We start from the raw sequence: 230686 nt of genomic DNA on the forward strand, positions 1-230686 counted from the left end.
GCGCTTCCCCGGCGGCTACGTCGCCGAAATCCACCAGGGAGCATAAGCCATGGCCGGCCTCCCTTCGATCGATCGCACGCCTCCGGCAGAGCGGCTCGCATTCGTGGGCGCCGTGCTGGACTTCAAGCCGACCGCYTTCCTCGCCCGCCTCGCGCTGGTGAGCGCTTACCTGGTGGGCGGGATGGACAAGCTGGGCGACTGGCCCGCAGCGCTGGCGGAGCAGAGCCACTTCGGCCTGACCCCGCCCGCGCTCTGGGCCGGGCTGACCATCGCCGTCGAACTGATCGGCGCGTTTCTCGTCCTCGGAGGACGGCTGATCCTGCAGGGCCGGCTGGTCTGGCTGGGCGCGGGGATGCTCGGCGTGTTCACTTTCCTCGCGGCGCTGGTGGCCAATGCCTTCTGGACCATGCCCGAAGGCCCCGAGCGCTTCGGTGCGATGAACGCCTTCTTCGAGCATATGGGCCTTGTCGGCGGGTTCGTGCTGGTGGCGATCCTGGCGCGCAAGGGGGCCGGCGGTGCCTGACCTCGTCGTCCCGGGCCGGATCCGGGACCGGTGCCTGTCCTCAGGCGCCCTTTCGCGAGCATGGCGCGGCACGGCCAGCGGTCCCGGATCGGGTCCGGGACGACGGCTGGCGGCGCTGTCGCTTTCTTTCGCGGCCCTGCTGCCCACCACCGCCCAGGCCGCGCCGAAGGAAGCGTGGGAGGCCCCCACCCTGTCCATCACCCGCTACGACGAGGACTGGTCGGACCTCGAAGACGCCGAGAAGCGCGATCATCACTGGACCGGCCCGTTCAAGTACATCCCCCTCGGCGATGACGCCTGGCTCTCCACCGGCATCGAACTGCGCGTGCGGAACGAGAACTACGACGACAACCTCTGGGGCAGCGCCGAGGCGCCTGACGACGGCTATGTCTGGTTTCGCGCCCTGCCTTATGCCGATCTCCACCTCGGCAAACTCCGCGCCTTCGTGCAGCCCATCGCCTCGACCTCGGCGGGCGTCGCGCCAGCGCCCGGCCCGGTCGACGGGTCGGGTATCGATCTCCTGCAGGGTTTTGCCGAGGCCGACCTCGGCCCCGTAACCCTGCGCGGCGGGCGGCAGATGCTGTCGCTCGGCACGGAGCGGCTGGTGGGCACACGCTACGGCCCCAACGTGCCGCTCGCCTTCGATGGTCTTCGCGCGGACGTGGCCCTGGGCGCGGCGACGGTCAGCCTGCTGGCGGTAAGGCCGGTGCAGGCGCGCAAGGGGGATCTCAACGACCGCACCTCGCCTGACGAGGCGCTCTGGGGTGCCTATGCCGCGCTGCCCGCGCTCGACCTCTACTACCTCGGCTATCGCAACGACGCCGCGCACTGGGGCACGCGCGACGGCACCGAGACCCGCCACAGCCTGGGTGCCCGCTGGCACGGCAGCCGGGAGGACTGGCACTGGAACGTCGAGGGCGTCTACCAGTTCGGCCGCTTCGCGAATGGGCCGATCTCGGCCTGGACGCTGGGCACCGAACTGGGCCGCGCCTTCCCGGACGCGCCGCTGGCGCCCGACCTTACCCTGCGCGTCAATGTGGTGAGCGGCGACAAGTCCGGGGACACGCGCCAGGACAGCCGCCTGGGCACTTTCAATGCCATGTTTCCCAAGGGCAAGTATTTCGGCGAACTGTCGCCGGTCGGCCCCTACAACATCGTCAATGCCTATTCCTCGCTGGGCCTGCAACTGGCCCCCACGGTCTCGGCCAGCCTCGCGGCCATGGCCTACTGGCGCTATTCCCGCGAGGACGGGATCTACGACATCCCGGGCAACCTGATCCGCGACGCCGGAGACAGCCGCGCGAAGTTCGTCGGCAAGGAAGTGGAGATGACGCTGGCCTGGCAGGCGAGCGCCGAACTGGAAATCTCCGCCTCGCTCTCCGCTTTCGCACCCGGCGCTTTCATCCGCGAGACCGGATCGGCCAGGACCATCCACATGCTTGGCCTCGAAAGCAATTTCCGGTTCTGAAAGCGCTCCATTTCGCCTTGTGCGCAGGGCCATACCAAGGTTTGCTTGTCCACCGCCGGCCGCCATGCAATGCGCACGCCATGCGTCCCGATCCAGCCCCTGCCCGACCCTTTCTCCATCGGCTGGCGTCGCTGGCAGCCCTGCTCGGCCCCGTCATTTTCGGGGCGGTCGTCCCGGCACCCGCCGTCCAGGCATCACCGGCCACGGAGATCCCGGGCTACAGCAGCCGTCACTGGTCATTGGCCGACGGCGCCCCGCCCGACATCCGCGCCATGGCCCGCACCCGCGACGGCTTTCTCTGGCTTGGCTCGGGCGACGGGCTCTATCGCTTCGACGGGCTGAAATTCCAGCGCGTCGATCCCGAGGACTTCGACAACTTCCGCGCCCGGCAGGTCACGGCCCTGGCCGCGGCGCCCGACGGCAGCCTGTGGGTGGGCTACGCCTTCGGCGGCATCGCCCGGCTGAAGGACGGCAAGCTGCGCGGCGCCAACCCGGAAAGGAAGCCGCGCGGACGCGTTACCGACATCGTCGCCGCGCCGGACGGCAGTGTCTGGGTCTCGGCGTGGAGCGGCTTCGGATCGCAGCTTCGCCACCTGGTGAAGGGTCGCTGGGACGTGATCGACGTGGACGGTCCACTGGTGCGCATGTTCCGCCAGAACGACGGCACGATGTGGATCGCATCGAACCCCGAACTGCGCCGCCTGCCCCGCGGCAGCCGCACTTTCGAGGTCGTGCCGGGCCTGATGAACCTTGGCCCCGCCTTCGGCCAGGACCGCGCCGGCACCATGTGGTTCTTTTCGAGCGACGGGCTCCAGAAGCTCGGCCCGCGCGGCTTCCTGCCCACCGGCATCGCGTTCGGCGAGCCGCTGGGCGGCGGGGACGGCATCCGCAACCTGCTGTTCGATGCCGACAATCTGCTGTGGGTCGCGGGCAATGCCGCCGGGCTGGCGACAGTGCCGGGCAGCGATCTGTCCATGAGCCGGGCGGAGACCTATCCCGTCCAGGTCTCCACGCTGCTGCGCGATTCCGAAGGCACCATCTGGGGCGGCGCGCCGGACGGTCTGCACCGCTTCGTACGCTCCCCGGTCATACACTATTCCGCGATCAAGGGCGTCCGCACCGGCATCGCGACGGGGCCGGACGGCTCGCTCTATATCGGCGGCGACGAGGGCCTGTACCGGATCATCGACGGCAAGGCGGACCTGATCCTGCGTTCCAGCCTGCTGTCCGAAGTCTGCTCGGTGGCAGGGGTGGGCGCTTACGTCCTGACCTACAAGAACGAGTATCTCGTGCGCGGGTCCACCCTGACCCGGATCATCGGCCCGCTCGAACATGAGCGCCAGTTCGGCCAGGCCTGCGCCGCCGATCACCAGGGGCGTCTGTGGGAATCGGTATCGGCCTCCGGCATGTTCCGACTGGAGGGCCGGCGCTGGATCAAGGACGAAAGCCTGCCGCCGGCCACCACCTTCGTCGTCACCGGCCCGAACACTTTCGTCATCAACCAGCCGCTGCGGCTGCTCGCCCGCGTGCAGGACGGCAAGACGACGCCCCTCTGGCCGGGAAGCGACGACGAAGGACACGACGGGGAGAAAGAGAAGACCGGCGTGGGCTTCGTGCGGATGCTCAAGCAGATGGACGGCAAGACCTGGATCGGCGGTGAGGCGGGGCTGGCGCGCTATGACGGGCGCCGCGTCCAGCAACTGAGCGCGCGGACCTACCCCTGGCTTGCCGGGGTCATGGGGATCGTCCGGGTGGCGGGCCACTACTGGCTGATCTCCTCGGGCGGCATCATCCGCATCGCCGAACCGGACCTGGAGGCCGCTTTCGCGCGCCCGGGCAGGCCGATCCCGCTCGCCCGCTTCGGCCAGAACGGCGCGATCCGCGCCCGTACCGAACCCTATTCCGCCAACGATGCCGCCGTGGACGCGCAAGGACGGCTGTGGTTCGTGACGAGCACCGGCGTGGTGCAGGTCGACCCCTCGCGCATCGCCGCCGGGCAGGCCGAGATGCCGGTCCGCGTCACCGCGCTGGAAGTGGACGGCCGCGGCTATCCGCTCACCGGCACGCGCCTGCCGGCGGGAACGTCCCGCGTCAGCCTGTCCTACGTGGGACTGAGCCTGGCCGACGCGGAAGGCAACCGGTACCGCTACCGGCTGGACGGCGTCGACCAGGGCTGGGTCGATGCCGGAGGGCGCCGCCGCGTGGACTATGCGGGCCTTGGCCCGGGCACGTATCGCTTCCACGTCACCGCCGCCACCGGCGACGGTCCCTGGGCCCGGCGCGAGGCGGTGACGAGCTTCGTCATCGCGCCCTATTTCTGGCAGACCGGCTGGTTCCGGCTGGCCGTGTTCCTCAGTCTGGCACTGGGCATCTATGCGCTGTTCCGCTGGCGCATGCGGCTGGCCATGCAGGCCATGCGCGATCGCATCGAGGAACGCGTGACCGAACGCGAGCGCATCGCGCAGGATCTGCACGACACGCTGCTCCAGGGCTTCCAGGGCCTGATGCTGCGGTTCCAGACCGTGCTTCACCTGACCACGCCCGGCACCCCCGCGCATACCGCCATCGAGGACGCGCTGGAGCGGGCCGACGACGTGCTCCTGCACGGCCGCGAACGGGTGCGCGGCCTGCGCGAGGATGCCGAACCCAAGTGCATCGCCGAAACCTTGCGCGCCTGCGCCCAGCGGGTGGTGCGCGATGCCCTGCCCTGGGAAGTGCGGGTGGACGGCCCCGAGCAGCTCGTCGGCGCGCCGGTGGCGGAGGAAATCGAACTCGCCGTGGGCGAGGCGCTGGCCAATGCCGTCAAGCACGCGCAGGCGAGCCTGGTGCGCATCGAGATCCACCACGGCCGCGACCGCCTTTCCCTGCGCGTGGTGGACGATGGCATCGGCCTGCCGGAAGACGTGCGCGCCGCAGGTGGGCGCGACGGGCACTTCGGCCTTACCGRCATGCGCGAGCGGCTGGAGCGGCTGGGCGGATCCTTCGCCATCGCCAGGGCCGCCGGGCAAGGCACTTCGATCCGACTGACCCTGCCCGCGAAGATCGCCTATCGCTAGCCCCCGGCTGCCGATCCGACCTAGAGTTCGATCAACCCGTTGCGCACGGCGATCGCCACGGCATGGGTGCGGTCCATCGCGCCCAGCCGCGCGAAGATCGCCTTCATGTAGCCCTTGACCGTCTCTTCGGAGAGCGACAGCCGCGCCGCGATCTGCTTGTTCGAATTGCCCGAGGCGGCCAGTTGCAGCACGTCGCTTTCGCGCGCGGTGAGGCGCTTGGCCTCGCGGTCCGCCGCGCCGAACACCTGCCGGTCGAAATGCGTGCCGCCGCGGTGGATCGACCGGATCGCGTCGAGCAGCTCGGTACGCAGGCTGTTCTTCAGCAGATAGCCCGAGGCCCCGGCCTTGATCGCCTGCGTGGCGCGGCCGTCGCCCGAATATGTGGTCAGCACGAGGATCCGCGCCTCCGGAAACTCGGCGAGGATCCGCGTCATCGCCTCCACCCCGTCGACATTCGGCATCTGCAGGTCGAGCAGCATGACGTCTGGCCGGTGCTCGCGGAAGAGGCGCACGGCAGCCTCTCCATCCTCGCCTGCAGCCACGAGTTGCAGGTCGGGCTGGGTCGAGAACACGGCGATGATCCCGTCGCGCAGCAGGGGGTGGTCGTCCACCACGGCGATGCGGATGGGGGGCTGAAAATCGCTGTTTTCCATGGCTTCCCTCTACGCTCTCCCGCCGCGTGATGGCAATTCCCCCCAAAAGAGGGGATTGCCCGTTGTGTTCACTTTGAACCATTTCTGCGCCGCCAGCAGGAGTAGTGCGATGATTCATGTGACAAGCGAAGCGATGCACGGTTGTGTGGACGAAGCCACCACCCGGGGACGCGTCCTGATCGTCGATGCCGATAGCGAAGCCCGCTCGCACCTCCGCTCGCTGCTGCGCGAGGAAGGCTATGCCGTGGAGACTTTCGCCTGGGCCGGAGCGCTTCTCGATCAGCCGCTGCCCGAGGCGCCCTGCTGCATCGTCGCGGACGTGCAGATGCCCTCGATCGACGGGCTCGAACTCATCGCCCGGCTGAAGAGCCGCAGCGAACCGATTCCGGTCGTCTTCGTCACCGACCATGCCGAAGTCCCGCTCTCCGTCCGCGCGATGAAGGCCGGCGCGGTGGACTTCCTGCCGCGCCCCTTCGACGAGGGCGACCTGCTGGGCGCCATCGACTATGCGCTGGAGATCGACACCGAGCGCCGCAGCGCGAACCGCACCCGGCACGCGCTGACGCAGCGCTTCGACCGGCTGACACCGCGCGAACGCCAGGTCATGGAAGGCGTGGTCCGCGGCCTGATGAACAAGCAGATCGCCTGGGAACTCGAAATCAGCGAGATCACGGTAAAACTCCACCGCTCCAGCCTCATGCGCAAGATGGAACTGCGTTCGGTGGCCGACCTCGTGCGTGCCTCCTTCTCGCTGTCCGTGCATTGACCGGCCGCCCCGGCTGTCTCAGGCTTCCCCTGCCCGGCAGCGACAACGGAGAGACACGGTGAATCTACGGAAGATCGGCGCGGCCTTCGGCACGGCCATCGACGTCGCGGCCTGGGACGCGGTCGGTGCCGAAGTGGACCTTTCCTGCGCCGGGATGTTCGCCCGCGAGCCGGCAGGCAGCCTCACCGGAGGCCTGGCGCACCTCGACACGGCCCTTCAGGGAAAGCTCCTGCAGTTGAGGCGGGAAGGGCATTTCCGCGGCAGGCTCGGCGAATGCCTGCTGATCGCGGCGCCCCCGCAGCCCCTCGCGGCGAAACGCCTCCTGCTCGTCGGCCTCGGCGAGCCGGAGGGATGGTCGACCGCCTGCCTTGAGGAGGCCATGCGGGCAGCGGCGACATTCGCCCTGGCGCTCGGGGCAGACAGCGCCGCTTTCGCGCCCGGCATGCTCGACAGCGGCATCCCCGCGGCGGCCACCGCCGGCGCGCCGGGGCACATGGTGGACGGCCTCGTCTCGGCCTTGCGGTCGCACCGCCGGCTCCAGCAGCTCGGCCTGGCCGGGCCGCCCGCCTTGCGCCGCTGGACTTTCGATGTCGGTGCGGCCCGGCTGGAGCAGGCCGCGCAGCAGTTCCAGGACAAACTCGCCGCGACTGCCGACACCGGGAGCTAGGCGCGCCTATCGAGCCACGAAGCCGCCGATCCCGGCGATCGCCAGATTGCCCGCGGGAAGCGCCGTTTCCGCGAAAGTGAACCGCAAGTAACGCGCATCCACCGGCTTGGCGAAAGCGATGCGCTGGGTGGCCAGGGCATAGGCGATATTGCCGAACTCTCCGGTTGCGGCCCGCGTCCAGGTCTTGCCGTCGCGGCTGGTCTCGGCAACGAAGCCCTTGGGCGGAGCGGCATCGGCCATGACCTGCCGCGAAGGCGTCAGCGTGAAGCCGGCCAGCGGACTGCGCGCGCCGAGATCGACAGTGACGCGCGCGGGCTTGCCGGTCTGGGGCGCGGGCTGCTTCCAGATCGTCGCCGCGTCATTGTCCAGCAGGCGCTCCGCGCCCGGCGCGCTGGCCGCGACGATCGACCACTTCGTGGAATCGAGCACGGTGGGGTCGGTGGAGACGATCGGCGGCACGTCTACCGGCGCCGCGCTGGCGAACAGCGCAAATTCCGAGATCGCCGGGGCGGCGCTGCCTTCGAGCACGACCAGCCGCACCCGGCGCGGCGCGATCGGCTGCGGCAGGCGGAGGATGCGCTGGGCACCGATGCATGCCTTCTCGGCAAGGCGCTGCCACTGGCCGTCGATCTCCGCCTCCACGGCGAAGCGGGTCACGCGGATGCCAAGCGGCAGATATTCGCGCAGGCGCACGACATCGAAGCGCGTTCCGGGCGCGAGGTCCAGCGTCAGTGTGGGCGTGAGCACGCCGTCGGGGGTGGACCAGAAAGTCTCGCGCTGCCCGTCCGTCACGTTGGCGGGGACGAACCGGCCGCCGCGCGTAGCGCTGGCATGGGCCACGCTGGCCCGCGCAAGATCCTTTGCGAAAGTCGCGCGGATCGCATCGCCGAACGACTTCAGGATCTTCACGTCCTGGTCGGCGATCCGGCCCCGGCGGTCGGGCGGCAGGTTCAGGTTGAGGTTGGTGCCGCGCCCCACGGATTCGTCGTAGAGGCGGATCAGCCGCGCCGGGTCCTTGACCTTGGAATCCTCGTCGGCGTGATAGAACCAGCCGGGACGGATCGACACGTCGGTTTCCGCAGGCCACCAGATCTCGCCGCCGCGCAGGCCGGAATTGCCAGTCGCCTGCTCGTAGGGGACGTTGGGCATCGTCGGCCAGCAGGGATCGCCCGCCACGCCGTCCTCGTTGCCAACCCAGCGGATATCTGCGCCGAGCGGGTCGAAAGTGCAGGCATCGGGCTGAAGCTCGTGCACCAGCTTCACGATCGAGGGCCAGTTGTAATACTTCGGCGCATCGATCTTGCGCGCCTCGCGCGCGCCGCCGTAGTAGCCGTCACCGCCGTTGGCGCCGTCGAACCAGACTTCGAACAGCTTGCCATAGCGGGTGCAGAGTTCGGTCAATTGCTGGCGGTAATAGTCGATATAGGCCGGGCGGCCGTATTCGGCGTGATTGCGGTCCCAGGGCGAGAGGTAGACGCCGAACAGCATGTCCGCCTTGCGGCAGGCCTCGGACATTTCCGCGACGATATCGCCCTTGCCCTGCTTGTAGGGGCTGTTGCGGATCGAATGCTCGGTAAGCCGGGTCTGCCACAGGCAGAAGCCGTCGTGGTGCTTGGCGGTGAGGATGACCCCGCGCATGCCCGCCACTTTCGCCGCCGCGACGATCTGGTCGGAGTCGAAATCGGTGGGATTGAACCACTTCGGGTCCTCGTCTCCGAAGCCCCATTCCTTGTCAGTGAAGGTATTCATCGCGAAGTGCACGAAGGCGTACATTTCATGGGCGTGCCAGTTCCACTGCCGCGGTGAGGGGACGGCGCCGGAGGGCTGAGGCGCAGCGGGCTCGCGCGCGGCCTGCGCAGCATCGGCGCCGAACGCGGCGGCCCCGACGGCGGAAGTGGCGAGGAAACGGCGGCGGGAGAAGTCCATCGTCAGTCCTTAATGTATCCAGGCGCGCGTCAAAGCGGCGCGGAAAGCAGTTGCGGCCGCGTGTCGGCCAGCTTGACCAGGAGTTCGCCGAAGAGGCCGTTGGCCCAGGCGAACCAGTCGCGCGTGAATTTCGAGGGGTCGTTGCTGTCCACCGCCTCGTGGATGAAGCCGGTGCCTGCGTCGCTGTCGCGCAGCATGCGCAGCATGGCGCGGATCACCTGGTCGTCGCTGCTCGACAGCGCGCGCACGATCAGGCTCATCGGCCAGACCTGCCCCAGCCCGACATGCGGCCCGCCAATGCCCTCCACTTTCGATCCCCGGAAGAAGTAGGGGTTCGCTTCCGACCAGCAGGCATCCGCCGTGACTTTCCAGAGCGGATCGCTGGCCGGCACGCATTCGAGGAAGGCAAGGCCCAGCAGCGAGGGGACATTGGCGTCGTCCATGAACATCGCGTTGCCGAAACCGTCGACCTCGTAGGCCCAGACCCGGCGGCCGTCCGGCAGCAGCATCGTGCCCCATTGCCGCAGCGCAGCCTCCACTTCGTCCGCCAGAGCACGGGCGTCGGCGGCCAGCGCCGTATCTCCCCGCGCCTGTTCGGCAACGCTGGCCATCTCGCGCAGCGATGTCACCGCGAAGAGGTTGGCCGGGATCAGGAACGGATAAGTGCAGGAATCGTCCGAAGGGCGGAAGCCGCAGTGAATCAGCCCGACCGCGCGGCTCGGCGCGCCCCAGCCGTCGAGCTGCATGGTCTCGGTAGGCCGGTTGCTGGTGCGCAGGAAGCGATAGGGGCCGGGCGAGCCCTTGCGCTGCTGCTCGCGGAAAGTGCGCACACAGGCGCGCGAGGCTTCGGCCCAGGTCTCGTCGAAGGGCAGCTTGTCCTGCGTCTGGCGCCAGTAACGGAAGCCGAGCCGCATCGCATAGCAGAGCGAGTCGATCTCCCATTTGCGCTCGGCTACGCCGGGCTTCATCTCGGTCTGGTCCTTCAGGGACCACGAGAGGTTCGTCTTCGCCGCGGGATCGCGCATGAAGGCGTTGGCGTAAGGATCGATCAGGATCGAGCGCGACTGGCGGGAGATCAGGCCCCGGAACAGCGCGGTGAGCGCCGGGTCCTTGTTCACCAGATGGAGGTAGGGCAGCACTTGCGCCGTGCTGTCGCGCAGCCAGAGGCAGGGGATGTCGCCGGTGATGACGAAAGCATCCGGGCGGCCGTCCACCGTGTCCATGTAGACGGTGGTGTCGAGCGTGTTCGGATAGCAGCCCACGAACATCGCGCGCAGCTTGGGGTCGGCGATCTTGCGCGAGACGCGGTCGATCTCCGCTTCCACCGCGCGGCTGACGTAGCGGCGATCCGCCACGGCCGGACGGCCTCCGCCTTGCGGCATGGGGATGGTCGCCGCGCGGGCCGTGGCCGGAAGGGCCAGCGCGGCGGCGCCTGCCATCCCGGCAAGCGTGGTGCGGCGATCGAGGTTCGTCATGCTTGTCACTTCGGCAGCTCCTGTGCCTGTCCGGTCAGAGTGAACTGCACCCATGCACCCGCGCTGTCACCCGGCTGGCCGCCGCCGATCCACACTTTGTAATCGCCCGGAACGACCCGGCGCGTGCCCCTGCGGTCCACGACCGAGAGGCTGCGCGGATCGATGGTCAGCGAGACTTCCCGCGACTTGCCCGCCGCCAGCGGCACCCGCGTGAAGGCCGCAAGCTGGCGCTGGAGCACACCCTGCGTCATGATCGGATGCGGTTCGATCACGGGCGGCACGACATAGGCCTGCACCACTTCCTCGCCCGCCATGCCGCCGAGGTTGCGCAAAGTGGCCGTGACCGTCACCGGCTGGCCGAGTGCGGGCGCGGAGACTTTGGCACTATCGTAGCCGTAAGTCGTATAGCTCAACCCGTGCCCGAAGCCCCAGAGCGGCGTGCCGGTGAAGTAGCGATACGTGCGCTCCTTCATCGAGTAGTCGACGAAAGCGGGCAGATCGCTGGTGGACTTGTAGAAAGTCACCGGCAGACGGCCCGAGGGGTTGTTGCGCCCGGCCAGCGTCTCGGCAATGGCAGTGCCGCCCGCCTCGCCCGGATACCAGGCCTCCATCACCGCATCGGCCATGGTGGGATCGATCGAAACCGCGCTGCCGCTCGTCAGCACGACGATCACCGGCTTGCCGGTGGCGTGGAGCGCGGCCAGCAGTTCGGCCTGCGGCTCGGGCAAGGCGATGTCGCTGCGGTCGCCGCCGACGAAGCCGGGCACTTGCACTTGCAGCGCCTCTCCTTCGAGATCGGGCGAAAGGCCGAGCACGGCTACGATGGCGTCGGCCTGCGCGGCCGCCTTCACCGCCTCCGCGCGCTGGATATCGGCGGGCGGCAGCCACATCAGGCGCAGGCCCTCGTCCTCGCCGTAGTGGTCGAGTTCGAGGCTAATCGGTTGCGGTGTGCCGTCGGATACGACGTCGAATTCGACCCGCTGCTTGCCGAGAACCCCGGCGTGGAGGGCCTTGCCGCCCAAGGTCAGGCGCACGTCGTCATGCCGCGTGCAGTCCTTCCAGCAGGCCGGAATGTCGAGCGCGAGGCGATACGTGCCCGGCCCCGGCGGAACCAGCGAGCCGGTCCAGCGCACCTTGAAACCCTTGGCATCGAGGCCCTTGGGCGCAGTGCGAGTAAGGTTGAAGTCCACGCGGCGATCCTGCCGCGCCAGCACGCGCTTGCCGGACATGTCGAAATATTCGGCCTTGAGCCCCGGTTTGCCGTCCGCGACAAGCGCGGTTTCCGGCACGACCACCGGCGCGCCCTCGGCCAGGACCGAGCCTTGCGCATAAGCGACATTGGCCGCGCCGAACTGGCGGCGGATGCCTTCCAGCGGGGTCACGGCATCGGCGGCGGTGCCGTGGTAATTGGCCTCGATCACCGCGAGATCGTCGGCATTGGTGCCGATCACGGCGAGGCGGGTGCCGGCCTTCAGCGGCAGGCGGCCGTTCTCGTTCTGGAGCAGCACCACCGACTTGCGCGCAGCCTCCAGCGCAAGCGCGCGGTGGGCAGGCGTGCCGACCTCGGAAGGCTTGATCCTGGCCCACGGATTGCTTGCGCCGAAAGCGATGCCCAGCTTGTAGCGGGCCTCCAGCGAGCGGGCGAGTGCGCGGTCCACTTCGGCCTCGCTGAGCAGCCCGCGCGCTACGGACTGGGTGAGCGCGGCATACGTCGTGCCGCAATCGAAGTCGGTGCCCGCCTTGATTGCCGCTGCCGAAGCCTCGGCGGCGTCATAGCGGTAATTGTGGAACATCCAGATGTTCGCCACCGCATCGCAGTCCGACACGACGAAACCCTTGAAGCCCCAGTCGCGGCGCAAGGTGCCGTTGAGCAGCGCGTCATCCGCGCAGACCGGCACACCATGCGTCGAATTGTAGGCGCACATCAGCGAGAGCGGCCTGGCCTCGGTCACCGCCTTGCGGAAGGCGGGGAGATAGGTCGCCTCGCGGTCCTGCGGGCTGACGTCCACGTCGAAACTGTCGCGCCCGGCCTCGGGGCCGGAGTGGACAGCGAGGTGCTTGGGCGTCGCGATCACGCGGGGATGGAGCGGGTCCGGCCCTTGCAGCCCCCTGATGAAGCCCACCGCCAGCGAGCCGGTGAGGAACGGGTCCTCGCCGTAAGTCTCCTGGCCCCGGCCCCAGCGCGGGTCGCGGAAGATGTTGATGTTGGGCGACCAGATGGTCAGGCCCTCGTAGATGCGCCGGTCGGCATTCACGGGTTTCGCATTGAACTTCGCCCGCGCCTCGGTGGAGACGACGGTGCCCACTTGCTCCATCAGTGCCGGGTCGAAAGTGGCGGCCAGGCCCACGGCCTGCGGGAACACCGTGGCGACACCATTGCGCGCGAGGCCGTGGAGGCCTTCGTTCCACCAGTCGTAGGCGGGCAGGCCCATCGCCTTGGCGGCGGGCGCGGTGCTCTGGAGCTGGTCCGCCTTTTCGGCGAGATCGGCTTTGGCGATGGCGGCGATCACGGCCTGATCGGCCTCGGCTTCTTGCGCCGCGACCGGAGGCGCGGCCAGAGCCATGGCGAGCGTGGTCGGGAACAGGGCCTTCATCACTTTTCTCCCGCCAGAGTACGCAGCACCAGCGCCTTGCGCAGCACCGCCGCATCGGCCTTCGAGGTAATCTCGATCCGCAGGCTTTCGCCCGGCAGCAGATCGAAACCATTGTCCGAGGCCTTCGCGTCCACCGCCCCGAAATCGATCATGACCGCACGGGCCAGCGCCTTGGCGGTGATGGTCACCGCCTTGCCGTCCCACGTCGCGGAAAGGCCGGGCGCGGGATAGGCCATGGCCTTGGGCAAGGCGCGTTCGACGATCTGGCGCGAGACGGTCTTGCCGCCGACCACCAGTTCCGCCACTGCATAGCTCGCCTCTGCCGGGGCATTCGCGAAGACTTGCGCGTCCGACACATCGGGAACGGCAGTGGCAGTCGTGAGAGCCAGCGTCACCGCCCCGCCCGCTTCGCCCAGCTTCACGCCGTCCATGGTATAGCCGGTCAGGCGCCACTCCGCCGCGACGGGGCTGGTCGCGTCCGAAGCGAAGCTGACCGTGGTGGCGCCCTGCTTGTGCTCGGCCACCACCACCTGCGGCGCGAAGAACCGCCGCGCGGCATAGTGCAGCAGCTTCCAGCGCCCGTCGTAGTCCACGCTCGCCCAGGAGATCGAGGGCCAGACATCATTGAGCTGCCAGTAGAGCGAACCCAGCGTCACCGGCGCGCAGGCACGGTGATGGCGGGCGGCAAGGTCGATGGCCTGCGCCTGGTTCACTTGCGTCAGGTAGACGAAGTCCGCCAGGTCCTTGGCGGGACGCAGCCGGGCGTCGAGGTAGAACTTGAGGCGCTCGTTGCCCTCGCCCGCAAGAAACTTCTGATGCGCCTTCATCACCGGACTGTCCGGCGCCTGCGCGGCATCACCAGCGAAGCCGCGGATCGTCGCCATCACCGGCATCGCCTGGAAGCCATATTCCGACATGAAGCGCGGGCAGGAGAGCGTATAGTTCTCGACCGGCTTGGAGCCCGACCAGACATCCCAGAAATGGCGGTCGCCTGCACCATCGGTATCGACCGGGCCTTCGTAATCGGTCGAAGGTGAGCCCGGCCAGTAAGGCGTCGTCGGCGCGTGATCGCTCACGGCGCCGCGCAGCACGCGGTCGAACAGCACGGTCATGGAAGTCGCCATGCGCTCATGTTCGTCGGCGCCGACGGCTTTCTTCCACGCCTTGCGGTCGCTCCAGGTCTCCCAGCCGGACAGCACTTCGTTGCCGCCCGCCCAGATGACGATGGAGGGGTGCGAGCCCAGCCGCTCGACCTGCTGATCGGCCTCAATCCGCACGTTCTCGCGGTAAACCGCATCGGCGGGCGGCAGCGCGCCGCCGAACATGAAGTCCTGCCAGACCATCAGGCCCATGCGGTCCGCCATGTCGTAGAAGCTGTCCGGCAGGTAGTAGCCGCCGCCCCAGACGCGGATCATGTTCATGTTCGCCGCGAGGGAATCCTCCAGCAAACCGTGCATCTTCGCGTCGGTGACGCGCGAGGGGAACATGTCGAAGGGGATGAGGTTCGCGCCCTTGGCGAACACGGTCACGCCGTTGACCCGAAACCCGAAAGCACCTTCTCCGCGCACGAGTTCGACATCGCGCAGGCCCACATTGCGCGCTGCCTTCGCTCCGGCGCCCGGGCCCGAGGCGATCTCGCCCGAGACCTTGTAGAGCGGCTGCGCGCCGTAGCCGACCGGCCACCAGCGCTTCGGCGCGGCAATGGTCAGCGGCACGGTGACGGTGCTTGCGCCCGCATCGAACGAAGCCTCGCGCGAGACCGGAGCGAGCGCCTGCCCGTCCGGCCCGGTCACGCGGGCAGTGAACTGCGCCCTGCCCGGCTTGTCCGCCACGACGCGGAACTTCGCGACCAGCCGCGCCTCGTCCTGGCCGAGCGCTTCCTGCACCACTTCGAAAGCGCCGAGCCGCGCCTCGTCCCAGGCTTCCAGGCGCACCGGCCCGGAAATGCCCTGATTCACGATGCGCGGGCCCCAGTCCCAGCCATAATGGTACTTGGCCTTGCGGATATAGGCGGAGGTCTGCTTGCCCTTGGGCTCGTCCCCGAAGGCGGAATCGTATTCGCCCGGCAGCGGATGGGCCTCGGCCAGCACCATTGGCTGCAAGGTGCGGATCGGCGAGGCGAAGCGCACGAGAATCTCGTTGCGTCCCTGCTTCAGGAAGGGCTTGGCCGCGACGCGCCACTGCCGGTGGCCATTATCGGCCTTGAGCACCTGCCGGCCGTTGATGAATACGGTCGCGAACGTGTCCAGTCCGTCGAACACGAGGTCGAGATGCTCGCGGCTCATCGACGCCGCGCTGACGTCGAGCGTGCGGCGCAGTTCCCAGTCGGTCAGGCCCGCCCACTGGATCGCCGCCTCGTTGGTGCCAAGGAAGGGATCGGGCACCTGCCGCGCGGCGATCAGGTCCTGCTGGACCGTGCCGGGCACTTGCGCCCGAAACCAGCGCGCCGCCTTGGGATGCGCCTTGGCGGCAGCGCTGTCGCTCGGCGCGACGCGGACCTGCCAGCCCTCGTCCAGGGCCGTCTGGCTGGGAGGAGCGGCCAATATGGCCGCAGAAGCGCCGGCCAGCCAGATGGCCAGCGCACCCTTTGCGAATGCTCTTGCCATGCTCACTTCACCTTCTCGCCATAGACGACCTTTTCCACCGCGTAGAACGGATCGGAAAGCGGCGAGGTGAACTGGAAGCATACATCGGCCTCGTCCTTGAGTTCCGGCCGGTCCGGCAGGTTCGCGGTGAAAGTGAACTGCTGCGGCGACGTCTCGGGATCGGGCAGCGGGAACGCGGCGAGGACGGTCGCTCCGGGCATCGGGGCATGCTCCTTCTGCTTGCGATCGGCAGCCTTCTCCGCCGCGCGGCAGCCCGCGCTGATGACGAGTTCGCCGTGCGTCGTCACCGCGATGTGCCCGATCAGCGCCGAAGCATCGTGCGCCAGGCCGTAGTTGCGCGGCAGGCGCGCGACCGAGACGGTGATCGACTTCGCATGGGCGAGCGGCGCGTGATCGTCCGCCTGGCAGGTGTCGAAAATGTTGACGTTATAGGCCGGGCCATTGCTCGTGGCATCGGCCGAGAGCGGCACGCGCAGGCCCTGCGCGCCGCGCGGGCAGGCCGCGAGCGTGGAGGCGGTGGAAGTCAGCAGCGTCTCGCGCGCGGTATCGTAGCGGCGCGGCGCGGAAAGCCGGGTGCCGTCCGGCGCGAAGCTGGCGGCGGTGACGACCGTGCCCGGCTTCACGGCAAGCGGCCCGGCATAAGCGGGAGACTTCGCCCCCGGTTCCTTGCCGTCCAGCGTGTAGCGGATCGTGCCGTAAGCGGCCTGGTTGGCCAGCGACATGCCGATGCGCGTCGCCTCAAGCTGGGCGCCGCGCGTCTGGGTGGGGGTGAAGGCAACGCCGAAGGCGCTGTCGGACACTTCGAAGCCGCCCTGCTTCCAGCGCTGGATCTGCGGCGTCAGGCGCGCGAGGAAGCCCGGATAGTCCTTCTCTCCCGCGACCCGCGGCGACCATGCGGTCTCGGCAATCGCGCCCACGCGCGGGAACAGCTTGTGCTGCAACTGCCAGGGCGTAACGATATATTCGCTCCAGGCATTGCCCTGCACGCCCAGGACATGCTTCGCCTTAGCGGCATCGATGCCCTTGGGCATCGGATCGTAGCGATAGACCGCTTCCATCGTCTGGATCGAGATGCGCCCCGGCGCCTCGTCCGGCAGGGTCGATTCCAGATTGTCGAGATAGAGGTTGGGCGCGGGCGAGAGCACCACGTCGTGCCCGGCATTGGCCGCATCCACCGCGCCCTGCTCGCCGCGCCAGCTCATCACCGAGGCGGAGGCAGGCAGACCGCCTTCCAGGATCTCGTCCCAGCCGATCAGGCGGCGGCCATGCTGCGCGAGATATTCGCCGAACCGGTCGATCATCCAGCTCTGCATCTCGTTCTCGGTCTTGATGCCCAATTTGCGCATCTGCGACTGGACTTCGGGCGAGCGCTCCCACTGGTCCTTCACCGCCTCGTCGCCGCCGACGTGGATGAACTGCGAGGGGAAAACGGCCATCAGCTCGTCCAGCACGTTGCGCACGAACGTCATGCCCGCATCGTTCGGATTGAACAGCCAGGGATTGACGCCCCAGTCGTGCGACACCGCCGGACGGTCACCCAGCACGCCGAATTCGGGATAGGAGGCGACCAGCGCCTGCGCATGGCCCGGCAGGTCGATTTCCGGGACCACGGTGATGCCGCGCTCGGCGGCATAGGCGACCAGCGCCTTGAGCTGCTCCTGCGTATAGAAGCCGCCGTGCTTCGGACCGGGACCGCCGCCGGTATCGGGCGGCAGGCGCCATGCGCCGATGCGGGTGAGTTCGGGATAGCGCTTCACTTCGAAGCGCCAGCCCTGGTCGTCAGCGAGGTGGAAGTGCAGCGTGTTGAGCTTCACCTCGACCATGCGGTCGACGATGGCATAGACGGATTCGATGGGCTGGAAGTGGCGCGAGGGATCGACCATCACCCCGCGCCAGGAAAAGCGGGGCGAATCCTGGATGGTCAGCACGGGAACCGATACGGCCTTGCCGTCCGCGCCCGCGTGGGGCGTCAAGAGTTGCAGCAGCGTCATCGCGCCGTAGACGAAGCCGGACTTGGCCGATGCCGAAATGACCGCGCCCTTCGGCGTGATCCGCAGCCGATAGGCCTCGGCGCCGGCGATCCCGGCATCGCGCTCGAAGCGGACGGGTGCGGCAGGCGAAGCGGACTCCGCCGCGGCGAGCACGAGGCCGCTGGCGCGCTTCACATGATCTGCCAAGAGCTTTGCGGCCGCAGCCGCGTCGGCATCACCGGCGGGGATGGCGATCGCCGATCCCGATGCGACCAGCAAGGTCCCCTGCCCCTGCTCGACCGATGCGGGCCAGGGCGTGAGCGCCGGTGCGGAAGGAGATGCAGCGGAGCCAGGTGCCGCGAGGGCCGGAGTCGTCAGGGAGAAAGCCGCCAGGGAGAATGCCGCCGCCAGGATCGAGGCGCCTGCCGCGCCGCTGCCGCGCACGCGCCGATAACCCCTTGCCGTCATGCCCATACCTGCCCCTCATTTTCTTGTGACCAGAGCAGGCAAGGTAACCAAAATATATCCTTTATCGCAATAGGTCTTATCCCATTCCTGCGAATTGACCTTGAACTGCGACAATTTACTGCGATTGTCACCCCAACATGACCAATGTAAAGCCATTCCCAGAGAATGGGCCGAAGGGGGATCGAATGTCATTTTCCGACCGGATTGGTCGTCTGCGCGAAGACAACGCCGCACCGCTGTATATCCAGCTCCAGCAGCTGATCCGCGATGCCATATCCGAAGGCGTGCTCAGTCAGACCGAGGCGATCCCGCCGGAACGCAACCTTGCCATCGAATACGATGTCTCGCGCATCACCGTGCGCAAGGCGATCGCCGGTCTGGTCGAGGAAGGCCTGCTGACGCGGCGGCGCGGTGCGGGAACGTTCGTGGCCTCTCGCGTGGAAAAGAGCTTTTCCAAGCTGACCTCGTTCAGCGAGGACATGGCCGCGCGCGGCAAGCGCGCGTCCAGCGCCTGGGTTTCGCGCATGACCGGCCCGGTCAATCCCGAGGAATCGATGGCGCTGGGGCTTGCCCCCGGAAGCACCGTCCTGCGCTTCACCCGCATCCGCTATGCCGACGACGAGCCGCTCGCGCTCGAAATCTCGACGATTGCGGGATATTGCCTGGCCAGCCTCGATGTCGTGGGGGATTCGCTCTATGCCGCGCTGGAAAAGAGCGGCAACCGCCCGGTCCGGGCGCTCCAGCGGTTGCGCGCGGTGCCCTTCGGCGCCGAACACGCCAAGATGCTGGGCGTGGAATCCGGCCATGCCGGCCTGCTGATCGAACGGCACGGCTTCCTGCGCGACGGGCGCACGGTGGAATTCACCCGCTCCTATTACCGCGGCGATTCCTATGACTTCGTTGCCGAGTTGATCGAGGGTTCATGAAAAGACGCGAATTGCTGCTGCGCGGCGCCTCCACCGGCGCCGTCGCTACCCTGCTGCCTGCCCTTTCGACTTCAAGCCTTGCCGCGCCCACACCGCAATTCGGACCGGGCATGCCGGACGGGCTGCCGATGCCCCCGCCTCTTGCCGGACCATCGCCGCGCCTGCCGGAAACCGACCCCTCGCGCACCCTGCTCGAACGGGGCTGGCGCTTCCACGAGGGCGAGGTGGCGGTTGCCGAACCGGCCGATCACAATGCCACTTACCTCTCGGTGAAAGCCGGCAACGCGCGCGGCGCCGCGGCCCTCGCTTTCGACGATTCCGACTGGCAGGCGGTCGATCTCCCGCATGACTGGGCCATCGCGCAGGACGTGAGCGAAAGCGCGAATGTCTCGCAAGGCTACCGTCCGCGCGGCATCGGCTGGTATCGCCGCCTGCTGCGGCTGGACGAGAGCCAGAAGGGCCGCCGCCTCGAACTCCATTTCGACGGCATCGCCACGCATGCCACGATCTGGGTGAACGGCAGCGAAGTGGCCCATTCCTGGTCCGGCTACAGCAGCGTGATCGTCGATCTCACGCCCTTTGCCCGCTTCGGGGACGAGTTGAACTGGATCGCCGTGCGCGTTGACGCCACCGCGCGCGAGGGCTGGTGGTACGAAGGCGCGGGACTCTACCGCCATGTCTGGCTGGTCAGCCGCCCGGCCGTGTCGATCGAGACGGACGGCGTCTATTGCGACCCGGTCCATCAGGATGACGGCACCTGGCTCGTGCCCGTCCAGGTCAGCCTGAGCAACGTCGGCGAGACCATGGCCGAGGCGGAAATATCGACGCGCCTGCTCGATCCCGACGGCCGGGAAATCCATCGCACGGGAGGCCGGATCTCGGTTCCCCCGCTCGAACAGGCCCAGGTCGTCAACAGGTTCGATCCCGGCACGGTCAAGCTCTGGTCGCCCGACAGGCCGGTGCTCTACTGCGTGGAAGTGGACCTGCTGCACGAAGGCAAGGTCGTCGACACGCGCCGCCAGTTCATCGGTTTCCGCACCGTGCGCTTCGATCCCGCGCGCGGGATGGTGCTCAACGGCGTGGAGACCAAGCTCAAGGGCGTCTGCATCCACCAGGACCATACCGGCGTGGGCACGGCGATCCCGGATGCGCTGGCGCTCTGGCGCTTGCAGCGGCTGAAGGCGATGGGCTGCAACGCCATCCGCATGTCGCACAATGCCCCCGCCAAGGAAGTGCTGGACTGGTGCGACCGGCTGGGCTTCGTCGTCATGGGCGAGAACCGCCTGTTCAACCCCGCGCCGGACTATCTGGCGCAGCTCGAATGGATGGTGCGGCGCGACCGGAACCATCCCTCGATCGTGCTCTGGTCGGTGTTCAACGAGGAACCGATGCAGGGCACCCATGCCGGCGTCGAGATGGTGCGCCGCATGCGCGCCGCCGTGCGCAAGCTGGACAGGCAGCGGCCGGTGACGGCGGCGATGAACGGCTCGTTCTACAACCCGGAGAACGTCTCCTCGGTCGTCGATGTCATGGGCTTCAATTACTACCAGGGCGACTACGACAAGTTCCACGCCCTGCACCCCGACAAGCCGATCACCAGTTCCGAAGACACCAGCGCCTATGAAACGCGCGGCGCGTTCGGGAGCATCCCGGCGCAGCAGGTCATCACCTCGTTCGACAAGGAAGCCGCCTCCTGGGGCGCCACTCACCGCGACACCTGGAAGATGATCGCCGAGCGGCCTTACGTGGCCGGCGGCTTCGTCTGGACCGGCTTCGACTACCACGGCGAGCCTACGCCTTACGCCTGGCCCACGGTCAGCAGCTTCTTCGGCATCATGGACCTTTGCGGCTTCCCCAAGACCGCCTTCGGCATTCATTCGGCCCACWGGCGCGACGATGCCCCGGTGATCTGGCTGGCCCCGCACTGGACCTGGCCCGAATACGAAGCGCCGGGCCGCGAAGGGCAGACGCTGGAGGTCTTCGCGATCACCAATGCCGAAGCCATCGAACTGCGCCTGAACGGCGAAGTGATCGAGCGCGTCCCCGCGGCCGACCGCATCATGGGCCATACCTTCCAGGTGCCCTACCGCCCCGGCCGGATCGAGGCGGTGGCCCTGCGCGGCGGCAAGGTCGTGGCCCGTGCAGTCCACGAGACCACCGGCGCCCCCGTGGCACTGCGCCTGACGCCCGCCCGACAGGCCCTGGCCAGCGACGGCGAGGATGTGCAGGCGATCACCGTGGACTGCGTCGATTCCCAGGGGCGCCACGTTCCCACCGCCAACCTGCCGGTGGACTTCACGATCTCCGGTGGGCGGATCATCGGCCTCGGCAACGGCAATCCCAACGACCATGCCAGCGAAAAGGGCAGCAAACGCGCGCTCTTCAACGGCCTGGCGCAAGTCATCGTCGAGGGTGATGCCAGCGGCCGCCGCCTGACGCTGGAGGCCCACACCGCCGGCCTGCGTCCGGCCCGCCTCGCGCTGGCCCGCGCGCCGCGGGCGCCGCGCCCGCAAATGCCGCCGGTGCCGGCCGAAATGCCGATCACCGATTTGCGCCGCTCGGCCGGTTTCGCGCAGAAGCCCGATCCCGCTTTCGCGCCGGTGGATGGAGACAACAATTCCTGGGACTTCGTGCGCTCCGGCGTCGCCGCACCTGCCGGAAGCGGCGGCTGGCGCAGTTACCGCACCCGCTTCACGCCCTGGCGCAAAGTCGCGGGCGAAGGCGGCACGCTGCACTTCGCGCAGATCACGGGAGCGGCCGAAGTCTGGCTCGACGGCAAGCTCGTCGCCCGCAAGACGGATGCCGCACCGGCAGCCCTGAGCGCGCCCCTTTCCGCCGGCGCCGGCGCGCGCACGCTGGTGGTCCTGATCGAGGCCGCGCAAGGCGCCGCCAGCGGGTTGACCGGCAGGGTCTACGTCTCCGCCTGATCCAGGCGCCGCCCTTTGATCGGCCGCCCATGGCCCCGGAACCGCGGGAGCATGGGCGGCCGAAGCAAAGGGTCAGGCGGCAAGCCGGTCCAGATCGGCCGCCGCGAACAGCAAGTGGATCGCCGCAGCTTCCGTCGTGACCAGGGCGCGGACGCCTGCGGCAGTAAGCGCGGGCGCGTCGATGGCGGCGGTGTCCGCGAGTTCCACTCTCAGGCGATTGCCGTACCGGGCCGCACCGCGCAAGTTGGCCGCGCCGCCGAGAGCCTCGACCAGAGCCGCCGGAAGCGGCATCTGCTGTGCGCCCTGCGCAGCCCCCGCGGCCCGCGCGACTTGGGGCATGGGCGCAGGCCCCGCCGCCATGGCTTCCCGGATCTCCACCGAAACGATGTCGGCCACGGGGCCGAGGATCACCTGCAGCGCCTTGTCCGAAGGGCGGATCACTCCGCGCGCCCCCAGCGCCTTGAGCCGCGCCTCGTCCACCGCGCCGTGATCGACGATGATGAGGCGCAGGCGCGTGGTGCAGGCGGAAACCTCCACCAGATTGCCGCTGCCACCCAGCGCGGCGAGGTAGGCGCCGCCGCGCGTGTCGCCGGCCGGGTTCTCTCCGGCCGCCAGGACCGAGGTCGGGGCCGGAGCCGCCACATCCTCGTCCTCGCGCCCGGGGGTCTTGAGGTCCAGCTTGCGGATGGCGAAAGCGAAGACGCCGTAATAGACCGCGAAATAGACCAGCCCCACCGGCAGCAGCAGCAGCGGGCGCGTCGCCTTGCCGAAGTTCAGGACATAGTCGAACAGGCCCGCCGAAAACCCGAAGCCCAGATGCATGCCAAGGGTATCGGTCAGCCACATCGAAAGGCCGGTCAGCACCGCGTGGATCGCGTAAAGCACCGGGGCGAGGAACATGAAGCTGAATTCGATGGGCTCGGTAACGCCGGTCAGCAGCGAAGTCAGGGCCAGGCTGAAGAACATGCCGCCCACCGCCTTGCGCCGCTCGGGCCGCGCCGCGCGGTACATCGCCAGACAGGCCGCGGGCAGGCCGAACATCATGACCGGGAAGAAGCCGGTCATGAAGCTGCCGGCGGTCGGATCGCCCGCGAAGAACCGGCGGATGTCGCCGTGGGCGCCGTTGTAGTCGCCAAACACGAACCAGAACAGGTTGTTGAAGACGTGATGGAGGCCCGTCACCAGTAGCAGGCGGTTGATCAGGCCGAACAGGAACAGGCCCGCTCCGCCCAGGCCGGTGATGCCGTGGCTGACGCCGTCGATCCCGGTGGCGATCGGCTGGAAGCCCAGGCCGACCAGGCAGGCCAGCAGCAGGCCGGCCACGCCCGAGACGATCGGCACGAACCGGCGCCCGCCGAAGAAAGCGAGGTATTCCGGCAGCTTCATGCCCGAGAAGCGGTTGTAGAAATTGCCGCCGATCAGGCCCGAGACGATGCCGATCGGCACGTCGAGCCGCCCGATGGCCTGGCTCTTGGCCGCCGCTACCGCCGCCGCGAAAGCATCCTTCGACAGCGCAGGATCGATCCCGGGCGGTACCGGCATGAGCACTTTGGCGCCTTCGGTAGCGACCAGGAAGCAGACGATGCCCGCAAGGCAGGCCGCGCCATTGCCGTCCCGCGCATAGCCCGTGGCGACGCCAATGGAGAACAACAGGCCGAGGTGCGAAAACAGCGCATCGCCCGCCGCGCTCAGCAGCGCGATGTCGAGCAGATCGGGCTGGCCCAGCCGCAACAGCAGGCCCGCTACCGGCAGGACCGCGATCGGCAGCATGAGCGCACGGCCCAGCGGCTGCAATGTTTCGAGAACCCGCCTCATGCCCCCTGCTCCTTCAGAAATTCGCGTGACAATGCGCGCACCTCCCCGGCCGAGGCGCATTCCAGCGCCCGGGCCGCAAGCCCGCGGCAGTCCTCCAGGCTCAACGCCGAAACCAGCGCCTTGATATCGGGAACTTGCGCCGGCGTGGCGGACAGTTCTCCCACGCCGAGACCCAGCAGCAGCGGCACGGCCAGCGGGTCCGATGCCAAAGAGCCGCAAACGCCGGTCCAGCGGCCATGGCGCGCGCCGCCTTCGCATGTAAGGCCGATCAGGCGCAGCACCGCCGGGTGCAGACCGTCGATGGCAGAGGCCACGGCCGCATTGCCGCGGTCCATGGCCAAGGCGTATTGGGTGAGATCGTTCGTGCCGACCGAGAGGAAATCGGCCTCTCGCGCCAGGATGTCCGCCGTGGCGGCGGCGGCGGGCGTTTCCACCATGATGCCCAGCGAAACCGGCCCCGCCAGTCCCAGTCGGGCCGCCACGCTTTCCACCACCGCCCGCACGGCGCGCAGTTCGGAAAGGCTCGCCACCATCGGCACCATGATCCGGCATTGCCCGGCCGGACGCACCCGCAGGATCGCCTCGACCTGCGCTTCCAGCAAATCGGGATGAGCAAGGCCGACGCGAATGCCGCGCAGGCCCAGGGCCGGGTTTTCCTCCTGCGGCATCGGCAGGAAGGGCGCGGGCTTGTCGCCGCCGATATCCAGCAGGCGCACGATCAGCGGGCGGCCTTCCAGGGCATCGGCGATCGCCTGGTACGTTTCGCCCTGTTCGGCGGCGCTGGGCGCGCGGGGCTGGTCCACGAACAGGAATTCGCTGCGCAGCAGACCGCATCCTTCGGCGCCGTTCGCCTTGGCCTGCCGTGCATCGGCCAGCGAGCCGAGATTGGCGAAGACTTCGATGCGGTTGCCGTCTGCGGTGTGGCAGGGGCCGGTCGCTTCCAGCGCTGCGGCGCGGCGCGCGGCCTGCGCGGCGATCTGCGCGCGAACGCCGTCGATCCGCGCCTGTGACGCAGCCGTCTCCAGCCGGGCAGCGGCGGCATCGACCACCAGCGGCGCACCGTCCGCGATGTCGTCTAGCGCGGTACCCATCGCCACCAGCATCGGCACGCCCAGACCGGCCGCGAGGATGGCGACATGCGAGGTCGGGCCGCCGTTGATCAGGCAGATCGCGGCGAGACGCCCGGCATCGAGCGCCATGAGCTGCGAAGGCAGCAGGTCTTCGGCCAGAAGCACTGCCTCCTCGGGAAGCGCGAAGCCCGTGGCATCGCCGCCGCTCAGCCCCGCCAACACCTGCCGTTCCAGATCGCGCATGTCGTCCACCCGCTCGGCCAGTCGGGGATCGCCGGAACGCAGCAGGAGATCGACTTGCTCGCCGATGGCAAGCCGCCAGGCCGCCCCGGCGCTCTTGCCTTGTGCCATGGCTTCATGCGCGGCGGCGAGCAGGTCCTCGTCCTCCAGCATGACGGCATGGGCCGCGAGGATCGAGGCCGCATGCTGCGCCGCGCCTTCGCTCTCGCGCGCGATCTTTGCGCGCAAGGCCGCCAAGGCCTCGTCCAGCGCCGCGCGTTCGGTGGCAGGATCGCCGGAGCCTGCGGATACCGCGATCTCGCCCAGACGGTAGTGGACCGCGCGGCCAACGGCCAGACCCGGCGCGGCGACCACTCCGGCCACCGTGCCATCAGCCGCAACCTGCGTGACGCGGCGCTGCACCGGCGCTGCGGCCGCGCTCACCGGCGGCGGGACGGCTTGCTCGCCCTCTTCCGCCAGTTCGCCCATGCCGCCAGCGATCAGGGCGGCCAAGGCATCGAGCACTTCGGCGGCCTGCGCGCCGCGCGCGTGAAGCGAAATCCGGTCGCCCAGCGCGATGCCCAGCGCCAGGACGCCCACGGGGCTGCGCAAGCTGGCGGACCTGCCCGCGATCTCCACGCGCACGGCCGCCTCGAACGAGGTCGCCACTTGCCGCAGACGTGCGGCCGGGCGGGCATGGATACCGTGGCGCAGCGGCACGAGCAGCTCGCGCACCAGTTCCCCGTCAGGTGTTTCGGACTGTTCCGCCCCGCCGTTCGCGGAAGCGGCCAGGCGGCGCAAGGTCATCACCGCCTCGCCCACCGCGACCGGGCCGGGCGCGCGCTTCCAGTCCAGCGCCCATTCCTCGCCGGCCAACAGGAGCACCGGCGTCATCGCGCTCGGCGCGCCGGTCACCACCGCGTCGAGATCGAAGCGCACCAGCGGGTCGCCTGCCGCCACGGCCGCATCCGCCACCACCAGCGGCGTGAAACCACGTCCGGCCATGGCCACGGTATCGACGCCGAGGTGGACCAGCACTTCCGCGCCTTCTTCGAGGCGAAGGGTCACGGCATGGCCGGTCGCGGCGAGCGAGGCCACGATGCCCGCGCAAGGCGCATGAAGCATGGACCCTGTCGGATCGATGGCCACGCCATCGCCCACCATGCCCCCGGCAAAGACCGGATCGGGAATTTCATCGAGCGGCGCCAGCCAGCCTTCGAGCGGGGCAAGGATCGTGATCACGGCTTCACCGGTCGGGCTGGTGCGGTCGGCGGTCATGGTATGGGCAACGGCGGCGGTCATCGGATTGGCTATTTCCCCGTGATCGGATCAGAATACCCGCTCGCCCGCGATCCAGGTCGCCTGCGGCGCCATGGCGCGGTCGAGTTGGACGAAGTCGGCGGTGCGTCCGGCGGCAATCGTGCCTCTTTCCCCGGCGATGCCCAGGAATTCGGCGGGTTGCACGGTGGCCATGTCGACCGCCTGCGCCACCGAGAGGCCCGCCAAGTCCACGGCATTGCGCACCGCGCCGGCCATGTCCAGCGAGGCACCCGCCAGCGTGCCGTCGGCGCCCACGCAGCGCCCATCCGCCACGGTGATCTCGCGGCCGTCGAGCGTGAAACGCTCAAGGTCCGAACCCACGCAGGGCATGGCGTCGGTGACCAGCACGAAACGGTCGAGCGGGCGGCTTGCCAATGCGATGCGCATGACGGCGGGATGGACATGGTAGCCGTCGGCGATCAGCCCGCACCAGGCCGAGCGGTTCTCCAGCGCCGCGCCGACCATGCCGGGATTGCGATGGTGCAGCGCCGACATGGCATTGAACACGTGCGTCACGCCCGTCACGCCCATGCCGAAGGCCGCGCGCGCGGTCTCGTAATCGGCGTCGGAGTGGCCCATCGCCAGCACGACTCCCGCCGCGACCAGCGCCCTGGCCTGATCGGCGTGGAGATATTCCGGCGCGATGGTGAAGAGCACGCGGCCCGCGCGGGGCCTGATGAGCAGGTCGACCATGGCGTCGTCCAGCTTGCGCAAGTTGCCCTCGGAATGGATGCCGCGCCGCTTCGCGTTGAGCACCGGCCCTTCGACGTGGATGCCGATGCAGCCGGGAACTCCCGCCGCAATGGCCTCGTCCGCGGCGTCGAGACCTCTCGCAATCACGTCGGGCGTGGCGCTGATGAGGGTGGGCAGCATCGCCGTCGTGCCGAACCGCGCGTGGGCGGCGGCGATCGCGGCGATACCTTCCGGGGTCGGCGCGTCGTTGAGCAGCACCCCGCCGCCGCCGTTGACCTGAACGTCGATGAAGCCCGGCAGCAGCCAGCCGCCGGCGAGATCGATGACTTCGTCGGCCTCATCGGGCGCGTGGCCCGGCACGGCCGCGGCGATGCGCCCCTGCTCCACGGTCACGACGGCATCCCGCGACCAGGCGCGGCCCAGGTAGACGTTGCCGTTGGCGAAGGCGATCTTCATCAGAGTGTCTCGGTGACCTTGCGCAAGTGGGCTGGATTGTCCGGGTCGAGCCCGCGTGCAAGCGAAACCGCGTTCACTTGCGGATAGAAGGCCTGGATCATCAGCAACGGCTCCAGCGCCGCATGGCCCGCAAGCGCGGCCAGTGTGCTCTCGCCAAAGGGCTGCGCGGCGTCGAGCAGAGTGACTTGCGCGCCGCGCCCCGCGAATTCACGGGCAGCCTCGCGCACGCTTTCGCCGCTGGCGTCCGACGTGGCGAAGGCGACGATGGGGAAGCCCGCGTCGATGATCGTCATCGGGCCGTGGCGCACTTCGGCGGCGCTATAGGCCTCGGCGTGAAGCGCGCAGGTTTCCTTGAGCTTGAGCGCCCCTTCCTGCGCCACGGCAAAGCCGTATCCGCGCGCGATCACGAAGAGATTGCTCGCCCCGGAAAGCCCTTCCACCAGATCGAAGGGTGCCGTGCGAGCCGCGATTTCCAGCCCCGCGGGCAGCCGTTCGAGCGCCGTGCCGAGCGCGGCATCACCCGTCCACTGCGCCGTCAGCGCCGCCACCCCGGCCAGCGAGGCGATGAACGACTTGGTCGCGGCCACCGATTTTTCCGGGCCGGCGTGAAGCGGCAGCACCCAGTGCGCAAGGTCGGCCAGCGGCGCGGAAGCGTCATTGACGAGCGCGACCACCCGCGCCCCGGCACGGCGATGCGCCTCCACCGCAGCCAGCAGATCGGGGCTGCGGCCGCTTTGTGAGATCGCCAGGACGAGAACCCGCCCCGGCTGCATCTCCGCGCCGAACACGGAAGACACGCTGAGCGCGGAAGAGGAAACCGGGATGCCGGCCAGCGTCTCGATCAGGTACTTCGCATAAGTCGCGGCATTGTCGGACGAACCCCGCGCGCAAGTGACCACCACCGAGGGCGGATTGGCGCGCAGGTCCTCTGCCAGGGCGGCAAGGGCGGCGCGGTTGTTTTCCAGGAAACGGCGGACGGCCTCTGCAGCCTCGGCCGCTTCCCGGGCCATGAGGGACGTCGAAGGGCTTGCGGTGTCAGTCAGCATCTTTGGGGGACTCTCCTGCGCATCGTCGCCGGCCGACCATGAAGTCGAGCCGGAAGCGACGGCCTACCAATCTGGTATAAGTTCTATATTGGTATTCCCGAAGTCCGATCGATGCGCAAACTGTTTTGCACCGGCTCCGACCGTTTTCTTCACGTCTCCCAGTAGAGCACCGGTTTTCCGGCTCCGCTCAACCCCCTCACGTGCGTTCGATAGCGCGTTTCAACCGGGCGACTTGCGCAGGACTCGTCACTGCCCTTGGCCCCTTCTGGAAGCCCAGTTCCTCCAGCCGCGCACCGCCGGAACCTGACTCCCCCGGCGTGCGGCAAGAGGCGTGAAACTCCGCGATTCCGGCGGAGCGAAGCGCGGGTACAGCCTCCGGAGACACCCCCGCGCCGGCCAGGATGACGATCCGGCCCGCCGCCAGTTCCTGCAGGTGCGCCAGCATGGCCACACCGTCAGGCGCGCGGACAGCCCCGCCCGAAGTCAGGATCCGATCGAAGCCCAGGGCCACGGCTTGCTCCAGACCCGCCTCCATATCATCGAGCAGATCGAAGACCCGGTGCAGGGTCAGGGAAAGCCGAGCCCCGCGCGCGCTGCCGGCGCGCCGTGCATGGTCGATCCACGCGCCCAGAACAGCAAGGTCCAGACCCTGCGCCGACCCGGCGCCGATCACGACGCCGGCCAGCCCGGCCTGCGCCGCCAGATCGATATCGCCCATCACCTGGCCGACTTCCTGCGCATCATAGACGAAGTCGCCCTCCCGCGGGCGGCAGAGCATGTGGACCGGGATCGGCGCGGCCGCTGCAAGGCGGACCAACGATTGCGCAGGCGTCAGACCGCCCAGGGCGAGCCCGCTGCAAAGCTCGATGCGGTCTCCGCCGCCGGCAACCGCCGCGGCAATGCCCGCGGCATCTTCGACACAGACTTCAAGCACTTCGCCGCTTCCTCATGACGCTACGCCCCGCGATTTTCTCCGGGGCGATTCGGTTGCCGACGAATTGGACATAGTTTGGCCTTTCGCACTACCCCATCCCGCGTCGACTGCCTGAGCGCTCCACCGCTTGGGCAACAGCGCCGCCAGCGCTTGCCACGCATTTCCGCGGTTTAACGCGCCACGGCCACCATTGCCCGATGACGAGAAAATTTCCCATAGACATCAGGATCTATTTTGGTGACATTCAACCATGACATTGGAATGATATTGGCATTGTCACAGGAAATAGTCGGCGCGCATTCCTCACAAAATAGATGCTGAAGCGCGGGGACAGGTTCGGGCCATGAGGGAAACAATGATGAAATTCGCACGCGCGACTTTGCTGGCCACCGGCGCCACCGTGGCATTCGCCGCCCCTGCGTTTGCCCAGGACGGCCAGCAGCCGGCAGCGCCGGAAGACGCGGGCGCCATCGTCGTCACCGGCATCCGCGACGCGCTGACCAATGCCATCAACGTGAAGCGCAATGCCGATGCGGTCGTGGATGTCATCACCGCCGAAGGCATCGGCAAGTTTCCCGACCGCAACGTCGCGGAATCGCTGTCGCACATTCCCGGCGTCAGCGTCGACCGGCAGTTCGGCATCGGCGAGCGCGTCTCCATCCAGGGCACCGATCCCGCGCTCAACCGCGTCCTGATCGACGGCCATTCCATCGCTTCGGCCGACTGGGGCGGCAATGCCGGCGATGTGACCGGACGCACGTTCAACTATTCCCTGCTCGCGCCGGAAATCGTCTCGCAGATCGAGGTGTTCAAGTCGCCCGAACCGCGCATCGACGACGGCTCGCTGGGCGGCACCGTGATCGTGCGCACCCGCAAGCCGCTGGACCTCGACAAGAACACCATCAACGGCTCGATCGGCTACGGCTACAACGACCGCTCCGAAATCGGCAATCCGCGCGGCTCGCTGCTCTATAGCTGGAAGAACGACAGCGCGACCTTCGGCATTCTCGTCGCCGGGACTTACGACAAGGACTCGCTGGCCCGCGCGGGCGTCGAATACTTCGGCTACAACAGCGGTTCCGACTTCACCTCGACCGATGCGGCCGGGAACGTCACGCTCAACAACCCCGATGCCGTGCTGACCGGCGGCACCGCGGCGGACCTCGCCGCTGCGCGCTATCCCTATGGCATCAACCATGCCTACTTCAAGCAGACGCGCGAGCGCATCGGCGGCCAGTTCGCCGTGCAGTGGGCGCCGAGCGACCGTCTCGAATTCGACCTGACCGGCCTTCACATCGAAGGCACCTACAACAACTTCAGCCAGTCCCAGTACGTCGTACCCACCTGGGCCGCCGGGGCGCTGCAATCGGCGACGATCTCGAACGGCCTCGTCACTAACGCCTCCTTCGGCGCGACCGACCTGCCCTCCACCAGTTCGCAGCTGGACATGAACTACCGCAAGACCAAAGTGCGGACGGACAGCTATAACCTCGCCTCCACCTGGAAGGCGAACGACAGCCTGACTCTTTCCGGCAATGTGGGCTGGACCAAGGCCACGGGCGGCACCGATCCCGAATACCTGATGAACCTCCAGTCCAACATGCCCTTCAGCTACAGCTACGGGCAGAACCAGACTGCAGTGACGTATTCCACCGCGCCCACCGATCCGACGGCCTTCTTCCGCTCGGACCTGCGGCCTGTCACCCTGCCCGATGGCAGCACGGTGCAAGCCTACCAGATCGGCGGCATCGCCACGTCCCGCCAGCGCGACAAGGAAACCTACGGTCAGCTTGACGCCAAGTGGGACGTCGAGGACAGCTTCTTCAAGTCCGTGCGCATGGGCGTGAAGGCATCCGACCACGTCAACAGCCTGAGGGCCACCGGCTCCCAGGTCTACCTGACCGATCCGATCAGCCTGGCGGACTACGACTACACGCTCACGCCCTCGGGCCTGTTCAAGGGCCTGGGCTCCGGCGGCAACGCCAACCAGTTCGCCACCTTGCGCAGCGGAGACGTGATCGACACGCTGGAAAACGGCCTCTACGTCGACACCGGCCTTGACGAGGGCACTTCGTTCAAGGTGCACGAGAAGTCGGCCGCGGCTTACGTCCAGCTGGACTTCGAGACCGGGCCGATCCGCGGCAACCTGGGCTACCGCGCGGTCTATACCCAGGATGTCTCGGACTATTATCTCTACACCGCGGAGAGCGACAGCTATTCGCCGGCCCGTGCGAAGAACGACTATCTCAAGGGCCTGCCCAGCATCAACGTGAGCTGGGACGTCAACGACCAGATCAAGGTTCGCGGCTCGATCGCCAAGGTCATCGCCCGTCCCCGCTACGGCCAGCTCGCCGGCGCCTTCAGCCGCAACGACACGCAGCTGACGGCCAGCGGCGGCAACACCGACCTCAAGCCTTATGCCTCGACGAACTACGAGCTTTCGGCCGAATGGTACTTCGGCCACAGCGCGCTGCTTTCGGCCGAGTATTTCCGCCGCGAGATCTCATCCTACATCGTCACCACCACCAGCCAGCAGGTGCTGTTCAACAACCTGACCCAGCAGAACGAGACCTATATCGTCTCCAGCCCGGTCAACGCCTCGAACGCCACCGTCAATGGCGTGTCGCTGGGCTTCCAGACCCCGATCTGGGGCGGCTTCGGCATCCTGACCAACTACACCTTCGCCGATGCCAAGGGCGGCACGGGCGAAAACGGCGCGGTGCTGAACCTGCCCTATCTCTCGAAGCACACGATCAACGTGATCCCCTACTTCGAGAAAGGCCCGTTCCAGGCCCGCGTCAGCTGGAACTGGCGCAGCCACTACTTCACCGGCATCGGCCGCCTGGACTCGGTGGATTCGACCGACGGCTATCACCAGCTGGACGCATCGATCTCCTACAGGATCAACGACCACTTCACGGTCCAGGCCAACGCGCAGAACCTGCTCGATTCGACATATTATTCCTACAGTGGCAGCAAGAGCGCGCCGACGGCCTTCTACAAGAACGGGCGCGTCTTCGCCGCGACCGCCCAGTTCAGCTTCTAAGTCCCGTGCAAAAGCGTGCAGGTCCCTCTCCTCCTCCTTGAGATCTGCAGGCACACGGGCCGGCGCCTGTCCACGGGCTTGACCCGGCGGACAGGCGCCGCCCTTTTCGGGTCGTAACGGCCTTTGAAAGTTGAATGGATGCCTGAATGACCGCGCTTTCCCGCCGCCGCCTGATGTCCGGATCCTGCCGCCTCGCGCTGCTGGCCGCCGCCGTTCCCGCCGCACCGGCGCCGCTTCTGGCCGCCGAGGCGGAGCCGGCCGCGAAAGCCGATCCCTTCATCGGCACCGGCGGTGATGGTCATACTTTCCCCGGCGCCACCCTGCCTTTCGGCATGGTGCAGTTGAGCCCGGATACCGATACCGCGCGCTGGGACACCTGCTCGGGCTATCATCACGGCGACGCCTCGCTGCTGGGCTTTTCGCATACCCATCTGTCCGGCACCGGCATCGGCGACATGCTGGACGTGCTCGTCATGCCCTGCCGCGGCGAAGTGCGCCTCCGGCCGGGACCGCTCGACCGCCCGGACGAAGGCTATCGCCTGCGCTACAGCGACGAGGCGGCGGAGCCCGGCTATTACCGCGTACAGCTGGAAAACGGCGTCGCCAGCGAACTGACCGCAACGCTGCGCACCGGCATCCAGCGCCATGTCTATCCCGCCGATGGCAGCGGGGGGCATCTGCTGATCGACCTCTCGCACCTCGTGCTGGATTCCTCGGACAAGCATCCGCTGATCGACGATGCGGAACTCGCCCTGGATGCGGACGGCACGCTCACCGGGCAGCGGCGGGTGTTCCGCTGGGCCAAGGGGCGGCGCATCCACTTCGCCATGCAGTTCTCGCGCCCGCCGAGCCGCATCGATTTCTTCGGCGACGACGATGCCCCACAAGCCGCGGGCAGTGCGCAAGTGAAGGGCCGGCGCCTGAAGGCCGCAGTCCATTTCGACGATGCCGGCAGCGCGCCCATCGTCGTGCGCACGGCCGTCTCGGCCGTGGATGTCGCGGGCGCCCGCGCCAACCTGGCGGCGGAAGCGACGCACTTCGACTTCGACCTCTATCGCCAGGCCGCTGCCCGCGCCTGGGCCGGCGAACTGTCCCATGTCTCGGTGACGGGCGGCAGCGCGGAACAGCGCACGATCATGGCCACCGCGCTCTATCACGCCGCCATCGGGCCTACGCTGTTCTCGGACGTGGACGGCCGGACCATGGGGCTTGATCGCAAGGTGCACCAGTTGGCCCCCGGCGAGACGGCCTATAGCGCCTATTCGCTATGGGACACCTATCGCGCCTTCCATCCCCTGCAGACCTTGCTGCGCCCGGCGCGAGTCGGGGAATTCGTGGCCGACCTCGTTCGCCAGACGCAGCAGAGCCCCTATGGCCCGCCCGTCTGGCCGCTCCAGGGCGTGGAGACCGGCTGCATGATGGGCTGGCATGCGGTGCCGGTACTGGCCGAAGCCATGGCCAAGGGCATTCCCGGAGACTACGCCGCCGCCTGGCCGAACATCCGCCGCCGTTCGTTCGACTTCACCATGCCCGTGCTCGACAATGCGCGCGGCATCCCGGACTACGACGCCAAGGGCTATGTCCCGGCGGACAAGGTGTTCGAAAGCGTGAGCCGCACGCTCGAATATGCCTATGACGACTATGCCGCCGCCCGGATCGCCCGGGCAGCAGGCGCCGCCGGCGACGCCGCACGGCTGAAGGCGCGCTCCGGCAACTGGAAGAACGTGTTCGACACCGCCACCGGCTTCGCCCGGCCCCGGCTGGACAACGGCGCCTGGACCGAGCCTTACGATCCGGTGGAACTCGGCCATTCGGACAAGTGGCGCGACTTCACCGAAAGCAACGGCTGGCAGGCGACCTTCCTCAACCAGCACGACGTCCACGGCCTTGCCGAGGCGATGGGCGGTCCGGCCGGGCTGGAGGCCAAGCTCGACGCCTTCTTCAACGCGCCATCCACGCTGCCCAGGAACGCACCGCCGGACATCAGCGGCATGGTCGGCCAATATGCCCATGGCAACGAACCCTCGCACCACGTCGCCTACCTCTATGCCTGGACGGGCGCGCACTGGAAGACGCAGGCCATGGTTCGCCGCCTGCTCGCGCTCATGTACCGCGCCCGACCGGCAGGCGTGATCGGCAACGACGATTGCGGGCAGATGAGCGCGTGGTACGTGCTTTCGGCGCTGGGGTTCTATCCGGTCGATCCCGTCAGCGGCGTCTATATCTTCGGCAGTCCGCTGTTCGAGGAAGCGCGCGTCAGGCTGGGCAACGGCCGCGAACTGATCGTGAGCGCGCCGGGCAACCGCTCGGACCGGCCCTATTACGGCCGGGTGGAGTGGAACGGCAAGTCGCTGGACCGCTGCTGGATCCGCCACGAGGAATTGATGAAGGGTGGCCGCCTGACATTCCACATGCAGAACGTGCCCGAGCTTTCGTTCGGACAGCGCCTGCAGAGCCGTCCTCCCCGTCAGGTTGATGGCCCGCCAGGACTGATGGCCCTCCGGGACTGAGGGCCTCCTGCACTGCGCCCCCTCATTGGCGTCGCCGGACTGGATCCTGGCGGCGGCACGGGCGCGCGTTTCCGTGCAAGTGGCAGCACGCAAGGTGTTTCGGAAAAAAGGAAAACTTAACCGCGCGGAGCAGGCGATAGCTCCGCGCGGCGCTTCGCGTTCTGGCGTTGTCGTGAGACCAATTAGCGACATATTTCGCCAAATTACGGAAAAATATAATGCCAATTTGATTTTTGGAATTGAATTTATTTAATACCTATGACAGCTCTGTTGCAGGACAGGCTTTGGGAAGGGCCTGCCGGTTTCAGCCGCCGAAAAGGGAAGCGGCGGTATTGGCTGAGGAACTGGGCATGGGAATCTCGCGTCGCGATACCTTGGGCATGGCCCTGGCCGGAGCCGCCGTGGCTGGAACGGCGCGCGCGGCCGCACCGTCGAACGAAAGCCACAGCCCGGCCCTCGTGGTTTCCACATGGGACTTCGGCGCCGCGGCGAATGCGGCCGCCTATGGCCGCTGGAAGGCCGGCGGAACGCTGATCGACGCGGTCGAGGCCGGCGCGCAAGTGCCGGAGGCGGACCTTTCCAACCACTCCGTGGGCATGGGCGGCTATCCGGACCGGGACGGCCATGTCACGCTGGACGCCATCATCATGGACGACCGCGGCCACGCCGGCGCCGTCGCCGCGCTGGAAGGTTACGTCCACGCCATTTCGGTCGCCCGGCGCGTGATGGAGCGTACGCCGCACACGATGCTGGTGGGCGAAGGCGCCGCGCAATTCGCGCGCGAACAGGGCTTCGCGGCACAGGACCTGCTGACTCCCGAGGCGGAAGCCGCCTGGAAGGAATGGCTCAGGACGGCCGAATACAAACCCGTCGCCAATATCGAGAACCAGCGCGGTTCCAAGCTGGACCATGACACGATTGGTATTCTCGCGCGCAGCCCGGAGGGACGGCTGGCGGGCGCCTGCACGACCTCCGGCATGGCCTACAAGCTGCGCGGCCGGGTCGGCGATTCCCCGCAATCGGGCTGCGGACTGCTGGTGGAGCCGGGTGTCGGCGCCGCCACGGCAACGGGCGTGGGCGAGGAAGTGACGCGCATCGCAGGCGCGGCCCGCGTGGTCGGCTCGATGCGGATGGGCATGTCGGCAATGGCCGCATGCCGCGAAGCCGTCGAACATATCGTCAAGCTGCGCGGAGACGCCGTGAAGGACGCCCAGGTCGCATTCCTGGCGATCGACAAGGACGGCCGCGTCGGTGCTTTCGCCATCCAGCCCGGATTCACTTACGCGGTGACGGACGCCGCCGGTCGCACGGCCGTCCACCCGTCGGACAGCCTGCGCCGCGCCTGACCGCGCCGACCTGGAATCGATCGATAACGCAAGAGGAAATGCCGGCAACGACCGGGCACCAACAAATCCGGTCGATAACGACCGGGGACCGACAAATCCGGTCGATAGCGACCGGGGACCGACAAATCCGGTCGATAGCGACCGGGGACCGACAAGTCCGGTCGATAACGACCGGCAGGCGACAAGGCCGACCTGCACACGGCGGCCCATCACTTCAGGGAAAAAGGGTTCTCGAATGAGGAAGATCACCAGGATACTCTTGGCCACCACCTGCATGGCCGGTCTGGCCACGCCGGCCATGGCGCAGGATGCGGCACCGGCCGAGGCAGCCGAAAGCGCGGGCAGTTCTGCAGGCTCGATCGTCGTCACGGGTTCGCGCATCAACCGCCCGAACTCCACGGCCGCCGCGCCGATCACTTCCGTCACCAACGACGCGATCCGCGCCCAGGCCGCCGTCAACATCGAGGAAGTGCTCAACCGCATTCCGCAGATCGCGCCGGACAGCCAGCAGAACTACTCGGATTCCGACGGCCGCCAGCGCATCAAGCTGCGCAACCTCGGCTTCGAACGCACCCTGACCCTGATCGACGGCAAGCGCGTGGGCACCATGAACGGCGTGGACGCCAACATGATCCCGACCTCGCTCATCAAGCGCGTCGACGTGCTGACCGGCGGTGCTTCCGCCGTCTACGGTTCGGATGCGGTCGCCGGCGTCGTCAACTTCATCATGGATGACGATTTCGAAGGCACCCAGCTCAACGGCAACTACAACTTCTACCTGCACAAGAACAAGCGCACGCTGATTTCGGACGTCGCCAGCCAGTACGGCTTCGACCAGCCGGCGCGCGGCAACGCGATCGACGGCGGCCGTTCCGATATCTCGCTGACGATCGGCAAGAAGCTGTTCGACGGCCGCTTCCACATCAGCGGCTACGTCAACTATCGCGAAGCGGCGCTGGTGCCGTTCACCGCGCGCGAGACGGCAGGTTGCGAACTCATTCAGACCGGCAAGGACGGCCCGCTGGGGTGCACGACCTCGACGTATACGCCCTATGGCTACATTTCGCCCCGTTCGGGCGCTGCCAACGGCCAGCAGTTCGTCAACAATCCGGACGGCTCCGGCACGCTCCTGCCTTATGGCGACGCCTATGCCGCCAATCCCTATGACGGTTACTCCTTCCAGCGCGCCAACAAGCGCTGGAATGCGGGCGGCTTCACGTCCTTCGAACTGTCCGACGCCGCCGAACTCTACGGCAGCGTCATGTGGTTCCGCGACAGCTCGTCCAATCCCTATCCGGCGCGCGTGCTGAATTCCGAAACTTATGGCGAAGGCACGACATACTTCGTCAACTGCAACAATCCGCTGATGTCGGCCTCGCAGGCGCAGACCATCTGTGGTGCCGATGCAGGCACGGGTACGCTCGCCCCGCTCGACGTGCGCTATCGCTTCAACAATGCGCGGCCGGTCTCCGATTCCTACCTCAACCTGGGCCTGCGCGCGACCGCCGGCGTGCGCGGCCAGTTCGCACAGGGCTGGAGCTACGACGTGGGCGGCGTCTACGCCCGCAACCGCATGGACACCACCTGGGGCCGCCCCAACTACGACCGTGTCAACAACGCCCTCAATGTCGTCAGCGTCAACGGTCAGCTGCAGTGCGCCGCCGGCTCGGCCGATGGCTGCCTTCCCTTCGACGCCTTCAGCGCCAACTCGGCCACCAACGGCCAGGCCCTGTTGGACTACCTGACCGAGTTCGGCACCAGCACCACGATCAACACCCTCTATAACGCGGTTGCCACCGTACAGGGAGACCTGGGCACTTACGGCATCCAGTCGCCCTGGGCCGATCAGGGCGTGGCCATCGCGATCGGCGCCGAGTTCCGCGAGGACAAGCTGAAGAGCTACGCGGACGATGTCTGGCGCAAGAACTGGGGCGGATCGAACAGCAACCTTTCCCAGAATGCCTGGGAAGGCAATGTCGAAGTTCAGGTTCCGATCGTAGAGCACAAGCCCTTCGCCGAACTGCTGCAGTTCAACGGCGCGTTCCGTCTGTCGAAGTACAGCTCCAACCCGGACACCTTCTCCACCTGGAAGGCCGAAGCGATCTGGTCGCCGATTTCGGACATCACCTTCCGCGGCTCGATCAACAAGGCCCAGCGCGCGCCGACGGTGGTGGAAGCCTACCAGGGCTCCAACATCAGCTACGACCGGATCACGCCGACCTACAACGATATCTGCGCGCCGACGGTCACTTACACCACCGGCGCCAACGGCCAGCAGGTACCCGTCTACGGCGCCCCGGCCGCCTCGCGCGAAGTCTGCGCCGCCACCGGTCTGGCGGACAGCCTCTACGGCAGCCCGACCCTGGTCTGCCCGACCGACGTCGGCTGCACCGTTCGCTCGGGCGGCTACACGGTCAACCCGGAAACGGCCTACACCAAGACCTTCGGCGTCGTGCTCAAGCCATCGTTCGTGCCCGGCCTGGTCGTCTCGGTCGATCGCTTCCTGATCGATCTCGACGATTCCATCGGCTACAACAACTACGACTACTTCTCGAACGGTTGCCTCCAGACCGGCAGCGAGTTCTTCTGCTCGATGTTCGTGCGCAATGCCGACGGCACGCTGTCCAGCAACCCCAGCACCAACCCGACCAGCGGCTACATTCGCGGCGGCACGACCAACTACTACAAGAGCAAGTCGCATGGCTGGGACTTCCAGGGCCAGTATTCCACGGGTCTTGGCAAGTACGGCACGCTGGCGCTGGACTTCGCAGGCTCGCTGACCACCTTGGCGGGCGGCCAGGACTCACCGATCCTGCCGAAGTACAACTGCGCCGGATACTACGGCGGCACTTGCGGCCAGCTGATCCCCAAGTGGACGCACTCGCTGCGCGCCACGTACACGACCGAGGATCGCTTCTTCAACGCCTCGTTCAACTGGCGCTATGTCGGCCCGCTGACCAACGTCAGCAACTCGAACGATCCGGCACTGGGTGGGAATGCCGACACCGAGCGTGAGACGTTCTACCGCATCGGCGCGCAGAACTACTTCGACCTGGCGCTGACGTTCCGCGTGAACGAGGCGTTCTCGCTCCGCATGTCGGCGAACAACATCTTCGACAAGCTGCCGCCGCTGCTGCCGAACTCCTACGGCTACGGCCTGTCGCGCAGCAACACGCTGTCGGCACGCTATGACTCGCTGGGCCGCCAGCTCGCGATCGGCGCCACGGTCAACTTCTGACCGGCAAGACGCAGGAACGAACCGGAGCCCGCCGCCGCGGGTTCCGGTTTTCCCCGCGCTGCATCGAAGCAGGAAGCATCATGAGGAAACGTCATGACAGGCGATAAAGCCACCACGGCCCCGCCGCGCCCTTCGCCGCATGGGAAGGACCAGGTTTCGGCCGGGAATCCGGAGCCGGTATCGCCGGTGCAGGACGAACGGCAGGGCACTGCGGATGCTCCGCCCGCCAGGCGCAAGACACTTCAGGCGGTAGCCGGCTTCGATCCCGACTTCTGACCGCGCAAAGCCCGCCTGGCCTGCCCGCTCAGGGATAACGGTAAAGCACCGCTTCGTGCTCGCCCGCCTCGACGCGGTCACCCACGATCGCCACCCGTGCCCCGGAGGCCCGCGCAGCAGCGACGCCGGCGGGAGAATCCTCGAAGACCAGGCACGCTTCGATGGGAACGCCCAACAGGTCCGCACCCTTGAGGAAGCCTTCCGGATCGGGCTTGCCGCAAGTCACGTCTTCTGCCGCCACCATGACCTGCGGCAAGGGCACGCCCACGGCCTCAAGCCGTTTCACCGCCAGCGCGCGCGGCGCCGATGTGACGATGGCCCAGGATCCGGGCGCAAGCCGCTTCACGAAATCCGCGATCCCCGCGATCGCCACCACGCCGTCGAGATCGGCGATCTCCGCCGCTTCGATGCCCTTCAGTTCGGCTGCCAGATCGAGGCCGCTGCCGCCGAAGCGCCGGATCAGGTCCTTGCCCTGCACGCCGTGGCAAACCGCCAGCAACGGCTGGGGATCGATGCCGTGCCGCTGGGCCCACGCGGTCCAGACCCGTTCGACGACCCGCGATGAATCGACCATGGTGCCGTCCATGTCGAACAGGAAGGCGGCGAAATCACGGTTCTGGAACTGAGGCATGACCCCAGCCTAGTGCCCTGCGGCGCGAATGGAAAGGCGGTGGTCAGTCCCCAGGCGCCGCGCCGAGTCCGCTCCCGCGCGGATAAAGGGGCTTGTCCCGCGCAGCCCTGCTTGCGGTGGTGACCGGAAAGCGGGGCAAGTCGAAGGGCAGGCGCCCGCGCGCGCGGGCTTTTCCGGCGACCACATCCGCGACGGCGGCATCGCTGGCGCCAAAGGTCGCGAGAATGGCCCGCGTATGGGGGACCATCGCCGTCAACACGGCGGGGCGGTCCATCTCTATTGCGACGATGACCGGAACCCGGGCCGCCGCGGTCCGGATCGCCTGCATATCCGGGTCGGTATCGCGGAATTCGAGCCTGCCTTCATGCTGGCGCGATCCGAAGAAGTGATAAGGGTGAAGCGTCTCGAACGGCGCCGCGCTGCGAACGATGGCCGCATCGGCATCCTCCAGCCGCGTCACCACTTCCAGCCCGGCCGCCCGCGCCGCCTCGGGATCGAGGCCCTGCAGCCAGACCCGCGCGCCGCGGCGCAGCGGCAGGATACCGCCTTCGTTCCGAAGCAGGACCTGGCTGGCGCGCTGGGCAGCGTCGGCCTCGGCCTTTACGGCAGGATCGCCCAGCACTTGCTCTGCGCGGCGGGGATYGACGAAAGGCTGGTCGAACAGGCCGAGTTCGAACTTCAGGCGCAGCACCCGGCGCACGGATTCGTCGATCCGCGCCTCGCTCACCAGCCCCTGCTTCACCGCCTGGGTGATCGGATCGGGACTGTCGATGCCGCCGAACTGGTCGAGCCCGGCATCGATGCCCTTGGCGAAGCGCTGCACCACGGTCAGCCCCTCCACGCCCCAGGGCATGCCGATCGCGCCGGGCATCTGCGGTGCCTCGGCGCTCGGCGCCGAGCAGCGTTCCGGGCAATCGCGCGTGATCGACCAGTCGGAGACGATCAGCCCGTCGAACCCCTTGCCGCCGCGCAGCAGCCCGGTCAGCAACGGCTTGCTGAAACCGGCCCCCACCGGCTCGGCCGGCTTTCCGTCCAGCGTCACGCCGTGCAGCACGACGTAAGTGGGCATCACGCCCGCGCTGTGAGCGGCCAGGGCGCCGTCGAAGGCGCGGATGTGCTCGGCCAGTTCGCGGTTGTCGAGCGTGACGTTGCGGCCATAGTAATTGTGCCCGTCATAGCCCTCTGTCGCGGCGCCATAGCCAACCCAGTGCTTGACGATGGTGGCGACGCCGCTGCGCGTAACCCCGTCCCGTCCGCCCTGGAAGCCTTCCACATAGGCCCCGGCCATGCGCGACACGAGCGACGGATCGGACCCGAAGGTGGCGGTGATGCGCGGCCAGCGCGGCTCCACGCCGATGTCGGCCTGCGGGGAAAGCGCCATGTGGATGCCCACGGCGCGATATTCGCGCGCCGCCGCCGCGCCGAAGCGCCGCACCAGCGCCTCGTCGCGCAGCGCTGCGAAGCCGAGCGTCTCCGGCCAGGCGGAAAAGCCCTTGCCGCGTGTGCTGGCGCCGACAACCGCCTGGAAATGGTTGCGCGGATCGGTGCTGATCGTGGCCGGAATGCCGAGGCGGCTCTCCTCTGCCGCGCGCTGGACGGCATTGTTCTGCTCGGCGAACTGGGCGGGCGGCAGGTCCAGCCGGGTGATGAAGCTGGACATGTGATCCCGGCCCACCAGGTCGCGGACTTTGGCCATGTCGTAGCCGCCGGCGGAAATGCCGATCGCCGCCCCCGGCGTCGGCCCGGCGCCCGGAAGCGTGCCATGCGCCAGCGTGCCGGTCTTTTCCTCCAGCGTCATCCGGCCGAGCAGGTCCTCGACGCGGCGCTCGATCGGGGCTTCGGGATCCTCGTAAGGGTCCTTCTGCCCATTGTGGTTCAGGTCGCGCCATTCGGCCGCCTGCGCCGATCCGCAGCAGAGCGCCGCCAGTACCAGGCCGCCGAGCAGGCCCTTGGTCCGCCGCCCCTTCATGCCGCGCGCTCCCGGCGCGGCAGGCCGGACATGCCGAACAGCAGCGCCGCCAGCGCCAGCGGCGAGGCCACGGCGCAGACGATGGAGATCGACAGGCCCAGGCGCGAAGGATCGGCGAAGACCATGTCGGTAACCAGAGCCACCGAAGTCGGCCCCAGGGTCGAGCCGACCAGATTGATGGCCAGCATGTAGATCACCGAGACCTGCGCGCGCATGCGGTTGGGGGTCAGCGACTGGAGCGTGGCCAGTCCGCCGCCGAAGTTGAAGCCGGCAAAGAAGTTCATGCCGCCGACGCCCGCCAGTGCGAGTCCGGCCGTCGGCATGAGCGGGAAACCGATCGTCAGGGGAATGAGCGCGGTGAACCCGATCACCGCGGCCAGGAGGTTGCCGTTGACCACTCCGCGCTTTTGCAGCCAGGAGCCGGCGAAGCCGCCGCAGAGCGCGCCGCTCGTACCGCAGAAGAACACCATCCAGCCGTAGGAGGCGCCGATCTGCGAAATCGACATGCCGTAGGAGCGTTCGAGGAAGGCCGGGATCCACGCGCCGGTGCCGTTCCCCACGAAGATCATGAGCGCGAAGCCGACGATGATGCCGAAGTAGGCGCGTCCGTGGGCGGAGAGCTGGCCGAACAGCTGGGCCACGCTTGCGCTTCCCTTCCGTCCGGGATTCTCATGGCCGGCCGGCTCCGCGAGCTTCGGCACGCCGCCACGGCGAACGGGTTCGCGCACGAACAGCATCGCCAGCGACAGCAGCGCGCCGGGAATGCCGAGCGCCAGGAAGATGATGTGCCAGCCCTTCATCGTCCCCAGCACCGGTATGGCAATTTCCGAGGACGGCGGCACCGCCCCGGCGATCAGCCCGCCCAGGATCAGGGCACCGGCCCCGCCGAGGTAGACGCCCATGTTGTAGACGCCCATGGCCAGCGCCAGCCGGTTCTTCGGGAAATAGTCCGCCAGGATCGAGTGGGCGGCAGGGCTCAGTCCCCCCTCCCCGGTGCCCACCGCGACGCGCGCGGCGAAGAGGCCGCCGTAGCTGCGGGTCATGCCGCAGGCCGCGGTGGCGAGGCTCCAGACGAAGATCGACACGACGATGATGTTGCGGCGGTTGGACCGGTCTGCCAGCCATGCCACCGGGATACCGACGATCACGTAGAACAAGGTGAAGCTCAACCCGTAGAGCAGGCTCATCGCCGTGTCGGAGGCGCCGAGGTCTTCCTTGATCGGCTGCACGAGCAGCGCCAGCGCCTGGCGATCGACGAAGGCCAGGGTATAGGCCAGCATGAGCAGGATCGCCGCCGTCCAGGCTTCGCGCGCGGGGGGCCAGCTGCCGCCATCAGGATCGGGAACCGGATCAAAAACCGGATCGGGAACCGTCCTCTCCGGCGCCGTCTTCAGCGCGGCATCCTTTGCGGTCTGCAGCATAGTCCCCATCCCTGTATTCTTGTCTTGCCCGGCGCCGTTCGTGCGGCGCCTTTCTGGTGCGACCCGAAAGGCAATGGACAAGCGAGTATTTAGCGCTACAACTAACCGCATTCCCGGGATTGTCAACGCAGTTGTTGGTCAATTCGAACCAAATCGCATCGGCCGGGCACATCCTTGCCAAATTGCGGCCGGAACCTATGACAGGGGCGATTATGACAAGCGGTACGACCCCTCGAAAACGACGGCGCGGCGGCGGCGGCCCCACGATTGCCGAAGTGGCCGAGCTGGCAGGCGTATCGACGATGACCGTCTCCAACGTGCTGAACAACCGGCCGGTCGTCCATGCCGACACCCGCGATGCCGTGCTCAAGGCCGTGAAGGCGCTCAACTACACGCCCAACAGCGCCGCGCGGGCCCTGGCCAGCGCCGCCACCCTGCGGATCGGGCTGGTCCACAGCGATGCCGAAAGCGCCCTGCTCAGCGCGATCCTGGTCGGCTCGCTCAAGGCCGCCTCGCGCCTGGGCGCGCAGCTCATCATCAACTCCTACGACCTGGCCGATCCGGTCGGCGGCGTGGAGGCTTTCCTGAAGACCGGGCTGGACGGGCTGCTGCTGCCGCCGCCGCTCTGCGAAATGGTCAGCGCCGCGGGCATTCCGGAGCGTCACGATACCGCGATGATCGCCCTGGCGCCCGGCGGCGATCTCCGCAACATGGACTGTGTGCGGATCGACGACGAACAGGCCGCTTACGAAGTGACGCGGATCCTGCTGGAAAAGGGCCACCGCCGGATCGGCTTCGTCACCCTGCCCGGCGCGCTGGTGGCGGTTTCGCGACTGCGCGGCTATTTGCGCGCGCTGGGCGAGCAGAGCGTCATTCCGGACATGAGCCTGGTCTGGGAGGCGCGCCCGACCTTCGATGCCGGGCTCGATCTGGCACAGCGCGTGCTGATCGACGACCGCCGCGTGACGGCCATGATCGCCGGTAACGACGATATGGCCGCGGCCTTCGTCAACGTGGCCTTGCGCAACAACCTGTCCGTGCCCGGCGACGTCTCAATCATCGGCTTCGACGATACGCCGATCGCCGTGAAGATCTGGCCCGCCCTGACGACCGTGCGCCAGCCGCTGGCGCTCATCGCCGAAAGGGCCACCGAGCGCCTCGTCAGCATCTTGCGCGAAGAAGGCGGGAAAAGCGCCGCGGTGGAGGCCAGCTACGTGGACTTCACCGTGATCGAGCGCAATTCGGTCGGCGTGCCTCCCAAAGACGGATAAGCCGCAGGACAGATAAAAAGGCGGCGGCGGACTTGCGTCCACCGCCGCATGGGCAACCGGCTCGGGAGGAGGAGGTCGAGCGGTCGCCCCAAGGTATCGATACTACTCCGCGTCCGGCTGACGGGACGGGACGGCAACCTGAAATGCCGGCAGGGCGTTGCAGGCAGCTTCCACTTCCGCAATCCTCGGAAAGTCGAACCGCGCGCCGAAGCGCCGCGCATTGCCGAGCTGCGGCACGAGGCAGATGTCGGCCAGCGTGACTTGCGCGCCGAAGCAATAAGGGCCCTCGTTCGCCGCAATCGTCGCGGAGAAGGCTTCCAGCCCGGTCTCGATCACTTCGCGCGCCCACCCGGTCACGGATTCCTCGTCCAGACCGCGCGCGCGCAGCATGTCGAGCACCTTGAGGTTCTGGAGGGGATGCACTTCGCAGGCGATCAATTGGGCCGCGGCGCGGACTTTCGCGCGTTCCAGCGGATCGGCCGGAAGCAGCGCCGGATCGGGCCGGATCTCGTCGAGATACTCGCAGATGGCGAGACTCTGCGTCAGCACGGCACCACCGACTTCCAGGCTGGGTACGAGGCCCTGCGGGTTGAGCCGGAGGTATTCCGGCGCGCGCTGTTCGCCCGCGCGCAGACGGTAAGTGCGCCCGCTCCAGTCCAGCCCCTTGAGCGCGAGCGCGATACGCACGCGCCACGAAGAGGACGAACGCCAGAACGTGTGGAGGACCAGCGGGTCAGGCACCGGCCGGCGGCCCCACCTTCACCACGGTATCGCTGAGGCCGGCCACCGAAATGACGATTTCGTCGCCCGGCACCACCGCGCCCACGCCGGCGGGCGTGCCGGTGTAGATGAGGTCGCCCGGCTCCAGGCGGTAGGCGTTCGAGAGGAAGGCGATGAGATCCGCAACCGGGTGGATCAGCTCGGCAAGGTCTGCCTCCTGCCTGACTTCGCCGTTGACCGTCAGGCGGATCGCGCCTTCGTTCAGCGGGCCGGTTTCGGCGATCGGATGGATCAGGCCGAGCGGAGAGGATTCCTCCACGTTCTTGCCGGCATCCCAGGGGCGGCCCTTGGCCCGCGCTTCCAGCTGGAGATCGCGGCGGGTCATGTCGAGCCCGGTGGCATAGCCGTAGACGTGGTCCAGGGCGTCGGCCGCGGCGATGCTGCGCCCGCCCTTGCCGATGGCGACGACCAGTTCGGCCTCGTAATGGAAGTTCGCCGTCGACGGCGGGTAGGCCATGACCGACCCGCTGGGGATCACGGTCTCCGCCCACTTGGTGAAGTAGAACGGCGCCTCGCGGTCAACCTCGACGCCCATTTCCTTGGCGTGGTCGGCATAGTTGCGGCCGATGCAGAACACCCGGCGGACCGGATAGTCGTGACCGTCGCTGGTCTTCGCAAGGACGGGCGGCAGCGGGTCAAACAGATAGGTCAATGGTTGAACTCCCGGTAGAGATCGAGCTTCACTTGCGAAGCCTTGTCGGAATAGGCGAACAGGACCAGCTCGGTCGCCGCGAGGAAGCGGTGCGGCACCCAGGAGGGCACCACCACCACGTCCCTGGGCTTCAGGGCGATGGTTTCCTCGCCCAGCCGCAGTTCGCCGGTACCTTCGCAGACGACGAAGACAGTGCCGTCCGTCGCCTGGCGGGTGCGGCTCTCGAAGCCTGCGGGCAGCAGCCGGACATGGGCGGAGATGGTGGAGAGCACCGGGCCGCCGTCTGCCGGATTGGTGAATTCCAGCGCATGGCCGAAGTGCGGGTCGATTTCCCCGGCGGTCGCCAGCGACTGGAGCGCGGGGCGCCAGTCGGCATAAGGATAGTGGAACAGCGGCCGTCCTGCCGGTCGCCGGTCTGCCGCGCTGCCGCGCATCGGGCGCATGTTGTGGCCGTAGCGCGCCAGAGTGTCGCCCGGCGCGGCCGTCTCGGGATGGGCCGCAGAGCCGAGGCGTTCCGCAAAGCTGGCATCGAACAGGCGCACGGTCGGGATGTCCAGGCCGTCGAGCCAGATCATCGGGGCATCGCCGTCGTTGCCGTGATCATGCCACTGGTAGGCCGGCGTCAGCACCAGGTCGAACTGCTCCATCACCGCTTTCTCGCCGTCGAGCGCGGTGAAGGCACCGCTGCCTTCCATGACGAAGCGCAGCGCGTTCTGCGCGTGGCGGTGACAGGGCGCCACTTCGCCGGGGAGGATAAGCTGGAGCCCGGCGTAGAGGCTGGGCGTGATCGCCGCCTGCCCCGCCAGTCCGGGGTTCTCCATGATGAGCACCCGGCGCTCGGCCTGCTCGGCGCTGATGATGTCGCCGGCCCGCATCAGGAAACTGCGCGTTTCCGCATAGTCCCAGCGCCAGGGCTTGGCGGGTGAGCGGGGTTCCGTCAGGACCAGTGCATGAAGGCTCTCCCACAAGGGCTGGAGCCCCTGCGGCGCCATCGCGGCATAAAGCGCTTCAAGCTGCGAACGCTGGTCGTTGGCGCCCTGAGTCATCTCGCCTTGAGTCATCTCGTCCTCACCACTTGAGCTGTTCTAGGCCGCAGAACGGATCGACCGGGCTGACGCCGGTGAACGGTGCCTCGCCGGTAAGACGCCGGACCGTTTCGCGCTGCACCGGCTCGATCGCGCTATAGGCGTTCACGCAAGTCTGCATGTGCGGCGCATCGAACAGGTAATAGGGCTGGCCGAAGGAGACCATCAGTGTGGGGATTTCGCGCGAATACTGCGTCATCGCCTTGCGGTTGTTGCCGTGCAGCTTCGCGAAGTCGAGGAAGATGCGCGAGGCGCTGGGCGTCGCTTCCTGCCCGACCAGATAGAGGACGAGGTCGGTGTCCTCACGCGAGGGCATCATCTCGGGATCGAACCTGCGCACCTCGAAACCGCGCTGTTCCAGCTCGGCAAACACAGGGCCGTAGCCGCGATCGAGCGAGCCGTCCCAGAAGCTGAAGCCTTCCTCCTCGATCACCACGACCCGGCGGTGCTTCACGGGATCGAGCGGCAGGAGGTCCTGCACGTCCTTGACCAGGGTGACGCTCTGTCCGGATGCGGCGCGCGCCGTTTCGAGGTCCGCGGGGGCCTGAAGCGCCGCCTGCATCTCGGCCAGCGGCATGAGCCGCTCCGAAGGTTCGCGCAAGTGCAGCCCGAGCTTCGCCTTGAGCGTGAGGATGCGCGCGACCGCTTCCTCCAGCCGCGCTTCGGACAGGAGGCCCTTGCGCAGACCGTCCAGCATGAAGCCGTAGTCCCGCTCGGGCGCGCGGCTGAACAGGAAGATGTCGCAGCCGTTCTCGATCACGGTGGGCACCGTCTCGGCGCGTTCCATCCAGCCCGTGAGCCCGCCCATGCCGGTGGCGTCGGAGATGATCAGGCCCTTGAAGCCCAGTTCCCCGCGCAGCAGGTCCTGGTTCAGCAGGCGCGAGACGGTGGCGGGCTGGAAGGCCTCGCGCCCGGCATCGGGCAGGCGCGAACGGATATAGGCGGGGAAGGCGATATGCGCGGACATCACCGTCATGACCCCGGCCCGGATCAGCGTTCCGTAGATGCGGCCGTAAAGCGCATGCCATTCCTCCACCGAGAGCGGGTTGACGCTGGTGACGAGGTGCTGGTCGCGCTCGTCGAAACCGTCGCCCGGCCAGTGCTTGAGGCAGGCAGCCACGCCCTCTTCCTGAAGGACGCGGGCATAGGCGCCGGCTTGCGCCAGCACCCGCTGAGGGTCGGAGCCGAAGGAACGGGTGCCCACGATGGCGCTGCGAAACGCCTCGTTGATGTCCACCACCGGGCCGAACGACCAGTCGTAGCCCAGCACCCTGCTCTCGCGCGCGACGAGGCGGGCGACCGCCTCGGTCGTGGCCAGATCGTCGCAGGCGGCCAGGCCCATGATGTTGGGTACGGCGGTGGCGAAGGGATAGCTGATGGTGCCGCCCTCGATGTCGCCGGTGAAGATCGGCGGCACGCTGGCGCTTTCGACCGTGAACATCGTCGCCTCACGGAAGGCGGCAAGGTCGCGCCGGGGGAAGCGATTGATCCCGCCGGGCTTCAGCGCAAGCAGCGGCGCCAGTTCCTCGCGGCTGTCCTGCGAGGTGGAGAAGACGAAGAGCTGGCCGATCTTCTCCTCGGTGCTCATCGCGTCGCGGGTGCGCTCCACCCAGGCCTGGGCCTTGGCATCGATGGCGAGGGGATCGACGGTGTCGAGGGAAGCGGGGGCAATATCAGTCATGGAAAGTTCCCGAAGTCACGGCCACCGGGCCGCGCTTGAACGGCGCGAAGCGGGTGCGGGCGGCAGCAAGACGGCCGCGCATGTCGGCAAGGACATCCGGGTGGCGGTCGGCCACGCTGTAGTTCTCGGCCGGGTCGGCGTTCAGGTCGTAGAGCTGCGGGTACTTGGGATCGGTGGGCCGGAAACCGGCCAGGAAGTAGTCGCCGGAGACGTATTTCCAGCGCTGCGTGCGGATCGCCACCGGGTCTTCATTGTTGAACAGGACAAGTTCCTCATGGGGAGACTGCTGCGCGCCGCCGAACAGGACGGGGGAAATGTCCTTTCCGTCCAGTTCCGCGTCGGGGAGGGCGACGCCGGCGAGCGCGCAGCAGGTGGGGAGAAAGTCGATGGCCATGGCGATCGCATCGCTGTGGCCGGAAGCGGAGATCGAACCGGGGCACCAGGCGATCAGCGGCACCTTGCTGGCACCGTCATAGCCGCCGCCGCCCTTGCGCTGGCGCAGGGGGCCGCTCGACCCTTCGTACCAGGGTCCGTTGTCGGAGGTGAACAGCACCAGCGTCTCGCGGTCGATCTTCAGCTTGCGCAGCAGGGCGAGGATGCGGCCGACCTTGTCGTCCACTTCCTCCACGGAATCGCCGTAAGCTCCTGCGTTCGAGCGGCCCGCGAAGGGCGCGGGCGGGCGGCAGGGCAAGTGCGGCGCGCTGAGCGCCAGTTCCACGAAGAACGGCCTTGCGGCGTTCTCGGTGATGAATTTCTCGGCCTCCTCGCAGAAGATCTGCTGGAGCGGCGTGATCTCGACAGGCGCCTGCACGGCCTCGCGCCCGGCCTCGGCGCGCACCAGCACCAGGGGGCTCATGTCGTGGCTATAGGGGATGCCCACGAAGCGGTCGAAGCCGTGGTGCGTGGGCAGCCAGTCCGGTCCGCGATGGCCGAGGTGCCACTTGCCGAACAGGCCGGTCGCATAGCCGGCGGGCTTGAGCGCCTCGGCTATGGTCACTTCCGATTTCGGCAGGACGCGGTCGTCGTTGTAGAGGATGACCTTGTCGCCAAGGCCGGTCCGCACGGGATAGCGCCCGGTGAGCAGCCCCGCGCGCGAGGGCGTGCACAAGTTGGCGGCGGCATAGAATTCGGAGAAGGTCAGCCCTTCGCGGGCCATGGCGTCGATGTTCGGCGTGGCGATGCCGCGGGCGCCGGTCATGCCGAGATCGCCGTAGCCGAGATCGTCGCAGAGGATCACGACGACATTGCGCGGGCGGCGCTTCCCCGCGGCCATGGCGGCCGGCGCCGAACAGGCCGCCGCGGCGGCGGCGCTGGAGGCCAGGAATTTGCGTCGATCCACGGCGCGATCCTTCAAGAAGCGGCCGGGCGCTGGCGCCCGGCCCAAGGTGGGTCTCAGAAACGGGCGCCGAAGGTCGCACCGAAGTAGCGGCTGGAGTCCTTGTTGTAGGTGCCGACCAGATCGTAGGGATTGGCCGTGGTGGACATCAGCGAGTTGTGGCCGATGCTGGTCAGGTAGTTGGTGTCGAACAGGTTCTTCACGAAGACCGAGAGGCTGTAGCGCTTGTCCGGCGTGGCGACGCCGACCGTGGCGTCGACCAGCGTGTAGGACGGCTGGCGGGTCAGCGGATCGAGTTCCGAGGTGAAGTACTGCGCGCTGGTGAAGTTCACGCCCAGCTGTGCGAAGGCGCTGAACTTGTCGCCTTCGTAGTCGTAGCGCGGCGACAGGGTAATGCGCCAGTCGGGGCTCGCCTGGAGCGGACGATCGCGCAGGTTCTGCTGCGGGGTCGCGCCGGGGGCGGTGCGGTAGCACACGTTGATCGGCGTGCCGGTCATCACCGGTGCGGCAGCCTGCAGCTGCAGCGGGCAGTTCAGGCCGTCGATATTGATGCGCGACTGCGCGTACGTGACGCCGGCATTGACCGAGAACGAGTCCGAGGGACGCATCGTCGCTTCGATTTCGAAGCCGCGGCTGCGCGACGAACCGGCATTGGTGGTCACGAACTGGATGACGCCGGTGGTCGGGTCGGAACGGTTGGCCTGGACCTGCAGGTTCGAATAGTCCGCCTGGAACAGCGCGGCCGAGAAGGTCAGTGTACGGTCGGACGTGCTGCCCTTGAAGCCGATTTCATAGGCGTTGACGTGCTCGGGCTGGATCGCGGACTGGTTGGCGAGGTTGGCCGAGATTTCCATCTCGTAGCCCAGGCCCTTGTAGCCGCGGGTATAGGTCGCATAGACCTGCGCATTGCGGCTGAACTCGTACTGCAAACCGGCCTTGCCGGTAACGGCGGTGTCGTGGGCCGAGAAGCTGCCGCTGGTGCTGGCATTGCCCGGGAACACCATGTCTCCGGCGACGATCGGGGCGGTGCGGGTGCCGCTATTGGTGCCCTTTTCGTACTGGACGCGGATGCCGCCGATGGCGCGAAGCCYGCCGACGATGAGATAGTCGGCCTGGCCGAAGGCGGCGATGCTGTCCTGCTTCAGACGGATGCGGCTCTCGGCGGACTGCCACACGATATTGGTGGTGGCGCAAGGCTGGCCGACGATGCCGGCGGTGCAGCGGGCACGGCGGCGGTCGAAGGGACGCAGGATGTCGCTGTGCATGTAGAAGGCACCGATGACGTAGTTGAGGTCCGACTTGCCGTTATTGGCGATGCGCAGTTCCTGCGACCAGGCGCTCAGGTCGACGATGCCGTGGTTCTGGTTCCAGAAGGTATAGGGCGCGAAAGCGGCCGTACCCAGATAGAGCGGCGAAGTGGCGTTGATGCGGTCGATCGGCTGGTTCACTTCCAGATCGTACTTCTGGTAGGCCGTGATCGAGGTGATCGACGCGGCGCCGAGGTCCCAGTCGGCCTGCAGCGAATAGGTCTGCGACTTGCTGTTGGCGTAAGTGTCGGTGTCTTCGTTGATCGTGCGGTTCTTGCGGCTGGCATCGATCGGGCCGACGACCTGCTGCAGCACCGGGTTGACGATGGAGATCAGCGTCGAGGCGCAGCAATCCGCGTCAGTCTTCTTGTATTCGCCGGCGAGCAGGAAAGTGAGGTTGGGCGTGGCTTCCCATTCCAGCTTGCCGCGCACGCCCCAGCTCTTGGAGCCGTTGACCCACTTGTCAGTGCCGATGTTGCGCGTCACGCCCTGGACGTCGCTGTAGAAGCCGGAGACGCGGGCGCGCAGGGTGTCGGTGATGGGGCCGGACACGGTGCCGCGCGCGCGATATTCGTTATGCTCGGCGATGGTGATTTCGCCCTTGCCCTCGAACGTGTCGGACGGGCGCGCAGTGGTCACGCTGATGACGCCGGCGGATGCGTTCTTGCCGAACAGCGTGCCCTGAGGGCCGCGCAGGACTTCGATGCGCTCGATGTCGGCGAGTTCCGAGAAGCCCTGGGCCGAGCGCACGGCGACGACGCCGTCGACAACCACCGAGACCGAGGATTCGACGCCCTGGCCGAACAGGGCCGTGCCGATGCCGCGAATGCGGAAGCTGGTGTTGGTGGGGTTGGCGCCCTGCTGGAACGAGAGCGAGGGAATGGCGGTGACCAGCGAGGTGGTGTCGTTGATCTGGCGCGCGGCCAGCATGTCGGCGCTCACCGCAGTGACGGCCAGCGGCACGTCCTGGAGGCGCTCGGCGCGCTTCTGCGCGGTAACGACGATATCGCCGGGCATCGTGCCGTCAGGCGCGGCGGCATCCTGCGCCATGGCTGGTGCGGCCCACATGATGGCGGCGCCGAGCGCGGTGACGGAAACGGTAGACGCACCAAAAATGGTCTTCAGAGACATGCTTTTCCCCTCCACTTGGGTTCCCGGCATCTTTGCTGCCCAGGACTTCTGGACATTCGCGCCGGGTTCGAATCACCTGATTCATGTAACGCTAAACTCCAACCGCCCGGCCGGTGTCAACGATTTATTTTACCGCTAATATCGGCTTTTCTCTGTGGCTGGCGCGAAAGCGGCGCGTTTCCGTGCATTGCTGTCCGGCGACCGATACGACGAGCAGCGGGGCGTGTCCTTCGTGCAACAGCCAGCTCGGCCTTCATCAGGGAGCTGCGCAATTACCCGGTTGACATCTTCGGACACACTTGCTGTTTTAGCGTTAAATATCGGCCTCTGAGAAAGACGGGCCATACCAAGTGGAGGGGATCGTGAGGGAACAGTGCGAAAGCGACGGCCGCCAGTGGCCTTCGCCGAAACGGGCGTGGTTCGCTGCCGGGATGCTGGCAGCGGCGAACACACTGGCCTTCGTGGACCGCCAGGCGCTCGCCCTCCTCGTCCAGCCGATCAAGGAAGACCTCCAGGCCTCCGACACGGCGATGAGCCTGCTCTACGGCCTCAGCTTCACGATGTTCTACGTGCTGGTCGGGATTCCCGTCGCACGGCTGGCGGACCGGGCAAACCGCCGCAACATCGTGGCGGGCGCCGTGTTCATCTGGAGCATCGCCACCGCCCTCTGCGGCTTTGCGCGCAGTTTCGGAACGCTGTTCGTGGCCCGGATCGGCGTCGGTGCCGGTGAAGGCGGGCTCAGCCCCGCCGCCTATTCGATCCTGGCCGACTATTTCCCCAAGGAGCGCCTGGCCGCGGCCATGGGTGTCTATCAGATGGGCATCTACGTCGGCGGCGCCGCTGCCCTCATGCTGGGCGGTTTCCTGGCCAGCGTCGTGCCTCCGGGCAGCGTGGTCCTGCTGCCGGTGATCGGCGCGGTGAAGGGCTGGCACCTGGTGTTCCTGATGCTCGGCATTCCCGGCATCGTGCTTTCCGGCGCCATGCTGCTGGTGCGCGAGCCCGCCCGCATGGGCCTCAACGGCACCGCCGCTGCGGCAAGCCCGCCCTTCTCCGAACTGGCCGCCCATGTCGTGCGCCATTGGCAGGCCTACCTCGGCATAAGCTGCGGCTTTGCCCTGATGATCCTGGTGGGCAACGCCACCGGCGCCTGGATCCCCGCTTTCCTCGAACGCAAATACGGCCTGACGACTGCAGAGATCGGCGGCATCTACGGCCTCATTACCGCAGTCTGCGGCGTCAGCGGCACGCTGGCAGGCGGATTCGCCGCAGCCGCCCTGCGCCGCCGCGGGTTCGAGCGCGCCAACCTGCTGGTCGCCCTGTTCGGCTTCGTGGCGCTCATCCCTGTCACCACGCTCTTCCCGCAGGCGGCCAATGCGTCGCTCTCGCTGGCGCTGATCGGCGCGATGAACTTCCTGGCCGGGTTCAACTTCGGCGGCGGCCTGGCCGCGCTTCAGGAGATCACCCCGAACCGGATGCGCGCGTCGATATCGGCGGGTTACATGCTGATGGTGAACCTGATCGGCGCCGCCGGCGGCCCCTTCGCGATCGCGCTGGTCACGGACTATTGGTACGGCAATCCCGCCGCGCTGCCCAATGCCATCACCATCGTCTGCGCCGTGGCTTCGCCTCTTTCGGTGGCGGCCCTGCTGCTGGGCCTGAGGGGCTACGGCCGCGCCATCGCTGCCCCTACAGCCGACCCGCTCGCCGACCCGATTGCCGCCAGGGCCTGAGACTGCTTTCACGCATAGGACGCCGGGCGACCGGACGCACCGGAACAACAGGATGAGGAACCCAATGCCGAAGCTGAATCGCATGACTCGCCTGGCCTGTACCGCCGCCCTGATCGTCGCCGGATCGCTCGCGTCGCAGCCGGGGCTTGCCAAGGCACCGGCATCCGCAGCCGCCCCGGCCCCGACTTCGGCCCAGACGCGCCCCAATATCGTGCTGATCGTGCTCGACGATACCGGCTTCTCGGACATCGGCGCCTTCGGTTCGGAAATCCGCACGCCCAACATCGATGCCCTCGCCGCTGGCGGGCTGCGCTACAACCACTTCGACACCAAGGCGGTCTGCTCCCCCACCCGCGCCGCGCTGCTGACCGGGCGCAACCCGCAGACCGTGCGCATGGCCGACCTGCCCGCCAAAGTCCTCAACCCCGCCGACATGACGCGCGACCGGGGCGAGCTGCCGCAGAACGCCAGCACCATCGCCCAGGTTCTCCACCGCGCCGGCTACGCCACCCATGGCTACGGCAAGTGGCACCTCGCCCCCGAGGACGAGGACGGCTCGCCCGGACATAACGGCTCCTGGCCGCTCCAGCGGGGCTTCGACGATTTCTACGGCTTCTTCCTGGGCTGGTCCGACCAGTACCACCCAGACCTGATCGAGGGGAACCGCACGCTCCCCAAGCCCGACCGGACCGGCTACCACTTCTCGGTCGACATCACCGACCACGCGATCAAGGCGCTCTCTGCGAACCCGGCGCAGCCGCAGTTCGTCTACCTCGCCTTCGGCGCCGCCCATGCGCCGATCCAGGTGCCCAAGGCTTATATCGACGCTTACGCCGGCATCTATGAAAAGGGCTGGGACGCCCTGCGGCACGACCGTCTGGCGCGCCAGAAGCTGATGGGCATCATGCCGCCCCAGGCGGAACTGTCCCCCCGCGCCGACGGCGACCGCGCCTGGGCGGACCTGACGCCTGCCGAAAAGACCGTCTTCGCCCGCTTCATGGCCACTTACGCCGGTTTCATCACCCATACCGACGAACAGATCGGGCGGCTGGTCCAGCACCTCAAGGACACCGGGCAGTTCGACAACACGCTCATCATCCTGGTCTCGGACAATGGCGCGGCTTCGGAAGCCGGGCAGAAGGGTTCGTTCGACCGGATGTACCGGCCTAATACCCTGACCCCCGAACAGATGCTGGCCCGCCTCGACGAACTCGGCACGGACAAGACGCAAAGCGAATACCAGCGCCCCTGGGCCTACCTCGGTTCCACCCCGTACAAGCGCTACAAGATCTGGCCGCAACTGGGCGGCGTGCGCACGCCGATGGTGGTGAGCTGGCCCGGCCGCATTCACGACGGCGGGCAGGTCCGCAGCCAGTACGTAGACGCAGTGGACATCGCCCCCACCCTGGCCGCCGCGGCCGGCACCGCCTTCCCCAAGGCGGTCGCGGGGCGCGCGGAAATCGCGGTGGCGGGCAAGTCGATCCTGCCGACGATCGCCAATCCATCCGCGCCTGCCGCCCGCACCGTCCAGTACTTCGAACTGCGCGGCAACCGGGCCATCACCCAAGGCAAGTGGCGGGCCCTGGCGGTCCACCCGCGCGACGGCGATTTCGCCAAGGACGTCTGGCAGCTCTTCGATACCGAGGCAGACCCGGCGGAAAACCACGACCTGGCCGCCGCGATGCCCGCCAAGCTCAAGGAACTCCAGGCGCTCTGGTGGTCGGAGGCGCGCAAATATTCCGATCCGCCGCTGGCCGAGGCGCCCAAGCCCTTCCGCTACCGCGAGATGTTCGACGGCAGCGGCGACCGCACGGCTGCCCCGGCCGGGGAGGAACCAAAGTGAAGGCGCGGTTTGCCCCGGCACTCGCCGCGCTCGCCCTGAGCACCATGATCGGCGGGATTCCGCCCGCGCTCGCCCGGCCCGCCGTACCGGCTGCGGCTCCTGCCAGCGCTCCCGCTCCGGCTGCGCGCACGTCCGGCCCGCCCAACATCATCCTGATCCTGGCCGACGACTTCGGCGTGGAAGGCATCAATGCCTATGGCGGCGAATACCACACGCCCCATGTCGACCGGCTCGCCGCCGAAGGCACCCGTTTCGACAATGCCCACGCCATGCCGCTCTGCTCGCCTTCGCGCGTGCGGCTGATGACCGGGCAGGAGAACTGGCGCAATTACGAGGCCTTCGGCTACCTCGCCCCCGGCCAGCGCACCTTCGGCAATGTCATGAAGGAGGCGGGCTACGTCACCGGCATCGTCGGCAAATGGCAGCTCATGGGCAACGGCTTCGACGGCCGCACCGGCATCACGCCCGAGGCCGCCGGGTTCGACGAGAGCTACTTGTGGCAGCTCCAGGCGCTGACGCCCAAGGGCTCGCGCTACTGGGGGCCGACCCGCGCCGCCAACGGCTCGCCGAAGATCAGCGAGGAAGGCTTCGGCCCCGATTTCGACAGCAGGAAGGCGCTGGACTTCATCTCGCGCCACAAGGACAAGCCGTTCTTCCTCTATTACCCGATGGTCCTGGTCCACAATCCCTGGGTGCAGACCCCGGATTCGATGACCGCCGAAGGGGCTGCCGACCGTTTCAACGGCATGGTGTCCTACATGGACCGGCTGGTGGGAGACCTGATGGCGCGCCTCAAGGCGGAGGGGCTGGACCGGAACACTATCGTCATCTTCACCGGAGACAACGGCACCAACCGCCAGATCACCTCCATGCGCGATGGTCATGCGGTTCGCGGCGGCAAGGGGGCGACCACCATCAACGGCACCCACGTTCCCTTCATCGCCTGGGGTCCGGGCGTCCCCAAGGGCAAGGCGAGCGAGGCGCTGGTCGATTTCACCGACCTGCTGCCCACGTTCGCCGACATGGCCGGACAGCCCGCCCTTGCCGGCAAGGTCGACGGCGTGAGCCAGTGGCCGGTCATCGCAGGCAAGGCGAGCGCCGCGCGCAGTGCGATCTTCATGCACTATGCGCCGATGTGGGTGTTCCAGCCGGAGCGCTTCGCTTTCGACGCCCGGTGGAAGCTTTACGGAGACGGTCGCTTCGTGGCGATGGACCCGGTTTCCGGCGTCGAGACCGAAGTGCCCGCCGCCCAGCGCAAGGGCGAGGCCGCGCGTCATTACGCGGCCCTACGCAAGGTTCTGGCCGATACCCACGACGGCCCGCTCGATCCCACGCGCTACCCCTGGTGCGAAGGCCAGCCATCCGTCGATCCAGGCCAGCCCGCCACCGTCGCCGGTTGCGGCAGGACGCCGGGAGGAGAAGAATGATGCACCGTGCGCTCGTTTCCGCAATGCTGGCGGGTACATGCCTGCTCGGCCTGTCCGGCTGCACGACGAACACCGTGTCGACGCATACTGCCTCGGCGCAACGACCTGCCGCCGCGCAGCGCCCTGCCGCCGCCGCCGCCGGACGCCCCAACGTCGTCGTCATCCTGGCCGACGATCTCGACTGGGCGGATGTCTCCACGTACGGCCGCGCCGACGTGCCGACGCCGAACATAGACCGGATCGCGAAGACCGGCGTGGCCTTCTCCAGCGGCTATGTCACCGCATCTGTCTGCGCGGTCAGCCGCGCGGGGCTGCTGACCGGACGAATGCCGCAGCGCTTCGGCTTCACTTACAACATCAACGACGAAGGCGATGAAGGCGCGGGACTGCCCGTCGACCAGAAGACCCTGGCAGAGCGCCTGAAGCCGCTGGGCTACCGCACGGCCGCCTTCGGCAAGTGGCACCAGGGCGCGGAGCGACAGTTCTATCCCACCGAACGCGGCTTCGACGAATTCTTCGGCTTCATCGCGGGCGAAACCAACTACGTCGATCCGAAGACGCCGGGCATCGTCACCACGCCCACCAAGGCGGACAAGTACCCGATCACCCCGCGCACCGGCCATCACGCCATGGTCGAAGGCCCGGAGGCCAGGCCTGCCGACGATTTCACCCGCTACCTGACCGACCAGATCACCGACCGGGCCGTGGACTTCATCGACCGTTCCGCCGGGGACCGGGACCACCCCTTCTTCACGTATGTCGCCTATAACGCGCCGCATTGGCCGTTGCAGGTACCGCAGGCCTATTACGATCGCTTCCCGCAAGTGAAGGATCCGGTGCGCCGCACCTACATCGCCATGATCGCGGCGATGGACGATGGCATCGGCCGTATTCTCGACAGTCTTGAATCCCGCGGGCTACGCGACAATACCATAGTCGTGTTTCTCTCCGACAACGGCTGCCCGACCCGCTTCGGCTTCTGCAACCCGGACCATCCCTGGGGCTCGGGGAAGTTCACATATCTCGAAGGCGGGGTACGCGTGCCTTTCGTGCTGTCCTGGCCCGCGGGTCTGAAGCCGCAGGGGATCAGCGACAGCCCGGTCTCCTCGGTGGACATCGCCGCCACCGTGCTTCACGCGGCATCCCCCCGCAGCCCCCTGCCCGCCGAACTGGACGGACGCGACCTGGTGGAAACCGCCCGCCATCCCGATCCCGACCGTCTACTGGTCTGGGGGCAGGAGCCGGTCTATGCCGCCCGGCGCGGCGCCCGCAAGCTCTGGGTCTCGCACGACTGGAAGACCTCCCACCTCTACGACCTGAACCGCGACCCGGCCGAGATGAACGACCTCTCCGCCGCCGACCCGGCAGGCGCGGCCGATCTCTCCGCCGAAATCGAGCGTTTCCGCGCGGGCCTGCCCGATCCGCGCTGGAAACTTCACTTCACCCGCAAGACCACCGTCAACGGTCGCGAGACCGAATGGGTCTACTGACGAGGAACCCCGATGAAGACCAGAACCGCTCTCCTCGCCCGCGCGCTTGCCGGTGCCGCCTGCTTCGCCGCCCCAGCACTTGTACTATTGTCGCCGCTTGCCGCGCAGGCCAGGGCGCCCGCCGCCGCGCAGGCCAAGGTGCCCGCCGCCGCGCCCGCGACGCAGGAAGCCCGCCCGCGCAACATCATCTTCGTCCTCGTCGACGACTTGCGCTATGACGGCATGGGCTTCCTCCAGCCCGGCTTGCTGAAGACGCCGAACATCGACCGCATGGCGAAAGAGGGAACCTACTTCCCGAACGCCGTCGTCACTTCCTCGCTCTGCAGCCCCAGCCGCGCCACGATCCTGACCGGGCAGACCGCGCGCAATCACGGCATCGTCGACAACAACGACGGTTCCGAAGCCGGGCTCACCTATTTCCCCAGCTATCTCCAGCAGGCCGGCTACGACACCGCCTTCTTCGGCAAGTGGCACATGGGCAGCAGCACCGATGCGCCGCGTCCCGGTTTCGACAAGTGGGTGAGTTTCATGGGCCAGGGCAATTACTGGCCCGCCAAGGCGACCACCGCCCATTCCTCGCCCGACCTCAACGTCGACGGCAAGGAAGTGCCCCAGAAGGGCTATATCACTGACGAACTGACCAATTATGCGATGGACTGGCTGACGAAGGAGCGCGATCCGAAGAAGCCCTTCTTCCTCTATCTCAGCCACAAGGGCGTCCATTCCGATCCGCTGCCGCCGCCGCGCTATGCCCACCAGTACGACAAGGCGAAGTTCACCCTGCCCGCCAGCGCCGCCAACACGCCCGAAAACAACGCCGGCAAGCCGGTCTGGGTGCAGAACCAGCGCAATTCCTGGCACGGCATCGACTTCTTCTACAATGCCGACGTGCCGATGACCGAGTATCTCAAGTACTACTACGGCACGCTCTCCGCGATCGACGACAGCCTCGGCCGGATCATGGACTATCTGCGCAAGAACCACCTGGAGAAGGACACGCTGGTCGTGTTCACCTCCGACAACGGCTACATGGTCGGCGAGCATGGCCTGATCGACAAGCGCAACGCCTACGAAGCCTCGATCCGCGTGCCGCTGGTGGTGTGGGAGCCGGGCACCGTGCCCGCCAACAAGGTCAACCCCGGCCGCATCCGCAATCTCGACTTCGCACCGACGTTCCTCGACGTGGCAGGCGCCCAGCGCCCGCAGCAGTTCGAAGGCACGAGCGCCTGGAACCTCTGGGCAGGCAAACAGGCCCCGAGCGACTGGAAGCCGGGCGACTTCACTTACGAATACTACTGGGAATACAACTTCCCCATGACGCCGGGCACTTTCGCCATCGAGCGGGACCGGGTGAAATACATCCAGTACTACGGCGTCTACGACACTGACGAACTCTACGACCTCAAGAGCGATCCCGAGGAAATGCACAACCTGGTGGACGATCCCAAGTGGGCGGCGAAGAAGCAGGAACTGCGCATCGCGCTCTACGACCAGCTCGCTAACCGGGACGGCAAGCACATGATCCCCTACGGCGCGCGTCTCTCGACCGGCGCGGTGCGGCGCGACGTGAACGGCAGCCGCGCGGCGGACTTCCCCGCATCGTGGTACATCAAGCCGAACCCGACCGACCGGCTCGATCCGATCCTCCCCGATGGACCGGCCAAGCTCAAGGCGCAGGCCGAAGGCAAGCCGCTGATCTACACCCCGCCGCTGCAGGACGAACTGGTGAAGCAGGTCGGGAGCGCAGGCCAGTGACCGTGGTATCGCGCCGCGCCGTCCTGGGCTCCATCGCCGGCGCCACCACGCTGGCGGCCACCGGCACCGCCGCCCGCGCCGCCGCGCCGGTCCAGCGGCCCAACATCCTGTGGATCGTCAGCGAGGACAACAACCCCTACGTCGGCGCCTATGGCGACAAGCTGGCCCATACGCCCACGATCGACGGGCTGGCGGCCAGGGGCCTGCTGTTCCGCAACGTCTATTCCAACGCCCCGGTCTGCGCGCCGTCGCGCTTCGGCATCCTCACCGGGGTCTATCCCGAAAGCTGCGCCCCGGCGAACCAGATGCGCGCGGTGGGCAAGCTGCCGAAGGCGTTCCGGACATATCCCGAGCTGATGCGGGCCGCGGGCTATTTCTGCACCAACAGCGCCAAGACCGACTACAATTGCGACGTCGATCCGCAGGCGATCTGGGACGGACAAGGCAAAGCCGCGCACTGGCGCTCGCGCGAAGACAAGAGCCAGCCGTTCATGGCCGTGTTCAATTACGAGACCACGCACGAATCGAAGATCTTCAAGCCCACGCAGGGCCGCGTGACGCCGGACATGATCGAGGTTCCGGCCTTCCTGCCGGACACGCCCGGCATCCGCCAGGACTTCGCCAGCTACTACAACCTGATGGAAAAGATGGACGGCGAGCTTGCCGAACGTCTTGCCGAGCTGGAGGCCGACGGCCTGAGCGAGGACACCATCGTCTTCCACTATTCCGACAATGGCGGCGTCCTCGGCCGCTCCAAGCGCTACTGCTATGACGAAGGCCTGCGCTGCGAGATGGTGGTCTATGTCCCGGAGAAGTGGCAGCACCTGATGCCCGGCCGCCCGGGCAGCGAGATCGCCTCTCCGGTCAGCTTCATCGACCTTGCGCCCACGGTGCTGGCCCTGGCCGGGGCCGCGCAGCCCGCGCAGATGACCGGGAAGGCCTTTCTCGGGCCCAAGGCCGCGCCGCAGAAGTACGCCTTCGGCATGCGCAACCGCATGGACGAGCGGATCGATTTCCAGCGCACCGTCACTGACGGCCGCTGGCGCTACATCCGCAACTACATGCCGCACCGGCCGCTGGGCCAGCACCAGGCTTTCGAGTGGCTCGCCAAGGGCTATCAGGAATGGGAGCAGGCCTATCTCGACGGCAAGCTGACCGAAGCCCAGGCGCGGTTCTTCCAGCCCAAGGTCTTCGAGGAACTCTACGACCTCAAGGCGGATCCGCTGGAGCTGCACAATCTCGCCGCAGAGCCTGCCCACCGCGCCTCGCGCAAGACGCTGAGCCAAGCGCTCGACACGCACATGCTGGCGATCCACGACAACGGCTTCCTGCCCGAGACGATGGCGGGCGAAGGCTGGGAAGCCAGCCGCGATCCGGCCGTCTATCCGCTCAAGACGGTCATGGCGCTCGCCCGCTCCGCCGCCATGGGCCGGATCGAGGGCCTGCCCTCGCTGCGCGCTTCGCTGACGAGTCCGGTCGAAGTGCTGCGCTACTGGTCGGCCATGGGCCTGCTGATCCTGGGTGCGAAAGCCGCGCCGGCCGAGGCGGAGATGCTGGCCGCCCTGACGCGCGAGACATCGCCCCATGTCCGCATCGCCCTGGGCGAGGCGCTGGCGCGCATGAGCGAGCCGCAGGCCGCCGCGAGCCAGACGGCGGTAGCCGCGCTCATCGCCCTCTGCGCGGAGGATCGCCCCTGGCAGGTGCGGCTCCATGCCATCAATGCCCTTACTTATGTGGGCGCAGCGGCAGCTCCGGCCCTCGATACGGCGAAACAGGCGATGGCCGGCTCCAACGAGTATCTGAAAAGCGCGGGCAAGTATCTCATGCTGAAGCTGACCGGCACCTACACCCCCTCCACGCCGGTGTTCGACTGGGAGGGCATGCAGGCCCGGATCAAGGCCGGGGGCGCGCCATGATCACTGGCCCTGCCGCCCCCGCACCCACCCTCGCCTATGCCTTTTCCGCAAGGGTGGAACTGCTCGACCCGATCGACCACGGCATCGTCGAAGGGCGCCGCCGCCGCTTCGTGCCGATCAGCGGCGGCACGGTCTCCGGCCCGGATCTCGAAGGCGTGGTCCTGCCCGGCGGCGGCGACTGGCAGGCGATCGGCACTGACGGCTCCACCCTGGTCGATGCCCATTATGCGCTGCAGGCCAGCGACGGGACGATCATCGACGTGCGCAATGCGGGCGTGCGGGTGGCCAGCGTCGATGTGAGCGAGCGCATCGCGCGCGGGGAGCCGGTCGATCCCGGCAGCTACTACTTCCGCACCGCCCCGCGCTTCGAAGTGTGCGACGGGCCTCACGCCTGGCTGCGGCAGACGATGTTCATCGCCCGCGGCGTACGCCATCCCGAAGAGGTCGTGATCGATTTCTACCGGGTGGAATGATCCGGCCCGGAACGCTCGGTTCCGCTTGAGCCTCAGGCGGAGACGCGGCGGGGCTTTTCCATCTCCAGCCGATTGCGGCCCTTGGCCTTGGCGCAGAACAGCGCCAGTTCGGCGCGCTCGATGGTGCTGTCCATGCTGTCGGCGATGCGCGCGACGCTGCCGCTGGTGGTGATCGCCAGCCGGCTGTCGCCCACTTTCTGGCGCAAGTCGGCCAGGGTCGTGACCACCCGGGTGCAGATCGCCTGCGCCTGTTCGGCATTGGTGCGCGGCAGCAGGACGGCGAAGCGCTCCGACCCGATCCGCGAGATGATGTCGTCCGAACGCAGCATTTCGCGCAGCAGGTCGGCGAAGACGCGCAGCACTTCGTCCCCGGTCGTCTGGCCGTGCTTCATGTTGATCGTGCGGAAGAAGTCGATGCTGAACATGGCCAGGCACCCCTCCATCCCCTGCGCGACCATGTGTTCGAGCATGGAGATGAAAGCGGCGCGATTGGTCAGCTGGGTCAGCGGGTCGGTGTAAGTCGCCGCGAACAGCTGCTCGCGCAGGCTGCGGCGCTCGTCGATGGAGCGCATCACTGCCAGCACGCCGTAGACCGCCCCGCCCTCTTCCGTGAGCGGACGAATGCGGATCTCGAACCAGCTTTCGCGGGCATCAGGCGTCACGGCGGGAAATTCGACCCATTGCGCGCCCTGCCGCCCCTCGATAGCGGCCGACAGCGCCCGCGACACGGCATCCCGGCCCTGCGCGGCGACAAGGTCCAGCAGATGGGGACCGGCCTCGGCGCGAACCTGCACGCCCAGCTTGCGAATGCCGGGCGAGGCATGGACGATCACACCAGCAAGGTCCGTCTTGATGATGACGTCAGAGGTCGTTTCCGCCAGCAGCCCGTAAAGTGCGGAGCTTTCCTGAACGGTGAAATTCATGCCCATCTTGGTATTGCCCCGGATCAGAGGGACCGCAAAGCGATCCAACGAAAATCGGGCCCGTGATTCGGATTGCGTTAGCAGACGTCAGAGCGCTCAAATGACCACTTCCAAGCATACAACTTCCGTTTTCCGGCGACCCTTGCAATAAATCTCAACAAGAATTGTTAGCCCTGTTATCTAACAGTTCGAATTTCAAGTTATTGTTATTGATGTATTTACCATCGCTGAATTGAGTCGGAAAGCGCATTTACCCTGTTCCTGCACAGGGCTGGGCAGAGCGCCGCTCAAATCCGGCAAGGACTGGAAATTTCAGAGTTCGATCATGATCCTGATCTTGTCGGGGCTCGTCTCCACGGCCGCGGCGATCTGTTCGCGGCAGCGGGCGATGAGTTCCGGCAATCCGGCTACGGTCCGGCCGGGGCGCAGTTCGGCGGCCGTGACGCCCAGTTCCTCGGCAATGGCGTCCAGCCGTTCCTCGATCGGGCGTGCGCGGCCCTGTTCCCAGGCCCAGACGGTCGGCTTGGAAACGCCGAGCCGCGAGGCCAGTTCGCCCTGGGTCAGCCCGCGCAGCTTGCGCAGGCGGTGCAGGCGCTCACCGAAACTCTCGCCGCCGATGGCGGCCGGAGCAGATACGAGCGGCGGCGGCGCCAGTTCGACGTCCTGCGTGACGCTGCGAAGCTGTGCCGCGCTGAGGACGGCCGGATGGAGCGGCGTATCGAAAGCGCAGCCGAACAGCCGTCCGCTGGCCCAGACCACCCGCGCGCGCGTGATGCCGGCCTCCGGAAGGTCGATCTCCAGCGCTTCGCCGATCTCCATGTCCACCCGCGTTTCCAGCAGGAGGCCCGTTTCGGAGAAGTTGTGAATGGTGACGGGAGTCTCGACGCCGGAAGGCAGGGAGCCCTGCGTTTCGATCGTCAGCCGCTTGCGCGTGGCGCGCGGCTTTCCGGCCTGCTGGCCGTTCTCGGTGGGCTTGTCTTCAAAATGTGCCGCAATCGGCATGGCGCAATCTCCAGGAGAATCGCACCCTGTCCCTACAGGGATTAAGAATCGGTTAGCATGTCGGCTAATTTTCCTTGCCGCACTATTCGCAAAAACCCGCAGATCGACTCTAACATCGTCTGGCCGGGCCAACACAATGAAATTCTTGTTAATCACTTCCTAACCCATTTATCCGTAGTTTTCCGGGGAATTAATCGGGGTTGCCGTGTTCAACATCTATCTTTGCATCCGTGACGGGCATGACCTGAAATTCGTCCTGCTCGCGGCGTTGATCTGTCTACTTTCTTCGCTGACGGCGCTTGCCCTGCTGCGACAGGCGGCGGGCTGCACGGCGGAGCAACTCCTGGGCATGCGGCGGCGCTGGTGGGCCCTGGCAGGCGTGAGCGCCGGCTTCGGCATCTGGGCCACGCATTTCGTGGCCATGCTGGGCTATGCGCCGGGCATGGTGGTCGGGTTCGAGCCGGGCCTGACACTGGCCTCGCTCGTCATTCCCGTCACCGCCCTTGCCATGGCCTTCGGACTGGCGGCGGAAGCGCGGGGCCGCCTGGCACTCGTCCTGGCCTCGGCCGTGGCAGCGGCAGGCATCGCCGCGATGCACTACACCGGCATGCTGGCGCTGGAAGTGCCGGCAACGATGCGCTGGCAGACCGGCTTCATCGTCGCCTCGGTGATCCTGGCCTTCCTGCCGCTCTACCCCGCCCTTTCGCTCGCTCTCGACGGCCGCCGCCTGCGCGGCCTGCTGGCGGCGACCGGGCTGCTGTCCCTCTCCGTGGTCTCCCTGCACTTCACCGGCATGACCGGCCTCACCCTCATCCCCACGCGGATGCATGTGCCCGAGCAGCTCATTTCCCCGCGGGAAATGGCCGCCGCCGTCACCGCAGTGACGTTCCTGCTGGTCGCGGTTTCGGCGATCTCGCTGGCGATCAGCCGCCGCACCGCCGCGGTCGTGGCGATCAGCGAGCGCAATTTCTCGTTCCTGGTGCGCGGCATTTCGGACTGCGCGATCTACATGCTCGATCGCGACGGCCGGGTGATGAACTGGAACGCCGGCGCCCAGCGCCTGAAGGGATATCCGGAAGCCGAAGCGCTGGGCCTTCACGTTTCCAGCTTCTACACTCCCGAAGACCGCGAAGCCGCGCTCGACCGCGTCGCCCTGGAAGCGGCCGCCAACCACGGCCGCTATTACGGCGAAGGCTGGCGCGTGCGCCGCGACGGGACGCGGTTCTGGGCCCATGTGACCATGGAGCCCATGCTGGACGAGCAGGGCCAGCCCATCGGCTTCGCCAAGATCACCCGCGACATGTCACGCTTCAAGGAAGCGCAGGACCGCATCGCCGAAGCCAGCCGCCAGCGCGATGCCGCGCTCGGCCACATGCACCAGGGCCTCTGCCTGTTCGATGCCGATGAGAAGCTGGTGCTCTGCAACCCGCGCTTCCTGGAGATGTACGGCCTGGCGCCCGACAGCCTCGTGCCGGGCATGCACCTCTCCGAAGTGATCCGCCGCAGCAGCCTCGGCCGCTTCGCGCCGGACGTGATCGCGGAGCGTGTCCTGCTTTCGCAGCGCGCCATTCTGGACAATCTCGCAGGGCCGTCCTCGCCGCCGATCCTGGCCGAATACCCGGACGGCACGGTGGTCTCCATCGCCAGCCGGCGCATGCCGGAGGGCGGCTGGGTCTCGACCTTCGACGACATTACCCGCCAGCACGAATCCGAAGCCCAGATCGCCCACATGGCGATGCACGACGGATTAACCGGGCTGCCCAACCGCACCCGCTTCAACTTGTGGATCGACGAGCGACTCGAACGGGCCAGCCGCATCGGCAAGCGCCTGGGCGTGACCGCCATCGACCTCGACCGCTTCAAGGAAATCAACGACACTTACGGCCACTCCTGGGGTGACGTGGTGCTGGCGGAACTGGCCCAGCGCCTGCAGTCCGTGATCGGCGAGGATGAGATCGCCGCGCGACTCGGCGGCGACGAATTCGGCATTGCCAAGCTGTTCGACACGGACGAGCAGCTCGCCGAATTCCTGCGCCGGGTGGAGCATTGCTTCAACGTGCCCGTCGAGCACGAGAAGCAGGAACTCAGCTTCGGCGCGAGCCTGGGCGTCGCGGCCTATCCGCACGACGGGGCCGACCGCGAAGCGCTTCTCAACAATGCCGACCTCGCCATGTACCGCGCCAAGGCGCAGATCGGCGAGCGCATCTGCTATTACGAACCGGGCATGGACGAGACCGCCCGCGCGCGCCGTCAGCTTGCCAACGATTTGCGCCTGGCCATCGAGCGCGAGGAACTGGTGCTGCTCTACCAGCCCCAATGCCAGCTGCGCAGCGGCGAGCTGTCCGGCTACGAAGCGCTGGTGCGCTGGCATCACCCGCAGCGCGGGCTGGTATCGCCCAGCGAATTCATCCCGATCGCCGAAGAATCGGGCGCCATCCTGTCGATCGGCGAATGGGTCCTGACGCAGGCCTGCCGGGAAGCGGTGAGCTGGCATTCCGAGCACCGCATCGCCGTCAACGTCTCGCCCATCCAGCTTGTCCAGCAGGATCTGGCGCCGATGGTGGCGCGGATCCTGATCGAGACCGGCCTCCCCGCCCGCAGGCTGGAACTGGAGATCACCGAAAGCGCGATCATCACCGACAAGGCGCGCGCGCTCAACAACTTGCGCCAGCTCAAGGAACTGGGCGTCGCCATCGCCATGGACGATTTCGGCACCGGCTATTCCTCGCTGGACACCCTCCACTCCTTCCCGTTCGACAAGATCAAGATCGACAAGTCGTTCCTGCTGGAATCGGACGAGAACGAACAGGCCCGCGCCATTATCCGCGCGGTCCTGGCGCTGGGCCAGTCGCTGCGCATCCCGGTCCTGGCGGAAGGCGTGGAGACCGCCAGCCAGTTCGAGTTGCTGATCCGCGAAGGCTGCGAGGAAGCGCAGGGCTATTTCCTCGGCCGCCCCGACCGCGCGCCCAGCCTGAAGCCCGAACCGCTGCGGATCCCGTCGGCTTTCCTGGAAGACGAGGTTGCCTGAGCGGGCCTCGGCACATTCATCGAGGCCGAATTCCGGGCACGGCCTCGCGCCGCAATATCCATCGCGAGCCCTGTCATAACGCCGCTCATAAAACGCCGCTAAAGACTCCCTTGCCCCGGACAAAGCCATTCTGGTTGGCAATCCAGGGCCGGGAGTATCATCTGCCGCACCATGCAAGCGATTCCCGCCTCTATCGGCCGAGTCTATCTGGTCGGCGCCGGTCCCGGAGACCCCGATCTCCTGACCCTGCGCGCCGCGCGGCTGCTGATGAATGCCGCGCTCATCGTGCATGACGGGCTGGTCGATCCGGCCATCCTGGCGATGGCCAAGCCTTCCGCGCGGCTGGTCTCGGTCGCCAAGAGCCGCGCCCGCCACACCATGAAGCAGGAAGAGATCAACGCCCTGCTCGTGCGCGAGGCCCTCGCGGGGCATGACGTCGTGCGCCTCAAGGGCGGCGATCCCTTCGTGTTCGGCCGTGGCGGCGAAGAGGCGGAAGCCTGCCATGCCGCCGGCGTTCCCGTGGAAGTGGTGCCGGGCATTTCCTCCGCGCTGGGCGCTTCGGCCGCTGCGCAGATTCCGCTTACCCACCGCAACCACGCCTCGATCGTCACTTTCGTGGCGGGCCAGTGCAAGGGGCTGGCCGATCAGGACTGGTCGGGCCTTGCCGGCAAGGGCCGCACCCTGGTGATCTTCATGGGCATCGCCACTGCCGCCCAGATCGCGGAAAAGCTGATGGCCGACGGTCTCGCGCCCGATGTGCCGGTGGCGGTGATAGAGAACGCCACCCGCTCGGCCATGCGCGTGCTGCGCGGACCGCTCGCCGGACTTGCCGACCTTATCGCGGATGCGAAGGTGCAAAGTCCCGCGCTTATCGTTATCGGGCACGTCACCGCAGAACCCGACAACACCATTCGCGCCCTGGCGCTGGAGGCAACAAAGTGAAGATCCTGACGGGCAACGACCTGAAGACCGGAGCGGTCATCTGGTGGACCGGCGTGGGCTGGTCGCTCGACGTCAACGAATCCGCCGACGTGGGCGAGCATGGCGCCGCCCTGGTGGCGCGCGAGGAAGGCGCCCAGCACGCCGTCGCCGCCTATGTCGTCGACGGCGAGAAGACCGCTGAAGGCATCCGCCCCGCCCATATCAAGGAGCGCATCCGCGCCCTCGGGCCGACGGTGCGCCTCGACCTGACGCCGAAAGCCTCCGACCCCGCAGCCGCAGACTGGGTGATCTGATGTACAAGTACGACGAATACGACCAGCAGATGGTCGATACGCGCGTCGCGGAATTCCGTGACCAGGTGCGCCGCCGCCTTGCCGGCGACCTGACCGAGGACCAGTTCAAGCCGCTGCGCCTGCAGAACGGCCTCTACCTCCAGCTGCATGCCTACATGCTGCGCGTCGCGGTGCCTTACGGCACGCTGAACTCGGCGCAGATGACGCTGCTGGGCGACATCGCGGACAAGTACGACCGCGGCTACGGCCACTTCACCACGCGCCAGAACATCCAGTACAACTGGATCAAGCTGGAAGACACGCCCGACATCCTGGCCGAACTCGCCAAGGTGGAGATGCATGCCATCCAGACCAGCGGCAACTGCATCCGCAACATCAGCTCCGACCAGTTCGCCGGTGCCGCCGCGGACGAGATCGTCGATCCGCGTCCTTATGCGGAACTGCTGCGCCAGTGGTCCAGCTTCCACCCGGAATTCCTGGTGCTGCCGCGCAAGTTCAAGATCGCCGTCATCGCCTCCGAAACGGACCGCGCGGCGATGCGCCTGCACGACATCGGCATCAAGATGGTGAAGAATGACGCCGGCGAGATCGGCGCGCAGTTCTACGCCGGTGGCGGCATGGGCCGCACCCCGATGATCGCGCCCCTGATCCGCGACTTCGTGCCGCTGGACCAGCTCATCACGTTCTCGGAAGCCTGCCTGCGCGTCTACAACCGCTACGGCCGCCGCGACAACAAGTACAAGGCGCGCATCAAGATCCTCGTCCACGAACTGGGCCGTGACGAATACGTCCGCCAGGTCGAGGAAGAGTTCGCGCACCTGCTGACCCAGCCGATCGAGCCGCCGCTGGCCGAGCTGGAGCGCATCAAGGCGCACTTCACCGCCCCGGCTTACGACACCGGCGCGTCGGACGATCTGGACCTGACCGATCCCGACTTCCGCCTCTGGGTGGAGCGTAACACCCATGCCCACAAGCAGGCCGGCTACGTGATCGCCACTGTCAGCCTCAAGCCCGTGGGCGGCATCCCCGGTGATGCCACCGCCGACCAGATCCGCCTGATGGCGCAGTTGGCAAAGGACTACAGCTTCGACGAGCTGCGCGTCACTCACGCCCAGAACATCGTCTTCCCGCATGTCCGCAAGGCCGACCTCTACACCGTGTGGCAGGCGCTGGATGAAGCTGGCCTCGCCACTGCCAACCTCGACACCGTGGGCGACATCATCGCCTGCCCCGGCCTCGACTATTGCTCGCTGGCCAATGCCCGCTCGATCCCGGTCGCGCAGAAGATCTCCGAACGCTTCGGCAGTGCCCAGCGCCAGGCCGAAATCGGTGAGCTGAAGCTGAAGATCTCGGGCTGCATCAATGCCTGCGGTCACCACCATGCCGGCCACATCGGCATCCTCGGCGTCGACAAGAAGGGCCTGGAAAACTACCAGCTCCTGTTCGGCGGCAGCGAGGGCGCGGATACCTCGCTCGCGAAGATCATCGGCCCCGGCTTCACCGAGGACGGCGTCGTCGACGCCATCGAAAAGGCCACCGAAGTCTATCTCGCCAACAAGGAAGGCGAGGAGCGCTTCCTCGACACCTATCGCCGTATCGGCATGGATCCGTTCAAGGAGGCCATCTATGGTTGAGGTCCAGTTCCGTTTCCGTGACGACGAAACCGTCAACGACCCCGCCATCACCGTGGATTCGTTCTCCGAACAGTCCAACGCCTCCGCCGTCCGCATCGAGCCGGGCGACGATGCGCGCGACCTGCTGCCCTACCTCGACCGGCTCTCGCTCGTCGAAGTGAGCTTCCCGGCCTGGACCGACGGCCGCGGCTATTCCTCGGCGCGCCTGCTTCGCGAAGCAGGCTACCAGGGCGAAATGCGGGCCGTGGGCGATCTGGTGATCGACATGCTCTCGCACCTCAAGCGCTGCGGCTTCGATGCCTTCGCGCCCGACAAGGCCCTCAACGAACAGGACGCCCGCAATGCGTTCGATCGCTGGGACAACGTCTACCAGGCCACCGTCGTCGACGGTCGCCCGGCGATCTGGGCGAAGCGCCACCCGGCGTAACCGTCCCTACAGGGAACCACCGATGCCCCACACCGAAGCTGCCCGTATTCGCGACCTGATCGACACCGGCCCTCGTTTCGACGAGGCCGATGCCGTTCGCCTCAACCGCCTCTTCCGCGGCACCGAAACGAGCGAGATGCTCGAAACGGTGCTCAAGGAGCGCATGGTGGGCGATATCGCGATCGTGTCCAGCTTCGGTGCGGAATCGGCGGTGCTGCTGCATCTCGTCAGCCGCGTCGATCCCACGGTGCCGGTGCTGTTCCTCGAAACCGGCAAGCATTTCCCCGAGACCCTGGCCTATCGCGACCTGCTGATCGAGCGACTGGGTCTCAAGGACTTGCGCAACCTCGTCCCCGATGCCGAGGAACTGGCGAAGAAGGACGAAAACGGACTGCGCTGGTCCTACGATCCCGACGGCTGCTGCGAAATCCGCAAGGTGAAGCCGCTGGAAAAGGCCCTGCTGGGCTTCGATGCCTCGTTCAGCGGCCGCAAGGCGTTCCAGGCCTCCACCCGCGCCACCCTGCCCCGCTTCGAGGTGGACACCACCGACGCGCAGGGCCGCCTCAAGGTGAACCCGCTGATCGACTGGTCGCCCGAGCGGATCGCCGCCTATATCGCCGAACACGACTTGCCGGCCCATCCGCTGGTCGCCGAGGGCTATCCCTCGATCGGCTGCATGCCCTGCACCAGCAAGGTCGCTGCAGGCGAAGACCCTCGCTCGGGCCGCTGGCGCGGCTGGAACAAGACCGAATGCGGCATCCACGTCGCCACTCATTCGGACTACACGACCAAGAACGCACCCGAGTTCGATCCGGGGCTCTGAGCCAGGGTTCGCTTCGGGCAAGGGCTTGCTTGGAACGCTCCCCTGGCTGAAGCAGGGCCTTGCCCTGAACCTTTCGCCGGGACACCGGCACAGCCACAGCCACGCAACCCATTGCAACAAACAAGACCAGGAGTGCAATTATTGCACTCCTGGTCGGGGTTGGCATGGCGCCGGGGTCCACTAGATCGCACTTGCCCCCAAAATATTGCAGTGCAACATGACCGATCAGCAAAAAGCCCATACTCACCCCGCGCTCGTCATCCTCGCCTTGGCGATGGGTGCCTTCGCCATCGGCACGACCGAATTCGCCGCGATGAGCCTCGTGCCCTATTTCGCGCGCGATCTCGGCCTGACCGAGCCCGAGGCGGGCCATGCCATCAGCACGTATGCGCTGGGCGTCGTGGTCGGCGCGCCGATCATCGCCGTTCTGGCCGCGAAATTGCCCCGGCGGGCCTTGCTGATCGGCCTCATGGCGCTCTTCGCGGTGGGCAACGCGCTTTCGGCCATGGCGCCTACATATCCGCTGCTGCTGCTGTTCCGCTTCATCAGCGGGCTGCCGCATGGTGCCTACTTCGGCATCGCCGCGCTGGTGGCTGCCTCGATGGTGCCGGCAAACCGCCGCGCCCAGTCGGTGGCGCTGGTCATGTCGGGCCTGACGGTGGCGACGATCATCGGCGTGCCGCTGGCCAACTGGCTGGGCCAGGCCTTCGGCTGGCGCACCGGCTTCGCCATCGTCTCGGTGCTGGCCGTCATCACCATGGCGCTCGTCGCGCTCTTCGCCCCGCACCAGAAGGCGGCCGAAGGCGCCAGCCCGATGCGCGAACTGGGCGCGCTGCGCCGTCCGCAAGTGCTGCTGACCCTGCTGACCGGCGCCATCGGTTTCGGCGGCCTCTTCGCGGTCTACACCTACATCGCCTCGACCATGATCGAAGTGACCAAGGTTTCCGAGCACCTCGTGCCGGTGGTCCTGGCCGTGTTCGGCGTGGGCATGACGGTGGGCAACCTGTTCTGGGCCTGGGCGGCCGACCGCTCGCTGAACAAGGCCGCGATCGGCGCGCTGCTGTTCAGCGCCTTCGCCCTTGCGCTGTTCCCGATGGCCGCGAGCAACGTCTGGACGCTCAGCGTGGTGGTGGTGATGATCGGTTTTGCCGGCGGCCTCGGCACCATTCTCCAGACGCGCCTGATGGACGTGGCGGGCGACGCGCAGGCCCTGGCGGCTGCGGCGCACCATAGCGCCTTCAACATGGCCAATGCGCTTGGCCCCTGGCTCGGCGGTCTGGCCATTTCGGCAGGCTACGGCCTGACCTCGACCGGCTGGATCGGTATGGGCCTGTCTCTGGGCGGGCTGGCGATCTTCCTGGTGACGCTGACCCTGCACAAGCGCGAGCACGAAGGCGCCATGGCCGGGCAGCCGGTCCCGGCCTGCTGAGGCCTTCCGCGCACCGCATGAAGAAAGGCCCGCGAGTTCGTCACTCGCGGGCCTTTTCGTGTCCGGCCGGCAGGGGCGTCAGCCGATCATCATGAGGCTGGCATTGCCGCCCGCCGCCGTGGTGTTGATCGAGGTGGAGACTTCCTCCAGCAGCCAGACCAGGTTCGGCCCCGGCGTGCGGTGGACGGGCACGATCGGCCCGGGCAGCTCGGCCACGGCCTTGCAGGCCGCGCGAACCGCCTCGGCATCGCCTTCCACCAGACAGGCAGCGAAATGTGCGCCGGCATCGGGAGCGAAACGGGCGGCCACGGCTTCGGGCAGTCCGGCCGGAAGCGCCATGCCCTCGACCGTCGCGGTATTGYCGGTGGCCAGCACGGCCGCCATTTGCCCGTAGAGCCCTTCCTGCGTCGCCGGGCGCAGCAGGATGCGGCCGCGCGGGTGGAGGACATAGAGATTGATCTCGCCCACCGGGCCCGGCAGGCTCAGTTCCATGCCCAGCCCCGATCCGGCCGCCAGGCCGCGCGCCGCCGCGGCCGAAGCGGCATCGCCCTGCCCGGACAGCCAGGTCGCGAAGGCCTCCACCAGCGGCGCCGTCCTGGCGGGCGCATCCAGCACTTGCGGCGCCTGCCGCGCCAGTCGCCCGAGATAGAGCGGACCGCCCGCCTTCGGACCCGTGCCCGAGAGCCCGCGGCCGCCGAAAGGCTGCACGCCGACGATCGCGCCGATGGTGTTGCGATTGACGTAGAGATTGCCCGCGCGGATGGCCGAAGTCACTTGCTCCACCGTCGCGTCGAGGCGGGTGTGGAGGCCGAACGTCAACCCGTAGCCGGTGGCGTTGATCGCCTCTATCAGCGCGGACAGTTCGTCGCGCTTGAAGCGCAGGACATGCAGCACCGGCCCGAACACCTCGCGTTCGATCTGGTCGATCGTCGAGATCTCGATGATCGTGGGCGCCACGAAAGTGCCCGACGCGCACGTCGCGGGGATCGCCACTTGCTCGACCTTGCAGCCGCGCGCCTTCATGCGGGCGACGTGGCCGTCGATCATGCCCTTGGCCTCGGCCGTGATCACCGGCCCGATGTCGACTGCGAGTTCCTGCGTATTGCCGACCCGCAGCTCCGCCAGAGCGCCCTTGAGCATGACCAGCGTGCGGTCCGCCACTTCCTCCTGGAGGCAGAGCACCCGCAGCGCCGAGCAGCGCTGTCCGGCCGAATCGAAGGCCGAGGCGATCACGTCGGCAACCACCTGCTCGGCCAGAGCCGAGGAATCGACGATCATCGCGTTCTGCCCGCCGGTCTCGGCGATGAAAGGAACGGCATGGCCATGGGCCGAAACCCGGCCGGCCAGCTGCTTCTGGATCAGGCGCGCCACTTCGGTGGAGCCGGTGAACATCACTGCCGCCACTTGCGGCGCCGCCACCAGCGCCGCGCCCAGCTTGCCGTCGCCCGGCAGCAGTTGGAGCGCGTCCTTGGGCACGCCGGCCTCGTGCAGCAGGCGCACGGCTTCGGCAGCGATCAGCGGCGTTTCCTCGGCCGGCTTGGCCAGCACCGGGTTACCTGCCACCAGCGCGGCCGCGACTTGCCCTGCGAAGATCGCCAGCGGGAAGTTCCAGGGGCTGATGCAGACCACCGGCCCCAGCGGCACCTGATCGGCGCCGAACGTCTCGCGGGCCTGCTTCGCATAGTAGCGCAGGAAGTCGATCGCTTCGCGCACTTCGGCGATGGCATTGGCGGCCGACTTGCCGGCCTCGCGGATGACGAGGCCCATGAGCAGGCCGATCCGGCCCTGCATGGCATCGGCGGCGGCCTCCAGCATGGCCGCGCGCTCGTCCACGGATACCTGGCTCCAACGGCTGATCGCGGCGCGAGCGACGGCGACGGAGGCGGCTTCCGGGGCCACTTCGATCACCCGGCCCACCACGTCCGCGTGATCGGCGGGGTTGAGCACGGCGCGCTCGCCGCCCTGGGCATTGGCGGGCATGGCGAACCATTCGCGCGCGGCGGAACGGCGCAGGTCTTCCGACAGCACGGCCAGCGCCGCCTCGTCGGCCATGTCGATGCCGTCCGAATTGCGGCGGCCGGGGTAGAGGTCGGCAGCCAGCGGGATCAGGTCGTGCCGCGCGCCCGGATCGGGCATGGCGCGCACGACGTCTACGGGATCGCCCACCATCTCTTCCACGGGCACGGCCGGATCGGCGATGCGGTTCACGAACGAGGAGTTCGCGCCGTTTTCCAGGAGACGGCGCACGAGATAGGCCAGCAGCGTCTCATGCGTGCCGACCGGCGCGTAGATGCGGCAGGGCCGGTCAAGGTTGTTCCCGGATTCGCCGGCGCCGACGACTTGCGAATAGAGCGGCTCGCCCATGCCGTGGAGGCACTGGAACTCGTACTGGCCGATCGCGAAGTCCGGTCCGGCCAGATGGTAGATCGTGGCCAGCGTCTGCGCATTGTGAGTGGCGAACTGCGGGAACACCGCGTCCGGCGCGGCCAGCAGCTTCTTCGCGCAGGCGACATAGGATACGTCCGTGTGGACCTTGCGGGTGAACACCGGGAAATCGGCCAGCCCGTCGACTTGCGCGCGCTTGATCTCGGCGTCCCAATAGGCGCCCTTCACCAGGCGCACCATCATGCGGCGCCCGGCGCGGCGGCCCAGATCGATGATCCAGTCGAGCACGAAGGGGCAGCGCTTGCCATAGGCCTGGACCACGAAGCCCAGCCCGTCCCAGCCCTGGAGTTCGGGATCGAGGGCCAGCGCCTCCAGCAGGTCCAGCGAGAGTTCGAGGCGGTCCGCTTCCTCGGCATCGATGTTGAAGCCGATGTCGTAGCCGCGCGCGAGCACGGCCAGCGCCTTCACGCGCGGCAGCAGTTCGCCCATCACGCGCTCCGCTTGGGCCCGGCTGTAGCGCGGGTGGAGCGCCGAGAGCTTGATCGAGATGCCCGGCCCCCGGTAGATGCCGCGCCCGGCGCTCGCCTTGCCGATGGCGTGGATGGCGTTCACATAATCGGCGTTGTAGCGGTTGGCATCGGCCGCGGTGGTGGCGGCTTCGCCCAGCATGTCGTAGCTGTAGCCGAAGCCCTTTTCCTCCAGCGCGCGCGCGCGCTTCACGGCTTCACCGATCGTTTCGCCGGTCACGAACTGCTCGCCCATCAGGCGCATCGCCAGATCGACGCCGCGGCGGATCACCGGCTCGCCTGCGCGGGCGACCAGCCGCGTCAGGGCCGAGCCGAGGCCCTTGTCGTCGACCGAGCCGACGAGCTTGCCCGTCACCACCAGCCCCCAGGTCGCGGCGTTGACGAAGAGCGACTTGCCGCCGCCGAGGTGCGCGCTCCAGTCTCCGTCGGAGATCTTGTCGCGGATGAGCGCGTCGCGGGTGGCATTGTCGGGAATGCGCAGCAGCGCCTCGGCCAGGCACATGAGCGCCACGCCTTCCTGGCTGGACAGCGAATATTCCTGCACCAGACCCTCGACGCCGGTGCCCTTGTGATTGGCACGCAAGGTGGACACCAGGTGGATGGCCGTCTCGCGAACCGCCTGGCGCTGCGCCTCGGGCAGCGTCGCCGCGTCAAGCAGCGGCGCCATGCAGGCGGCCTCGTCGCGGCGGAAAGCATCGGTGATCGCGCGGCGAAGCGGGGTCGGTTCGCTGACGGCGGGGGCGAAGGCGCCGAAGAGGGGCGTGCGGGCGGGCGTGTGGGTCATGTATCGCCAATATCCCAAGGCCGCTTGGCAATCCGACTTTTCACAGGCACAGATTGGCTCATCTGAACTTATCTTTCGGGATTTTGCAGGCCAAACGGATGGCAAATCGCGTAAAACACGTCGATCTGGACGAACTCGATCGCAAGATCATCGCCGCCTTGCGCGCCGACGGCCGCATGAGCGTCACCGACCTTGCGCAGAACGTAGGGCTTTCCAAGACGCCTTGCCAGGTCCGGATGCGGCGGCTGATCGATTCGGGGGTGATCCGGGGCTTCCGCGCCGTGGTCGATCCGGCCAGCCTGGGCCTTGACCATGTCGCCTTCACCGAGGTCAAGCTGTCGGACACGCGCGAGCAGGCGCTGAAAGAGTTCAACGCCGCCGTCCGCCGCATTCCCGAAGTGGAGGAGTGCCACATGCTCGCCAGCCATTTCGACTACCTGCTGAAAGTCCGCACCACCGACATCCGCCGTTACCGCGAGGTTCTGGGCGAAAAACTGTCGAACCTGCCGCATGTTTCCAGCACGTCCACATATGTGGCCATGGAAACGGTGAAAGACGCCAGCAGCTAGCCCGGCCGATCGGGCCGGGCGGCATTCCTCACGGTGCCCGCTCGCCCGTGACTTTCGCCGATCCGAACATGCCCATCTTGCACTTCCCGCCGAGAGTGTCTCCGCGCAGTTCCAGATCGTATTTGAGCGTGATCTTCATCGGTTTCTCCACCTTGAGATCGAACCGCAGGCGCCCGGCCTCGAACGTGCCGCCGCCGAAGTCCTGCCTGCCTTCCGGCGATGACAGGTAGCCGCTGACGGCGCTGCCCTCCACGTCGAAGTGCGCCAGCATCGCCTGCGGCCCCATCGGCGTCTTGAGCACCATGTTCCAGTCTCCCGCAGGCCCGCTCGCCGCGGCGGGCTGCTCATCGTTCGGCCCGGGGTCCGGTTTCGGTTCCGGCGCGATGGCGGCGGCAGGCGCCGGCTCGGCGCGCACCGGCTCCGGCTTGTGCAGGCCCGATACGTCGCGCTGTTCGATCACGTCGAGAATGCGGCCCGGCGTCAGCGGCAGGACAAGGTCCTCGATCTCCCCGAACGGCGAAAGGGCATCGGCGATGGCGTTCACCAGCGTGGGCGGACCGATGATCGCGCCGCCCTCCCCCACGCCGCGCATGCCGCCGATGGTCTGCGACGGGGTATTGGCGTGGACGAATTCGAACACCGGCACGTCGGAAATCGACGGCAGGAGGTAGTCCTTGAACGTCGCCGCCTGCGGATTGCCCCGCGCGTCGTAAGGCATCTCCTCCAGCAGGACCATGCCGATGGCCTGTGCCAGCCCGCCGGAAATCTGCCCCTCGACCACGGCCGGGTTGATGACCGTCCCGCAATCCTCGGACGAGATCCAGCGCAGGATCGAGACGAAGCCGGTGTCCACATCCACTTCCACCACGGCAAGATGGGTGGCGCTGGTGAACGTCATCGGCGGCGGTTGATAACGGAACTGCATCTCCAGCCCGGTTTCCAGCCCCGGCGGCAGACGGTCGGGCTCGCCATAGGCGATGGCGGCAATCTCCGCGAGCGGCCGCGCCATTTCCGGCGCGCCCTCCACCCGGACCATGCCCGCGTCCAGCACCACGCTTTCGGCACTGGCATTGAGCAAGTGCGCGGCCACGGCACGCACTTTGTCCGCCAGCAGTTCCGAGCACCGGATCGCCGCCCCGCCCGCAATCACGCCCTGACGGCTTCCTGCCGCTCCGGGGCTGAAGCCACCGCGCGAGCTGTCACCCTCGAACACGGTCACATCCTCGTAGCGCACGCCCAGCCGGTCTGCGATGCACTGGGCCATCGTCGTGGCCGTGCCGTGGCCCTGCGAATGAGTGGACATCGTCGCGGTGACCTTGCCCGTCGGTTCGATCCGCACTTGCGCCAGTTCGCCGGTCATCGGCGCCATCGATCCCGCAGAGCCGGTCGGTTCGACATAGGACGCCAGGCCCACGCCCAGATAGCGCCCCTCCTGCCGCGCGCGCGCCTGTTCGCGGCGGAACTGCGCCATGTCGAAGTGCTGGAGCAGCTTTTCCAGGCATTCGCCGGGCGTGATGTCCTGCAGCGGAATGCCCATGCTGGTCACGGCGGGCTGGTCGGCAAGGTAGACGAGATTGCGGCGGCGGATCTCCACCGGATCGATCCCCAGCTTGCGCGCCGCCTTGTCCAGCAGGGTCTCGCGGACCAGCGATTCCATCGCCCAGGGCCCGCGATAGGCGGCAAGGCCATTGGTGTTGGTGTACCATCCGCGCGAAACGAAGGCGTAGGCAGGCTGCTTGTAGGCCGCCCAGACGAACATGTGCACGGCGATATTGCTGTCCGCGCCTTGCGGGAAGGCACCGTTGTTGCAGTCGTAGATGCCGTGGGAACCGGTGAGCCGACCTTCCGCGTCGAACCCCGCCTGCAGGGTCATCTCCGCCTCGCGTGCCTGGTTGGATGCGGTGAGCGCCTCGTAGCGGTCCTCGATCCACTTGAGCGGCCGGCCCAGCAGCAGCGCCGCGACGATGACCGCGCTTTCCTCCTTCCATGGATGGTTCTTCAGCCCGAAGGCGCCGCCCACGTCCTTGGCGATGACCCGGATCGCGGTATCCGGCAGATCCAGCGCCAGGCTGACCCAGCGCGCCACGAGATGCGGGCTCTGGCAGGTAATCCAGAGCGTAAGTTCTTCCGGTCCGTCGCGCGCGGCGATCACCCCGCGCGTCTCCATGGGCGCCTGCGAGATGCGCTGGTGAACCACCTTGTGGCTGAGCCGCAGCGCCGATCCGGCGAGCTTGCGTTCCAGCTCCTCCTCGATGTCTTCGTCGCCGATTTCGGCCGCGACATTGCTGTCCATCCCGGCATGGATCGCCGCGGACGACCTGGCCTGCGCGATCGTGACGACGGGATCGTGCTCCTCGTACTCGACCTCGATCAGGGAGGCGGCGTCTTCCGCCATGGCGCGCGTCTCCGCGACGACCATGACCACCGGCTCGCCGACATAGGCCACCTGACCGTCCGCAAGCGGCGCAATCGCGATCTCCGCCTCGGTAAAGAAGAACGAGAGCATGCGGATCGGCCGCGCGGCGAGGTCCGCCGCAGTCAGCACGGCATGGACGCCGGGCATCTCGCGGGCGAATTCGCTTTGGATGGACAGGATGCGCCCGCGCGCCACGGGGCTGCGGGCGAAAGCGACATGGAGCATGCCGGGCAGGGTCACGTCGTCCACGAACTGCCCGCGCCCGGTCAGCAGGCGCGGATCTTCCTTGCGAAGCGCGCGTTTGCCGATCCAGCGCGTGGCACCGAGCCCGCCGCCGGGCGCCTGCGCATTCATGCCGCCTGCCCCTTGCCGGCGGCGGGGCCGGTCGCCCCGTCTCCGCTCATGCGCTCGGCCCCGCCTCCGTACCTGCCCTCCGCCAGGGCCCGGGCAGCGCGCCGGATGCCCTGATAGCCCGTGCAGCGGCAGACATGGCCGGACATGGCGGCGATCATCGTCGCTTCGTCCGCGGGTTCCTCACCCGCCGTCAGCGCCGCGAAAGTCATCAGCACGCCCGGCGTGCAGAAGCCGCATTGCAGCCCGTGGGCCTCGCGCATGGCGTCCTGCGCCGGGTGGAACGTGCCGTCCGGCGCGGCGAGGCCCTCCACGGTGGTCACGTCCGCTCCGTCTGCCTGGACCGCCAGCATCAGGCAGGCGCGCACGGCCCGACCGTCGACCAGGACCGTGCAGGCGCCGCAAACGCCATGCTCGCATCCCAGGTGCACCCCGGTGCAGCCCGCCTCCAGTCGCAGATGGTCCGCAAGGCTGGTGCGCGCCTCCACCCGGTCATGACGGCGGTGGCCATTGACGGTCCATGCGATGGCGTGTTCGCTCATGCGGCTTCCCTCAGGTCCAGAACTTCGCGCAGGCCCCGTGCGAAGATGCGGCGGCCGACAGTACGGCGGTATTCCGCACTGGCGTGGTGATCGTCGAAAGGCGCGCTCTCCGCCACGGCCAGTCCCGCCACGGCCTCGACGTCGAGTTCGGCCAGGGCCGTGCCGAGCAGCGCCTCTTCGGCCCGGCGCATGCGGATCGGTGTCGGCCCCATGCCGAACCAGGCGAGTCCGGCCCGCGCCACTTTGCCGTCTTCCAGCACCAGCGCGCCGACCATGCCGACCAGCGCGAAGTCTCCGGGCCGCTGCGCCACTTCGCGAAACAGCACCAGATGACCCGCCGCCCAGTCGGGATAGACCACGGCCGTCAGCAGTTCGTCCGGCTCCAGCACCGTCATGTAAGGGCCGAGATAGAAGTCCGCCGCCGCGACGTGCCGCGTGCCCCTTGTCGAGATGATCTCCAGCGTGGCGCCCAGCGCGATCGCCGTCGCGGGCATTTCCGCCGCCGGCTCGCCGAGCGCGATCGATCCGCCCACCGTCCCGCGGTTGCGCGTCTGGTGGTGCCCGACATGGCCCAGAGCCGTGACCAACACCGGGAGCCGCCGGGCGAGCGTTGCATCGGCCAGGGCCTCGGCCTGCCGCGTCATGGCGCCCACGCGAATCCCGCCCGCGACTTCGGAAACGCCGCGCAGCTTCGCGATGCCGCCAAGGTCGACGAGGATGAAAGGCTGGCTCATCCGCAAGTTCAGCAGGGGCATGAGCGTCTGCCCCCCTGCCAGCACCGTCGCTCCCCCGCCGGCCTCCGCCAGCACCCGGCAGGCCTCGGCAACGCTGGCCGGGCGGGCATAGTCGAACGGCGCGGGCTTCATCGCGGCGCTCCCCGGCGCCCGGCCTCGAAGGCGGCGGCGGCCGTGACCACCAGCAGCACCGCCACGCCCAGGAACTCTGCCTGGAGTCCTTTCACACCCAGCATGAAACCTGCCACCAGCGCCAGCACGAGTGCGGCCACCCAGCCCCAGACAGTCCCTCCCGGCGCGGCGCGCGCGCCGGGGACGAGCGGCGCGGAAAGCACCGGCGCCGTGGCAGTCGCCCCCTGCCCGGCGCCGGCTGCAAGCTCCCCCGCTGCAACCGGCGCCGGAGCGCCCCCCGTGACGACCTCCCCGAACCTGGTGAAGAACTTGCCGGCGAGATTCTTCGCCGTCGCATCGATGATCGGCCCGCCCAGCTGGGCCATGCGGCCGCCCACTTCCGCCTCGACTTCGTAAGCGACCAGCGTCCCGCCATCTTCGCCGTCACTGAGCCGCACTTTCGCGCCGCCCCGCGCGCTTCCGGCAATGCCCCCGTTGCCCAAGCCGGTTATCGTGTAGCCATTGGGCGCATCGAGATCGGAAAGGTGCACCTGCCCCCGAAACCGCGCGCCGATGGGCCCGATCTTCACTTCCGCCACGGCAACGAAGCGATCGTCCCCCTCTCGTTCCAGGCTCTGGCAGCCCGGAATGCACTGGGCGAGAACGACGGGATCGTTGAGCGCTTCCCACACCTTCCGGCGCGGCGCCGCGACCCGCTGCTCGCCCGTCATCTGCATTCGCGCTCTCCCGCTTCCCTGCCCGGCCCGTTTTCCGGCTTGAGCGATGAAACGACGGGACGGCCCGCAATGCAAGAACTATGAGCGACACTGTATCTTATTCCCCGGAGCGATGAGTCGCGCAGGCGCTGGCCGGAGGGCGGGGCGGCGGTTACGACATCTGCGCAAGGCCGGCGAACGGCGAATGGGAGAGATCATGAACGCTACCGTCATCGTCACCGGAGCCGCCGGAGGCATGGGCCGCCCGGTCGCCGCCCGCTTCGCCGCGCAAGGCCGCCCCTTGCTGCTGAGCGACGTGAATGCCGAAAGGCTGGAAGCCGTCGCCGCCGAACTGCGCCGGGACGGCGTGCAAGTCTCGACGCTGGCGGGGGACATCGCCGCGCCTGAATTCCCGCAGCGCCTGCTCGATACCCTGAGCGAAGCGCCGCTCTTCGCGCTGGTCCATACGGCCGGTCTCTCGCCGACGATGGCCGAGGCGCCGCGCATTCTGGAAGTGAACTATTTCGCCACCGAACGCCTCGTGGCCGCGCTCCTGCCGCGATTCGAGGAGGGCGGCTGCGCGGTGCTGATCTCCTCGATGTCGGCCTATCTCATCCCCGATCCGGCGATGGTCGCGGCCGTGCAGGACCTCGTCGCGGGCAAGGGGCGGGAAGATGTCGACCGATTCTCCACCAATCCTGGCATGGGCTATACGCTGTCCAAGCGCGGGGTGATCGGGCTGGTCGGGCGGGAAGCGGCGGCCTTCGGGGAGCGCGGCCTGCGCATCGCCTCCATCGCGCCGGGCTTCATCGACACCGAAATGAGCCGCGCCGAAGCCAAGGCGAGCGAACAGATGGTGCGGATGATGGGCATGACGCCGCTCGGGCGGCAGGGACTGGGCGATGAAATCGCCTCCGTGGCGGAGTTCCTCTGCTCGCCGGCCGCATCCTATATCAGCGGCTGCGACATCAAGGTGGATGGGGGGATACTCGGCCGCCTAGGCCTGTGATCCCCTGAGACGGTGCCGCTCTGCGACGGTGCCCTCCTGAGACGATGACGCTACGGGCGGGAAGCGCTGAAAATGCGCTGGCCCGCCCGGTCATGATGCCAAGTTCCGCCAGCGCCTGCGCAAACCCGATCGCCGCCTTTGCGAAATCCCGTGCCCTTGCGTCCTAGCTCTCGCACTCCATGACCGTCGCGATGCGGAACGAGGCCCGGTCGAACAGATTGCGCTCATCCGCGACGATCTCGTCGGGCATGAGGTTCTGCGTAATATAGGCCAAGGTCTTGCGGAACACCGCTTCGTCCTCGAACCAGAGTTCGGTGATGACGTCCGGCCCATCGGTGAAATCGCCGGTTTCCGGATGCGGCTGGGGATCGACATAGCGCCGGATGTAGCGGCTGACGCCCCGCGAATAGCGCTCCGCGAGGGGCGCATGCCGCGTCTCGTAGTAGTCGCGGAACTGCTGCGGCGTCAGGTCGGCGCGCCGTTTCATGAACAGCAGGATCTTGTGGAATTGCCGGTCCATCGCGGGCCTCCTTCTCGTCCAGGCCGAGAGCTAGCACGCGGTCTCCCCGGCGACACCGGGAGCCGGGTCGCCGGGGCGATGAGCGGGCGGGCGCCGCCCGCCCGGATTCACTCCGCTTCGCGCACAACACCCGCGCTGGCGTCGTTCGCCGGGGCATGGATGGCGGGCGCCACCGGAACCTGCGCCGCGCCCTGCACGAGATTGGCCAGCGACGCACCGTCAAGGCCAAGCTCCTTCATCAACCCGTCGATCACCGGGGCCTGCGCACGGTATGCAAGCGCGGCACTGACCGCGTCGTTGGCCAAGTTGCCCGATCCGCCGACCGAAGCCGACGAAGCCGATGAACCGCCCTTCTGTGTCAGACCGTCGACCTGCACGATCTTGATCGAATCGATCGCCTCCAGCGGCCGCACGGATTCGCGCACGACTTCCGGCAGAACCTTGAGCAGGGCGAGCTTCATCTGCAGCGAGATCTGGTCGGACGAGAGCAGGTTCGCCGCTTCGTTGACCGCGCGCTGACCCGCCGCTTCCACTTCGAAACGCACGCGCGCGGCTTCGGCGCGGAGCTTCTCGGCCTCGGCCTCGCCCTCGGCGGCCAGGCGGAAGGCCTCGGCGCGGTTGGCGGCGGCTTCGCGTTCGGCTTCGGCTTCCACCTTGACCGAGATCGCCTGCCGCTCGGCTTCCTTGCTGGCCTCGATCAGTTCGATGCGCTTGGCGCGCTCGGCGATCTCGGTCTCACGGCTGGTGATGACCTGTTCCTCGGCGGCGACCGCCTTGGCGCGGGCCTCGTCGGCGTCAGCCTTGGCCTGGCTTTCCTCCCGGCTCTTGTTCTGGATGGCGATCTGCTGCCCCTGGCGCGCGAGTTCGACGGCCTGGGCCTGCGCGATCTTGGCCTGCTGGATGGTGCGATCCGATTCGATCTGCTGCGAATCGACCTGCTGCTTGGCGATGATCCGCGCTTCCTCGGCCTCGCGCCCCCGCAAGGCCTGCTCGCGCGCGACTTCGGCTGCCTGCTCGGCCCGGCGCATCTCGATCTCGCGCTCCTGCTCCAGCTTGGCGAATTCGTTGTCGCGCTGGATCGAGAGCGACTGGCGCTCCGCTTCCAGGTTCTTGGTTTCGATCTGGACGCGGGTGTCCTGCTCGATGTCGTTCCGCGCTTTCTTGCGCAGTTCGATCTGCTCGGTCAGCTTGGTGAGACCCTCGGCATCGAAGGCGTTGTTGGCATTGAAGTGCTCGATCGAGGTCTGGTCCAGCCCGGTCAGCGACACTGATTCCAGCTCAAGCCCGTTCATCGCGAGATCGGACGAGGAAACCTGCTGCACCTTCTGCACGAAGTCCGCGCGCTGTTCGTGAAGCTGGTTCATCGTCATGCCCGCCGCGACCGAGCGCAGCGCATCGACGAACTTGCCTTCGACCAGTTCCTTCAGCGCTTCGGGATGCATGGTGCGGGCGCCCAGGGTCTGCGCCGCCATGGCGATGGCACCGGCATCGGGGCGGACGCGCACGTAGAATTCGGCTTTCACGTCGATGCGCAGGCGGTCCAGCGTGATGAGCGCATCCTGGTTCTTGCGCTCCACCGCCAGGCGCACGGTGTTCATGTTGACGGGCATCGTCTCGTGGAAGACCGGCAGGACCAGCGCGCCGCCGTTCATGACCACGCGCTCGCCGCCGAAGCCCGTGCGCACGAAGCCGATTTCCTTGGATGCGCGCTTGTAGAGCCGCGCGAGCATCAGGCCCAGCGCCAGGAACAGGACGAGGGCGATGCCGGCTAGAATTCCGATGCCGACGAGGTCTTGCATGTCTTCGATACTCCCCCTGGCGTCGTCCGGCCAGAAGCGCGGGACCACGCAATCAAATAGACAGGAAAGCTAGCAGAACGGGCCCGGAATTCCCAGGAAAACCGGCCTGACGCGCCGTGCTTTCAAAGCGTTAACCGCAGTTGTCACGGCCTGACGCGCGGCCCTTTTTTCAGTCCAGGCGCGGCAGGTAATGGTCGCCGCGCGCAATGGCCTTGAACAAGTCGCCCTCGCGCCGCACCAGCAGCACCTTTTCGCCTTGCACGAAGCGCTGGTCGTGCAGATCGGGCTCCACCATGACATTATGCGCCTGGCCGTAGTGATCGAACACGCGCCCGCGCGCCGGGCTTCCGGCCAGCGCGGTCCCGACCAGGATTTCCGCTTCCCGCCCGACCAGCGCCGACACGTCGATCGCGCTCGTCTCGTCCTGCGGGATGATCCGGCCCAGCCCCCGTGACAGCGCGCCAGTGATCGGCAGCGAAACGAGGGCAACGACAGGCGCGACGAGCCACGCGCTCCAGGGGCTCCCGGTCAGCGAGAGCAGCAGCTCCTGCGCGGAAATGCCGATCAGGCCGAACACGGTGAGCAGCAGCATGAGCCACATCAGGAACGGCACCCGGCCAAGACCGAGCACCGACAGCAGCCCTGCATCGACGCCGCCATGCCCGTGGAGGGTCCCATGGACGCCCGCATGAACATCGAGGTGGGTATCGCCGCCGAGGAAATCGCCGAGACCGACGATCTGGAGCAGGGCGAACATCAGCATCAGGGCCAGGGCGACCGAAAACGGCAGGCTCCCCGCCCTCGTCAGCAGCTCAACCATCGTCGCTCGCGTCGATATACTTGGTCTCTAGGAAACGGCCGCGCGTCGCCAGCGCATCCAGGTCTCCGCGCGAGAGGTCCAGGCTCATCGCCTCGATCTGGCCGGCGATGACGTTGAGCCCTTCCACCAGCTGCTGCGAAGGCGTGCTGCCGGCATGGGTCTTGTTGCGCAGCTCGGCGGGAATGCGGGTATAGCTGTCCACCAGCGAAGGCAGGTGTTCCGACAGCAGCTTGCGCACTTCATGCGCGGCGGGGCCGTTGTCCTGCAAGGTGGCAAGCTGCGGCGCCAGCTGTTCGAGGCGCACGCCGATCATGTCCACGGCATCGACCGCGGCATTGGGCAAGGCCCGGCGGCGCGTTTCCAGCCAGAGTTCCGCCGATCCGGCCAGTTCGGGCAATGTCGCGCTGCCCAGTTCCTCGGCACGGAGCTTGGGCGTGGCGGGATAGATCGAGAGCACCATAAACACCGCGAAGGCCAGCAGCGTCGTCAGCACCGTGGTGGTGAAAGACAGACCGCCGAGGATCAGCCCGGCGGTCAGGGCCACGATGAAGATGCCGAACAGCGCCAGGAAAGCACGGCGAATGCGGCGCCAGCGAAAGCTCCAACGCTCCTTGCGGGCATTGTAAAGCCGCGCCGCGCGCTGGCGGCGTGCGGCACGGATCACTTCCTGGTTCACGGCATTGCGACTGCGGGGCGTGACGGAATTGGCCATGGCTGTCAGTCGAGCGCCTCGAGCATGGCCTTCGTCGTCTTGTCGCTGCCCAGCGCCGTGCCTTCGGCCTGGCCTTGCGCGCGGGCGATATAGGCCTTGGACTTGGTGACCTCACCCTCCAGCGACTGCACGGTCTGCTTCATGGAATCGAGCGCCTGCATCTTGAAGGTGTCGATCGAATCCATCGTGTCGTAGATGTTCTGGAAGGCGCGGCTGAGCGTCTCCAGGGGGATCGTGGCGTTCGCCGCCTGCTCGTGGATGCGCGCGGTGTTGTCCTTCAGCATCTGGCCGGTGCCGTCGATGATCCGCGCGGTCGTGGTGTTGAGCGCGGTGATCTGGTCCAGCACCAGCTTCTGGTTGGCCATCGCCTGCGCCACCGTGACGGCCGTGCGCAGCGCGCCGACGGTGGTGGTGGAAGCGCGGTCGACGCCCTTGATCAGCTCGACATTGTTCTTCTTCACCAGATCGAGCGCGAGATAGCCCTGCACCGAGACCGCCATCTGCGTCAGCAGGTCCTGCGTGCGCTGGCGCACGTAGAACAGCGCGCTCTCGCGCACGGCCTTGGCCTTGGCGGGGTCGACATGGTCGAGATCGGCGGCCTTCTGTTCCAGCGTCTCGTCCAGCGCCTTCGACATGAAGATCATCTGTTCGAGCCTGCCCATCGCCGCCCAGAGGTTCTGGCGCTCCACGTCGATGGAGGCGTTGTCCATCAGCAGCTCGTCCTTGCCGCCCTGCAGGCGGGCGAGGATCGCGCCGATATGGCCCTGCGCGCTCTGGTAGCCGTCGAAATAGTTGCGCAGCTTGTTGCCCATCGGGATGATCCCGAAGATCTTGCGGCGCGAGAGCAGGTCGCCCTTGGTGGAGGGGTCGAGGTCTTCCACGGTGCGGCGCAGTTCGGCAAGGTCGGCGCCGACACCGGCGTCCTTGTCCATCGCGCGCACCGGGCGGTCGAGGAAGCGGTTGGACTGGCCTGAAGCCTCGGAAATCTCCTTGCGGCCCATGCTGGTGATCTGGTCGACACGGCGGCCGAATTCGGGCGAGTTCACGTCCTGCGAGACGAGATCGGCCACGAACTCGTCCACCCGGACCTGCAGCTTGGACTTCTGCTCATCGCCCACGGGCACGAGACCGGCCGCCTTCTCGGGCTGGACCACGGGCACCGGATCGGGAGGCGTCAGCTTCAGCTCACCCCCAACTGCCTGATCGGTCGTCGTCGCCATGAAAGAAAATCCCCGTCCTTCAAGAAATGTGTCCTGGCCACGAATCTAGGATTGCCGGCGAATACTGCAAGCAAAACAGGAAGGCGTCGCTTTACGGTTCGACGAGCGGGGTGGCCCCTTCGTCGGTCTCCGCGCCGTCCGGCATCACCAGCATCGTATCGTCCCGCGCCACGAAGCAGAGCCTGAGCCCCGCCGCCCGCGCCCGGCGGACGGCCAGATCCGTGGGGGCGGAGATCGCCACCAGCAGCGGACAACCGGCGCGCGCCGTCTTCTCCACCAGTTCGTACGAGCAGCGCGAGGTGACGATAATGAAGCCCTGCGCCGGATCGACCCCTGCACGGGCGAGCGCGCCCACCAGCTTGTCGAGCGCATTGTGGCGGCCCACGTCCTCGCGCAGCGCGATGACATTGCCCGCCTCGTCGCAGAAGGCGGCCGCATGGGTGGCGTGGGTTTCGCGCCCCAGCACCTGGCCGGCGCGCAGGGCATCGAGCCCGCAGCGGATCGCCGGGGGGCCGGCCTCGCTGCGGCGGGTCAGCAGCGGCAGGGGCCGCAGGGCCGCTTCCACACCCTCGATGCCGCAGATGCCGCAGGAGCTGTCTCCCACGCGGCGCCGCGCCCGCTCGACGATCAGGCCCAGCCGTTCCGGCGGCAGGTTCACGCGGGCGACGTAGCCGGCGCCCCAGTCCCCGTTCTCCACCGCGTGAACGGCCACCTCGCCCACTTCATCGGCGGCGGCCAACCCTTCGGCCATGAGGAAACCGGTCACGAAATCCTCGATCTGCAGCGGGGTCGCCATCATCACTGCGTAAGCGATGCCGTTGGTCTCTATCGCTACCGGCGCTTCCACGGGGATCGCGAAAGCCTCTCCCGCGGGGTTTTCCGCGGCCATCCGCGCGCCATAGGCACTGCGCCGGACCCTGATTGTCTCTGCACCGTTCATGCGCGTTTTCTAGCCGGGCGGCCGGCCGCGGTCATCCCCCCTGCCGGATTGGAACGGGTCAAATCTCCGCCTTGATCTGTCCGAAGGCCAGCAGCGCGAAAAGGCCGGTGCCGCCGATCACATTGCCCAGCAGCGTGGGCGCCAGATGCAAGGTGAAAGCGTCCAGGATCGGCAGCTCTCCGTGAAGCACCAGCAGGAACATCTCGGTCGACCCCGCCACGACATGCGCAAAGCCGCCGGCCGAGATCAGCCAGGCGAACAGCGCGACCACGAAGATCTCGAAGCCCTTGGAACTGGGCAGCATCCACACGAATGCCGCGATGAAGAAGCCCGCCGGTACGCCGTCCAGCAGGGCGGTCCAACCCTGCGCCTCGGCGGCCTTGCGGGAGACGTCGAGCATGCCCGCCACGGTGGGATGGGCGGGATCGGCGAAGATGTCGACCAGCAGCGCGGTCAGGAACGTGCCCAGGAGATTGGCCGCCAGCACGATCGCCCAGAGCCGCCCGGTGCGCCAGAGCCGCTCCAGGTTCGGGCTGGCGAGCAGCGGCAGCACCGCCGTCAGGGTGTTCTCGGTGAAAAGCTGGAGGCGCGAGAGCACCACCAGCACGAAGCCCATGGCATAGCCGAAAGCGGCGATCAGCTCGCGCTGCGGGTGGTCCGCATAAGCGTTGTGCAGCAGGCCCTGCGCGAAGACAGAGGTGGAAATGCCGATCCCGGCGGCGATCCCCGAGAACCACAGCGACATCGCCGGGCGGTGCAGTTCCTCTTCGCCCTCGCGGCGGATCACCGAGAAGACGGTGATTGCGGAAAGCCGCAAGTTGTCCTTGATCTGGCCGCGCTCGTGGCCGGTCAGGCCGGATTCGTCCTGCTCTATGTCGCGGTCGGTTTCCTGCCGCTCGGGATCGTCGTGCGAGAGGTCGCGCTCGTCGTCGGAGCCGGATTGGGCCGAGTCGGACTTGGGGGCGGTTTCGGCGGCATTGTCCATGCCGTCAGAACCGCCCCCGGAACGCATGGTTCCTTATTCCCCGATGCGGCGGAGGCGTGCTCCGCCGCGCAGAAGCGGGTCAGACGTAGTCCTCGGTATCGATGCTGGGCTTGATCGTGTCCGGGTAGCGATGGCCGGCGATGGTCTGCTGGTTCATCAGCTCCCCCGCCTTTTCCAGAACGGCGGCGTCGATCCGGAGATCGGCTGCGGCATGGTTCTGGTCGAAATGCGGGATCGATCGGGTGCCCGGAATTGCGTGGACGTGCGCGCCCTGCGCCAGCACCCAGGCGAGCGCGAGCTGCGCCGGGGTTGCCTGGACCAAAGCGGCCAGAGCGTTGAACTCCGCGATCAGCGCCAGGTTGTGCGCCCAGTTCTCGCCCATGAAGCGCGGGAAATTGCGACGCAGATCCTTCTCGGTGAGCGTGTTCACATCGGTCAGCTCACCGCCCAGCGCCCCGCGCGCGACCGGCGAGAAGGCGACGAGCGCGATCCCGAGTTCGCGCGTGGCATCCATCACGCCCAGTTCCACGTTGCGGGTCCAGAGCGAATATTCGGTCTGCACCGCTGCCACCGGGTGCACGGCATGCGCCTCGCGGATATGCGCGGCGGACCATTCGGACACGCCATAGGCGCCGATCTTGCCGGCCTCGATCGCGCGCACCATGGCGCCCACCGAGTCGGCAATCGGCACCTTCGGATCGAAGCGGTGCATGTAGAACAGGTCGATATGATCGGTACCCAGCCGCTTCAGGCTGGCGTCGAGCGAGGCGGTGATGCTGCCGGGCGCGCAGTCGATCCCGCGGCGGGCGCCGTCGATCAGGATGCCGGTCTTGGAGGCCAGCAGGAACTCGTCCCGACGGTCCATGATGGCTTCGCCGAGGATCTCCTCGCTCAGCCCCATGCCGTAGATGTTGGCAGTGTCGAAGTGATCGCAGCCCGCATCCAAAGCGTGGCGGAACAACGCGACCGCCTCCTCGCGAGACGGCGGATTGCCGTAGGCCCAGGCCACATTCATGCAGCCGAGACCGACGGAGTGGACCGGACGGCCCGCGAGGAGGCGTTTCGTCATCAGGACCAGCCGTCCTGCGCTTCGAGGCTCTCGGCCAGTTCGCCGATCACGCGGTAGCAATCGAGCACCTTGCCGACCGACGAATTGGGCTCACGCCCTTCGCGGATGGCAGCCACGAATTCGCGGTCCTGAAGCTCGATGCCGTTGTTCGACACGGTGACGCCGGTGAGGTCGATCGGCTCTTCACGGCCGTTCACCAGATCGTCGTAACGCGCAATGTAGGTCTCGCTGTCGCCGATGTAGCGGAAGAACGTGCCGAGCGGGCCGTTGTTGTTGAACGAGAGCGAGAGCGTGCAGATCGCGCCGGTTTCCGCCTTCAGCTGGATCGACATGTCCATGGCGATGCCCAGTTCGGGGTGCTTCGGGCCCTGCAGCGCGTTGGCGGCGACGATCTTGCCCGACTGGTAGGCGAACAGGTCGATCGTGTGCGCGGCGTGGTGCCACAGCAGGTGGTCCGTCCACGAGCGCGGCTGGCCCTTGGCGTTCATGTTCTTGCGGCGGAAAAAGTAGGTCTGCACGTCCATCTGCTGGACGTTGAACTCACCCGCGGTGATCTTGCCATGCACGTACTGGTGCGAAGGATTGAAGCGGCGGGTGTGGCCGACCATGCAGACCAGCCCGGTTTCCTTCTGCTTCGCCACAACCGCCTCGGCATCGGCCCAGCTGTCCGACAGCGGAATTTCGACCTGGACGTGCTTGCCGGCGTTCATGCAGGCGATGGCCTGTTCGGCGTGCATCTGCGTGGGGGTGCAGAGGATCACGGCATCGACGTCCGGCATGGCCAGCACTTCGGCCAGATCGGTGCCGGAGTGCGGCGCGCCGTACTTGGCAGCCACTTCGGCAGCCTGCTCGGCCGAGCGGCTGATGRCCGAGGCGATCTCTACGCCGTCGATGTTCTTGAGGCCGTCGAGGTGCTTTTCACCGAAAGCGCCGGCGCCTACGAGGGCAATACGCATGGGAATCTCCTTGGGGTGTCTGTCAAAGACAAAGGGCGTGCCGGCGTCAACCACCGGCACGCGGAATCGGTAAGTCGATCAGGGGCAGTCGATCAGAGTTTGAGCTTCGGCATTGTTGCCTTCGACGGTGGTCGAGGGCGGAACATCGCCGTTCACCGGCTCCAGCACGATGTGGCCCACGGCCGTGTTGCTGGCGGGCACGTGGTAGAAGCGCCGCAGCTCGCGCGTTTCCTTGCCCAGCGCGCCGCGCATGATCAGCCACATCACCATCTCGATGCCTTCGCTGCCGGTTTCGCGCAGGTATTCGATATGCGGAATGCACCGCAGTTCCTGCGTATCGCCCGACAGCTTGTCGAGGAACATGGTGTCCCACTCGCGGTTGATGAGGCCCGCGCGCGGGCCCTGGAGTTGGTGGCTCATGCCGCCGGTGCCCCAGACCTGCACGTTCAGGTCTTCATCGAAGCTTTCCACGGCACGCGCGATCGCCTCGCCCAGCGCCCAGCAGCGGTTGCCCGACGGCGGCGGATAAGTGACGACGTTGACCGCCAGCGGGATCACCTTCACCGGCCACTTGGCAGGCTTGCCGAACATCATCGACAGCGGAACGGTAAGGCCGTGGTCGACGTCCATCTCGTTGATGATGGTCATGTCGAACTCGTCGAGGATCAGGCTCTGCGCGATGTGCCAGGCAAGGTCCGGATGGCCTTCCACGTCGGGCACCGCGCGCGGGCCCCAGCCCTCGTCCGCAGGCTTGTAGCTTTCGCCGCAGCCGATCGCGAAAGTCGGGATGATCTTCATGTCGAAGGCCGATGCGTGATCGTTGTAGACCAGGATCACGACGTCCGGCAGGTTCTCTGCTTCCCACGCCTGCGTGGGTGCGAAGCCTTCCTGGATCGGCTTCCAGTAGGGATCTTCCCACTTGTCGAAGTCGCTGGCGACGCCGAGCGCGGGGATATGGCTACAGGCGATGCCGTGCGTAATGCGGGCCATCTTAGCGGTGCTCCTTGATGGAGCGCACGCCTTCGGGCGAGCGGCCCCCGGCGATCATCATCGCCTGATAATCCTCAACCGACATGCCGGTCATCGTCGAGACGGCCTGAAGGAAGCTCAGGCCGTCGGTCGAGAAGACCTTGGCGAGGAAGTAGATGTTGCCGCCCAGGTCCAGCAGGCGGTTGTAGTCGCGCGCGAGCACGGCCAGCTTCTGGTCCTCGGTCATCGGCCATTCGTCGAGATAGGCGCGTTCGTCGGCCTTCCAGCGCTCGCGGTTTTCCGCCTTCATCAAGCTCATCGCGAACTGGTTCAGGTGATAGCCCTGACGCGCGCGCTTCGCCGTGTAGACGCGCGTGCCCGGAATATCGTCGAACTCGCCGAGATAGGCGTGGATGTCGGTGATCTTGTCGGTCACAGGCCGCGTTCCTTGAGCTTGGCGTCAAGGCGCGGGAAGACCTTGCGCACATTGCCTTCGAAGATCGCGTGGCGCTCCTCGTCCGAGATGTCGAGCGCGTCGACATAGCGCTTGGTGTCGTCGAAGTAGAAGCCGGTCTGCGGGTCGATCCCGCGCACCGCGCCGACCATTTCGGAGCCGAACAAGATGTTCTTGTTGTCGATCACGTCGGCCAGCAGGTTCACGCCCGGCTGGTGGTAGACGCAGGTATCGAAGAACACGTTGTTCATGATGTATTCGTCGAGCGAAGGCTTCTTCAGCATGTCCGCCAACCCGCGATAACGGCCCCAGTGGTACGGCACCGCGCCGCCCCCATGCGGGATGATGAAGCGCAGCTTGGGGAACTTCGCGAAGAGGTCGCCCTGCATCAGCTGCATGAAAGCCACCGTGTCCGCCGCGATGTAGAAGCCGCCGGTGGCGTGCATCGCCGGGTTGCACGAACCGGAGACGTGGATCATCGCCGGAACGTCCAGCTCGCTCATCGCCTCGTAGATCGGGAACCAGTATTCGTCGGTCAGCGGCGGATGCTCGAAGTGGCCGCCGCCCGGATCGGGATTGAGGTTGCAGCCGATGAAGCCCAGCTCCTCAACGCAGCGGCGCAGTTCCTTCACCGAAGCGGAAAGGTCCGCCTTGGGGCTCTGCGGCAGCATGCACACGCCCACGAACGTCTCGGGGAACATGTTCACCACGCGGGCGATAAGATTGTTGCAGTGAACCGCCCATGCCTCGGACATGGCCTGATCGCCGACATGGTGCGCCATCGCACTGGCGCGCGGGCTGAACACAGTAAGATCGGCGCCGCGCTCCTTGATGAGGCGAAGCTGGTTATCCTCGATCGTCTGGCGGATTTCCGCATCGGAAATCTCGGGGTATGGCGGCGCTTCTTCACCGGCCTTGAAAGCGGCGATCTGGGCTTCACGCCAGGCGTCATGCGCCTTGGGCAGAACGGTATAGTGACCGTGACAGTCGATGATGAGCGACATGCTCAATTCTCTCCCTTGAGTACGCCCGCCGCGACCGCGGCCGCAAGCTTGGCTTCGAATCCTTCGGGCGGCGGCACCAGGCCCAGCTCGCCCAGCGCCTGCTGCCAGGCGACGGTATTTTCGGTCATCAGCGGCGGAATGCCCAGCGAACGCAGCATTTCCGCGGCTTCGTCCATCTCGGCAGCGCGGCGGCGGCCGTGGACCAGCATGCGGTCGAGATTGTAGTCTGCCCGCTCCGTCCAGGAAATGGCCTTCTCGCTGGCATCGAGCGAGGCAAGCACTTCGTCCGCCACGCCCTCTGCATGGGCGGCCATCATCATCTCGGCCGTCAGGGCCTCAAGCCCCTTCACCATGACCGAGCGCACCAGCTTGATCGCCGAAGCGCGGCCGACATCGGCGCCCACGGTGCGGACATGGGTGAAGCCTACCGCCTCCAGAGCCGCTTGCGCCTCGGCGGCGTCAGGCCCGGCCACCAGCAGCGGCACCTTCATGCGCGCGGGGTTTACGGGGGCAAGCACGGCCACGTCCACGTAACGCCCCTTGCCCTTGGCGATGGCCTTGGCGGCGGCGCGCTTGGTGCCGGGCGCAACCGAGTTCATGTCGCAGAACAGCGCGCCCTCACCCAGCAGCGGCGCGACGGCCTCGGCCACTTTCGGCGCGCCGTCAGCGGTGACGAGCGACAACACCAGTTCGGCGCCCTCAAGCGCTTCGGCGGCACTGTCGCAAACGGTGATGCCGAGTTCGGTCATGACGTCGCGGCGTTCGGGAAGGATATCGAAGGCACGGGCCTGTCCGGCCCAGTCCCCAGCTCCCGCAAACGTCGATCCGGCCTCTCCGAACCCGATAAGGGCAATGGACCTGTTCATGCTGCCAGTCTGGCCCGATTGCCCGGAAGCCGCCAATCGGAACCACCCGGAAGCTATAAGCTCAGTGCAATAAGCGCGTCATGCCATGATCGCGCGCGCTACCGCGAAACCTCCTTCGCCGCCCACTCCAGGTCGGCGAAGAATTCGCTCTGCACCTCGGTCGGCCGCAGCGACGCGCGGGTGGTCATGCCGATATGGCGGGTAAATTCAGCCGGAAGCCGCGATAATGCGCAAAGCCAGCCCGCCTCCACTTCGACCGTGACCTGATCGGGCGAAAGCACGGTGAGGAAATCGCCGCCCATCATCACCTGACGGATCATCATCACCGAGCCCGATTCGACCGGCACGTCCGGAAGCGCCACATCGTGTTCGCGAAAATAGCGCTCGAAACTGTCGCGCAGCGGCGTTCCGCGCGGCGGCAGGGTGAAGGGGTAGCTGGCCACCTCCGCCGCGCCGGGATCGGTGCCTTCCAGCGGGTGCCCCTTGCGGCCATAGACCGCCGGCCGGTCCTCGAAGAGCGGATGCTGCACCAGATCGCCTTCCACCAGCGGGTCGCGCAGCGCGCCCACCATGAGGTCCAGCGTGCCGTTGCGCAGTGGCTCTACCAGTTCGGCGCGCGAACCCTCGACGATGGTGAGCTTCACCCGGGGCCGCCGCGCCAGGAACCGCGCCACCGCGGCCGGGAGGATGCGGGCGCGCGAGAGCGGCATGGCGCCGATGGCGATGCGCCGCGTCTCCAGCCCGCGCAGAGCCTCGACTTCGGACAGCCCCGCCTCCAGCTCGACTTTGGCGAGGCGGAATTCGCGGGCGAGCTGGGTGCCCGCCTCGGTGGTGATGACGAACTTGCCTTGCCGCGCCACCAGCGGGCGGCGCAGCGCCAGCGCGAGATCGTTGACCGCACGGTGGATCGAGGGCAGCGACAGCCCGGTCTCCTGCCCGGCCCCGGCATAGCTGCCCGTCTCGGCCAGCGCGAGCAAGGCCCGCAGGCGCGACATGGTGACGTGCGGGCTCTGGATATGGGACAGCGCCGCGCCGATGCGCGGCGCCAGGATCTCTCCGGCGCGGGTAGGGATCATGCCGTCGTGACGGCGCTCGAACAAAGGCAGGCCGATCATCGCCTCGAGTCGCCCCAACGCCTGTGTTATCGCGGGCTGACTGAGGTTCACGGCTAGTGCGGCCGCGTTCACCGTCCCCAATTCGGCAATCTTGGCGACTGCGCGCAAGTGGCGAAGGTTGAAGTTCCAGATGTCCATGGAGGCACTCTTAGCCAAATCCTATGGCAGGTCCAAAGTTTCTCTTTCCCCCTGCCCCGCTGCTCCGGCAGGAGGCCGACTGCGGGAAAAGGAGAAATGCCATGAGTGCCATCCAAGCCGATCAAGCAGGCGTACGCTGCATGTGGATGCGCGGCGGCACTTCCAAGGGCGGCTATTTCCTCAAGAGCGATCTCCCCGCAGACACCGCGGCGCGCGACGCCTTCCTTCTCTCCATCATGGGATCGCCCGACCCGCGCCAGATCGACGGCATGGGCGGCGCCGATCCGCTGACCAGCAAGGTCGCCGTCGTCAGCAAATCCGACCGCGAGGGCATCGACGTGGACTACCTGTTCCTCCAGGTTTTCGTCGACCAGGCGCTTGTCAGCGATCAGCAGAACTGCGGCAATATCCTCGCCGGGATCGGCCCTTTCGCCATCGAGCGCGGGCTGATCGAGGCGAAAGGCGATGAAACCAATGTCGCCATCTTCATGGAGAACACCGGCCAGGTCGCCGTCGCCACCGTGCAGACGCCGGGCGGCGTGGTTTCATACAAGGGCGATGCCGCGATCGACGGCGTGCCGGGCACTCATGCGCCGATCCCGCTGGAATTCCGCGACACTGCCGGCTCCTCCTGCGGCGCGCTGCTGCCCACCGGCAACGCCGCCGACGAAGTGAACGGCGTGCGCGTGACCTTGATCGACAACGGCATGCCCTGCGTGGTCATGAAGGCCGAGGACGTCGGGATCACCGGCTACGAGGACCGCGAGAGCCTGGACGCCAATGTCGAACTGAAAGCGAAGATCGAGGCCATCCGCCTGGCCGTGGGCGAGCGGATGAACCTCGGCGACGTGAAGGACAAGTCGGTCCCCAAGATGATGCTGGTCGCGCCGCCCAAGCATGGCGGCGCGGTGACCGTGCGCAGCTTCATTCCCCACCGCGCCCACGCCACGATCGGCGTGCTCGGCGCGGTCTCGGTGGCGACCGCCTGCCTGATCGAAGGCTCGCCCGCCGCTGAAGTGGCACAAATCCCCGAGGGTCGCCGCAAGACTCTGTCGGTCGAGCATCCGACCGGCGAGATGTCCTGTGTCCTCGACACGGACGAGGGCGGCGCCGTTACGAGCGCCGCCCTCCTTCGCACCGCGCGCAAGCTGATGGACGGGGTGGTTTTCGGGTAAGCGCGAAAAACCATTCGCTGCAAAGCAACAACAGCGGTTATCAAGCGCTTGGGACCAGGGCCGACGGGCAAGCAAAGTACGGCCTCCCGCTCAAAGATAACTGCCAGGAGCAGCGACATGGCATCGAAGACATTCGTGACGACCACCCTAGCCGCCTTTGCGCTCGCAGCCGCCGTGACCGGCTGCAAGGGCTCGGAACCGGCCGCGACCACGACCGACGCTTCCGGCGCCCCGGTCAAGGTTTCCGACACCATCGAAGCGCGAGAGGCCAATTTCAAGGCCATCGCCAAGGCCAACAAGGCCGCCAAGGAAGCCCTGGAAGATTCCGCGCCGGACTTCGCGGCCGTCTCTGCTTCCGCCACCTCGATCCAGACGGACGCGGGCAAGATCGTCGGCCTGTTCCCCAAGGGCAGCGGCAAGGAATCGGGCGAGAAGACCCAAGCCCTCCCCGCCATCTGGGACAAGCCCGCCGAATTCACGGCCGCGGCCGAAAAGCTGGCCGCCGCTGCCGGCAAGCTCAAGATCGCAGCCGACGCCAAGGATGCCGCAGGCGCTCAGGTGGCGATGGGTGAGATCGGCGGCGCCTGCAAGGGATGCCACGAGAACTTCCGCGAGAAGAAGCAGTGAACAGCCACGAGGGTGCGGCAGATGTCCGCACCCGCCTGTGGGACTGGCCGGTCCGCGTGATCCACTGGAGCTTCGCGGCACTGATCCCGGCGCTCTGGTGGACGGCCGAAAACGGCGAGATGGGCTGGCACACCAGCATCGGCACGGTGCTGATGCAACTGCTGGTGATCCGCGTGCTCTGGGGCTTCGTCGGCAGTTCGACCGCGCGGTTTTCGGGCTTCGTGCGAGGGCCGGGCGCGGTGCTGGCGCATTTGCGGTCGGGCGCTCACGAACCAACGGCCGGGCACAATCCGGCGGGCGGATGGAGCGTGCTGGCAATGCTCGGGCTCATGGTCTTGCAGGTCACCCTGGGCTTCTTCGCGGGCGATCCGGACGACGGCACCACCGGGCCACTCAATCACCTGGTGTCCTCCTCCACCGCCAGCCGGATGACGGAGCTGCATGGGATCGTGTTCTATCTGATCCTGGCCATGATCGTGGTGCATCTGGGCGCGATCATTTATTACCGCGTGGTGAAGCGGGACCGGCTGATCGGAGCCATGGTAACCGGCGCGCGCGCGATGCCCGCCGGTACGACCGGCATGGTCAAAGCCCCCGTCTGGCGGCTGATCGCCTGTGTGGTCATCGCCTGGCTTGTGGGCTGGATAGTCTGGGTCGGAGCAGCCTGATACGGGAACGGGAGCAGGCGCCCGGCGCCCACCCCCGTCCGTCGCGCGTCTGAAGCGGGGCCTCAGAACATGTCCACGTCCAGCGCCATCATCGAGGCCTTGCCCGACTTGATCGCCAGGAACGCGGCGGTCGCCTGCGGCAGCAGACGGTCGAAGAAGAACCGCGCGGTGCCGATCTTGGCGGTGTAGAACGCGGCGTCCTCAGTGCCTTCGTCCAGCTTGGCCTTGGCGATCAGAGCCGCCTTGGCAAACGTGTAGCCCATGGCGACAAGGCCGATCAGGCGCAGATAATCGGTCGCGGCGGCGCCGGCTTCCTCGGGGTCCTTCATGCCCTTCTGGGCAATCGTGCCGGTCGAAAGCTGCAGCGCGCCGAAGGCCTTTTCCAGCCCCTCGATCATCTTGCCGAACGTCTCGTCCGCCTTGTTCGCCTCGATGAAGTCCGAGACGGGATGGAAGAACGAGCGCAGATAGCGGCCGGCATGCGCGGGCATCTTGCGGCCGACAAGGTCAAGCGCCTGGATGCCGTTGGTGCCTTCGTAGATCATGGCGATGCGGGCATCGCGCACGAACTGCTCCACGCCGCTTTCGGCAATGTAGCCGTGACCGCCATAGACCTGCACGGCCAGGTTCGCGCTTTCATAGCCGCAGTCGGTGAAGAGCGCCTTCACCACAGGGGTCATCAGCGCAATGAAGTCTTCCGCGCGGGCCTTCACGGCCGGATCGGTCGCGTGCTTTTCGGCATCGAGCGCGCGGCTGACCCAGGCGCCGACGGCGCGGCTGCCTTCGTTGTAGGCACGCGCGGTCATCAGCATGCGGCGCACGTCAGGGTGGACGATGATCGGATCGGCCGGACCCTTGGGGTTCTTCACGCCCGACAGCGAGCGGCCCTGCACGCGGTCCTTGGCGTACCACACGGCCGACTGATAAGCAGCTTCACCCACGCCAAGGCCCTGGATGCCCACCGAAACGCGCTCGGTGTTCATCATCTTGAACATGGCTTCCATGCCCTTGTTCGCGGTGCCGACCAGCCAGCCGATCGAATCGTCGAAGTTGAGCTGGCAGGTGGCCGAGGCCTTGAGGCCCATCTTGTGCTCGATCGCGGCGACCGAAATGCCGTTGGACTGGCCCGGCGTGCCGTCTTCCTTGGGCAGGTACTTCGGCACCAGGAACAGGCTGATGCCCTTCACCCCTTCCGGCGCATCGGGAAGCCGGGCGAGGACGAGGTGGATGATGTTCTCGGTCAGGTCGTGCTCGCCCGCCGAAATGAAGATCTTCGCGCCGGAGATCTTGTAGCTGTCGTCACCCCCATTTGCATCTTGGGAGGGAACGGCCTTGGTGCGCAGCATGCCAAGGTCGGTGCCGCAATGCGGTTCGGTAAGGCACATCGTGCCCGACCAGGTGCCCTCGACCATCTTGGGCAGGTAGGCCTGCTTCAGCGCATCACTGGCATAGCCCTCGATCGCGGTGGTCGCGCCGTGGGTGAGGCCGGGATAGAGGCTGAACGACAGGTTGGCGGAGCAGATCATCTCCTCGGTCAGCTTGTTCAGCGCTTCGGGAAGCCCCTGCCCGCCCCATTCGGGATCGGACGCCAGCGCACACCAGCCGCCTTCGCGGAACATGTCGTAGGCTTCCTTGAAGCCCTTGGGGGTGCGGACCACGCCGTTTTCCAGCGTGCAGCCCTCGATGTCGCCGCTGCGGTTCAGCGGCAGCAGGACTTCCTGCGCCACCTTGGCAGCCTCTTCCAGCACCGCGTCGACAAGGTCGGGGGTGAATTCGGCCAGGGCTTCGAGATTGCCGAAGCCGTCATCGGTGTGAAGTTCGTGGAGCACGAACTTCATGTCGCGCAGGGGCGCTTCGTAAACTTGCATGTCACTCTCCTCGCAGGTCGAGAGATGAACTCGCCCCATCCCATCCCGCTTCCTGTCGCACCCCGCACTTCGTCATTGCGAGCGAAGCGAAGCAATCCAGGGCGGTTTGCGACGCCCCTGGATTGCCGCGCGGCTTCGCCGCTCGCAATGACGAGGGAGGGAACGAGGAAAGGAGGATGGGGTGGCAGGTCACACTCTCGGCCCGGTTTTCCTTTGGTTCAGTTACGCAGCGGCTTGCCGGTTTCGAGCATGTGCTCGACGCGGGCGACCGAGCGGTCGTCGCGCAGGCGGCCCATGAAGGCATCGCGCTCCAGCTTGAGCAGTTCGCCCTCGCTCACCGTGTCGACGAGATCGAACTCGTCGCCGCCGGTCAGCACGTCGGCCAGAATGCCGGAGACGACCACGTCGTAGTCGGTCGCCATGCCGCGCTTGTGGAAGCCTTCGACCGCAAGGCCGAGTGCGGTTCGGCCACCGGCGCCGGGCAGCTTGAACTCGGGCGCTTCGGGCGGGGTATAGCCCTCGACCAGCGACAGCGCCTTCTGCTTGGCGTCATGCAGCAGGCGATCGCGGTTCATCGAAATGCCGTCGCCCCCCCGCAGGATCATCATCTCGCGCGCCTGCTGGGCAGACTTGGAGACTTGCGCGGTCGAGACCATCTCGAACACCTTGGCAACCGCCGGCATCGGGCCCTTGGGCATGCCGGGCGCATTGCGCCAACGGTCGATCATCTCGCCATTGCCACCCCAACCGGGAACGAGGCCGACGCCGCATTCCACAAGGCCGCAGTAGAGTTCGGCATGGGCCTGGATCGCGTCGCAGTGGAGCAGGATCTCACACCCACCGCCGAGCGCGAGGCCGGCGGGAGCACCGACCACCGGGAACGGCGCGTACTTCAGGCCCTTGTAGGCCAGCTGCCCGCCCGCCACGAGCTTCTCGATCTCGCCCCAGGCGGCGATGTTCACCGCGAAGAGCGCGAGGCCCAAGTTGGCGCCTGCCGAGAAGGTGTCGGCATCGTTGTAGACCACCAGCGCCTTGTACTGCGCCGCCACCAGCGGGATAGCCTGCCCGATCAGCTTCATGACTTCGCCGTCGAGCGCGTTCATCTTGCCGGTGAATTCAAGGCAGACGACGCCGTCACCGATATCCCACAGCGCGTCCGAGGCATTGCGGATGATCGGCTTGGACGAAAGCTTCACATCGGCCAGGCGCATCACGCCTTCGGGGCGGACGATGTCGCGGTATTCGCCGTCGAGGCCCAGGAACTGGCGCTTGCCGTTCTCGATCCGGTAGAACGTGCGGTCGCCCGCCACGGTCAGGATCGCGGGCACGGCCTTGCCTTCGGCGGCGAGGCGTTCGGCAAGATACTTGGCGCCCAGCTTGTCGATCATCTCGAACGGGCCGGACTTCCAGTTGTAGCCCAGCTTCATCGCGTCATCGACGGCAACCACGTCCGAAGCGGCATCGGGCACGAGGCTGGCGGCATAGGCCAAGGTGTCGCCCAGCACGGCCCAGGCGTAGGCGCCGATGTCGCCCTTGCTTTCGACCAGTGCCTTGAGGTCACCCTTGGCGGCAGCGCCACGCGGGCCGGGCACCTTGATGCTAGGACGGTATTCGCCGGTCTGAAGGTCGATGGTTTCCTTGCGGCGACCGGCCTCCTTGTTGAGGCGGTAGAACCCGCCCTTGCCCTTGCGGCCGGTATAGCCATCACCGATCATCTTGTTGATCAGCGGAATGTCGCGGGCGATGCCATGGTAGAGGTCGCCTGCGGGCAGCGTCGAGGTAAGGCTGGCCTGCAAGTGCGGCATAAGGTCGATGCCGACCAGATCGACAAGACCGAAGATGCCGGTCTTGGGCACGCCCATCGGCTTGCCGGCAATGGCATCGGCCAGTTCGATGGTGATGCCCATGTCGAACGCGGCGTTGAGGCCAAGCTGGATCCAGTAGGTGCCGATGCGGTTGGCGATGAAGCCCGGCGTGTCCTTGGCCTTGACCACCGTCTTGCCCATGGAAACGTCGGCGAACTGCTCGACCTTGGCGGCGACGCCAGCGTCGGTCGCGGGGCCGGTGACGATCTCCAGCAGGCGCATGTAGCGCGGCGGGTTGAAGAAGTGCGTGATCAGGAAGTCGCGCTTGAACGCGTCCGAACGCCCTTCGACCAGATTGGCGAGCGGGATCGTCGAAGTGTTGGACGAAACGGCAGTGCCGTCACGCTTCACCGCTTCCAGCTTGGCGTAGAGGCCCTGCTTGATGTCCAGACGCTCGATCACCGCCTCGATCACCCAGTCGCATTCGGCAACCTTGTCGAGATGGTCTTCGATATTGCCGGTCTCGACCAGCTTGGCGGCCGACTTGCTCATGAACGGCGCGGGCTCGGTCTTGAGCATCTTCGCCACGGCGCCTTCGGCGACGACATTGCGATTGGTCGCGTCCTTCGGGACGATGTCGAGCAGCAGCACCGGCACGCCGGCATTGGCGACCTGAGCGGCGATCCCGGCACCCATGGTGCCGGCGCCGATCACGCAGACCTTTTTGATGATATTGTCGCTCATTCCACCGACTCCAGGATCGTGGCGATACCCTGACCGCCGCCGATGCACTGGCTGGCGAGCGCGTACTTGCCGCCTTCACGCTTCAGCAGCGAGGCCGCCTTGCCGACGATGCGCGCGCCGGTGGCGCCGAGCGGGTGGCCGATGGCGATCGCGCCGCCGTCGATGTTCACCTTCGCCATGTCGAGGCCGAGGTCCTTGATGCAGGCCAGCGCCTGCGAAGCGAAGGCTTCGTTCAGTTCGACCACGTCGAGGTCACCGGCCGAGATACCGGCACGCTCAAGCGCCTTCTGGCTGGAAAGGATCGGGCCGAGACCCATGGTTTCCGGCGCGCAGCCCGACACCGCGACCGACTTGATGCGGGCGAGGATCGGCAAGCCGTGGGCACGGGCATATTCCTCGGTGGTGACGAGAACGGCGCTGGCGCCATCGGTCAGCGGCGAGGAGGTGCCGGCAGTCACTGACCCTGCCGCATCGAACGCGGGCTTCAGGCCGGCAAGGCCCTCTGCGGTGGTTTCGCCGCGAATGGTGCCGTCTTCGCTGACGATCCCGCCCTTGGTCTGGATCGGCACGATCTCGTCGGTCAGCTTGCCGGCGTCACGCGCGGCGGCGGCCTTGTGTTGGCTGGAGACGGCCAGCGCTTCCTGGTCGGCGCGGGGGATCTGGTACTTGGTGGCGACGTTTTCGGCGGTTTCGCCCATCGACATATAGGCGGCGCTCTTCTTCGCCAGCTCCGGATTGGGCAGCGGGTTGAAGCCCATCATCGGCACGCGGCTCATCGATTCGACGCCGGCGCAGACGAAGACTTCGCCCGCGCCAATGGCGATCTGGCCCATGGCGTAGTGGATCGAGCTCATCGAAGAGCCGCAGAAACGGTTCACGGTCATGCCGCCAACCGAGATCGGCAGGTCCGCCAGCAGCGCCACCAGACGCGCGACGTTGAAGCCCTGCTCGCCCTCGGGGAACGCGCAGCCGACGATGACGTCTTCGATATCGGCAGCTTCCACGCCGGTCTTGGCGATGAGGCCGCGAATCACCTGGGCGGCAAGGTCGTCCGGACGGACCCGCGCCAGCGCGCCCTTGTTGGCCAAGTGGAAGGGCGAGCGGGCGTAACCCGCGATCACGACACTTTGCATGCACTCTCTCCGTGGGCCGACGCGCCGAGGGCTCTTCCCCAGGCTGCGTCGTCTTCTTCCCTAAGGGTGCAATTCTTTCCCTATACGTCAAGCAAATTATCGGTTACGACAAATCAGCATCCCACCGTAAGGGCCCCGTCCCGCCGGTGAGAAGATGTCCGGTTGGAGACGATGGAGAGGTCGCTCATGAAACAGTGGAAACCTGCGGGGCTGGCATTTGTTGCCGCGGCCCTGATCGCAATTCCCGGCGCGAATCCGGCATTGGCGGCTGGCGGCGACTCCGTCGTCGGCAAGTGGCGCACACCTTCCAAGCACGGGGTCGTCGAACTCAGCCGCTGCGGCGAATCGGTCTGCGGCCGGCTCGTCGATTCGGACGGCCTGAAGACCAACCCCGACCTGCGCGACGTGAACAACAAGGACACCGCGCAGCGTGGCCGCAAGATCAAAGGCCTGCAAATTGTCGGTGGTTTCAAGGCCAAAGGGAACGAATGGGTCGAAGGACAGATCTACAATCCTGAGGACGGCGGCACCTACAAGGCGACGATAACGCCTTCGGGGGCCAATAGCCTCAAGCTCAAGGGCTGCATCGTCTGGCCCTTGTGCAAGACCCAGACCTGGACGCGCATCCCCTGAGGCGCACCGGGTACACGAAGGTTCAGGGCATAAGAGAATTAAGGGAGTTCAAGGATATGAAACGCACTTCGGGCCGCATTCTTCTCGCGGGCACCGCATCGGCCGCCGCATCCGCCGTCGTGTTCGGCTTTGCCGGCGCCGCCCATGCACAGGCCTTCTACCTTCAGGAACAGTCGGTACGCGCACAGGGCCGCGCCTTCTCGGGTGAGGCCGCCGATACCGGCGTTGACTCGCTGTGGTGGAACCCGGCTGCGATCGGCGGGCTCGAAGGCGGCCAGGCCTCGGTCCACGCCAGCGTCATCCTGCCGCGCGGCAAAGTGGTGGACGACGGCACCGTGATCGTCCGCCCCGGACAGGCACCTGCCCCGGTCGGCGGCAATGGCCTGGCCAAGAACCCCATCGACAACGGCGTGCTGCCCTCCGGCTCGATCGCCTACGGCACCGGCAAGTTCGCCTTCGGCCTGACGGTGACCTCGCCTTATTCCTTCACCACCAATTACGATGCCGACAGCTGGGCCCGCTATTCCGCGGACAAGACCAAGCTGCGCACGATCGACATCCAGCCCAGCGTCGCCTTCCAGCCGGTCGAAGGCCTCTATATCGGCGCGGCTGCCAACGTCGAACATGTCGACGCCACCCTCGGCAACTACCTGCCCAACCTCTCGCCGCTGCTGGCGGACGGCCATCAGCAGCTCAAGGGCAGCGGCTGGGACGTGGGCTGGTCGGTCGGCGCCCAGTACCATAACGGCCCCGCCTCGATCGGCGTCGCCTACAAGTCGGCCATCAAGCACAAGCTCGACGGCTCGCTGACCATCGACGGCCTGCTCGGCCCGCTTGCCGCGCAGAACCGTACGCTCGACGCCACGGCCGAATTCACCACCCCGTGGCAGGCGATCATGTCCGGCCGCATCCACGCCACCAAGCAGCTGACGCTGAACGCGCAAGTCGTGGCCTTCGGCTGGAGCAAGTTCGACACCATCGATCTCGGCGCCCCGATCAACCAGCAGATCCCCGAGAACTACAAGGACGGCTTCTCCTACGCCTTCGGCATGGACTACGACGTCAATCCGAAGTGGACCGTGCGCGGCGGCATCCAGTACGGCGAGACGCCGACCAGCAGCGGCGACCGCGATGCCCGCGTGCCTGACAGCAACCGCTGGAACTTCTCGGCCGGCACCACCTGGAACATGAGCGAGAAGATCGCGATCGACGCGGCCGCCTCGTACATCACGTTCAAGGACGCGCCGATCGACCGCATCACCGCGGCCTATCCGGGCACGGCGGCACAGACCCCGGTGATCACCAACGGCAGCCTCCAGGACGCTTACGCCATGGTCTTCTCGCTCGGCGCGCGGGTGGCCTTCTGATGGGAGCCGCGGCGACGATCGGCGGACATTCCGCCCCGGAGACCTCCTCCCAACTTCCGGAAGAGATGCCGCCGATCGCGCCGCGGTTGCTCACCGACCTGCTCGACCATGCCGTGGAAGCGCACGGCACCTGGCCGGCGATCGACTTCATGGGCCGCAAGTGGACCTACAAGGAGATCGGCGACCTGTCCCGACGCGCGGCGCGGGGGTTGCAGGACCTCGGCGTCAAGCGGGGGACGCGGGTGGGCCTGTGCCTGCCCAATACGCCCTACTACGTGATCTGCTATTTCGCGATCCTGCGCATCGGCGGCATCGTGGTGAACTTCAACCCGCTCTACACCGAGCGCGAGATGGCGCACCTGGTGGACGATTCCGGCGCGGAATTCATCGTCGCCTCCGACCTTGCGCTCTCACTTCCCAAGATCGAGCCGCTGGTCGGAAAGGGCGCACTGCGCCGCGTGATCGTCTGCCCGATCGCCGATGCCCTGCCCAAGCTGAAGGGCCGCGCCTATCGCCTGCTCAAGCGCAAGGACATCGCGCATGAGCCGCACGACTTGCGCTTCCTGCGCTTTGCGGACCTGATCGCGCGCGACGCCGATCCCGATCCCGTCGAACGCTCCCCCTCGGACCTTGCCGTGCTGCAATATACCGGCGGCACCACCGGCGTGCCCAAGGGCGCGATGCTCAGCCACGCGAACCTCGCCGCCAATTCGGCACAGATGATCGCCCATGTCGGCCACATGCCGGAGACGCAGGAGCGCACGCTGGGCGTCCTGCCGTTGTTCCACGTCTTCGCGCTGACCACGGTGCTCAACTACTCGGTGGACACCGCCGCCGAGATGATCCTGCTGCCGCGTTTCGAGATGAAGTCGTTCCTGGCCACCGCCAAGCGCACCAAACCAACGCAGTTCTTCGGGGTTCCCACGCTCTATACCGCGCTCAACAACCAGCAGCTCCACGGCGAGTTCGACCAGGTGCGCGTCTGCATCTCGGGCGGGGCGCCGCTGCCGCTGGAAGTGCGCCAGAAGTTCGAGCAGCGCACCGGCGTGCGCGTGGTGGAAGGCTACGGCCTGTCCGAAGCCTCCCCCATCATCGCCTGCAATCCGCTGGAAGGCGACGTGAAGAACAATTCCTGCGGCCCGGCCTTCCCCGGAACCGTGCTGGAAATCCGCGATCCGGACAACCTGCATAAGGTCATGCCCCAGGGCGAGCGCGGCGAAGTCTGCGCGCGCGGCCCGCAAGTCATGTCCGGCTACTGGAACCGGCCCGAGGAATCGGAAAAGACCTTCATCTACGGTGCCTTGCGCACGGGAGACGTTGGCTATCTCGACGAAGACGGCTATCTGTTCCTGGTGGACAGGATCAAGGACATGATCCTCTGCGGGGGGTACAATGTCTATCCGAGAACGATCGAGGATGCGCTCTACGAGCATCCGATGGTGCACGAGGCAATCGTGATCGGCATTCCCGATACTTATCGCGGGCAGGCGCCCAAGGCCTTCGTGGCGCTCCATCCCGGCGATACGCTGGACCAGGAAACCCTGATGGCCTTCCTCAAGGAACGGCTCAACAAGATCGAGATGCCAAGCCAGATCGAATTCCGCGACAGCCTGCCCAAGACGCTGGTCGGCAAGCTCTCCAAGAAGGAGCTGGTCGAGGAAGAGGCCGCGCGCCGCGCCTCGGGACAGGATTCGTGAGCGGCACCGGAGCCGCACTCACTCCGAACGGCGCGCCCCTTCCCGCAACAGGCGCGCAGGCGGCAGCCCCGCGCGAAAACCCGGAAGAGGGAGAGCCGGGCGGCGACATGCTCGGCATCCAGGAAGCCGCCACCGAACTGGGCGTGACCATGCGCACCTTGCGCTTCTATGAAGACAAGGACCTGATCGCCCCGCAGCGCGTCGGCACCACCCGCATCTATTCGCGCCGCGAAATGGGCAGGATGCAGCTGATCCTGCGCGGCAAGCGGCTCGGTTTCTCGATCCGCGAGATCAAGGAATTCCTCGACCTCTACGACGTCGATCCCGAACACCACGAACAGGTCCGCGCGCTACTGACCCGGGTTACCGACCGTATCGACGAACTGCGCCAGCAGAAGACCGCGATCGAACAGACGCTGGAAGAACTGCTGTCCATCGAGCGGCAGTCGTTGGCCTGGCTCAAGGGCATGCCGGTGGAAGTCCGCAGCGGCCCGGCATCGGCCCCGCCTGAAGAACGGCCCGGAGACCAGCCATGAGTGAAGACGCCCGCCGCGCCGTGGAAGAACTGCGCGACCTCCTCGACGTGGAAGAGATCGATACCGGCATCTTCCGAGGCGCCGCCTCCGCCGAGGAAATGGGCCGCGTCTATGGCGGCCAGGTCGTGGCCCAGGCGCTGGCCGCCGCCGCGCGCGGAGTCGATCCCGAGCGGCAGGCCCATTCGCTCCACGCCTATTTCCTGCGCGCCGGCGATTCCGCCCGCCCGATCATCTACCGCGTCCTGCCTGACTTCGACGGTGGCAGTTTCTCCAACCGCCGCGTGGTCGCCATGCAGGGCGGCAAGCCGATTCTCAACCTGGCGGCTTCCTTCCACCGGCCCGAGGAAGGACTGTCCCACGCGGTGCCCATGCCGGACGTCCCGGCACCGGACGAGTGCCCGGATTTCCGGGACGCCCTGGCCGCTGCCGGACAGAAGCTGCCGTCCTTCCTGCTGGACCGGCTCGCGGCCTTCGACATCCGCCCCTGCCCCCCGGTGCGCGGCGGCGATCTGCCCCAGCGCCAGGAATGGTTCCGGCTGGCCCGGCCGCTCGGCAGCGATGACACGATGCAGCGGGTGCTCCTGGCCTATGCCAGCGACTTCGCGCTCGTTTCCACGGCGCTGATGCCCCACGGGCTGGGGTTCTTCTCGCCCGGCGTGACCGGCGCCAGCCTCGACCACGCGATCTGGTTCCACCAGACGCCGCCGATCGACGACTGGCTGCTCTATGCCATGGACAGCCCCTGGTCCGGCCATGCCCGCGGCTTTGCCCGCGGCGCGATCTACACGCGCTCGGGCGAACTGGTCGCCAGCGTCGCGCAGGAGGGCCTGCTCCGCGTCAAGCCCCAGGCCTGACAGTCCGCTCGGGAATTCGCCGACTTCAGGGCGCCGGCCATTTCTCCAAGCCCATGATCGGGTGGAGAAAAAAGCCGGTGCCCCGCTTGGAATGCCTCGGGGTGCCTTACTTTCCGGCAGCCACGGGCGGGTTGGGATAAGCGATGACGAGCGAAAGCGGTGCTTCGCCGCGCTGCCAGATGCCCACGACCGCGCCGTTGTAGAGATAGGCCGTCATGCCCGGCCGCAGCACCGCGCGCTGGCCGTCCGACACCACTTCGCCCTCGCCCGACAGGACGTAATAGACCTCATCGTGCGCGATGGGATGCGCGCCGATGGCCGCGCCCTTGTGCAGGACACGGCGGCGGAACTCCATCGCGCGCGGTGCGGGCACGGCATCCGAAATGCGATAGGCCGTGCTCATGCCGATGGCGCCGTGCGGAGGGGCTTCCTCGCGCACGGTGTCCTTTTCGTCGATGACGGCCATGGGCGGGGCCGAGGGTGGAGTCGGAGCCGGGCCGCCGGCAGTGGAAGCCGCCATCAGCAGCAGCCCCGTGATCATTTCACCGCCCCTTCGCGCATTTCCCTGTCCCGCGCGGAGAGCTTCTCCTGCGGTCCGGCCTTCTGCCCGGGATAGAGGCCCGACTTCGGCGTCATCGTGCCGAGATTCCAGTCCTTCTCCACGAAGGCGGCCTGGGTCGGCGCCGGATGCGGATAACCGCCGACGACTTTCTCGTCGTCGATCACTTCGCCGCGGCCCTCGGCCACGAAAAACAGCACGCGGATGTCGTCGGGCGCCCGGTCCCACGGGCGGGCGCCGACCGAGCCGAGGAGGTCGGTTTCGAGATCGGCGGCGGGCATGACCTTGTAGCCGTCGAGGCTGGCGAGCGGTGCCGGCGCTTCGATGACCTTGGCCTTGGTCACGCCGTAGCGGCCGAGCATCGGCGCGGGATTGCCCCAGCGATCGACGTTGATGTTGTCCTTGCTGAACCAGGCGAGGTCGCCGTCGCCGCCCAGAGTCAGGAACGGCAAGCCCGGCGCGGTGGAATTGCCCGCCCGCATGACATTGCCGACGGCCGTGATCTCTCCGGTCACATAGGGATGGCCCGCCCATTCCAGGTTCATCAGGTTGTAGTGCACCGCGCGGTGGCCGGGATCGTAGATCATGTTGTTGACCATCAGCACTTGCGCCCCGCCCTTCACCAGCGGCGAGCGCTCCATGTTGTGCGCCCAGACATTGCGGTAGAAAACGATGCCGGTGGCGTTGTCGTGCACCAGCGAGCCCTTGGAATGCTCGCCCTTGGGATGGCTGGCGTCGGCCAGCCCTTCCGCGGCCAGGTTCTCGCGGAACAGCACGTCGTGGCTGGTGGCCTCGCGCCATTCCTTCACGGTCTTGCCGTTGAAGCGCGGACCCGACGTCGACATGTTCTCGTCGATCGCCCAGAAGAAGCTGCAATGCTCGATCACCACATTGTGCRCGGCGACGGTGGAGAAGGCATCGGCCTCCCAGCCGGAGAGCTTGGGCTGGCCATCCACCCCGGTCATCACGCGAAGATGGCTGATCTTCACGTCGTGCCCCTTGAGGTCGATCCCGCCGCGCACGATCGTCACGCCCGGCGAAGGCGCCGTCTGCCCGGCGATGGTGAGATAGGGCTCATCGATTTCCAGCACCGTGCGCCCCAGGTCGATCACGCCGCCCACCTCGAACACCACGGTGCGTTTGCCTTTCGCCTCGACCGCCGCCCTGAGCGATCCGGGGCCATCCTTGGCGAGCGTGGTGACGCGGATGATTCGCCCCCCGTCGCCGCCTTTCGTAGGGTCTGCCGCTTGCGCCATCGCCATGGGGGAGACCGCCGAAATCGCCAGAATGGCGGCCGATGCGGCCAGGGTAAGACGGCCGAACTGCCTCGTTGCTTTCACTGCTCTCTCCCGTTTGATCCGGTTCTTGCCAGGCTTGTTACAGCGTTCTTGACAGGGTGGTGTCCCTGCGGCAATAACTAATGACACCGGTTACCAAGACCGGCAAGAACGAACTGACGATTGCGCGACAAGGACGATACGCAGTTCAATCGAGTGCGCCGCAAAGGCGTTGAGGAAAGTACCGCAAGGTACTGGGAGCAGGTGCCGGAGAAAGGAAGCGCCCAAGGCGCGATCCTCTTTGACACCGGTATCAATAGGCTGAGAAGGCCAGTGAGCCGGAAGGCTACAGGGGGAGTGATCATGCAAAGGCATGTTTCGAGGATTTCGCTACTGAAGGCAGCGCTGGTCGCGGGCAGCGCGCTGGCATTGCCGCACGCCGCCTTCGCGCAGGACACGGCCGCAGACAATACCGGAGCCGCCGCCCAGACGGCCCCGCAGGACAGCACGACCGCCCAGGAAATCATCGTCACCGGCTTCCGCCAGTCGCTGGAAGCCGCGCTCAACGTGAAGCGGGAATCGGTCAGCGCGGTCGATGCCGTCGTGGCCGAGGACATGGCCAAGTTCCCCGACCAGAACCTTGCCGAATCGCTCCAGCGCATTCCCGGCATCTCCATCCAGAAGGACGGCGGCGAAGGCCGCGCGATCACCGTGCGCGGCCTCAGCGCCCAGTTCACCCGCGTGCGCGTGAACGGCCTGGAGACCATCGCCACCAGCTCCGACGGCGCCTCCGCCAACCGCGACCGTTCGTTCGACTTCAACGTCTTCGCCTCGGAACTGTTCAGCAGCCTGGTGGTCCACAAGACCGCCGAAGCCAGCCTTGATGAAGGTTCGCTGGGCGCCGTGGTGGACCTCAACACCGGCAACCCGCTGGCGGGCAAGGCCGGCCTTTCCGCCGTGCTCAACGTCCAGGGTTCCTACAACGACCTGTCGGACAATGTCGGCCCGCGCATCGCCGGCCTGCTGTCCTGGAGGAACGACGCGGGCACGTTCGGCGTCAATCTCTCGGCCGCCTATTCGCACACCGACACGCTGGAAACCGGCAACAACTCGGTGCGCTGGGCCCAGGCCTACTTCAACTCGGTGAACGGCACGCCGTGCTACTATTCCAACGTCGGCCCGACCGGCGGCAACCCGGTCAGCACGGGCGGCGGCTATCGCCCCTCCGCCGCCTGCGACGCCGCCTCGCTCTCGTTCCACCCGCGCATCCCGCGCTACGGCGTGGTCGAGCATGACCGCAAGCGCCTGGGCCTGACCGGATCCATCCAGTTCGAGCCGACCGACCGCACCAAGCTCTCGATCGACGGCCTCTATTCCTCGTTCAAGGAAGACCGCGCGGAACAGTGGCTGGAAGTGCTCGCCCGCTCCAACGAACGCCGCTTCGACGTGGTGGACCCGGTCTACGACGACAACGGCAACATGGTCAGCGCCACGTTCAACAACGCCTATGTCCGCACGGAAAGCTACTTGCGCAAGTCGAAGACCGAATTCTACCAGATCGGCGCGACGCTGGACCAGGACGTCAGCGACAGCTTCCGCTTCACCCTGCTGGGCGGCATGTCGCAATCGAACGCGGACATCCCGGTCGAAACGACTTTCGCCTATGACAACCGCAACGCCAACGGTTTCAGCTACGACTATTCGGACATGAAGACGCCGGTGCTGAACTACGGCCTCGACGTGACCAATCCGGCGAACTTCCAGCTCGCCGAAATCCGCGACCGGCCTTCCTATGTGAAGAACCGCTTCAAGACCGCGCAATTGCGCACCGAGTGGGACCTTGCCGAAGGCTTCACGGTCAAGACCGGCGCGGTCTGGCGGCGCTACAACTTCCGCACCCAGTTGTTCCAGCGCGACACCGCCGCCTGCGGCGCCAACGGCACGAAGGACCTGATCCTCGGCCAGGTGACCTGCTCGGCTTCGGTCTACGGCCTGCCCGTCACTTCGGACATCTCGCAAGTCGCCAACCTGGGAGACGCGGGCCAGCCGAACGGAACCACCGATTCCTGGCTCGTCGCCAACATCGCCAATGCGGCAGACTATACCAACCTCTATGGCCGGACCGCCATCGAGGACCTGGGCAACAACCGCCGCGTGCAGGAGACGACGTCGGGCGGGTACCTCCAGTTCGACGTGAAGGGCGACATCTTCGGGCTCGAATATGCCGGCAACTTCGGCATGCGCTATGCCCATACCGGCCAGAAATCGACCGGCTACACCGCCGGCGTCGCCGCCACCGTGGAGCGCAATTACGACGACTGGCTCCCGGCCATGAACATCGCGCTCTACCCGCGCCATGACGTGATCCTGCGCGGCGCCATCGCCAAGGTCATCACCCGGCCTTCGCTGGGCAACCTCAACCCGGGCGGCTCGGTGGACGGCTTCAACTACCGCGTCACGTTCGGCAACCCGTTCCTCGATCCCTATCGCGCGACCAATTTCGACCTTTCGGCCGAATGGTACTTCGCCCCGCAAGCCCTGCTGTCGGTGGCGGCCTTCATCAAGAAGATCGAAAGCTTCCCGGTCGCCGGCACTTACGTGGCCACCCTGCCGCAGCTCGGCCTCGGCCGCGACGTGCTGGGCCAGAGCACGCCTGCCTACATCAACTACGATCCCAACCAGGAATATGTCGTCTCCTCGCAGGTCAACGGCCAGGGCGCGACGCTGAAGGGCGTGGAAGTGGCCCTGCAACTGCCCTTCACTTTCCTGCCCGGCATCCTCAGCCACACGGGCTTCCAGGGCAACGCCACCTTCATCAAGAGCAAGGCCGACTACACGATCACCGGCCCGGCCACTTCGGCCTGTACCCGCAACGCCACGACAGGTGCCTGCGCCCTCACCGGCGTCTCGGCGGTCTATACCCAGACCCTGCTGGGCGTATCCAAGAAGGCGGCCAACGCCACGCTCTACTATGACGACGGCAAGTTCAGCATTCGCGGTTCGGTCAGCTATCGCGGGCCCTTCGTGGATGCGACCAGCGCCACGGGCAATATCTTCGAAGGCTATGGCTCCTACACCAGCATCGATGCGGCGATCCGCTACAAGGCCACGGAGTGGCTGGAACTCTCGATCGACGGCAACAACCTGACCGATGCCTATCGCTATCGCTTCAATGACGTCTTCGCGGAGCGCAACTACGAAAACAACCACTTCGGCCGCACGATCCTGTTCGGCGCGCGCGCAAAGTATTGACGTTCGGCCGATACATCTGCCGAATGCCATGAACTGAAATAACGAAGAGGAAGCCGCCATGACCATCGACCGCCGATCGTTCATGGCGGCTTCGCTCGCCTCCGGGCTGCTGCCTGGATTGAGCGCCGGCCAGGCCCTGGCCCAAACCGGAAGGCCGGGCGATACCGGCACGACACCGCCCCCGGCCGATGCCGCCAAGGCGCCGCCGCCAGGCTTGCCGGAACCCACCGAAACGATCGACCTCTGGCCGAAAGGCGCGCCGGGAATGCCCGGAGCGCCGCCGGTCGAAACCGTCACCGAACGCTCTGCCAATGGGCAGGTCAACGATCGCTCCGTCACCGGCACCACCCATCCGCGCATGGTGGTGTTCCGGCCCGACCGGCCCAACGGCGCGGCGGTGCTGCTCGCCCCGGGCGGCGGCTACCGGCTCGTCGTGATCGACAAGGAAGGCTACGAAGTGGCGCGCTGGCTTGCCGCGCGCGGCTTCACGGCCTTCGTGCTGTTCTACCGCCTCCCCGGCGAAGGCTGGGCGGATCGGCAGGACGTGCCGCTGGCCGATGCCCAGCGCGCCATGCGCCTGATCCGCCACCGTGCGAAAGACTTCGGGATCCAGCCGGAGCGCGTCGCCGCCATGGGCTTTTCGGCCGGCGGCCATGTCTGCGCCAGCCTCTCCACCCGCTTCGACGCGAAAGTCTACGCGCCGGTCGATGCGGCGGACAGACTTTCAGCGCGCCCGTTCTGCGCGGCCCCGGTCTATCCGGTGGTCTCGATGGACCCGGCCATTGCCCATGCCGGATCCCGCGACCTGCTGCTCGGCCCCGCGCCCACAGCGGAACTGGAAGCCGCGCACTCGCCGGAGCGCACGGTGCCCAAGGGCGCGCCGCCGCACTTCCTGCTTCACGCCGAGGACGACCCCGTCGTCCCGGTAGACAACAGCCTGCGCCTGCGCGCCGCGCTCCGCGCGCAGGGCGTGCCGGTGGAAACCCACCTCTTCGCGCAAGGCGGCCACGGCTTCGGGCTGCGCGGCACGATCGGCAAGCCGGTCGAGGCGTGGCCCGATCTCTGGCGGGCCTGGGCGCGCTCGGTCGGCCTGGCCTGAAGTACCTGGGGCTGAGGTAAATGGCCGGAAGGAACCGGCCGAAACATTCGGGGCAGAATGGGATGACGATGGACAGACGCGACGCACTCAAGACCGCCCTGCTCGGCGGCATCGGCCTTGCGGCCCCCACTCTCGCAAGTGGAGAGGCTGCCGCGAAGGCGCCCGGAACGGGTAGCGCTCCGCCGTCCTCCCCGGCGGCGCCCGCCCGCAACTGGCGCCGCGGCTTCGACAACCAGCGCGTTTCCAGCCTCGGCGGCGGCAGGATGCTCAATCCCGTCCTTTCGGGCGACCGGCCCGACCCCGCCATCCTCAAGGACGGCGAAGACTATTATCTCACGTTCTCCAGCTTCGATTCCTACCCCGGCCTCACCATCTGGCACAGCCGCGACCTGGTGAACTGGCAGCCCCGCAAACCGGCGCTGACCCGCAATATCGGCTCGGTATGGGCGGTGAGCCTGGAGAAGCACGAGGGACGCTACTTCCTCTACATCCCGGTCAAGGCCGAGCCCAACGAGATCTACGTGATCTGGGCGGATCATATCGACGGCCCGTGGAGCGACCCGAAGCCGCTGGGCCTGCATGACCATATCGACCCCTGCCATGCCGTGGGCGAGGACGGCTCGCGCTGGCTGTTCCTCTCGGGCGGGGACCGGATTCGCCTTTCCGAAGACGGGCTGTCGCTGGCCGGCAAAGTCGAGCACGTCTACGATCCCTGGCACTATCCCGAGGATTGGGACGTGGAAGGTTTCTCGCCCGAAGGCCCCAAGATCCACCGCCATGGCGACTGGTTCTACATGCTCACGGCAGTGGGCGGCACGGCCGGGCCGCCCACCGGCCATATGGTAATCGCCGCCCGCGCCCGCTCCATCCATGGCCCCTGGGAACAGCACCCCGGCAATCCGCTGGTCCGCACCGAAAGCCAGTCCGAAGCCTGGTGGTCGCGCGGCCACGCCTCGCTGGTCGAAGGGCCGGACAAGCGGTGGTACACGCTTTACCATGGCTTCGAGAACGGCTTCTGGACGCTCGGACGCCAATGCCTGCTCGACACGATCGAATGGACGCCGGACGGCTGGTTCAGGATGACCGGCGGAGACCTGTCGCAGCCGCTGCCCGCGCCGAAAGTGGCCGATCCCCTGCCTCACGGCATGGCGCTGTCGGACGATTTCTCCAAGCCGCTGGCGATGGGTTCGAAATGGTCGTTCTTCCGTCCCGCGCCTGACGAGGCGGCCCGCGTGCGCGTCGCGGACGGCGCCCTGCATCTCAAAGGCAAGGGCCTGGCCCCGTCGAGCGGCTCGCCACTGCTGCTGATTGCGGGCGACACCAGCTATCAGTTCGAATGCGACATCGAACTGGCCCCCGGCGGCACGGCGGGCCTGCTGCTGTTCTACGACGACAAGCTCTACGCCGGCCTCGGCTTCGACGAGACGCGCTTCGTCACGCACCAATATGGCATCGAGCGCGGCCGGCCCRCCAATCCCCATGGTGGCCGCATGAGAATGCGCCTCACCAACCGGCGGCACATCATCGCCTTCCACACCTCGGCAGACGGCGGCCGCATCTGGAAGCGCTTCGATCGCGGCATGGAAGTTTCGGGCTACCACCACAATGTGCGCGGCGGTTTCCTGATGCTCCGGCCCGGCCTCTATGCGGCCGGTCCCGGCGAAGCGACGTTCCGCGACTTCCGTTTCACGGCGCTGGAGGACTGAGTTCGGCGCGGCGGAGGGAGCCGCGCCGCTGAACGCTCAGGACTTTCCGGTGCCGCCATTGCCCGAGGTATCGAGCCTGGTTTCCATCCGGTAGTCCGGCAGAGCATCCAGCGCCTGACGCAGCGCCTCTCCCCAGCCGTCCGAAATCGACTGGAAATACGGATCGTTCGGCTCGATCCGCCGGTCGTGGAGGGGGGTGAAGCGGTCCTGTTCCAGCACCAGCAGGTCCAGCGGCAGGCCGACCGATAGGTTCGCCTTCACGGTCGAATCGAAGGAGACGCACATCAGCTTCACCGCCTGCTCGAAAGTCATGCTCCGGTCGTAGCCGCGGATCAGGATCGGGCGGCCGTACTTGGTTTCGCCGATCTGGAAGAAGGGCGTATCGAAGCTGGCTTCGATGAAATTGCCCTCGGGGTAGATCAGGAAAAGCCGCGGCTCCATGCCCTTGATCTGCCCGGCCACGATCATCGAGGCGCTGAAGGTGCCCGTCGCCGCCTTCTGGCCATTGTCGCTGGCGCGCTCGGTGATGATGTCCTGGAGGAGATTGCCGACCACCGTGGCCACCTGGAACATGGTGGGCGCTTCCAGCAGGGAATTGTGCCGCTCCGCCGGGGCCTTGTTGCGTTCTTCCAGCTGGCTGATGACCGCCTGGGTGGTGGCCAGGTTGCCCGCCGTCATCAGGGTGATTATGCGCTCTCCCGGGATTTCCCAGTGATACATCTTCTGGAACGTGGAGATATTGTCGACGCCCGAATTGGTGCGGGTGTCACTCATCAAGACGAGTCCGCGATCCAGCATCATGCCTACACAATAGGTCATGGAATCAAAAACCCCTGAATTCCTGCGTCCCGCGCGACCATTCACGGGACCGCGGCCGTTTCAGCCGCCTTGTATCTGCCGCTGCCCGCCGTCTGCGGACTGCTGTTGCTGCTGCTGTCCTAGCAGGTTCTCCTCCACGGACAAATGCACGTCCAGCCGGGTTTCCCCCGCGCCCGTGGCCACACCCGTAACCGGAGCCGCCTCTGCATAGTCTGAGCCGCTGGCTACGCGGATATACCTTTCATCCGGGCAGATCGCGTTGGAAACGTCGAATCCGACCCAGCCCAGCCCCGGAACATGCGCCTCTGCCCAGCCGTGCCCGGCATCCTGCTCCACCCGGTCGTTCATGCGCAGATAGCCGCCGACATAGCGCATCGGGATGTCCAGCAGGCGCCCGGCGCTGATGAAGATATGGGCGTGGTCCTGGCAGACGCCTTTTCCTGCCGTCAGCGCCTGTTCCGCCGTCGTGCGCACGTCCGTGGCGCCCGGCACATAGGCAACGCGCGCGGCGATGGCGCTGGAAAGGACATGGAGGAACCCCACGAGGTCCGACTTGTCGGCATCGACGGAGGCCAGCAGCGAACGCACCCCCTTGCCGGCGCGTGTCAGCGGCGTCGCGCGCAGGAAGCACCAGAGCGGAGCATGCCCGCCATGCGCGCCGGTGATGCCGTTGTTGTCGCTCGTGCGCACCGTGCCCGCGCAGGTGACGGTGACTTCCCGGGCGCCCGGTTCGATGGAAACGAGCGAGGTGTGGTTCTGGTGCTGATCGTCGTAGCCCACCTCGTGGCGCGCGCCGGTCAGTTCCATCGTCCAGTCGAGCACTTCCTGCCCGTGAGTGGTCTTGGGCCGCAGCCGAAGCCGCTGCAATCCGTGCGTGACGGGAGCGGCGAAAGCGTAGCGCGTGGTGTGCGTGACGGTCAGAAGCATGGAACAAGCCGTCCTATTCGTTGAAGCGGTAATCGGCGGCGATGGCACTGCCCAGCCGGCTGGTCTTGCCGATGAAATCCTGCAGGAATTCGTGCAGGCCCATCTCGAAGATCGCCTCGATCGAGGTTTCCTGAAGCGCGCCGCCGGTGGCGCGCAGAAGCGCGTGCGCGGATGTCTCTCCGCCATATTCCTTGGCGAGGCCTGCCATGTTGCTGCGAAGCTTGTCGTAGCAGAAGACCAGGCTGCGCGGAAACTGCCCGTCCAGGATTAGGAACCGGGCGATCCCGCGCGAGTCCATGGCGCCGGCGTTGAGCCAGGAATAGGCACGGTTGCCCGCCACCGAGCGCAGCAGCGTGTCCCACTGCACATTGTCCAGGCTGGAGCCGACCCAGGCCGCCGAGGGCAGCAGGACGTAGTATTTCACGTCGAGGATGCGCGCGGTGCTGTCCGCCCGCTCGATGAACGTCCCGATGCGCGAGAAGTTGAACACCTCGTTGCGCAGCATCGTCCCTTCCAGCGCCCCGCGCACGAGCGTGCCGGTGCGGCGGATCTGGCCCAGCACTTCGCCCAGGTTGGTCTCCCGAACCGGCCGCGCGAGCAGGTCGCGCAAATGCATCCAGCCTTCGTTGGTGGTTTCCCATACGGCGTTGGTCAGGCTGTTGCGCACCATGCGGGCATTGGTGCGCGCGTTCTCGACCATGGCCAGGACCGAGCCGGGATTGTCCTTGTCCCGCAGCAGGAAGTTGAACACCTGGGGCCCGTTGAACCCACCGTGGACGCGGCAATAGTTCCCCACCAGCCCGGTGGTGGTCAGGACCGACTTCCACTCCTCGTCCTGCGAATGCTTGTTGCCCCGCGTCAGCGCGAGGTGGAAACCCACGTCGATCAGGCGCGCGGTGTTTTCCGCCCGTTCGAGATAGCGGCTCATCCAGTATACGCCGTTGGCGGCCCGTCCCAGCATCAGCGCGCCCTCACCCGTCCCATAGCCCTCATTCGTCCAGCACCCACGAATCCTTGGTGCCGCCACCTTGCGAGGAATTGACCACCAGCGATCCCTTCTTCAGCGCCACGCGGGTGAGCCCGCCCGGCGTGATGTCGATGCCTTCGGGCGAAACCAGCACGAACGGCCTCAGGTCCACATGGCGCGGCGCCAGTCCCTCCTTGGTGAAGATCGGCACGGTGGATAGCGAAAGCGTCGGCTGGGCGATGTAATTGTCCGGCCGTGCGCGCAGCTTGGCCTCGAAATCGGCCAGTTCCTTCTTCGAGGCGGCCGGGCCGATCAGCATGCCGTAGCCGCCCGAGCCATGGACCTCCTTGACCACCAGTTCGGCCAGATTGTCGAGCACATAGGCCAGGGAATCGCTTTCCGAGCAGCGCCAGGTCGGCACATTGGCCAGGATCGGTTTCTCGCCGGTATAGAACTCGACGATCTCGGGCATGTAGCTGTAGATCGCCTTGTCGTCGGCGATGCCGGTGCCCGGCGCATTGGCGATGGTAATGCCGCCCGCACGGTAGACGTCCATGATCCCCGAAACGCCCAGCGCCGAATCGGGCTGGAAGCTCAGGGGATCGAGATAGTCGTCGTCGACGCGGCGATAGATCACGTCGATCGCCTTGTAGCCGGTGGTCGTGCGCATGGCGACTCGGCCGTCCACCACGCGAAGATCGCGGCCTTCCACCAGTTCCGCGCCCATCTGGTCGGCCAGGAAGGCGTGCTCGAAATAAGCGGAATTGTAGATGCCCGGCGTCAGCACGGCCACGGTCGGACGGGTGCCGCCGCCCTTTCCTCCATCGTACGCCGGCGGCGCGCAGGCCCGCAGCGAGCGGGCCAGACGGCGCGGATAGTCGGAAACCGGGCGCACCGGGATGCGCGTGAACAGCTCCGGGAACATCGCCATCATCGTCTCGCGGTTCTCGAGCATGTACGAGACGCCGGACGGCGTGCGGGCATTGTCTTCCAGCACCATGAACTCTTCCGGCCCGGTGCGGACGAGATCGATGCCGACGATATGGGTATAGACGCCCCCCGGCGGCGTCATCCCGATCATCTGCGACAGGAACGCCTCATTGTTGCGGAGCGCGGAGATCGGCAGGCGGCCGGAGCGGATGATCTCCTGGCGGTGATAGAGGTCCTGCAGGAAGGCATTGAGCGCCCGCACCCGCTGCTCGATGCCCTGCGTCAGCTTGCGCCACTCGCGGGCGGTGATGATGCGGGGGATCATGTCGAAGGGAATGAGCCGCTCCTCGGCGGCATCGTTCCCGTAGACGTTGAAGGTGATGCCGATGCGGCGGAAGAAGCGCTCCGCCTCGGCGTCCTGCCGTTTCAGCCAGGCCTTGTCCTGCGAGTCGTACCATTTTCGAAAGTCGGCGTAGGCAGGTCTCACCGACCCATCCTCGTTGAGCATCTCGTCGTAGTTGGTTCCGCCCGTAGCCGTCATTGTGACTCCCGTTTGTCCACGTGATGCAACACGGAAACGAGCTTGCCAAGCGGTTACGCTGCAAGTGCGAAAGAAAAATTCCTGCGCGGATCGGCAGAATTCGGACCGATTTGGTCTGGAGCACGCTTTCCCGCGCAATCTCCGGCAGCGAATGCGTGCGCTGCAGGTGCTAAGTGCAGTTGGCTAATTCACTGATCCTGGCGCGGGAATCTCCGGGGCTTTGGTATCTCGCCTTGCCTGGGCTTCCAGCAGGCCCCGCGCCGTCAGGTCCGCGCGCAACGCCGGGGCGCCGTGGAAATGATGCACCTGCCAGCCCAGCGCCCGCGCCGAAGCGATGTTGGCGGCATTGTCGTCGATGAACAGCATCGCCTGCGGGTCGTGGCCGAAGCGTTTCGCCGCCAGGTCGAAGATGCGCGCGTCGGGCTTGGCCAGTTTCTCGTCCCCGGAGACGACGATATCGCCGAACAGGTCGAACAGCGGCTCCACCGCGCGGTACTCGCGCCAGAACGGGCTGGCGAAGTTGGTGATGGCAAAGAGCGGCACGGCCTGTGCCGCAAGCTCGCGAACGATGTCGTGGCTGCCCGGGACGTTGCCGGGGATCGTTTCCAGGAACCGCGTGGCGTAAGCGTCTATCAGGGCGTCGTTGCCCGGGAACGCGGCCTTTCGCTCGGCCACCAGTTCCGCCAGGTCGCGCCCGGCATCATGCTCGAAGTGCCATTCCTCGGTGACGACGGTGGTGCAGAACCAGTCCAGCCGCTCCGGCTCGGGGATCAGCTTGGCGAAAAGCAGGCGCATGTCCCACTCGACGAGGACGCGCCCGACATCGAACACGACGGCCGCTACAGGCGCCGCTACAGGCCCGCGCGCTTCGGCAGGATGGTTTTCTTGGACAGCAGACATGACAAGACCCCCGCACCTGGCGGGGGCCTCATGTCGTCAGACGCAATCGCCCGTCCGCCTTGGTCATCCCCGCCCGATGGCAGGGACAGACAGACGAATCAGCCCTGGCGGGCCTTGAAGCGACGGTTGGTCTTGTTGATGACGTAAGTGCGGCCGCGACGGCGGATCACGCGGTTGTCCCGGTGACGACCCTTGAGCGACTTCAGGCTGTTCGTAATCTTCATGTCTAGTCTCGTCTTGCGTGGTCCGGCGGTTGCACCAAGCAAACTGGGGCCGCCGCAAAATAGGAAGTGGCGCCGTTAGTGGGAGCGGCTTGCAAAGTCAAGCCCGAGGGGCCATTCCACCTCGTGCAAGAGCTTCGTTTTGCCGTTCATCCCAAGGCAATCGCAAGCGCCCATAACCCAGGTTCGGGTGCGACCCAACCGATTCTTCGCCAATCGCCTTTTCGGACCCCAACGAACAATGAAGACGCTAAAAACCGCGATTTTCGCTACTGGAATGGTCGCAACGCTGCTTGCCGCTCCCGCGCTTCAGGCCCGTCCCGGCTGGGGTGGCGGTTATGGTTCGGGCTGGGGTTCCGGCTGGGGCGATCGAGGGGGCGACCCGCTGATGGGCGGCCCGGTCGGCGCGCCGATGTCCTCCAGCCGCACGAAGGATTCGCGCGAAGGCCGCGTGGAAGTGAGCCGATTCGTGGCCCAGGATCCGCAAGCGGCCGATCTCGGCCACGGCGTGGTTTCGGTCCAGTCCGATTCGGGCGAAGGCCAGTGGGTCCCCGGCGCCGAGCGCGCCGCTTATGAGGCCGCCATCGTCGATGCCCTCGTCGGCGCGGGCTACGACACCCAGCACAAGGAAGACAATGGCGGGCAAGTGGCCGAGTTGAAGATCAGCCGCCAGGTCCTGACCCCTGCCGAGGAAAAGCGGAATCCGGTCAGCGGCACCGCGGCCATGGGCGTCAGCAATCGCGGCTCGGCCTACGGGCTGGCCGTGAACGTGGACCTCACCAAGCCCCGCACGGCGCTGATCGGCACCCGGCTCGACACCCGGATCGTCGACAAGGCGAGTGGCAAAGTGCTGTGGGAAGGCTATGCCACGATCGCCACGCGCGAAGGCGACGACAACTGGCCGGACTACCGCATTGCCGGCAAGCTGGCCGCCGCCCTGTTCGACGGCTTCCCCAAGGCCGACCCGGTAGGCGTGTCCGCCCCCCAGGGCTGAAAGTGCCGCGCCGGGGCACGTGCCTGCCCGCCGGCCGGCTTGCCCCCGCCGGCAGACTGAACCGCCGGCAGACTGAACCGCCGACCAAGCGCAACCCCGCAAGCCGCCCGTGCGACTTTCTCCCTTCACGGGGGTTTATTGCATGAGGAACCGCCTCAGGAGAGCCTGACATGATCCGCATCCGTCCATTCGCCCCCCTGTTCATGCCCCCCCTTCTCGCCGGAGCGCTGGCTCTGGGCGGCTGCGCCGCGCAAGTCGGGCCGGTGGAAGTCACGCGGTTCAGCGCTCCGGACGCATCGATGCTCGGACGCGGGGTGATTCGCGTCGATCCTGCCAATGCACAGGATGCCTCCAGCCTGGAATTCCGTACTTACGCCGCCGCCGTGGCGCAGGAGCTGGCGAAAGTCGGCTACCGCCAGGCCCTTCCCGGAGAAGCCGTGCGCGACACGCAAGTGGCGGTGCTCTCGGTGGAGCGACAGGTCTATCAGCCCGGCGCCCGCCGCAGTCCCGTCTCGGTGGGCGTGGGCGGCAGCACCGGCAGCTACGGATCGGGCCTCGGCCTGGGGCTGGGCATCAACCTGGCCGGCAAACCGCAGGACCAGGTGGATACCCGCATGCACGTGATGATCAAGGACCGCCCGGACGGCCGCACCATCTGGGAAGGCCGCGCCGCCTTCACTGTCGGCTCCAAGTCTCCCGTGGCGCAAACTTCGCTGGGCGCTGCAAAAATGGCCGAAGCGTTGTTCAAGGGGTTTCCGGGCAAGTCGGGTGAAACTATCCTGGTGAAATGACCAGCATCCAGATCTCCTCCGCATTCGATTCCGGCAACATCGAAGTCCTTTCCATCGACGGCACCACCGCGCGACTCAAGATCCGCCCGGATCACGAATCGGACTTCCTCCAGTGGTTCCACTTCCGTGTCAGCGCCGCCCCCGGCCAGAGCATCGCGGGCGAGGAACTGACGCTGAAGATCACCGGCCTCAACGCCTCGGCCTATCCGCTGGGCTGGCCCGGGTACCGCGCTTGCGCCTCGGAAGACCGCCAGTTCTGGGGCCGCGCCGAAACCACCTGGGACGGCGGCAAGGACGGCGGAACGCTCACCATCCGCCACACGCCTGACAGCGAACTGGCCTGGTTCGCCTATTTCGCGCCCTATTCGATGGAGCGCCATCACGACCTCATCGCCTCGCTCGCAGGGCTTGAGGAAGTGGACTACCGCCTGCTCGGCACCACGCTGGACGGCCGCCCGCTCGATTGCCTCTCCATGGGCGACGGACTCAAGCAGGTCTGGCTCTATGCCCGCCAGCATCCCGGCGAATCGATGGCCGAATGGTGGATGGAGGGCGCTCTGGAAGTGCTGGCCGATCCCGCCGATTCGGTCGGGCGCGAACTGCGCAAGCGGTGCCGCTTCCACGTCGTGCCCAACATGAACCCGGATGGTTCGGCGCGAGGCCACTTGCGCACCAATGCGGCGGGCGTGAACCTCAACCGCGAATGGGCCGAGCCCAGCGCCGAGAGGTCTCCCGAAGTGCTCGCGATCCTGGCCGCCATGGACGAAACCGGCGTGGACTTCGCCATGGACATCCACGGCGACGAAGCCATCCCCGCCGTCTTCCTGGCCGGTTTCGAGGGCATCCCCTCGCTCAAGGCCGAGCAGAAGCAGGGTTACGACCGCTACGCGACGATCCTGGAACGCCGCACGCCGGACTTCCAGACCCGCCTCGGCTACTCCACCGCCCAGCCGGGCAAGGGCAACCTGACGATGTCCACCAATCAGGTCGCCGAGCGCTTCGGCGCCGTGTCCATGACGTTGGAAATGCCGTTCAAGGACCATGACGAGGCCGCCGACCCGCGCCAGGGCTGGAGCCCGGAACGCTCGGCCCAGCTCGGCAAGGACTGCATGGGCGCGCTGCTGGAATGGCTGGTCGAGCAGGACGGCAAGTAAGAACGGCCGCGGCGGGCTTGGGACGCCTGAAGGTTCGGCATCCCAAGCCCGCCGCGGTGAAAGGAACTATCCGTTCACCGGATCAGATCCCGGCCCACTGCCGCAAGGCCTGCCTGACGGCGAGGTTCTCGTCGTAGCTCCAGGACGGCGAGACGGCGGCCGCCGGCACTTCGCCGAGCACGCTCTGCAGCATCATCCAGCCCGAGGCCCAGTCGCCGCGCGTGTCGTCGCAGACGGGGAACGAATCCCAGTCCTTGGCCAGCCGGATCATCGAGCGTTGCTGCGCCATCGACGCATCCAGATCGCCGACCATGAACGAAGTGAAGGGCAGCGCCTGGCGCGGACAGGCGCCGAAGCGCGAAAGGCGGCGGTCAGCACCCGGCAGGTCCATGTTCGGCGGATTGACGACGATCGCGCCGAGCACCGGGTTTTCCGCGCCCAGTCCCTCGAACTCCACCCACCAGGCAAGCGCGAGGGCGGCGATGTCGTCAGTGACGATCACCACCGGCCGGTCGGCGCGGCGAACCGCGAGGTTGAGCTTGTTGACCCAGGTATTGCGATGCGGCTCGTCCCAGAGGCCCAGCTCCAGCACACGGCAATGCTCGCTCCAGCGCGCCCAGCGGCTCATCCAGTGCCCTTCGGCAAGGGGCGCGCCGGGCACCAGGAGAATCAGCGGCACATGGTCCTGCGCACGGGGATAACGGTAGTGTGTCATGGGGTGCTCCAACGCTGTTGGGGATACCGCCGGTCGACTCTGTCTACGTCCCGACTAGACGCACCATAACTCAACTAATTTAGTTGACAATAGGATTCCGACAAAGCGATGCGCTGCCGCGCCGCTCCGAAAGGACAGCGCGGCGGTGCGTGCATCGCCAAAGGGGGGAAACCCCTTGTCCTACAGGAGGTTGGCAGGTCCGAAAGCGTGAGGGAGCAGCGCGGACAGCGTCGTTTCCAGCACGCCTTCCGCGCCGTCGCACCAGACCACCGGGTCGGTGCCGCCGACTTGCGCGATCTCGTTGAGGATCTGGCGGCAGCGCCCGCAGGGGGTGACGGTATCGCCCTGCCCCGCCGCGCCCGGAGCGCCGCCGGTCACGGCCACGGCTTCCAGCTTTCCGGGCTGCCCGGACGACAGGATCGCGGAAACCGCAACCGTTTCCGCGCAGAGCGACAGGCCATAGCTGGCGTTTTCGACATTGGCCCCTGTGACCACCGAGCCGTCCGCCATGAGCAGCGCGGCGCCGACATGGAACTTCGAATAGGGCGCATAGGCGCGCGACGCGGCCTCGCGCGCGGCCACGAGCAGGGCGTCGCGCTGTTGAGTGGTGAAAGTCATGGCTGCACCACTACCCAGCGCAGCCCCCCTTGCGCAATCTCGCTCGCGAGCGAGCCGTTCGCCGTCCACAGGGACCACGGCCGGCCGCCATAGTCGGGCAGCATGCGATCGCGCACCAGCCAGAGGTTGCGATCCAGCTTGGCCGCGATGCGGTAGCGGTCCTCGAAAGCCTTGCTGACCTTGAGAATCACCGGCTTGCCTGCGTGCGTCTCGATCTGGTTGATGAAAGTCATCAACTCGCTTTCGACTTTAGCGTCGGACACGTTGGTGGGGCAGCCGTCCGCCAGGATGTCGAGGTCGATGGCCGGCGGCAGCAATGCCGAATCGCGCGGCACGGTGGTGACGAAATTGGCGGACTGCATTTCCGCCGGCTGGCAGGGATCGTAGCGGTGGACGGCCCCCACTTGCAGCCCCGCCGCCTTGGCTGCCACGAAATTGGCGACGAAGCGCGGATCGCGCGCAAAGGCGCTGACGCTGGCGCTGGCATCGATATAGGCGAAGTCCACGCCGACCGCCTTGAGCGATTTCCAGTTCACCTCACCGTCGGCGGCGCCGATTTCCACGCCCTGCATGGGATAGATCGAACGGTCGGGCGTCCAGTGGCGCAGATGCCACCAGCCCCAGCCCCCGGCGACAAGCGCCAGCAGCAACAGCACCGCGGCGATACGCCACAGGATGCGCGCGCGCGCCTTGGCGGCCAAACCCTTCCTCGTCATCGTGAAGCCCCCTTCAGCCGCGAATATGCAGGACGCAGATCAGCGTGAAAAGCCTGCGTGCGGTGGGGTGATCGGTGGCGACTTTGCCGTCCAGCCTTTCAAGCAGGAGTTCGGCGGCCGAATCGTGGATGCCGCGCCGGGCCATGTCGATCGTCTCGATTTCCTGGGCGGAAGCCTTGCGAATCGCCTGGTAGTAGCTTTCGCAAACGGCGAAATATTCGCGCACGGGCCGGCGGAAACGGGCCAGCCCCAGCATCATGGTCTCCAGCGGATTGCCGGATTCGTCGCCCAGTTCCAGCGAGAGGCGACCGTCGCGAACGGAGAGGCGCAGCCGGTAAGGCCCCTCGTGCCCCGCCTCGAAGGCGCGGACCGGCTTGAAGACGTTGTCTTCGATGAGGTCGAAAATGGCGATGCGCCGCTCCTGCTCGATATCGGCGTTGCGCCACAGGATGGTCGCGTCGTCCAGCTCGATATGGGAGATGCGCGGATCGGACATGTTCCCTTGCCCTTTACGCGTTCGCAGCATGGGGTCGCAAGGGGCGTTGTAGCGTGGGCGTTTTTGTCCGAACGCACGGTCAGGCAAAAACAGGTGCCCGCCCGATTCGAGCGGCACCGGATGTCGAAGGCACCCCCGGGGGGAGACGTCATCCCGGCCCAAAACCGCTCCTCAACACCCTGTGGATTAATATCACTCTTCTGCTCGCTTGCTGCCGGGGGGCGAGATGGGGCATTGTCCGCCCCCTCATGTCACAACAAGCCGCCATTGCCCTCGCACCCGAGGCCGAAGCCCGCAGTCTGCCCGCCAACGTCGAGGCCGAGGCCGCATTCCTGGGCGCCGTCCTGATCGACAACCGGGTGATCGAGGAACTGCAGACRCAGCTCACCCCGATGCACTTCTACGAACCGGTCCATGCCCGGATCTACGAGCGCATCCTGCAACTGCTCGATCGCAAGGCGGTGGTGACGCCGGTTACCCTGCGCCCCTATTTCGAATCGGACGAAGCGCTGAAGGCGCTGGGCGGCGTGTCCTACCTCGCCCGCCTCACGGCCGACGGACAGGGCCTGCTGGCCCCGCGCGAGCTGGCAGACCAGATCTACGACCTTGCCCTGCTGCGCGAGCTGATCTCGGTGGGCCGCAATCTCGTGGCCGAGGCGATGGACACCTCCGAATCGGTCGAACCGATGGAGCAGGTGGAACGCGCGGAAGCCGCACTGTACAAAGTGGCCGAAGGCGCTTCGACCGCGAACGAGGCCAAGAGCTTCGCCGCCGCCACCCGCACCGCCATCGGCGCCATCGAGAAGGCGTTCAATTCGGGCGGCCATATCTCGGGCAAGACCACGGGCCTCAATTCGGTCAACGGCAAGATCGGCGGCCTGCATGATTCCGACCTTATCATCCTTGCCGGCCGTCCCGGCATGGGCAAGACCTCGCTCGTCACCAACATCGCCTTCAACGCCTCCGACCGGCTCCAGCGCGACCTGGCCGACGGCATTCCGGCCGAGAAATCGGTCGGCGCGGCAACGGCCTTCTTCAGCCTCGAAATGAGCGCCGACCAGCTGGCCACGCGTATCCTGGCCGAACAGTCGGGCATCAGCTCCGAAGCGCTGCGCATGGGCAAGATCAGCCGCGAGGATTTCCAGCAGCTCTCCTTCGCCAGCCAGCGCCTGGCCGAACTGCCGCTCTATATCGACGATACGCCCGGCCTCACCATCGCCGGCCTGCGTACCCGTGCGCGCCGCCTGAAGCGCCGCCACAATATCGGCCTGGTGATCATCGACTACCTGCAGCTGCTCCAGGGCTCCGGCCGCGCCAACGACAACCGCGTCAACGAAATCTCGGAAATCTCGCGCGGATTGAAGACGCTCGCCAAGGAACTGCACGTTCCGGTGATCGCGCTGTCGCAGCTTTCTCGTGCGGTGGAGTCGCGCGAGGACAAGCGGCCGATGCTTTCCGACCTTCGCGAATCGGGCTCGATCGAGCAGGACGCGGACATGGTCTGGTTCGTGTTCCGCGAGGATTACTACGCCAAGGGCGTCGAACCGCGCGAACCCGGCGATAACGATCCGCCAGACGTCCACGCCAAGTGGAACGAATGGCGCGAACACATGGAGCGCATCACCGGCCTGTCCGAACTGATCATCGCCAAGCAGCGCCACGGCGCCACCGGCAAGGTGCGCCTGCGCTTCGAAGCGCGGATCACCAAGTTCTCCGATCTGGCCGACGACGACATGCGCGCGGCGTTCGAAAGCGACTGACCATTCCCACGGGCAAGCCGAAAAGGATACGATGAGCGACCAGAAAGTCCTGCTTCTCGCCGGCGGCAGCGGTTCGATCGGCAGTGCCATCGCCCGCCAGGCCCTGGCCCATGGCTGGAAGGTCGCTCTTCATGGACGCACCCAGGAAAAAGTGACGGCGCTCGTCACCGGGCTTTCCTACCTCGGCACCGTGGATGGCTTCATTGCCGATGTCTGGGAAGAGGACGCGGCGGAAACCCTGATCGCCGAAGTGGGCGAGCAATATGGCCGGATCGACGCGGTGATCGATTGCGTCTCCACCGGGCCGCTCGGCATAACCGGACTGCTGCCCGAGACCGCGCCCGAGACCTTCGGCGATTTCCTCAATGTCTCCGTCGGCTGGGTCGAGCGGCTCGCGCTCGCCAGCTACGGTTTTCTGGGGACGCAGGGCGGCACGTTCATCGCCCTCGTCTCCGACGCGGGGATCTACGCGGCGGCGCGCCAGAGCCTGATCGGCGCGGCCCGGGCCGGGACCATCGGCTTTGTGCGCAATTTCGCCGTCGAAGCCGCGCGTGACGGCATCCGCGCCCACGCCCTGTCCACCAGCTTCGTCGAGGGCAGCGAAAGCGCCATCCGCATGGGATCGGAGCGGATGGCCCGCGCCGCCCGCCGTGCCGGCCTGGGGCTGCCGACCGCGGACGACATCGCGCCGCTGGCCCTGTTCCTCTGTTCCGACGGGGCCGCGAAGATCACCGGGCAAGTCATCAGCGTGAACGGCGGCCTGAACGCCTGAGAATTCGCGACCCGCGAATTCGGGGTGCGGGCCGGTGCCGTCTCAAGAAATGCCCGCATGGGCATTTTTCAACGATCGCGCGCGCGTCTCATCCGGCCAACGCATGCCGAAACCGTGCAAGGCGCTGCACGGCCTCGTCCAGCACTTCCGCCGGCTTGGTGAAGCAGAAGCGGACCAAATGGCCTGGCGCCTGCGCGCCCTGGTAGAGCGCGGAAACCGGCACGGTCGCCACCCCGGCCTCCACCACCGCCCGCTCGCTGAAAGTCCGGTCCGCAAGGCCGATGCCCGAGGCGGACAAGTCGACATTGAGGAACCAGGTCGCCGCGTTCGGCAGAACGACGAAGCCCGCCTGCGCCAGCCCCGCCTTCAGCTGCTCGCGGGATTCCGCCCATTGCGCCCGTTGCCCCGCCAGCACGGCATCCGGGAGCGAGAGCCCTTCCGCCACGGCCCATTGCAGCGGCACCGCCGTGGCATAAGTCAGGAACTGGTGCGCGCGCGAAATCGCCGTGCCCAGCGCATCGGCGGCGATCATCCAGCCGATCTTCCAGCCCGTCAGCCCGAAGATCTTGCCTGCCGAGCCGATCTTAACCGTCCGGTCGGCCATGCCGGGGAACGCCATGAGCGAGCGGTGCGGAACCCCGTCGAAACGCACATCTTCCCAGACCTCGTCGCTGATCGCGATGAGATCGTGCGCGGTGCAGGCCCGCGCGATCGCGGCGAGTTCCTCGTGGCTGGCGACCGTGCCCGCCGGGTTAAGCGGGTCGTTGAACATCAGCGCCCGCGTCCGCGGCGTGATCGCTGCCTCCAGCGCCTCGGCAGGGTAGCGGAACTCCGGCGGCAGCAGCGGGATCGAGACGGGAACGCCGCCCGCCCGGCGCACCAGCGGCGCATAGGCGTCATAAGCGGGCTGGAACAGGATCACCTCGTCCCCCGGCTGCACGAAGGCGAAGATGGCCGCAGCCAGCGCCTCCGTCGCGCCCGAGGTCACGGTGACTTGCTCCGCGGTAACCGGCAGGCCCTGCCGCCGCCGGTAATAGCCGCAGATCGCCTCGCGCAGTTCGATCAGGCCCGCGCCGGGCGGATACTGGTTCGACCGTTCGAACAGGCCGCGGCTTGCCGCCTCCAGCAAGGCCGGCGGGGGCGTCCCGTCCGGAAAACCCTGCCCCAGGTTGATCGCCCCATGTTCGCGCGCGAGCGCCGACATGCGGTCGAACACCGTGCGCTCCATTTCCGCATAGACCGGATGAATGCGGTCGGCTGTCTTCATGCCCGCAGGGGCTCCCATCTTGTCCGGGCCGTTGCCACGCCAGTGCCCGGCCCTCCGGCGCCTTACCTCCGACAAACCGCCCGCGAGAGCAAGAGCGCTGCACGCCGGAGCGAAATCGGCAGGAACCGCGCCGAATGCCCGAGCCGCAGGGAACCAGCGCGCCCACCACGCGTCATTGGCTTGATGGAAATCGCCTTCCGCTTGCGCCGGGGAGGATACAGCACGCACACATCCCCGCGCAGCCCGGACGGACACTCGCTGCTCCCGGCGAAGCGAGAGACTTGCCCGACATGAACCGACCAGTGCTGTTCTCCACCCCGTTCATCGAACGGCTGCCCCTGATCCCGGAGCGGCCACTGGTGCGCTACGGCACCACGGTGGCGCTCTGCATCCTGGCGGCCTGGCTGCGGTGGGAACTGGATGCCGCCTTTCCGCCGGGCTATCCTTATCTCACGTTCTTTCCCGCCGTGATCCTGTCCTCGTTCCTGTTCGGCCCCCGGCCGGGGATCATGGCTGCGGTGATCTGCGGGTTCTTTGCCTGGTACTTGTTCATCCCGCCCCGTTTCGGGCTGGCGCTAGATTACAAGTCGCTGGTTTCGCTGGCCTTCTACACCGGCGTGGTGGCGGTGGACATTGCCCTCGTGCATCTGATGCAACGGTTCAACGCGCGCCTTCACCTCGCGCAGGAGGAAGTCCGCCTGCTGGCCGAAGAGCGCGGCGTGCTGGCGGAACGTACCGAGCTGCTGTTCCAGGAGCTTCAGCACCGGGTGGGCAACAACCTGCAGATGATCGGCGCCGTCCTGTCGCTGCAACTGCGCGGGCTGGAGGAACCGACCGCCCGCCGCGCCATCGCCAATGCCGCCGGCCGGTTGCAGGTGATCGGCCGGATCCAGCGCCAGCTCTATCGACCGGACGGCGAACTCGTGCCGCTCGACCGCTTCGTCCACGATCTCTCGGGGCAAGTCATGGATTCGAGCGGCCGGGAAGACATTGCCTGCAAGGTCGCCGTGGAGCCCGGCATCGTACTGCGGCCCGATGCCGCCGTGCCCGTGGCCCTGATTCTCTCCGAAGCCATGGCCAATGCGCTGGAACACGGCCTGGCTGCGCGCGACAGCGGCCTCATTCGCATCGACGTGCGCCGCCAGAGCGAAGGCATCGCCCTCAGCGTGGAAGACGACGGCGCGGGCCTGGCGCCGGACTTCGAGCCCGACCATGCCGAATCGATCGGCCTGCGGATTTCCCGTGTCCTGAGTCGCCAGCTCGAAGCCCGGCTCACGCTGGAAAATCTGCCCTGCGATTCGGGTCGCAGCGGGGCAAAAATGACCCTTCACCTGCCGCCAAGCCGTTTTGCCGAAGCGGAATGATCAGCAATGTCGCATCTCGGAGCCGAAACGATTACACTGACTGGCTCTGCTAACTTGCGATTCAGCCGCCCGACCCTACATTGGCGGGCGAAAGGACGGTTTCTCCCAAGATGAACGACGATCAGCCTAGCGGCAATCCCTGGGTCAAGAGCCTGCTCGTATGGGGCGGCATCTTTCTCGCGCTCCTCATGGTGGTATCCATGTTCAACACCCGCAGCGAGAGCGGGCCCATGATCGCCTATTCCGATTTCCGCGCGAAAGTTGCCGAAGGCAGCGTCCAGAGCGTGGAAGTGGGAGAGGACAGCATCGATGGGAAGATGAAGAACGGCGACACGTTCCGCACCGTCCCCGTCCCCGGCGACACCACGCTCACTCCGCTGCTTCAGCAGAGCGGCGTGCAATATGCCGGCAAGACGCCCGAGGAAGGCAGCCTGCTCGTCTATATCCTCGCGCAGACCCTTCCCTTCCTGCTGATCGTCGGCATTGCGTTCTTCGCGCTGCGCCAGGTCCAGAAGGGCGGCGGTTCCGGCGCGATGGGCTTCGGCAAGTCCAAAGCCAAGATGCTGACCGAGCGTTCGGGCCGCGTGACTTTCGACGATGTCGCCGGCATCGACGAAGCGCGGGAGGAACTGGAGGAAATCGTCGAGTTCCTGCGCGATCCCACCCGCTTCTCCAAGCTGGGCGGCCAGATCCCGAAGGGCGCGCTGCTGGTCGGTTCGCCGGGTACCGGCAAGACCCTGCTCGCCCGTGCCATCGCCGGTGAGGCGGGCGTGCCGTTCTTCACGATCTCCGGCTCGGACTTCGTCGAGATGTTCGTGGGCGTCGGCGCCAGCCGCGTGCGCGACATGTTCGAACAGGCCAAGAAGAACGCGCCCTGCATTGTCTTCATCGACGAAATCGACGCGGTCGGCCGCCATCGCGGTCACGGCCTCGGCAACTCGAACGACGAACGCGAGCAGACGCTGAACCAGCTTCTGGTCGAAATGGACGGTTTCGAGGCCAACGAGGGCATCATCATCATCGCGGCGACCAACCGCCCCGACGTGCTGGATCCCGCGCTGCTGCGCCCGGGCCGCTTCGACCGTCAGGTCGTGGTGCCGGTGCCGGATATCGATGGCCGCGAGAAGATCCTGGCCGTGCACATGAAGAAGGTGCCGCTGGCGCCCGACGTCAACCCGCGCGTGATCGCGCGCGGCACGCCGGGCTTCTCGGGTGCCGATCTGGCCAACCTCGTCAACGAAGCCGCCCTGCTCGCCGCGCGCCGCAACAAGCGCCTGGTCGCCATGCAGGAGTTCGAGGACGCCAAGGACAAGGTCATGATGGGCGCGGAACGCCGCTCGATGGTCATGACCGACGACGAGAAGAAGATGACCGCTTATCACGAGGCCGGCCACGCGCTCGTCTCGCTGCATGAACCGGCATCCGACCCGATCCACAAGGCCACGATCATCCCGCGCGGCCGCGCGCTGGGCATGGTCATGCGCCTGCCGGAGCGTGACAGCTACTCGTATCATCGCGACAAGATGCTGGCGAACCTCTCGGTTGCCATGGGCGGCCGCGTGGCGGAAGAGATCATCTTCGGCTACGACAAGGTTTCGTCGGGCGCCTCGTCTGACATCCAGTACGCCACCAGCCTGGCCCGCAACATGGTCACCAAGTGGGGCATGTCGGACAAGCTGGGACCGATCCAGTACGAGGAAAGCCAGGAAGGCTACCTCGGTATGGGCGGCACTCAGCGTACCATGAGTTCGGTGGACACCAACAAGCTGATCGACAGCGAAATCCGCGGCCTGGTCGACAATGCCCATGCCCGCGCCACGCAGCTGCTCAACGAATATAGCGAGCAGCTGGAATCCCTGGCCCAGGCCCTGCTGGAATACGAGACGCTTTCGGGCGACGAGATCAACCAGCTGCTGGAAACCGGCAAGCTCGATCGTCCCAGCGAACCGCGCGGCCCCGGTGCACCGCGACCGCTGACCGGCTCTTCGATCCCCAAGGCTGGCCGCCGTTTCTCCGGCAGCGCCACCCCGCAGGGCGCCTGACGGAACAGACATCCCGGAACATGAGTTCTCCTTCGGGAGAATGCAGGAGGGGGCGCAAGGCTTAACGGTCTTGCGCCCCTTTGCCGTTGGCGCCGTGAGGATTTGGTCCGGTGGGCATCCGGTCCGCTTTAACAGCGCTGAGCCGATTCGAACTCGGCCGGCCATCCCGCCGGTCGCTACCGTGGTGGGCAGTCAACGGAACCTCTCGCACCATGACCGTGATCGTCGGGTTGGAGGAACACGGCGTATTCGCGACAACGGGGTCGACGAGCCTGTCACCCGAGCAGCAACCGCAATACTCTGGCTCGACCATCGTGGTTGCGAAGCTACCGAGGCTTCACGGCCAGAGTGTGGATGCCCGCTCCGTTTCTCCTCTCCGCAATGACAGAAAAGAAGAACGCCTCAGGTAAACGTGTTGGCTTTCACTGCTCATCTGCGCTCCCAACACATGCCGGAGGCCAAGACGGTTCGGCTCCTCAAGCGGCGGTGTGCTCAAGACTGCGCGAGTGACAACCAGACGCGAGAAAATCGAGATGCCGCGCCGCGCCGGCTTGGTGTCCCCTCTTCGCCCAAGCCGATATAGCGGCGGCTACCCGGCGAAATCCGGGTAACCGCCGCTCGCCCCGTCAGACAACCACCAGCACCGGGTGGTCGACGTAGATGTCCGCCACGCCCAGCGTGTAGTGATTATAAGCCTCCCCATTGATAAGGGTCTGGCCCTGGAAGACCGCACCGGACATCGTGACCCGATCGCTACCGTCGCCCGTCACCGTGAGTTGGTGATGGCTGTCCGTCGCGCGCAGCACTCCCGCCTCGGTGAGCGTGATCTGCCGGCCCGCGTCGCCCGTACCCAGATCGATCCGCTCGATGTTGCGGATGTTGGATACCGCGTCGAGGTTCAGCACGGCGCCCGTGCCACTGGCGATCAGGAGCGTGTCGGTCCCCGCGCCGCCATCAATCAGTGTGTCGGCCGCGTCGTAGACCAGCGTGTCGTCGCCCGCGCCGCCGTTCAGGCTATCGGCGCCTGCCCCGCCGCGCAGGAGATCGGTCCCGTCGTTTCCGTTCAAGGTGTCGTTGCCGCCGTAGCCGTAGAGCCGATCGTTTCCAGCCGATCCGTTCAGCGTATTGGCGCCGGACGTCCCTTCGAACAACGTGGACGAGCCACCGGCGTTGAGGAGGCTGACATCCAGCAGCGTCCCCGTGGAGGCACTGGCATTCAGCCCGGCCATGTCGGTGGCGGAGATCGTCGTCGCGCTCAGGACATCCAGCCCCAGAAGCGTGAGGTTCTGAGTGAAATGGACTGTATTCAGCAGTTCGTTCACCGCCATGTTGTCCATCGCCCCGCCGCTGAGTGACGTGATGGTCAGGGTGGAGGACGGCCCGAGAATGCCCAGAATGCCCGAGGAGTTCGATATCTGGATCTGTAAGCCAAGCTCTGCGGCCAGAGCCGAGGACGCGGTCAGCGTATAGGCCCCCAATGCAAGAGACAGGGTGGGAGCGTAGCGAACCTGCACGGTCTTGAGATTGTTGTTCGGATCCACGGCGGTCAGAGACTGCCCGCCGAGGTCGATCAGGTTCAGCGCTTCAAGCCCCACCAGTCCGAGCAATGATCCATTGGTGGCCTGCACCATCGGGGCCAGTTCCGGCACGGCGGTGACGTTCACCGTCTGCGCAGCGCTGCTGCCGACGTTGCCTGCCGCGTCGACGACGCGAACAGCCAAGGCATGCGATCCGGTGGAGACAGTGCCGAGACCGTAATACCAGCTCTGGCCGGAAGTGCCTGCTGTCACCCAATCGCCGCCATCCAGCCGCACCTGAACGGTCTCGCCCGCTGCAAGCGCGGTGCTGAGCGTGCCGCCTACCGTCGGGCTGTGATCGTAAGTGCTCCAGTCGCCCGTGGTGCCGGTATCGGTCACCAGCGAGGTAATGGCGATCGTTGCCGAAGGCGGCGTCCGGTCCAGCGTCATCGCATAGGCGTTGGAAGCCGCACTGGCGTTCCCGGCGGCATCGACCGTTACCGCGGTGAAGGTATGGACACCGTCCCCCAGTCCGCCCGCCGGCGTGTAGGTCCATGCGCCCGAACCATTGGTGACGGTCGAGCCGAGCGCCACGCCGTTATCATAGACGATCACCGTCGTGTTCGCAGGCCCGGTGCCGATCAGTTGCGGCGCCGAATCGTTCGAGGATCCCCCATTGGCGACCACGCCGGTATTGGGCGCCAGGTCGTCCACGATCGAGGAGATGACCGGCACCGCCGGAGGGGCCGTATCGACAGTGACGACGAAGCTGTTGGAGGTCGCACCGGGATTGCCCGCGGCATCGGTGGCGATGGCCGTGAACGTATAGATTCCCTGCGCCAGCGGAGCGACCGRCACAAAGCTCCAATTGCCCCCGGCGTCAGCCGTGGTCGTGCCCAGGACCGCTCCATTGGCCGAGATCGTCACTGTCGATCCCACTTCAGCCGTGCCGCGCAGCAGCGGCAGCGTATCGTCCGTCACGCCCCCGCTGGCGACCGGTCCCTGCACCGTGCCGACATCGTCGAACAGAGTGGCTATCGTCGGCGCAGCAGGGGCCACGATGTCGACCCAGACAAGGAAGGTCGCGGAGGCCGGGCCCTGGTTGCCGACGGCGTCGGTCGCCCTGGCCGTGAAGCTGTGCTCGCCCTGCGGCAGAGCCACGGAAGGCGTGAAGCTCCAGGCGCCGGAACCGTCAGCCACGGCCGTGCCCAGCAGGTTTGTGCCTTCGTAGATCGAGACCGTGGAATTGGCCTCCGCCGTGCCCACCAGCGTCGGCCGGGTGTCGTCCGTGGGCGCACCGTTGACCACGTTTCCAGTGACCGGGCCGGTATCGTCGGCAGCGTAGGAAATCGTCGGCGCGCCCGGCGGCGTGGTGTCCACGGTCACCGCATAGGCAGCCGAGGCGGGACTGATGTTGCCAGCCGCATCGCGCGCCGTGGCCGTGAAATTGTGCAAGCCGTCCGGCAGGCCGGTAGGCGGGGTGAAGCTCCATGCGCCGCTGCCGCTCGCCACCACGGTCCCCAGCAGGGCGCCATTGTTGTAGATCGAGACCGTGGAATTGGCCTCCGCCGTGCCGGTCAGGGCAGGCGTACCGTCATCGGTTGCCCCGCCATTGGCGATCGGACCCTGCCGCGTGCCGACATCGTCGCTTGCGGTGCTGATCGTGGGCGCCGCCGGCGGCGTCGTATCGACCGTCAGGGCGAAGGCGGCTGTCGCCCCGCTCGTGTTGCCGACGGCATCGGTGGCCGTCACCGTAAGCGAATGCGGGCCGGTTCCAAGCGGTGCGGCCGGGGTGAGGCTCCAGCGCCCGGCGCCATCGGCGGTGGTGGTGCCGATCAGGACGACACCGTCATAAACGGAGATCACGGCATTGTTTTCCGCGGTGCCGGTCAGCGTGGGCCGGGCATCGTCGGTCGTCGCGCCTGGGGCAAGGCTGCCCTGCACCGATCCTACATCGTCCGCCACCGACGTCACCACCGGAACGGCCGGTGCGGCCGTGTCGACGGTGAGCGTATAGATATTGGACAACCCGCTCTGGTTGCCCGCGGCGTCCGTGGCCGTGGCGGTCAACCCATGCGGCCCGGTGCCCAGCGCGCCAGGAGGCGTGAATATCCACTGCCCCCCGCCATCGCTGACGGTCGTGCCCAGCAGCGTTGCACCTTCGTAGATCGACACGATGGCATTCGCCGCAGCCGAGCCGCTCAGCGTCGGCCGGGCATCGTCGGTCGAGCCACCGGATGCCACCGAACCCTGGATCGATCCAATATCGTCCACCGCGTTGGCGATCACCGGCGGGGCCGGCGCATTGGTCACCACCGTCACCACATAAGGCGCCGAGCCGCCGCTCACATTGCCGAGGGCATCGGTGGCCGTCGCGGTGAAATTATGGCTGCCTTGGCCGAGCGGCGCCGAAGGCGTGAACGACCAGGTCCCGGAAGGGCCCGCCGCCGTCGTGCCGAGCAGCAGCCCACCGTCGTAGACCGAGACCGTGGCACCGGGCTCCGTCGTGCCGGACAGGGTCGGCGTGGTATCGTCCGTCGAGCCGCCGCTGGCGACAGGCCCCATCACCAGACCCGCATTGTCGGCTGCCGAGGCTATCGCAGGCGTTGGAGGAGGCGTGCGATCGATGGTCGTGGCGGTAGGCAGCGAACTGTTGCCCGCCGGATCCACCGCGGTTGCGCTTACGATAACGCCGCCGCCCAACTGCGTGACAGGCGTATAAGTCCAGTGGCCGCTGCCGTCCGCCAGCACCGAAACGTCCGAAACAGTGTCCCCATCCAGGTCGAGCCGGACCGTGGCGCCCGCCTCGGCGGTGCCGGTCAGCACCGAGCCATTGCTGGCGTCGATCGTGGGCGCGCCTGGCGGGATGGTATCGACACCGAAAGCCAAAGGTTCGCTGTTCAGGCTCTGCAGACCGTTTTCAGAGGCTGTGGCTGTGATGCTGTGCGCACCGTCCGCCAGCGGCACCACGGGGGTAAAGGTCCAGATACCCCCGCTGTCAGCAGTGGTCGTGCCGAGCTGGACGCCGTTGTCGAAGATCGTGACAAGGCTGTTCGCCTGCGCTGTGCCGTGGATTTCCGGGCGATTATCGTCGGTGGTGCCGCCCGCGCCGATCGGTCCCTGAGTGGTACCCACATCGTCCGCGACAAGGGGGGTAGCGGGGATCGGCGGCGGCGTGGTGTCGATCGCCGTGTTCACCACTTCGCTGGCGGGGCCCGAACGGTTGCCCGCAGGGTCCACGGCAACGGCGGTCACTGTCGTGCCGTCATTCAGGCCCGGCGCAAAAGTGACGCTCCACTGGCCGAAGCTGTCGACCGTGGTCGTCTCGTCCGCCGCGTTGTCGCCATCGACGTCGAGTTCGATAGTGGCGCCAGGATCGCCGGTGCCCGAAACGGTCGTTCCGTCCGTGGCGTTGAGCGCGGGCACGCCGGGCGCAGTGGTGTCGACCTCGATATCGTAAGCCGCAGAGGGCGGGCTGACATTGCCGGCAGCATCGGTTGCCGTGACCACGAAACTGTAGCTGCCTTGCGGGAGGCTTGGCGAGAAGGACCACGCTCCATTCGGCGCGGCCGATGTCGTCGCGAAAATGGTGCCATTGATATAAAGCGTAATGGTCGCCTCGGCCTCTGCCGTACCTTCGATCAAGGGTTGGGTATCGTTGGTGGAACCGCCATCCGCCACCGTGCCCGTCTGTGGGGCGGTGGAATCCTCTACCCGCTGGATCAGCGGGGCGGGCGGTGCATTGGTATCCAGAGTGAAGGCGAACGATGCGGAGGGCGCGCTGACGTTGCCGGCCGCGTCCGTCGCGGTCAGCGTGATGGCATGGTTCGCACCGGCGAGCACGGTCGAAGGTGTAAAGGTCCAGGCCCCCGAGGCGTCCGCGACAGCCGTGCCGATAGGCGTTCCGTTGTCGAGTATCGTGACGAGACTGCCAGAATCCGCGGTTCCGGTGAACTCGGGCGATGTGTCGTTGGTGAAGCCGTTGATCGGCACGCTGCCCCGGATCGGATCCTCGTTATCCGTAATCGCGGCCAGTGCGGGCGTGCCGGGTGGGAGGGCATCGATCGTGACCACGGTCTTCCCGGACAGGTTGCCTGCCGCATCGCCGGCCGTCACCGCCACCGTCGTCCCGTTGGCCAGGGTGTTCGGCAGGGTATAGCTCCACGCGCCTGCCCCATTCGCCTGGACTTGCGCTTCGACGGAGCCGTCGTTGCCGATGTCGATACTGACGATGGCGTTCGGTTCCGCCGTTCCGGTCAGGCTTGCCTGCCCGTTGCTGGGGGCCACGACGGGCGCCGGCGGCGGCGTGGCATCGATGGTGAAGCTGAACGAAGAGGAATCGGGCCCGACATTGCCAACCGCATCCGTGGAGCGCGCGATGATCGTCTGCGCCCCGTCCGCAAGATTCGGCGTGAAGGTCCAGGCGCCCGATCCGTCGGCAAGCGTCGTACCGATCTGCACTCCGTTGGCGAGGATCGTGACGGTCGCATTGGGCTCGGCCGTGCCGGCGATGGTAGGCGTGGCGTCATTGGTAAGGCCGCCCGCTGGCACGGTGCCCAGAACGCCCGGTGCATTGTCCGTGACCGAAACGATGCTCGGCGCCGCGGGGGCTGCCGTGTCGACCGTCACGACATAGCTGTTCGATATCGGGCTGGCATTCCCTGCGGCATTGAGGGCAACGGCCGTAAGCACATGCGTCGCATTGCCGAGCGGCACCGATGGGATCAGGCTCCAGATGCCCGATCCGTTGGCAAGCGCCGTCCCGACTTGCACCCCGTCCGCATAGACCAGGACCGTGGCGTTGGCCGGGGATGTGCCGGCGATGGCGGGCTGGGCATCATCGGTGCGTCCGCCCGTGGCGACATTGCCCTGGGCCGAACCGACGGCGTCGGTCACGCTGCCGATCACCGGCGCGGCCGGGATCGCGGTATCGACCGTGATCGTATAGGCACTCGACGCCGGGCTGAGATTTCCAGTCGCATCGGTCGCTCTGGCGCCGAAGACATGGCTTCCCGGCGTAAGCGGCGTCGTGAGCGCGAGGGTCCAGGTGCCGGTATTGCTTGTCAGCGCCTGGCCAAGGGCGACGCCGTTATCGAACACCGTAACGGTCGACCCGGCCTCGGCGGTGCCGGTGATGAGGGGCAAAGTATCGTCCGTCGTCCCGCCGTTGGCGACGGAACCCATTTGCGGGCCCTGATCGTCCACCGCGCTGGTAATGACCGGAGCTGCCGGAGGGGTCCTGTCCACCACAAGGCTGCGCGAGGCCGAAGTATTGCCCGCCGCATCCGTGGCTGTCGCGATGACCGTCGCACCGTCCGGCAGAGGAAGGAGCGGGCTGTAGGTCCAGACGCCGGAACCGTTCGCCGTCACCTGAACGTCCACCGTGCCGTTGCCGTCCAGGTCGAGATTGACCGTGGCATCCGCCTCCGCCGTGCCGGTCAGCGTTGCCCCCGTGCTGGGCGCGATCACCGGCGCGGTGGGCGGGGTCGTGTCCACGGTCAGGGTGAATGGCGATGATGCACCGCTGGCGTTTCCAGCAGCATCGGTCGCGATCGCCGTGAAGACATGCGCACCCTGCACGAGCGCCGGACTGGGGAAGATGCTCCAGGCGCCAGTGATGCTGGCCGCCACGGTGCCGATCGCAGTGCCATTGTCGAACACGGTGACGGTCGAGAAAGGCTCGGCCGTGCCAGAAAGCACCGGCACCGCGTCATCGGTGATGGCGCCGGTCAGCAGCAGGCCCTGGCGCGAGCCGACATTGTCCACCGCGGATTGGAACACCGGCGCGGAGGGCGGCGCGGTGTCGATCGTGATGAGGTAGGGCGCGGAAACGATGCTCGCCGTGCCCGCCGCATTGCTGCTGCGCGCGGTATAGGCATAAGTCCCCTGCGAGAGGGGCGCGCTGGGCGTGTAGCGCCAGATGCCCAGCTGATCGGCCGAGACGGTGGCAACGGCCACGCCGCCGCGCAGGATCGTGACCGCTGCATTGGGATCCGCCGTGCCGATCAGGCTGGGCTGGGTATCGTTAGTGGTGCTGCCGCTGGCCACGAAGCCCTGCTCCGTACCGATATTATCGGTGGCGCCGCTGATTTCGGGGGCATCGGGCGAGCCGCTGTCGATCGTTACGGCGTAAGCGGCGGACTGTGGGCTGAGATTGCCCGCCGCGTCGCGCGCGGTGACCACGAAAGTGTGGCTGCCCTGGTCCAGGGCGGAACCGGGCGTGAAGCTCCAGGCGCCGGAGCCATTGGCGCTGGTCGTGCCGAGCAGGACACCATTGTCGTAGATCGACACGAAGGATCCGCCCTCCGCTGTTCCGGTCAGGGCAGGAACGGCGTCATCGGTCGAACCGCCGTTCGCGACCGGGCCCTGACTGTCCCCGACATCGTCCGCGACGGACGTGATGACGGGCGCGGCCGGCGCCACGGTGTCTATGGTCAGCGCAAAAGATGCCGAAGCTGCGCTGCTGTTGCCGACGGCATCCGTCGCCGTGATCGTGAAGGCATGGCTTCCTTGCGCCAATGGGACGCTGGGCGTGAAGGTCCAGAGGCCGCCCACATCGGCCTGAGCGGTCCCGAGCAGCGTGCCGCCGTCGTATATCGAGACCGTGGAGCCGGGGTCGGCCGAACCGGAGATGGCCGGTTGCCGGTCGTCGGTGGACGCACCATCGGCCAGTGTGCCTTGCGACGAACCCACATCATCCGTGAAGGCTGTGAAGGCCGGGACGGCAGGTGGCTGCCGGTCTACGGTGATCGAAGCCCCGGCAGAAGTATTGCCGGCCGCATCGGTGGCCGTCGCATGGACCACGACGCCGTCCGCCAGCGGCGTGGCGGGCGTGTAGCTCCAGCGGCCGTCCGTATCGGCCTGCACGGTCTGGTCTGCCGTGCCGTCACTGTCGAAGTCCAGACCGATCATGGCGTTTGCTTCCGCGGTTCCGCGGAGGATGGCGCCATTGGAAGCCTCGATCACCGGGGCTGGTGGCGGCGTATTGTCGACCGTCAGGACGAAGGCCGTCGACGGCATGCTCTCGTTGCCGAGGCCGTCCGTCGTGGTGGCGGTCAGGCTGTGGGCGCCTTCCGCCAAAGTCGGCGTGAACGTCCAGGCACCGATGCTGTCCGCATGCGTCGTGCCGAGTAGCACACCACTGTCGTAGATGGACACGAGCACGCCCGGCTCCGCCGTGCCGGCGAGCAGAGGCGTCGTATCGTCGCTCGTGTCGCCACTGGACAGCGTGCCCTGATCGGGGCCGGCGCTGTCGGTGGCGCTGCCGATGGCAGGGACGGGCGGCGGGGTGCTGTCGATGGTGGTATCGACCGTTTCGGTCGCCGGGGGCGACGAATTCCCCGCTGCATCGCGCGCGGCCACGGTAATGGTGGTGCCCTCCGCAAGGCCCGGCGTGAACGTCACGCTCCAGCGTCCGTCTCCGGCCGCGATCGTCGTGGCATCGGCGGCCCCGTCGCCGTTGGTATCGACCGTGACGACAGCCCCGGCCTCTGCCGTGCCGGAAACCGTCACCCCGTCAGTAGGGTTGAGAGTGGGCGCGGCCGGGGCCGTGAGATCCAGCGTCACCGCATAGTCCGAGGACGGGCCGCCAAGGTTGCCTGCTCCGTCGAGCGACGTGACCGAGAACCGATGCGCGCCCTCCCCCAGACTGGCCGTGACGAAGCTCCAGTTGCCCGAGCCATCGGCAATCGCCGTGCCCAGCAAGACCCCGCCATCGCGGATCGAGACGGTGGAGCCTGCCGGAGCGGATCCGGCCAGGGTCAGGGTGGGATCGTTGCTGGTCCCGCCGCTGGCGATCAGGCCGGTATTGCCGGCAAGATTGTCGATCGCGGCATCGATGGTCGGCGCCACGGGCACGCTCGCGTCCACGACGAGGATGACGGCGGGCGAAGCATTGCCCGCCGGATCGCTGGCGACGATCCTGACGGGCGTGCCGTCGGGGATGAGAGTGTCCGGCACATAGGCCCAGTTCCCGTCGACATCGGCCTGCACCACGGCATCCACCGTGCCATCACCGCCGATATCGATGCTGACTGCGGTTCCCGGATCGGCCGTGCCCAGCAGCCCGGCGCCATTGCTTGGCGCAGCGGTGGGAATCGCCGGCGGGATCGTATCCACCGTGAATGCGAAGGGCGACGATGGTGCGCTTTCGTTGCCGCTGGCATCGGTCGCCGTGAAGGCGAAGCTGTGCGCGCCCTCCCCCAGCGCGAGCAAGGGCGTGAAGGTCCAGTCCCCGCTGCCATTGGCCACGGCCGTGCCGATCGCTGCGCCATTGTCGTAGACAGTGATCGTCGCGCCCGGCTCGACGCCGGAGCCGGAGAAGGTCGGCGTGGGATCGTCCGTCACGCCGCCGCGGGCAAAGGCGCCTTGAATCGCGCCGACATCGTCGCTTGGGGCGTCACTCCCGGGCGCGGCGGGGGGCGTGCTGTCGACGCTCCGGTCCACTGTAGCGGCCGCGGCGGGTGAGGCATTGCCGGCGGCATCCACCGCCACGACGGTCACTACGGTGCCATCCGCCAGCGCCGGATCCAGCGTGATGCTCCAGGCGCCTTGCGCATCGGCCGCCGTGTTGACGTCCGGCTGGCCATCGCCGTCGAGATCGATTTCCACGGTCGCGCCCGGTTCCGCCGTTCCCGAAAGGGTCACGCCGTCCGTGGCACCGACCAGGGGCGTGGCCGGCGCGAGGGTGTCCACGGTAAAGCCGAAGGCTGCCGATGCGCCGCTGACATTGCCTGCCGCGTCGCTTGCCGTGACGGTGATGGCATGAGCGCCATCGGAAAGGGGCGCTACGGACGTGAAGCTCCAGTTTCCGGCGGCATCCGCCTTCGTGGTGCCCAGCAGAACACCCTGGTCGTAGACCGACACCGTCGCGCCCGCCTCCGCAGTGCCGTGGATCGTCGGCTGGGCGTCATCGGTCACCCCGCCCGCGGCTACGGTGCCCGAGACGGTTCCGACATCGTCGTCGAGTGCGCCAATGGCCGGCACCGGCGGCGCAGAGAGATCGATGGTCAGCGTTGCGGCAGGGCTGGCGTTGCCCACCGCGTCCGTCGCGACAACCGTGACGGTAGTGCCATCGGCAAGCGGTGAGGCCGGCGTGTAGCGCCAATGACCCTGGGCATCGGCGGTCACCGTGGCATCGGCCTTGCCATCGCCATTGAGGTCTATCGAAAGGGTCGATCCGGCTTCGGCGCTGCCGGTCAGCACCGTGCCGTCGCTGGGATCGATGGAGGGTCTGGCCGGGGCGGCGGCGTCGACCACGATCCGGGTCGCAGTCGAGGCATTCCCGGCCGCGTCTACCGCCGTTACGCTGACCGCCGCGCCATTTGCGAGCGGCGTTCCCGGCACATAGCTCCACTTGCCGTCCGTCCCGGCGGTTACGGTGGCATCGGTCGTGCCGTCCCCATTGAGATCGATGCGGACGGTCGCACCCGGCTCGGCCGTGCCGGAGAGGGCCTTGCCATTGCTGGGCGCCACGGTCGGCGCGGCCGGCGCCGTGGTGTCCACAGGCGAGGCACTGCGGTGATGATGTCCGCCCGTCGCGGCCGCGACGGCGCCACCGACACCCAGCACGCCCAGGCCGATCAGCGCGGCATTGCCGAGACCCAGCCCGCCGCCCCCTGCCGCAGCAGCAGCCCCTGCGCCGGCAGCCGCATCGAGCGGGGTCGTCTGGAAAGTAAGCGCTTCCGTCGATGTGTCGCCCGGCACGAAGCAGGCGCTTTCACTCAGGCCGACCAGCCACTGGCCGGTGCCGGCAGGGTCCACGAAAGTCAGCTGGTCCAGCGCTTCGGCCGGGCATCCGAAATAGCCCTCAAGCCGGATCGTCGAACCGTCTGCAAAATGGATGACCAGATCGTCGCCTTCACGCAACATCGAAGACACGGAAGACGGCGCCGCACCGACACGCACCTGAGACCCCGCATCCACCTGAACTTGCGTTATCCCGTCATGCGCGACGGTTGTCTTCACGGCCTTGGTCGCGCGATTGGTGATGTCGACACGCTTGTCCATCAGAGGTCTCCCAACGGTATGGATGGCATCCTTCTTCAGGGCGCTTCACGTCACGGTGGAAAGTCTGCCTCGCGACTGGAGATTGCCCCTCGGATTTCGAAAGCTCGGCAAGTTGGCAGTCCGCGCAGCGGCCTCTCGGCCGTCTTTGAAAGACGTACGGAGGCCGCCGGTCGAACCGGGTAATCAGATGTGGAGTAGGGTCGTGCGGAGTAAGGAAGGCGATACGAACTCGATCGCCTTCTCGTTAATTTCCCGTCGCTTGCACGAACAGCCGTTTCCATTCCGGAACGGATCAAAGCTCGGGCGACTTGCCGCCGGTCAAGGAACTGGGGGGTGAACGAATCTCGAAGAACCGGGCCTATGCCGGGCTTTCAGGCGTTGCAGAATTTGCGCCGATCAAGATGCTTTCGCCGCAACGGTGGGTCCCGGCCATCCCCAACGGGATGCTTTGCGAATGGGCGCTGCGCAGGAGGCAAAAAGAAAGCCGGCCACAAGGGCCGGCTTGGAAAGTCTTTGGGAGAGGATGCCTGAAAGGCCCGCTCTCTTTGGCCTCGGGACGGCGCGGCCACAATTGCAAATCATGCAACCATGGTTGCGTTGCGGAACGAACCTCAGGACAAGGCCGAGGTTCCGAGCCCGGTCGGCGGGGATGGACGTCCGCTTGGACGGTTCAGGACCAGCAATCCGCACAGGCCCGAAAGAACCGAGGGCAGGACGTAGGCCATGCGAATCGCGAGGCTGGCAGCCGCTCCGGCTGGGCCTCCGGCATAGAAACCCGAAGCGCCGATCAACCAGAGGCCGAGCCCCGCGCCAAGGCCGAGCGCCAACTTCAGTGTGACGCTGGACAGGGCATAGTAGCTTCCCGACATGCGCGCGCCGCTACCCGCGCCCTTCTCGGCGACATCGGCCACCATGGCGCGCAGCAACATGTAGTCGATGCCCCAGGCCAGGCCGCGCAGTACCAGGAACAGTCCGAAGAGGGTCGCGCTTCCGGCCGGCACCAGCAGCGCCAACGGCATCGTCAAGGCCTGCCAGGCGAAGCCGATCGTCAGCACGCGGCGCCGTCCGAGCCGGTCGGCCATCGTCGCCCAGAACGGCAGGGTGAACAGCGCCATGACCGGCTGGATCAGCATGAGCATGGCGCCCTGCCCCTTCAGCCCCAGCACGGGTTCGGCCAGGAACAGGAACGTACTGGCGGTGGAGGCATCGGCAATGCCGCAAAGCAGGTAGAGGAGCAGGATCCGCCGCAAGGCCGGGTCGCGCGTCATTCCGGCAAGCAGGTGCTGCAGCGACGCGCGGGACATGACGGCGCCGGCTGCCCCCGGCACGACCGCCGGCTCCCGGAAAACCGCCAGGACGGTCAGCACCGTGATCGGCGCGGCGGCGGCGATGACAAGCCCCAGGGTGGCCGCCAGCGAACGGATGCCGAAGTCGAATTGCCGCTCCAGCAGGCCGATGAGTGCCAGCATGCCGATCGATCCCAGCACGCCGAACCAGACTTTCGCCCCCATGATGCGGGTGCGCTCGGCCTCGTCGTCGGACAGTTCGAGGCCCCAGCCGCCATGCGGGGTGACGATGAATGAATAGCCCATGTGGAGCAGCAAGCTCGCGCCGACCACGCGGACGATCCCGGCGCCCGATGGTGCGAAAAACAGCAGGATCGCGCCGATGGGAACGAGCAGTGCGCCGGCCGCCATCCATGGCGCCCGCCGCCCGAATCGCGTCTTCACATGGTCGCTGAGCCAGCCCAGTACGACGTCGGCAAAGGCGTCCATGATGCGGACCCCCAACATCAGGGCGCCCGCGGCGGCCAGAGTTACGCCCACCGATTGCGTCAGGAAAGCCGGCAGATAGGCACGCCAGGCCAGTTCAACGGCCTGGAACAGCAGCACGGGCAGCGAAAACACGGCCAGCCCCGCCAGACCCAGGCCTCGGCCCGGATCGGCGATTCCGGACTTGCGCCACACGCGCGAGGAAATGCCAGGGTTCACGCGCGAGCGACTAAAGCGGCTCGATGACATTCGCGTGACCGCGACCGCGCAAAGCCTGTCCGGCGAAGTGCCGGATCAGAGAAAAATCCCATTTAGTGGAATTGCATTTCATTTTCCGTGCCGCGAAGCTAGTCTTCGTTCGGCGTGAAAGCACGCTCGACCGGGACGGGAGAAGGTTTTGCCGCAGATTGATCGCAGGATACGCTTCCCCCTGTTCCTTGCGGGTCTGGCACTGGCGCTGATCTCGGCTGTCGGGGTGGTCTCGAACACGTCCGCCAAATCCCGCTTGGCCGCGCCGCAATCCCCGGCCCAGGCACCGCTGCGCCTGCCGGACATGCCGCTGCACGATCCCTGGATCGTCGCGGACTCGAAAAGCAGGACGTACTACCTCTTCACCAGCAACGACGCCGCGATGACAGGCGACGGGCGGCTCGGCATCATGGTCTACACCAGCCGCGACCTGAAGCACTGGACCCGGCCGCGCATCGTCTTCTCCGTTCCGAAAGAGATCTGGGCCGATGGCGGCGCCTGGGCACCCGAAGTTCACCGCTGGAAAGGGCGGTGGTACCTGTTCACCACGCTTCACAACGAAGCGCTCCCCCTGCCCGGGGCCGCCAAGCCGAAGGCGCCGCGCCCGACTTATCGCCGCGGAACGGTGCTGGCCGTGGCCGACCGTCCAGAGGGTCCCTATCGCCTTGTCCGCAAGGGAGAACCCATCGTTCCGGCTTCCGAGATGACCCTCGACGGAACGCTGCATATCGATGCGAAGGGCCGGCCCTGGCTGGTCTATGCGCACGAATGGCTGCAGATGGGCGACGGCACGATGGAAGCCATGCCGCTCTCCGACGATCTGGCCCCGGCTGGCCCGGCTCAGAGGCTCTTCCATGCCAGCGAGGGGCCCTGGGTGCGGGGACAGAAGCAGCCTGCGGGCGATACCGTGTTCGTCACCGATGGTCCGCAGCTTTACCGCACGCGGACAGGGCGGCTGCTCATGCTCTGGTCCAGCTACGGTGAAAAGGGCTATGTGGAAGGGCTTGCCCGTTCGCGGACCGGCCTGATCGAAGGGCCATGGGAACAGCTCGGGACGCTGGTCGAGCGAGACAGCGGCCACGGCATGCTGTTCCGGGCCTTCGACGGGCGATCGATGATGATCGTCCACCGCCCGTTCCACAATGCGCGGGGCAAGCTCTACGAAATGCGCGATGACGGCGAACGGCTGACAGTGGTTCGCGAGGCCACCGAACTCGACGGCGAGACGTGCCCTACCCATACGTCGGCAAGCGACAGCCCCGCCGGCACGGCACCGTGCTGAACAGATCGGTGCCGAGGGGGCTTTAGCCCTCCAGCTTCTCCAGCAAGTCCACCAACAGTGGCCGCAGGCGGCGGATTTCCTCGCGATGGGTCGCGCTGAGGGTCTCCAGCTTGCCATGCGCCAGCGGTGTCAGTTCCAGCAGGGCCTGCCGCTTGTCGCTGGGCGAAGGTCGCCGCACGACGAGATCGAGCGTGACCAGGCGGTCTACCAGCCCCGTCGCACTGTGGGGCTTCAGGATCAGGCGCTCCGCCACATGTCCCACCGTCGCCGTACCGGGCGCCGCGGCGCGGATGACCAGCAAGGCCTGGTGCTGCTGCGGTGTCAGGCCGCATTCCGCCGCGCGCGTTTCGCTGAAGGCCTGGAACTCGCGAAGAGAGAAGCGGAAGGCCGCCAGCGCCGCATAGTCGGCATCGGTCAGTTTGGCGGGCTCGGAAGCGGCAGGATCGCGAGGTGAAGGCATCCTTCAAGTCCGCGCCATGGGGGCCTCCTGTCAATCTTGATAAATATCGTAATACGATATATGTGCGCCACACCATGTCTTCATCGATTCTCCAGACGCCCCATCGTCCACTCGCCGATCACAGCGCAGACCGCCGCATGCTCATGCTGGCCATGGCCGCCCTGGTCGTGGGAAGCGGCGGCGCGCTGGGGGCCTGGGTGCTGCTCAAGTCGATCGCCATAGCCACCAATTTGTTCTGGTTCGGCCGCTTCTCTGCGGCGCCGGCCGCGATCACGGACAATGCGCTGGGCCTCTGGCTGGTGGCGATCCCGGTGGTCGGCAGCCTGATCGTGGGGCTCATGGCGCGGTTCGGCTCGGACAAGATCCGCGGCCACGGCATTCCCGAAGCGATCGAAGCGATCCTGTTCGGCGAAAGCCGCCTCTCGCTGAAAGTCGCCCTGCTCAAGCCGCTGTCCTCCGCCATCTCGATCGGCAGCGGCGGACCGTTCGGTGCGGAAGGCCCGATCATCATGACCGGCGGCGCGATCGGGTCGCTTTTCGCGCAATCGTTCAACCTCAGCGCGGCCGAGCGCAAGACGCTGCTGGTGGCCGGCGCGGCCGCCGGCATGACCGCGATCTTCGGCACGCCCATGGCCGCGATCCTGCTCGCGATCGAGGTCCTGCTGTTCGAATGGAAGCCGCGCAGCTTCGTGCCGGTGGTCCTGGCCGTACTGGTGTCCTTCCTCTGGCGGCCGCTGCTGATCGACGCCGGACCGCTGTTCCCGGTGCACCACGCCGTAAATCTGAACTCCCTGCTCCTGGCCATTGCTCTCGTCATGGGCGCCATGACGGGAGCGCTGGCCGCGCTGCTGTCCTCGCTACTCTACAAGGTCGAGGATGTGTTCGAACATCTGCCGCTGCACTGGATGTGGTGGCCGGCGCTGGGCGGCCTCGTCGTAGGACTGGGCGGCCTGATCGATGCCCATGTCCTGGGCGCGGGTTACGAGAGCATTCGCGGCCTGCTGGACGGATCGCTGGCCATCCGCGTGGCCGTGGCGCTGCTGCTGGTGAAGGCGACCGTCTGGCTGGTGGCGCTCGGCTCGGGAACCTCGGGCGGCGTGCTGGCCCCCCTGCTCCTGCTGGGCGGCGCCTCCGGCTTCCTGATCGGCCACTATCTGCCCGGCGGCAGCGCGCTCTGGGCCCTGGCAGGCATGGCGGGCATCCTCAGCGGCGCAATGCGCGCGCCGTTGATGGCGGCGCTCTTCGCCGCCGAACTGACCGGCGATTTCGCGATGTTGCCGCTGACCCTGGCCGCCTCGGCCGGCGCCTATGCCGTCAGCGTGCTGGTGATGCGCCGCTCGATCCTGACCGAGAAGATCGCCCGGCGCGGCCGCCACATCCTTCAGGAATATACCGTGGACCCGCTCGACTTCCTCCAGGCCGAACAGGTCATGACCCCCGCGCCCGAGACCCTGCCCGAGGCGATGACCGTGGCCGAGGCCATGGCCTTCTTCGACGGCGAAGCGCGGCATCGCAGCTATCCCGTGGTCGACGGGCAGGGGAGGCTTTCCGGCCTGCTCTCGCGCTCGGACATCCTGCGCTGGCGGCTGGACGGGGCCCCCTCCTCCGCCTCGCTGGGAGAAGCCCTGTCCGACGCCTCGCAGCCCAGCGGAGCGCCGATGGACCCGCTGGCACGGATCGCCGATCTCATGGTGGAATCGGGTTCGGGCCGGGTGCCGATCGTCGATCCGGCCACCCGCAAGGTCGTGGGCATTCTCACCCGGCACGACATGCTCAAGGTCCGCCATCACCATCGCACCCTCGAACGCGACCGCAGCCAGCGCCGGGCAGGCTAGGCAAGGGGCGAGGCGGGGCGAGGTCCTCCCTCGCGTCCCCCGCGCGCTTGCCAATATCGCGTGCTGCGCCATAAGGCCCGCATGAACCAGGCCACCGTCACGCGCGAGACTTTGCTGGAGCCCTGCAGCGAAGGCCCTCGGACCCTTACCGAATGCACGCTCGACGACGGCGATTTCTCCGGCATCGACCTGACCGACATCACATTCGAGCGCTGCTCGATGAAGCGCGTGCGTTTCGACAGCGCCACCCTGACCGGCGCGCGTTTCCGGAACTGCCGGGGCGCGGAGGCATCCTTCGTGCAGGCCGATCTCGCCGATGCGGTGATCACCGGATGCGATTTCAGCAACGGCCTGTTTCGCCGCGCCCGCATGACTTCCACGCGGCTGGAAGGCACCAAGCTGACCGGGGCCGACCTGACCGATGCCGGCCTGCTGGGCGCGACATTCGCCGAAGTCCTGCTGTCTTTCGCCAAGCTGCCCGGCATGTCGTTCCGCAAGGCCCGCCTCCAGCGCATCGACTTTTCCGAAGCGGACTTGCGCAAATGCGACTTCCGCCTGGCCGTGCTGGAGGACTGTTCGCTGCGCAACGCCAGTCTCGACGGCTGCCGGTTCGAGCAGGCGGACTTGCGCGGCGCGGACCTGGGCGGCATCGAACTGCGGGATGCACGCCTGTTTCGCGGCGCGGTGATCTCCCGCGTGCAGGCGGCGGAACTGCTGTCGCAGCTAGGGCTGGAAGTGCGCTGATCCGGGCGACGGGGCGCAAACGGATATGCGTCTTTCGTCGTAGCGCCCGCCTTCTTCGTTTACCTGCGGGACACTTGCGCTAAAGGCATAGTCCAATGTCCAGACATGACGCCAGCAGGCCTAAGCCTCCCACCCTTCACGACGTAGCGGAACGCGCGGGGGTTTCGGCCATGACCGCCTCGCGCGCGCTGAACGGGAAGCCGCGCGTCAGCGCCGAAACGCGTGAGGCCGTTGCGCGGGCCGTGGCCGAACTTGGCTATGTACCGAACACGTCGGCCCGAATGCTCGCGGGCCGCACTGTGCGGCGGATCGCGCTGCTGCACGGCGGCGCCACGACTTCGGCCTATCTGGGCGAACTGCTGCTCGGCGCGCTCAACGAGGCACCGGCCCGCAACGTCCATCTCACCGTCGAACAGTGCCCCGAGCGCGCCTCGATGGAGGAACTGGTGGCCCAGATCGTCGAGGCGCATGTTGCCGGGGTGATCCTGCCCCCGCCGCTCTGCGACCGGCACGAGCTGCTCGCCGGGCTTGCCGCCGCCCGCATCGCGGTGGTCGCCGTGGCGCCGGACCAGGAGGCCGAAGCCATCGCCTCGGTCTCCACCGACGACCGGGGCGCCGCCTACGAGATGACCCGCCACCTCATCGAGCTGGGCCACCGCCGGATCGCCTTCGTGGAGGGCACCAATCGTCACCGCAGCAGCACCCGGCGCCGCCACGGCTACATGGATGCCCTGCGCGACCATGAGATCCCGGTGGACGAGGAACTGATCGTCGCCGGAGACTTTTCCTACCGCTCCGGCCTGATCGCGGCCGAACAGCTGCTGGCGCGCGCCGAGCCGCCCACCGCGATCTTCGCCTGCAACGATGACATGGCCGCCGCCGCCGTCACCATCGCGCACCAGCACAAGATCAGCGTGCCGGGCGAACTGTCGATCTGCGGCTTCGACGATACGCCCCTGGCCGACGCGATCTGGCCGCGGCTGACCACGATCCGCCAGCCAATCAAGGAAATGAGCCAGAAGGCGATGGAAATGCTCTGCGCCCGGCTCTGGCCCGAGGGGCAGGACGAACTGGACGCGCTGCCACAGCATCTCCACCTTCCTTTCGAACTGCGCCGCCGCCAGTCGGACGCCGTGCCCCGGATCGACCGTTGATGGCGCCGGACGGCATCCTGATCCGCCCCTTCGTTCCCGCCGACCGGCAAGGGGTGGTCGCCGTTATCCTGCCGATCCAGCGCGAGGAATTCGGCATTGCCATCACGGCCGAGGACCAGCCCGACCTCGACGCGATCCCCGCCTTCTACCAGAGCGGCAAGGGCGCGTTTCTGGTCGCCGAGGACCGGGGCCGCATCGTCGGCACGATCGGGATGAAGGACATCGGCAGCGATGAGGGCGCGCTTCGCAAGATGTTCGTGGCCGCCGCCCATCGCGGCGCCGCTTCCGGCACCGGCCTGGCCGCGCGGCTGCTGGAAGCGCTGCTGGAGCTTGCTGGCGCGCGCGGCATCCGGCGCGTCTATCTGGGCACGACGGACAAGTTCGTGGCCGCTCACCGCTTCTACGAAAAGCACGGGTTTTCGCTCTGCCCGCCCGAAACCTTGCCAACCGCCTTCCCGCGCATGGCCGTGGACACCCGGTTCTACCAGCGCGACCTGAAGGGCTGACACTCGCCCGCCGACGGTTCCGGCGCCCCGGTTTCAGGCCCTATGCCCCTCAGGTAATGCCCTCATGATCGAGGTGCAGGTAGTTCGGGTTGAACAGCGCCACCGACATCAGCCGATCGAGATCGAAGACTTTCAGCCGCTTGTTCCGCAGCTCTATCAGCTGGTCCCGGCGCATCTCCTGGATCGTGCGATTGACGTGGACCTGGGTAAGGCCCGTGGCTTCGGCGATCTCTGACTGGGTCAGCGGGAATTCGCATTCGTCGTCATCGGTGCGGCCCGTGGTGCGCAGGCGCACGAACATCTCGCAGAACAGATGCGCTATGCGCTCGTAGGCCGTGCGCTGCCCGATATTGGTGGTCCACTCGCGCTGGATCGCCACGGTGACCAGCTCGTTCCACCACAGTGCCTGGGCGATGCGGGGCGATCGCTCCATGATTTCCTGAAACTCGTTCTGCGAGATTTCCGCCAGCTTCACCCGCGTCACCGTCGAAAGCGAATGGTCCATCTGCTTGAGGATGAAGACATTGGCATCGCACAAGTCGCCGGCGATGAAGAATGAAAGTATCTGCCGGCGCCCGTCCGCAAGCTGCTTGTAGCGCTGCGCCCAGCCTTCGAGAATGACATTGACGAAACGCGGCCGCTCGCCTTCGCGGATGATATCCTGGCGGGGTTCGAGGATGCGGACACGCCGTTGCAGCGCTTGGGTCAGGATTTCGCGGTCAGCACTGGCGAGCCTGACAAAAGCGGAAAGGTGCAACGTCAATGAATTTCCGGTCCCCGAGAGAAGGTTATGCCCTTCCTTGCGCGGTCCCCAACGGCGCCACATTCACATGCGTTAATCCCGAGCGACGCGCCCGCCACTCTGCAAAATCTTATCGGCTCCCCGCCGGTCGCGATCCCCTGATCGCGCCAGGAGGACTTTGCAGGTCAATAACCTAGATCAAAGCATGGAGGGATTTTCAGGAGTAGCGTCCATCGGTCGCCAATGCATGCCGTGCATTCGAAGCTATCGGCGAAATCACCGGCGCGCTTCGAAGTGACCGATTGGAGAGCCCATGTCCGCCGAACTTGCCGACATCCATGTCCTTGTCGTGGAAGATGAATATCTCATCGCCATCGAACTGGCCTCCGCCCTGGAGGACGAAGGCGTCGCGGTGATCGGACCGGCCTCATCCCTGGCCGAGGGCGAGCAGCTGCGGCGGGCCGCCGGCCGCATCGACGGAGCGATCCTGGATATCAACTTGCGCGGCGAATCCGTGTTTCCCCTTGCCGACACGCTGCAGCACGATGCCGTGCCTTTCCTGTTTTCGACCGGATGCGACGCGCGCGAGATCCCGGACCGCTTCATCGACATTCCCCGCTGCGAGAAACCGACCGGGAGCGCCGAGATCCTGCGCGAATTCACCCGGAACCTCCGCCGCCGCCGCCAGACCGTCACTCCGTGATCGGGGCCAGGTTGACGGCAGACTGCTTGCCGTTGCGCGCCACCTGAACCTCGAACCGCAGCCGCTGACCCTTGGTCAGTTCCGGCAATTGCGCGGCCTGGACGGCGGTAAGGTGGACGAAGCAATCCTGCCCGCCCGCATCGGGGGAAATGAAGCCATACCCCTTGGCCGCGCTGAAAAAGACCACAGTCCCACTCGGCATGATCGCCCCCCAACTCCCCCCACCGGGGGTAGCGACTGCGCGCCGGCCGTCTATAATCCATGATATAAACGATGCCCGCACTGCCGGCGCCGGGAAGCATCAGATCGCCTTCACCTCCAGGCGAACGGTGATGACGAATTCCAACGAACGGTCCTCGTTATGGACGGAGACCAGCAACTGGCCATGGTCCAGCAGCGCCGGATCGTCCTTCAGCAGTTCCCCGGCGAAACGCACGGCCTCCCGGCGCGCCACGTCCTCGTCGAGAAGCTCCGTCCCGGCCAGGTCCAGTTCGCGGACACCGTTCGTCACTCTGAAAAAGTAGCGCATTGCCGTCGACCTTCCGCCTCATGGAAAGAACGACGCGAAGACGCGTTTCGTGCCCGGCCGATCAGCTCCGCCGGTAGATGTGGAGATAGTTGGGATCGAACTCGGCGATTTCCCTGAGTCTTTGCGCATCATGGATGGTCAGCGTGCGGTCGGTCAGGGAGATCAGCCCTTCGCCGCGCATGCGCTGGATCACCCGGTTGACGTGAACCTTGGTCAGCCCGATCGTATCGCCCAGCTGCTCCTGGGTCAGCGGCAGGAAGAACTCGTTGCCGGAAGCCAGGTCCACCTGCTGCATCCTCAACCACATCTCGCAGAACAAATGGGCGATGCGGCTATAGGCATCGCGCTGCCCCATGTTCACCAGCCATTCGCGCAGCACCGCCTCGTCCACCAGGGTCGACCAGAACAGCGCCTGCGCGATGGCCGGGTGCTCGTCCAGGATCTGCTGCATCTCGGCCCGCGAAATGGAGGCCACCCGCGCATCGCTGAGCAGGCCGATGGCATGGTCCATTTCCTTGAGGATGAAGATGTGGATGTCGCAGAGGTCGCCGGGGATGAGGTAGGCGATGATCTGGCGGCTGCCGTCAGGCAGGATCTTGTAGCGATAGGCCCAGCCTTCCACGAGCAGGAACACGTCGTCCGGCCGGTCGCCCTCGCGGATGAGATCGGTGCCCGTGCGATGCTCCCGCGTCCGGGCCACGAGGCGATTGAGCAGGTCCACGTCGCCGTCGTGAAGTTTCACGAAGCTTTCCAGCTTCCGCAGGAGGGGATTGCTCAAGATCGTTCCTCGCCCAGCCGGATGGAATCGCCCGGCGCCGGCGGCCAGCCTATTCCCATTTCCACCCCCTGTCTGCCTAATGCGTGGCCTCCTGCCGGGGGTACCGCGGCTTCCGGCATCACGGGCGCTGGACAGACGCCAGGCCGAGCCAACCCGCCATGCGCTCCAGTTCCTCCGCCAGCGCCTCCCCTGCATGGCCGGGGGCGTCGGGCTCGAAATGGGTGGACTGCACGATCAGCCGGCCGGCCTGCCGGTCGGCCTTGAGATCGACACGCGCGACCAGGCTATCGYCCAGCAGGAACGGCAGGACATAATAGCCATGCCGACGCTTCTCGGCCGGAACGTAAATCTCGATCCGGTAGTGGAACCCGAAAAGCCGCTCCGTGCGGTCGCGCGCCCATATCAGCGGATCGAAGGGCGCCAGCAGGGCGCGGGCCTCGATCCGGCGCGGACGGCGGGCGTCGCGGTGCAGCCAGGCATGGCGCCACCCCGGAATGTCGACGGGGACCAGAATGCCGTCCTCTGCCAAGGCGCGGATGGCGGGCGCCGCCTGTTCCGGCGACAGGCGGAAGTAGTCTCGCAATTCGGCGCCGGTCGCAATGCCGTGCGCCGCCGCCGCCTTCTCGATGAGCGCGCGGTGCGCATCGGCATCGGCGGGCGTGGGAAGCGAAAGCACCTCGCCGGGTATGACACGCTCGGTCAGGTCGTAGACCCGCTCGAAATTGCCGCGGCGCGTGGCGGTGGTGATATGGCCCGCCCAGAACAGCCATTCGAGCGCGCGCTTGGTGTCGCTCCACTCCCACCAGCCCGACTGCCCCCGGTGCGCTTCGAAGTCCGAAGTGGCGAGCGGTCCGTCCAGGCGGATGCGGTCGAGCAGGGCCATGGCCTCTGGCCGGCGTTCCCGAGCATAGTCGCGCATCCGGGTCCAGCCCGCCTCGCCGCGATCGGCCTGTGCCATGCGCCAGCGCAGGAGCGGATGGGTTTCGAAGGGCAGCAGCGAGGCCTCATGCGCCCAGTATTCGAACAGCTTTCGGCCGCGCACACGTCCCGTGCCGGCCTTCGCTCCCGCGCCGATACCCCAGGCCAGGCGATCGAGGTCCGCCCGGTCATAAGCGCCGATCCGCGAGAAAGCCGGAAGATAGTGCGCGCGGGAAAGCACGTTCACGCTGTCGATCTGGAACAAGTGGAGGCCGTCCAGCACGCGCCGCAACCGGGCCGGGCCGGGCTGCGCCGGATGCCTTGCTGCAAAACCCTGTGCGGCGAGCGCGATGCGCCGCGCCTGGGGCAAACCGATGCGCTCCAAATCCGTCACCCACCCACGCTAGGCGGTAAGGCGCCGCCCCGTAAAGGGCATGCCGTGAAAATCGCGATTAGAGCAGGATCCGACCCTGCTGCGTCAGTCCGACCCCGCTAGGGTTTTGGATTGCCGCCTCATCAGGCGATTCCACCCGATAGGGAAACGCTCTGGAACCGGGAAAAGACGGGGGCCGAAAAAAGGACCGCCCGGGGGGCCGTGACGGTCCTTTCCTCGAGGGCGGCGGGCTGCATTGGGGCGCAACCGAGCCGCAGCGCGCCCCTAGACGAAGAGTGCAAATGTGCACAATCCTCTCATTCGACGACTCGTGAGTGAGGCGCGCCGAACTGCCGCGGGTCCGGCAAAAAGGCGGCTTGTTGCACGCCGTTCTCAACTGAAGAACCGGCGGTTTTCCCTGCAATCCTTTGCTTTCGCCATTCGCGGCGAAGCGTGGTCCGGCTTCGAATCTATCTCTGGCCGGAGACGCGCGCGCGGGAGGCTTCGGACGGATGGAAGCAATAGGCCGTGCGCGCCTGCGGCCAGCCCTGCACGAAGGGACCGACCCGGCTGCTGTCGAGCGCCCGGCCGAAGAGGAATCCTTGTGCGATGTCGCAGCCCAGTTCGCAGAGACGGTCCAACTGGGCCTCGTTCTCCACGCCTTCCGCCACCGTGCGAATGTCCATGCGCTGCGCGATATCGATGATGCCATGAACGATGGCGAAATCCGCGCTGTTGGTGCTGTCGAGACGCGAAACGAAGGAGCGGTCGATCTTGAGCACGTCCACCGGAAACTGCTGGAGATGCGTGAGCGAGGCATAGCCGGTGCCGAAATCGTCGAGGGCGATCGTCACGCCCTCCTGCGCCAGCGTCCGCAGCGCCCGCTCCACGGTATCGGCGATCCGGCCCAGGAAGACGCTTTCGGTCACTTCCAGTTCCAGCAGCGTGGGCGGAAGGCCGTGGGCGTGGAAGCGGGACAGGATGCGTTCGGCAAAGTCGTCGCGCCGGAAATCCACCGGCGATCCGTTGATGGCGATGCGGCCGGTTTCGTAGCCTCGCTCATGCCAGTCCGCCATGTCGCGCAGCACCCGGTCCAGCATGCGGTCGGTGAGCTGCGTGGACAGGGCGCTGTCCTCGAAAGCGGCCAGGATGGTCCCCGGAGGCTGCAAGCCGCGCTCACGGTGATGCCAGCGCAGCAGCGCCTCGAAGCCGACGATGGCGCCGGTGCCCAGGCAGACCTTGGGCTGGTAGAAGGGTATGATGCGCTCATCGCCCAGCGCATCGCGCGCCTCGCGCAGCATGGAATTGCGCGTCTCCACGGCATGGCGCAGCTCGGGATGGAAGCTCTCCACATCGCCTCCGCTCCGGGCCTTGGCGGTGTAGAGCGCCAGGTCCGCGCTCTTGAGGATCGCCTCGGCATTGGCGCCGTCGTTCGGCCATATGGCCGCGCCTGCGCTGACGCCCACTTCCACGACGCTCTCGTCCACCGTCATGGGCCGCGCGACCGCTTCCAGCAGGTCCTTGATCAGGACCGGCGTGCCCTCGTCAAGGTCGGGCAGGATGATTGCAAACTCGTCCCCGCCGAGGCGAGCCGCGAAGGCGCCTTCCGTCAATCCGTCCGACAGCCGTTGGGCCACGGCCCGCAGGACGGCATCGCCCGCACCGTGGCCGAGGCTGTCGTTGATCGCCTTGAAATTGTCGACGTCGAAAACGACCACGCCGACCCGCGTTTCATGTTCGCGCGCCCGGTCCAGCGTCTTTTCCAGCTGCACCGCGAAATAGGCACGATTGGGCAGATCGGTCAGGACGTCGTGATAGGCTGCCCGCCGCAGTTCCCCTTCGGCGCGGCGGGACTGGGTCACGTCCTGCAAGGCCCCGATGGAACGCCGCGGCCGCCCGTCTTCGCCGCGCAGCACGTAACCGCGCGAGAGCAAGTGCACATAGGAGCCGTCACCCGAGCGGAAGCGGAATTCGTGGCTCCAGCTATCGCATTCGCCGCCGTAGACTTGCGCCGTCATGGCATCCACGCTCGCCACGTCTTCGGGGTGAATATGGCGGCGCCACCAACCTACCGTGGTCCCTTCCGCCGCCTCGACATGGCCGTATATGCTGTCAGAACTGTCGGCCCAGTCGATATGATCGGTGCCGTGGCACCAGTCCCAGATGAGGTCGTTGGTTGCCCGCGAGGCCAGCCGGTAGCGTTCCTCGCTGTCCCTCAGCGCGGTTTCCGCGGCGACCTGGTCGTCGATATCCTCCAGGTTGCCGTACCACTTCACGACCCGGCCGGCGGCATCGTGACGAGGATAGGAGCGCGCGCGAACCCAGCAATAGTGACCGTCGGCCCGCCGCAGGCGATAGCGCAGATCCGCCATGGGATGATCCTCGGATTCGAGCACCGCGCGCCACTGGTCGAGGACGCGCTCCAGGTCATCCGGGTGAACGGCGCGGATCCAGCCAGAGCCCATGCCGTCCTCGATCGACATCCCGGTCAGCACCGTCCAGCGCATGCCGATGTCGCAGATCGAGCCGTCGGGATCGCTGGTCCATGGTATTTGCGGATTGAGATCCACCGAATAGCGATAGTGTTCCTGGCTCTGTTCCAGTGCATGCAACAGGTCGCTCATCTCGGATCGCGAGCGCAGCACTTCGGAAAAGGTGGAGCGGTTCGTGGCCAGGGTGCGCAGGATCACCGCAGCGGCCAACAGGAAAGTCAGGCCGGTGCCGACCAGGTACCAGTCCCCGGAAAGCAGCAAGCGCAGCGTAACCGGCGCCGCCCCGAACAGCATGACCATTCTGGCCGCCGAGGGCAGCGCCTGCAGGCAGTAACAACACCCGATCGCGCCGACGAAGACGTAGAGCGCGATGGAACTGCCCCGCAATGGATCGGCCTGGGCAAAGAGCAACAGGCCCCAGGCGCCGAACAGCATGCTCAGCACCACGGCGGCCAGCTTCGTTCCGCGAAGCCGGCGGCGGATGGTTTCAATCGAGGGATCGCTGCGTCGCCGCGTGACCCAGACCAAGGCGCGCAGGGATGTTACGAGGATAAGCGCGGCCGGCACGCCGATGCTGAGCATGGGTGCGACGTCGCGACTGGCGACCGCCGCCAGAAAAGCGGCATTGATCGTCATGAGCAAGTACATGAGCGGGATCTGCTGACGCAGGCTCAGGTATTGCTCCCGAAGCAGGGCTTCCGACTGCCCTTCCGGCTCCCTAAGACTCTCTAAGATTTTCACCCTCGAATATATAGCATGGCGTTCCGGGAATGCGTTCTCACAGATTAATTAATATTGTTCGCCTGTAGATGCGTCCATTTCCGCACAGATTTTGCGTACGCAAAGTGCCATCCCGGACTTTAGGGCGATATATTAAGGCATTACCACTGCGCAGCGCTCGTGAATGGCACAATATTTGCCCCGGAACGCAGCCATTGGCGCGTTCGGACGTCCACGCCACCGGCTGAGAGGAAGCGGCGCGGCCGGTGCGGCTTACGGAGGTGATGCTGCAGCGCTCGGAGCCAGGGGCAGGCCGTGCATGTTGGCTCCCCCGGTCTTGCCGCCCCGGCGAGCCGGACTGGTCCGAACCTTCAGTCGCTGCGTTCGGCAGGCAAGAAGCCGCTGCCGCGCCTTCTATGAGGCGCGCGGAGCTTCCGTTTCGCGCGTCTACGCGTCTTCGCAGGAGCTCCCGGTCAGCGCCAGCGAGCGCCGCCGCGCGAGCGGCGCTCCCGGGAACGTCTCGCTTTGCCTCAGGCCAATTCGGCCGTGCGCTCGCCGCTGCTTTCGAAGTAGCCGGACACATCGTCCGCCTCGATCGGGCGGCTGTAGAAGTAGCCCTGCAGATGCGTGCAGCCCGCGCTCTTGGTCGCGCCGATCAGATGGGCATCGCTGATCCCTTCCGCGACGACTTCGGCCCCGACATGGCGCGCCATGGTGACGGCAGCCTCCAGAACCGCGACCGAGGCCGGGTCCTGCCCCAAGTCCATCACCAGGCTGCGGTCCAGCTTCATGCGGTCGAACTTGAAGCTCTTGACCATCGACAGCGACGAATAGCCCGTGCCGAAATCGTCGAGCGCGATGCGGAAGCCCAGGTTGCGCAGCATGTTGAGCGTCAGCAAGGCACGGGTATTGCGCTCTATCGACAGCGATTCCGTCACTTCCAGGAACAGGCGGCGCGGGTCGACGCCATAACGCGCGCAGCAATCGACCAGGAAGGCGCTGAACCCGTCGTGCTGCAATTGCAGGGGCGACAGGTTGATGCTCATGTCCATGTCGGGCCACCGCGCAAAGTCGTTCAGCGCGCGCTGGATGATCCATTCGCCCAGCCGCACCATCAAACCGCTACGCTCCGCGGCGGGGATGAACGTGGACGGGGGCACGTCGCCCAGTTCCGGATGGCGCCAGCGGACCAGCGCCTCGACTTCGCGGGTATTGCCATGAACCGAGTGGATCGGCTGATAGACCATGCGAAGCTGCTGTTTCTCGAACGCGGACTCCAGGTCCTTCTCCAGGGCCCGATCGATCGCCCGCTCTTCGGCCATCGAGGGCGAAAACGCCGTCGCGCAGTTGCGGCCGTTTTTCTTGGAGGCGTAAAGCGCCATATCGGCATTGCGCAGCGTTTCGTCGATCTCGACTTCCGGCGCGCCCGCAATATCGACCACGCCGAGCGAAACGGTGATGGCCACCGCATATTCGCCCAGACTGAACGGCTCCCGCGCGGCATCGACCAGTCGGTTGGCGAGGTCCAGCCCGTCACGCTCGGGTTGCAGCGGCAGGCAGAGGGCGAATTCGTCCCCGCCCACGCGCGCGATGATGCCGTCCGGGCCGAGGATCGCCTTCATGCGCAGCCCGATCAGGCGCACCAGCTCGTCTCCGGCAGCGTGACCGTAATCGTCGTTGATATGCTTGAAGCGATCGATATCGATCAGCATGCAGGCGAAGCGGCGGTCTTCTCCGGCTGCGAGCAGCCGGCCGACGTCTTCCTGAAACGCGCGGCGGTTGGGCAGGCCGGTCGCCGCGTCGCTGAACGCCAGGTTCTTCACGGCCTTGGCATTCTTGCGGAAGGTTTCCAGCGGGCCGGACAGAGCCTTCAGTTCCTTCAGCTTGAAAGCACCGATCTCCAGATCGAGGTCGCCATCCGCGAGGCCCTGAAGATAGCCGTGCATGCGGCGGATCGCGGGCAAAATGTTGCGCAGGATGTCGAAGAGGACGAGCAAAACCACAAGAATGGTCACCAGCCCGGTGCCGAATACGAGCATCTGCCAGCGTTCGATCGAGGCGATCAACCGCTTCTGCGCCGCCTCCCGATTGGCATGAATGCGCAGCACGAGCGCATCGGCCAAGCGGCCCATGGCATTGTTGCGGCTTTCGATCCGGGCGATCAGATGCTTTCCGCCGGCTCCGCCAGCCTGGACCTCAAGGATCGCGGAGACGTGCCGATCGAGGTCGGCGAAGGGGTTCGATGCCTCCGGGAGGTCGGACAGCGCTGCACCGCTGCTGCGCAGCTTGGCGAGCTGGTCGCCGATGGCGATGGCGGAATCGGTAAGCTCGTCGCTGGTGCTGGTGGCATTGCTGGCTACCAGCCCGCGATTGGTCGCCATGCGCAGCTTGCCGACCGCTTCGGCGAACTGGTCGGCGTTTTCGGCGAGTGCGGATACCGCGATAAGACCGTCGCTTTCCTTGCGAAGCGCAAAGGCTTCCCGCTGCGTGACGACCTGCAAGAGCACGCTCAGCGCCGCGATCAGGCAAAGTGCGCCAACCAGCCTCGTTTCCAGCGATGCGAAGAAACGCGCGAATCCCGAATTCGTATTAGACATCATGCACCCGAATTTTGCGCGGATCTGCCCCGATCCGCTGCCGTTCGTCTGGTGCGGCTACGCCCTAATGGCTAACAAAAACTAATCTTGTCAGAGATTTAATTTCTGTAAGCGTCATTATTCTGTAATAATTGCTCTGTCGCCCACCCGGATATTTGCCCCTAGCGGGACATTCGGCGATCAGTTCGGCATCTTGCCGTAAAGTTCGGGCTATTTGTGCGTGAAGGCAGCCGCGATCTTCAGTTGCACTTCGTCTGATACCATCGGCACACCGAATCCCAGGCCGAAATCGCTGCGCTTGATTTTGGTCGTGGCCTCGAACCCGACGTTATCGCCGCCGCCCATCTGCGGCGGCATCGAACCTGCGCCGTAGAAGCGCGCCGCCAGTGTGACCGGTCGAGTTATGCCGTTCAGCGTGAGGTTGCCCGTCACGTCCGCTTCATCCGCGCCCTTGCGCTTCACGGCAGTGGAGACGAACGTTGCGTCAGCAGGCGTGGGCCCGAAAAAGTCTGCCTTTCCGCCGGCTTCCTTGGGCTTGGCCAGGAGATGCGCCGTAAGGCCGGCACTGGCCGTGGTCACTTTCGCGACAGGTATCGTCACCGAGACGCTGGCCTTCTCGGGCGCCTTGGGATCGATCTGCAATGTGCCGGTAATGTCGCCGAACAGTCCGAAATAGGGCGAGAAGCCGAGGTGACCAACCTGCCATTCGACCAGAGTGTGATCGGGATCGGCCTGGTAGGTACCGGCGCGAACGAGGCTGGCGTCGCGCTTGCCGGGAGCTTCCATCGCGGGTGCTTGCGCCGACTGGGTCCTGGAGCCGCCGCCCTGGGCCAGTATCGGCGCGGTGGTCAGGGCGGCAGCAACTGCAGCAAGGCCGAAGGCGGCGGAAAGAGCCAGAGTGCGTCGCATGCAGGTTCCCCGGTGAGTCTGTTGTTCGGTGAGATGCTGCCGCGCACGCCACGGCGTGTCAAAACCATTTATGGCTGTTTTGGTGGCAATTCATGGCGTGTGACAAGAACGCCGGACGCGAATAGCTGTCTCAAACGTATCATTCGGAAAAATTCGATGCGTATCAAATATCGAAAGACTTGCGCGAAGGCATTTGTAGTGCTCAAGACAGGTCGGGGGAAGCGTCAAACGAAACGGGTATGCACGATACTATGGTCAATGAAGCTCTTCTTGAACTCGCCGCCGATATCATCACGGCGCATGTCAGCAACAATTCGGTGGAGGCAGACCGCCTGCCGTCGCTGATCCAGGCCGTATATGGCTCGCTCGCGAAGCTCGGTCAGGCGCCCGAGCCGGTCGAGGAACAGCGCAAGCCAGCCGTTTCGGTTCGCTCTTCGGTCAAGCCGGATACGGTGACGTGCCTGGAGTGCGGCGAGAAGCTGAAGATGCTCAAGCGCCATCTCATGACCGACCACGGGCTCTCGCCGGACGATTATCGTGCCCGCTGGAATCTGCCGGCCGATTATCCGCTGGTGGCGCCCGAATATGCCCAGCGCCGCAAGGAACTGGCACACAAGATCGGCCTGGGCCGCAAGCCGCAGGTGGAAGAGGCGGAAAAGGTTGCCGAAAAGGCGCCTGCCAAGCCGAAGAAGGCTCCGCGCAAGAAAGCCGTCGTCGCCGCCGAAGGCGAATGACCGGCCAGTAACGAAAGGCTGGCGGTCGGCCAGAAACGGGGGTGTCCCCTTTCCCGTTTCGCGCCGAACCTTTCCATCCCGGACGACAAAAAAGCCGCTTCGAAAGGCTCGAAGCGGCTTTTTCGTTTTAGCCGGGCAATCCCCGGACCTGCAGCCTCAGGACGAGGCTGCGGCAGCCTCCAGAAAGGGCTGGACCCGCAGGCGAGGGAAGACCTCTTCCAGCGGCTTGATGTCCGGTAGTACGTATACGTACCCACCCTTCTTCTGGAACAGGGGCTGGACCCCCTTGTTGTAGAAGACCTTGGGGACATTGATGCATCCGAACGTGATGCGATTGTCCTCGATAGTCTTGGACAACATCCGTTCGCGTCGCTTTTCCTTCGGGTTTCCTACGGGGATCGTGTGGAGCGCCACGGAAGTCGCATAGTCGACCCAGAGAACCTTGTGGTTTCCTGCCGCCAATCCGAACTTCGCCAGGAAGCGGCCGGCAGGCGTGGTGCGCTCTGCCGGGCCGATTTCGGAAAGGGACTTGGTGCCGATGCCGGGTGTGGCCTCGTCACCAAGGGCTACGCCGATCAGGACCGGCGCATCGCTGAGTGCCTTGCCCTTTGCGCTGAACAAATAGGCCCTGGCGGCCTTCTTGTCGACGATGACATAGGGCAACGACCGGTTGTCCCCCGACGAGGCGATCCAGTCGGCGACGCGCGTGGCCTCGTCCGATCTTCCAGCCTTCGCCTCTGCGGGCGCCTCCGGTTTGTCGGAGTCGTCCGCCTGCGACGGCGCCTCTGCCGGTGCGCTTTGCGCCGCACCCGCGGGCACGGCAGCAAGAAGCGCCAATCCAGCAAGCGCCGGGAGAACATTAATCATTTTCGTATAGCACTCAGGGAAACGGTCGGCGCCAGAAGAGCGCCGACGCGGGAACGTCAGGATTCTATATCATTCGGGGCCGAAAGGCGACCTCAGTTGCGGGCGCGCTTGCGCTGGGCCTGCTGGAGCTGCTGCTCGACACCGTCGACACGGGCGTTCAGCTGGTCCAGACGCTGGCCATTCTGCTGAGCCTGACCGGAAGCGGCCTGCGCTTCGGAGAGGGCCTGCTGTGCCGTGGTGTCGGTGGCCTGCAGCTTGGTTTCGAGACCGTCGACCCGTTGGTTAACAACCGCGACCTGTTCGCGCACGAAACCCTTGGTAGCGCAGCCACCCAGACCCAGAGCGCCTACCAGCATTACGACAGCGGGGGCAAGTTTCGTCATAGACGGCGACATGGATTTTCTCCAATTGGTTAGTTTCAACCCATTTTCCCAAGCGCAGGCGCGGCGGTTCGACAATATGATTCTGTTCGAATGTGCATGGCGTCAGTTGAATTGATGCCAATAGGTACTTGAACGCCCAAGAACGCACATCACCAATTGTTCCCGACACATCAGAAATACTTGTATTCAGCAGATTTTTTGTAAACGCATGCTTGGGCTCCGAAGCGCTGCGGCGCTCGGCTCCAGACATGACTTCCTCCCTCGGGCCGCAATTCCGGGCCTCGTTGTTAGGCGCGGTATGAACGGGCGAGGATGGACACGATATGAACGAAAGTGGACACGTTAAGGTTGCGCTCCGGCCCCGCCTTGGGGTTTTTACTAGGGTCGTTTGCAGGACAGGCGGCGCGAAGTTGCAGTAAGCAGCGAGGCTATCGCGCGCGAACGCGACGGCGAATTGCGATGCTTCTCGATGTGCGGCAGAATGACAGGCGGCATCCCAAGTATCGCCTGCGAACCAGAGGCCATGACTTCGGCAATGGGCCGGGTCCCGATCTCTGCTGCAACGGGAAATGCAAGGCGGGGATAGGCCTGTAATATTCGCGAAGCCCTGCACCGATAGGATGACAGCGAAAGGCCCGTCATGAAACTGAGTGCCATCGATCTTGCCAAGTTCGCGCCGGAAGCGCCGGCCGCCGATCCGGTGCCTGCCGGGGCGCCCTCGGCCAGTCTGGTCGCCAAGCGGTTCAGGTTTCTCACCGCCGACGGCCAGACCGCGACGCCGCTCGAACAGGAGGCGCTGCTTGGGCAGAACGATCTGCTCGACGTCAACTTCCTCGACCGCTGCATGATGGCGCGCCGCTGCGTCGGCCGCATCCGGGTCCAGGGCGGCGGCCGGCAGGGATGGGCGACCGGCTTCCTGATCGCGCCCGGCGTGATTCTCACCAACCACCACGTCTTCCCGAATGCCGCATCGGTTGCGAATTCGCGCATCGGCTTCGACTACTGGTTCGACGTTTCCGGCAATCGCCCCAGCGAGCCGGACGAATACGACCTGAACCCGGGCCTGCTCTATGTAAGCGACCCCGATCTCGACTATGCGGCAGTGGCCGTGGTGCCCCGGTCGCTGGCGGGCGCGGAAATCAGCCGGCGCGGCTATCTTCGCATGATCCCCGAGAGCGGCAAGGCCAAGGAGGGCGATTTCGTCACTCTCCTTCAGCATCCGGACGGCGTGCCGATGCAGATCGCCCTGCGCGAAAACGAGGTGGTCCGCGCTGCCGAGGATGAGCCCTATCTCTGGTACAAGGCCGACACGGCCCACGGATCGTCCGGCTCACCCGTGTTCAACGACAGCCTGCAACTGGTCGCGCTTCATGCCAATGGCCGGATCCGGCGCGAAGGCGGCGGCTATGTCCTGGCGACCGGCGGCACCGCCGAGACGCTGGAGGGATTGAGCGAGAGCGACGTGATCTGGGAAGCCAATGTCGGCTTCCGCATCAGCCGGATCAGCCGCAGCCTCCTGGAAGGCGTGCGCGCGAACTGGCCGGCACGCCTGGCCGAGGTGGAAGCGGCCATGCGCGGCGGCGACGTGATGTCGAGCACGATCCGGGCTCTCGACGAGCAGACCGCCATTGCGCCCGGCGCGGCGCCGCGTCTGGAGAGCGAATGGCGCACACCGGATGCTGTCGAGGCGGCCATCCCAACGCCAGCCAACCCGCCGCTGGACGGGACGCCGATGGACCGGACGCCGATGGACGGAACAGGCATCGTCATTCCGCTCAAGTTGCGAATCTCGATCGGGGCCGGCAGCGCCTCCATCTCACCCGCCGCGCCCACAACATTCGGGGGCATCGAGGCGGAAGCCTACGAGATGCGCACGCCGCTGATCCATGACGGGCTCAGCGAAAGGCCCGGTTTCGATCCGCTCTTCCTGGGCGGCGCGGTTCCGGTGCCCGCGCCCTTCGTCTCCGAGGCGGGCAAGGCGGTGCTCGCGCCCCTGCTGGAAGGCGACGACCCCGAACTGCGCTACCGGCATTTCTCCATCTGGATGCACAAGGAGCGGCGGCTGGCGCTCTACACCGCCGCCAATGTCGACTGGCGCAAGCGCGCGAAAATCGTCGACGGCCGGGCGACGACCCGCGCTTCCCTGGCCGGCTGGCCGCCGAACCGCAATTTCGCGGAACTCTGGGCCGAGGACCCCCGCCTCGATTCCCGCTACCAGTTGCCGGACGTGTTCTACACCGAAGACCGCGGCGCCTTCGACAAGGGCCATATCGTCCGCCGCGATGACGTATGCTGGGGCGAGCACTTCGACGAAATCCAGATGGCCAATGGCGACACGTTCCATGTCACCAATTGCTCGCCGCAGACCAAGGCCTTCAACCAGGGCGCTGCCGGGCAGGACAATTGGGGCGACCTGGAGATCGCGATCGCCGCCGTCACCCGGCAGGACACCGAAGCGGCCTGCATCTTCGCCGGCCCGATCTTCGGCGCTGCCGACCGGTGGTTTCACGGCAAGGACGCGGCCGGCCAGGCACGGATCCAGATCCCGGACCGGTTCTGGAAGATCGTCGTGGTCCGGGACGACGCCGGATTCAAGGCCTATGGCTTCATCCTGGAACAGGACGCCCACGCCGTGACCGAGCAGGAATTCCACGTCACCGACAACTGGCTGGCGGCCTGGAAGCCGGTCAGCGCCATCGCCCGCGAACTGCGCGGCTGGCTGGACCTGGCGGCCCTGGCGGAGATCGACCAGCACGCGGATGCCTGATCGGCCATTGCCTTGCCGCCGAACTTTCAGCGCGAGGGCGATTGAAGCGTAAGGGCGCCAGGGGGGCATTCGCCGCGCACATAGTCCACCAGCGCCTCGGCCACCGAAGGATGCAGCGTCAGAAACTCCCGCCGCCGGTCCAGCGCATCGGGATAACGAACGAGAACACCCTGCTCCACCAGCCGCCGCACCAGGCGAAGCGCGGTCGTCATCGGCGCACCCGATGCAATGCAGGCGCTGGTAACGGAAACCTTGCGATCCTCGAACCGGGCCAGCAACAGGTCCAGCAGCATTTCCCAGGCGGGATCGCCGAACAGCTCTCCGCCGCCGATCGCGCGCCGGATCGCCGCGTCGCGCAGCAGGCCGCGGAGATATTCGGGCAGCGCCATGGACGGGGATTCCGACCGAGCCGGTTCCTCGAGAGCAAGGCCGGACATCGGCGCCGGGCAGGATGCCGCGGTGCCCGGTGCAGCACGTGGCGCCGCCTTGCGCGGTTCGATCAGCCCGGCCACGCGGTTGAGATCGCGCGACAGATCGAGCAGGCGATCGGACAATGACGCCCCGCCCCCCGGCACGCCTTTCATGGCCCGGCGCAGGGCACGGGCGAGGCTGTCGGGCACGAGCGGCTTTTCCAGCAGGTCCACCACGGAGGCGCGCAAGGCCGTCAGCACGAGTTCCTTGCTCGGCCGCGCGGCGGTGAGAATCACTTTCGGCGCGCCCCTGCCCTGCCCCCGCCCATAGGGATTCTCGCGGGCAAGCGCGTCGACGAAAGACAGCTCTCCCGTGCCGGGAAAGCCGCTGTCGACCACGGCGACGCCCGCCTCGCCGCGCTCCAGCAAGGCATGAGCCTCGCGCGCGTCGGCGGCGGAAATGCTGTTGAAACCAAGGCGCCGGACTTCGGCGAGGCACTGGGATTTGGAGTCTTCATCAAGATCGAGGACCAGGACGGCATCGTCCCTCCCCAACATCGCATCCAACGTCATGTAACCGTTTTTCTCTGGCGACTTTCGGGCCCGTTGCCCCGCGGCGGCACATAGGAGAAACGAACGGCGCGGCGACAATCTAGGTTATCTGCAACGAAAGAATCGCAAGAATTCATCTTGCGATCATCTTCGTCGCTACAGTCTTGTCGCAAGGTCGCGCGTAAAACGGCGGCTATTCGCAAAAGTGTACGCTTCGCCAAGGCCGGATGCGCGCGGCTCCGTCTTGCAATCGGGATCGCTGCATTCGCGGGCGATGAAACAAGGAGTCTGACCCGGTGACGATTTTCAAGGCATGGCATCATCTCGGGCTCGCAAGCGCCGTGTTGCTGGGCGCCTGCGCGACTTTGCCGCAGGACGGCGCAGCCCCCGCAGCGACAGGCGAGGCGGAAACCATCGCCATCTCGGTCGGCCCCTGCTTCGGCTTCTGCCCGGTCTACGAAGCGGCCATCGCCCCCACCGGCGCGGTCACGTTCAACGGCATGCGCCACACCATGGTGCTGGGCGAGCGCCAGCGCGCCGCAGGCGAGGCGAGCTACCGCGCCCTGGCCGCCGATCTCGCGCCCTATCGTCCGCAGACCGGAACGACGGCCACCGTCGAATGTGAGGCGGCGATCAGCGACACGTCCACGTATACCATCACCTGGACCGATCCGCGTGGCGGCAAGACCGTGGCCCGCCACCAGCGCGGTTGCCGGGGCGGGCCGGGTCAGGCGCTGGACGGCCTGCTGCAAGAGGTACCCGCGCGGCTGGGGATCGAGGACTGGGCGAAGCAGATCACCCGGCCGGGCGAATCGAGGGGCTGATCGCCGGATGCCCTGCCTGAGCCTCAGGTCAGGCTGGGGCTCAGGCGGGCTTGCGCGCGATCTCCACGGCCTTGACCAGCATTTCGGCCGTCGCCGCGCCGGGTAGCAGGTAGGAGCCGATGACCATGGCCGGCGTTCCGGTCAGGTCCATGCCCTCGGCCAGCCGGGCGGTGCGGGCCAGCGCGGCGTCGATATCGGCCTTGTGCGCGGCCAGGTCCGCATTGAGGCGCTTGCGGTCGACCCCGGCTCGCTGGGCGGCAAGCTGGATGGCCTGGGAATCGAGCCGCCCGCTGGTTTCCATCAGCGCATCGTTGAAGGCGGCGTGCTTGCCCTGATAGCGCGACGCCAGTGCCGCGCGGGCCGCCTCGATGGAGGGCGCCCCGAAGATCGGCCAGTCGCGATAGACCACGCGTACCTTCTTGTCCTGCTGCAGGAACTGCTTCAGCGAAACGTGGAGCTTGCGGCAATAGGGGCACTGGTAGTCGGAGAAGACGACGATGGTGACGTCGTAACCGGCCGGGGCCACGCTCGGAATCGCCGGATCGTCCTGCAGCGATTTGAGCAGGGCCGCGCGCCCGTCCGGCGCGGCGAAGGCAGGTTGAACMGAGACCGCGCCAAGGCCGAGCGCCAGCGCCGCCCAGGCCATCCATGCCGCTGCGATCCGGGTCAGACCCCGAGCCTGCCATTTCATCATTCCCAGTTCCTTCGATGGCGGCACGCGGCGCGCCAGACCCTTAGATCGTAAACCGCCCTAGAAGCAGGTGCGCGGCGGGAATGCCACCCCGAATGTGCCGCGCACGCCCCGCGCCGAAGGACCGGCGGTGTTTGGCCCGGCGGTGTCTGGCAAACCCTGCCAAATAGTTTGTTGCAAACCATTCGCAATATTATACAGGGCCGAAGCATGACCGCGCCGCGTCCCGACCCCGCGTTCCACGCTGCTTCCGCGCCTCGGGGAAATACCCGCTCGGTGCGGGTCGTGGCATTGGGCGTGACCGGGGCGCTGCATCTGGTCGCCGTGGCCGTGGCGGCGGTGGCGCTCTCCTGGCAGAACGCAGGCCGTCAGGACCGCACGGTCCCGGCCACGCTGCCCACTTTCACGCTGCGCGCGCAGGACCTGCCGCATGACAGGCTCCGCTCCGGCGCGGCGGAAAGGCCGGAGAAGGCGGCCCTGCTGCCGGTGAAGGCCGATCACCCGCGCACGGCGCCCGCCGCTGCCCTGTCGCAGGATCCGGGCGAGGCCGCTCCTGCGGGCGAGCAGGGCGGACGCGACACGGATCTGGCGCAAGTCACGCAGGCCTATCGCCGGGCGATCATGGCCCGGCTGGAGGAGAGCCGCCGCTATCCCGATGCCGCGCTTCGCGCCGGATGGCAGGGCGATGGCGCCGTTCTCTTCCGCATCGAACGCAGCGGGCGCCTGCTCGATGCCACTCTCGTCTCCGGCACCGGCCGCGCCGAACTCGACCGCGCGGCCGCCGAGATCGTCAGCCGTGCCGCCCCCTTCCCCGCGATCCCCGATGCCCTGCCGGACGAACTGGCCATCACCATGCCGGTGTCCTTCCTGATCGAGGACCGGACGCCGCCCCGCACGGCCACGGCATCGGCGCCATGAGCGGCACGGACGCGGGCATCTTCGACCACTATCACAAGTCGCTGGCGGCCTATGTCGGCTCGCTGGTGGATTCGCCGCCCGCCGCCGCCGACATCGTGCAGGAAACCTGGGCGCGGGCCATTCCCTCGCTGCGCGCCGGCACGGTCGAGAATCCGCGCGCCTTCCTCTACCGCGTGGCCCGCAACCTTGTGAACGACCGCGCGCGCGACCGGCGAAAATGGATGCCCTGGCTGGCCGGCGAGGAGGCAGGCGCGGTCGTGGCGGACGATACCCCCTCGCCCGAACGCCACGCCCTGGCGCAAGACCGGCTGCGGCTGGTGCTGGAACTCGTGGAGGACCTGCCGCCCCGTTGCCGCGAGATCTTTGCCTTGCGCAAATTCGATGGTCTCGATCAGGCAGAGATCGCCGCCCGCTTCGGCATTACCCGCGGCGCAGTGGAGAAACAGCTGCGCCACGCCCTGCTCGTGCTGGCCGCGCGTCTTGGCGAAATCGACGAGGCAGGATGATGCGAAACCCGAAAAGAACGGGGTGCGATGTCGTGTTTTACCCGCCGGCTGCGTCATGGGAATCGAAGCCGCTCGCGAAAGGGACCCTGCCGTGAACGAGACCCCGGCAACTCCTACCGAGAACCCCGCGATTCCGCGCTCCCTTGCCGAGACGGCGGCCGATTGGATAGTGCGCCGCGACGGGGGCGACCTCTCGCCCGAAGAGATCCGCGCTTTCGACGCCTGGCGCGCCGAGCCCGCGCATCGGCGGGCTTTCGAGCGGATGGAAGTGCTTTGGGGCATCCTGGACGGCGAACCGGCGATGTCGACCGAGCGGGAGGCGCCGCGGCCGGCAGCGGAGAGCCTGGAACGGGCGCCACCGCAATCCGCCCTGCCCTCCCCGCGCCAACGCCCCCATAAACGCTGGGCAGCACGCGGCCGGAGTACGGCGCCTCGCCCGCGCAAACATGCCATCCGCACAAGCGCTGCCTTGGCCGCTTCGCTCGCGCTGGTCGTGCTGGGCACGGTGCAGGACTGGGCGACGTGGCTGCAGGCGGACTATGCCACTGCTATCGGCGAGCGGAAAACTGTCGCGCTGGAAGATGGTTCGACCGTCGAACTCGACAGCGGCTCGGCCATTGCTCTGGACTTTTCCCCCGCCCGGCGCGGCGTGCGGCTCCTGGCTGGCGCGGCCGAGTTCCGGGTCGCACCGGACCGCGCCCGGCCCTTCACGGTGGCGGCGGCGGGCGGCAGCGCCACCGCGCTCGGCACGGTCTTCGCCATACGCGATAGCGGCAAGCACGCCGAGATCGTCGTGACCGAGCACCGGGTCCGGGTGGCCGGGCAAGGCCGCTCGCACGTCGTCGGCGAAGGGCAGCGCGCCGATTTCGCGGCGGACCGGCTCGGCCCGGTCGAACCGGCCGGCAGCGGCGCCACCGCCTGGACACGCGGACGGCTGGTGGTGGTCGACCGGCCGCTGGGCGAAGTCGTATCGGAAATCGCGCGCTATCGGCACGGCTACATCGGCGTAACCGGCCCCGCCGCCACGATGCGGGTAAGCGGCGTCTACGACCTCGACCACCCGCTCGCCGCGATCGACAGCATCGAGCGAAGCCTGGGCCTCGCCTCGTTCCGCCTGTCCAGCCGCCTGATCGTGCTTCACCGCTGAGGCGCGGATCTGGTCGGGCTGGGCTGGACCAGGGCGCACCTGACTCAGCGCGACCGGGCAGAAAAAATTTCACCGCCCTGGTCGTCATTTACCTCCGAACTCCGTCTTGGTTCTGAGAATGCGTCGCAACAGCATAATGCGCGCCTCAAAACGAGCAGTGAGGGAACACGTTCAATGATCGAGAAGATGGGGAATCGCCGCGATGGCGCGCGCCTGATGGCCGCGGCTTTGCTTGCGGGTACGGCAATGACGAGCGGCGCCACGCTGTTCGCAGCACCCGCAGCGGCGCAGGCTTCCGGAGAGACGCATGCCTATGCAATTCCCGCCGGAACGCTGAGCGATGCCCTGAACCGTTTTGCCGAACAGAGCGGCTTGCAGCTCAACTACGATGCCGCGCTGACGCAGGGCCGCACCAGTTCCGGCCTCGCCGGCCAGATGCCTTGGCGCGACGCCCTGGCCCGGTTGCTCTCGGGCACCGGCCTGGTCCCGCGCACGACGGGCGCCGATGCCGTCACCATCGGCCGCGCCACGACCGGCGCGATGACGCTCGACACCCTGGAAGTCGAAGGCCGCGCCGCCACCGCCCTGGCGGCCGGCACGGACGAAGGGAATGCAGCGGACTATGACGAGGACGAACGCGCCGGACGCAATTCGCCGATCCTCGTCACTGGCCACAACCAGCAGATCGACGTCGCCGCCAGCACCGGTCCCTGGGGCGGCAAGGCCATCGTCGACACGCCCTATTCGATCAACGTCACGTCGAGCGACCTGATCGAGAACGTCGTCGCTTCCAGCATGGACCAGATGTTCAAGATGAACCCGGTGGTCCAGAACTCGGCGCCGTCCACGGTCTACGGCACGCCTTACGTCACGATCCGCGGCTTCGATTCCCAGAAGGGCGTGGTCGACGGGCTGCGCCTCTCCTCCACCCTTACCGGCATCTCAATGGAGGAATTGCAGCAGGTCGAGATCATGAACGGCCTGTCCGGCTTCATGTACGGCGCGGGCAATCCGGGCGGCGTCACCAACTATGTGCTCAAGCGCCCCACCTACAGCCGCACCATGGACGTGACCCTGGGCAATTACGGCAACGAGCAGTTCTTCGCGCACCTCGACATGGGCAACCGGATCGACGCGGACGGCGTGCTCGCCTATCGGCTGAACGTCGCCTATCAGGACGGCGAAACCGCCAAGAAGAACCAGAACATCGCGCGGACGCTGATCAGCGGGGCAGTGGACTGGAACGTCACTCCAAACCTCCTCGTCCAGGTCGAGGGCGCGCATACCTACTACCGTATCGACGGCATCGATTCCCGCTTCTACGCCTATGCGAACAGCAGCTACGGCGCGCTGAACTACTGGATCGACCCGCTCGAAAACGACCAGACCTACACGCCGCCCTGGACCTTTCTCCAGGTCAAGACCGACCGGATCGGCGTCAACGCCAAGTGGAAGATCGACGATACCTTCAGCCTGAGAACCGCTTACATCTACAAGCGCGACGCCCAGGAATCGCTCAACATCTATCCCGCCTTCTTCGCGGATTCCGGCTTCGTGAACGGCTGGCCCTCGCGCAGCGCGCCCTCCTACAACATCGCGCAGGGCGCCTATGCCTATCTCGACAGCGAATTCCATACCGGCGGCATCCGGCACCGTCTAACCCTGGGCGTCTCGGGAGACGTGCTGCGCGTGAAGCGGCATGTCGTCAGCTCCGTCAGCGCGGTGCAGTCCCCGGCCTACACCGATCCCAACGATCTCATGACCTGGGCCATGCCCGATGCGCTCAATACATACGATTGGGGCGCTCTCTATCGGTCAGCCTTCTCGAAGAACACCAATGTGGTCCTTGGCGACGACATCCAGTTCACCGAACAGTTCGGCGCGCTGGTCGGCGTGAACCGCACCACGCTGGTCTCGAAGAACTACACGGCCACGGGCGCTGTCTCGTCGGGCTACGACAAGACCGCCTATACGCCGACCGTCTCGCTGGTGTTCAAGCCGGTGCCGCGCGTGACGACTTACGCCAGCTACATGCAGGGCCTGGAACAGGGATCGACCGTTCCCGACGATGCCACGCTTTACAACAATCCCGGGCAGATTCTGAAGCCGTTCATCTCCAAACAGGTCGAGCTTGGCGCCAAATATGCGCCGATCGATGCGCTGCTGATCACCGCCGCGATCTACCGGATCGAAAAGGCCAATTCCTACGAGGACCGGTCTTCAGACGGCAAGATCACCATCAACCAGGACGGATTGCAGGTGCACAAGGGCATCGAGCTGACCGCGACCGGCCATGTCACCGGCAACCTGTCCGTCCTGGTGGGCGGATCGATCATGGACCTTGCGGTGAAGAAGGCCACCAATGCCGCTCTCGCCGGCAAGCGCCCCACCGGGGTGAGCGACATGCTGGCCAAGATCTACCTCGACTACGCCATCCCCGTGGTTCCCGGCCTTTCCGTCAGCGCCGGTGCCTATCACTCGGGCAAGATGTACAAGGACGCCGCCAATCTTCAGGAGATTCAGGGCAACACGGTCTTCGACCTTGGCCTGCACTACGCCACGCGCATCGACGGCCACGCCGTGCGCTTCGATCTCAGCGCCACCAACCTGACCGACAAGAACTACTGGATCACCACCAGCCAGCTCGGCATCCCGCGCAACGTGGCGTTCTCGATGAAGTTCGGGTTCTGACCCTCCTTCCGGAAATCCGCTGAAAGCGATGCACGCAGGCGCGCTCCGGCGCCTGCGTGCATCGCGCCAATTCCCATTCCCCGCGACCGGCTGCAGGCCGCGACGCGCTGCAATCGGGGACGAAACAAGAGTGATACCGTCATGAAGCAGGGCTTGCGCCAATCGATGGCATGGCTGCACACCTGGGTGGGGCTCGTTCCCGGATGGGTGCTCTACGTCATCTTCGTGTTCGGGACGGCGGCGTTCTTCCAGAACGAGATCGACGCCTGGATGCGCCCCGAACTCTCGTCCGGCACGCAAGTGACGCCGCGCGCCCTGGCCTCGGCAGATGCGGCGCTGCGGGCGCGGGGGGCGGGCGCGGAGAGCTGGTCCGTTTCCATGCCCTCGCCCCGCGGCGGCAGCGGCCTCAGTCTTTCGTGGCGGATGCCGGGTGCCGACCGGCACGATCGGACGTCCCTGGTTCTGGACCCCGAAACCGGCCAGGAGATCCAGCTTCGCGAGACGAAGGGCGGTTTCTTTCTCTACCGCTTCCATTTCGATCTCCACTACATGCCGGTCAGTTGGGCGCGCTATCTCGTCTGCGTGGCGGCGCTCGCCATGCTGGTCGCGATTCTTTCCGGCGTGGTGACTCACAAGAAGATCTTCACCGACTTCTTCATGATGCGCTTCGGCAAGGGGCAGCGCAGCTGGCTGGACGCGCACAACGCCACGGCCGTGCTGGTCCTGCCGTTCCATCTGATGATCACGTACACCGGCCTAGCGACCCTGCTGTTCACGTTGATGCCCTGGGCAATCTCCGCCAACTTCCCGGACCGGCAGGAATTCTACCGCAGCGTCTTTGCCTCCAGCCCCGAACGCGAAGCCAGCGGCATGCCTGCGGCCACGGTCCCGCTCGCACAGATGGTCGCCGTGGCAGGCCGGGAGTGGCGCGGCAGCGTGCCCAGCTACGTCGGCATCGACAACCCCGGAGACGCCGCCGCCACGGCCTCCCTCTACGCCCGCCGCGAAGACTGGAAAGACGACCGCCTCAACACACTCTACCTCGACGGCGCGAGCGGCAGGGTCCTGCCCTCCACCCGCGCCGCGCCCGGCGGCGCCACGGCGACCCACCGCGTGATGGTGGACCTTCACACCGCCTGGTTCGCCGGCTACGGCCTGCGCTGGCTCTACTTCCTTTCCGGGCTCGGCGGCACCGCCATGGCCGCGACCGGCCTCTGCCTGTGGTGCGTCAAGCGGCGCGCCAAGTTGCCCGACCCCGCCCGCCCCCACTTCGGTTTCCGACTGGTCGAGCGACTGAACATCGGTTTCATCGCCGGTGCCCCGCTCGGTATCGCCGCCTATTTCATCGCCAACCGGCTGCTGCCGCAAGCCATGGCCCACCGCGCGGACTGGGAAGTCAACGCGTTGTTCATCGCCTGGGGCGGCTCCCTGGTCTGGGCGTTTTCCCGTCCGGCCAAGCGGGCATGGGTCGAAACGCTGGCCGCCTGCTCCGCGCTTTTCGCCGCCGTGCCACTGCTCAACCAAATGACGACCACGCGCGGGCTKCTCCAGAGCCTGCCCAGCGCAGACTGGACTTTCGCGGCCTTCGATTTGACCATGCTGGCCCTGGCCGCAGGCTTCGCTTTCACGGCCCGCAAGGTCGCCAGCCACAAGCCCCGTCCGGCACCGGCGCGCAAGCAGCGCCCCCCTGTGGAGGCCGCCGCATGATCCATCTCGCCACGCCGCTCCTTTCGCTGGCAGGCTTCGCGCTCCTGCTCATGGCGATGCCGCGCCATCAACAGGACTGGCTGCGACGCAAGTTGCCGCCAAGCACGAGCCGCCTGCTGAAACTGGGCGGACTGGCCCTGCTCGCAGCCGGCTTCGCCCTGGCAGGGCAAGGCCTGGGCTGGGGCTACGGCACTGTCGCCTGGTGCGGATGGCTCTCGGCCGGCGCCGCCATCACCCTTACCGCCCAGACCAATCGCGAGCGCATCCTTGCCCGGTGGCGCCGATAATGGAACCGAAGGACCCCGTCATGCCCAAGGCCCCTTCCCGTCTTTCCCTATCCGGCGTCCGCTTGCTCATGCCCGGCGAAGCCGCCCGCTACCGCTGGTCGGTAGCGGCGCGAACGCTGGCAGGAACGCTGGGCGCCTATGGCGTCACCGCCCTCGCCACGGTTGCCATCTCCCTCATTCTGGCTGCGTTCGGCATGAATCGGGCGGAAGCCGTCACGGCCGCGACCCTGGGGAGCTATGCCCTCTTCGCCGTCGTGGCCATGACCGTGTTCCACGCGAAAAGCGCCCTGCGCGCCTGGCTCGGCCTGACCGCGGCAGCCCTGCCGCTGATGCTTCTTGCCCGGCTGCTGATGCCGGCTGCCTAGCCCCTCCTCTAGAGCGCCTCGATCCTCTCCGGCATCAGTCTGCCGAGCATCAGGTCCCGGAAGGCGATCCAGTTGCCCTTCATGCGTCCGGCACGGTCAATCCACGGCTCGGGCTTGAAGGTCTTGAGATGATTGGCCAGCACGTTGCGCACGATCAGCCTCGCCGCGAAGCTGCGCGACATCGTGCCCTTTCGCACCAGATAAAGCGGATTGACGACTTGCGAATAGCCGAGCCGGACGCCCGAAGTACGGCCATATTTCACGCCCTGATGCACCCCGGAAAAGGCAAAAGTCTTGACGATCCGCCCCCGCGACGACAGCGAGGCGGCGAAGTCGACGTCTTCCTGCCAGCCGTAGAGCCGCAGCCGCTCGTCGAACCGGCATGAGCCAATGGCCGAGGCGCGATAGACCATGTTGCAACCGTAGAGCCCCTCAAGGCTGGTGACGATGCAATTGGGGCTGAAGTCTTTCTTCTCGTGCCCGGCGATCAGGTCCTTTGCCAGTTCGAAGGATATGCCCGGCCCCTTTATGCCATCGCGAATGACATTGCCCGTCGCCCCCACGACCTCCGGGTGAGCGGCAAAGAACCGCTTGATCCGATCGACACTGTCCCTCGAGGGCACGAAATCGTCATCGTAAAAGACGATGAGATCATAGTCGTCGGCCAGCCAATCCAGCGCGCGGTTCCGCTGGGCGCAGAGCCCCTTGCTCCCACGAAGAACGTGCAGATCCTGCCGGTCGTCATAGCCTTCGGGAATGTCTCCTTCGCCAACGACCGAGAACACCAGCACATCGGGTGGGCAGGATTGCTCCAGCATGAGCTGGTGCATCTGCGCCACGAGTTGCGGCCGGCCAAGGCTGGCCACCACGACAGCCACGCTGAGGTGCTCGCCATCGTTGATCGCATTCATGCGCTCGCTCTCCGTTTTCCGGCCCTTGCTTGGATCGTCAGCACCCAGCCATCGGCACGACTTTTGGCGCATCCGTTCGATTTGAGCCCCAGGCCAAGGCCAGCCCGGGTTCCTTCTCCGATAGGCAGCTGCTCTGCCATGAGGCGATCCTGCCACCCCGCAAAGCTGCAACGATCTGTCACGCCGTAAGCTCGTCAACGTTGCGCAGGATCCGCGCGGGTACGCCGCCCACCAAAGTCTTAGGCGGTACGTCGCGCGCGACGACAGCGCCCGCCGCAACCACGGCCCCGCGTCCTATGGTCACCCCCGGCAGGATGATCGCCCCCGTACCGATCCAGACGTGATCCTGCACCACGACCGGTGCCGTCACCGGCGCCCTGCTGCGGCCATCTTCGAAGGCAAGTTCATGCGAACTCGTCTCGAACGACACGTTCGGTGCGATCTGGGCGAACCGCCCGATAGTAACGCCGCCCTGCCCCCCGAACCGGACGTTGGTGTTGAGGAACGACCGCGATCCTATCCTCACCTGCCCGCCCGTGCCCGGCGGCGTAATCCTGACCGGCCCCATCACGATCACCTTGGGCGACAGCTTCAGGCCCGCCCATCGAAGCGCCTCGTGACGCGCCCGCGTGCCGATCCGCCCTTGCGGCAGATGGTTTGCAAGCCACAGGAAGATCGCTTCCCTCCACATGAACGCATCCCTTTGAGATTGCCCGGAATTGAGATCGTCGGGAACGGAGAATATCGCGCATCAACCTCGCTCGACCGAAAGGCACCAGCGACGCCGCGAACCTGTTCCTTCCCCGCAGCGACGACAAGAGGTGGATAGCTCCACTACCGTTGCATCCATGCGCAGATCGATCCGAAACGGCGCAGCCCCCTCTATTGCCCGCGGCCCTGCCCTTCGGCCTCCGAACCTTGCGAGACCGGTTGCAGCGGCGCCTCTTTCAACCCTTCGAAATTCAGCGAATACTCCAGTTGCACCCGCGCCACCGGCACGGAACCGTGGCTTGCCAGCCGGTCCAGCGGTTCAAGCAGAGGGCGTAGCGGCAAGCCTGCCAATCTTCCGCCCCAGCGCAAGCGACTGTCCGGATCATAAGGACGCTCACGAGAGAACATGCCGATCGTCAGAATGCCGGCGTCGCGCAGCACATCGACGCGCAGCACGTAAGCCTCGGCCCGCGCCTGGACAGCCGCCGTCCGTGCCGACAGCAAGTCGTTCGTCACGTCCAGAACGTCGCGAAGAGTGCGAATTCCCGCCGTCTCCTGCCGCTTCACGCCTTCCACTGCGCGCTCGGCAGCGGACACTGCGGCGTCGAAGCGCGGCAGCGACGCCTGGGCCGCCTCCAGCAGCGCCCAATCGGCAGCAAGCTGCTCGCGCATGTCGCGCCTGGCCTGCTCCACGAATTGCTGATCCGCCAGGTTGCGGTCCTTCGCCGCGCGCAAGGCCGACGACATTTGCCCCCCGCTATAGAGCGGCATCGTCAATCGCACCCCGGCCGAGACCGCCTCTTGCCGATAGCTGTTCTGATAGGGCGTGATCGGTGCGCGCAGCGCGGACGCATAAGCGCCGACCTGAGGCATCATCTCGGCCCGCGCCGCCGCGACGGCAGCGCGGGACTGAACCTCGGCAAACTTGAACGCCGCCAGTGACGGGCTGTACGCCTCCCCCTCGGTATAGAGCGTCTCCAATACCGGCAGATCGGGCAAGGCAGGCACGGGCAAGAGTTCGTCCGGATAGTGCCCAACAAGGTTCCTATAGCGCGCGGCACTGGCCTGAACGGCCGCCCGCGCGGAAATGACGCGCCCCGCTGCCAGTTCGAGCCGGTTCAAGGTCTGATCGACATCCGGCGCCGTGGAATCGCGCAGGCGATAGCGCGAAACCGTCTGGTCGCGCTGCCTGAGCAGCAGATCATAGATCTCCGCAGCCACGCCGTAGAGTTCCATGTCACGCTGCAGGAAGACATAGGCCGTCACGACATCGGCAATCGTCCGCTGGCTGGCCTCCTCCAACCGCGCGTGAACGGCAAACTTGTTCGCGGTGGCGGCATCGACCGCCGCGGACAGCCTTCCGGATGTGAAGAGCGGCTGCGACAATGCCAGTTCGCCCGTCGTGCCAAAGCCCTCGTCATGTAAGGGAAAAACGCCGCCCCGAATGCGCGCATCCGTATATTCATGCTGCACGGACAGGCTCAGGCTGGGCCCATATGCTGCATGGGCATGATTGACGCCTTCGTCCGCAGCGCTGCTCATGTCACGCGCGCCCACCAGTGCCGGATTGTTTCGATAGGCGTCTCCCAACGCATCCTCCAGCGTCTCCGCATAGGCGCTGTGACCGCCGCCAAGGCAGAGGACAGCCAACAACCATCGGCTTCTGCTCCACTTCTCCAAGTATTACCCCCTATACATGGCATGATCCTGCGCGTGGTTCACAGTGGAACGCGCCAAAACTGATCTAATCCGACTGGAGGTCTACCCGCCGCCCTGTTCTAATGCAGCGAGAGATAGTTCCAGACAGGACGCAATTGCGTGAGGCTCACTCGGCGCAGTCGGCCGCCGGGATCTCTGCGGGGAAATCGGCGATGCAAGGTTGGGGTGAAAAGATGCGTTCCGAACCAAGGGCGGGATCGTCCTGCAGCAGGGCAGGAAGGCCATGACCATTTTCGCCATCCGCCTTTCTCCCGAGCTTGCGGCTGCTCTGGCGCCGCTCAAGAAGGCCCTCGTGCCGGTTCTGGCAATCAGCAGCATCTACAACGTGCTGCTCCTCTCCGGCTCCTTCTTCATGCTGCTGGTCTACGACGATGTGCTCCCCAGTCGCAGCGTCCCTTCGCTTGTCAGCCTGCTGGCGCTGGTGATCGTGGCTTATGGGTTCCAGGCCCTGCTCGACGTGACGCGCGGCCGCATCATGGTCCACCTTGGATCTTTCTTCCTGAAATCGGTGAGCGACCGGGTGCTCGACGTGATTTCCCGCTACGAACTCTCCCGCGGCGCCATGCCCCAGGGCACGCAGATCGTGCGCGACGTGGAAACCGTGCGCGCCTATCTCTCGGGGCCAGGGCCGCTTGCCATTCTCGATCTGCCCTGGATCGTCGTCTATTTGCTCGTGCTCAGCGTGTTCCACTGGAGCATCGGCCTGCTTTCGCTGGCGGGAGTCGGCGTCCTGGTCGCTCTGATGCTTGTCAACAACCGCATCACGGCGCCACTGGCGCAAGCCACCATGCGAACCTCTGCCAGCCGATACGGCCTGGCGGAGACCACGCGGCGTAACGCCGAAACGCTCAAGGCCTTGGGCATGGCGAGCGCCCGCCGGCAACAATGGGATGTGCTGGAGGCCGAATACCTCCAGGCAAACGACCGGTTTTCGTACATTTCAAGCACGCTCAGCGGCCTGACCAAGTCCTTCCGCATGTTCCTGCAATCGGCCACGCTGGCACTGGGCGCCTTCCTCGTGATCGAAGGCAGCGCAACCGGCGGCGTGATCATCGCCGGCTCGATTCTTTCGGCCAGAGCGCTGGCGCCGGTGGAGCAGGTGATCTCCAACTGGAAAGGCATGATTGCCGCCCGTCTGGCGCTCGCGCGGATGAAGGAGCTCTTCGAAGCGCTGCCGAACAGGATCGAGCCTTTGGGTCTCCCGCAGCCCCAACGCGATCTCGAAGCGAAGGCCGTTACGGCAGCCCCACCCGGCTCGCAGCGCATCACGCTGGCGGAAGTGTCCTTCACGCTATCGGCCGGAGACGCGCTGGCCGTCGTCGGTCGCAGCGGATCGGGAAAGACCTCGCTGGCCCGCGTGCTCTGCGGGGTCTGGCCAGCGCTTCGCGGTTCGGTGCGGCTCGACGGTGCGACGCTGGATCAATGGCCGGCAGACCAGATCGCGGACATCGTGGGCTATGTGCCCCAGGCTATCGAATTGTTCGAAGGCACGATCGCACAGAATATCGCCCGCTTTCGGGAGCCGCCGGACCGCGATGCCATCATCCAGGCAGCGCAGGCGGCGGATTGCCACGAACTGATCGTCCGCCTGGAGGGCGGATACGATTACAGGATCGGCCCACAGGGCGGAGGCCTGTCTGCGGGGCAGCAGCAACGCATCGCGCTTGCCCGCGCCATTTACGGAAACCCCTTCCTCGTCATCCTCGATGAGCCGAACAGCAACCTCGATCACGAAGGCGAAGCGGCATTGGGCACGGCGATCAAGGGCATTCGCGAGAGAGGGGGCATCGTGATCGTCGTCGCGCACAGGCCCAGCGTGGTTGCCAATGTCAGCCACATCATGGTGATGAACGGCGGCCGCATCGAACGCTTCGAAACGCGCGCCGAATTCGAAAAGCGCATGCGGCCACCTCGCCCGCTGGAGAAGAGCGGAGGCCCTGAAGCGCCGAGCGCAGGCGCCCGAAACCACCTTACACCGGCGAATGTCGAGGCAGCGACTGAAAGCCCCGCCGTTGTCGTGGAGATCAAGGAATGATCCCCGCCACGCATCCGCTGCACCCTGCCCCGCGCCCTCTCGCACTTTCGCAGACTGCTACATGCGCTGCAGATCCTGGACTGTCACAGCTCGTCCGCCTGGGCCTGATCTCCATCGCCGTATTGGTGCTGGGCCTTGGCGCGTTGATCACCTTCCTGCCGATGGCTGGCGCGGTGATCGCGCCGGGAGAAGTGACGGTGGAATCGCATGTTAAGGAGCTTTCCCACCCCTTCGGCGGCGTGGTCGCGCAAATCCTGGTGAAGGACGGTGATGCGGTGCGCCAAGGGCAGCCCCTGATCCGACTCGACAGCAGGGTTTCCGGTGCCGTGGCGGAATACACCGGGCTCAGCCTGAACCAGCTCCTCGCCAAGGCGGCGAGGCTGCGCGCGGTTCAGGCAGGCGCCGGAGACATCGACTTTCCCCGGGAGCTGGAGGACAAGCAGGCCGGCGACCCCGGCGTCCGCACGATCCTGGCGGACGAGCGCCGCAGCTTTCGATTGGCCAATGCGGCAAGACGCGACCAGGTGGGCCAGCTTCGTGCCCGCATCGCGCAGACCCAGGCCGAGATCGCCTCGTTCAGCAGCCAGGCCGGCGCCTATCAGCGTCAGTCCGCCCTGGTTCGGCAGGAATTGCAGCAGACCCGCGAACTCTACGAGAGCAGGCTGACGACGCTGGACCGGCTCAATGCGCTGGAACGATCTGCGGTGGGCGTGGAAGCGCAGCAGTCCACCGCCCGATCCGGCATTGCCGAAACCTGGGCCAGGATTGCCGAGCTACGCGCCCAGATCGTCTCGGTGGAAAGCACCGCCCGCAGCGAGGCAGCGCTTGAACTGGCGCAAGTGCAAGGCGCCATCGCGGATCTTCGCAAGGAGAGCGTGGCCGCCAGCGATCAGAACGACCGAACCGTAATCCGCGCGCCGCAGGATGGAACTGTCGACAAGCTGCAGACGCGGACAATCGGCAGTGTGGTGCGCGCCGGAGAAACATTGATGGAGATCGTTCCTTCGCACGATCACCTGGTCGTTCGTGGCCATGTCCGCCTGACCGACATCGACAAGGTATCCAGGGGGCAAACGGCACACTTGCGCTTCACGGCGCTGAATGCCCGCACGACGCCCGAGCTGGCAGGAAAGGTCACGCAGGTTGCCGCCGATCGCACCGTGGACACGGCCACCAACAACACTTTCTATCCTGTGACTATCGCCATTTCGGACGCAGAATTTCGCAAACTTGGAAACGCGCGCATTTCCGTGGGTATGCCGGTCGAAGTGTTCATTCAAACGGAACAGAGAACCATTCTGCAATACATAATTCGCCCCCTTTCGGATCAATTCAGACGCGCACTGCGAGAGTAATCGCGTATGAAGGATGCAAGGTTTCACTGAGGACATCTTAAGAATTTACTCAGTGAAGACCGACCGTTCCGATAGCTGTTCAACACTGCCTCTCAGCACTTTCCCAAATCCATCGCCCGCCAAACCGCTCCCCTTGCAGGGCGCTACTTCCGAACGCGGACAAGCTCCGCATTCGATGCGCTTGCATGAAACAAGGCCCCTGTTGATGCGCCATATGATCGGAGGCCTGGTGACGTGCGGCATGGCGCTATGGCCGAGCCTGTCTTTCGCACAGGCCATAGGTTCCGGCACGTCGATCGTCATTTCGCCCCAGCTCGATCGAGACGATGCTGCCGGCGCGCGCGTCGAGCCCGAACTCGTCCCGCAGCCCGTTCGCGCCGGAGTTTTCGCTATCCAACCAATCGTCTCGGTGGTCGGCGGCTATTCCAGCAACGTGTTCAATCGCCGCGACGCACGATCCGATGCCACGCTTTTCGTGATGCCCGCTCTCCGTGTGACCACGGACCTTGCTCCGCATCGTCTGGACTTTCGCGCAGGCAGCACCATCCGCCGTTTCGAAAGGTACACGTCCGAGAACAGCGAAGAGTTCGACCTGGCCGGCGAGGCCGATGTGGAATTTACGAACCATGGCCTGATTACCGCCTCCGCCAGTGTCGCGCATCTCATAGAGCCGCGCAGCAGTGTCGGCACCGCGGTCGACGCCGCGGAGCCGGTGAGCTTCCAGCGCCTGGACGGGTCCTTCGGTCTCGACCTGCGCTTCGGCAGCTTCCGCCTTGCCCCCTCTGCGGGCTACCAGCGCGTGACTTACGATCCCTTGTCACTCGAGGGCGGCGCAAAAGTCGACGAGTCCTTCCGGGATACGGAAGCCGCCCGCGGAACCGTGAGGATCAGCTATGACTTCTCGGACCTTGTCTCCGGTTTCGCGTCGGGATCGGTCTCGGATATTCGCTCGACCGCCTCGGCGAAGGATGCTCGCCGCGACGCGCGCGGCATCTCGGCCCTTGCCGGACTGAAGGGCGCGCTGACGCCGCTACTCTCCGGCGAGATCGCGGTGGGCTATCAGTCGCGCCGCTACGAGCTACCGATCTATCGCGACTTTTCCGGCGTCACCTTCGCCGCCGACCTGCAGTGGTATGTAACCCCCTTGATGACGCTCCGCCTTGAAGGCGATCGCTCGTTCCAGAACAGCGGCTTCCGGGAAGTCGCAGGCATCCTTAACGACCGGATGTCCCTGACCGGATACTATGATCCCCTTCGCAACTTGCGCGTCGCTCTGTCGGCCTCTTACGAAAGAGGACAGTATCGCGAAGTCGACACTCGCACAGATCGGACGACACTTCGCTTCAATACCGAGTATCGGCTCAGCCCGCGGCTGTCATTCGGCGGATACGTCACCTTCATTCGGCAAGCCGTCCATGGAACGCCGCTCGTCAGCGCATTCACCTCCGCCAGCGCGGGGATCGGCATCTCGGTAACGCCATGACCCGCCATTGCAGCAAGGAGTGCATTGCTTGAACCTTCCCGCGATCTACCAAGCGTCCGGCGCGCTCCCTCAGGTTTTTCCAGAATCGGCCAGCTCTTATCGCTATTCCGAAGATCAGATCACCGTGCGCACCCTGTTCGCCATGCTGCGGCGGAGGCGGGAAGCGTTCTTTCTGACCCTGGCCATATCGGTTCTGGTCGCCCTGCTCTGGACCACGGCGCTGCCGCGCACATATTCCTCTGCGGCGGACGTCGTGATGATCACGGCACCGAAGCAGGTCCTGCCGCATGATCCGGAAGAAAGCGGCGTCCCGCCCCTCGTCCGGTCAGAGGATGTGGAAACCCAGATCCAGTTGATCACCTCGCGCCAGATGGCCGCTCAGGTTCTCGAAGCCACCGGCCTTCTCCGGGATCGGGACTTCGCCGAGGACGTTGCGGCGCCGCGTTCGGCGCTCGACAACCTGCTCGCCTCGATGGGCTTCCGGCGAAGCACGCAGCTTCCGGTGCTCTCGTCGGCGGTCTTGCGCGAGCAATCGATCACTTATCTGCTGAAGCATCTGAACGTTGCGCGGATCGGCGATTCCTTCAATCTCCGCATCTCGTTCACGGACTCCGACGCCGCAAGGACCGCAAGCGTCGCCAATGCCTTCGCGAAACTCTACACCACCGACGATGCACGCGAACTCGCGCGGAACAACGCCACCGCCGCGCAAGTCCTGAAAAGCCGCGTGGACGAATTGCGCAGGGTGGCGAACGATGCCTTCGCCGCGGTGCAGAGCTATCGCATTCGCAACGGTTTGCTCAGCTCGGCGGCCACCAGCCTGACCGAACAGGAAATCTCCACATACAACCAGCAGATCGCCCAGGCCCGCGCCGAGGCCGCGCGCGATACCGCCGCACTGTCCAGCGCGCGCCGCCAGCTGCATTCGGGCGGGGCGAACGATGTGGGCCAGGGCGTCAATTCCTCCGTCGTCACGTCACTGCGAAGCGAACGAGCGCAATTGGTCATCCGGGAGCGGGATCTGTCGCAGCGCTATTTCGACAGCAATCCGGATCTCGTCACCGTCCGCCAGCAGGTCGCGGATATCGACCGCCAGATCGCTGCCGAAGTCTCGCGATCGATCAGGGCCCTGGAGAGCACCGCCGATACCTCTGCCCAGCGCCTTTCGTCCCTGCTCGCCAGCCGCAGCGGCACGCGCTCGCAGCTCAGCGCGGACAACTCCGCACTCGTGTCGCTGGCTGATCTGGAGAAGCGCGCCGAAGCGACCCAGGCGCTCTATCAGTCGTACCTCCAGCGTTACAATGCGGTGGTCGCCGGAACCGGATCGGAGCAACCCACGGCGAGGCTGGTGTCCTCGGCCAATGTCCCGGTCCTGCCGATTTCGCCCAGCCTGCCGATGAACCTGGCGCTGGGTCTTGTCCTCGGCGTACTGGTGGGTGCCATGTTGGCAGTCCTTTCGGAATTGTCCTATCGCGGCTTCACCACCCTGGACGATGTCGAGAACCGCCTTGGAGTCCGGGCACTGGGCTTCATTCCTGCGCATCGCTCTGTGGAACCGCACGGAGGGACGCCGCTCGACACCGTCCGGGAACATGCGAACGGCGCATTCTCGGAATCTCTGCGCAATGTGATCGTTTCGGTCCGCCAGACGGGAACGCGCTCAGGCAAAGTCATTGCGATCACGTCGGCCCTGCCCGGTGAAGGCAAATCGACCATCGCCTCCTGCCTCGCCCGTTCGCTAGCCATGGCGAACGAACGTGTCGTCGTCGTCGATTGCGATGTCATCCGCGCGCAATTGAGCAAGCAGTTCGGGCTCAACCAGGGCGAACCGGGTCTTTACGAAGCGCTGCACTCGGAAAGCCGGGACATCGCGCATTACCCGGACCCGGAATCGCCCTTGCGCATCATTCCGATTACCCGCGCCTTCCCCAAGGGTGAGCGCCTGACCGAGCAGGGTCGCCTGCACCGCGTCGTCGCCCGCCTGCGCGAGGAGTTCGACGTGATCGTGCTGGATTGCCCCCCCATCCTGCCCATCGCGGAATCGCGCGAGATCGTCTCGCGTACCGACAGTGTGATTCTGGTGGTGCATTGGCGCAAGACGATGGACCGGGTGGTCAAGGCCGCAGTCCGCCAATTGCCCGCACGCGCCCTCAAGGGCCTGGGGATCGTCCTCAACAAAGTGGACATGAAGAAGCAGGCACGCTTCGGCGGCAGCGACATCTCCAGCTTCTATAAGGATTATCGGGGTTATTATTCATGAACCGCATGCCTTCGCAATTTGGCCGCGTGGCACTGATCCATTACTGGCTGGTGTCGATGCGCGGCGGAGAACGCGTGCTGGAGCGCCTGCTCGATCTCTTCCCCCAGGCCGATGTCTTCACTCACGTCTACGATCCGGACCGCGTGTCGCAGAAAATTCGCGCGGCGAAGGTCCGGCAGACGTTCATCGGCGCCTTGCCGGGTGCCCGCAGACACTACCAGAAGTACCTCCCCTTCATGCCCATGGCTTTGGAGGAACTGGATCTTCGCGGGTACGACCTCATCATCAGCAGCGAATCCGGACCGGCAAAAGGCGTGATCGCCAATCCCGACGCGCTCCATCTCTGCTATTGCCACTCACCGATGCGATACTTGTGGGATCACTACCACGACTACAAATCATCCGCCGGGAACCTGAGCCGATTGCTCATGCCATCGATGTTCCACCGTCTTCGGCAATGGGATGTCAGTTCGGCCAACCGGATCGACGGTATAGTGGCGAACAGCAGCTTCGTGGCGCGCCGTATCCGCAAGTCCTGGGGGCGGGACTCTGCCGTGGTCCATCCGCCTGTCGCCGTGGACGCGTTCCATGCCTCGCCTGAAATCACGGAACGCTATCTCTGGATCAGCCAGATGACGCCTTACAAGCGGGCGGACATCGCCCTGGAGGCCTTCAACCGATTGGGGGTGCCGGCGCTGATGGTGGGGGACGGCGAGATGTTCAAGGCCGTCGCCGCCAGGGCGGGGCCGAACGTGGAAGTGCGCCAGCGCTTGTCGTTCGAGGAGTTGAAGCAAGCTTATGCCACGGCCAAGGCGCTGGTGTTCACGCCTGAGGAAGACTTCGGGATCGTCCCGGTAGAGGCAAACGCATCCGGGCGCCCGGTCGTGGCTTTCGGGCGAGGCGGAGTGACCGACTCCATCGTCGATGGAGAAACCGGGCTGTTCTACCGCGAACAGAGCGTCGATTCCCTGTGCGATGCCATTCGCAGACTGGAAGGCTGGCTTCCTTCCTTCCGGCCCGAAACCGCCATGAGGAACGCCCGCCGCTTTGCGCCGGACGTGTTCGATCGCGGCATATTGCAAGCGCTGGACGCGCTGCGTCCCTCTGTTGAACGCGTGGCCTGACGATGGCCGCGCCATTCTTTCCAGGAGATTTCATGGCAAAACGATCGCTGGTGCTGGTCTTGAGCGCCCTGCTGGCAGGCTGCGGCGTGACGCCCACGACTGAACTGCCGCCCGTCGGCGCCGCCCCGCAAGGGTTGGCGGCGGGCGACAGGCTCAAGCTGGATGTCTTTCGCGAAAAGGATCTGTCGGGCGAATATGTGGTCAATGACGAAGGCAATCTCAGCCTGCCCCTGGTGGGCAGCGTGAAGGCCGCCGGCAAGACCCTTCCCGACTTGCGGAAGGAACTGACGGTCCTGCTCAGCGAAGGCTATGTGCGCGACGCCCGGATCACGCTCGATGTCGTCAGTTTCCGCCCGATCTACATTCTGGGGGAAGTTCAGAAGCCAGGGGAATACAGCTTCGCGGAAGGCATGTCCGTCTTCGCGCTTGTCGCCAAGGCCGGGGGCTTCACGTATCGCGCCAATCAGGGAGTGGCGCATATTCGTCATTCGAACGAGACGTCCGAGCAGTCCTACCGGCTGACCAGCGGCGCGGCGGTGCTGCCCGGGGACACGATCCGCATAGGCCCCCGGTACTTCTGATCGGAAATCCGACGATGGATCGCGAGATAGACCGCGTCGTGCTGCTGCACGACTACAGCCAGGCACTGGGTGGGGCCTCCCACCTGGTGCAGGTCTTGCTGGAGGGATTGTGTGCACGCGGCATCCCGGTGACGTTCATGGCGGGCGATACCGGGCGCAATTTCACGCGCAGCGACGTCGAATTCATCCCCCTTCACGGCAAGGCACTGCTGGAGCGGTCCAGCCTTGGCGCACTTACGGCGGGGTTCTTCAATCCGCGCTCTCATTTGCGGCTGAGTGCGTGGATCGAGCGGAACGACACGCCGGGAACGGTCTATCACCTTCACGGCTGGTCCAAAATCCTCACGCCCGCCGTCTTCGGCGCCTTGCGCAAGGTTTCGCAGCGCGTGATCCTTCATGGGCACGACTACTTCAACGGATGCCCGAACGGGGCGTTCTTCGACTATCGGCAGGACCAGGACTGCACTCTCGCCCCGCTTTCCCGCCCCTGCCTTCGCCGTCAGTGCGACAAGGCGTCCTACGGCCGGAAATTATGGCGGTCAGGCCGCGAAGTCGCTCGGCGAAGCGCACTTTCGGGCGGGACGAACGTGAACCGGATGCTGCTCATCCATCCGGGGCAGGCCGAGGCTTTCGCCCGCGCGAACTGGCCCCGCCACAAGCTGGCGGCCTTGCGCAATCCCGTGACGCCTTTGACGGCAGAGCGTGTGCCCGCAGAGCGCAATGCCGGGGTGATATTCATCGGCCGAATCTCGAAGGAAAAGGGAGCGGACCTGGCAGCGAGCGCTGCCGCCCGGGCGGGTATTCCGATCACGTTCGTGGGTGAGGGCAGCGAGCGGGATATCGTCCAGCGGCTTAATCCCCAGGCGGTTTTCCTGGGGCGGCAGGACCGTCGCGGCATGGCGCAGGCGGTTTCCACGGCGCGCCTGGCGGTCATGCCGAGCCGCTGGGCAGAGCCATTCGGGCTCGTCGCACTCGAAGCCATCGGGTCGGGTGTGCCCGCCGTGATCAACCACCGCGCACTGATCGCCGAGGAAGTGGCGGGCCATGGGTTCGGCCTGTCCATCGATACCGGCAGGATCGACCTCTTCGCGGATGCCCTGCTCGAACTGCACCGGGATCATGATCGGGTCGGCCGGATGTCGCGAGCCGGACACGCGGGATACCTTGCGCTTTGCAACACGCCGGAGGACTGGATAACGCAGACCATCGGCCATTACCGCGGCGTCCTGGCCTTATCCGAAGAGAAAGACGGAGCCGATGCCGCGCCGCCAAGGCCAGCGACAATGGCGCACGGGCCAGAAGCCATCCCGGCTCTCCGGAGACCAACGGTATGAAGCAGCCCTATGCCGATGCGTGAGCCGTCCTGCAACCGCGCCGTTTACCCGGTGGAGCTTCAGATCGAGCGCCTTGCCGGGGCGGGATCTGGCAAGGCGGCGCATGCTCGCGCGCCGGACCGTGCCCACCAGGCGCGTTCGATGATCGGGAACCTCGTCCGCGCTTCAAGGCCTGGAATAGCGGCATTCTGGCCGCAAAGCGCGGGGTCAGTGCAGGCTGCGTGCCTGCTGCCAGCGCCGATAGCCCAGAACGGCCAGTCCCACCATCGCCGCATAGAGGCCGGCCGTCAGCCACAATTCCTTGAAAACGAACATGCCGACGTAGAGCACGTCCACCAGGATCCAGAGCAGCCAACTGGCCGCGTGGCGCCGGGCGGTCCAATACTGTGCCACCAGGCTGAAGCTGCTCAGCCCCGCATCCATCCAGGGCAGCGCGGCATTGGTGAAACGGCTGGTGAACCAGCCTATGGCGATGGCCCCCACGGCGCCGGCCGCCAGCCCGATCAGCGCCCGGCCCGGCGGCAGCGGGCTGACGATCACCTCTCCGGCGTCGTCCTTGCCGCGCGCCCACACGGTCCAGCCATAAACGATGGCGATTCCGAACAGCGCCTGCAGTACCATGTCGGAATAGAGCCGCACGTCGAGGAACAGCTTGAAATAGAGCGCGCAGGCTAGGAGGCTGACCGGCCAGCACAGCAGTTGCCGCCGCGCCGTAAGCCAGATGCCCAGGAAGCTGACCGCAACCGCCGTGATTTCCAGCGCCGACATCACGCCGCCACCCCCTGGTCGATCGCCCGAAGGAGGGCCTGCCCGGAAGCGGAAAGAAACCATTCGGCATGACCGAGCAGATAGTCCTGCCATGCCATGTCCGCCTGCGCGCGGTCGTTCAGGATACCGGCGAAATAGTCGGCCTCGGACAAGGCGAACTCGATGTGCACCAGCGGCAGGAGCCGGGTGAGCGTCTCCACATCGGTTCGGCTCAGGGGAAGTACCGCATGGTATCCAGCAAGGAGCGTCTGGGCGGCCTGCGCATCCGCCGTGAAATCACCGCTCCGGGGCTCCAGCCAAGCCACCGCCGTCCGCTCGATCGCGGTGGCGAGATCGTGCAGCGCGCAAGTCCGCGTCGCCAGCCCGAAGTCGATGACGCTGCTTACACGGCCATCGGCAGACCAGAGCAGGTTGGAGGGATGCCAGTCGTTGTGCGTCCACAGCGACGGTTGCTGCGCCAGCCGCGTGGAGAGCCCGCCTGCCTGCGCCGCGAAAAGACGCGCCAGCGCGCCGCGCCAGGGCTTGTCGGCCAGGTAACCGGCCAACGCCGGGCGGGCGGAGACATAGGCTTCGGCCGCCGCAAGCGGGTCCGAGGCCGGCAGGATGGTGAAGCTGGCGACGAGCGGATGCTTGCCCCGCGGAGCCGCGCCGAAGTCGCGCGCTGCCAGATGCAGGCGCGCCAGCGCAGCGCCCGCCTCGCGGGCATGGCCCGCGGCGAGGAAGGGCGTCCAGGACTGGCGATCGCGGTAGAGATCGATCCCCTCCGCCCTTCGGAGAAGCTCGTAAGTCCACTCGCCTTGCGAGACGATGCCGGCCCCTTCGTGCCCCAGTCCATCCTGCCCCAGTCCATCCTGCCCGCTCCCATCCTGCCCGCTTCCCACTTGCGCGGCGACGACTTGCGGCACGGCCAGTCCTGCGCCGCGCAAGTGGGCGATGAAGGCATGTTCCTCAGCCAGGGCGGCGGGCGAACGGACCCGGCGATGGTGGCGCTTGAGAAAGAACGCCCCGCGTTCCGTCTCGACCAGGGCGGCGGTCGAGAAGGGTCGCGGCGAATGCCAGCGCAGCGCGGCAGCGCGCCCAGCGAGCGGGAAATGCGCAAGCACCATTTCCGCCTCATCCGGCGTGATGGCGGGCCAGGCCGGGGCTTCCAGCGCCGTGCCCATGCCGTGGACGAGATGAGGCGCCGCGCCGCTCACGATCAGAAGGCGCGGCTCAGCGTTGCCACGAAGGCGCGGCCGCTTCCCACGTAATAGGCCGGCGCCGCGCCCGAAATGACCGTGCCGCCACGGCCCACCGTGTCCTGAGCATTGGTGCTGACGGCATAGACGCCGGACAGCACATGCGGGTTGGTCACGTTGATCGCGTTGAGCCGCAAGTCCATGCGCTGCGCATCGATCAGCCCGGCCAGGTGCACGCCCACCGAGAGGTCGAGCGTGGCGTAGCCCTTGATACTCTCGTCGTTCATGAACGTGGCGTACTGGCGGCCCACGTATTTCAGCGCGGTGCTGCCGAACAGGCGGCCATCGTCGTACGTGCTGCCCATGGCGAACTGGAAGCTGGGGCTGGAAACCGCGTGCTTGCCCTTGGTAGGYAGGAAATCGCCGCCGACCGGCAGGTCGTCATCGAGGCGCGCATGCAGATATTCGCCCGAGAGATAGACGCTGACACCCTTGGCCGGGCGATAGTCGATCTCGCCGTCCAGCCCGTAGGAGGTCTGGCTGCCGCCGTTGACGGTGGAATTCACCAGGGCGCCGCCGCTGTTCACCACCGTGGCCACCTGCCGGTTGCGGAAGTGGTAGTGGAAGGCCGTCAGCGAGAAGGACAGGCTGGGGCCGATGTAGCGATAGCCCAGTTCCTGCGAGACCGAGTACTCGTTCTTGAGGCTCGTCGTGCCCGCGCCCACGATCTCGCCGCCATAGTAGCTGTTGTAGAGCGCGAACTCGTTGGGCGTGCGGAAGCTGGTGGTGATATTGGCGAACAGCTGCTGCCGGTCGGTCAGGGTATAGTGCAGGGCCGCGCGGGGCAGCGCGGCGAAGCTGTCCGTGCGCACGGTCTGCTGCGGCCCCGGCAGATAATTGCGGCCATTGCGCAGCACGTCCACGCCCTTGAAGCCCAGATCGACGACGAGGCGCGGGGTCACGGTGATGCTGTCGGCCAGGAAGAAGGCCTTGGTGACCGTCTCGGTCCGGGCGTTCTCGTAAGCGAGCAGGCGGCCGTCGGCGGTGCGGATAGCCTCGTCCTGGTAGCCCCACTGGTCGAACGGGTGGCCTTGGGCATCGATCGAGGTGTAGGACTGGGTGACGCGGTCCGTGCCGTAATCGAACCAGAGCCCGGCGGTGATCCGGTGCGCGCCGGCCTCGAAAGTCAGCTTGCTCACATCGCCCACGCGGAACTGCTTGCCCGTCCAGTTGCCGAGCACGGTGGCCACGCCGTCCACGGCGCCCGGCAGGGTGATCGGCTGGACCAGTTCCTCGGTGCCCAGGAAATTGCCGGTTTGGCTGAGCTGCGTGCCGTAGGGCGCATTGCCGTGGCCGAGCTGGAGATAGGCGCTGCTGTCGAACGTCAGCCGGTCGTTCAGCTTCAGGTGCACCGGGGCGGCGGCATAGAAGTTGCGGAACGGCGCACGGTAGAGGCGCCAGTAGTTCGTCCCTCCCAGGCTGCCCGAGGCGCCCGTCGGATCGTAGCGCTCATCGTGATTGAAACTGCGTCCGGCGGCCTGCCAGTCGGCCATGGTGGGGCTGGGATAAGCGGAAGTCTTGGCCTCGTTGAACGAGAGCGACAGGCTGGCGCGGTTGCCATCGCCCCATTCGCCCAGCAGCTTGGCATCGACATGCTGGCGCTGGTCGTAGCCCGCGCCGCGCCAGTTGTCCGCGCGGTTGTTCGAATAGGAAACGAAAGCCTTGAGGCCGGTCTTGCCGATCGTGCCGGTATCGAAGCGCAGGAAGGCGCGGCGCTGGTCGTAGGACCCGACCGAGAGATTGACCAGGCCGCCCATCTCCGGCCGGGGATCGTCGAGCGAGAGCGAAAGCAGCCCTCCGGCGGCGGCCACGACCGGCGCGTCGATGTCCACCGCGCCCTGCGCCAGTGTGATCTGCCGCACGTTTTCGGCATCGGCGAACTGGGAGGGATAGGCGTAGAAATAGCCAATGTCGTTCTGCGGCGCGCCTTCCATCAGCACGCCGATCTGGTCCTGCCCCAGGCCGCGCAGGGTCAGGCTGGAACTGGTGGAGAGGCCGTAAGGATCGCTGGAGGAGACATTGGCGCCGGGGAGGAGATTGACCAGCTGGAAGGCATTGAGCGTGGGTGCCTGCTTGACGATGAAGTCGGTGGAGATCGCGCTGACGGCCTTGGGCGCGGTCTGGTCGGGCAGCAGGCCCTCGGGATCGGGGTGGCCGATCACTTCGATGCTGCCGGGCGCGGCGTCATCGCGCGCATCCGCTTCGGTTTCCGCCATGGCGGAAGGCGCGAGGAACAGGGCCGGGAGAGTCAGCATGGCATGGCCCATGCAGCGGGAAAGGGTATTCATTGCGTCGCGTCCACTCCAATCGGAGGGACAACGGTTCTGCCGCCAGCCCTCCCTACGCCGGTACCAACCGGATCAGGTTCAGCGGGTCGTGGTCTGCTGACCACCTCTCAGCCGCGCGTCAGCGGCCCCCCGGGGATGAGCCGCCTCTAGGCGCTGAAAGGCGCCGTGGGAAGGGCCAATCGCATGGCAGCGCCCCCGCGGTGCGCGGCGCAACTTGGCGTTTCGCACCGGCCAGATTTTCTATCGCCGGACGGCCCGCGCTTGCTTGACGGCGGCGCGCTCTGCCCGAATAACCGGAGCACGGGCGTCCGGTCGGCGATACCCGTCATCGCACTTTGTCGACCCGCGGCATTTGATCGGGATGCAGCTTGCTCCGCGTTACCAACCGCTAAAGCGCGCGATGCTGGGGCGACAACGCCAAGCGTCGTGATCCCTCAGCAACGAGGTGAAAACGATGGCTTCCCCGAATTCCGGCGACACGAGCGCCGCCGATTCCCGTCCCGGCGGCGCGCTCTCCCTGGCCACGAGCGGCGGACCTCCAGCGGCGGGCGATGGGCAGGCGGCGGACGGCGCCGCCACCCCCGATGACGACTTCTGGAATGTCGAGGACATTGCCGGCGAACTCTCCGAAATCCGCCGCAACCGGCGCGCGGAAGGCCGCCAGCATGCCGAGCACGGGGCCGAGGGCTTCCCTTCGCGCGTGCGGCTGGCGAAAGTGGCGGAGGAACTCTGCGGGGCGCTGTTCCCGCTGCGGCTCGGCCCGGACTTCGTGCGGCGTCACAATGAAGCGACTTTCGTCACCCAGTCCCTGCAGATCGCGCTCAGCCGGTTGCAGGCGCAAGTCCGGCTGGAACTGCTCTATGCCGCAAAGGAGGCGCGGCAGGCCGTGGAGCAGCGCGCCGACGCGCTGGTGCTGGAATTCTCGCGCCGCCTGCCGGATATCCGCCGCCTGCTGGACCTCGACATCGATGCCGCCTTTCGCGGCGATCCGGCCGCACGCAGCCTGGACGAAGTGCTGATCTGCTATCCCGGCCTGCTGGCGATCATCCACCACCGGCTGGCCCATGCCCTTCACGGGCTGGGTGCGCCGCTGGTGGCGCGCATCCTCTCGGAAATCGCCCATGGCGCCACCGGCATCGACATCCACCCCGCCGCCCGGATCGGGCGCGGCTTCTTCATCGATCACGGCACAGGCGTGGTCGTGGGCGAGACGGCGATCGTGGGGGACAATGTCCGGCTCTACCAGGGCGTCACCCTGGGCGCGAAGGACTTCACGACGGAGAGTTCGGGCGCACTGGTCCGCGCGCTGCCGCGCCACCCCATCGTCGAGGACGACGTGGTGATCTACGCTGCCGCCACGATCCTGGGGCGCGTGACGATCGGTAGGGGCTCGGAGATCGGCGGCAATGTCTGGCTGACGCACAGCGTACCGCCGTATAGCCGGGTATCGCAGGCTCGGGCCCTGGTAACGAACGGGCAGACCGGCAACGCGGTGCCCCCGCCCACGCCGCTCAACTGAGCGGCCCCGACGGCGGGCGCGCATGGGAAGCCCGGGACCGCGGCGCAGGATGCACCGCGGCGCCGAAGCTCATTGTCAGAACAGCACCAGCAACCCGCGCGAGGGGTCTACCAGGCCTTCCCAGATCATCTTGCCGGCGACCCAGAGGATCACGAGCAGGCCGACGTAGGCGATCCAGCGATAGCGCTCGATCACGCGCGCCAGCAGGTTGGCGGCAAGACCCATCAGGGCCACCGAGAGGATCAGGCCGATGGCCAGGATGCCGGGATGGTCGCGCGCGGCACCGGCCACGGCCAGCACGTTGTCGAGGCTCATGCTGATGTCGGCCACGGCCACGGCCCAGGCCGCCGCCGCGAAGGAACGCGGCGCGGCGCTGGCGACGGGATCGCCCTCTCCGCCCGCGTCCTCGCGCAGTTCGCGCCACATCTTCCACGCCACCCAGACCAGCAGCAGGCCGCCGGCGAAGACCAGGCCGACAAGCTGCATCAGCTGGGTGACGACAAGCGCGAAGGCGATGCGCAGGACCAGCGCGGCGAGCACGCCGATCAGGATCACCTTGCGGCGCATGGCCGCGGGAAGTCCGGCGGCAAGGGCGCCGACGACGATGGCATTGTCAGCCGCCAGCATCACGTCGATCAGCACGACTTGCCCGAAGGCGGCCAGCGCCGTGGGCGAGCCGAGGTTGGAGAAATCGGCAACGATGTGCTGCCACAGGTCGGTCATGTGGTATTATCCCTGTTGGTCTTGGGGGCTCCTCCAGGCGCCGCGAGCGGCAGCCAGGAGAAAGTCCGGATAGGTCCAGCCGCAGGCGGCGGCGGCAATGGTGGAAAGGCTGTCTTCGTCCTCGCGCCCGGGCCTGCCGGCCCCGGTCAGGTTGGGCTTGGCGTTGACGTCGAAAAGGAAATAGGCGCCCTGGGCATCCGCCCGGCAGTCGATCCGCATGGTCGCGCGGATTTCGAGGAGCGCAGCGGCCTTTTCGCAGGCCGCCGTGACCGCGGCGATGGCGGGATCCGCGCATTCCCCGGGCGTCATCGCGGCGCTGTTGCGGCTGACGGGCACGTCACCGTTATAGGGCGCCACATCGCCGATCTGGTCGAAGCGGCGCACGGGCGGCAAGGCGAAAGGACCGGCTTCGCCCGCGCGGCAGGCGGCGGGCATGACGGTAATGGTGATTTCCTGACCGGGCAGGAACTGCTCCAGTATGATCGCCGCGCCGAAGCGGCGGCTTTCCGCCAGTTCGCGAACCTGCTCGGCCAGTTCCTCACGCGTCCGCGCCACGCCCACGCCCTGGCTGCCGCGTCCGCGCAAGGGCTTCACCACGATCGGCACGGCCTGCGCGAAAGGCGCGAGCTGGGCATTGAGATCGCCGTCGCCATCGATCAGCCAGGACCGCGCGACCGGCAGGCCCGCGTCGAGCAGCCGGGCATTGGTGGCGGCCTTGTCGTCGATCTCCTGCATGGCGCGGGGGTCCGGCCCGACGACCCACGCTTTGCGACTGGCCGCCTCGATGGGGTGGCCGGCGAAGACCACGGTATTGGCCCATAGCAGCGTTGCCCCTGCGTTCAGCGCGGCGGCGATGCCTTCCTCGGTATCGGGCCAGACCCAGTCGAACACGCGGGTAGGGTCGGGGTCTGCCACCGGCGTCGCCAGGGTGCACCCGGCGGCGAGGAGCGCCACGCCGATGTCCGCCCCGCTGTCCGAATAGCCGCCGGGCTTGGCTTCCTTGCGCGCGCCGTCGATCACTGGCGGTTCGAGCGCCTGGTAGAGGATGGCGATGGTCTGTTCGCGGGGGTCGGGCACTGGGGTCATCGGGGGGCTCCCATGATGCGGAAGGAAAGCGGCGCGCCGACGATGACCAGCATCACGCGCACGAGGTGGTGGACGATGACGAAGCCCGCCTCCAGCGAGAGGCTGAGGGCGACCATGCTCATTTCCGCGACCCCGCCGGGTGAATAGGCCAACGCGACAAGCGCCGGGTTGAGCCCCGTAGCCCAGCCGATCGCAAAGGCCCAGCCGAAGGTTATGACAAGCAGGATCGCCGTCGATCCGGCCGCCAGCAGCAGGGTGCGCGCCAATGTCGCCAGGTCGAGGCCGACGAACCGGCAACCGATGGTCGCGCCAAGGCCGACTTGCGCGGCGGCGACGGCCCAGGCGGGGATGTGGAAATCGGAAAGACCGGTCAGGTGCACCAGCGCGCTGACGAAAAGCGGCCCCATCAGGTGCCATGCCGGCAGGCGCAAGGTCCGGCCGAGGAGGCTGCCGACGACCGCGCAGCCAAGGCCCCAGAACAGCAGCGGCCAGCCGGTCGCTTCCGTCGTCACCGGTGCGGCAAGCGCGGTCACGAACGGGGGCGCATGGACGTCCGCCTCGAAAGCCCGGATCAGGAAGGGCAGGATGAAGACCACCAGGAAGATCCGCGCGCCGTGGATCAGGCCGACCATGCGCTCGTCCGCGCCGCGTTCGGAGCCCATCAGCACCATTTCGGCAATGCCGCCGGGCATTCCGGCGAAATAGGCGGTCGGCGGGTCGAAGCGGGCGACGCGGCGAAAATAGATGACGCAGAGGAACGCGGCGCTGGCAAGAAACAGCGGCAGCAGCGCGATGGGCACGATCCACTCCGCCGCCTGTGTCATCAGGCCGGGATGGAAAGCACTGCCCAGCACCACGCCGATCACCGCCGACATCGGGCGGCGGGTGGCGGAAGAGGCGGCTATCGGCAGGCGGGCGATACTGCCCACCGCGCAAGCGATCATCGCGCCAAGCACCCAGGGCAGCGGCGCCCCCACCGCCCAGAACAGCGCGCCCCCCGCCGCGCCCAGCGCGAGCGCGGCAAGAAAGCGCAGGATCATGACCGTAATGGTGATCGGCCCCGGGCTGGTCTTCGGCTTCGGCTTCGTTTCCGTTTCCGTTTCCGTTTCCGTTTCCGTTTCCGTTTCCGCCCCCAGCCTCGGCCTCGGCCTCGCTCTCGTCCCATCCTTCGTCATTGCGAGCCCCGCAGGGGCGCGGCAATCCAGAGCGGTGCGGCGCCGCCCTGGATTGCTTCGCTACGCTCGCAATGACGCGGGAGCGGGCTACCCTCGCAATGACGAGAGAGGAGGCTACCCTCGCGATGACGCGGGAGCGGGCTACCCTCGCAATGACGTGGGAGCCGGCTACCCTCGCAATGACGCGGGGGCGGGCTACCCTCGCAGTGACGAGCAGGGCCGCAATGACGAAACCGAGGCTGGTGCAACACTGTTACCCCACGAACGGGAACGCCAGCACCAGCATGCCCACCACCGTCATGACCAGGCAGCACAGCGCTGCCGGGACCAGGGTGAAGCGCTGGTGGTCGGCGAGGTCCACGCCGGCAAGGCTGACCAGCAGGTAGGTCGATGGCACCAGCGGGCTGAGCAGGTGGACCGGCTGGCCCATCAGCGAGGCGCGGGCGATGGCCATGGGCTCCACGCCGTAGTGCGCGCCGGCTTCGGCCAGGATGGGCAGCATGCCGAAGTAGAAGGCGTCGTTCGAGATGAAGAACGTGCCCGGCAGGCTGATGAGCGCGGTGATCGGCGCCATGTAGGGGCCGAGGAAGGGCGGGATGAAGTTCACGACCTCGCGGCTCATCGCCTCGACCATGCCGGTGCCCGAAAGGATGCCGGTGAAGATGCCCGCCGCGAAGATCAGCGAGACCACCGCCAGCACATTGCCGGCATGGGCGGCGATGCGCTCCTTCTGCTCCTTCACATGGGGATAGTTGGCGATCATCGAGATGGCGAAGGCCAGCATCATCAGGATCGGCAGCGGCAGCACGCCCCAGACCAGCAGGACCAGCAGCGCCACGACGAGCGCGGCATTGAACCAGATCATCTTCGGACGGCGCGCCTCGGGCCACTGCGAAACCGCAAAGTCGGCCAGTTCCTGCGGTGTCGCGGCGTGAACGCGGCCGATGCGGCGGCGTTCCTTGCGGCCGAAGTGGATCGCCAGCAGCACCAGGAAGGCCAGGCCCGCGACCATGCCGGGGATCAGCGGCACGAACAGCGTCGAGGGATCGAGCTTCAGCGCGCTGGCAGCGCGCGCGGTCGGCCCGCCCCAGGGGGTGAGGTTCATCACCCCGCTCGTCACCATCAGCAGGCAGACGAGGTAGAGCCGGTTCATGTCGTAGCGCTTGTAGAGCGGCAGCATGGCGGCCATCGTGATGATGTAGGTCGTCGATCCGTCGCCATCGAGGCTGACCAGCGCGCAAAGCACCACCGAGCCGATCAGGATCAGCATCGGATCGCCGTGCACCAGCCGGATCAGGCGGCCGACCAGCGGGTCGAACAGGCCGGTGTCGGTCATCGTGCTGAAGAACAGGATGGCGAAGAGAAGCATGACGCCGGTGGGCGCCAGCTTGGTCAGGCCCTCGATCATCATGTTGCCCAGCCCCGAGTGGAACCCGGCGAGCAGTGCGAACAGCGTAGGCACGACGATCAGCGCGACCAGCGGCGTCATCCGCTTGGTCATGATGAGCGTCATGAAAGTGGCCACCATCAGGAAGCCGATAAGGGCGAGACTCATGATTGTCCCCGAATGTCTGTCATGGATGTGAAGGGAGCTGTCTGGAAAATGCCCCGAGGGGCATTTTCGGTGCGGCACCGGCCCACGCCCCCACCCGACCTTCCACAGCAGTGTACCCTGGATGGGAGGTCGGGTGGGGGCGCCTGAATCCAACTTGGGGCCGGTGCCGCATGATCAAAACGTGACGCCGACGCGTGCCGTCAGGGTCTGTCCATCGTCCTTGCCGGTATAGGCACCGGCAGTGTTCTGGGTGTTCCAGTGGATCGCGTTGAGCTGGAAGCGCGTGAAGCTGTTGAGGTACCAGTTCACGCCCAGCGTCGCCGCCCAGCCCTGGGCGGGCGTGACGATGTCGTCGAATTCGAGGTTCTCGTAGCGCGCGGTCAGTTCGATCGCGCCGGGGCCGCCTTCGAAGACCGGGCGCAGCACCTTGGGCTGGCCGAAGCTGCCGAGGCGCGGGTTGTAGGGAGGAAGATCCCCGGTGAGGAACCAGCCGCCCGAAACGCTCCAGGCGCGGGTGACGAAATCGGGACGACCGTTGTCGAGGCGTGCGTGGCGCTCGCCCGCTTCGCCCATGATCCACAGCGGGCCGGAATAGCCGCCCAGTTCCACGCCGTAGCCGGTGGTGCCGGTGCCGCCGATCAGCGTGCCGGTGGAAAGCCGGAGCGCGCCGTTGAAGCGGCCGCCGATCACGGTGTTGCGGGTCAGCGTGTTCTTGCCGGGGTGGAGCATCTCGTCAAAGCCCCACACGCCGAGGTGCAGCACCTGGCGGTCGGACTTCAGCGGATTCCAGTGCGCGCGGGCGAGCACGGTGCGGTTGTCGGACGTGCTCTGGTCGCCGTCGATGCGGTCGCCGGTCACGGTCAGCGAGGCGTGGCCGGTCTTCCAGAACAGGCGCGGCATGATGCCGAGGCCGTAGAAGGCGCGCTGCGGGATGATCGCGGTGGCGACCACCGAGCGCTCGGTGAAGGGGGTCGAGTCCGAACCCGTCGAGCCTTCGAAGCTGCGGTCGTTGAACAAGTGGCCGACGCGCACGTCATAGTCCATGCCCGGCGCGATGCGGTTGCGCCAGCCCATGAAGGCGGTGACGACATCCACCTCGTTCTCCGAGAAATCGCTCTCGAACTGGTAGAAGAAATGCGTGCCCACCGTGCCTTCCAGGCCCATGCGCAGCGCGCGCATGCCGGTGGTGGTGAGGTTGCGGCCGCTGTATTTCGATCCGGTGCTGGTGCTGACATCGGTGATGATGCGCCCGCGCGGCTTGAAGCTGAACATGCCGTCCGCCGAGTGGAATACCGGCAGGCCCGCGCCCCATTCGGTGCTGACGCCCGAGGCCGAGACGGCGGCGGCGCGCACGCGCTCGACATCGCGCTCGGCCGGTCCCGGCGGAACGAGCTGCGGGGCATAAGGCTGCGTCACCACGACTTGCGGCGCGGGCTCGGGCGGGGCGGGTTCGGGAGCAGGCGCCGCGGGCGCTTGCGGAGCGGCGGCCATCGCGGGGGCGGGGGTGGCCCCCGCTTCCAGCTTCTCCACCCGCTGGCGCAGCGAGGCGATTTCGGCGGCCTGCGCGCGCACCAGTTCGGCAAGGTCTTCCTTGCTCGGTTCCTGGGCCAGCGCCGGGGTCGCCGCGATCAGGGCGAGAAGCGCGGTGCCCGATGCAAACATCTTCATGGAGTCTTGTGTCCGGAGGCGAGGATCGCGTTCCAGTCGCGCAGGAAGCGCGCGCGGGTCAGGCGATCGAGATTGACGAGAAGCTGCGGGCCGACGCGCACGGGGCGGGCCTGGCCGGCAGGAAGGCGGTGGGAAGCAGGCACGTCGGTACGCACCGGCCAGAGGCTGTGCCGGGCGAGCTGGGACTGCCCGGCGCGAGAGAGAAGAAAGTCCAGGAACAGCCGCGCGGCCGCCGGATGGCGCGCCTCGCGCGCGATGAAGGCGATGCGCGAGGTGACGATGGTGTAGTCGTGCGGGAAGATCACGCCGATGTTCGGATCGCGCCGCGCCCGTTCCAGCGCGTAGGAACCGATCACGTTGTAGGCGATGGCCAGCTTGCCCGAAGCGACGCCCTGCAGCATTTCCTCGGTATGCGTGGCCAGCACCGGGCGCGTCGCCGCGATCGCCTCTGCCAGGCTGCGGGTGTCGCGGGTGATCTGGAAGTCCTGCGAGAGGTAGAGATAGCCCACGTTCGAGCGCGCCGGATCGAACGTCGCCACTTTGCCCGTGAAAGCGGAGCGGCGATGGCGCAGCAGCTGTTCGAGCTGCTGGTGGCTCTGCGGCACCAGCGCCGCAGGGACCAGCTTCTTGTTGTAGGCCATGCCGATCGGCTCGGCGGTGACGCCGAAGCCCATGTTCTTCCACACGGCCGTGGCCGGCAGGGCAGGCTTCTCGGGGCTGGCGTACTGCTGCGCATAGCCGTCGTTGATGAGCTTGATCTGCTGGTCCATCGCCGAGGACCAGACGATGTCGGCGGAATACTGCTTCGCCCGCGTTTCCGCGGTGTAGCGGCGATAGAGTTCGGCCGATCCGAGATCGGCGTAAAGCACCTGGATGCCCGGATAGGCGCGGCGGAAGGCCGCGACGACAGGCACCATCTCGGCCTTGTCCGCATTGGCATAGATGCGCACGGTGCCCTCGGCGCGGGCATCGGCGATGAGACCGTCGTAAGAGCGCGGATAGCCCGCAGGCCGCTGGACCCGCCCGCCCTGGACCTGCCCACTCTGGCGCTGGGCATCGGCAGGCGCCGTCATCGCGGGAAATGCGACCATCGCTGCAAGTGTCAAAACCGTGATGAAGCTGCGCATTCCCGTATCCTCTCGCTTTCCGGGTCTCATGTCGGATAAGCTGCTGGTCATGCCCTACGATCCGAAGCTGTCACCCACCTTTCATGAAAACTTTCACAGCACGGCTGACGAAAAGCCGCGGATCGGGATGTCCTCGTGCGCATCCTGATCGTCGAGGATGACGCGCAGCTCGCGCGCGGGGTGGTCTCGCTGCTGCGCGCGGCGGGTCACGCGATCGACCATGTCGCCAATGGCGAGGACGCGCTGTCGGTGGCCGCGACGGAGCCCTATTCGCTGGTGATCCTGGACGTCGGCCTGCCCGACATCGACGGTTTCGAAGTCCTGGCCCGGCTGCGCGCGCGGGGCGACCGGGTGCAAGTGCTGATGCTCACCGCCCGCGACGGTCTGGACGACCGCGTGCGCGGGCTGGACCTCGGCGCCGACGACTATCTGCGCAAGCCCTTCGACGTGGAGGAACTGGAAGCCCGCGTCCGTGCGCTCGGCCGCCGGCGCGGCGGAGATGCGGCGCCGGAAATGCGGATCGGGGCCATGACCATCAACCGCTCCACCGGGCGCGTCGAAGTGGGGACCCGCCCTATCGAGCTGCGCCGCCGCGAATGGGCCGTGCTGGAAGCGCTGGCAGCCCGCGCGGGGCAGATCGTCTCGCGCGAGACCTTGCAGGCCGAAGTCTTCGGATTCGACGATCCGGTCGGCTCCAACGCGCTGGAGGTCAACGTCACGCGCCTGCGCAGCAAGCTCGCGCCGGACGGCCCGGCGATCCGCACCGTGCGCGGCGTCGGCTACATGCTCGACCGTTCGTGAAGTCCGGGGACGACAAGGCAGGGAAGACCGGCCCGTTGGGCGGGCGGCCGGGCGGCAGGGCAGGCGGGCGGGCGGGATCGGTCTCGCTGCGGCTCCGGCTGGGCATCGCGATGCTCGGCCCGCTGGCGATCGCGGCGCTGGCGCTGGGCCTGTTCGGCTGGGCGCTGATCTCCGATGTCGTGCGCCGCACCAACGACCGCGTGCTCGGCGGCGCATTGGGCGCCATCGCCGAGACGGTCGAAGTGGAGCGCGGCGAAGTGACGCTGGACCTGCCGCCCGCCGCCTTCGGCATGCTGGAGAACGCCGAGCGCGACAATGTCTACTACCGCATCGCCGTGGGCGGCGAACTGCTGACCGGCTATGCCGACCTGCCCGCGCCGGATATCGCCACGCTCTCCACCGAGGAACCGCGCTTCCGCTACGCCGAATATCGCGGCCAGCGCATCCGCATCGGCGAAGTGCGGCGCGACCTGCCCCGCGTCTCCGGCCCGGTGGTGGTGCAGGTGGCCGAGACGCTCGACAACCGGAACGCCTTGCGCCGCCGGTTGATGACGGCGCTCCTGGTCGGCGAAATGGTGCTGGTCGGCGTGGCGCTGGCGCTGATCCGCCCGGCGCTGGGCTGGAGCCTGCGCCCGCTGGCCGAACTGCGCGCCGCCATCGAGGCCCGCGACACCCGCGCCGCGCCCGACCTCTCGCCCTTGCAGACCGGCCCCCTGCCCGCCGAACTGCAACCCCTCTCGCGCTCGTTCGACCGCCTGCTGACCCGGCTCGACGATGCGACCACGGCCACGCGCCGCTTCACCGCCGATGCCTCGCACCAGATGCGCACGCCGCTTTCGGTGCTGAAACTCCAGGTCGCGCTGGCCCGGCGCGGCTCCGACGATGCCCTGCGCGAGATCGACGAGGCGACCGACCGGCTGGAGCGCCTGCTCACCCAGTTGCTCACCCTCGCCCGCGCGGATGAGGCCGGCACCCTGCCGCCGCTGGAACAAGTCGACCTGGTGGAAGTGAGCCGCCGGACGATTTCGCGCCGCATCCGCCAGGCCATCGAGGCCGATGTCGAACTCCTGCTCGACGATGAGCAGGACGCCGCCTTCCACGTCCAGGGCCATCGTTCGCTGGTCTACGAGATGCTGTCCAACCTCGTGGACAACGCCATCCGCTACAACCGGCCGGGCGGCAAAGTGACCATCGCCTTGCGGAAGGACGAAGCGAACGTGCACCTGATCGTCAGCGACGACGGCCCCGGCATCCCGGCCGAACTGCGCGCGCAGGCCATGTCGCGTTTCGCCCGCCTCCAGGGCGAGAACGGCCCTTCCGGCAGCGGCCTGGGGCTGGCCATCGTGCAGTCTTCCGCCGAGCGACTGGGCGCTGGTCTCGCGCTGGAAGATGCCGCACCGGGCCTGCGCGTCATCGTCACCTTCTCCGCCTGAAACCCGCATCCCGCTGGACCGGCGGGACATTTTTTCGAAATTTCGCACGTCTCGTGTCGTGATTTCTGTTGCTAATACGTCTTAATAGCAGGAACGAATCTTGCAACGAGGCCGCGGCGGATCCGCCCGGCTTCCCGAATTTCCCGGAAACGACCGATGACGACGATACGATGGATGCTGGCGGGCCTGGCCATGACCGCCGGGCCGCTCGATGCCGAAGCGCAGGATGCGGTGCACCGGCCGGATGGGGAGAGCCAGGCGCCCTTCGTGCCGACCGGGCCGGACCCCGTCTATCCCGCCGCCTTCTACGCCGCCTTCCAGCCCCAGACCGCGCTCGACATGCTGGAGCGCACGCCCGGCTTCCTGCTCTCCGAAGGCAGTGCGGTGCGCGGTTTCGGCGGGGCTGCGGGCAATGTCCTGATCGACGGGCAGCGCCCCACCGTCAAGGCAGGCGGCATTACCGAAGTGCTGCGGCGGATCGGCGCGCGGCAGGTGGACCGGATCGTCCTGCTGCGCGGCAGCGAGGCGGCCGAAGCGCAAGGCCAGCCGCTGGTCGCCAATGTGATCCGCAAGACCGATGCGGCGGGCTCGGGCAATGCCGTGCTGGAACTGGCACGCACCGAGGACGGACGGATCTCGCCCACGGCGCGGGTCAGCCATGCCCGCCGCATCGGCGCGTGGCAGGCCAGCCTCGAACTCTCCGCCATCAACGAACGCTACGTCACCGAGGCCGACTATCGCACCCGCGGCGCGGACGGCACGCTGCAGGAATCGCGCGCCGAGAGCATCCGGGCCAAGGCGCCMGAATATGGCCTGACCGCCTCGGCCTCGCGCCCGCTGGCCGGCGGCACGCTGACGCTCAACTTGCGGCTCAACCACGATGAATATGCCTCTCACCGCAAGATCGCCATTCGCGAAGGCGAGGACGGAAGCGGATCCTCCGGCGCTCCCTCGGCGGAACGCCTGATCGACTACGGCGAGACGTCCACCAGCGGCGAATTCGGCGCCGACTGGACACGGCCGCTCGGCGCGGACTGGAACACCAAGCTCGTCGGCCTGGCCCGGATCGAGCGGGCCTCGGTGGACGAGGATTACCGGCAGGGCACGTTCCGCAGCTTGTCCGAGCAGGACCAGAAGCCGCTGGAACTCGTCGCCCGCACCACCGTCTCGCGCGAAGGGAGCCACGCCCTGCGCCCGGAATTCGGCGCGGAACTGGCGTACAACCGCCTCGCCAGCCAGCTCGCTTACGGCGAGGACGCGGGCAGCGGCACGATGGTCCCGGTGGACCTGACCAATGCCGATACCCGCGTGACCGAACTGCGCGGCGAGGCTTTCGCCAATGCCAACTTGCGCCTTTCCGGGAACCTGGAAGCCGAAGCCGGTCTGGCCGTGGAATTCTCTCGCATCCGCGTCACCGGAGACAGCAACCAGAGCCAGAGCCTGTCCTACCTCAAGCCCTCCGGCGCGCTCGTCTGGTCGCCGGGCAAGTCCACGCAAGTGCGGCTGGGCTGGCGGCGGACGGTGGACCAGCTGGACTTCAGCGACTTCGCCGCCTCCGTGAACCAGGCGGACGGACGGCCGCTGGGCGGCAATGCCCGCCTGCGTCCGGCCCGGATCAGCCGCGCGCTGCTGCGCATCGATCACCGCTGGGGCAAGGGCGGCGCCATCGCGGTGGAGGCCTTCCACCAACGCCACCAGGGAATGCTCGGCTATATCCTGCTGCCCTCGGGCGACCAGGCGCTGGGCACTCTGGGCAATGCCCGCCAATGGGGTGCCACCGCGCAGGCCAGCCTGCCGCTGTCCGCGGTGCTGCCGGGCGCACGGCTGACACTGGACGGCACCTGGCGCAAGACGCGGCTGCGCGATCCGATCACCGGACGGGACCGCCGCATCGACGACCTGGCCCCCCGCGCCCTCACTGCCGAATTCCGGCACGACCTGCCCCATCTGCGCAGTTCCTGGGGCGTGAGCTATACCGTGTCCGAACGCTACGACATCTACTACGTGGACGAACACCTCACCTCCAACAACGGCGAGGAATGGGGCGCCTATGTCGAGACCACGGCCCTGGCCGGCGTCAAGCTCTCGCTCAAGGCCAGCGCCATCGGCGGGGTGCACAGCAACCGCCTCCGCCGCTTCCACAGCCCGACCCGCGCCTACCCCCTTTCCGGCACCGATGCGCGCACGATGCGGGACGGCAGCGCGCTCACCCTGGTGCTGTCGCGGGCGCTCTAGGATGGGCGCTCGAGGATTGACAGGCTCACGCCGCCCGCCTAGCTCGGACGCCATGACGAAGATGCCCGCCCTTGCAGGAAGCTATTACTACCGCTGATTGGCGGTGGGCACCTTGTCGTTCTCAACCGCTGCGTGACCAGCGGTTGAACTCTTCCCAGCAAGACCCACGGTTACGGAGCCCCATTCGAAGGCCCCCTGGTCGTGACAATCGTGGAATGCAGTCAGCCGCAGCATGGCCCCTCGCTGGGCATCATCGGATTCGGAGCTTTCGGGCAGCTTTCCGCGCGCTATCTCCTGCCCTATTTCCGCGTGCTCGCGGCCGATCCGCTGGTGACGGAATCGCCGCTTCCCGGGGTGGAGATGGCCGCGCTGGACCGCGTCTGCCGCTGCGACCTGGTGGTGATCGCCGTGCCGCTCTCCGCCCTGGCCGAAGTGTGCCGCGCCATCGCGCCGCTGCTGCGGCCCGGCACGGTGGTCATGGACGTCTGCTCCACCAAAGTGCAGCCCGCCGGCATCCTGCTGGCCGAACTGCCGCCTCACGTCGATCTCGTCGCGACTCATCCCATGTTCGGCCCGCAAAGCATTGCTGCGGGTACGCGCGGGCTGAAAGTGGTGATCTGCCCTCTGCGCGGGCGTTCGGCGCCGCGTATCGCGGCCTTCCTGCGGCTGCGCTTCGGACTGGCCGTGCTCATCGCCTCGCCCGAGGAACATGACCGCGAGGCCGCGCTGACGCAGGGGCTGACGCACCTGATCGCCAAGGCGCTGCTGCGCATGGATCACCTGCCCGACCGCATCACCACGCGCAGCTTCGACCTGATCCGGCAGGCGGTGGACATGGTGCGCCACGATGCGCCCGGCGTCAGCCATGCCATCGAAAGCAACCCTTTCGCCCAAGGCGCGCGCAACCGGTTCTTCGCCGAAATGGAGGCCGTCCGCCGCGAACTGGCGCCGGAGGCCAACGATACCGGCGCCGCTGCCGGCGGCTAGGCCCCGGCGAGCCTTGCGCGGAGTTCCGCCTCGGTCAGGATTTCGATCCGCGCCCCGGCGCTGCGCAGTTCCTCGGCCTTGCGGTGCTGGGCATCGGCCGTCACCCAGCGCCCGTAAGGCTGGCGCGCGCTGATGACGAGCATGGTGGTGGTCGCACCCACGGCGGTGAGCACGCGCCCGCCCGCCCCGGCCACGAACTGCGCCAGCGCGCCGTCGCGCGGCTCGCCGAGGATGGCGATGCGCTGCCCCTTCAGCGGGCCCGCTTCCGCGGCGGCGGGCGCCTTGCCCTGCTTGCCCGGCCGCGCCATCCAGCCCTGCAGGTCGATGCCGGTCTCTTCCATGGCGCGCACGATCACCATGCCCGCCGCCCGCGCATCGCTGAGCGCGTCGTGGTGCCGGTGCCGTATCCCGAGGTGGCGCGACAGCACGTTGAGGCGGTGGCTGGAAAGCTGCGGCCAGGCCCGCTTCGCCACGCGCACGCTGTCCAGCCAGGTGGTCTCGATCGCGGCCAGTTCGGCGATCCGGCAGGCGGCCGAGAGCGCGCCCTTGTCGAAACCCGAGTGGGCCACGGTGATGCGGCCGGTCAGGTGGCCCGCGACGAGGCCATGGATGTCCCCGAAGGTGGGCTTGCCCGCGACATGCTCGGGCGAGATGCCATGGATGCGGATGTTGAACGTGGAGAACTCGTCACACGGGTCGACGAGCGTTTCGTAGGCGAAGACTTCGCGGCCCTGGCGGAATCCGACGATGCCGATCTGGCAGATGCTGCTGACCCGCGCGCAAGCGGTCTCGACGTCGACCACCACGAAGTCGGGTTCGTCGGAAGCGGGGCCTGAGGCAGATGCGGGGAGCGGATTCAAGTCCGGGAACTTCATGCCGCGCCCTGTAGCAGCCGGAGCCTGCGAGCGCGAGGCCCCGGCAGGAGCGCTACCGCTCGCGCTGCTTGATCCAGCCGATCCCGCGGCGCAGCAGTTCGTAGAACACCGGCAGGTCCCAGGCGCAGCGATCCACCGTGGGCCACCAGTCCAGCATGGGCTGCAGGTCGTAGTGCCCCCGGCAATGGCCGAGCGTGTTGTAGAGCACCGCGCCCTTGCCGTGCTGCTTGATGTACATGACCGGGTGCGTGCCGATGGCATCCGCCGCCTCGACGAAACCGGTGCCTTCCTCGGTGCATTCGGTTTCGAGCAGGACATGCAGGTCGCCGTGCCGCTCCATGTGGTAGAGTTCGTCGGTCGTGTCGAAAGGCGCGATGCCCTGCACCAGCGGATGGCCGGGATCGGCCACCCTGACCGTGTACGGCGCGATCGGCGGGTGGCTGACGAACTGACTACCCAGCAGGTCCATGAACAGCGGCGCCCAGCGCGGCGCATCCCACAAGCCCGCATCAGGTCCGTCCGCCAGCAGGCGCAGCACCGAATTGGTGCCGTGAAGCGCATACCAGCGCCCGCCCGCAGAGAGCCAGTCTCGCAGCACCTCCTGCGCCGCCAGCGAGGGCGTGACGTCGCAGGTGTACGTTATCAGCACATCGGCGCCGCGGATGGCGTCAAGGTTCTCGTAGTCCTCGAACACCCGGGTCCGCACGGCAGGATCCTCGGCCAGCAGCTTGAGCAGCTCCAGCCGGGCGAAGTCCATGTCGTGCCACACCCCGCCGCAGATCAGCACGCAGTCGATGCGCGGCGGGTGGCTTTCAGCAGTGTCGCTCATGGATTCAAGCTGCCCCGCCCGACTTCGAACCGCCCAGTTCGCCGCCGATATATTTCATCAGCGTGTCCTGGAACTGGCGGATGCGGATTTCCTGGTAATTGCCGAGGTTCACCTTGCCCGTCTTCGAGGCATGGAGCCCTTCCTGCACATAAGGCAGGTTGTCCATGTCCTGCTCGAACACGTCGCCCAGAATGCCGAGTTCGGGCGCCTCGGTCCATTTCTGGTCCAGCCGCAGCATCTTGAGCGGCGCACCGCGCGGGATCGGCTGGCCCTTGGGAATGCGCGCCAGCACGCGCACTTCCATCACGCAAGTATCCGGCGTCTTTCCGGGCAGCCAGTTGTAGACGATGTTCGGCATATAGCCGCCCCAGGGCGCGAAATTGGGAAAGACGTTGTAGACCAGCGCGTCCAGCAGTTCGGCGTCGGTCGCCTCGCCGTGGTCGTAGCCGGTGCTCTCCGTATAGGCCGCGCGCATTGCCGCGCCCAGTGCGGCGCGGGCGGTGACGCCCTCGGGCACCCGGATCGCCATGGGATTGGCCGAAGCCTCGCCCTCGTAATTGTCGCCGGAGCGGCCGTTGTACTTGACGAATTCGTCGACGATCCACTGCTCGCCCTGACCCTGCTCGATATGCGGGCTCATCACGCCGAAGGGAACGAGGTTGACGTTCACATTGTCCCCCCAGGTCCAGTAGGCGGCATTGGAATCGCCGGTGAACGGCAGGAGCTGCGGGTGCGTGACGATGGTGTGCCAGGCCTCCATGAAGGCTTCCATCACCACTTTCCAGTTGGCCGGCACTTCCTTGGCCACGCGCATGACGCTGGCGCATTCCTCATGCCGCCAGCGCTTGAAATGCTCGGGGAGCGGCGCGAGGAATTCCTCCAGGCTCGGCCCGCCCTTCTCCTCGCGGATGAAGACATAGCCCGCCCAGCGCCCCACTTCCGCCTCGGGCAAGTCGAGGTTCTGTTCGGCCAGATGCGGGAAATCCCACTGGCAGGGCATCGAATGGAAGCTGGCGTCCTTGTTCCAGGCAAAGCCGTGGAACGGGCAGACGAACTTGTCGGCATGGCCGTCCTCGGTCCGCAGCTTGCGGCCGCGATGGAGGCAGACATTGTGCATCGCGCGGATCGATCCATCGTCCTGCCGGCTGACGAGGTAGGACCGGCCCGCGTTCTCGTAGACGATGAAGTCGCCCGTTTCGGGCAGGTCTTCCTCGCGCGCCACGAACTGCCAGACGTAGGGCCACATCCGCTCGCGTTCCAGGCGCGCGAAGTCTTCGCTGATGTAGCGCTCCGCCGGAATCGGGTCCGACCCGCGATAGCTATAGCTCTCCTGCGTCAGGATCGCGGGCGCTTGCCGCGAATCCTGCGCCATGAGTTCGGCCCAGCTGATGCCCTCGCTGCGGTCCTCTCCCAGATCTCGGCCCAATTCAAGGTCGCGTTCGGCCATGGCTCCAAGGTCTCCCAACCTGTTTCGTTTTTCCCTGTTTGGGGCATGTCTGGACCGGCGGGAAGGGGAAGTCACCTTGCTCTAATCATAGGTTGCCCCATCACGCAGATCCGCCATGTTCGAAAGCAACGAACAGCTGGGAGAATGCCGTGAAGCGGCTTGAAGGCAAGGTGGCCCTCGTCACCGGAGGCACATCCGGCATAGGCGCCGGGGCCGTGCAGCGGCTCTGCGCGGAAGGCGCGCGGGTCGTGTTCACCGGCTCCAACCGCAATGCTGCGGACGCGGTGTGCAGCCAGACCGGCGCCGAATTCGTCAGCCACAACGTACGCGACGGCGCCGCATGGGATGCGCTCTCCGCCCGGATCGCGAACGATTACGGCCGCCTGGACTTCGCCTTCGCCAATGCCGGCACCGAGCATGGCGACGGCAGCGTGGAGGACATCTCGCTGGAAGGGTGGGAGAACGTCATCGGCGTCAACCAGACCGGCGCCATGCTCACCGTGCAGCACGCGATGCGGCTTATGGCCAAAAACCCGGATGGGCCGACCGGGTCGATCCTGGTCAATTCCTCGATGAACGCGCACCGGGCGATGGGCAATTTCGTGGCCTATTCGGTGTCGAAGGCGGCAGTCGTTGCGCTGGTGAAGTCGGCGGCGGTCCACGCAGGCAATCGCAAGTACGGCATCCGCGTCAATGCGATCCTGCCCGGCGTGGTGGAGACGGCGCTGATCCGCAACCTGATCGAGACTTCGGGCGATCCGGCGACCACCCGCGCCGCTTACGAGGGCCTGTCCCCGTTCGGCCGCATGGCGCGCGTCGAAGAGATCGCCGGGCTGGTCGCCTGGTTCGCCTCGGACGAATCGCAGTTCGTCTCGGGCAGCGAATACGTGATCGACGGGGCAACCACGGCAGGGATGATGGGCGTATGAGCGATCTGGGTTCGCAGCGGCTGAGAGGCCGCGTGGCGCTGGTTTCGGGCGGCCTGCGCGGCATCGGCCTCGCCTGCGTGGAGCGCTTCCTGGCCGAGGGCGCGGAAGTCGTGCTCACCGACCTCGAGGCGCAGGACAGCGCGCTGGTGGTCGAAACGTTGGGCCGGCTGGGGCAGGCCGCCAGCTATATGCAGGCCAATGTCACCAGCGAGGAGGATTGGACCGCCGTGCTCGATGCCGTAACCCAGCGCCACGGCAAGCTGCACATCCTGGTCAACAACGCCGGGATCGACCTGACCGGCCCGGTCGCCGAAACCTCGCTGGAGGGCTGGCGGCGGATCATGAGCATCAATGTCGACGGCGTGTTCCTGGGCGTGCGCACTTTCGTGCCGCTGATGGCTGCCAGCGGCGCGGACGTGGCGGGCGGTGCCTCGATCGTCAATGTCAGCTCGATCATGGGCCTCGTCGGCATGAGCGAGGTTTCCGGCTACAACGCCAGCAAGGGCGCGGTGCGGCTGTTCACCAAGTCGATCGCGCTGGAATTCGCCGAGAAGAAGATGCCGATCCGCGCCAATTCGCTGCATCCAGGCTTCGTGATGACGCCCTTGCTCAAGGAAGGCTTCCAGCGCTGGGTCGACAAGGGCGTCGCCGAAAAGCCGCAGGATCTGGTGGACCTTATGTCGAGCAAGACGCCGATGGGCCGTCTGGCCGATCCTTCCGAACTGGCGAGCGCAGTGTTCTTCCTCGCCTCTGCGGACAGTTCCTACATGACCGGCGCGGAGCTGGTCATCGACGGCGGCTGGACCGCGCAGTGACCCTTCCGGACACTCTCCCCCCTTCGTCATTGCGAGGAGGCGAAGCCGACGAAGCAATCCAGCGCGGCGCCATTGCGCTCTGGATTGCCGCGGCCCTTCGGGCCTCGCAATGACGAAAGGCAAGGGAAGGACCAACGAAATGACAGCCTTCTGGAGAAATTTACGATGACCGCACCCTCACCCGGCGCCCTTCCCGACACCATTGCCGTCGTCACTGGCGCGGCAGGCGGTATCGGCCGCGAGATCGTCAAGGCCCTGAAGGCCGCCGGCGGCACCGTCATCGCCACCGATCTGAAGGACGGCGCCGAGGTCGAAGGCGCCGACCACTACCTGAAGCACGACGTCACCAGCGAGGCCGACTGGCGCGCGGTAGAGGCGCTGGTTCGCGAAAGCTACGGCCGGCTAGACGTGCTGGTGAACAACGCCGGCCTCTCGATCGTCACCAGGTTCGAGGAGACTCCGCTCTCCGAATTCCACCGGATCAACGCGATCAACGTCGATTCCGCGATCATCGGCACGCAAGTCCTGCTCGATCTGCTCAAGGAAGGCGGCAAGGCGCGCAAGGGCGGGGCCTCGGTGGTGAACTTCTCCAGCGTCGGCGGGCTGCGCGGCGCGGCGTTCAATGCGGCCTATTGCGTCAGCAAGGCGGCGATCAAGATGCTGTCCAAGTGCCTGGGCGCCGAATTCGCCGCGCTCAAGTACAATATCCGCGTCAATTCGGTGCACCCCGGCGGGATCGAGACGCCGATGCTGGCCTCGATCATGGACCGCTATGTCGAACTCGGCGCCTCGCCCTCGCGCGAGGCTTCACTGGCGGCGATGAACACCACCCACCCCATCGGCCGCCTCGGCAGGTCGGAGGAAATGGCCGGCGGCGTGGTCTTCCTCGCCAGCGAGGCCTCCAGCTTCATGACCTGCGACGAACTCGTGATGGACGGAGGGTTCAGCCAGGTCTGACCGAAGGTCCTTCCGGAGAGATCCCATGACACCCAGCTCCCCCGCCCCGCTTCCCGGCATCCTCGGCATTCATCACATCGGGGTCTCGGTGCCCGATCTCGGCAAGGCGCGCGAATTCTACCTGGGCATCCTCGGCGCGGTCGAAGAAGTGGAGCCCCTGCACTGGGCCGACAATCCCTTCATCGACGAGATCGTCGGCTTGCAGGGCAGCGCGGCGGAGCAGTTCTTCTGCCGCCTCGGCAATGTGCAGATCGAGGTCTTCGAATATAGCGCGCCGAAGCAGCAGCCGCAGGACCCGCGCCGCGGCGTCAACGAATATGGCTATACCCATATCGCCTTGCAGGTGCAGGACCTTGCCGCCGTCCACGCGCGTATCGTCGCGGCCGGGCTTCCCGTGCACGCCCCGCCGGAACTGGCCACCATCACCACCGATGCCGACGGCAGCCGGCACGGCTACGCAGGAACGTATTGCCGCGACTTCTTCGGCAACGTCTTCGAAATCCTGGAAATCCACGAGACACCGGCCATCCGCCCGATCTGAAAGGACCCATCATGCGCATCATCGTGGCCGGAACCCTTCGCTTTGCGGGCGACGACGCGCTCTGCGGCGAGATCATCCGCGGCGGCGCCGCTCATATCGCCTCCAGCCGCGAGGAACAGGGCTGCACGGCCTACAACTGGGCGGTCGATCCGCTCGATCCCGGCCTGATCCACGTCTACGAGGAATGGGAAAGCGAACGCGCCCTGCTCGGCCACTTCGCGCACAGCTCCTATGCCGCCATGCGCGACCATCTCGGCCGCTACGAGCTTACGGGCTTTGCGGTGCAGATCTACGCAGCCACAGGCGTAGAGCCGGTCTACGACGAGGATGGCTGGCCGCGCAGGGAGATTTTCGGAGTCACGCTCCAGGACTCGGTCGACTGACCGCCCGCTGGCGGCAAGCCGGCCGGGGCTATCCCTCGACCGGCACCGCGCCTTCCGGCGGTATCAGGAAATCCATCGTATAGCGCACGGCCTTCCAGCCCGCCACCGTGCGCACGACATCGAAGTAATAGCGCCCATGGACGGTGATCCCGCCACCGGCCGCGTACCGGCCCATGCCGATGACATAGGCGCGGATCGAGGCCCGGTCGCCTTCGTAGGCGGTGATCGCGAAGTTGCTGAGGTAATGCGCGTGCGCGGCCATCGCCGCGAACGTGTCGCGGAAGAACCCGCCGATCGCCCCGTGCCCTTCCAGAGCCGGAAAACCGATGCCCGACAGGTCGAACACCGCATCCTCCGCGAAGACGGCGAGAATGCCGTCGATGTCGTGGAGGCTGTCCACCGCATGGGCATAGGCGATGAGCAGATCCTGGATCGCCAGCCTGTCCTCGATCGGGCATGCTTCGATGAGACGGGGCGCCGCCGGGCTCACCCCTGCACCATGTCGTTGAGCAGTTCGTGGAAGCGCTGCACGCGCTTTTCCTGGCCCGGCAGGATGCAGCCCTTGAAGCCGCGCGAATTGAGGCCCTGCTGCTGGCTGGTGCCGATCGAGAGGTCCTGATCCGCCACGAAGCCCACCGAAACGCCGTCGCCATAGACCGAATGGCGCGCCACCGCGTCATGCCGGAGCGGCACGGTGCCGAGCGGAGTCTCCACCTCGCGCATGCCTTCCACCGGCGGATAGAGGCACCAGTGCTGGAACACGCACTTCTCGGGATCGGTGGGATGCGGCTCCGTGCGCAGGACCTGGAGCTGTTCGGGGCTCATGGTCAGCGTCAGGTTGGGGAACAGCGTGCAGTGGAAATAGTCCACCAGCTGCTGGTCGCTCATCCTATCGTAGTTGGTGAAGCCCCGGCTCGGCCCCAGCCGCCGCTTCGCCTCGATCACGGCGGCGCGCAAGTCGCCGGTGTGGCCGGCGTAGGCCTCCGGGTCGATACCCCAGGCCCGCGCGATCTGGTCGAGCGGGGCGGGGACTTCGGTGGTGTGGTAATCGACGCGGGTGGTGGCCTGATGGCCCTTCATCCACATCGAATTGTGGCCCGATGGGTACATCTCGAACAGTGTGTCCGGCAGCCCGTCGTTGATGAAAGTCGCCAGCTCCGGGTGGATGGTCGGCAGGTGGTAGCTCTCGTTGAAATTGTCCCGGATGATCTTCCAGTTGAACTCGCAATCGGCCGAGAGGTTGAGCACGCGCACCCAGTTCTCGATGCCGTAGCCGGCCAGACGCTCGGGGAAAGGCGCGAGCCATTCGTGCAGCGGGGCGACGTCGTCGTCCATGCACCAGAACACGAACGGGCCCCAGGTCTCGCAGCGCAGTTCGGACAAGTGGACTTTGCCGCAGGGGCTGCCGCCCTCGAAATCGTCCGGATCCTGCACCTTGATGAGCGTGCCGTCCAAGTCATAGGTCCAGTTGTGGTAGCCGCAGGTGATGCGCGGCACGCTGGTCACATCGGCCAGGATCAGCCGGTTTCCGCGATGGGGGCAGGAATTGTAGAAGGCGCGGACGGAATCGTCCTCCTGCCGCACCATGATGACGGATTCCTTGGCGAAATTGTGCCGGATCACGTCGCCCGGCTCCTCCAGATCGGCCAGCACGCCGCCCAGGTGCCAGACCTTGGGCCAGAGGTTCTTCATCTCGCCTGCCATCCACTCCTTGGAGATATAGCGGTCGGCAGTGATGGTATCGCCGCGCACCGGCGGATCGAATTCCTGCGAATAGCGGGAAACCTTGCTCTGGAGGTTCATGAACCTGCTCCTGCCTGTCGGGCCTTGGTGTAACTGGGATCCGCGCCGTGGCGCCCGCCACGAACGGCGCCGGGATTGGCGGCGAAGAAATCGAGCGAGCCGGGGTCGTCCTTGACCCAGTCGGTCACGAGCAGGCGCGAAGTGATGCGCCATTCGCCGTCCCGGCAGGCGTATTCGTCCAGATAGCGCCCGGCGATGAAGAGGTCGCGCACCCCGCCCGCCTCGTCGCGCACGCCGTGCCAGGCCTGGAAATAGGCCTCTCCCGTTGCGCTCTCGCCCGATATCTCGATGCGGTGCTGGCCCAGCAGGTGATGCGTCGCTTCCATCGTGCCGAGCAGATCCTGGCAGAAGGCGACGAATTCATCCGCCRGGCCCTTCATCAGCCCGCAGTCGATCATCGCGTCATCGTGGAAGGCCTGGCGCTGGAGCGCCGCGTCAAGCCGGTCCAGCCCGCGCATGTAGCGGTGTGCCGCCTCGGCAATGTCGCGCCTTGCGGCAAGGTCGCGCACTTCCGCCGCAATATCGTAGGCTGTCGCCAGTTGCGCCTCGGTCATGGTCTGCCTTCCTCTCCGCCCCCGCATGCCTTCGCGGCATGTCTGGATGGGCCCGATGAGCCGTCCAAAACCGACTCAACTGCCGGTTTTATGGTATGAGGCGGCCCAGTCCCTCACCTGCGACTAAGGCTAGGTGGCGTTCGCATGCTCAGAGGGGCAGCAACGTGAGGCAGCAATGAGGGCCAAGGAGAGGCCATGAACAGCGAAACCCTTCAGGACCGCATCCTCAGCGCCCTGGCCCCGGAAATCCATGCCGAACCGCCCGTCAAATGGCAGCAACGCAAGAGCGCGCGGATGCGCGAGCGGCTGGTTTCGGCGGCGATCGACTGCCTGGTCGAACACGGCTATCCCGGCCTCGCCACGGCCGCCGTCGCGGCGCGCTGCGACGTTTCGCGCGGGGCCATGCACCACCACTTTCCTTCGCGGCTGGCGCTGGTCGGCGCCGTGCTCGACCATGCCGTCTACCACCGCATGCGCAGCTTCCTGGACGATTATCTCGACTTGCTGTCCCGCCGCGCCGGCGACCCGAAGATCGAGTTGGCCTGCGAGGCGCACTGGCGCTCCGTGCAGACGCGCGAATATGCCGCCTGGCTGGAACTGACTGTGGCGGCGCGGACGAACGCAGAACTGGCAGCCATCTTCGATCCCGTCGCCCGCCGCTACGACGAGATCTGGATGGGTGAGATGATCGAGGCCTTCCCGCAGTGGCGCGACGACTGGGACAATCTCAAGCTGGCGCACGATTTCACCAGCGCCATGCACATGGGCATGCTGCTGCACCGGCCGATCTTCGGCAGCGGCGAACGACTGGCCCGCCTGCACCGCTTCGCCGCCCGCACCATGCAGGACCTCAACGAGCACCGCGAGCCGGTCAAGGCGGAGAAAGGTCCGTTTTCGTAAAATCTTACAGCAAGTGTGCATTGAATGACGCGCTGCGGACCGGCATGAAGGAGCGGTCATGGCAGAGGGGAATTCGATGCGCACGTTTCTGGCCGGTCGTTTCGCGCGTGTGGTTCCGATAGGGGCCGTGCCGATCCTGGCCCTCTGCCTCATGTCACCGCCGCTGGCGGCGCAGGAAACGGCTCAGGCGCCTGCCCCCACGGACCCCGCCACGCCCAATGCACCCACGGCGCAGGGCGATCTCTCGGTCACGATCTACAACAACGATGTCGCCCTGGTGCAGGACGTGCGCCAGCTCAGCCTCGCCAGCGGCCGCGTGCGGCAGAACTTCCCCGATGTCAGCGCCCGCATCCGGCCCGAGACGGTCTCGCTCACCGTGGCCGATGCCGCCATCGTGGAGCAGAATTTCGATTTCGACCTGCTCACCCCGTCCAGCCTCATGGAAAAGGCGCAGGGAGAAACGATCACTCTCATCCGCACCAATCCCGCCACCGGCGCCGAAACGCGCGAGAAGGCGAAAGTCCTGGCGGTAAACGGCGGCGTGGTGCTGGACGTCGGCGGTCATGTCGAAGTGCTGCGGGACGATGGTCTGCCGGTGCGCGCCGTGTTCGACCGCGTGCCCGAATCGCTCCGTGCCCGCCCCACGCTGTCCGTCACGCTCGCCAGCACGCGGTCGGGCACGCGGCCGGCAACGCTCTCCTATCTCAGCGGCGGCCTGGGCTGGAGCGCGGACTATGTCGCCCTGTTCGACGACAAGAGCGGGAAAGTGGACGTGCAGGGCTGGGTCACCCTGACCAACACCAGCGGCACCACGTTCAACAATGCGCGCACCCTGCTGGTGGCCGGCGAAGTGGGCAATACGAACGATCGCAACAGCTACATGCCCCAGCCCCGCCGCATGACCCGCGTGCAGCCCGGCACCGAAAGTGCCGAGCGCGAGCAGCTGGGCGATTTCTATCTCTATCCCCTGGCAGAGCGCACCACCATTGCCGACAAGCAGACCAAGCAGGTCAGCTTCCTTGACGCGAAGGGCGTGGCCGCCAGCGCCGGATACCGGTTCGAGAACGGCTGGCTGGGTAGCGCGAACGAGAGCCGCAGCGCCCAGAGCGTGCTGCGCTTCGCCAATTCCGGCGCCGCCGGCCTGGGAGACGCGCTGCCCGCCGGCACAGTGCGCGTCTATGTGCGCGATGCGCGCGGCCAGCCGCAGTTCACCGGCGAGAACAGCATCGATCACACCCCGCAGGGATCGACGATCTCCCTGCCCACCGGCGACGCTTTCGACGTGAAAGTGCAGCCCACCGTGGTCGCCCGCACCAAGCTGGGGGACCAGCGCTGGCGCACCCAGATGCGCTACCGCCTGACCAATGCGCGGGGCCGGCCGGCCACCGTCGAACTGGTCCAGAGCGGCCTGGACTGGACGGATACGCGCGTGACCGAGGAAAACCGCAAGAGCGAGCGCCGCGATGCAGGCTCCACGGTCTGGCAAGTGCCGGTCCCCGCCAATGGAGAGGCGGTCGTCACCGCCACGTTCGACACGCGCTACTGATGTTCCGGCGGCTCTGCCTGGCGGTCCTGCTGCCTGCGTCGCTTGCGGCGCCTGCGCTGGAAGCGCAGGATCGGGTGCAGGACAGCGCCCCGGCGCCGCGCGCCGCGCCGCAGCGCGCCCGGCCGGACATCACCGTCACCTCGCCCAGGCCGGACCGGGTTTCGCTGACCGTCTACCGCGCGCCGAACGGAGGGGGATCGCTGAACCTGCGCAACCTCGACGGATTCGCCATGGTGACGGAAACGCGCAAGGTCCGCCTGCCGCGCGGCCGGGCGGTGCTACGCTTCGAAGGCGTGGCGGAGGGCGTGATTCCGGTCAGCGCCGTGATCGAGGGCCTGCCCGGTGGCACGATCGAGAAGAACCGCGACGCCCGCCTGCTCTCGCCCGCCTCGCTGGTGGACGGCACGCTGGGACGACAGGTCACGCTGACGCGCACGGACAAGGCCACTGGCCGCCCGGTGAGCGAGGATGCCACCATCGTTGCCGGGCCTCAGCCCGGTGTCGTGCTCCAGACGAAGGCGGGGATCGAGACGCTGCGCTGTTCGGGACTGCCCGAACAGCTGCGATACGACGGTGTGCCGGCCGGCCTTTCGAGCAAGCCGGTGCTGAGCGTGACCACCGAAAGCCCGGCCGCGCGCACGGTCACCGTGCGCCTCAGCTACATCGCCGCGGGCTTCGACTGGCGTGCCAGCTATGTCGCGACCCAGGCCGCGGACGGTCGCTCGCTGGATCTCTTCGCCTGGCTGACGCTGGCCAACGGCAACGGACAGGCTTTCGCCGATGCCGAAGTGAACGCCGTCGCCGGGCGCCTCAACCGGGTCTACACGCCCTCCTTGCGCGCCGCGGTCTCGGCACTGCGCCTCGTCTGCTATCCCCTGGGCACCACCACTTCCGACTTGCGCCGGATCGTTCCGCAGGCCGAGGAAATCTTCGTCACGGCCATGCGCGCCGGAGCGCCGCCCCCGCCCCCCATGGCAGCACCTGCGCCGCCGCCCCCACCGCCGCCGCCTCCCCCGCCGCCACCGGAAGACCTGGGCGATCTCAAGCTCTACCGTGTGCCCGAACGCGTCACCGTCTCCCCGCGCGGGCAGAAGCAGGTGGCCCTGCTCTCCCGCAGCGCCGTTCCTTTCGAGCGACGCTACCGGCGCGCGGTCTATCCGGGGCAGAGGCTGGACAATGCGCCGAGCTCCGTGGTCCTGGTGCTGCGCAACAAGAGTGAGGCGGGGCTGGGCCTTGCGCTTCCCGCCGGCAGCACCGCGCTCTATGCGCAGGCGCCCGGAACCGGCACGCAGCTCCTCGGCCTGGGTTCGCTCACCGACCGCGCCGAAGGCGAAACCTTCCGCCTTTCCGCCGGAACCAGCACGCAAGTGCTGGTCTCGCAGCGCCAAACCTCGCCAAAGGGCGCCGTGCTCAGCCTGACCAACGCCAATCCCTTCCCCGTCGCGGTCGATGTGCCGATCGGTTCCGCCGGGCAGGACATTACCGCAGAAGGACAGGCTCTCCAACGGATCGACGGCGTGCCGACCTGGTCGCTTACCCTGCCCCCGCGCGGCACCGCCGAATTGCGCTACGGTTTCTGAATCCGCTTAAGGTTGTCGTCGTCCGGCACAGCTGGCGAACTTGAGGCGAAAACAGGCGCCCCGCCGAGAGAGAATCCGTTTCCGGTCGTGGTCCCGAACCAAGCCCTTGCAGACCGCTCTCTCTCCTACCCGGCAGCGGGCGGCTCGGTCTCGCCCAGGTGGATGGCCAGCCAGATCGTCGGATCGGCGGTATAGGTGACGCGGTGCGCCGTGCCTGCCGGGATCAACAGCGCCTCGCCCATGCCCAGCCTGCACGGCCCCGTGCCGTCCAGATCCAGTTCCGCCGCGCCGGAGAGAACCAGGACCCATTCGTCCCAGTCCTGCACATAGGGCTGGTCGGCCGGGGTGACGTGGCCGTGGGATTCGATCCGCTCGATGCGGACACCCGGCCGGCGCAGCAGATCGTCGAAGCGCTCCCCCTCATCCGCGCCGGACAGGATCGGCAGGAGTTTCAGCACGTCCGTCATCGTCTTTCCCCGAACTGATCGCCCAACTGTTCACCCTGCCTGTCCGCCCTGCCGTCTGCGAGGCCTAGATCACCTTCGCCGCGCCGACAATCCTGCCCCGGCCGGAGCATGGCGGATCGGGCCGCCCGACCATTCCGCATGACCCTGTCTTCACGGGCGCAATTCCATGTACGCGGCTGATTGTGCGTGATACCGTCTCCTCCGGCCCGACATTTCGGCCATGGTGGAGGATCGTCATGAAGGCATTGCTCGCCCTGGTTTCGATCGCGTCCCTTGCGGCCCCGGCTGGCCCGCCCGCGACGAACTGGCCCTTTGCCGCCGCCCGTCTCACCGATGCGCAGGGCACCGCATGAGCGGCCCGCAGGCAAAGACGGCCCGGCATCGGCAAGACAGGCCGGATAACGGTTCACCGAAACCCAAAACATGGAAGGGGAAAGCAGCGGCATGACGGTTTCCAAGGAAGCGATCCTGGGTGTCATTGCGGAAGAGTCCGGGCTCGATCCCGCTGCCTTGCGGCCTGACGCCACGTTCGAACAGCTCGACATAGGCTCGCTCGACGTCGCCAGCACGCTCTTCATCATCGAGGACAAGTTCGGCGTGGAAGTCGATCCCGACAAGCTCGATCCTAATTCCACCATCGCCGATTTCGTGGACCTCGTGATGCGACTGGCCCCTTCGTGAGCCGCAAGGTCGTCCTGACCGGCTTCGGCTGCGTCAGCGGCCTGGGCATCGGCCTGGCGCAGACCTGGCGCAAGCTGGCCGCAGGCAAAGGGGCGATCCGGCCATGGCGGCGCGAGGCGCCCGAAGGCCATCCCGCCTGGCGGATCGACGGCCCCGCCGCCCGTGTCGACGCCGAGGCCTGCCGCATGGCCCTGGAACAGGCGGTGGGCGACAAGGACGACCTCCGGCCGCTGGGGCAGCTCGATCCCCTGTCGCTCCACGCGCTGACGGCCGGACTGGAGGCGGTAGAGGCCGCCGGGCTGCGCGGCCATCCCTCGCTGGCGCGGCGCACGGCCATCCTGATCGGCTGCGGCAGCGGCGGCAATGCGACGATGGACCAGGCCTACGAGCGCCTCTACGCCCGCGACCTGGCGAAAGTTCATCCGCAGACGATCCCCGCTTCGATGATCTCGGCCCCCGCCAGCCACCTGGCCATGGTGCTGGGCGTTCACGGGCCGACGTTCGTGATCGCCAGCGCCTGCGCCTCTTCCGCCCATGCCCTGGGAGAGGCGATGCACATGATCCGTTCCGGCCGCGCGGACGTGGCCATAGCCGGGGGCAGCGAGGCCTGCCTCACGCTCGGCTCGTGGACGGCGTGGAGCGCGGTGGGAGTGATGGCGGACGATACCTGCCGGCCCTTCTCGAAAGACCGTAAGGGCATGGTGCTGGGCGAAGGCGCGGCCGTGGTGGTGCTGGAAAGCGAAGACCATGCCCGGGCGCGGGGCGCGAATATCCTGGGCGAACTGGCAGGCTACGGCACCAGCAGCGACGCCGCCGACATGACCGCGCCGGACCGCGAAGGTATAGAAACCGCGATCCGCGCCGCGCACGAGGACGCCGGGATCGCTCCGGAAGTGCCCGCGCTGATCTCCACGCACGGAACCGGCACGCGGCTGAACGACCCCGTGGAAGCCGCGGCGATCCGGGCGATCTACGGCCGCTCGCTGGAAGCAAGCACGGTGATCGCCACCAAGTCCGCCCACGGCCACCTGATCGGCGCGACGGCGGCCATGGAATTCGTCATCGGCATGGAGGCCCTGGCGCGTGGGGCCGCGCCGCCGGTGCTCAACCATCTCGGTGCCGCCCCGGATTGCGACCTGCCGCTGGCCCTTGCCGAAGCCTCGCCCGGTGCCGTGCCGATAGACCACCGGGTGCTGGTCTCGAACAGCTTCGCCTTCGGCGGCCTCAACGCCGTGCTGATCGGCCGGCTCCCGTCATGACCGCAACCGCCCATATCAACGCCATCGGCACCGCCGTCCCGCCTCACCAGGTCCACGACGCCTTCGTCGCCTTCGTGCGCTCTGCCCTTCGCGAGCCGGCGCATTTGCGCCTGTTCGACCGCATGGTGTCGCGCTCGGGGATCGACCGGCGATTCTCGTTCATCGAACCGGAAGTGCTGCCCGACGGGCAGCTCACCGACCGGGAACGTTTCTACGGCCTTGGCGACTGGCCCTCCACGGCCGAGCGCATGGCCCGCTACGAACGAGACGCCCCGGCGCTGGCGCTCCAGGCGGTGCGGGCGCTCAGCCCCGACATCGCCGCCGAGGGGATCACGCATCTTGTCATGGCATCCTGCACCGGCTTCGTCGCGCCGGGGCTGGACCAGTTGCTGGTGGCGCAGACCGGCATCGATCCCGCCGTCGAACGCACCGTGGTCGGGTTCATGGGCTGCTATGCGGCGGTGAACGCCCTGCGGCTGGCGCATCATATCGTGCGCTCCGAACCGGAAGCCCGGGTGCTGGTGGTGAACCTGGAGCTGTGCACGATCCATTTCCAGCGCACGCAGGACCTCGAAAAGCTGCTGTCCATGCTGCTGTTCGGAGACGGCGCGGCAGCGGCGCTGGTCACCGCCGAACCCAGGGGCGTGGCGCTCACCGATTTCCGTTCCGCCGCGATAGCCGGCTCGGCCGAGGCGATCACCTGGCGCATCGGCGATCAGGGCTTCGACATGCACCTCGATGGGCGCGTGCCCAGTTTCATCGCCAATGC

Annotated in this window: 179 protein-coding genes and 1 riboswitch (2 of these 180 cut by a window edge); of the genes, 88 read left to right on the forward strand and 91 right to left on the reverse strand. The window is 66.8% G+C overall.

All coding sequences use genetic code 11. The features are described 5' to 3' along the window. From AB4Z00_RS05330 to AB4Z00_RS05345, 4 genes are all read left to right on the forward strand, one after another. A protein-coding gene (locus AB4Z00_RS05330) for a glyoxalase (RefSeq protein ID WP_442045215.1) crosses the window boundary here: on the forward strand, window positions 1-46 show its 3' end. The gene continues 842 nt to the left of window position 1, outside the view; the window shows 46 of its 888 coding nt (coding positions 843-888); its start codon lies off the left edge, out of view; the stop codon is at window positions 44-46. Between the two features lie 3 nt (window positions 47-49). Next, on the forward strand, window positions 50-523 hold the full coding sequence (locus tag AB4Z00_RS05335; RefSeq protein ID WP_442045216.1) for a DoxX family protein: 474 nt from the start codon (window positions 50-52) through the stop codon (window positions 521-523). Between the two features lie 115 nt (window positions 524-638). Further along, complete coding sequence (locus AB4Z00_RS05340; protein WP_442045467.1) at window positions 639-1991, forward strand: alginate export family protein; 1353 nt, start codon at window positions 639-641, stop codon at window positions 1989-1991. Between the two features lie 80 nt (window positions 1992-2071). Next, complete coding sequence (locus tag AB4Z00_RS05345) at window positions 2072-5047, forward strand: ATP-binding protein (protein ID WP_442045217.1); 2976 nt, start codon at window positions 2072-2074, stop codon at window positions 5045-5047. Between the two features lie 20 nt (window positions 5048-5067). Here AB4Z00_RS05345 and AB4Z00_RS05350 read toward each other — a convergent pair whose 3' ends face one another. Next, window positions 5068-5700 (reverse strand): response regulator transcription factor, encoded by a 633-nt coding sequence (locus tag AB4Z00_RS05350; protein WP_442045218.1) that lies wholly within the window; start codon window positions 5698-5700, stop codon window positions 5068-5070. 109 nt (window positions 5701-5809) lie between these two features. On the opposite strand from AB4Z00_RS05350, the gene AB4Z00_RS05355 reads away from it, so the two are divergent. Then, window positions 5810-6466: a response regulator transcription factor gene (locus tag AB4Z00_RS05355; protein ID WP_442045219.1), complete on the forward strand. Its 657-nt coding sequence runs from the start codon at window positions 5810-5812 to the stop codon at window positions 6464-6466. A gap of 58 nt (window positions 6467-6524) precedes the next feature. Then, on the forward strand, window positions 6525-7133 hold the full coding sequence (locus tag AB4Z00_RS05360; RefSeq protein ID WP_442045220.1) for a M17 family peptidase N-terminal domain-containing protein: 609 nt from the start codon (window positions 6525-6527) through the stop codon (window positions 7131-7133). Window positions 7134-7139: 6 nt separating this feature from the next. Here the strand turns inward: AB4Z00_RS05360 and AB4Z00_RS05365 are convergent, their stop codons facing one another. The 5 genes from AB4Z00_RS05365 to AB4Z00_RS05385 are packed head-to-tail and all read right to left on the reverse strand — an operon-like array spanning window position 7140 to window position 18172. Continuing rightward, window positions 7140-9059 carry an alpha-L-fucosidase gene (locus AB4Z00_RS05365; protein WP_442045221.1) on the reverse strand — a complete coding sequence of 640 codons (1920 nt, stop codon included), beginning with the start codon at window positions 9057-9059 and terminating at the stop codon, window positions 7140-7142. A 29-nt stretch (window positions 9060-9088) separates the two neighbouring features. Then, window positions 9089-10534 (reverse strand): glycoside hydrolase family 125 protein, encoded by a 1446-nt coding sequence (locus AB4Z00_RS05370; RefSeq protein WP_442045468.1) that lies wholly within the window; start codon window positions 10532-10534, stop codon window positions 9089-9091. Between the two features lie 5 nt (window positions 10535-10539). Continuing rightward, a complete protein-coding gene (locus AB4Z00_RS05375) occupies window positions 10540-13128 on the reverse strand; it encodes a glycoside hydrolase family 3 C-terminal domain-containing protein (protein ID WP_442045222.1) in 2589 nt (862 codons plus the stop codon). Next, the gene (locus AB4Z00_RS05380) at window positions 13128-15734 is read right to left on the reverse strand and encodes a beta-mannosidase (protein WP_442045223.1); all 2607 of its coding nucleotides are present in this window, start codon (window positions 15732-15734) and stop codon (window positions 13128-13130) included. Before AB4Z00_RS05380 ends, AB4Z00_RS05375 begins: the two co-directional genes overlap by 1 nt. A gap of 2 nt (window positions 15735-15736) precedes the next feature. Further along, window positions 15737-18172, reverse strand: coding sequence for a beta-N-acetylhexosaminidase (locus AB4Z00_RS05385; protein ID WP_442045224.1), 2436 nt, complete (start codon window positions 18170-18172; stop codon window positions 15737-15739). A gap of 185 nt (window positions 18173-18357) precedes the next feature. Here AB4Z00_RS05385 and AB4Z00_RS05390 point away from each other — a divergent pair, with 185 nt between their 5' ends. Next, a complete protein-coding gene (locus tag AB4Z00_RS05390; protein ID WP_132267313.1) occupies window positions 18358-19098 on the forward strand; it encodes a GntR family transcriptional regulator in 741 nt (246 codons plus the stop codon). Continuing rightward, window positions 19095-22025: a beta-galactosidase GalA gene (gene galA, locus AB4Z00_RS05395; RefSeq protein WP_442045225.1), complete on the forward strand. Its 2931-nt coding sequence runs from the start codon at window positions 19095-19097 to the stop codon at window positions 22023-22025. Before AB4Z00_RS05390 ends, galA begins: the two co-directional genes overlap by 4 nt. A 72-nt stretch (window positions 22026-22097) precedes the next feature. On the opposite strand, the gene nagE is transcribed toward galA, so the two are convergent. The 5 genes from nagE to AB4Z00_RS05420 all read right to left on the reverse strand — a co-directional run bounded on the left by nagE (window position 22098) and on the right by AB4Z00_RS05420 (window position 29578). Continuing rightward, a complete protein-coding gene (gene nagE, locus AB4Z00_RS05400) occupies window positions 22098-23840 on the reverse strand; it encodes an N-acetylglucosamine-specific PTS transporter subunit IIBC (RefSeq protein WP_442045226.1) in 1743 nt (580 codons plus the stop codon). After that, window positions 23837-26431, reverse strand: coding sequence for a phosphoenolpyruvate--protein phosphotransferase (gene ptsP / locus AB4Z00_RS05405; protein ID WP_442045227.1), 2595 nt, complete (start codon window positions 26429-26431; stop codon window positions 23837-23839). Before ptsP ends, nagE begins: the two co-directional genes overlap by 4 nt. Before the next feature lie 27 nt (window positions 26432-26458). Further along, on the reverse strand, window positions 26459-27601 hold the full coding sequence (gene nagA, locus AB4Z00_RS05410) for an N-acetylglucosamine-6-phosphate deacetylase (RefSeq protein ID WP_442045469.1): 1143 nt from the start codon (window positions 27599-27601) through the stop codon (window positions 26459-26461). Then, entirely contained in the window at window positions 27598-28644 is a 1047-nt protein-coding gene (locus tag AB4Z00_RS05415) for an SIS domain-containing protein (protein ID WP_134093515.1), read from the reverse strand. The genes nagA and AB4Z00_RS05415 overlap by 4 nt, the downstream gene beginning before the upstream one ends. 196 nt (window positions 28645-28840) lie before the next feature. Further along, complete coding sequence (locus AB4Z00_RS05420) at window positions 28841-29578, reverse strand: copper homeostasis protein CutC (RefSeq protein ID WP_442045228.1); 738 nt, start codon at window positions 29576-29578, stop codon at window positions 28841-28843. Window positions 29579-29936: 358 nt separating this feature from the next. Here AB4Z00_RS05420 and AB4Z00_RS05425 point away from each other — a divergent pair, with 358 nt between their 5' ends. The 5 genes from AB4Z00_RS05425 to AB4Z00_RS05445 all read left to right on the forward strand — a co-directional run bounded on the left by AB4Z00_RS05425 (window position 29937) and on the right by AB4Z00_RS05445 (window position 39994). Further along, on the forward strand, window positions 29937-32624 hold the full coding sequence (locus AB4Z00_RS05425; RefSeq protein WP_442045229.1) for a TonB-dependent receptor: 2688 nt from the start codon (window positions 29937-29939) through the stop codon (window positions 32622-32624). A gap of 146 nt (window positions 32625-32770) precedes the next feature. Further along, the gene (locus AB4Z00_RS05430; protein ID WP_442045230.1) at window positions 32771-35134 is read left to right on the forward strand and encodes a GH92 family glycosyl hydrolase; all 2364 of its coding nucleotides are present in this window, start codon (window positions 32771-32773) and stop codon (window positions 35132-35134) included. 350 nt (window positions 35135-35484) lie between these two features. Further along, window positions 35485-36480: a N(4)-(beta-N-acetylglucosaminyl)-L-asparaginase gene (locus AB4Z00_RS05435; RefSeq protein ID WP_442045231.1), complete on the forward strand. Its 996-nt coding sequence runs from the start codon at window positions 35485-35487 to the stop codon at window positions 36478-36480. Window positions 36481-36715: 235 nt separating this feature from the next. After that, on the forward strand, window positions 36716-39718 hold the full coding sequence (locus AB4Z00_RS05440) for a TonB-dependent receptor domain-containing protein (RefSeq protein ID WP_442045232.1): 3003 nt from the start codon (window positions 36716-36718) through the stop codon (window positions 39716-39718). Between the two features lie 93 nt (window positions 39719-39811). Then, window positions 39812-39994 (forward strand): hypothetical protein, encoded by a 183-nt coding sequence (locus AB4Z00_RS05445; RefSeq protein ID WP_442045233.1) that lies wholly within the window; start codon window positions 39812-39814, stop codon window positions 39992-39994. Window positions 39995-40022: 28 nt separating this feature from the next. On the opposite strand, the gene AB4Z00_RS05450 is transcribed toward AB4Z00_RS05445, so the two are convergent. Genes AB4Z00_RS05450 through AB4Z00_RS05460 form a run of 3 tightly spaced genes read right to left on the reverse strand, consistent with a single transcriptional unit; the run spans window position 40023 to window position 44015 of the window. Further along, window positions 40023-40625, reverse strand: a complete 603-nt coding sequence (locus tag AB4Z00_RS05450; RefSeq protein ID WP_442045234.1) for an HAD-IA family hydrolase — start codon at window positions 40623-40625, stop codon at window positions 40023-40025. 43 nt (window positions 40626-40668) lie between these two features. Further along, window positions 40669-42594, reverse strand: coding sequence for a glycoside hydrolase family 3 protein (locus AB4Z00_RS05455; RefSeq protein ID WP_442045235.1), 1926 nt, complete (start codon window positions 42592-42594; stop codon window positions 40669-40671). Further along, complete coding sequence (locus AB4Z00_RS05460) at window positions 42591-44015, reverse strand: MFS transporter (RefSeq protein WP_442045236.1); 1425 nt, start codon at window positions 44013-44015, stop codon at window positions 42591-42593. The genes AB4Z00_RS05455 and AB4Z00_RS05460 overlap by 4 nt, the downstream gene beginning before the upstream one ends. A gap of 212 nt (window positions 44016-44227) precedes the next feature. On the opposite strand from AB4Z00_RS05460, the gene AB4Z00_RS05465 reads away from it, so the two are divergent. Then, on the forward strand, window positions 44228-45286 hold the full coding sequence (locus tag AB4Z00_RS05465; RefSeq protein WP_442045237.1) for a LacI family DNA-binding transcriptional regulator: 1059 nt from the start codon (window positions 44228-44230) through the stop codon (window positions 45284-45286). A 102-nt stretch (window positions 45287-45388) separates the two neighbouring features. On the opposite strand, the gene maiA is transcribed toward AB4Z00_RS05465, so the two are convergent. Genes maiA through AB4Z00_RS05495 form a run of 6 tightly spaced genes read right to left on the reverse strand, consistent with a single transcriptional unit; the run spans window position 45389 to window position 53258 of the window. After that, window positions 45389-46027, reverse strand: a complete 639-nt coding sequence (maiA, locus tag AB4Z00_RS05470; RefSeq protein WP_442045238.1) for a maleylacetoacetate isomerase — start codon at window positions 46025-46027, stop codon at window positions 45389-45391. Next, complete coding sequence (locus AB4Z00_RS05475) at window positions 46020-46718, reverse strand: fumarylacetoacetate hydrolase family protein (protein WP_132267344.1); 699 nt, start codon at window positions 46716-46718, stop codon at window positions 46020-46022. Before AB4Z00_RS05475 ends, maiA begins: the two co-directional genes overlap by 8 nt. Beyond that, window positions 46715-47779: a gentisate 1,2-dioxygenase gene (gene gtdA, locus AB4Z00_RS05480; RefSeq protein ID WP_442045239.1), complete on the reverse strand. Its 1065-nt coding sequence runs from the start codon at window positions 47777-47779 to the stop codon at window positions 46715-46717. The genes AB4Z00_RS05475 and gtdA overlap by 4 nt, the downstream gene beginning before the upstream one ends. Window positions 47780-47786: 7 nt before the next feature. Further along, the gene (locus tag AB4Z00_RS05485; protein WP_442045240.1) at window positions 47787-49484 is read right to left on the reverse strand and encodes a glycoside hydrolase family 3 protein; all 1698 of its coding nucleotides are present in this window, start codon (window positions 49482-49484) and stop codon (window positions 47787-47789) included. Continuing rightward, complete coding sequence (locus AB4Z00_RS05490) at window positions 49477-50823, reverse strand: sulfatase family protein (protein WP_243840911.1); 1347 nt, start codon at window positions 50821-50823, stop codon at window positions 49477-49479. The genes AB4Z00_RS05485 and AB4Z00_RS05490 overlap by 8 nt, the downstream gene beginning before the upstream one ends. 53 nt (window positions 50824-50876) lie before the next feature. Beyond that, complete coding sequence (locus AB4Z00_RS05495) at window positions 50877-53258, reverse strand: TonB-dependent receptor (RefSeq protein ID WP_442045241.1); 2382 nt, start codon at window positions 53256-53258, stop codon at window positions 50877-50879. Window positions 53259-53620: 362 nt separating this feature from the next. Here AB4Z00_RS05495 and AB4Z00_RS05500 point away from each other — a divergent pair, with 362 nt between their 5' ends. The 7 genes from AB4Z00_RS05500 to AB4Z00_RS05530 all read left to right on the forward strand — a co-directional run bounded on the left by AB4Z00_RS05500 (window position 53621) and on the right by AB4Z00_RS05530 (window position 63892). Then, window positions 53621-54988, forward strand: a complete 1368-nt coding sequence (locus AB4Z00_RS05500) for a spinster family MFS transporter (protein WP_442045242.1) — start codon at window positions 53621-53623, stop codon at window positions 54986-54988. Window positions 54989-55052: 64 nt separating this feature from the next. Continuing rightward, window positions 55053-56831 (forward strand): arylsulfatase, encoded by a 1779-nt coding sequence (locus AB4Z00_RS05505; RefSeq protein ID WP_442045243.1) that lies wholly within the window; start codon window positions 55053-55055, stop codon window positions 56829-56831. Continuing rightward, the gene (locus tag AB4Z00_RS05510; protein ID WP_442045244.1) at window positions 56828-58258 is read left to right on the forward strand and encodes a sulfatase-like hydrolase/transferase; all 1431 of its coding nucleotides are present in this window, start codon (window positions 56828-56830) and stop codon (window positions 58256-58258) included. Before AB4Z00_RS05505 ends, AB4Z00_RS05510 begins: the two co-directional genes overlap by 4 nt. Continuing rightward, on the forward strand, window positions 58255-59748 hold the full coding sequence (locus AB4Z00_RS05515) for a sulfatase family protein (protein WP_442045245.1): 1494 nt from the start codon (window positions 58255-58257) through the stop codon (window positions 59746-59748). Before AB4Z00_RS05510 ends, AB4Z00_RS05515 begins: the two co-directional genes overlap by 4 nt. A gap of 12 nt (window positions 59749-59760) precedes the next feature. After that, window positions 59761-61503 (forward strand): sulfatase family protein, encoded by a 1743-nt coding sequence (locus tag AB4Z00_RS05520; RefSeq protein WP_442045246.1) that lies wholly within the window; start codon window positions 59761-59763, stop codon window positions 61501-61503. After that, window positions 61500-63419 (forward strand): sulfatase-like hydrolase/transferase, encoded by a 1920-nt coding sequence (locus tag AB4Z00_RS05525; protein ID WP_442045247.1) that lies wholly within the window; start codon window positions 61500-61502, stop codon window positions 63417-63419. Before AB4Z00_RS05520 ends, AB4Z00_RS05525 begins: the two co-directional genes overlap by 4 nt. Next, a complete protein-coding gene (locus AB4Z00_RS05530) occupies window positions 63416-63892 on the forward strand; it encodes a DUF3237 domain-containing protein (protein WP_442045248.1) in 477 nt (158 codons plus the stop codon). The genes AB4Z00_RS05525 and AB4Z00_RS05530 overlap by 4 nt, the downstream gene beginning before the upstream one ends. Window positions 63893-63924: 32 nt before the next feature. Here AB4Z00_RS05530 and AB4Z00_RS05535 read toward each other — a convergent pair whose 3' ends face one another. Then, window positions 63925-64815, reverse strand: coding sequence for a GGDEF domain-containing protein (locus tag AB4Z00_RS05535; protein WP_243840908.1), 891 nt, complete (start codon window positions 64813-64815; stop codon window positions 63925-63927). Window positions 64816-65127: 312 nt separating this feature from the next. Then, complete coding sequence (locus tag AB4Z00_RS05540) at window positions 65128-65817, reverse strand: helix-turn-helix domain-containing protein (protein WP_134093497.1); 690 nt, start codon at window positions 65815-65817, stop codon at window positions 65128-65130. Between the two features lie 205 nt (window positions 65818-66022). Between AB4Z00_RS05540 and AB4Z00_RS05545 the strand changes: the two genes are divergently transcribed. The 7 genes from AB4Z00_RS05545 (at window position 66023) to AB4Z00_RS05575 (ending at window position 74393) form a co-directional block, all read left to right on the forward strand. Continuing rightward, window positions 66023-68845: a bifunctional diguanylate cyclase/phosphodiesterase gene (locus AB4Z00_RS05545; protein WP_442045249.1), complete on the forward strand. Its 2823-nt coding sequence runs from the start codon at window positions 66023-66025 to the stop codon at window positions 68843-68845. Between the two features lie 171 nt (window positions 68846-69016). Further along, window positions 69017-69787, forward strand: a complete 771-nt coding sequence (gene cobA, locus AB4Z00_RS05550) for a uroporphyrinogen-III C-methyltransferase (RefSeq protein WP_442045250.1) — start codon at window positions 69017-69019, stop codon at window positions 69785-69787. Next, a complete protein-coding gene (locus AB4Z00_RS05555) occupies window positions 69784-70080 on the forward strand; it encodes a DUF2849 domain-containing protein (RefSeq protein WP_132267362.1) in 297 nt (98 codons plus the stop codon). The genes cobA and AB4Z00_RS05555 overlap by 4 nt, the downstream gene beginning before the upstream one ends. Further along, window positions 70080-71714 (forward strand): nitrite/sulfite reductase, encoded by a 1635-nt coding sequence (locus tag AB4Z00_RS05560; RefSeq protein WP_442045251.1) that lies wholly within the window; start codon window positions 70080-70082, stop codon window positions 71712-71714. The genes AB4Z00_RS05555 and AB4Z00_RS05560 overlap by 1 nt, the downstream gene beginning before the upstream one ends. Then, a complete protein-coding gene (locus AB4Z00_RS05565; RefSeq protein WP_442045252.1) occupies window positions 71707-72141 on the forward strand; it encodes a DUF934 domain-containing protein in 435 nt (144 codons plus the stop codon). Before AB4Z00_RS05560 ends, AB4Z00_RS05565 begins: the two co-directional genes overlap by 8 nt. A 22-nt stretch (window positions 72142-72163) precedes the next feature. Next, the gene (locus AB4Z00_RS05570) at window positions 72164-72964 is read left to right on the forward strand and encodes a phosphoadenylyl-sulfate reductase (RefSeq protein ID WP_134093493.1); all 801 of its coding nucleotides are present in this window, start codon (window positions 72164-72166) and stop codon (window positions 72962-72964) included. Between the two features lie 217 nt (window positions 72965-73181). Next, window positions 73182-74393 carry an MFS transporter gene (locus AB4Z00_RS05575; protein ID WP_132267370.1) on the forward strand — a complete coding sequence of 404 codons (1212 nt, stop codon included), beginning with the start codon at window positions 73182-73184 and terminating at the stop codon, window positions 74391-74393. A gap of 78 nt (window positions 74394-74471) precedes the next feature. On the opposite strand, the gene putA is transcribed toward AB4Z00_RS05575, so the two are convergent. Then, window positions 74472-78089 (reverse strand): trifunctional transcriptional regulator/proline dehydrogenase/L-glutamate gamma-semialdehyde dehydrogenase, encoded by a 3618-nt coding sequence (gene putA, locus AB4Z00_RS05580; protein WP_442045253.1) that lies wholly within the window; start codon window positions 78087-78089, stop codon window positions 74472-74474. A 98-nt stretch (window positions 78090-78187) separates the two neighbouring features. On the opposite strand from putA, the gene AB4Z00_RS05585 reads away from it, so the two are divergent. Then, window positions 78188-78658, forward strand: coding sequence for an Lrp/AsnC family transcriptional regulator (locus AB4Z00_RS05585; protein WP_132267373.1), 471 nt, complete (start codon window positions 78188-78190; stop codon window positions 78656-78658). 28 nt (window positions 78659-78686) lie between these two features. On the opposite strand, the gene AB4Z00_RS05590 is transcribed toward AB4Z00_RS05585, so the two are convergent. Genes AB4Z00_RS05590 through AB4Z00_RS05605 form a run of 4 tightly spaced genes read right to left on the reverse strand, consistent with a single transcriptional unit; the run spans window position 78687 to window position 83549 of the window. Beyond that, on the reverse strand, window positions 78687-81428 hold the full coding sequence (locus tag AB4Z00_RS05590) for a xanthine dehydrogenase family protein molybdopterin-binding subunit (protein WP_442045254.1): 2742 nt from the start codon (window positions 81426-81428) through the stop codon (window positions 78687-78689). Then, complete coding sequence (locus AB4Z00_RS05595; protein ID WP_442045255.1) at window positions 81425-81967, reverse strand: (2Fe-2S)-binding protein; 543 nt, start codon at window positions 81965-81967, stop codon at window positions 81425-81427. The genes AB4Z00_RS05590 and AB4Z00_RS05595 overlap by 4 nt, the downstream gene beginning before the upstream one ends. Then, window positions 81964-82833 (reverse strand): FAD binding domain-containing protein, encoded by an 870-nt coding sequence (locus tag AB4Z00_RS05600; protein WP_442045256.1) that lies wholly within the window; start codon window positions 82831-82833, stop codon window positions 81964-81966. The genes AB4Z00_RS05595 and AB4Z00_RS05600 overlap by 4 nt, the downstream gene beginning before the upstream one ends. Then, window positions 82830-83549, reverse strand: coding sequence for a CoxG family protein (locus AB4Z00_RS05605; RefSeq protein WP_442045257.1), 720 nt, complete (start codon window positions 83547-83549; stop codon window positions 82830-82832). The genes AB4Z00_RS05600 and AB4Z00_RS05605 overlap by 4 nt, the downstream gene beginning before the upstream one ends. A 196-nt stretch (window positions 83550-83745) precedes the next feature. On the opposite strand from AB4Z00_RS05605, the gene AB4Z00_RS05610 reads away from it, so the two are divergent. Beyond that, window positions 83746-84537, forward strand: a complete 792-nt coding sequence (locus tag AB4Z00_RS05610) for an SDR family NAD(P)-dependent oxidoreductase (protein ID WP_442045258.1) — start codon at window positions 83746-83748, stop codon at window positions 84535-84537. Window positions 84538-84700: 163 nt separating this feature from the next. On the opposite strand, the gene AB4Z00_RS05615 is transcribed toward AB4Z00_RS05610, so the two are convergent. The 14 genes from AB4Z00_RS05615 to AB4Z00_RS05680 all read right to left on the reverse strand — a co-directional run bounded on the left by AB4Z00_RS05615 (window position 84701) and on the right by AB4Z00_RS05680 (window position 98104). Beyond that, window positions 84701-85057, reverse strand: coding sequence for an EthD domain-containing protein (locus AB4Z00_RS05615; RefSeq protein ID WP_132267383.1), 357 nt, complete (start codon window positions 85055-85057; stop codon window positions 84701-84703). 107 nt (window positions 85058-85164) lie between these two features. Continuing rightward, a complete protein-coding gene (locus AB4Z00_RS05620; RefSeq protein WP_132267385.1) occupies window positions 85165-86856 on the reverse strand; it encodes a flotillin family protein in 1692 nt (563 codons plus the stop codon). A 169-nt stretch (window positions 86857-87025) separates the two neighbouring features. Continuing rightward, complete coding sequence (locus tag AB4Z00_RS05625) at window positions 87026-87676, reverse strand: YqiJ family protein (protein WP_442045259.1); 651 nt, start codon at window positions 87674-87676, stop codon at window positions 87026-87028. Further along, window positions 87669-88388 (reverse strand): hypothetical protein, encoded by a 720-nt coding sequence (locus AB4Z00_RS05630; RefSeq protein WP_442045260.1) that lies wholly within the window; start codon window positions 88386-88388, stop codon window positions 87669-87671. Before AB4Z00_RS05630 ends, AB4Z00_RS05625 begins: the two co-directional genes overlap by 8 nt. A gap of 5 nt (window positions 88389-88393) precedes the next feature. Next, window positions 88394-89608: a toxic anion resistance protein gene (locus AB4Z00_RS05635; RefSeq protein WP_442045261.1), complete on the reverse strand. Its 1215-nt coding sequence runs from the start codon at window positions 89606-89608 to the stop codon at window positions 88394-88396. 91 nt (window positions 89609-89699) lie between these two features. Next, window positions 89700-90548 carry a formate dehydrogenase accessory sulfurtransferase FdhD gene (gene fdhD, locus AB4Z00_RS05640; RefSeq protein ID WP_442045262.1) on the reverse strand — a complete coding sequence of 283 codons (849 nt, stop codon included), beginning with the start codon at window positions 90546-90548 and terminating at the stop codon, window positions 89700-89702. Between the two features lie 58 nt (window positions 90549-90606). Beyond that, window positions 90607-91560, reverse strand: a complete 954-nt coding sequence (locus AB4Z00_RS05645; protein ID WP_314467134.1) for a formate/nitrite transporter family protein — start codon at window positions 91558-91560, stop codon at window positions 90607-90609. A gap of 52 nt (window positions 91561-91612) precedes the next feature. Continuing rightward, window positions 91613-92602, reverse strand: a complete 990-nt coding sequence (locus AB4Z00_RS05650; protein ID WP_442045263.1) for an aldo/keto reductase — start codon at window positions 92600-92602, stop codon at window positions 91613-91615. Further along, complete coding sequence (locus AB4Z00_RS05655) at window positions 92602-93558, reverse strand: Gfo/Idh/MocA family oxidoreductase (protein WP_442045264.1); 957 nt, start codon at window positions 93556-93558, stop codon at window positions 92602-92604. Before AB4Z00_RS05655 ends, AB4Z00_RS05650 begins: the two co-directional genes overlap by 1 nt. 78 nt (window positions 93559-93636) lie before the next feature. Beyond that, window positions 93637-94548 (reverse strand): class III extradiol dioxygenase subunit beta, encoded by a 912-nt coding sequence (locus AB4Z00_RS05660; protein ID WP_442045265.1) that lies wholly within the window; start codon window positions 94546-94548, stop codon window positions 93637-93639. 1 nt (window position 94549) lies between these two features. Continuing rightward, the gene (gene ligA, locus AB4Z00_RS05665; protein WP_243654304.1) at window positions 94550-94963 is read right to left on the reverse strand and encodes a protocatechuate 4,5-dioxygenase subunit alpha; all 414 of its coding nucleotides are present in this window, start codon (window positions 94961-94963) and stop codon (window positions 94550-94552) included. Continuing rightward, a complete protein-coding gene (locus AB4Z00_RS05670; protein ID WP_442045266.1) occupies window positions 94960-95985 on the reverse strand; it encodes an amidohydrolase family protein in 1026 nt (341 codons plus the stop codon). Before AB4Z00_RS05670 ends, ligA begins: the two co-directional genes overlap by 4 nt. Before the next feature lie 2 nt (window positions 95986-95987). Then, window positions 95988-96851 (reverse strand): DUF1932 domain-containing protein, encoded by an 864-nt coding sequence (locus AB4Z00_RS05675; RefSeq protein WP_442045267.1) that lies wholly within the window; start codon window positions 96849-96851, stop codon window positions 95988-95990. 98 nt (window positions 96852-96949) lie between these two features. Beyond that, window positions 96950-98104, reverse strand: coding sequence for a LysR family transcriptional regulator (locus AB4Z00_RS05680; protein ID WP_132267400.1), 1155 nt, complete (start codon window positions 98102-98104; stop codon window positions 96950-96952). Between the two features lie 101 nt (window positions 98105-98205). On the opposite strand from AB4Z00_RS05680, the gene AB4Z00_RS05685 reads away from it, so the two are divergent. The 3 genes from AB4Z00_RS05685 (at window position 98206) to AB4Z00_RS05695 (ending at window position 100574) form a co-directional block, all read left to right on the forward strand. Beyond that, on the forward strand, window positions 98206-99279 hold the full coding sequence (locus AB4Z00_RS05685) for a 4-oxalomesaconate tautomerase (protein WP_442045268.1): 1074 nt from the start codon (window positions 98206-98208) through the stop codon (window positions 99277-99279). 117 nt (window positions 99280-99396) lie between these two features. After that, a complete protein-coding gene (locus tag AB4Z00_RS05690; RefSeq protein ID WP_442045269.1) occupies window positions 99397-99906 on the forward strand; it encodes a c-type cytochrome in 510 nt (169 codons plus the stop codon). Next, window positions 99903-100574, forward strand: coding sequence for a cytochrome b/b6 domain-containing protein (locus AB4Z00_RS05695; protein WP_442045270.1), 672 nt, complete (start codon window positions 99903-99905; stop codon window positions 100572-100574). The genes AB4Z00_RS05690 and AB4Z00_RS05695 overlap by 4 nt, the downstream gene beginning before the upstream one ends. Before the next feature lie 62 nt (window positions 100575-100636). Here AB4Z00_RS05695 and AB4Z00_RS05700 read toward each other — a convergent pair whose 3' ends face one another. The 3 genes from AB4Z00_RS05700 to AB4Z00_RS05710 form a co-directional block, all read right to left on the reverse strand. Continuing rightward, window positions 100637-102442, reverse strand: coding sequence for an acyl-CoA dehydrogenase C-terminal domain-containing protein (locus tag AB4Z00_RS05700; protein WP_442045271.1), 1806 nt, complete (start codon window positions 102440-102442; stop codon window positions 100637-100639). Between the two features lie 218 nt (window positions 102443-102660). Continuing rightward, window positions 102661-104991, reverse strand: coding sequence for a 3-hydroxyacyl-CoA dehydrogenase/enoyl-CoA hydratase family protein (locus AB4Z00_RS05705; protein WP_442045272.1), 2331 nt, complete (start codon window positions 104989-104991; stop codon window positions 102661-102663). Further along, window positions 104988-106124, reverse strand: a complete 1137-nt coding sequence (locus AB4Z00_RS05710; RefSeq protein ID WP_442045273.1) for a thiolase family protein — start codon at window positions 106122-106124, stop codon at window positions 104988-104990. The genes AB4Z00_RS05705 and AB4Z00_RS05710 overlap by 4 nt, the downstream gene beginning before the upstream one ends. A gap of 171 nt (window positions 106125-106295) precedes the next feature. Here AB4Z00_RS05710 and AB4Z00_RS05715 point away from each other — a divergent pair, with 171 nt between their 5' ends. The 5 genes from AB4Z00_RS05715 (at window position 106296) to AB4Z00_RS05735 (ending at window position 111211) form a co-directional block, all read left to right on the forward strand. Further along, window positions 106296-106757 carry a DUF2147 domain-containing protein gene (locus AB4Z00_RS05715; RefSeq protein ID WP_243654337.1) on the forward strand — a complete coding sequence of 154 codons (462 nt, stop codon included), beginning with the start codon at window positions 106296-106298 and terminating at the stop codon, window positions 106755-106757. Between the two features lie 56 nt (window positions 106758-106813). Continuing rightward, complete coding sequence (locus tag AB4Z00_RS05720) at window positions 106814-108124, forward strand: OmpP1/FadL family transporter (protein ID WP_134093471.1); 1311 nt, start codon at window positions 106814-106816, stop codon at window positions 108122-108124. Further along, entirely contained in the window at window positions 108124-109821 is a 1698-nt protein-coding gene (locus AB4Z00_RS05725) for a long-chain-fatty-acid--CoA ligase (protein ID WP_442045274.1), read from the forward strand. The genes AB4Z00_RS05720 and AB4Z00_RS05725 overlap by 1 nt, the downstream gene beginning before the upstream one ends. Before the next feature lie 107 nt (window positions 109822-109928). Next, the gene (locus AB4Z00_RS05730) at window positions 109929-110357 is read left to right on the forward strand and encodes a MerR family transcriptional regulator (protein WP_134093726.1); all 429 of its coding nucleotides are present in this window, start codon (window positions 109929-109931) and stop codon (window positions 110355-110357) included. Beyond that, window positions 110354-111211, forward strand: coding sequence for an acyl-CoA thioesterase (locus AB4Z00_RS05735; RefSeq protein WP_442045275.1), 858 nt, complete (start codon window positions 110354-110356; stop codon window positions 111209-111211). The genes AB4Z00_RS05730 and AB4Z00_RS05735 overlap by 4 nt, the downstream gene beginning before the upstream one ends. Window positions 111212-111317: 106 nt before the next feature. Here AB4Z00_RS05735 and AB4Z00_RS05740 read toward each other — a convergent pair whose 3' ends face one another. Continuing rightward, entirely contained in the window at window positions 111318-111731 is a 414-nt protein-coding gene (locus AB4Z00_RS05740; protein WP_442045470.1) for a cupin domain-containing protein, read from the reverse strand. Between the two features lie 17 nt (window positions 111732-111748). Next, on the reverse strand, window positions 111749-113059 hold the full coding sequence (locus AB4Z00_RS05745) for a pectate lyase family protein (RefSeq protein ID WP_442045471.1): 1311 nt from the start codon (window positions 113057-113059) through the stop codon (window positions 111749-111751). 351 nt (window positions 113060-113410) lie between these two features. On the opposite strand from AB4Z00_RS05745, the gene AB4Z00_RS05750 reads away from it, so the two are divergent. The 3 genes from AB4Z00_RS05750 to AB4Z00_RS05760 all read left to right on the forward strand — a co-directional run bounded on the left by AB4Z00_RS05750 (window position 113411) and on the right by AB4Z00_RS05760 (window position 119104). After that, complete coding sequence (locus AB4Z00_RS05750; RefSeq protein ID WP_442045276.1) at window positions 113411-116299, forward strand: TonB-dependent receptor; 2889 nt, start codon at window positions 113411-113413, stop codon at window positions 116297-116299. A gap of 58 nt (window positions 116300-116357) precedes the next feature. Next, the gene (locus AB4Z00_RS05755) at window positions 116358-117398 is read left to right on the forward strand and encodes an alpha/beta hydrolase (protein ID WP_442045277.1); all 1041 of its coding nucleotides are present in this window, start codon (window positions 116358-116360) and stop codon (window positions 117396-117398) included. Between the two features lie 62 nt (window positions 117399-117460). After that, window positions 117461-119104 carry a family 43 glycosylhydrolase gene (locus AB4Z00_RS05760; RefSeq protein ID WP_442045278.1) on the forward strand — a complete coding sequence of 548 codons (1644 nt, stop codon included), beginning with the start codon at window positions 117461-117463 and terminating at the stop codon, window positions 119102-119104. Window positions 119105-119140: 36 nt separating this feature from the next. Here AB4Z00_RS05760 and AB4Z00_RS05765 read toward each other — a convergent pair whose 3' ends face one another. The 6 genes from AB4Z00_RS05765 to ykgO form a co-directional block, all read right to left on the reverse strand. Further along, complete coding sequence (locus AB4Z00_RS05765; protein WP_132267423.1) at window positions 119141-119923, reverse strand: proteasome-type protease; 783 nt, start codon at window positions 119921-119923, stop codon at window positions 119141-119143. A 60-nt stretch (window positions 119924-119983) separates the two neighbouring features. Beyond that, window positions 119984-120850: a transglutaminase family protein gene (locus AB4Z00_RS05770; protein ID WP_132267425.1), complete on the reverse strand. Its 867-nt coding sequence runs from the start codon at window positions 120848-120850 to the stop codon at window positions 119984-119986. 13 nt (window positions 120851-120863) lie between these two features. Then, window positions 120864-121811: an alpha-E domain-containing protein gene (locus tag AB4Z00_RS05775; protein ID WP_132267426.1), complete on the reverse strand. Its 948-nt coding sequence runs from the start codon at window positions 121809-121811 to the stop codon at window positions 120864-120866. 28 nt (window positions 121812-121839) lie between these two features. Then, window positions 121840-123288, reverse strand: coding sequence for a circularly permuted type 2 ATP-grasp protein (locus AB4Z00_RS05780; protein WP_132267428.1), 1449 nt, complete (start codon window positions 123286-123288; stop codon window positions 121840-121842). 183 nt (window positions 123289-123471) lie between these two features. Then, the gene (locus AB4Z00_RS05785; RefSeq protein WP_442045279.1) at window positions 123472-124188 is read right to left on the reverse strand and encodes an HAD-IA family hydrolase; all 717 of its coding nucleotides are present in this window, start codon (window positions 124186-124188) and stop codon (window positions 123472-123474) included. 98 nt (window positions 124189-124286) lie between these two features. Then, window positions 124287-124412: a type B 50S ribosomal protein L36 gene (gene ykgO / locus AB4Z00_RS05790; protein ID WP_021235112.1), complete on the reverse strand. Its 126-nt coding sequence runs from the start codon at window positions 124410-124412 to the stop codon at window positions 124287-124289. A 238-nt stretch (window positions 124413-124650) separates the two neighbouring features. On the opposite strand from ykgO, the gene AB4Z00_RS05795 reads away from it, so the two are divergent. From AB4Z00_RS05795 to AB4Z00_RS05805, 3 genes are all read left to right on the forward strand, one after another. Next, a complete protein-coding gene (locus tag AB4Z00_RS05795) occupies window positions 124651-125403 on the forward strand; it encodes a hypothetical protein (RefSeq protein ID WP_442045280.1) in 753 nt (250 codons plus the stop codon). Window positions 125404-125573: 170 nt separating this feature from the next. Next, window positions 125574-126194: a DUF4136 domain-containing protein gene (locus AB4Z00_RS05800; RefSeq protein WP_442045281.1), complete on the forward strand. Its 621-nt coding sequence runs from the start codon at window positions 125574-125576 to the stop codon at window positions 126192-126194. Next, window positions 126191-127348 (forward strand): M14 family metallopeptidase, encoded by a 1158-nt coding sequence (locus AB4Z00_RS05805; protein WP_134093463.1) that lies wholly within the window; start codon window positions 126191-126193, stop codon window positions 127346-127348. Before AB4Z00_RS05800 ends, AB4Z00_RS05805 begins: the two co-directional genes overlap by 4 nt. Before the next feature lie 82 nt (window positions 127349-127430). On the opposite strand, the gene AB4Z00_RS05810 is transcribed toward AB4Z00_RS05805, so the two are convergent. The 4 genes from AB4Z00_RS05810 to AB4Z00_RS05825 all read right to left on the reverse strand — a co-directional run bounded on the left by AB4Z00_RS05810 (window position 127431) and on the right by AB4Z00_RS05825 (window position 129893). Then, entirely contained in the window at window positions 127431-128063 is a 633-nt protein-coding gene (locus AB4Z00_RS05810) for an RBBP9/YdeN family alpha/beta hydrolase (RefSeq protein WP_442045282.1), read from the reverse strand. Window positions 128064-128243: 180 nt separating this feature from the next. Next, complete coding sequence (locus AB4Z00_RS05815; protein WP_134093461.1) at window positions 128244-128681, reverse strand: cytidine deaminase; 438 nt, start codon at window positions 128679-128681, stop codon at window positions 128244-128246. Beyond that, window positions 128678-129397: a glycoside hydrolase family 25 protein gene (locus AB4Z00_RS05820; protein WP_134093460.1), complete on the reverse strand. Its 720-nt coding sequence runs from the start codon at window positions 129395-129397 to the stop codon at window positions 128678-128680. Before AB4Z00_RS05820 ends, AB4Z00_RS05815 begins: the two co-directional genes overlap by 4 nt. Window positions 129398-129410: 13 nt before the next feature. Beyond that, entirely contained in the window at window positions 129411-129893 is a 483-nt protein-coding gene (locus tag AB4Z00_RS05825; protein ID WP_132267439.1) for a UPF0262 family protein, read from the reverse strand. Window positions 129894-130141: 248 nt separating this feature from the next. Here AB4Z00_RS05825 and AB4Z00_RS05830 point away from each other — a divergent pair, with 248 nt between their 5' ends. Both AB4Z00_RS05830 and AB4Z00_RS05835 read left to right on the forward strand, forming a co-directional pair. Then, window positions 130142-131653, forward strand: coding sequence for a replicative DNA helicase (locus AB4Z00_RS05830; RefSeq protein WP_132267440.1), 1512 nt, complete (start codon window positions 130142-130144; stop codon window positions 131651-131653). A 31-nt stretch (window positions 131654-131684) separates the two neighbouring features. Further along, complete coding sequence (locus AB4Z00_RS05835; protein ID WP_132267442.1) at window positions 131685-132425, forward strand: SDR family NAD(P)-dependent oxidoreductase; 741 nt, start codon at window positions 131685-131687, stop codon at window positions 132423-132425. An 88-nt stretch (window positions 132426-132513) separates the two neighbouring features. On the opposite strand, the gene AB4Z00_RS05840 is transcribed toward AB4Z00_RS05835, so the two are convergent. Beyond that, window positions 132514-133692, reverse strand: coding sequence for an aminotransferase (locus AB4Z00_RS05840; RefSeq protein WP_442045283.1), 1179 nt, complete (start codon window positions 133690-133692; stop codon window positions 132514-132516). Window positions 133693-133982: 290 nt separating this feature from the next. On the opposite strand from AB4Z00_RS05840, the gene AB4Z00_RS05845 reads away from it, so the two are divergent. From AB4Z00_RS05845 to AB4Z00_RS05855, 3 genes are all read left to right on the forward strand, one after another. Next, a complete protein-coding gene (locus AB4Z00_RS05845; RefSeq protein ID WP_132267445.1) occupies window positions 133983-135056 on the forward strand; it encodes a sensor histidine kinase in 1074 nt (357 codons plus the stop codon). Window positions 135057-135166: 110 nt separating this feature from the next. Beyond that, window positions 135167-137098 carry an ATP-dependent zinc metalloprotease FtsH gene (ftsH, locus tag AB4Z00_RS05850; RefSeq protein ID WP_442045284.1) on the forward strand — a complete coding sequence of 644 codons (1932 nt, stop codon included), beginning with the start codon at window positions 135167-135169 and terminating at the stop codon, window positions 137096-137098. Window positions 137099-137310: 212 nt separating this feature from the next. Continuing rightward, entirely contained in the window at window positions 137311-137508 is a 198-nt protein-coding gene (locus AB4Z00_RS05855) for a hypothetical protein (RefSeq protein ID WP_442045285.1), read from the forward strand. A 216-nt stretch (window positions 137509-137724) separates the two neighbouring features. Here AB4Z00_RS05855 and AB4Z00_RS05860 read toward each other — a convergent pair whose 3' ends face one another. Both AB4Z00_RS05860 and AB4Z00_RS05865 read right to left on the reverse strand, forming a co-directional pair. Continuing rightward, window positions 137725-148623: an Ig-like domain-containing protein gene (locus tag AB4Z00_RS05860; RefSeq protein WP_442045286.1), complete on the reverse strand. Its 10899-nt coding sequence runs from the start codon at window positions 148621-148623 to the stop codon at window positions 137725-137727. A 611-nt stretch (window positions 148624-149234) separates the two neighbouring features. Continuing rightward, window positions 149235-150614, reverse strand: coding sequence for an MFS transporter (locus AB4Z00_RS05865; RefSeq protein WP_442045287.1), 1380 nt, complete (start codon window positions 150612-150614; stop codon window positions 149235-149237). A gap of 178 nt (window positions 150615-150792) precedes the next feature. Between AB4Z00_RS05865 and AB4Z00_RS05870 the strand changes: the two genes are divergently transcribed. Beyond that, a complete protein-coding gene (locus AB4Z00_RS05870; protein WP_442045288.1) occupies window positions 150793-151926 on the forward strand; it encodes a glycoside hydrolase family 43 protein in 1134 nt (377 codons plus the stop codon). A gap of 22 nt (window positions 151927-151948) precedes the next feature. Here the strand turns inward: AB4Z00_RS05870 and AB4Z00_RS05875 are convergent, their stop codons facing one another. After that, window positions 151949-152386 (reverse strand): MarR family winged helix-turn-helix transcriptional regulator, encoded by a 438-nt coding sequence (locus AB4Z00_RS05875; RefSeq protein ID WP_132267452.1) that lies wholly within the window; start codon window positions 152384-152386, stop codon window positions 151949-151951. A 74-nt stretch (window positions 152387-152460) separates the two neighbouring features. On the opposite strand from AB4Z00_RS05875, the gene AB4Z00_RS05880 reads away from it, so the two are divergent. The 4 genes from AB4Z00_RS05880 to AB4Z00_RS05895 all read left to right on the forward strand — a co-directional run bounded on the left by AB4Z00_RS05880 (window position 152461) and on the right by AB4Z00_RS05895 (window position 156625). Next, a complete protein-coding gene (locus AB4Z00_RS05880; protein WP_442045289.1) occupies window positions 152461-154221 on the forward strand; it encodes a chloride channel protein in 1761 nt (586 codons plus the stop codon). Between the two features lie 81 nt (window positions 154222-154302). Continuing rightward, window positions 154303-154965: a pentapeptide repeat-containing protein gene (locus AB4Z00_RS05885; protein WP_132267454.1), complete on the forward strand. Its 663-nt coding sequence runs from the start codon at window positions 154303-154305 to the stop codon at window positions 154963-154965. Window positions 154966-155060: 95 nt separating this feature from the next. Beyond that, a complete protein-coding gene (locus AB4Z00_RS05890; protein ID WP_134093454.1) occupies window positions 155061-156119 on the forward strand; it encodes a LacI family DNA-binding transcriptional regulator in 1059 nt (352 codons plus the stop codon). After that, window positions 156119-156625 carry a GNAT family N-acetyltransferase gene (locus AB4Z00_RS05895; protein ID WP_442045472.1) on the forward strand — a complete coding sequence of 169 codons (507 nt, stop codon included), beginning with the start codon at window positions 156119-156121 and terminating at the stop codon, window positions 156623-156625. Before AB4Z00_RS05890 ends, AB4Z00_RS05895 begins: the two co-directional genes overlap by 1 nt. A gap of 49 nt (window positions 156626-156674) precedes the next feature. On the opposite strand, the gene AB4Z00_RS05900 is transcribed toward AB4Z00_RS05895, so the two are convergent. Beyond that, a complete protein-coding gene (locus tag AB4Z00_RS05900; protein ID WP_207913027.1) occupies window positions 156675-157388 on the reverse strand; it encodes a Crp/Fnr family transcriptional regulator in 714 nt (237 codons plus the stop codon). A gap of 292 nt (window positions 157389-157680) precedes the next feature. On the opposite strand from AB4Z00_RS05900, the gene AB4Z00_RS05905 reads away from it, so the two are divergent. Next, window positions 157681-158070: a response regulator gene (locus AB4Z00_RS05905; RefSeq protein ID WP_442045290.1), complete on the forward strand. Its 390-nt coding sequence runs from the start codon at window positions 157681-157683 to the stop codon at window positions 158068-158070. On the opposite strand, the gene AB4Z00_RS05910 is transcribed toward AB4Z00_RS05905, so the two are convergent. The 7 genes from AB4Z00_RS05910 to AB4Z00_RS05940 all read right to left on the reverse strand — a co-directional run bounded on the left by AB4Z00_RS05910 (window position 158060) and on the right by AB4Z00_RS05940 (window position 167386). Beyond that, window positions 158060-158272 carry a cold-shock protein gene (locus AB4Z00_RS05910; RefSeq protein ID WP_208324798.1) on the reverse strand — a complete coding sequence of 71 codons (213 nt, stop codon included), beginning with the start codon at window positions 158270-158272 and terminating at the stop codon, window positions 158060-158062. The genes AB4Z00_RS05905 and AB4Z00_RS05910 overlap by 11 nt on opposite strands. A gap of 99 nt (window positions 158273-158371) precedes the next feature. Further along, window positions 158372-158599 carry a DUF6894 family protein gene (locus AB4Z00_RS05915; protein ID WP_442045291.1) on the reverse strand — a complete coding sequence of 76 codons (228 nt, stop codon included), beginning with the start codon at window positions 158597-158599 and terminating at the stop codon, window positions 158372-158374. Between the two features lie 61 nt (window positions 158600-158660). Next, the gene (locus AB4Z00_RS05920; RefSeq protein WP_207913029.1) at window positions 158661-159377 is read right to left on the reverse strand and encodes a Crp/Fnr family transcriptional regulator; all 717 of its coding nucleotides are present in this window, start codon (window positions 159375-159377) and stop codon (window positions 158661-158663) included. Between the two features lie 118 nt (window positions 159378-159495). Beyond that, the gene (locus tag AB4Z00_RS05925) at window positions 159496-160689 is read right to left on the reverse strand and encodes a winged helix-turn-helix domain-containing protein (protein WP_442045292.1); all 1194 of its coding nucleotides are present in this window, start codon (window positions 160687-160689) and stop codon (window positions 159496-159498) included. Window positions 160690-161138: 449 nt separating this feature from the next. Beyond that, window positions 161139-163808, reverse strand: a complete 2670-nt coding sequence (locus AB4Z00_RS05930) for a putative bifunctional diguanylate cyclase/phosphodiesterase (protein ID WP_442045293.1) — start codon at window positions 163806-163808, stop codon at window positions 161139-161141. Between the two features lie 602 nt (window positions 163809-164410). Then, window positions 164411-166477 (reverse strand): putative bifunctional diguanylate cyclase/phosphodiesterase, encoded by a 2067-nt coding sequence (locus AB4Z00_RS05935; RefSeq protein WP_132267891.1) that lies wholly within the window; start codon window positions 166475-166477, stop codon window positions 164411-164413. Window positions 166478-166687: 210 nt separating this feature from the next. After that, window positions 166688-167386 (reverse strand): YceI family protein, encoded by a 699-nt coding sequence (locus AB4Z00_RS05940; RefSeq protein WP_442045294.1) that lies wholly within the window; start codon window positions 167384-167386, stop codon window positions 166688-166690. A gap of 251 nt (window positions 167387-167637) precedes the next feature. Here AB4Z00_RS05940 and AB4Z00_RS05945 point away from each other — a divergent pair, with 251 nt between their 5' ends. Beyond that, window positions 167638-168120, forward strand: coding sequence for a MucR family transcriptional regulator (locus AB4Z00_RS05945; RefSeq protein WP_132267893.1), 483 nt, complete (start codon window positions 167638-167640; stop codon window positions 168118-168120). A gap of 156 nt (window positions 168121-168276) precedes the next feature. Here the strand turns inward: AB4Z00_RS05945 and AB4Z00_RS05950 are convergent, their stop codons facing one another. Together AB4Z00_RS05950 and AB4Z00_RS05955 are read right to left on the reverse strand one after the other, a co-directional pair. Beyond that, window positions 168277-168987, reverse strand: coding sequence for a L,D-transpeptidase (locus tag AB4Z00_RS05950; protein WP_208324797.1), 711 nt, complete (start codon window positions 168985-168987; stop codon window positions 168277-168279). A gap of 92 nt (window positions 168988-169079) precedes the next feature. Continuing rightward, entirely contained in the window at window positions 169080-169382 is a 303-nt protein-coding gene (locus tag AB4Z00_RS05955; protein ID WP_132267896.1) for a hypothetical protein, read from the reverse strand. 628 nt (window positions 169383-170010) lie between these two features. Between AB4Z00_RS05955 and AB4Z00_RS05960 the strand changes: the two genes are divergently transcribed. Next, window positions 170011-172137, forward strand: coding sequence for a DNA/RNA non-specific endonuclease (locus AB4Z00_RS05960; RefSeq protein WP_442045295.1), 2127 nt, complete (start codon window positions 170011-170013; stop codon window positions 172135-172137). Between the two features lie 26 nt (window positions 172138-172163). Here AB4Z00_RS05960 and AB4Z00_RS05965 read toward each other — a convergent pair whose 3' ends face one another. After that, a complete protein-coding gene (locus AB4Z00_RS05965; protein ID WP_442045296.1) occupies window positions 172164-173120 on the reverse strand; it encodes a response regulator in 957 nt (318 codons plus the stop codon). Window positions 173121-173395: 275 nt separating this feature from the next. Between AB4Z00_RS05965 and AB4Z00_RS05970 the strand changes: the two genes are divergently transcribed. Continuing rightward, window positions 173396-173923: a DUF6438 domain-containing protein gene (locus AB4Z00_RS05970; protein ID WP_442045297.1), complete on the forward strand. Its 528-nt coding sequence runs from the start codon at window positions 173396-173398 to the stop codon at window positions 173921-173923. 40 nt (window positions 173924-173963) lie between these two features. Here the strand turns inward: AB4Z00_RS05970 and AB4Z00_RS05975 are convergent, their stop codons facing one another. Next, on the reverse strand, window positions 173964-174617 hold the full coding sequence (locus AB4Z00_RS05975) for a DsbA family protein (RefSeq protein ID WP_442045298.1): 654 nt from the start codon (window positions 174615-174617) through the stop codon (window positions 173964-173966). Between the two features lie 207 nt (window positions 174618-174824). On the opposite strand from AB4Z00_RS05975, the gene AB4Z00_RS05980 reads away from it, so the two are divergent. The 7 genes from AB4Z00_RS05980 to AB4Z00_RS06010 all read left to right on the forward strand — a co-directional run bounded on the left by AB4Z00_RS05980 (window position 174825) and on the right by AB4Z00_RS06010 (window position 182235). Beyond that, window positions 174825-175532 carry an energy transducer TonB gene (locus AB4Z00_RS05980; RefSeq protein ID WP_442045299.1) on the forward strand — a complete coding sequence of 236 codons (708 nt, stop codon included), beginning with the start codon at window positions 174825-174827 and terminating at the stop codon, window positions 175530-175532. After that, window positions 175529-176038, forward strand: a complete 510-nt coding sequence (locus AB4Z00_RS05985) for an RNA polymerase sigma factor (RefSeq protein ID WP_442045300.1) — start codon at window positions 175529-175531, stop codon at window positions 176036-176038. The genes AB4Z00_RS05980 and AB4Z00_RS05985 overlap by 4 nt, the downstream gene beginning before the upstream one ends. A gap of 91 nt (window positions 176039-176129) precedes the next feature. Next, on the forward strand, window positions 176130-177185 hold the full coding sequence (locus AB4Z00_RS05990) for a FecR family protein (RefSeq protein ID WP_442045301.1): 1056 nt from the start codon (window positions 176130-176132) through the stop codon (window positions 177183-177185). A gap of 174 nt (window positions 177186-177359) precedes the next feature. After that, window positions 177360-179876: a TonB-dependent siderophore receptor gene (locus tag AB4Z00_RS05995; RefSeq protein ID WP_442045302.1), complete on the forward strand. Its 2517-nt coding sequence runs from the start codon at window positions 177360-177362 to the stop codon at window positions 179874-179876. Between the two features lie 141 nt (window positions 179877-180017). Next, a complete protein-coding gene (locus tag AB4Z00_RS06000) occupies window positions 180018-181583 on the forward strand; it encodes a PepSY-associated TM helix domain-containing protein (protein ID WP_442045303.1) in 1566 nt (521 codons plus the stop codon). After that, window positions 181580-181870: a DUF3325 domain-containing protein gene (locus tag AB4Z00_RS06005; RefSeq protein ID WP_442045304.1), complete on the forward strand. Its 291-nt coding sequence runs from the start codon at window positions 181580-181582 to the stop codon at window positions 181868-181870. The genes AB4Z00_RS06000 and AB4Z00_RS06005 overlap by 4 nt, the downstream gene beginning before the upstream one ends. A gap of 20 nt (window positions 181871-181890) precedes the next feature. Further along, window positions 181891-182235, forward strand: coding sequence for a hypothetical protein (locus tag AB4Z00_RS06010; RefSeq protein WP_442045305.1), 345 nt, complete (start codon window positions 181891-181893; stop codon window positions 182233-182235). Window positions 182236-182243: 8 nt separating this feature from the next. On the opposite strand, the gene AB4Z00_RS06015 is transcribed toward AB4Z00_RS06010, so the two are convergent. The 3 genes from AB4Z00_RS06015 to AB4Z00_RS06025 all read right to left on the reverse strand — a co-directional run bounded on the left by AB4Z00_RS06015 (window position 182244) and on the right by AB4Z00_RS06025 (window position 185507). Next, a complete protein-coding gene (locus AB4Z00_RS06015) occupies window positions 182244-183146 on the reverse strand; it encodes a glycosyltransferase family 2 protein (protein ID WP_442045306.1) in 903 nt (300 codons plus the stop codon). Between the two features lie 178 nt (window positions 183147-183324). Continuing rightward, complete coding sequence (locus AB4Z00_RS06020) at window positions 183325-183837, reverse strand: acyltransferase (protein WP_442045307.1); 513 nt, start codon at window positions 183835-183837, stop codon at window positions 183325-183327. 191 nt (window positions 183838-184028) lie between these two features. Further along, window positions 184029-185507: a TolC family protein gene (locus AB4Z00_RS06025; RefSeq protein ID WP_442045308.1), complete on the reverse strand. Its 1479-nt coding sequence runs from the start codon at window positions 185505-185507 to the stop codon at window positions 184029-184031. 292 nt (window positions 185508-185799) lie between these two features. Between AB4Z00_RS06025 and AB4Z00_RS06030 the strand changes: the two genes are divergently transcribed. Genes AB4Z00_RS06030 through AB4Z00_RS06060 form a run of 7 tightly spaced genes read left to right on the forward strand, consistent with a single transcriptional unit; the run spans window position 185800 to window position 195748 of the window. Further along, on the forward strand, window positions 185800-187611 hold the full coding sequence (locus AB4Z00_RS06030) for a type I secretion system permease/ATPase (RefSeq protein ID WP_134093435.1): 1812 nt from the start codon (window positions 185800-185802) through the stop codon (window positions 187609-187611). Next, entirely contained in the window at window positions 187608-188966 is a 1359-nt protein-coding gene (locus tag AB4Z00_RS06035) for an HlyD family type I secretion periplasmic adaptor subunit (protein ID WP_442045309.1), read from the forward strand. The genes AB4Z00_RS06030 and AB4Z00_RS06035 overlap by 4 nt, the downstream gene beginning before the upstream one ends. Before the next feature lie 52 nt (window positions 188967-189018). Continuing rightward, entirely contained in the window at window positions 189019-190449 is a 1431-nt protein-coding gene (locus AB4Z00_RS06040; protein ID WP_442045310.1) for an outer membrane beta-barrel protein, read from the forward strand. A gap of 19 nt (window positions 190450-190468) precedes the next feature. After that, on the forward strand, window positions 190469-192709 hold the full coding sequence (locus AB4Z00_RS06045) for a GumC family protein (protein WP_442045311.1): 2241 nt from the start codon (window positions 190469-190471) through the stop codon (window positions 192707-192709). Next, window positions 192706-193833 carry a glycosyltransferase gene (locus AB4Z00_RS06050; protein ID WP_442045312.1) on the forward strand — a complete coding sequence of 376 codons (1128 nt, stop codon included), beginning with the start codon at window positions 192706-192708 and terminating at the stop codon, window positions 193831-193833. Before AB4Z00_RS06045 ends, AB4Z00_RS06050 begins: the two co-directional genes overlap by 4 nt. A 32-nt stretch (window positions 193834-193865) precedes the next feature. Continuing rightward, window positions 193866-194414 (forward strand): polysaccharide biosynthesis/export family protein, encoded by a 549-nt coding sequence (locus AB4Z00_RS06055; RefSeq protein WP_132267508.1) that lies wholly within the window; start codon window positions 193866-193868, stop codon window positions 194412-194414. 14 nt (window positions 194415-194428) lie between these two features. Beyond that, on the forward strand, window positions 194429-195748 hold the full coding sequence (locus AB4Z00_RS06060; RefSeq protein WP_442045313.1) for a glycosyltransferase family 4 protein: 1320 nt from the start codon (window positions 194429-194431) through the stop codon (window positions 195746-195748). 207 nt (window positions 195749-195955) lie between these two features. On the opposite strand, the gene pnuC is transcribed toward AB4Z00_RS06060, so the two are convergent. Genes pnuC through AB4Z00_RS06075 form a run of 3 tightly spaced genes read right to left on the reverse strand, consistent with a single transcriptional unit; the run spans window position 195956 to window position 199970 of the window. Beyond that, window positions 195956-196516 carry a nicotinamide riboside transporter PnuC gene (gene pnuC / locus AB4Z00_RS06065; RefSeq protein WP_442045314.1) on the reverse strand — a complete coding sequence of 187 codons (561 nt, stop codon included), beginning with the start codon at window positions 196514-196516 and terminating at the stop codon, window positions 195956-195958. Next, a complete protein-coding gene (locus AB4Z00_RS06070) occupies window positions 196516-197712 on the reverse strand; it encodes a phosphotransferase enzyme family protein (protein ID WP_442045315.1) in 1197 nt (398 codons plus the stop codon). Before AB4Z00_RS06070 ends, pnuC begins: the two co-directional genes overlap by 1 nt. A 2-nt stretch (window positions 197713-197714) precedes the next feature. Further along, the gene (locus tag AB4Z00_RS06075; RefSeq protein ID WP_442045473.1) at window positions 197715-199970 is read right to left on the reverse strand and encodes a TonB-dependent receptor; all 2256 of its coding nucleotides are present in this window, start codon (window positions 199968-199970) and stop codon (window positions 197715-197717) included. Between the two features lie 104 nt (window positions 199971-200074). After that, window positions 200075-200184: riboswitch (TPP riboswitch) on the reverse strand. A 312-nt stretch (window positions 200185-200496) separates the two neighbouring features. Between AB4Z00_RS06075 and epsC the strand changes: the two genes are divergently transcribed. Continuing rightward, complete coding sequence (gene epsC, locus AB4Z00_RS06080; RefSeq protein ID WP_442045316.1) at window positions 200497-201561, forward strand: serine O-acetyltransferase EpsC; 1065 nt, start codon at window positions 200497-200499, stop codon at window positions 201559-201561. A 75-nt stretch (window positions 201562-201636) separates the two neighbouring features. On the opposite strand, the gene AB4Z00_RS06085 is transcribed toward epsC, so the two are convergent. The 6 genes from AB4Z00_RS06085 to AB4Z00_RS06110 all read right to left on the reverse strand — a co-directional run bounded on the left by AB4Z00_RS06085 (window position 201637) and on the right by AB4Z00_RS06110 (window position 208895). After that, window positions 201637-202284 carry a YjbE family putative metal transport protein gene (locus tag AB4Z00_RS06085; protein ID WP_132267520.1) on the reverse strand — a complete coding sequence of 216 codons (648 nt, stop codon included), beginning with the start codon at window positions 202282-202284 and terminating at the stop codon, window positions 201637-201639. 6 nt (window positions 202285-202290) lie between these two features. After that, window positions 202291-203370 carry an ATP-binding protein gene (locus AB4Z00_RS06090; RefSeq protein WP_442045317.1) on the reverse strand — a complete coding sequence of 360 codons (1080 nt, stop codon included), beginning with the start codon at window positions 203368-203370 and terminating at the stop codon, window positions 202291-202293. Further along, window positions 203367-204410, reverse strand: coding sequence for an AbrB family transcriptional regulator (locus tag AB4Z00_RS06095; protein WP_442045318.1), 1044 nt, complete (start codon window positions 204408-204410; stop codon window positions 203367-203369). Before AB4Z00_RS06095 ends, AB4Z00_RS06090 begins: the two co-directional genes overlap by 4 nt. A 388-nt stretch (window positions 204411-204798) precedes the next feature. Then, the gene (locus AB4Z00_RS06100; RefSeq protein ID WP_442045319.1) at window positions 204799-206178 is read right to left on the reverse strand and encodes a CitMHS family transporter; all 1380 of its coding nucleotides are present in this window, start codon (window positions 206176-206178) and stop codon (window positions 204799-204801) included. A gap of 96 nt (window positions 206179-206274) precedes the next feature. Next, window positions 206275-207768, reverse strand: a complete 1494-nt coding sequence (locus tag AB4Z00_RS06105) for an OprO/OprP family phosphate-selective porin (protein ID WP_442045320.1) — start codon at window positions 207766-207768, stop codon at window positions 206275-206277. Continuing rightward, a complete protein-coding gene (locus tag AB4Z00_RS06110; protein WP_442045321.1) occupies window positions 207765-208895 on the reverse strand; it encodes an ABC transporter substrate-binding protein in 1131 nt (376 codons plus the stop codon). Before AB4Z00_RS06110 ends, AB4Z00_RS06105 begins: the two co-directional genes overlap by 4 nt. A 135-nt stretch (window positions 208896-209030) precedes the next feature. On the opposite strand from AB4Z00_RS06110, the gene AB4Z00_RS06115 reads away from it, so the two are divergent. The 4 genes from AB4Z00_RS06115 to AB4Z00_RS06130 all read left to right on the forward strand — a co-directional run bounded on the left by AB4Z00_RS06115 (window position 209031) and on the right by AB4Z00_RS06130 (window position 214351). After that, window positions 209031-209696 carry a response regulator gene (locus AB4Z00_RS06115; RefSeq protein WP_207913035.1) on the forward strand — a complete coding sequence of 222 codons (666 nt, stop codon included), beginning with the start codon at window positions 209031-209033 and terminating at the stop codon, window positions 209694-209696. Between the two features lie 110 nt (window positions 209697-209806). Beyond that, window positions 209807-211129 carry a sensor histidine kinase gene (locus tag AB4Z00_RS06120; protein ID WP_442045474.1) on the forward strand — a complete coding sequence of 441 codons (1323 nt, stop codon included), beginning with the start codon at window positions 209807-209809 and terminating at the stop codon, window positions 211127-211129. A 156-nt stretch (window positions 211130-211285) separates the two neighbouring features. Beyond that, window positions 211286-213364, forward strand: a complete 2079-nt coding sequence (locus AB4Z00_RS06125) for a TonB-dependent receptor plug domain-containing protein (protein ID WP_442045322.1) — start codon at window positions 211286-211288, stop codon at window positions 213362-213364. A gap of 201 nt (window positions 213365-213565) precedes the next feature. Further along, on the forward strand, window positions 213566-214351 hold the full coding sequence (locus AB4Z00_RS06130) for a prephenate dehydrogenase/arogenate dehydrogenase family protein (RefSeq protein ID WP_442045323.1): 786 nt from the start codon (window positions 213566-213568) through the stop codon (window positions 214349-214351). On the opposite strand, the gene AB4Z00_RS06135 is transcribed toward AB4Z00_RS06130, so the two are convergent. From AB4Z00_RS06135 to AB4Z00_RS06145, 3 genes are read right to left on the reverse strand one after another with little or no spacing between them, the layout of a single operon-like run. Continuing rightward, complete coding sequence (locus tag AB4Z00_RS06135) at window positions 214348-215226, reverse strand: exonuclease domain-containing protein (protein ID WP_442045324.1); 879 nt, start codon at window positions 215224-215226, stop codon at window positions 214348-214350. The genes AB4Z00_RS06130 and AB4Z00_RS06135 overlap by 4 nt on opposite strands. Window positions 215227-215278: 52 nt before the next feature. Beyond that, complete coding sequence (locus AB4Z00_RS06140) at window positions 215279-216055, reverse strand: ThuA domain-containing protein (RefSeq protein WP_442045325.1); 777 nt, start codon at window positions 216053-216055, stop codon at window positions 215279-215281. Between the two features lie 4 nt (window positions 216056-216059). Beyond that, window positions 216060-217502 (reverse strand): aromatic ring-hydroxylating oxygenase subunit alpha, encoded by a 1443-nt coding sequence (locus tag AB4Z00_RS06145; RefSeq protein WP_442045326.1) that lies wholly within the window; start codon window positions 217500-217502, stop codon window positions 216060-216062. Window positions 217503-217651: 149 nt separating this feature from the next. Between AB4Z00_RS06145 and AB4Z00_RS06150 the strand changes: the two genes are divergently transcribed. From AB4Z00_RS06150 to AB4Z00_RS06170, 5 genes are all read left to right on the forward strand, one after another. After that, window positions 217652-218431 carry an SDR family NAD(P)-dependent oxidoreductase gene (locus AB4Z00_RS06150; RefSeq protein ID WP_132267536.1) on the forward strand — a complete coding sequence of 260 codons (780 nt, stop codon included), beginning with the start codon at window positions 217652-217654 and terminating at the stop codon, window positions 218429-218431. Further along, window positions 218428-219246 carry a glucose 1-dehydrogenase gene (locus AB4Z00_RS06155; RefSeq protein WP_442045327.1) on the forward strand — a complete coding sequence of 273 codons (819 nt, stop codon included), beginning with the start codon at window positions 218428-218430 and terminating at the stop codon, window positions 219244-219246. Before AB4Z00_RS06150 ends, AB4Z00_RS06155 begins: the two co-directional genes overlap by 4 nt. A gap of 165 nt (window positions 219247-219411) precedes the next feature. Further along, the gene (locus tag AB4Z00_RS06160) at window positions 219412-220203 is read left to right on the forward strand and encodes an SDR family oxidoreductase (protein ID WP_442045328.1); all 792 of its coding nucleotides are present in this window, start codon (window positions 219412-219414) and stop codon (window positions 220201-220203) included. A gap of 25 nt (window positions 220204-220228) precedes the next feature. Beyond that, window positions 220229-220744 carry a VOC family protein gene (locus tag AB4Z00_RS06165; RefSeq protein ID WP_132267539.1) on the forward strand — a complete coding sequence of 172 codons (516 nt, stop codon included), beginning with the start codon at window positions 220229-220231 and terminating at the stop codon, window positions 220742-220744. An 11-nt stretch (window positions 220745-220755) separates the two neighbouring features. Further along, window positions 220756-221127 carry a putative quinol monooxygenase gene (locus tag AB4Z00_RS06170; RefSeq protein ID WP_134093416.1) on the forward strand — a complete coding sequence of 124 codons (372 nt, stop codon included), beginning with the start codon at window positions 220756-220758 and terminating at the stop codon, window positions 221125-221127. Between the two features lie 28 nt (window positions 221128-221155). Here the strand turns inward: AB4Z00_RS06170 and AB4Z00_RS06175 are convergent, their stop codons facing one another. The 3 genes from AB4Z00_RS06175 to AB4Z00_RS06185 are packed head-to-tail and all read right to left on the reverse strand — an operon-like array spanning window position 221156 to window position 223484. Further along, window positions 221156-221617 carry a nuclear transport factor 2 family protein gene (locus AB4Z00_RS06175; RefSeq protein ID WP_442045329.1) on the reverse strand — a complete coding sequence of 154 codons (462 nt, stop codon included), beginning with the start codon at window positions 221615-221617 and terminating at the stop codon, window positions 221156-221158. Next, a complete protein-coding gene (locus AB4Z00_RS06180; RefSeq protein ID WP_442045330.1) occupies window positions 221614-222930 on the reverse strand; it encodes an aromatic ring-hydroxylating oxygenase subunit alpha in 1317 nt (438 codons plus the stop codon). Before AB4Z00_RS06180 ends, AB4Z00_RS06175 begins: the two co-directional genes overlap by 4 nt. After that, a complete protein-coding gene (locus AB4Z00_RS06185) occupies window positions 222927-223484 on the reverse strand; it encodes a nuclear transport factor 2 family protein (RefSeq protein ID WP_442045331.1) in 558 nt (185 codons plus the stop codon). Before AB4Z00_RS06185 ends, AB4Z00_RS06180 begins: the two co-directional genes overlap by 4 nt. A gap of 195 nt (window positions 223485-223679) precedes the next feature. Between AB4Z00_RS06185 and AB4Z00_RS06190 the strand changes: the two genes are divergently transcribed. The 3 genes from AB4Z00_RS06190 (at window position 223680) to AB4Z00_RS06200 (ending at window position 227510) form a co-directional block, all read left to right on the forward strand. Further along, window positions 223680-224384, forward strand: a complete 705-nt coding sequence (locus AB4Z00_RS06190; protein WP_442045332.1) for a TetR/AcrR family transcriptional regulator — start codon at window positions 223680-223682, stop codon at window positions 224382-224384. 151 nt (window positions 224385-224535) lie between these two features. Continuing rightward, window positions 224536-225930, forward strand: coding sequence for a DUF4139 domain-containing protein (locus AB4Z00_RS06195; RefSeq protein WP_442045475.1), 1395 nt, complete (start codon window positions 224536-224538; stop codon window positions 225928-225930). Next, complete coding sequence (locus AB4Z00_RS06200) at window positions 225930-227510, forward strand: DUF4139 domain-containing protein (RefSeq protein ID WP_442045333.1); 1581 nt, start codon at window positions 225930-225932, stop codon at window positions 227508-227510. Before AB4Z00_RS06195 ends, AB4Z00_RS06200 begins: the two co-directional genes overlap by 1 nt. 125 nt (window positions 227511-227635) lie before the next feature. Here AB4Z00_RS06200 and AB4Z00_RS06205 read toward each other — a convergent pair whose 3' ends face one another. Continuing rightward, on the reverse strand, window positions 227636-227977 hold the full coding sequence (locus AB4Z00_RS06205) for a cupin domain-containing protein (RefSeq protein WP_314467263.1): 342 nt from the start codon (window positions 227975-227977) through the stop codon (window positions 227636-227638). A gap of 444 nt (window positions 227978-228421) precedes the next feature. Here AB4Z00_RS06205 and AB4Z00_RS06210 point away from each other — a divergent pair, with 444 nt between their 5' ends. The 3 genes in view from AB4Z00_RS06210 to AB4Z00_RS06220 are tightly spaced (each overlapping or abutting the next) and all read left to right on the forward strand, a layout consistent with a single transcriptional unit that may run on beyond the window. After that, window positions 228422-228658, forward strand: coding sequence for an acyl carrier protein (locus tag AB4Z00_RS06210; RefSeq protein WP_442045334.1), 237 nt, complete (start codon window positions 228422-228424; stop codon window positions 228656-228658). Further along, the gene (locus AB4Z00_RS06215) at window positions 228655-229917 is read left to right on the forward strand and encodes a beta-ketoacyl-[acyl-carrier-protein] synthase family protein (protein ID WP_442045335.1); all 1263 of its coding nucleotides are present in this window, start codon (window positions 228655-228657) and stop codon (window positions 229915-229917) included. Before AB4Z00_RS06210 ends, AB4Z00_RS06215 begins: the two co-directional genes overlap by 4 nt. Continuing rightward, window positions 229914-230686, forward strand: partial view of a type III polyketide synthase gene (locus AB4Z00_RS06220; protein WP_442045336.1) — the 5' portion only. 364 nt of this gene lie beyond the right edge of the window; only the first 773 of its 1137 coding nucleotides appear in the window; the start codon lies at window positions 229914-229916; the stop codon falls past the right edge of the window. The genes AB4Z00_RS06215 and AB4Z00_RS06220 overlap by 4 nt, the downstream gene beginning before the upstream one ends.

Origin of the sequence: Novosphingobium sp. YAF33, assembly GCF_052113265.1 — a bacterium.
Classification (GTDB): domain Bacteria; phylum Pseudomonadota; class Alphaproteobacteria; order Sphingomonadales; family Sphingomonadaceae; genus Novosphingobium.

Bases quoted from the DNA above. Each gene is read 5' to 3' on its own strand.
- AB4Z00_RS05645 (WP_314467134.1), bottom strand. From the start codon at position 91,560: ATGCGTTCCGGGGGCGGTTCTGACGGCATGGACAATGCCGCCGAAACC.
- AB4Z00_RS06120 (WP_442045474.1), top strand. From the start codon at position 209,807: ATGCTCGGCCCGCTGGCGATCGCGGCGCTGGCGCTGGGCCTGTTCGGC.
- fdhD (WP_442045262.1), bottom strand. From the start codon at position 90,548: ATGAACGGTGCAGAGACAATCAGGGTCCGGCGCAGTGCCTATGGCGCG.
- AB4Z00_RS05930 (WP_442045293.1), bottom strand. From the start codon at position 163,808: ATGTACTTGCTCATGACGATCAATGCCGCTTTTCTGGCGGCGGTCGCC.
- AB4Z00_RS05890 (WP_134093454.1), top strand. From the start codon at position 155,061: ATGTCCAGACATGACGCCAGCAGGCCTAAGCCTCCCACCCTTCACGAC.
- AB4Z00_RS05670 (WP_442045266.1), bottom strand. From the start codon at position 95,985: ATGTCGCTCATCATCGACTGTCACGGTCACTATACCGTTCTGCCCAAG.
- AB4Z00_RS05895 (WP_442045472.1), top strand. From the start codon at position 156,119: ATGGCGCCGGACGGCATCCTGATCCGCCCCTTCGTTCCCGCCGACCGG.
- AB4Z00_RS05940 (WP_442045294.1), bottom strand. From the start codon at position 167,386: ATGCGACGCACTCTGGCTCTTTCCGCCGCCTTCGGCCTTGCTGCAGTT.
- AB4Z00_RS05770 (WP_132267425.1), bottom strand. From the start codon at position 120,850: ATGCTTCTGACCGTCACGCACACCACGCGCTACGCTTTCGCCGCTCCC.
- AB4Z00_RS05740 (WP_442045470.1), bottom strand. From the start codon at position 111,731: ATGGCGGCTTCCACTGCCGGCGGCCCGGCTCCGACTCCACCCTCGGCC.
- AB4Z00_RS05595 (WP_442045255.1), bottom strand. From the start codon at position 81,967: ATGAGCGAACACGCCATCGCATGGACCGTCAATGGCCACCGCCGTCAT.
- AB4Z00_RS05905 (WP_442045290.1), top strand. From the start codon at position 157,681: ATGTCCGCCGAACTTGCCGACATCCATGTCCTTGTCGTGGAAGATGAA.
- AB4Z00_RS06095 (WP_442045318.1), bottom strand. From the start codon at position 204,410: ATGATCCTGCGCTTTCTTGCCGCGCTCGCGCTGGGCGCGGCGGGGGGC.
- AB4Z00_RS05615 (WP_132267383.1), bottom strand. From the start codon at position 85,057: ATGGACCGGCAATTCCACAAGATCCTGCTGTTCATGAAACGGCGCGCC.
- AB4Z00_RS05755 (WP_442045277.1), top strand. From the start codon at position 116,358: ATGACCATCGACCGCCGATCGTTCATGGCGGCTTCGCTCGCCTCCGGG.
- AB4Z00_RS05750 (WP_442045276.1), top strand. From the start codon at position 113,411: ATGCAAAGGCATGTTTCGAGGATTTCGCTACTGAAGGCAGCGCTGGTC.
- AB4Z00_RS05985 (WP_442045300.1), top strand. From the start codon at position 175,529: ATGAGCGGCACGGACGCGGGCATCTTCGACCACTATCACAAGTCGCTG.
- AB4Z00_RS06035 (WP_442045309.1), top strand. From the start codon at position 187,608: ATGATCCCCGCCACGCATCCGCTGCACCCTGCCCCGCGCCCTCTCGCA.
- AB4Z00_RS05840 (WP_442045283.1), bottom strand. From the start codon at position 133,692: ATGAAGACAGCCGACCGCATTCATCCGGTCTATGCGGAAATGGAGCGC.
- AB4Z00_RS06170 (WP_134093416.1), top strand. From the start codon at position 220,756: ATGCGCATCATCGTGGCCGGAACCCTTCGCTTTGCGGGCGACGACGCG.
- AB4Z00_RS05885 (WP_132267454.1), top strand. From the start codon at position 154,303: ATGAACCAGGCCACCGTCACGCGCGAGACTTTGCTGGAGCCCTGCAGC.
- AB4Z00_RS05700 (WP_442045271.1), bottom strand. From the start codon at position 102,442: ATGCAAGTTTACGAAGCGCCCCTGCGCGACATGAAGTTCGTGCTCCAC.
- AB4Z00_RS06135 (WP_442045324.1), bottom strand. From the start codon at position 215,226: ATGAAGTTCCCGGACTTGAATCCGCTCCCCGCATCTGCCTCAGGCCCC.
- AB4Z00_RS05785 (WP_442045279.1), bottom strand. From the start codon at position 124,188: ATGTCTGCTGTCCAAGAAAACCATCCTGCCGAAGCGCGCGGGCCTGTA.
- AB4Z00_RS05910 (WP_208324798.1), bottom strand. From the start codon at position 158,272: ATGCCGAGTGGGACTGTGGTCTTTTTCAGCGCGGCCAAGGGGTATGGC.
- AB4Z00_RS06085 (WP_132267520.1), bottom strand. From the start codon at position 202,284: ATGACCGACCTGTGGCAGCACATCGTTGCCGATTTCTCCAACCTCGGC.
- AB4Z00_RS05765 (WP_132267423.1), bottom strand. From the start codon at position 119,923: ATGACCTATTGTGTAGGCATGATGCTGGATCGCGGACTCGTCTTGATG.
- AB4Z00_RS06195 (WP_442045475.1), top strand. From the start codon at position 224,536: ATGTCACCGCCGCTGGCGGCGCAGGAAACGGCTCAGGCGCCTGCCCCC.
- AB4Z00_RS06190 (WP_442045332.1), top strand. From the start codon at position 223,680: ATGAACAGCGAAACCCTTCAGGACCGCATCCTCAGCGCCCTGGCCCCG.
- AB4Z00_RS05795 (WP_442045280.1), top strand. From the start codon at position 124,651: ATGAAGACGCTAAAAACCGCGATTTTCGCTACTGGAATGGTCGCAACG.
- AB4Z00_RS05820 (WP_134093460.1), bottom strand. From the start codon at position 129,397: ATGACGAGGAAGGGTTTGGCCGCCAAGGCGCGCGCGCGCATCCTGTGG.
- AB4Z00_RS05705 (WP_442045272.1), bottom strand. From the start codon at position 104,991: ATGAGCGACAATATCATCAAAAAGGTCTGCGTGATCGGCGCCGGCACC.
- AB4Z00_RS06015 (WP_442045306.1), bottom strand. From the start codon at position 183,146: ATGAATGCGATCAACGATGGCGAGCACCTCAGCGTGGCTGTCGTGGTG.
- AB4Z00_RS05605 (WP_442045257.1), bottom strand. From the start codon at position 83,549: ATGCAGATGACGGGCGAGCAGCGGGTCGCGGCGCCGCGCCGGAAGGTG.
- AB4Z00_RS05540 (WP_134093497.1), bottom strand. From the start codon at position 65,817: ATGCCGATTGCGGCACATTTTGAAGACAAGCCCACCGAGAACGGCCAG.
- AB4Z00_RS06160 (WP_442045328.1), top strand. From the start codon at position 219,412: ATGACCGCACCCTCACCCGGCGCCCTTCCCGACACCATTGCCGTCGTC.
- AB4Z00_RS06060 (WP_442045313.1), top strand. From the start codon at position 194,429: ATGGATCGCGAGATAGACCGCGTCGTGCTGCTGCACGACTACAGCCAG.
- AB4Z00_RS05835 (WP_132267442.1), top strand. From the start codon at position 131,685: ATGAGCGACCAGAAAGTCCTGCTTCTCGCCGGCGGCAGCGGTTCGATC.
- AB4Z00_RS05955 (WP_132267896.1), bottom strand. From the start codon at position 169,382: ATGTCGCCGTCTATGACGAAACTTGCCCCCGCTGTCGTAATGCTGGTA.
- AB4Z00_RS05425 (WP_442045229.1), top strand. From the start codon at position 29,937: ATGAAATTCGCACGCGCGACTTTGCTGGCCACCGGCGCCACCGTGGCA.
- AB4Z00_RS05935 (WP_132267891.1), bottom strand. From the start codon at position 166,477: ATGTCTAATACGAATTCGGGATTCGCGCGTTTCTTCGCATCGCTGGAA.
- AB4Z00_RS05690 (WP_442045269.1), top strand. From the start codon at position 99,397: ATGGCATCGAAGACATTCGTGACGACCACCCTAGCCGCCTTTGCGCTC.
- AB4Z00_RS05805 (WP_134093463.1), top strand. From the start codon at position 126,191: ATGACCAGCATCCAGATCTCCTCCGCATTCGATTCCGGCAACATCGAA.
- AB4Z00_RS05800 (WP_442045281.1), top strand. From the start codon at position 125,574: ATGATCCGCATCCGTCCATTCGCCCCCCTGTTCATGCCCCCCCTTCTC.
- pnuC (WP_442045314.1), bottom strand. From the start codon at position 196,516: ATGTCGGCGCTGGAAATCACGGCGGTTGCGGTCAGCTTCCTGGGCATC.
- AB4Z00_RS05710 (WP_442045273.1), bottom strand. From the start codon at position 106,124: ATGCAAAGTGTCGTGATCGCGGGTTACGCCCGCTCGCCCTTCCACTTG.
- AB4Z00_RS05505 (WP_442045243.1), top strand. From the start codon at position 55,053: ATGCCGAAGCTGAATCGCATGACTCGCCTGGCCTGTACCGCCGCCCTG.
- AB4Z00_RS05530 (WP_442045248.1), top strand. From the start codon at position 63,416: ATGATCACTGGCCCTGCCGCCCCCGCACCCACCCTCGCCTATGCCTTT.
- AB4Z00_RS05570 (WP_134093493.1), top strand. From the start codon at position 72,164: ATGCCCCACACCGAAGCTGCCCGTATTCGCGACCTGATCGACACCGGC.
- AB4Z00_RS06200 (WP_442045333.1), top strand. From the start codon at position 225,930: ATGTTCCGGCGGCTCTGCCTGGCGGTCCTGCTGCCTGCGTCGCTTGCG.
- AB4Z00_RS05730 (WP_134093726.1), top strand. From the start codon at position 109,929: ATGCTCGGCATCCAGGAAGCCGCCACCGAACTGGGCGTGACCATGCGC.
- AB4Z00_RS06145 (WP_442045326.1), bottom strand. From the start codon at position 217,502: ATGGCCGAACGCGACCTTGAATTGGGCCGAGATCTGGGAGAGGACCGC.
- AB4Z00_RS05825 (WP_132267439.1), bottom strand. From the start codon at position 129,893: ATGTCCGATCCGCGCATCTCCCATATCGAGCTGGACGACGCGACCATC.
- AB4Z00_RS05625 (WP_442045259.1), bottom strand. From the start codon at position 87,676: ATGGTTGAGCTGCTGACGAGGGCGGGGAGCCTGCCGTTTTCGGTCGCC.
- AB4Z00_RS05415 (WP_134093515.1), bottom strand. From the start codon at position 28,644: ATGCTGACTGACACCGCAAGCCCTTCGACGTCCCTCATGGCCCGGGAA.
- AB4Z00_RS05565 (WP_442045252.1), top strand. From the start codon at position 71,707: ATGGTTGAGGTCCAGTTCCGTTTCCGTGACGACGAAACCGTCAACGAC.
- AB4Z00_RS06105 (WP_442045320.1), bottom strand. From the start codon at position 207,768: ATGAAGATGTTTGCATCGGGCACCGCGCTTCTCGCCCTGATCGCGGCG.
- AB4Z00_RS05995 (WP_442045302.1), top strand. From the start codon at position 177,360: ATGATCGAGAAGATGGGGAATCGCCGCGATGGCGCGCGCCTGATGGCC.
- AB4Z00_RS05725 (WP_442045274.1), top strand. From the start codon at position 108,124: ATGGGAGCCGCGGCGACGATCGGCGGACATTCCGCCCCGGAGACCTCC.
- AB4Z00_RS05680 (WP_132267400.1), bottom strand. From the start codon at position 98,104: ATGGACATCTGGAACTTCAACCTTCGCCACTTGCGCGCAGTCGCCAAG.
- AB4Z00_RS05660 (WP_442045265.1), bottom strand. From the start codon at position 94,548: ATGGCCCGCATTACGCACGGCATCGCCTGTAGCCATATCCCCGCGCTC.
- AB4Z00_RS05675 (WP_442045267.1), bottom strand. From the start codon at position 96,851: ATGAACAGGTCCATTGCCCTTATCGGGTTCGGAGAGGCCGGATCGACG.
- AB4Z00_RS05635 (WP_442045261.1), bottom strand. From the start codon at position 89,608: ATGGCGACGACGACCGATCAGGCAGTTGGGGGTGAGCTGAAGCTGACG.
- AB4Z00_RS05390 (WP_132267313.1), top strand. From the start codon at position 18,358: ATGTCATTTTCCGACCGGATTGGTCGTCTGCGCGAAGACAACGCCGCA.
- AB4Z00_RS05515 (WP_442045245.1), top strand. From the start codon at position 58,255: ATGATGCACCGTGCGCTCGTTTCCGCAATGCTGGCGGGTACATGCCTG.
- AB4Z00_RS05735 (WP_442045275.1), top strand. From the start codon at position 110,354: ATGAGTGAAGACGCCCGCCGCGCCGTGGAAGAACTGCGCGACCTCCTC.
- AB4Z00_RS05465 (WP_442045237.1), top strand. From the start codon at position 44,228: ATGACAAGCGGTACGACCCCTCGAAAACGACGGCGCGGCGGCGGCGGC.
- AB4Z00_RS05585 (WP_132267373.1), top strand. From the start codon at position 78,188: ATGGCAAATCGCGTAAAACACGTCGATCTGGACGAACTCGATCGCAAG.
- AB4Z00_RS05620 (WP_132267385.1), bottom strand. From the start codon at position 86,856: ATGCAAGACCTCGTCGGCATCGGAATTCTAGCCGGCATCGCCCTCGTC.
- AB4Z00_RS05375 (WP_442045222.1), bottom strand. From the start codon at position 13,128: ATGAAGGCCCTGTTCCCGACCACGCTCGCCATGGCTCTGGCCGCGCCT.
- AB4Z00_RS05590 (WP_442045254.1), bottom strand. From the start codon at position 81,428: ATGAATGCGCAGGCGCCCGGCGGCGGGCTCGGTGCCACGCGCTGGATC.
- AB4Z00_RS05965 (WP_442045296.1), bottom strand. From the start codon at position 173,120: ATGACGTTGGATGCGATGTTGGGGAGGGACGATGCCGTCCTGGTCCTC.
- AB4Z00_RS05535 (WP_243840908.1), bottom strand. From the start codon at position 64,815: ATGAATTTCACCGTTCAGGAAAGCTCCGCACTTTACGGGCTGCTGGCG.
- AB4Z00_RS05880 (WP_442045289.1), top strand. From the start codon at position 152,461: ATGTCTTCATCGATTCTCCAGACGCCCCATCGTCCACTCGCCGATCAC.
- AB4Z00_RS05365 (WP_442045221.1), bottom strand. From the start codon at position 9,059: ATGGACTTCTCCCGCCGCCGTTTCCTCGCCACTTCCGCCGTCGGGGCC.
- AB4Z00_RS05355 (WP_442045219.1), top strand. From the start codon at position 5,810: ATGATTCATGTGACAAGCGAAGCGATGCACGGTTGTGTGGACGAAGCC.
- AB4Z00_RS05960 (WP_442045295.1), top strand. From the start codon at position 170,011: ATGAAACTGAGTGCCATCGATCTTGCCAAGTTCGCGCCGGAAGCGCCG.
- AB4Z00_RS06210 (WP_442045334.1), top strand. From the start codon at position 228,422: ATGACGGTTTCCAAGGAAGCGATCCTGGGTGTCATTGCGGAAGAGTCC.
- AB4Z00_RS05780 (WP_132267428.1), bottom strand. From the start codon at position 123,288: ATGACGGCTACGGGCGGAACCAACTACGACGAGATGCTCAACGAGGAT.
- AB4Z00_RS05610 (WP_442045258.1), top strand. From the start codon at position 83,746: ATGAACGCTACCGTCATCGTCACCGGAGCCGCCGGAGGCATGGGCCGC.
- AB4Z00_RS05775 (WP_132267426.1), bottom strand. From the start codon at position 121,811: ATGCTGGGACGGGCCGCCAACGGCGTATACTGGATGAGCCGCTATCTC.
- epsC (WP_442045316.1), top strand. From the start codon at position 200,497: ATGGCTTCCCCGAATTCCGGCGACACGAGCGCCGCCGATTCCCGTCCC.
- AB4Z00_RS05350 (WP_442045218.1), bottom strand. From the start codon at position 5,700: ATGGAAAACAGCGATTTTCAGCCCCCCATCCGCATCGCCGTGGTGGAC.
- AB4Z00_RS06090 (WP_442045317.1), bottom strand. From the start codon at position 203,370: ATGACCCCAGTGCCCGACCCCCGCGAACAGACCATCGCCATCCTCTAC.
- AB4Z00_RS05715 (WP_243654337.1), top strand. From the start codon at position 106,296: ATGGAGAGGTCGCTCATGAAACAGTGGAAACCTGCGGGGCTGGCATTT.
- AB4Z00_RS05720 (WP_134093471.1), top strand. From the start codon at position 106,814: ATGAAACGCACTTCGGGCCGCATTCTTCTCGCGGGCACCGCATCGGCC.
- AB4Z00_RS05435 (WP_442045231.1), top strand. From the start codon at position 35,485: ATGGGAATCTCGCGTCGCGATACCTTGGGCATGGCCCTGGCCGGAGCC.
- AB4Z00_RS05440 (WP_442045232.1), top strand. From the start codon at position 36,716: ATGAGGAAGATCACCAGGATACTCTTGGCCACCACCTGCATGGCCGGT.
- AB4Z00_RS05600 (WP_442045256.1), bottom strand. From the start codon at position 82,833: ATGAAGCCCGCGCCGTTCGACTATGCCCGCCCGGCCAGCGTTGCCGAG.
- AB4Z00_RS05650 (WP_442045263.1), bottom strand. From the start codon at position 92,602: ATGACGAAACGCCTCCTCGCGGGCCGTCCGGTCCACTCCGTCGGTCTC.
- AB4Z00_RS06050 (WP_442045312.1), top strand. From the start codon at position 192,706: ATGAACCGCATGCCTTCGCAATTTGGCCGCGTGGCACTGATCCATTAC.
- AB4Z00_RS06030 (WP_134093435.1), top strand. From the start codon at position 185,800: ATGACCATTTTCGCCATCCGCCTTTCTCCCGAGCTTGCGGCTGCTCTG.
- AB4Z00_RS05485 (WP_442045240.1), bottom strand. From the start codon at position 49,484: ATGACTGATATTGCCCCCGCTTCCCTCGACACCGTCGATCCCCTCGCC.
- AB4Z00_RS05845 (WP_132267445.1), top strand. From the start codon at position 133,983: ATGAACCGACCAGTGCTGTTCTCCACCCCGTTCATCGAACGGCTGCCC.
- AB4Z00_RS06205 (WP_314467263.1), bottom strand. From the start codon at position 227,977: ATGACGGACGTGCTGAAACTCCTGCCGATCCTGTCCGGCGCGGATGAG.
- AB4Z00_RS05575 (WP_132267370.1), top strand. From the start codon at position 73,182: ATGACCGATCAGCAAAAAGCCCATACTCACCCCGCGCTCGTCATCCTC.
- AB4Z00_RS06180 (WP_442045330.1), bottom strand. From the start codon at position 222,930: ATGAACCTCCAGAGCAAGGTTTCCCGCTATTCGCAGGAATTCGATCCG.
- AB4Z00_RS05460 (WP_442045236.1), bottom strand. From the start codon at position 44,015: ATGCTGCAGACCGCAAAGGATGCCGCGCTGAAGACGGCGCCGGAGAGG.
- gtdA (WP_442045239.1), bottom strand. From the start codon at position 47,779: ATGACTCAAGGCGAGATGACTCAGGGCGCCAACGACCAGCGTTCGCAG.
- AB4Z00_RS05560 (WP_442045251.1), top strand. From the start codon at position 70,080: ATGTACAAGTACGACGAATACGACCAGCAGATGGTCGATACGCGCGTC.
- AB4Z00_RS05630 (WP_442045260.1), bottom strand. From the start codon at position 88,388: ATGGCCAATTCCGTCACGCCCCGCAGTCGCAATGCCGTGAACCAGGAA.
- AB4Z00_RS06155 (WP_442045327.1), top strand. From the start codon at position 218,428: ATGAGCGATCTGGGTTCGCAGCGGCTGAGAGGCCGCGTGGCGCTGGTT.
- AB4Z00_RS05445 (WP_442045233.1), top strand. From the start codon at position 39,812: ATGACAGGCGATAAAGCCACCACGGCCCCGCCGCGCCCTTCGCCGCAT.
- AB4Z00_RS05855 (WP_442045285.1), top strand. From the start codon at position 137,311: ATGACCGTGATCGTCGGGTTGGAGGAACACGGCGTATTCGCGACAACG.
- AB4Z00_RS05450 (WP_442045234.1), bottom strand. From the start codon at position 40,625: ATGCCTCAGTTCCAGAACCGTGATTTCGCCGCCTTCCTGTTCGACATG.
- AB4Z00_RS05520 (WP_442045246.1), top strand. From the start codon at position 59,761: ATGAAGACCAGAACCGCTCTCCTCGCCCGCGCGCTTGCCGGTGCCGCC.
- cobA (WP_442045250.1), top strand. From the start codon at position 69,017: ATGCAAGCGATTCCCGCCTCTATCGGCCGAGTCTATCTGGTCGGCGCC.
- AB4Z00_RS05685 (WP_442045268.1), top strand. From the start codon at position 98,206: ATGAGTGCCATCCAAGCCGATCAAGCAGGCGTACGCTGCATGTGGATG.
- AB4Z00_RS05810 (WP_442045282.1), bottom strand. From the start codon at position 128,063: ATGACACACTACCGTTATCCCCGTGCGCAGGACCATGTGCCGCTGATT.
- AB4Z00_RS05430 (WP_442045230.1), top strand. From the start codon at position 32,771: ATGACCGCGCTTTCCCGCCGCCGCCTGATGTCCGGATCCTGCCGCCTC.
- nagE (WP_442045226.1), bottom strand. From the start codon at position 23,840: ATGAGGCGGGTTCTCGAAACATTGCAGCCGCTGGGCCGTGCGCTCATG.
- ykgO (WP_021235112.1), bottom strand. From the start codon at position 124,412: ATGAAGATTACGAACAGCCTGAAGTCGCTCAAGGGTCGTCACCGGGAC.
- AB4Z00_RS06010 (WP_442045305.1), top strand. From the start codon at position 181,891: ATGCCCAAGGCCCCTTCCCGTCTTTCCCTATCCGGCGTCCGCTTGCTC.
- AB4Z00_RS05915 (WP_442045291.1), bottom strand. From the start codon at position 158,599: ATGCGCTACTTTTTCAGAGTGACGAACGGTGTCCGCGAACTGGACCTG.
- AB4Z00_RS05980 (WP_442045299.1), top strand. From the start codon at position 174,825: ATGACCGCGCCGCGTCCCGACCCCGCGTTCCACGCTGCTTCCGCGCCT.
- AB4Z00_RS05815 (WP_134093461.1), bottom strand. From the start codon at position 128,681: ATGACTTTCACCACTCAACAGCGCGACGCCCTGCTCGTGGCCGCGCGC.
- AB4Z00_RS05945 (WP_132267893.1), top strand. From the start codon at position 167,638: ATGGTCAATGAAGCTCTTCTTGAACTCGCCGCCGATATCATCACGGCG.
- AB4Z00_RS06020 (WP_442045307.1), bottom strand. From the start codon at position 183,837: ATGTGGAGGGAAGCGATCTTCCTGTGGCTTGCAAACCATCTGCCGCAA.
- AB4Z00_RS06140 (WP_442045325.1), bottom strand. From the start codon at position 216,055: ATGAGCGACACTGCTGAAAGCCACCCGCCGCGCATCGACTGCGTGCTG.
- AB4Z00_RS05370 (WP_442045468.1), bottom strand. From the start codon at position 10,534: ATGACGAACCTCGATCGCCGCACCACGCTTGCCGGGATGGCAGGCGCC.
- ptsP (WP_442045227.1), bottom strand. From the start codon at position 26,431: ATGACCGCCGCCGTTGCCCATACCATGACCGCCGACCGCACCAGCCCG.
- ftsH (WP_442045284.1), top strand. From the start codon at position 135,167: ATGAACGACGATCAGCCTAGCGGCAATCCCTGGGTCAAGAGCCTGCTC.
- AB4Z00_RS05950 (WP_208324797.1), bottom strand. From the start codon at position 168,987: ATGATTAATGTTCTCCCGGCGCTTGCTGGATTGGCGCTTCTTGCTGCC.
- AB4Z00_RS05380 (WP_442045223.1), bottom strand. From the start codon at position 15,734: ATGGCAAGAGCATTCGCAAAGGGTGCGCTGGCCATCTGGCTGGCCGGC.
- AB4Z00_RS06110 (WP_442045321.1), bottom strand. From the start codon at position 208,895: ATGCGCAGCTTCATCACGGTTTTGACACTTGCAGCGATGGTCGCATTT.
- AB4Z00_RS06055 (WP_132267508.1), top strand. From the start codon at position 193,866: ATGGCAAAACGATCGCTGGTGCTGGTCTTGAGCGCCCTGCTGGCAGGC.
- AB4Z00_RS06005 (WP_442045304.1), top strand. From the start codon at position 181,580: ATGATCCATCTCGCCACGCCGCTCCTTTCGCTGGCAGGCTTCGCGCTC.
- AB4Z00_RS06165 (WP_132267539.1), top strand. From the start codon at position 220,229: ATGACACCCAGCTCCCCCGCCCCGCTTCCCGGCATCCTCGGCATTCAT.
- AB4Z00_RS05385 (WP_442045224.1), bottom strand. From the start codon at position 18,172: ATGACGGCAAGGGGTTATCGGCGCGTGCGCGGCAGCGGCGCGGCAGGC.
- AB4Z00_RS05875 (WP_132267452.1), bottom strand. From the start codon at position 152,386: ATGCCTTCACCTCGCGATCCTGCCGCTTCCGAGCCCGCCAAACTGACC.